Source organism: Paenibacillus sp. FSL L8-0708 (genome assembly GCF_038009325.1).
Lineage (GTDB): Bacteria > Bacillota > Bacilli > Paenibacillales > Paenibacillaceae > Paenibacillus_AQ > Paenibacillus_AQ odorifer.
Genome location: NZ_JBBPBC010000001.1, coordinates 805,410 through 1,036,095 on the forward strand (window position 1 = coordinate 805,410; position 230,686 = coordinate 1,036,095).

The 230,686-nt window shown below is 44.7% G+C and carries 177 protein-coding genes, 15 tRNA genes, 5 rRNA genes and 2 riboswitches (2 of these 199 only partly in view); of the genes, 156 read left to right on the forward strand and 41 right to left on the reverse strand.

Going from position 1 to position 230,686, the window contains the following annotated elements; translation table 11 throughout:
- The 5 genes from NYE58_RS03705 to NYE58_RS03725 form a co-directional block, all read left to right on the forward strand.
- Positions 1–1,355, forward strand: a 23S ribosomal RNA gene (locus tag NYE58_RS03705); it begins 1,572 nt to the left of the window's first position.
- Between the two features lie 128 nt (positions 1,356–1,483).
- Positions 1,484–1,600: ribosomal RNA gene (rrf, locus tag NYE58_RS03710) — 5S ribosomal RNA — on the forward strand.
- 238 nt (positions 1,601–1,838) lie between these two features.
- Positions 1,839–2,591, forward strand: a complete 753-nt coding sequence (locus NYE58_RS03715; RefSeq protein WP_076148044.1) for an acyl-[acyl-carrier-protein] thioesterase — start codon at positions 1,839–1,841, stop codon at positions 2,589–2,591.
- A 223-nt stretch (positions 2,592–2,814) separates the two neighbouring features.
- On the forward strand, positions 2,815–3,375 hold the full coding sequence (locus NYE58_RS03720; RefSeq protein WP_340397706.1) for an RNA polymerase sigma factor: 561 nt from the start codon (positions 2,815–2,817) through the stop codon (positions 3,373–3,375).
- Positions 3,350–4,537 carry a DUF4179 domain-containing protein gene (locus NYE58_RS03725; RefSeq protein ID WP_076278145.1) on the forward strand — a complete coding sequence of 396 codons (1,188 nt, stop codon included), beginning with the start codon at positions 3,350–3,352 and terminating at the stop codon, positions 4,535–4,537. The genes NYE58_RS03720 and NYE58_RS03725 overlap by 26 nt, the downstream gene beginning before the upstream one ends.
- A 106-nt stretch (positions 4,538–4,643) precedes the next feature.
- Here NYE58_RS03725 and NYE58_RS03730 read toward each other — a convergent pair whose 3' ends face one another.
- Together NYE58_RS03730 and tsaA are read right to left on the reverse strand one after the other, a co-directional pair.
- Positions 4,644–5,561, reverse strand: coding sequence for an AraC family transcriptional regulator (locus tag NYE58_RS03730; protein ID WP_076278146.1), 918 nt, complete (start codon positions 5,559–5,561; stop codon positions 4,644–4,646).
- A 50-nt stretch (positions 5,562–5,611) separates the two neighbouring features.
- Positions 5,612–6,058, reverse strand: a complete 447-nt coding sequence (gene tsaA, locus NYE58_RS03735) for a tRNA (N6-threonylcarbamoyladenosine(37)-N6)-methyltransferase TrmO (protein ID WP_076148050.1) — start codon at positions 6,056–6,058, stop codon at positions 5,612–5,614.
- 127 nt (positions 6,059–6,185) lie between these two features.
- Between tsaA and NYE58_RS03740 the strand changes: the two genes are divergently transcribed.
- From NYE58_RS03740 to ilvA, 18 genes are all read left to right on the forward strand, one after another.
- Positions 6,186–8,321 carry a DNA topoisomerase III gene (locus NYE58_RS03740; RefSeq protein ID WP_341001118.1) on the forward strand — a complete coding sequence of 712 codons (2,136 nt, stop codon included), beginning with the start codon at positions 6,186–6,188 and terminating at the stop codon, positions 8,319–8,321.
- Between the two features lie 161 nt (positions 8,322–8,482).
- Positions 8,483–9,706, forward strand: coding sequence for an MFS transporter (locus tag NYE58_RS03745; protein WP_339281646.1), 1,224 nt, complete (start codon positions 8,483–8,485; stop codon positions 9,704–9,706).
- Between the two features lie 91 nt (positions 9,707–9,797).
- Complete coding sequence (locus tag NYE58_RS03750) at positions 9,798–10,061, forward strand: DUF1294 domain-containing protein (protein WP_036680925.1); 264 nt, start codon at positions 9,798–9,800, stop codon at positions 10,059–10,061.
- 40 nt (positions 10,062–10,101) lie between these two features.
- The gene (locus NYE58_RS03755) at positions 10,102–10,536 is read left to right on the forward strand and encodes a universal stress protein (protein WP_036680923.1); all 435 of its coding nucleotides are present in this window, start codon (positions 10,102–10,104) and stop codon (positions 10,534–10,536) included.
- 233 nt (positions 10,537–10,769) lie between these two features.
- A riboswitch (purine riboswitch) is annotated at positions 10,770–10,871 on the forward strand.
- Positions 10,872–11,176: 305 nt separating this feature from the next.
- Positions 11,177–11,662 (forward strand): 5-(carboxyamino)imidazole ribonucleotide mutase, encoded by a 486-nt coding sequence (gene purE, locus NYE58_RS03760; protein WP_036680920.1) that lies wholly within the window; start codon positions 11,177–11,179, stop codon positions 11,660–11,662.
- Positions 11,659–12,891, forward strand: coding sequence for a 5-(carboxyamino)imidazole ribonucleotide synthase (purK, locus tag NYE58_RS03765; RefSeq protein WP_076309277.1), 1,233 nt, complete (start codon positions 11,659–11,661; stop codon positions 12,889–12,891). The genes purE and purK overlap by 4 nt, the downstream gene beginning before the upstream one ends.
- A 5-nt stretch (positions 12,892–12,896) precedes the next feature.
- Positions 12,897–14,192, forward strand: a complete 1,296-nt coding sequence (gene purB / locus NYE58_RS03770; protein ID WP_036680917.1) for an adenylosuccinate lyase — start codon at positions 12,897–12,899, stop codon at positions 14,190–14,192.
- Between the two features lie 485 nt (positions 14,193–14,677).
- Complete coding sequence (locus NYE58_RS03775; protein ID WP_341001121.1) at positions 14,678–15,568, forward strand: phosphoribosylaminoimidazolesuccinocarboxamide synthase; 891 nt, start codon at positions 14,678–14,680, stop codon at positions 15,566–15,568.
- Positions 15,569–15,692: 124 nt separating this feature from the next.
- Positions 15,693–15,938 (forward strand): phosphoribosylformylglycinamidine synthase subunit PurS, encoded by a 246-nt coding sequence (gene purS, locus NYE58_RS03780; protein WP_036680912.1) that lies wholly within the window; start codon positions 15,693–15,695, stop codon positions 15,936–15,938.
- A gap of 5 nt (positions 15,939–15,943) precedes the next feature.
- On the forward strand, positions 15,944–16,633 hold the full coding sequence (gene purQ, locus NYE58_RS03785; RefSeq protein WP_076278150.1) for a phosphoribosylformylglycinamidine synthase subunit PurQ: 690 nt from the start codon (positions 15,944–15,946) through the stop codon (positions 16,631–16,633).
- Positions 16,611–18,857, forward strand: coding sequence for a phosphoribosylformylglycinamidine synthase subunit PurL (purL, locus tag NYE58_RS03790; protein WP_038568661.1), 2,247 nt, complete (start codon positions 16,611–16,613; stop codon positions 18,855–18,857). The genes purQ and purL overlap by 23 nt, the downstream gene beginning before the upstream one ends.
- Positions 18,842–20,338, forward strand: a complete 1,497-nt coding sequence (gene purF / locus NYE58_RS03795; protein WP_036680905.1) for an amidophosphoribosyltransferase — start codon at positions 18,842–18,844, stop codon at positions 20,336–20,338. Before purL ends, purF begins: the two co-directional genes overlap by 16 nt.
- A 552-nt stretch (positions 20,339–20,890) precedes the next feature.
- A complete protein-coding gene (gene purM / locus NYE58_RS03800; RefSeq protein WP_341001124.1) occupies positions 20,891–21,931 on the forward strand; it encodes a phosphoribosylformylglycinamidine cyclo-ligase in 1,041 nt (346 codons plus the stop codon).
- Positions 21,931–22,548 (forward strand): phosphoribosylglycinamide formyltransferase, encoded by a 618-nt coding sequence (gene purN, locus NYE58_RS03805; protein WP_341001126.1) that lies wholly within the window; start codon positions 21,931–21,933, stop codon positions 22,546–22,548. Before purM ends, purN begins: the two co-directional genes overlap by 1 nt.
- Before the next feature lie 206 nt (positions 22,549–22,754).
- Positions 22,755–24,302, forward strand: a complete 1,548-nt coding sequence (purH, locus tag NYE58_RS03810) for a bifunctional phosphoribosylaminoimidazolecarboxamide formyltransferase/IMP cyclohydrolase (RefSeq protein WP_076279485.1) — start codon at positions 22,755–22,757, stop codon at positions 24,300–24,302.
- Between the two features lie 23 nt (positions 24,303–24,325).
- Entirely contained in the window at positions 24,326–25,591 is a 1,266-nt protein-coding gene (gene purD, locus NYE58_RS03815) for a phosphoribosylamine--glycine ligase (RefSeq protein ID WP_076142419.1), read from the forward strand.
- A gap of 287 nt (positions 25,592–25,878) precedes the next feature.
- Positions 25,879–27,174, forward strand: coding sequence for an SEC-C metal-binding domain-containing protein (locus tag NYE58_RS03820; RefSeq protein WP_076128473.1), 1,296 nt, complete (start codon positions 25,879–25,881; stop codon positions 27,172–27,174).
- 158 nt (positions 27,175–27,332) lie between these two features.
- Positions 27,333–28,595 carry a threonine ammonia-lyase IlvA gene (gene ilvA, locus NYE58_RS03825; RefSeq protein ID WP_076104158.1) on the forward strand — a complete coding sequence of 421 codons (1,263 nt, stop codon included), beginning with the start codon at positions 27,333–27,335 and terminating at the stop codon, positions 28,593–28,595.
- An 87-nt stretch (positions 28,596–28,682) separates the two neighbouring features.
- On the opposite strand, the gene NYE58_RS03830 is transcribed toward ilvA, so the two are convergent.
- The gene (locus NYE58_RS03830; RefSeq protein ID WP_341001128.1) at positions 28,683–29,621 is read right to left on the reverse strand and encodes a hypothetical protein; all 939 of its coding nucleotides are present in this window, start codon (positions 29,619–29,621) and stop codon (positions 28,683–28,685) included.
- Between the two features lie 50 nt (positions 29,622–29,671).
- Positions 29,672–30,334 carry a DUF1129 family protein gene (locus NYE58_RS03835; protein WP_341001130.1) on the reverse strand — a complete coding sequence of 221 codons (663 nt, stop codon included), beginning with the start codon at positions 30,332–30,334 and terminating at the stop codon, positions 29,672–29,674.
- Between the two features lie 183 nt (positions 30,335–30,517).
- On the opposite strand from NYE58_RS03835, the gene NYE58_RS03840 reads away from it, so the two are divergent.
- The 10 genes from NYE58_RS03840 (at position 30,518) to NYE58_RS03885 (ending at position 37,935) form a co-directional block, all read left to right on the forward strand.
- Positions 30,518–30,718: a hypothetical protein gene (locus NYE58_RS03840; protein ID WP_036680885.1), complete on the forward strand. Its 201-nt coding sequence runs from the start codon at positions 30,518–30,520 to the stop codon at positions 30,716–30,718.
- 618 nt (positions 30,719–31,336) lie between these two features.
- The gene (locus tag NYE58_RS03845; protein WP_341001131.1) at positions 31,337–31,576 is read left to right on the forward strand and encodes a hypothetical protein; all 240 of its coding nucleotides are present in this window, start codon (positions 31,337–31,339) and stop codon (positions 31,574–31,576) included.
- 348 nt (positions 31,577–31,924) lie between these two features.
- A complete protein-coding gene (locus tag NYE58_RS03850) occupies positions 31,925–32,329 on the forward strand; it encodes a hypothetical protein (RefSeq protein ID WP_341001132.1) in 405 nt (134 codons plus the stop codon).
- 116 nt (positions 32,330–32,445) lie between these two features.
- Positions 32,446–33,276, forward strand: coding sequence for an alpha/beta hydrolase family protein (locus NYE58_RS03855; protein WP_076195105.1), 831 nt, complete (start codon positions 32,446–32,448; stop codon positions 33,274–33,276).
- 85 nt (positions 33,277–33,361) lie between these two features.
- Positions 33,362–34,138, forward strand: coding sequence for a DODA-type extradiol aromatic ring-opening family dioxygenase (locus tag NYE58_RS03860; protein ID WP_076220324.1), 777 nt, complete (start codon positions 33,362–33,364; stop codon positions 34,136–34,138).
- A gap of 204 nt (positions 34,139–34,342) precedes the next feature.
- A complete protein-coding gene (locus tag NYE58_RS03865) occupies positions 34,343–35,440 on the forward strand; it encodes a DUF3048 domain-containing protein (protein WP_341001133.1) in 1,098 nt (365 codons plus the stop codon).
- A 202-nt stretch (positions 35,441–35,642) separates the two neighbouring features.
- Positions 35,643–36,260 carry a DUF47 domain-containing protein gene (locus NYE58_RS03870; protein WP_036686871.1) on the forward strand — a complete coding sequence of 206 codons (618 nt, stop codon included), beginning with the start codon at positions 35,643–35,645 and terminating at the stop codon, positions 36,258–36,260.
- Between the two features lie 13 nt (positions 36,261–36,273).
- Positions 36,274–37,266, forward strand: a complete 993-nt coding sequence (locus tag NYE58_RS03875) for an inorganic phosphate transporter (protein WP_076220322.1) — start codon at positions 36,274–36,276, stop codon at positions 37,264–37,266.
- A gap of 81 nt (positions 37,267–37,347) precedes the next feature.
- A complete protein-coding gene (locus NYE58_RS03880) occupies positions 37,348–37,755 on the forward strand; it encodes a hypothetical protein (RefSeq protein WP_341001134.1) in 408 nt (135 codons plus the stop codon).
- Entirely contained in the window at positions 37,756–37,935 is a 180-nt protein-coding gene (locus NYE58_RS03885; protein ID WP_341001135.1) for a hypothetical protein, read from the forward strand.
- 61 nt (positions 37,936–37,996) lie between these two features.
- Here NYE58_RS03885 and NYE58_RS03890 read toward each other — a convergent pair whose 3' ends face one another.
- Positions 37,997–38,320 (reverse strand): hypothetical protein, encoded by a 324-nt coding sequence (locus tag NYE58_RS03890; protein ID WP_341001136.1) that lies wholly within the window; start codon positions 38,318–38,320, stop codon positions 37,997–37,999.
- Between the two features lie 429 nt (positions 38,321–38,749).
- Between NYE58_RS03890 and corA the strand changes: the two genes are divergently transcribed.
- Complete coding sequence (gene corA / locus NYE58_RS03895; protein ID WP_076136897.1) at positions 38,750–39,709, forward strand: magnesium/cobalt transporter CorA; 960 nt, start codon at positions 38,750–38,752, stop codon at positions 39,707–39,709.
- A gap of 82 nt (positions 39,710–39,791) precedes the next feature.
- Here the strand turns inward: corA and NYE58_RS03900 are convergent, their stop codons facing one another.
- Positions 39,792–40,352 carry a hypothetical protein gene (locus NYE58_RS03900; protein WP_038568686.1) on the reverse strand — a complete coding sequence of 187 codons (561 nt, stop codon included), beginning with the start codon at positions 40,350–40,352 and terminating at the stop codon, positions 39,792–39,794.
- 429 nt (positions 40,353–40,781) lie between these two features.
- Between NYE58_RS03900 and NYE58_RS03905 the strand changes: the two genes are divergently transcribed.
- The 4 genes from NYE58_RS03905 to rlmD all read left to right on the forward strand — a co-directional run bounded on the left by NYE58_RS03905 (position 40,782) and on the right by rlmD (position 44,601).
- Positions 40,782–41,072, forward strand: coding sequence for a YerC/YecD family TrpR-related protein (locus NYE58_RS03905; RefSeq protein ID WP_019913624.1), 291 nt, complete (start codon positions 40,782–40,784; stop codon positions 41,070–41,072).
- 3 nt (positions 41,073–41,075) lie between these two features.
- Positions 41,076–41,846 carry a sirohydrochlorin chelatase gene (locus tag NYE58_RS03910; RefSeq protein WP_340011898.1) on the forward strand — a complete coding sequence of 257 codons (771 nt, stop codon included), beginning with the start codon at positions 41,076–41,078 and terminating at the stop codon, positions 41,844–41,846.
- 230 nt (positions 41,847–42,076) lie between these two features.
- Positions 42,077–42,973 (forward strand): diacylglycerol kinase, encoded by an 897-nt coding sequence (locus NYE58_RS03915; protein WP_341001137.1) that lies wholly within the window; start codon positions 42,077–42,079, stop codon positions 42,971–42,973.
- 59 nt (positions 42,974–43,032) lie between these two features.
- Complete coding sequence (rlmD, locus tag NYE58_RS03920; RefSeq protein WP_341001138.1) at positions 43,033–44,601, forward strand: 23S rRNA (uracil(1939)-C(5))-methyltransferase RlmD; 1,569 nt, start codon at positions 43,033–43,035, stop codon at positions 44,599–44,601.
- A gap of 264 nt (positions 44,602–44,865) precedes the next feature.
- Here rlmD and NYE58_RS03925 read toward each other — a convergent pair whose 3' ends face one another.
- A complete protein-coding gene (locus tag NYE58_RS03925; RefSeq protein WP_341001139.1) occupies positions 44,866–46,656 on the reverse strand; it encodes a flavocytochrome c in 1,791 nt (596 codons plus the stop codon).
- 224 nt (positions 46,657–46,880) lie between these two features.
- Between NYE58_RS03925 and NYE58_RS03930 the strand changes: the two genes are divergently transcribed.
- The 10 genes from NYE58_RS03930 to NYE58_RS03975 all read left to right on the forward strand — a co-directional run bounded on the left by NYE58_RS03930 (position 46,881) and on the right by NYE58_RS03975 (position 63,225).
- A complete protein-coding gene (locus NYE58_RS03930) occupies positions 46,881–48,515 on the forward strand; it encodes a histidine kinase (RefSeq protein ID WP_341001142.1) in 1,635 nt (544 codons plus the stop codon).
- Complete coding sequence (locus tag NYE58_RS03935) at positions 48,490–49,272, forward strand: response regulator transcription factor (RefSeq protein ID WP_341001143.1); 783 nt, start codon at positions 48,490–48,492, stop codon at positions 49,270–49,272. Before NYE58_RS03930 ends, NYE58_RS03935 begins: the two co-directional genes overlap by 26 nt.
- Positions 49,273–50,181: 909 nt before the next feature.
- A complete protein-coding gene (gene ltrA / locus NYE58_RS03940; protein ID WP_036681916.1) occupies positions 50,182–51,444 on the forward strand; it encodes a group II intron reverse transcriptase/maturase in 1,263 nt (420 codons plus the stop codon).
- 290 nt (positions 51,445–51,734) lie between these two features.
- Positions 51,735–51,884: a six-cysteine ranthipeptide SCIFF gene (scfA, locus tag NYE58_RS03945; protein WP_076098734.1), complete on the forward strand. Its 150-nt coding sequence runs from the start codon at positions 51,735–51,737 to the stop codon at positions 51,882–51,884.
- Positions 51,885–52,006: 122 nt separating this feature from the next.
- Entirely contained in the window at positions 52,007–53,401 is a 1,395-nt protein-coding gene (gene scfB / locus NYE58_RS03950; protein WP_341001144.1) for a thioether cross-link-forming SCIFF peptide maturase, read from the forward strand.
- 891 nt (positions 53,402–54,292) lie between these two features.
- Positions 54,293–55,993, forward strand: a complete 1,701-nt coding sequence (locus NYE58_RS03955) for a DNA cytosine methyltransferase (RefSeq protein ID WP_341001145.1) — start codon at positions 54,293–54,295, stop codon at positions 55,991–55,993.
- Positions 55,994–56,216: 223 nt separating this feature from the next.
- Complete coding sequence (locus NYE58_RS03960; RefSeq protein WP_341001146.1) at positions 56,217–57,692, forward strand: ATP-binding protein; 1,476 nt, start codon at positions 56,217–56,219, stop codon at positions 57,690–57,692.
- Entirely contained in the window at positions 57,685–60,333 is a 2,649-nt protein-coding gene (locus tag NYE58_RS03965; RefSeq protein ID WP_341001147.1) for a Z1 domain-containing protein, read from the forward strand. The genes NYE58_RS03960 and NYE58_RS03965 overlap by 8 nt, the downstream gene beginning before the upstream one ends.
- A 24-nt stretch (positions 60,334–60,357) precedes the next feature.
- A complete protein-coding gene (locus tag NYE58_RS03970; RefSeq protein WP_076296183.1) occupies positions 60,358–61,368 on the forward strand; it encodes a PD-(D/E)XK motif protein in 1,011 nt (336 codons plus the stop codon).
- A 15-nt stretch (positions 61,369–61,383) separates the two neighbouring features.
- Positions 61,384–63,225, forward strand: coding sequence for an AIPR family protein (locus NYE58_RS03975; RefSeq protein ID WP_341001148.1), 1,842 nt, complete (start codon positions 61,384–61,386; stop codon positions 63,223–63,225).
- A gap of 846 nt (positions 63,226–64,071) precedes the next feature.
- Here NYE58_RS03975 and NYE58_RS03980 read toward each other — a convergent pair.
- Positions 64,072–65,319 carry a restriction endonuclease gene (locus NYE58_RS03980; RefSeq protein WP_341001149.1) on the reverse strand — a complete coding sequence of 416 codons (1,248 nt, stop codon included), beginning with the start codon at positions 65,317–65,319 and terminating at the stop codon, positions 64,072–64,074.
- A 687-nt stretch (positions 65,320–66,006) separates the two neighbouring features.
- Here NYE58_RS03980 and NYE58_RS03985 point away from each other — a divergent pair.
- The 14 genes from NYE58_RS03985 (at position 66,007) to NYE58_RS04045 (ending at position 81,901) form a co-directional block, all read left to right on the forward strand.
- Complete coding sequence (locus tag NYE58_RS03985; protein ID WP_341001150.1) at positions 66,007–67,878, forward strand: hypothetical protein; 1,872 nt, start codon at positions 66,007–66,009, stop codon at positions 67,876–67,878.
- The gene (locus tag NYE58_RS03990) at positions 67,862–68,749 is read left to right on the forward strand and encodes a hypothetical protein (RefSeq protein WP_341001151.1); all 888 of its coding nucleotides are present in this window, start codon (positions 67,862–67,864) and stop codon (positions 68,747–68,749) included. Before NYE58_RS03985 ends, NYE58_RS03990 begins: the two co-directional genes overlap by 17 nt.
- Positions 68,746–69,474 (forward strand): DUF6339 family protein, encoded by a 729-nt coding sequence (locus NYE58_RS03995; RefSeq protein WP_341001152.1) that lies wholly within the window; start codon positions 68,746–68,748, stop codon positions 69,472–69,474. The genes NYE58_RS03990 and NYE58_RS03995 overlap by 4 nt, the downstream gene beginning before the upstream one ends.
- A 26-nt stretch (positions 69,475–69,500) precedes the next feature.
- Positions 69,501–72,476, forward strand: coding sequence for a hypothetical protein (locus NYE58_RS04000; RefSeq protein WP_341001153.1), 2,976 nt, complete (start codon positions 69,501–69,503; stop codon positions 72,474–72,476).
- 601 nt (positions 72,477–73,077) lie between these two features.
- Complete coding sequence (locus tag NYE58_RS04005; RefSeq protein WP_341001154.1) at positions 73,078–73,251, forward strand: transposase; 174 nt, start codon at positions 73,078–73,080, stop codon at positions 73,249–73,251.
- 125 nt (positions 73,252–73,376) lie between these two features.
- Positions 73,377–74,051, forward strand: coding sequence for an IS3 family transposase (locus NYE58_RS04010; protein ID WP_341001157.1), 675 nt, complete (start codon positions 73,377–73,379; stop codon positions 74,049–74,051).
- Positions 74,026–74,238, forward strand: coding sequence for an IS3 family transposase (locus NYE58_RS37420; RefSeq protein ID WP_445671751.1), 213 nt, complete (start codon positions 74,026–74,028; stop codon positions 74,236–74,238). The genes NYE58_RS04010 and NYE58_RS37420 overlap by 26 nt, the downstream gene beginning before the upstream one ends.
- A gap of 864 nt (positions 74,239–75,102) precedes the next feature.
- Positions 75,103–75,681, forward strand: coding sequence for a sigma-70 family RNA polymerase sigma factor (locus NYE58_RS04015; RefSeq protein ID WP_081383426.1), 579 nt, complete (start codon positions 75,103–75,105; stop codon positions 75,679–75,681).
- Positions 75,674–76,531 (forward strand): hypothetical protein, encoded by an 858-nt coding sequence (locus NYE58_RS04020; RefSeq protein WP_341001159.1) that lies wholly within the window; start codon positions 75,674–75,676, stop codon positions 76,529–76,531. Before NYE58_RS04015 ends, NYE58_RS04020 begins: the two co-directional genes overlap by 8 nt.
- A 213-nt stretch (positions 76,532–76,744) precedes the next feature.
- Positions 76,745–77,857, forward strand: coding sequence for a helix-turn-helix domain-containing protein (locus NYE58_RS04025; protein WP_341001160.1), 1,113 nt, complete (start codon positions 76,745–76,747; stop codon positions 77,855–77,857).
- 112 nt (positions 77,858–77,969) lie between these two features.
- On the forward strand, positions 77,970–78,986 hold the full coding sequence (locus tag NYE58_RS04030) for an ABC transporter substrate-binding protein (RefSeq protein ID WP_076219492.1): 1,017 nt from the start codon (positions 77,970–77,972) through the stop codon (positions 78,984–78,986).
- Entirely contained in the window at positions 78,983–79,804 is an 822-nt protein-coding gene (locus tag NYE58_RS04035; protein WP_341001162.1) for an alpha/beta hydrolase, read from the forward strand. Before NYE58_RS04030 ends, NYE58_RS04035 begins: the two co-directional genes overlap by 4 nt.
- Positions 79,805–79,874: 70 nt before the next feature.
- Positions 79,875–80,915, forward strand: a complete 1,041-nt coding sequence (locus tag NYE58_RS04040) for a FecCD family ABC transporter permease (protein WP_076190092.1) — start codon at positions 79,875–79,877, stop codon at positions 80,913–80,915.
- The gene (locus tag NYE58_RS04045; RefSeq protein ID WP_170914305.1) at positions 80,915–81,901 is read left to right on the forward strand and encodes a FecCD family ABC transporter permease; all 987 of its coding nucleotides are present in this window, start codon (positions 80,915–80,917) and stop codon (positions 81,899–81,901) included. Before NYE58_RS04040 ends, NYE58_RS04045 begins: the two co-directional genes overlap by 1 nt.
- A gap of 80 nt (positions 81,902–81,981) precedes the next feature.
- Here the strand turns inward: NYE58_RS04045 and NYE58_RS04050 are convergent, their stop codons facing one another.
- The gene (locus NYE58_RS04050) at positions 81,982–82,521 is read right to left on the reverse strand and encodes a PadR family transcriptional regulator (RefSeq protein ID WP_076128531.1); all 540 of its coding nucleotides are present in this window, start codon (positions 82,519–82,521) and stop codon (positions 81,982–81,984) included.
- Between the two features lie 46 nt (positions 82,522–82,567).
- Positions 82,568–83,755, reverse strand: a complete 1,188-nt coding sequence (locus NYE58_RS04055; protein WP_076276961.1) for a YhgE/Pip domain-containing protein — start codon at positions 83,753–83,755, stop codon at positions 82,568–82,570.
- A 168-nt stretch (positions 83,756–83,923) separates the two neighbouring features.
- Between NYE58_RS04055 and NYE58_RS04060 the strand changes: the two genes are divergently transcribed.
- Entirely contained in the window at positions 83,924–85,054 is a 1,131-nt protein-coding gene (locus NYE58_RS04060; RefSeq protein ID WP_341001163.1) for an NAD(P)/FAD-dependent oxidoreductase, read from the forward strand.
- 216 nt (positions 85,055–85,270) lie between these two features.
- On the forward strand, positions 85,271–86,437 hold the full coding sequence (locus tag NYE58_RS04065; RefSeq protein WP_076128541.1) for a DUF4317 domain-containing protein: 1,167 nt from the start codon (positions 85,271–85,273) through the stop codon (positions 86,435–86,437).
- Positions 86,438–86,510: 73 nt separating this feature from the next.
- On the opposite strand, the gene NYE58_RS04070 is transcribed toward NYE58_RS04065, so the two are convergent.
- Positions 86,511–87,044, reverse strand: a complete 534-nt coding sequence (locus NYE58_RS04070) for an NAD(P)H-dependent oxidoreductase (protein ID WP_076276963.1) — start codon at positions 87,042–87,044, stop codon at positions 86,511–86,513.
- 191 nt (positions 87,045–87,235) lie between these two features.
- Here NYE58_RS04070 and NYE58_RS04075 point away from each other — a divergent pair, with 191 nt between their 5' ends.
- The 4 genes from NYE58_RS04075 (at position 87,236) to NYE58_RS04090 (ending at position 90,000) form a co-directional block, all read left to right on the forward strand.
- A complete protein-coding gene (locus NYE58_RS04075; RefSeq protein ID WP_076282561.1) occupies positions 87,236–87,601 on the forward strand; it encodes a winged helix-turn-helix transcriptional regulator in 366 nt (121 codons plus the stop codon).
- A complete protein-coding gene (locus NYE58_RS04080) occupies positions 87,583–88,152 on the forward strand; it encodes an SF0329 family protein (RefSeq protein WP_341001164.1) in 570 nt (189 codons plus the stop codon). Before NYE58_RS04075 ends, NYE58_RS04080 begins: the two co-directional genes overlap by 19 nt.
- 113 nt (positions 88,153–88,265) lie before the next feature.
- Positions 88,266–88,988 (forward strand): MBL fold metallo-hydrolase, encoded by a 723-nt coding sequence (locus NYE58_RS04085; RefSeq protein ID WP_341001165.1) that lies wholly within the window; start codon positions 88,266–88,268, stop codon positions 88,986–88,988.
- Positions 88,989–89,241: 253 nt separating this feature from the next.
- Positions 89,242–90,000, forward strand: a complete 759-nt coding sequence (locus NYE58_RS04090) for a hypothetical protein (RefSeq protein WP_341001166.1) — start codon at positions 89,242–89,244, stop codon at positions 89,998–90,000.
- Positions 90,001–90,022: 22 nt separating this feature from the next.
- On the opposite strand, the gene NYE58_RS04095 is transcribed toward NYE58_RS04090, so the two are convergent.
- Positions 90,023–90,964, reverse strand: a complete 942-nt coding sequence (locus NYE58_RS04095; RefSeq protein WP_341001168.1) for an AraC family transcriptional regulator — start codon at positions 90,962–90,964, stop codon at positions 90,023–90,025.
- Between the two features lie 424 nt (positions 90,965–91,388).
- Here NYE58_RS04095 and NYE58_RS04100 point away from each other — a divergent pair, with 424 nt between their 5' ends.
- Positions 91,389–92,408 carry a glycoside hydrolase family 88/105 protein gene (locus tag NYE58_RS04100; RefSeq protein ID WP_341001169.1) on the forward strand — a complete coding sequence of 340 codons (1,020 nt, stop codon included), beginning with the start codon at positions 91,389–91,391 and terminating at the stop codon, positions 92,406–92,408.
- Between the two features lie 12 nt (positions 92,409–92,420).
- The gene (gnpA, locus tag NYE58_RS04105; RefSeq protein ID WP_076276968.1) at positions 92,421–94,583 is read left to right on the forward strand and encodes a 1,3-beta-galactosyl-N-acetylhexosamine phosphorylase; all 2,163 of its coding nucleotides are present in this window, start codon (positions 92,421–92,423) and stop codon (positions 94,581–94,583) included.
- Positions 94,584–94,666: 83 nt separating this feature from the next.
- On the opposite strand, the gene NYE58_RS04110 is transcribed toward gnpA, so the two are convergent.
- Positions 94,667–96,190 carry a flavocytochrome c gene (locus NYE58_RS04110; RefSeq protein ID WP_340916459.1) on the reverse strand — a complete coding sequence of 508 codons (1,524 nt, stop codon included), beginning with the start codon at positions 96,188–96,190 and terminating at the stop codon, positions 94,667–94,669.
- A gap of 483 nt (positions 96,191–96,673) precedes the next feature.
- Here NYE58_RS04110 and NYE58_RS04115 point away from each other — a divergent pair, with 483 nt between their 5' ends.
- Entirely contained in the window at positions 96,674–97,561 is an 888-nt protein-coding gene (locus tag NYE58_RS04115; RefSeq protein ID WP_254857080.1) for a spermine/spermidine synthase domain-containing protein, read from the forward strand.
- Positions 97,562–97,706: 145 nt separating this feature from the next.
- Positions 97,707–98,483: an aminoglycoside phosphotransferase family protein gene (locus NYE58_RS04120; RefSeq protein WP_341001170.1), complete on the forward strand. Its 777-nt coding sequence runs from the start codon at positions 97,707–97,709 to the stop codon at positions 98,481–98,483.
- 226 nt (positions 98,484–98,709) lie between these two features.
- Here the strand turns inward: NYE58_RS04120 and NYE58_RS37425 are convergent, their stop codons facing one another.
- Entirely contained in the window at positions 98,710–98,790 is an 81-nt protein-coding gene (locus tag NYE58_RS37425) for a putative holin-like toxin (protein ID WP_445671780.1), read from the reverse strand.
- A 365-nt stretch (positions 98,791–99,155) separates the two neighbouring features.
- Between NYE58_RS37425 and NYE58_RS04125 the strand changes: the two genes are divergently transcribed.
- The 4 genes from NYE58_RS04125 (at position 99,156) to NYE58_RS04140 (ending at position 105,382) form a co-directional block, all read left to right on the forward strand.
- Positions 99,156–100,712 carry a glycosyltransferase family 39 protein gene (locus NYE58_RS04125; RefSeq protein ID WP_341001171.1) on the forward strand — a complete coding sequence of 519 codons (1,557 nt, stop codon included), beginning with the start codon at positions 99,156–99,158 and terminating at the stop codon, positions 100,710–100,712.
- Between the two features lie 31 nt (positions 100,713–100,743).
- Positions 100,744–100,992 (forward strand): hypothetical protein, encoded by a 249-nt coding sequence (locus NYE58_RS04130; RefSeq protein ID WP_036684840.1) that lies wholly within the window; start codon positions 100,744–100,746, stop codon positions 100,990–100,992.
- Between the two features lie 96 nt (positions 100,993–101,088).
- Complete coding sequence (yaaA, locus tag NYE58_RS04135; RefSeq protein ID WP_076219433.1) at positions 101,089–101,841, forward strand: peroxide stress protein YaaA; 753 nt, start codon at positions 101,089–101,091, stop codon at positions 101,839–101,841.
- Positions 101,842–102,016: 175 nt separating this feature from the next.
- Complete coding sequence (locus NYE58_RS04140) at positions 102,017–105,382, forward strand: HEAT repeat domain-containing protein (RefSeq protein WP_341001172.1); 3,366 nt, start codon at positions 102,017–102,019, stop codon at positions 105,380–105,382.
- Positions 105,383–105,464: 82 nt separating this feature from the next.
- Here NYE58_RS04140 and NYE58_RS04145 read toward each other — a convergent pair whose 3' ends face one another.
- Together NYE58_RS04145 and NYE58_RS04150 are read right to left on the reverse strand one after the other, a co-directional pair.
- Positions 105,465–107,240 carry an ABC transporter ATP-binding protein gene (locus NYE58_RS04145; protein ID WP_341001173.1) on the reverse strand — a complete coding sequence of 592 codons (1,776 nt, stop codon included), beginning with the start codon at positions 107,238–107,240 and terminating at the stop codon, positions 105,465–105,467.
- Complete coding sequence (locus tag NYE58_RS04150; protein ID WP_256717556.1) at positions 107,227–109,038, reverse strand: ABC transporter ATP-binding protein; 1,812 nt, start codon at positions 109,036–109,038, stop codon at positions 107,227–107,229. Before NYE58_RS04150 ends, NYE58_RS04145 begins: the two co-directional genes overlap by 14 nt.
- A 238-nt stretch (positions 109,039–109,276) precedes the next feature.
- On the opposite strand from NYE58_RS04150, the gene NYE58_RS04155 reads away from it, so the two are divergent.
- The 3 genes from NYE58_RS04155 to NYE58_RS04165 all read left to right on the forward strand — a co-directional run bounded on the left by NYE58_RS04155 (position 109,277) and on the right by NYE58_RS04165 (position 114,314).
- The gene (locus tag NYE58_RS04155) at positions 109,277–109,978 is read left to right on the forward strand and encodes an ABC transporter ATP-binding protein (RefSeq protein WP_036684849.1); all 702 of its coding nucleotides are present in this window, start codon (positions 109,277–109,279) and stop codon (positions 109,976–109,978) included.
- Between the two features lie 13 nt (positions 109,979–109,991).
- Positions 109,992–112,637, forward strand: coding sequence for an FtsX-like permease family protein (locus NYE58_RS04160; protein WP_341001174.1), 2,646 nt, complete (start codon positions 109,992–109,994; stop codon positions 112,635–112,637).
- 1,362 nt (positions 112,638–113,999) lie between these two features.
- Positions 114,000–114,314, forward strand: coding sequence for a hypothetical protein (locus NYE58_RS04165; protein ID WP_341001175.1), 315 nt, complete (start codon positions 114,000–114,002; stop codon positions 114,312–114,314).
- 144 nt (positions 114,315–114,458) lie between these two features.
- Here the strand turns inward: NYE58_RS04165 and NYE58_RS04170 are convergent, their stop codons facing one another.
- Both NYE58_RS04170 and NYE58_RS04175 read right to left on the reverse strand, forming a co-directional pair.
- Positions 114,459–114,905: a GNAT family N-acetyltransferase gene (locus NYE58_RS04170; RefSeq protein WP_076190108.1), complete on the reverse strand. Its 447-nt coding sequence runs from the start codon at positions 114,903–114,905 to the stop codon at positions 114,459–114,461.
- 21 nt (positions 114,906–114,926) lie between these two features.
- Positions 114,927–115,916 (reverse strand): DUF4003 family protein, encoded by a 990-nt coding sequence (locus NYE58_RS04175; protein ID WP_076282572.1) that lies wholly within the window; start codon positions 115,914–115,916, stop codon positions 114,927–114,929.
- A gap of 223 nt (positions 115,917–116,139) precedes the next feature.
- Here NYE58_RS04175 and NYE58_RS04180 point away from each other — a divergent pair, with 223 nt between their 5' ends.
- Positions 116,140–116,982, forward strand: coding sequence for an aldo/keto reductase (locus NYE58_RS04180; RefSeq protein WP_076276975.1), 843 nt, complete (start codon positions 116,140–116,142; stop codon positions 116,980–116,982).
- A 44-nt stretch (positions 116,983–117,026) separates the two neighbouring features.
- Here NYE58_RS04180 and NYE58_RS04185 read toward each other — a convergent pair whose 3' ends face one another.
- Positions 117,027–117,593, reverse strand: a complete 567-nt coding sequence (locus tag NYE58_RS04185; protein WP_076128582.1) for a TetR/AcrR family transcriptional regulator — start codon at positions 117,591–117,593, stop codon at positions 117,027–117,029.
- Positions 117,594–117,787: 194 nt separating this feature from the next.
- On the opposite strand from NYE58_RS04185, the gene lpdA reads away from it, so the two are divergent.
- The 3 genes from lpdA to NYE58_RS04200 are packed head-to-tail and all read left to right on the forward strand — an operon-like array spanning position 117,788 to position 120,943.
- Positions 117,788–119,182 (forward strand): dihydrolipoyl dehydrogenase, encoded by a 1,395-nt coding sequence (lpdA, locus tag NYE58_RS04190; RefSeq protein WP_341001176.1) that lies wholly within the window; start codon positions 117,788–117,790, stop codon positions 119,180–119,182.
- Positions 119,179–119,808: an HlyD family efflux transporter periplasmic adaptor subunit gene (locus tag NYE58_RS04195; protein WP_076276977.1), complete on the forward strand. Its 630-nt coding sequence runs from the start codon at positions 119,179–119,181 to the stop codon at positions 119,806–119,808. The genes lpdA and NYE58_RS04195 overlap by 4 nt, the downstream gene beginning before the upstream one ends.
- Positions 119,792–120,943, forward strand: a complete 1,152-nt coding sequence (locus tag NYE58_RS04200; protein ID WP_076276978.1) for an ABC transporter permease — start codon at positions 119,792–119,794, stop codon at positions 120,941–120,943. The genes NYE58_RS04195 and NYE58_RS04200 overlap by 17 nt, the downstream gene beginning before the upstream one ends.
- A 20-nt stretch (positions 120,944–120,963) precedes the next feature.
- Here NYE58_RS04200 and NYE58_RS04205 read toward each other — a convergent pair whose 3' ends face one another.
- Positions 120,964–121,416 (reverse strand): NAD(P)H-dependent oxidoreductase, encoded by a 453-nt coding sequence (locus NYE58_RS04205; RefSeq protein ID WP_445671752.1) that lies wholly within the window; start codon positions 121,414–121,416, stop codon positions 120,964–120,966.
- A 134-nt stretch (positions 121,417–121,550) separates the two neighbouring features.
- On the opposite strand from NYE58_RS04205, the gene NYE58_RS04210 reads away from it, so the two are divergent.
- Complete coding sequence (locus tag NYE58_RS04210; RefSeq protein ID WP_143761914.1) at positions 121,551–121,820, forward strand: hypothetical protein; 270 nt, start codon at positions 121,551–121,553, stop codon at positions 121,818–121,820.
- Between the two features lie 2 nt (positions 121,821–121,822).
- Here NYE58_RS04210 and NYE58_RS04215 read toward each other — a convergent pair whose 3' ends face one another.
- Positions 121,823–122,761: a helix-turn-helix transcriptional regulator gene (locus NYE58_RS04215; RefSeq protein ID WP_076220760.1), complete on the reverse strand. Its 939-nt coding sequence runs from the start codon at positions 122,759–122,761 to the stop codon at positions 121,823–121,825.
- 99 nt (positions 122,762–122,860) lie between these two features.
- On the opposite strand from NYE58_RS04215, the gene NYE58_RS04220 reads away from it, so the two are divergent.
- Positions 122,861–123,310, forward strand: a complete 450-nt coding sequence (locus NYE58_RS04220) for a VOC family protein (RefSeq protein ID WP_076128596.1) — start codon at positions 122,861–122,863, stop codon at positions 123,308–123,310.
- A 114-nt stretch (positions 123,311–123,424) separates the two neighbouring features.
- Here NYE58_RS04220 and NYE58_RS04225 read toward each other — a convergent pair whose 3' ends face one another.
- Together NYE58_RS04225 and NYE58_RS04230 are read right to left on the reverse strand one after the other, a co-directional pair.
- On the reverse strand, positions 123,425–124,126 hold the full coding sequence (locus NYE58_RS04225) for a hypothetical protein (protein WP_341001180.1): 702 nt from the start codon (positions 124,124–124,126) through the stop codon (positions 123,425–123,427).
- The gene (locus NYE58_RS04230; protein ID WP_341001181.1) at positions 124,126–124,836 is read right to left on the reverse strand and encodes a hypothetical protein; all 711 of its coding nucleotides are present in this window, start codon (positions 124,834–124,836) and stop codon (positions 124,126–124,128) included. The genes NYE58_RS04225 and NYE58_RS04230 overlap by 1 nt, the downstream gene beginning before the upstream one ends.
- Before the next feature lie 152 nt (positions 124,837–124,988).
- Here NYE58_RS04230 and NYE58_RS04235 point away from each other — a divergent pair, with 152 nt between their 5' ends.
- The 8 genes from NYE58_RS04235 (at position 124,989) to NYE58_RS04270 (ending at position 134,015) form a co-directional block, all read left to right on the forward strand.
- The gene (locus NYE58_RS04235) at positions 124,989–126,686 is read left to right on the forward strand and encodes a hypothetical protein (RefSeq protein ID WP_076276979.1); all 1,698 of its coding nucleotides are present in this window, start codon (positions 124,989–124,991) and stop codon (positions 126,684–126,686) included.
- A 112-nt stretch (positions 126,687–126,798) separates the two neighbouring features.
- On the forward strand, positions 126,799–128,679 hold the full coding sequence (locus NYE58_RS04240; protein WP_341001183.1) for a PAS domain S-box protein: 1,881 nt from the start codon (positions 126,799–126,801) through the stop codon (positions 128,677–128,679).
- A 233-nt stretch (positions 128,680–128,912) separates the two neighbouring features.
- Entirely contained in the window at positions 128,913–129,257 is a 345-nt protein-coding gene (locus NYE58_RS04245; RefSeq protein WP_076128602.1) for a YojF family protein, read from the forward strand.
- A gap of 23 nt (positions 129,258–129,280) precedes the next feature.
- Positions 129,281–129,934 (forward strand): bacillithiol biosynthesis deacetylase BshB2, encoded by a 654-nt coding sequence (gene bshB2 / locus NYE58_RS04250; protein WP_341001184.1) that lies wholly within the window; start codon positions 129,281–129,283, stop codon positions 129,932–129,934.
- Between the two features lie 265 nt (positions 129,935–130,199).
- Positions 130,200–131,003: a hypothetical protein gene (locus tag NYE58_RS04255; RefSeq protein ID WP_076128604.1), complete on the forward strand. Its 804-nt coding sequence runs from the start codon at positions 130,200–130,202 to the stop codon at positions 131,001–131,003.
- 99 nt (positions 131,004–131,102) lie between these two features.
- Positions 131,103–131,699, forward strand: coding sequence for a hypothetical protein (locus NYE58_RS04260; protein WP_076128606.1), 597 nt, complete (start codon positions 131,103–131,105; stop codon positions 131,697–131,699).
- Positions 131,700–131,904: 205 nt separating this feature from the next.
- On the forward strand, positions 131,905–133,278 hold the full coding sequence (locus NYE58_RS04265; protein WP_341001185.1) for a hypothetical protein: 1,374 nt from the start codon (positions 131,905–131,907) through the stop codon (positions 133,276–133,278).
- Between the two features lie 80 nt (positions 133,279–133,358).
- Positions 133,359–134,015, forward strand: coding sequence for a M48 family metallopeptidase (locus NYE58_RS04270; RefSeq protein ID WP_038574107.1), 657 nt, complete (start codon positions 133,359–133,361; stop codon positions 134,013–134,015).
- Between the two features lie 57 nt (positions 134,016–134,072).
- On the opposite strand, the gene NYE58_RS04275 is transcribed toward NYE58_RS04270, so the two are convergent.
- Entirely contained in the window at positions 134,073–135,770 is a 1,698-nt protein-coding gene (locus tag NYE58_RS04275) for a PucR family transcriptional regulator (protein WP_076276982.1), read from the reverse strand.
- 583 nt (positions 135,771–136,353) lie between these two features.
- Here NYE58_RS04275 and NYE58_RS04280 point away from each other — a divergent pair.
- The 8 genes from NYE58_RS04280 to NYE58_RS04315 all read left to right on the forward strand — a co-directional run bounded on the left by NYE58_RS04280 (position 136,354) and on the right by NYE58_RS04315 (position 145,009).
- Positions 136,354–137,022, forward strand: a complete 669-nt coding sequence (locus NYE58_RS04280; protein ID WP_341001186.1) for a DUF2877 domain-containing protein — start codon at positions 136,354–136,356, stop codon at positions 137,020–137,022.
- A 3-nt stretch (positions 137,023–137,025) separates the two neighbouring features.
- A complete protein-coding gene (gene fdrA, locus NYE58_RS04285) occupies positions 137,026–138,570 on the forward strand; it encodes an acyl-CoA synthetase FdrA (protein ID WP_341001187.1) in 1,545 nt (514 codons plus the stop codon).
- 1 nt (position 138,571) lies between these two features.
- Positions 138,572–140,002: a YlbE family protein gene (locus NYE58_RS04290; RefSeq protein ID WP_076220603.1), complete on the forward strand. Its 1,431-nt coding sequence runs from the start codon at positions 138,572–138,574 to the stop codon at positions 140,000–140,002.
- 89 nt (positions 140,003–140,091) lie between these two features.
- The gene (locus NYE58_RS04295) at positions 140,092–141,633 is read left to right on the forward strand and encodes a hypothetical protein (protein ID WP_036684876.1); all 1,542 of its coding nucleotides are present in this window, start codon (positions 140,092–140,094) and stop codon (positions 141,631–141,633) included.
- Positions 141,634–141,667: 34 nt separating this feature from the next.
- Positions 141,668–142,933, forward strand: coding sequence for a tetratricopeptide repeat protein (locus NYE58_RS04300; RefSeq protein ID WP_076276986.1), 1,266 nt, complete (start codon positions 141,668–141,670; stop codon positions 142,931–142,933).
- 36 nt (positions 142,934–142,969) lie between these two features.
- Positions 142,970–143,920 carry a carbamate kinase gene (gene arcC / locus NYE58_RS04305; protein WP_076105343.1) on the forward strand — a complete coding sequence of 317 codons (951 nt, stop codon included), beginning with the start codon at positions 142,970–142,972 and terminating at the stop codon, positions 143,918–143,920.
- A 192-nt stretch (positions 143,921–144,112) separates the two neighbouring features.
- Positions 144,113–144,694, forward strand: a complete 582-nt coding sequence (locus NYE58_RS04310; RefSeq protein WP_076221251.1) for a hypothetical protein — start codon at positions 144,113–144,115, stop codon at positions 144,692–144,694.
- 21 nt (positions 144,695–144,715) lie between these two features.
- Entirely contained in the window at positions 144,716–145,009 is a 294-nt protein-coding gene (locus tag NYE58_RS04315; RefSeq protein WP_076128620.1) for a transposase, read from the forward strand.
- Positions 145,010–145,078: 69 nt separating this feature from the next.
- Here NYE58_RS04315 and NYE58_RS04320 read toward each other — a convergent pair whose 3' ends face one another.
- Entirely contained in the window at positions 145,079–146,800 is a 1,722-nt protein-coding gene (locus NYE58_RS04320) for a cellulase family glycosylhydrolase (protein ID WP_339246463.1), read from the reverse strand.
- Positions 146,801–147,141: 341 nt separating this feature from the next.
- Positions 147,142–147,342: riboswitch (cobalamin riboswitch) on the forward strand.
- Between the two features lie 163 nt (positions 147,343–147,505).
- Here NYE58_RS04320 and NYE58_RS04325 point away from each other — a divergent pair.
- From NYE58_RS04325 to NYE58_RS04350, 6 genes are all read left to right on the forward strand, one after another.
- Entirely contained in the window at positions 147,506–152,173 is a 4,668-nt protein-coding gene (locus NYE58_RS04325) for an S-layer homology domain-containing protein (RefSeq protein ID WP_341001189.1), read from the forward strand.
- 71 nt (positions 152,174–152,244) lie between these two features.
- A complete protein-coding gene (locus NYE58_RS04330) occupies positions 152,245–153,234 on the forward strand; it encodes a DUF4430 domain-containing protein (protein ID WP_341001191.1) in 990 nt (329 codons plus the stop codon).
- Positions 153,234–154,124: an energy-coupling factor transporter transmembrane component T gene (locus NYE58_RS04335; protein WP_076130087.1), complete on the forward strand. Its 891-nt coding sequence runs from the start codon at positions 153,234–153,236 to the stop codon at positions 154,122–154,124. Before NYE58_RS04330 ends, NYE58_RS04335 begins: the two co-directional genes overlap by 1 nt.
- Positions 154,097–155,767: an ABC transporter ATP-binding protein gene (locus NYE58_RS04340; RefSeq protein WP_341001193.1), complete on the forward strand. Its 1,671-nt coding sequence runs from the start codon at positions 154,097–154,099 to the stop codon at positions 155,765–155,767. Before NYE58_RS04335 ends, NYE58_RS04340 begins: the two co-directional genes overlap by 28 nt.
- On the forward strand, positions 155,749–156,477 hold the full coding sequence (locus NYE58_RS04345; RefSeq protein WP_036684891.1) for an ECF transporter S component: 729 nt from the start codon (positions 155,749–155,751) through the stop codon (positions 156,475–156,477). The genes NYE58_RS04340 and NYE58_RS04345 overlap by 19 nt, the downstream gene beginning before the upstream one ends.
- A 503-nt stretch (positions 156,478–156,980) precedes the next feature.
- Positions 156,981–157,997 carry an Abi family protein gene (locus tag NYE58_RS04350; protein WP_076276992.1) on the forward strand — a complete coding sequence of 339 codons (1,017 nt, stop codon included), beginning with the start codon at positions 156,981–156,983 and terminating at the stop codon, positions 157,995–157,997.
- Between the two features lie 184 nt (positions 157,998–158,181).
- Here NYE58_RS04350 and NYE58_RS04355 read toward each other — a convergent pair whose 3' ends face one another.
- Positions 158,182–159,456 (reverse strand): MFS transporter, encoded by a 1,275-nt coding sequence (locus NYE58_RS04355; protein WP_341001196.1) that lies wholly within the window; start codon positions 159,454–159,456, stop codon positions 158,182–158,184.
- A 69-nt stretch (positions 159,457–159,525) separates the two neighbouring features.
- Positions 159,526–160,437: an ArsR/SmtB family transcription factor gene (locus NYE58_RS04360; RefSeq protein WP_076219451.1), complete on the reverse strand. Its 912-nt coding sequence runs from the start codon at positions 160,435–160,437 to the stop codon at positions 159,526–159,528.
- A gap of 318 nt (positions 160,438–160,755) precedes the next feature.
- Here NYE58_RS04360 and NYE58_RS04365 point away from each other — a divergent pair, with 318 nt between their 5' ends.
- Both NYE58_RS04365 and gshAB read left to right on the forward strand, forming a co-directional pair.
- Positions 160,756–162,108 carry an MATE family efflux transporter gene (locus tag NYE58_RS04365; protein ID WP_256719010.1) on the forward strand — a complete coding sequence of 451 codons (1,353 nt, stop codon included), beginning with the start codon at positions 160,756–160,758 and terminating at the stop codon, positions 162,106–162,108.
- Positions 162,109–162,127: 19 nt separating this feature from the next.
- On the forward strand, positions 162,128–164,458 hold the full coding sequence (gene gshAB / locus NYE58_RS04370; protein WP_076276994.1) for a bifunctional glutamate--cysteine ligase GshA/glutathione synthetase GshB: 2,331 nt from the start codon (positions 162,128–162,130) through the stop codon (positions 164,456–164,458).
- A gap of 80 nt (positions 164,459–164,538) precedes the next feature.
- Here the strand turns inward: gshAB and NYE58_RS04375 are convergent, their stop codons facing one another.
- Positions 164,539–164,982, reverse strand: a complete 444-nt coding sequence (locus NYE58_RS04375) for a hypothetical protein (RefSeq protein WP_036684901.1) — start codon at positions 164,980–164,982, stop codon at positions 164,539–164,541.
- Positions 164,983–165,184: 202 nt separating this feature from the next.
- Between NYE58_RS04375 and NYE58_RS04380 the strand changes: the two genes are divergently transcribed.
- The 7 genes from NYE58_RS04380 (at position 165,185) to NYE58_RS04410 (ending at position 172,362) form a co-directional block, all read left to right on the forward strand.
- Positions 165,185–165,721 (forward strand): hypothetical protein, encoded by a 537-nt coding sequence (locus tag NYE58_RS04380; RefSeq protein WP_139330126.1) that lies wholly within the window; start codon positions 165,185–165,187, stop codon positions 165,719–165,721.
- A gap of 240 nt (positions 165,722–165,961) precedes the next feature.
- Positions 165,962–167,326, forward strand: coding sequence for a Dyp-type peroxidase (locus NYE58_RS04385; protein WP_081387519.1), 1,365 nt, complete (start codon positions 165,962–165,964; stop codon positions 167,324–167,326).
- 2 nt (positions 167,327–167,328) lie between these two features.
- Positions 167,329–167,823: a hypothetical protein gene (locus NYE58_RS04390; RefSeq protein ID WP_111502622.1), complete on the forward strand. Its 495-nt coding sequence runs from the start codon at positions 167,329–167,331 to the stop codon at positions 167,821–167,823.
- A gap of 64 nt (positions 167,824–167,887) precedes the next feature.
- Positions 167,888–168,823: a catalase family peroxidase gene (locus NYE58_RS04395; protein ID WP_076219449.1), complete on the forward strand. Its 936-nt coding sequence runs from the start codon at positions 167,888–167,890 to the stop codon at positions 168,821–168,823.
- A 136-nt stretch (positions 168,824–168,959) separates the two neighbouring features.
- A complete protein-coding gene (locus tag NYE58_RS04400; protein ID WP_076219448.1) occupies positions 168,960–170,237 on the forward strand; it encodes a glycoside hydrolase family 5 protein in 1,278 nt (425 codons plus the stop codon).
- Positions 170,238–170,321: 84 nt separating this feature from the next.
- Positions 170,322–170,969 carry a response regulator transcription factor gene (locus NYE58_RS04405; protein WP_076276995.1) on the forward strand — a complete coding sequence of 216 codons (648 nt, stop codon included), beginning with the start codon at positions 170,322–170,324 and terminating at the stop codon, positions 170,967–170,969.
- Positions 170,953–172,362, forward strand: coding sequence for a sensor histidine kinase (locus NYE58_RS04410; RefSeq protein WP_081387520.1), 1,410 nt, complete (start codon positions 170,953–170,955; stop codon positions 172,360–172,362). The genes NYE58_RS04405 and NYE58_RS04410 overlap by 17 nt, the downstream gene beginning before the upstream one ends.
- 192 nt (positions 172,363–172,554) lie before the next feature.
- On the opposite strand, the gene NYE58_RS04415 is transcribed toward NYE58_RS04410, so the two are convergent.
- The 3 genes from NYE58_RS04415 to NYE58_RS04425 are packed head-to-tail and all read right to left on the reverse strand — an operon-like array spanning position 172,555 to position 175,607.
- On the reverse strand, positions 172,555–173,694 hold the full coding sequence (locus tag NYE58_RS04415; RefSeq protein WP_076276996.1) for a DHHW family protein: 1,140 nt from the start codon (positions 173,692–173,694) through the stop codon (positions 172,555–172,557).
- A gap of 20 nt (positions 173,695–173,714) precedes the next feature.
- On the reverse strand, positions 173,715–175,100 hold the full coding sequence (locus NYE58_RS04420) for an MBOAT family O-acyltransferase (protein WP_076276997.1): 1,386 nt from the start codon (positions 175,098–175,100) through the stop codon (positions 173,715–173,717).
- Between the two features lie 6 nt (positions 175,101–175,106).
- Positions 175,107–175,607 carry a DUF4358 domain-containing protein gene (locus NYE58_RS04425; protein ID WP_036684911.1) on the reverse strand — a complete coding sequence of 167 codons (501 nt, stop codon included), beginning with the start codon at positions 175,605–175,607 and terminating at the stop codon, positions 175,107–175,109.
- 227 nt (positions 175,608–175,834) lie between these two features.
- Here NYE58_RS04425 and NYE58_RS04430 point away from each other — a divergent pair, with 227 nt between their 5' ends.
- Positions 175,835–176,272, forward strand: coding sequence for a HEAT repeat domain-containing protein (locus NYE58_RS04430; RefSeq protein ID WP_036684913.1), 438 nt, complete (start codon positions 175,835–175,837; stop codon positions 176,270–176,272).
- Positions 176,273–176,283: 11 nt separating this feature from the next.
- The gene (locus NYE58_RS04435) at positions 176,284–176,862 is read left to right on the forward strand and encodes an SMI1/KNR4 family protein (protein ID WP_076185078.1); all 579 of its coding nucleotides are present in this window, start codon (positions 176,284–176,286) and stop codon (positions 176,860–176,862) included.
- A gap of 89 nt (positions 176,863–176,951) precedes the next feature.
- Here the strand turns inward: NYE58_RS04435 and mbcS are convergent, their stop codons facing one another.
- Complete coding sequence (gene mbcS / locus NYE58_RS04440; RefSeq protein WP_076276998.1) at positions 176,952–178,547, reverse strand: acyl-CoA synthetase MbcS; 1,596 nt, start codon at positions 178,545–178,547, stop codon at positions 176,952–176,954.
- 169 nt (positions 178,548–178,716) lie between these two features.
- Here mbcS and NYE58_RS04445 point away from each other — a divergent pair, with 169 nt between their 5' ends.
- Both NYE58_RS04445 and NYE58_RS04450 read left to right on the forward strand, forming a co-directional pair.
- A complete protein-coding gene (locus tag NYE58_RS04445) occupies positions 178,717–179,238 on the forward strand; it encodes a GNAT family N-acetyltransferase (RefSeq protein ID WP_036684918.1) in 522 nt (173 codons plus the stop codon).
- Between the two features lie 186 nt (positions 179,239–179,424).
- The gene (locus tag NYE58_RS04450; protein ID WP_076130101.1) at positions 179,425–180,129 is read left to right on the forward strand and encodes a hypothetical protein; all 705 of its coding nucleotides are present in this window, start codon (positions 179,425–179,427) and stop codon (positions 180,127–180,129) included.
- Between the two features lie 98 nt (positions 180,130–180,227).
- Here NYE58_RS04450 and NYE58_RS04455 read toward each other — a convergent pair whose 3' ends face one another.
- A complete protein-coding gene (locus NYE58_RS04455; RefSeq protein WP_051491363.1) occupies positions 180,228–180,353 on the reverse strand; it encodes a DUF4023 domain-containing protein in 126 nt (41 codons plus the stop codon).
- Positions 180,354–180,521: 168 nt separating this feature from the next.
- Between NYE58_RS04455 and NYE58_RS04460 the strand changes: the two genes are divergently transcribed.
- The 13 genes from NYE58_RS04460 (at position 180,522) to NYE58_RS04520 (ending at position 210,453) form a co-directional block, all read left to right on the forward strand.
- Entirely contained in the window at positions 180,522–184,856 is a 4,335-nt protein-coding gene (locus NYE58_RS04460; RefSeq protein WP_341001201.1) for an S-layer homology domain-containing protein, read from the forward strand.
- Between the two features lie 320 nt (positions 184,857–185,176).
- Positions 185,177–185,401 carry a hypothetical protein gene (locus tag NYE58_RS04465; protein ID WP_341001202.1) on the forward strand — a complete coding sequence of 75 codons (225 nt, stop codon included), beginning with the start codon at positions 185,177–185,179 and terminating at the stop codon, positions 185,399–185,401.
- An 89-nt stretch (positions 185,402–185,490) separates the two neighbouring features.
- A complete protein-coding gene (locus NYE58_RS04470) occupies positions 185,491–190,545 on the forward strand; it encodes an endo-beta-N-acetylglucosaminidase (RefSeq protein WP_341001203.1) in 5,055 nt (1,684 codons plus the stop codon).
- 178 nt (positions 190,546–190,723) lie between these two features.
- Entirely contained in the window at positions 190,724–192,547 is a 1,824-nt protein-coding gene (locus NYE58_RS04475) for a cache domain-containing sensor histidine kinase (protein WP_076208103.1), read from the forward strand.
- Positions 192,540–194,060, forward strand: a complete 1,521-nt coding sequence (locus tag NYE58_RS04480; RefSeq protein WP_076105357.1) for a response regulator transcription factor — start codon at positions 192,540–192,542, stop codon at positions 194,058–194,060. Before NYE58_RS04475 ends, NYE58_RS04480 begins: the two co-directional genes overlap by 8 nt.
- 175 nt (positions 194,061–194,235) lie before the next feature.
- Complete coding sequence (locus NYE58_RS04485) at positions 194,236–195,738, forward strand: ABC transporter substrate-binding protein (protein ID WP_076130103.1); 1,503 nt, start codon at positions 194,236–194,238, stop codon at positions 195,736–195,738.
- 124 nt (positions 195,739–195,862) lie between these two features.
- Positions 195,863–196,768: an ABC transporter permease gene (locus tag NYE58_RS04490; RefSeq protein WP_282579979.1), complete on the forward strand. Its 906-nt coding sequence runs from the start codon at positions 195,863–195,865 to the stop codon at positions 196,766–196,768.
- A 24-nt stretch (positions 196,769–196,792) separates the two neighbouring features.
- Positions 196,793–197,716 (forward strand): carbohydrate ABC transporter permease, encoded by a 924-nt coding sequence (locus NYE58_RS04495; RefSeq protein ID WP_076219931.1) that lies wholly within the window; start codon positions 196,793–196,795, stop codon positions 197,714–197,716.
- Positions 197,713–200,007, forward strand: coding sequence for a glycoside hydrolase family 3 N-terminal domain-containing protein (locus NYE58_RS04500; protein ID WP_341001204.1), 2,295 nt, complete (start codon positions 197,713–197,715; stop codon positions 200,005–200,007). The genes NYE58_RS04495 and NYE58_RS04500 overlap by 4 nt, the downstream gene beginning before the upstream one ends.
- Before the next feature lie 4 nt (positions 200,008–200,011).
- Positions 200,012–203,170 (forward strand): alpha-mannosidase, encoded by a 3,159-nt coding sequence (locus NYE58_RS04505; RefSeq protein WP_341001205.1) that lies wholly within the window; start codon positions 200,012–200,014, stop codon positions 203,168–203,170.
- Positions 203,171–203,206: 36 nt separating this feature from the next.
- A complete protein-coding gene (locus NYE58_RS04510) occupies positions 203,207–204,526 on the forward strand; it encodes a glycoside hydrolase family 125 protein (protein ID WP_076277011.1) in 1,320 nt (439 codons plus the stop codon).
- Positions 204,523–207,684 (forward strand): beta-galactosidase, encoded by a 3,162-nt coding sequence (locus NYE58_RS04515; protein WP_445671753.1) that lies wholly within the window; start codon positions 204,523–204,525, stop codon positions 207,682–207,684. The genes NYE58_RS04510 and NYE58_RS04515 overlap by 4 nt, the downstream gene beginning before the upstream one ends.
- Positions 207,685–207,705: 21 nt before the next feature.
- A complete protein-coding gene (locus tag NYE58_RS04520) occupies positions 207,706–210,453 on the forward strand; it encodes an alpha-mannosidase (protein WP_076277006.1) in 2,748 nt (915 codons plus the stop codon).
- Positions 210,454–210,497: 44 nt separating this feature from the next.
- Here the strand turns inward: NYE58_RS04520 and NYE58_RS04525 are convergent, their stop codons facing one another.
- A complete protein-coding gene (locus tag NYE58_RS04525; protein ID WP_076221172.1) occupies positions 210,498–210,785 on the reverse strand; it encodes a hypothetical protein in 288 nt (95 codons plus the stop codon).
- Positions 210,786–211,258: 473 nt separating this feature from the next.
- Between NYE58_RS04525 and NYE58_RS04530 the strand changes: the two genes are divergently transcribed.
- The 19 genes from NYE58_RS04530 (at position 211,259) to NYE58_RS04620 (ending at position 218,217) form a co-directional block, all read left to right on the forward strand.
- Positions 211,259–212,816, forward strand: a 16S ribosomal RNA gene (locus tag NYE58_RS04530).
- A gap of 262 nt (positions 212,817–213,078) precedes the next feature.
- A 23S ribosomal RNA gene (locus NYE58_RS04535) occupies positions 213,079–216,005 on the forward strand.
- Positions 216,006–216,078: 73 nt separating this feature from the next.
- Positions 216,079–216,195: ribosomal RNA gene (gene rrf, locus NYE58_RS04540) — 5S ribosomal RNA — on the forward strand.
- Together the 16S, 23S and 5S rRNA genes with 15 tRNA genes alongside form the textbook arrangement of a ribosomal RNA operon.
- Positions 216,196–216,252: 57 nt before the next feature.
- Positions 216,253–216,329, forward strand: a tRNA-Ile gene (locus NYE58_RS04545).
- Positions 216,330–216,332: 3 nt separating this feature from the next.
- Positions 216,333–216,408, forward strand: a tRNA-Asn gene (locus NYE58_RS04550).
- A gap of 5 nt (positions 216,409–216,413) precedes the next feature.
- Positions 216,414–216,506 (forward strand) — tRNA-Ser (locus NYE58_RS04555).
- 16 nt (positions 216,507–216,522) lie between these two features.
- Positions 216,523–216,594, forward strand: a tRNA-Glu gene (locus NYE58_RS04560).
- A 6-nt stretch (positions 216,595–216,600) separates the two neighbouring features.
- Positions 216,601–216,676: transfer RNA gene (locus tag NYE58_RS04565), tRNA-Val, on the forward strand.
- 15 nt (positions 216,677–216,691) lie between these two features.
- Positions 216,692–216,768: transfer RNA gene (locus NYE58_RS04570), tRNA-Met, on the forward strand.
- 71 nt (positions 216,769–216,839) lie between these two features.
- Positions 216,840–216,916, forward strand: a tRNA-Met gene (locus NYE58_RS04575).
- A gap of 25 nt (positions 216,917–216,941) precedes the next feature.
- Positions 216,942–217,019 (forward strand) — tRNA-Asp (locus NYE58_RS04580).
- Between the two features lie 16 nt (positions 217,020–217,035).
- A tRNA-Gln gene (locus NYE58_RS04585) sits at positions 217,036–217,110 on the forward strand.
- A 7-nt stretch (positions 217,111–217,117) separates the two neighbouring features.
- A tRNA-Lys gene (locus tag NYE58_RS04590) sits at positions 217,118–217,193 on the forward strand.
- 15 nt (positions 217,194–217,208) lie between these two features.
- Positions 217,209–217,293: transfer RNA gene (locus NYE58_RS04595), tRNA-Leu, on the forward strand.
- A 7-nt stretch (positions 217,294–217,300) separates the two neighbouring features.
- Positions 217,301–217,375, forward strand: a tRNA-Gly gene (locus NYE58_RS04600).
- Between the two features lie 10 nt (positions 217,376–217,385).
- A tRNA-Arg gene (locus tag NYE58_RS04605) sits at positions 217,386–217,462 on the forward strand.
- A gap of 32 nt (positions 217,463–217,494) precedes the next feature.
- Positions 217,495–217,568, forward strand: a tRNA-Pro gene (locus tag NYE58_RS04610).
- Positions 217,569–217,580: 12 nt separating this feature from the next.
- A tRNA-Gly gene (locus NYE58_RS04615) sits at positions 217,581–217,651 on the forward strand.
- A gap of 101 nt (positions 217,652–217,752) precedes the next feature.
- Entirely contained in the window at positions 217,753–218,217 is a 465-nt protein-coding gene (locus NYE58_RS04620) for a YdeI/OmpD-associated family protein (RefSeq protein ID WP_076219780.1), read from the forward strand.
- 69 nt (positions 218,218–218,286) lie between these two features.
- Here the strand turns inward: NYE58_RS04620 and NYE58_RS04625 are convergent, their stop codons facing one another.
- Complete coding sequence (locus NYE58_RS04625) at positions 218,287–218,742, reverse strand: GreA/GreB family elongation factor (protein WP_036686880.1); 456 nt, start codon at positions 218,740–218,742, stop codon at positions 218,287–218,289.
- A gap of 396 nt (positions 218,743–219,138) precedes the next feature.
- Between NYE58_RS04625 and NYE58_RS04630 the strand changes: the two genes are divergently transcribed.
- Positions 219,139–219,333 (forward strand): sporulation protein Cse60, encoded by a 195-nt coding sequence (locus NYE58_RS04630; protein WP_036686883.1) that lies wholly within the window; start codon positions 219,139–219,141, stop codon positions 219,331–219,333.
- Positions 219,334–219,484: 151 nt separating this feature from the next.
- Here the strand turns inward: NYE58_RS04630 and katA are convergent, their stop codons facing one another.
- Together katA and glgP are read right to left on the reverse strand one after the other, a co-directional pair.
- Entirely contained in the window at positions 219,485–220,942 is a 1,458-nt protein-coding gene (katA, locus tag NYE58_RS04635; protein WP_076187446.1) for a catalase KatA, read from the reverse strand.
- A gap of 262 nt (positions 220,943–221,204) precedes the next feature.
- Positions 221,205–222,821 (reverse strand): alpha-glucan family phosphorylase, encoded by a 1,617-nt coding sequence (glgP, locus tag NYE58_RS04640; RefSeq protein WP_076130674.1) that lies wholly within the window; start codon positions 222,819–222,821, stop codon positions 221,205–221,207.
- A 256-nt stretch (positions 222,822–223,077) separates the two neighbouring features.
- On the opposite strand from glgP, the gene rbsK reads away from it, so the two are divergent.
- Together rbsK and aroD are read left to right on the forward strand one after the other, a co-directional pair.
- Entirely contained in the window at positions 223,078–224,007 is a 930-nt protein-coding gene (gene rbsK / locus NYE58_RS04645; protein ID WP_218641460.1) for a ribokinase, read from the forward strand.
- Positions 224,008–224,068: 61 nt separating this feature from the next.
- Positions 224,069–224,833, forward strand: a complete 765-nt coding sequence (aroD, locus tag NYE58_RS04650) for a type I 3-dehydroquinate dehydratase (RefSeq protein ID WP_076276801.1) — start codon at positions 224,069–224,071, stop codon at positions 224,831–224,833.
- 84 nt (positions 224,834–224,917) lie between these two features.
- On the opposite strand, the gene NYE58_RS04655 is transcribed toward aroD, so the two are convergent.
- From NYE58_RS04655 to bglX, 4 genes are all read right to left on the reverse strand, one after another.
- Complete coding sequence (locus NYE58_RS04655; protein WP_076219776.1) at positions 224,918–225,670, reverse strand: MerR family transcriptional regulator; 753 nt, start codon at positions 225,668–225,670, stop codon at positions 224,918–224,920.
- Positions 225,671–225,843: 173 nt separating this feature from the next.
- Positions 225,844–226,596, reverse strand: coding sequence for a 3'-5' exonuclease (locus NYE58_RS04660; protein WP_036686897.1), 753 nt, complete (start codon positions 226,594–226,596; stop codon positions 225,844–225,846).
- Positions 226,597–226,782: 186 nt separating this feature from the next.
- The gene (locus tag NYE58_RS04665) at positions 226,783–227,751 is read right to left on the reverse strand and encodes a metallophosphoesterase family protein (RefSeq protein WP_076219775.1); all 969 of its coding nucleotides are present in this window, start codon (positions 227,749–227,751) and stop codon (positions 226,783–226,785) included.
- Positions 227,752–227,867: 116 nt separating this feature from the next.
- The gene (gene bglX / locus NYE58_RS04670) at positions 227,868–230,027 is read right to left on the reverse strand and encodes a beta-glucosidase BglX (RefSeq protein ID WP_341001207.1); all 2,160 of its coding nucleotides are present in this window, start codon (positions 230,025–230,027) and stop codon (positions 227,868–227,870) included.
- A 644-nt stretch (positions 230,028–230,671) separates the two neighbouring features.
- Between bglX and NYE58_RS04675 the strand changes: the two genes are divergently transcribed.
- Positions 230,672–230,686, forward strand: partial view of an ABC transporter permease gene (locus NYE58_RS04675; RefSeq protein ID WP_305953532.1) — the 5' end (the start) only. It continues 930 nt past the right edge of the window; 15 of the gene's 945 nt are visible here — the first part of the coding sequence; its start codon is at positions 230,672–230,674; its stop codon lies beyond the right edge, outside the window.

Consider the following 230,686-nt stretch of genomic DNA (forward strand, 5'->3'; position numbering starts at 1 on the left):
TGGGGAGCGAAAATTATAGTAGCGAAGGTCATGATCTCACACTGCCAAGAAAAGCCTCTAGCCAGGAGAAGGTGCCCGTACCGCAAACCGACACAGGTAGGCGAGAAGAGAATTCTAAGGCGCGCGGAAGAACTCTCGTTAAGGAACTCGGCAAAATGACCCCGTAACTTCGGGAGAAGGGGTGCCCCGGTAGTGTGAATAGCACGAGGGGGCCGCAGTGAAAAGGCCCAAGCGACTGTTTAGCAAAAACACAGGTCTGTGCGAAGCCGCAAGGCGAAGTATACGGGCTGACGCCTGCCCGGTGCTGGAAGGTTAAGGGGAGTGGTTAGGGGTAACCCGAAGCTATGAACCGAAGCCCCAGTAAACGGCGGCCGTAACTATAACGGTCCTAAGGTAGCGAAATTCCTTGTCAGGTAAATTCTGACCCGCACGAATGGCGTAACGACTTGGGCGCTGTCTCAACGAGAGATCCGGTGAAATTTTAATACCTGTGAAGATGCAGGTTACCCGCGACAAGACGGAAAGACCCCATGGAGCTTTACTGCAGCTTGATATTGAATTTGGGTACGATCTGTACAGGATAGGTGGGAGCCGTAGAAATCGGAGCGCAAGCTTCGGTGGAGGCGCCGTTGGGATACCACCCTGATCGTATCTAGGTTCTAACCTAGTGCCCTTACCGGGTACGGGGACCGTGTCAGGCGGGCAGTTTGACTGGGGCGGTCGCCTCCTAAAGAGTAACGGAGGCGTTCCAAGGTTCCCTCAGAATGGTTGGAAATCATTCGCAGAGTGCAAAGGCATAAGGGAGCTTGACTGCGAGACCTACAAGTCGAGCAGGGACGAAAGTCGGACTTAGTGATCCGGTGGTACCGCATGGAAGGGCCATCGCTCAACGGATAAAAGCTACCCTGGGGATAACAGGCTTATCTCCCCCAAGAGTCCACATCGACGGGGAGGTTTGGCACCTCGATGTCGGCTCATCGCATCCTGGGGCTGAAGTAGGTCCCAAGGGTTGGGCTGTTCGCCCATTAAAGCGGTACGCGAGCTGGGTTCAGAACGTCGTGAGACAGTTCGGTCCCTATCTGTCGTGGGCGCAGGAAATTTGAGAGGAGCTGTCCTTAGTACGAGAGGACCGGGATGGACGTACCGCTGGTGCACCAGTTGTTCCGCCAGGAGCATGGCTGGGTAGCTACGTACGGACGGGATAAGCGCTGAAAGCATCTAAGCGTGAAGCCCCCCTCAAGATGAGATTTCCCAATTAGTAAGACCCCTTGAAGACGACGAGGTAGATAGGTTGGAGGTGGAAGTGCAGCAATGCATGGAGCTGACCAATACTAATCGGTCGAGGGCTTATCCTATACTTAGGATGCAAATTCGTTTCGGATTCAGTTTTCAGGCATCAAGCCTGAAATACGCTTAGAAATTCATTCTCACTTCTGGTGAAGAACCGAATTTCACGCGGCAGCGTCTGTTTCACAGATGCATGTTTGGTGGCGATAGCGGAGGGGTTCCACGCGTACCCATCCCGAACACGACCGTTAAGCCCTCCAGCGCCGATGGTACTTGGACCGAAGGGTCCTGGGAGAGTAGGACGTTGCCAAGCACACGAAGCCATTGTTGATTTATCAACAATGGCTTTTTTGTTCCCTTTATCACTTAATTTAAATAATGTGGATAAGTTATGGGGAATTAACGGAATTATAAAAGTTACTAACATGTGGATGAAATAATAAAATATATTCAAAAATGAAAGTAGTCCCCAATTTATGTGGATAGAGCAGTGGTATATGTGGATACTTCAAGTAAATGCAAGGATATTTTGCATGGCAGGAGGATAAACAATGGACAACAGTAGCAATCTTGTGTGGATAGAAGATTTTTCTGTACATGCGAGCGACACGGATTATCGTTCGCAGGGTAAGTTATCCTTTATTCTGGATATCATGCAATGTGCGGCAGACTTCGCAGTGGGTAATTTGGGGATAAGTGTGGAAGAAATTCTGAATGCAGGAATGGGCTGGATGATGATCACGTTAGATCTTGATTTTAAACGTATTCCCCGCCCGAATGATGTGCTCAGCGTACATACCTGGAGTAAAGGAACTAAAGGGGCACTGTGGCAACGGGATTATCGTATTTTCGATGCAGATCATATAGAAATCGCCACAGCACGATCCATATGGGCTTTAGTAGATATTGAGAAGAGAAAGATACTTAGACCGAATGCCCTTCCGGTTCAGGTTAAGCACTATAATGGCGATTCAGTAGGCGATATGCCTGTTAAGGTAACGATCCCTTCTGATATTACTATGGAAGAAGCTTATCGGTATCAGGTAAGATATAGTGGGCTGGACAGCAACGGACATTTGAATAATGCCCGATACGGGGATTTATGTTGTGATGCGCTCACTTTAGCGGAATGGGATAATGCAGAGTTCACACGCTTCCGGATTACTTATCTACAAGAAGCTAAGTTTGGGGATGAACTGACTATTTTACGTTCAGCTGTAACGGATGATGGTATATATGTACGCGGTCAGAATAGTGATACTGTATATTTTGAAGCATGTATAGCGTTAAAAAGTGTCAAATAGTACGAATAAGTAAGTAATTTATAAATATGGAATATTATTATAAAAGCGATTTCTCCGAAAATCAATCGGGGCAATCGCTTTTTTTATTGAAAACGGATGATGTTTCTAACATATTTGGAAAATTTTTTTGAGCCTGTCACAATTAAAGGGATCACATTCGTTATATAGTTGTAGTCAATAACAAGGAGGTGATTCTTTGGAACGTCGCAGCCCCGGGGTCCAAGTGAATCAAACAATAATTGAAGAGGCTATCGATCAGGTTCTTGCGGGTAACCGCGAAGCCTATAGAACTATAATACAAGCCTATGAAAGAAAGATTTATACGTATTGCTATTATATTTTGAGAAGTCATGAAGAAGCAGAGGATGCTGTGCAAGATATATTTGTAAAAGTGTATCAGGAACTCAGACGTTATGAGAAACGAGTCTCTTTTAGTGCATGGCTGTATAAAGTGGCCTATCATCATTGTCTGGATCAGGTTCGCAAACGCAAGCGAAGAAACCGTCTGTTGTCGCTATATAAAGAGCAGCAGCCCAAAGCCTATTATAATCCTAACGATGAGGAGCCATTGCAGAAGTTATTTATGGATGACCTGACAGCCGAAGAGAGCAATCTCCTGATTCTTAAGGTGGTTGAGCAGTACAGCTTTGAAGAAATGGGTCAGATTATGGATTGTAATTCAGCTACTTTACGCAAGAAATTTGAACGTCTACGCAAAAAATTAGTCCGGCAAAGAATGAATGAAGGAGGCAGCCCTCATGGAGAAATGGCAAGATCCAACTGAAAGTCAGAAGATGGAGCACATTCGTCAAACATTCCAAAATCATGAAATGCCGGTAGACAGTTTCAGTGATTCAATTATGAAGCGAATAGGAGACGAGGGAATGGAAAAACGAGCGTCAAGAAAGAATGGAAATAAGTTTCTGAAAAAATCATTGGTGGCTGCCTCGGCAGCAGCAGTGTTGGGTGCAGGGATAATCGGTAGCGGATTTGTATCCCCGGTCATGGCAGAAACATTGAAGCAGATTCCTGTTGTAGGAAGTATTTTTAAGGGGATTGACGATAAAGGTCTAAATGCTGCTGAGGAAAAAGGATTATCTACTGCCCCTAACCAAAGCGTTACCCATGATGGAGTGACCTTAAAGGTTACCGATGCCTATTATGACGGCTCGCGGTTGGCTTTTGCGATTGAACGGGAAGGCATTGATAATGATAAGATGATGGCTGAGATGATTATTGAACCGATTGAGTTCGATCCATCGCTAACAGAACAACATGCGAAAGTGACAATGAACCAGTCCGAAAAAGGGTTGTTGGGTTCAGCAGAAGTGAAATTGCCGAATGGGAAAAAACTGGAGAGCCAAATGTCATCTTTTGGTGATGTTGAGGGAAAAAAGAATGCTATTTTATACGATTACAGAAATCTAAATAATATAGAGGCTTTGGGGGATGAATTTGAATTAAGCATCAGTGTGCCGGTTACACAAATTGCAGAGCCTTTTGTAATCAAGGTGCCGGTGAAAAAAGTAACGGAAGGAATTATCAAGCTTGATCTGAACCAAACAAAAGAGGCAGAAGAATTCAGTTATACGATTACCAAGCTGGAATTAACTCCAGCCACAAGCAGATTACAGCTCAGCGAAGAAGGTAAAGCGCCAACTGTGAAAGAAAAGGATGGATACACAACCTCTGAAATGTTCTATGAAATTGTTGATGAACTAGGTAATGCGTTCTCATCGGGTGGGTCATTTAACTTGCCAGCTATAGTCTATCCTTTGGTAGATAAAGATTTCATACCGTTCGCGCAAACACCAAAGACAATTACAGTTAAGCCGTTTACTTACTCCATTGATGAAAATCATAAAGCATTAAGGGATGAAGAAGGAAAACAAGTTAAACATTATTATCCGGAGCTTGAACAAACGATTCAGGTGGAGCAAAAGTAACTATTAATCCCATAAGCAAAAAAAGCCCGTATCTGCTATGCAGACACGGGCTTTTTGTTAAAAAATGAGAATTAATAAGCTAGAAAACTATAATATCTTTATATTTCTAAGAGTAACGGTTGTCATCTATAAAAGACGACAACGTAGTCTCTTCTTGTAAAAATTCTAATGGAATGTAGATTTCACTCACCGAGTTTTCGTTATCTGGTCCAAGGTACAATTCACCATAATATTCTAATTCAAATGGAATGGACATCCTGTATTCTGTTTTCGGCAGCCAGATTCCGTAGATATATTTATAGGTAGAAGGGATATCACAAGAGCGGCCTTTATGGATGAATTTCAGATAACGTATGGGTGGTAAGATCTGAAGGGGGAAAGTCTGATTGTGGTCTGCTTTTATAGGACTAAGTTCGCAGGCACACATGATCGAAAACCCATTACTCTCATAGTCATCTGGCCAGAAGCCAAGCTGATAATATTTTTCAGGCTGTATTCTATCCGATATAGTGGCTACCTTATTGAAAAGCAAAGGCCAAGTATCAGAAATGACGGAGAAATCATGGTCTACTTTAACTACGGGTCCTTGAAGTATAATTTCTCCTAAATCAACGAGTTGGGGGGAGAGATCACTATCAGAAAGGACTTGAAGTAGATCCTGTTCATATAGTCTAGGGAGCAAAGGGAGTTTCGTTTCAGTAAGTCTTTTTCGAACAAGAGAGGGAGTCGTGTGCAGCATTCTTTTGAAGGCACGGGTAAAGGTCTCATAGTTACTAAAGTTATAGTCTAATGAGATGTCCTGGAATGAACGTTCTGGCATTCGATGAATGTCTAAGGCTGCTTCAGTGATTTTGCGTCTGGCTATATAGTCGCCGGGTGCTACCCCAGTGACTGCTTGAAATAGACGGGTGAAATGATAAAGGGAGTATCCCATTTCTTTGGAGAGGACAGCTACAGGAAGAAACGTAGTTAAGCGATCCTCAATGAGATCTAAGGCTTGAATGATTAGTTGGCGATTGTTCAAGAGATGTCCTCCCATAACAGTTAATAGAAATGGTGTCTAGCACGATTACTTCAATGATTTGCTGTCCAGTCGCCCCAAACAGCAGCCCAATCGGGAACTGTCACTTCCATTACGCGATCTGCACTAGGAAAATAGGCTTTGATGTCGAGAACCGGTGTGCCCGGATAGGCATCAAGCCCGGCCACCTCCACTATTCCAGAGTCTACATCGACAGACAGGATTGCTGCTACACTTAGCCCAATCGGATTAGGGCGAATAGGGGAACGGGAAGCGAATACTCCAGTTAAGGTCGCATCATAAGGAGGCTGAATCTGTGTAGTCTGCCGGAAATGATCCTCTGCAAACTCATGCAGCCACCAAAGTACTTGGCAATGACTAAACTGAGATAAACCTTTAAGCGCTGGTCTGAATTCCGGGTTGATTTCAAGCCGCAAATTATGTGCTGTACCTCTAACCGATCCTATAGATAATATATTATAGCTTTCTTGTTCATTCATTGACTATGACTCCTTTCGGGTATCAGATATGATCTAGTGTATAACAGAGGCATACGGTAAAGCCTGACGATATTTGCTAACATTCATTTAATGCTATAATGAAATTTGATGTGGAAAGGGGAGCATTATGAAGACATTAGTATTGGCGGAGAAGCCGTCTGTTGCACGCGAGATTGCACGGGTCATGGGATGCAATAATAAACAGAAGAGTTATATTGAAGGTCCAAAATATGTGGTTACCTGGGCGCTGGGTCATTTGGTCGGCCTGGCAGAGCCAGAGGATTATAATAAAAAGTTTGCAACTTGGGCCTTGGAGGATCTGCCGATTTTGCCGGAGAAGACCAAGCTGAAGGTGCTGCGGGAGACCAACCAGCAATATAAAGCTGTCCAGCATCTAATGAAGCGTCAGGACATTGAGGAGCTTATTGTTGCTACAGATGCTGCCCGTGAAGGGGAGCTGCTGGCTCGTTGGATTATGAATATGGCAGGGTGGAAAAAGCCGTTCCGGCGGTTATGGATATCCTCGCAGACTGATAAGGCAATTAAAGAGGGATTTGCAAAACTCCGTCCGGGCCGGGAATTTGATCGGTTGTATGAATCTGCACGTTGCCGCGCAGAGGCGGATTGGATGATTGGACTGAATGTCACAAGAGCTTTGACCTGTAAGTTCGGTTCGCCGCTCTCAGCAGGACGGGTACAAACGCCGACATTAGGGATGATCATGGATCGTGAACAGGAGATTACGGGTTTCCGTTCCGTCGATTTTGAGACGCTGACTGCTGATTTTGGGGATTTCCAAGCGGCATGGCGGGCCAGTAACGGTGATGGTCGAATATTCGAAAAGGATAAGACAGCCAGCTTAAAGGATAAGCTTACAGGACGCAGCGGCCGTATTATTAAGGTACAGAAGAGTGAGAAAAGTGAACCTCATCCACTGGCTTATGATCTGACTGAACTGCAGCGTGATGCGAACCGGAAGTTCGGCTTCTCCGCGAAGCAGACCTCCAGTGTGCTGCAGCGGTTATATGAGCAGCATAAACTTGTCACATACCCGCGTACGGACAGCCGTTACTTAACTTCAGATATGACGGGCACACTCAAGGAAAGACTGGATAGTGTTGCGGTCGGTCCATATGCAGCGTTAGCACGTCCATTGCTGCGCAAGCAGCTGCCGATTACGAAGCGAATCGTGGATGATAGTAAAGTTAGTGATCACCACGCTATTATTCCTACAGAACAGACCGTATTGTTAAATGGTCTGAGTACTGAGGAACGTAAGTTGTATGATCTGATTGTGCGGCGTTTTATAAGCTTGTTCTATCCGCCAGCTCGTTATGATGCGGTAGCTGTAACCGTCAATGTGGAAGGCGAAAGCTTCCATGTCAAAGGGACGACAGTAAAAGATGCCGGCTGGCGCGAAGTATACGGCGGAGATATGAGTAGTGATGACGAGGAGGAATCTGCGGACGAGCCGGCAGCGGGCAGTGTAAAGCTGCCTGAGCTGCGCGAAGGGGCTGCTGTCACGATTGGCCGCTGTATGGTGCGTGCTGGCCGAACACAGGCACCGAAGCGTTATAATGAAGCTTCGCTGTTGACGCAAATGGAGAAGCACGGCCTCGGAACCCCGGCTACACGCGCGGATATTATTGAGAAGCTGGTAAGCTCCGATACGATTGAGCGGCAAGGTAATCTCCTGCATCCGACAGGAAAAGGTAAGCAGTTAATCGAGCTGGTATCCACTCAGCTACGAACCCCGGATCTAACCGCACGTTGGGAAGCTGAGCTGGAGAAAATAGCGCGTGGTCAAGGTAAACCGGAGCTCTTTTTACAAGGTATCCGCGGTATGGCACAGGAATTGGTAACAGGTGTGAAAACTAGCGGAGCAGAATATAAGCCGCATAATGTCTCTAACAGCCACTGTCCGGAATGCGGTACAAGACTGCTCGAGAAGAAGAGCAAACGAGGTAAGCTGCTGGTGTGTCCTGCAGATAACTGTGGTTACACCCGTGCAGGTGAGAAAAGACTATCGAATCGCCGCTGCCCACAGTGCCATAAGAAAATGGAGCTTAAAGAGGGTAAAGCAGGCATGTTCGTACAATGTCTAGGCTGTGGAATCACAGAGACCTTAGATAAGGATCACAAGCATGTTAATAAACGTGAACAGCAAAAGCTGGTGCAGCAATACAGTAAGCAGGAAAGCATTGGTTCTAACCTTGGGGAACTGCTGAAAGCAGCGCTTGAAGGACAAAAGAAGGATAAGTAGTAGGAATCATCGGATGGTTAGCTTCAATTAAAATGAATGATTAGAATAATGAAGGCTGCTGAGTGTGCTCAGTAGTCTTTTTTCTATCCTAGTAAGTTTATGTGGTCTACGGATAGGCTTTGAATTAGAATGGAAAGCAAATGAGTGGAGCAGGTGATTAGGTGGCAGCTGAGCAGCAGGCGAATCCGTTGAAAGCGGCAGATCGCCCACAGGGGCAAGGAAGCAGCAGGTTTTTCTTTTTGGTTATTGTATTTATGTTTTGGTTCTCTTCTTATATTTATGTGCCGGTGCTTTCACCATATGTTGAGCATTTGGGAGCATCGTATTTTATGGTGGGCATGGTGCTTGGGATATATGGGTTAATGCAGATCCTATTCCGTATACCCATTGGCATCGGTTCAGATTATTTAAATAGGCGGCGGCCGTTTATCTATCTGGGATTGATTGCGAGTGGAGTCAGCTGTTTTCTTTTTATGTGGGGAGCACAGCCGGGTTGGGCGTTGGCAGCACGTGCGGTATCCGGGATAGCAGCATCGGCATGGGTTGTGTACTCTGTGATGTTCGCAGGATATTTTCCAAAAGAGGAAGCTGGAAAAGCGATGGGCATGCTGCAATTCACTACAGTAATCGCCCAATTGACCAGCATGATGATCAGCGGCTATATGGTAGAGCATTGGGGCTGGAATGCCCCCTTCCTGATTGGGGGAATTGTAGCTATTGCGGCACTAATACTTGCGCTTCGGTTACCGGAACAAAAGCAGGAAAAACGGCAAAATGCCATACAGATCAAGGAGCTGGCTGGTGTTGTAAAGGAACCTCTGCTGGTAAAAGTATCACTGTTGTCTGTGCTGGCACACTGTGTGCTATTTATAACGATGTTCGGATATACTCCGAACCAGGCGCTGAATATCGGAGCAAGCAAAGAAAGCTTGGGCTGGCTAACACTTGCTTTTATGATTCCGCATGCCATCGCAACGCTCTACGGCTCACGTCTGTTTGGAGGGCTGCTGGGTGATAGAGGGAAGCTTATGCTAGGCTTCGCGGGAAGCGCGTTGTTTACGCTGCTCATTCCTTCTATGCCGACGTTAGCGGCGCTTTGTCTGACTCAGGTGGGGAATGGTTTTATGCAGGGACTTATTTTTCCGCTGCTGTTGAGTAAATCCGTATCAGAAATAGATCCTTTTAAACGGGCTACAGCTATGGGTTTCTATCAGGCCGTTTATGCGATAGGGATGTCAGCAGGGCCATTCGTAGCAGGTTGGATGAGCTCTGTATATGGCTTGACCGGAGGATTCTGGTTAGGTGGGATTGCGGCGGCGTTGGCTACAATTTTATCCTGGGTATGGATGAAGGATACGAAGCAGAAGCAGCTAAAAGAAACTTAACAGACTTGGCAGAGCGTGTAAGGATGATTGGTTTTTTGTGCGAAAGGGGAATATAATAGAGATAGGAAGCAAGGAGGAGGAGCCCGGGAGAATGGTCAAGGTTGTAATGTTGTGGTTTGTGGTAATTAATATTATCGGGTATGTAGTGATGTCCGAGGACAAGAACAAAGCCCGCAAAAGGCGGGAACGTGTACCTGAGAAAACACTTTTTCTGCTGGCAGCCATGGGCGGCGCACTAGGTGTGCTGATTGCCATGTACCGTAAGCGCCACAAGACGCGTCATACATCCTTCAGGATCGGAATTCCGCTTCTGCTGCTGCTGAATATCTTTTTGTACAGCTATTTTTTAAGATAATAGTCTTTAGGATTACAAACTAGAAAAAGAGGTGGCGTACATGTTATTCTCTAAAATTTTGCTAGCCTATGACGGTTCAAAGGCTTCTAATCAAGCATTGGAGCGCGCAATTGAACTCGCTAAAGTCACACCAGGTTCTATATTGCATGTCGTACACGCATTTGAATTCCCAAGATTTTTTATCGGAGAAGCTCTTGCACCACTACCAGCTTCAGTAAATAAAGAATATTATGATTTGGCAGTGCAGACAACCGAGGAAGTGAAGGGACGCCTTGAGGCTGAAGGCCTGAATGCTGAGGTTGAGCTTTTACAAGGATCTCCTGCGGAAGTGATTTTGAAATATGCTAAGGAAAATGCTATAGACATCATAGTTATCGGCAGCCGCGGGCTTGGCGGTATACGTGAATTTGTTCTGGGCAGTGTCAGCCATAATGTAGTACAAAGCGCTCGTATTCCAGTGCTGGTTGTAAAATAATATAGAGTTCAAAGGGACGCTGATAGCGTTCCTTTTTTTCAATTTAAGGCTGTACAGGTCTTAATCTGGAGCTTAAACACCATAGAGCGCTAGAGGTAGGAGCGTACGGAAAGAAGTACTTCTTCACAAAATATAAGGTTATTGAGAATTTAAATTCGCCCAAAAGCGAACATTTATTATGGTGATTTTACCAATGTTCGTGTTTGAGTTGACATCATGTGTAGGGGATTGTTAAACTGATGTCATGAAGAACTCGTATAAAACCGGGAATATGGCCCGGAAGTTTCTACCCGGGAACCGTAAATTACCGGACTACGAGGAAATAGGATGCTAGAATGCGATAATGCAGTCCAGATAATGGAGTGATGCATTGTGCAGCTTTCCGCGCTTAATGCCAGTTTGGTGAGAGGCAAGCGGGAGTGTTTTTTCCTAATTCCTTTACTAGTCCGATCCTCCCGCAGCAAAATGCGTCTGGACATCGGGCTTTTTTAATATAAGGAATAAGTTACACGTAATACATCAACCTTATATTATTAAGGAAAACGATAGTCATCCCTGAAGGACGAGAATGTAGTCTCTGCTTGTTCGGATTTACAAGATAAAGATATCTCATACTAGTGATTGGAAGGTAGGTCGAATCATGTCTGTGCAGGTAGCTGTCATCATGGGTAGTAAGTCGGATTGGGATACGATGGAGCACGCTTGTGGGGTGCTGGAAGAGCTGGGTTTGTCTTATGAGAAGAAGGTAGTATCCGCGCACCGTACACCGGACTTGATGTTCCGCTATGCGGAGGAAGCCGCTGGCCGCGGTATTCGCGTGATTATTGCAGGAGCAGGCGGCGCCGCACATTTACCGGGTATGGTGGCTGCAAAGACGATCCTGCCAGTGATTGGAGTGCCCGTGCAGTCGAAAGCACTTAATGGGCTGGATTCGCTGCTCTCCATCGTGCAGATGCCTGGAGGCATACCGGTAGCAACAGTAGCTATTGGTAAAGCAGGCGCTGTAAATGCAGGCCTGCTGGCCGCACAGATCATCGGAGCGTTCGACCCCGAAGTGCAGCAGCGTGTGCAGCTGCGTCGGGATGCGATCCGCGATGAAGTATTGGAAAGCAGCGACAGCTTATGAGGCCGGAGGAGCTGAAGCTGCAGGAGGCTGGCGGCGCAGCTTCGCCAGCCGCACAAGCGTCCGGTGCGGACACCGTCCGGACGCTGCTGCCCGGCTCGACCGTCGGCGTGCTCGGCGGCGGGCAGCTCGGGCGCATGATGGCGCTGGCCGGCAGCGCCATGGGGTACCGCTTCGTGGCGCTGGATCCTGCGCCGGATGCGCCTAGCGGTCAAGTTACGCCGCAGATTACGGCGGCGTATAACGACCGGGACGCGGCGCGGGAGCTGGCCCGCCGCTCGGACGTCATCACGTACGAGTTCGAGAACGTCGACGCGGGCGTAGCAGCGCTGCTGGCGGAAGAATCGTACGTGCCGCAGGGCAGCGCGCTGCTGTATACCACGCAGCATCGGCTGCGCGAAAAAGCCGCCATCGAGGCGGCGGGCGTTCCGGTCGCCCCGTACCGGAAGGTGGACAGCCTTGCGGAGCTAAAAGAGGCGGCGGCTGAACTTGGACTACCTTGTGTGCTCAAGACAGCCACAGGCGGTTATGACGGCAAGGGTCAAGCTGTGATTCGTCAGGAAGAAGAGCTGGAAGAAGCCTTCCGGCAGGTTGCACCCGGTGAGGTGATTCCGGAGCTGGTGCTTGAGAAGTTTGTAGCTTTTCAATGCGAAATATCCGTTGTTGCTGCACGTAGTGCATCTGGGGAGGTCAAAAGCTTTCCGCCTTCTGAGAACATTCATGTAAACAATATTTTGCATCTGTCCATTGTGCCTGCAAGAGTGTCAGCGGACATTCAGCGCAGAGCTTGCGAGCTGGCTGAGACTTTAATCGCAGGCCTGAATGCGGTTGGACTGCTTGCCGTGGAAATGTTCGTCACAGCGGACGGTGAATTGTTCGTCAATGAGCTGGCACCAAGACCGCATAATTCCGGCCATTACACCATGGATGCTTGCGTGACCTCACAGTTCGAGCAGCATGTCCGGGCGATTTGTAATCTGCCGCTGGGCGATACAACGCTTTTGACACCTGTAGTTATGGTAAATGTATTAGGTCAGCATTTGGATGGTGCGATTAAAGCGACCTGTACACATGAGGAAAAAGATAATAAGCTGGGTATTGTACCTAAGCTTCATATATATGGCAAGACTGAGAGTAAGACTGGTCGTAAGATGGGTCATATCAATCTGCTGTGCAAGGATACCGGAGACGGCCTATCCTGGGTGGAGCAATCTAAACTTTGGAGGAACTAAAGAATATGATCGAACGTTACAGCAGACCCGAGATGCGGGCCATTTGGACTGAGGAGAATAAATTCAAAGCGTGGCTGGAAGTGGAAATATGCGCTTGTGAAGCATGGGCGGAGCTGGGAGTCATCCCACATGAAGACGCTGCTAAGCTGCGTAAGGATGCTAAATTCGACATCGCACGTATTGATGAAATCGAACAGGAAACACGTCATGACGTAATCGCCTTTACTCGTGCGGTTTCCGAAAGCCTTGGCGCAGAACGCAAATGGGTACACTACGGCCTTACTTCCACAGATGTGGTGGATACAGCACTGGGTTACTTGTTGCGTCAAGCGAATGAGATACTAGAGAAGGATATTATTAACTTCATTGAGATCCTTAAAGATAAAGCTATTGCTTATAAAGATACACCGATGATGGGCCGTACACATGGGGTTCATGCTGAGCCAACTACTTTTGGTCTGAAAATGGCATTGTGGTACGAAGAAATGAAACGAAACCTGGAGCGTTTCCGCCATGCTGCGAACGGTGTGCAATTTGGCAAAATCTCCGGAGCCGTTGGTACGTATGCCAACATCGATCCATTCGTAGAAGAATTTGTCTGCCGTAAGCTGGGTACAAGCCCTGCACCGATCTCGACACAAACTCTACAGCGCGACCGTCACGCTGAATATATGGCAGCTCTTGCTCTGGTAGCAACCTCGCTAGACAAATTCGCTACCGAAATCCGCGCTCTGCAAAAGAGTGAGATTCGCGAAGTAGAAGAAGCTTTTGCCAAAGGTCAAAAGGGTTCATCTGCTATGCCGCATAAACGGAATCCTATTGGCTGCGAGAATATTTCCGGTCTGTCCCGCGTGATTCGCGGACATATGGTTACAGCTTACGAGAACGTGCCGCTCTGGCATGAACGCGATATCTCGCACTCTTCAGTGGAGCGTATCATCCTTCCGGATGCAACGATGCTGCTGAACTACATGCTGAACCGTTTCGGAAACATCGTGAAGAACCTGACTGTATTCCCAGAGAATATGAAGCGTAACATGAATCGTACCTTCGGCGTCCCTTTCTCCGGCCGGATCTTAACCAAGCTGATTGATAAAGGCTTCAGCCGTGAGCAAGCGTACGATACCGTTCAACCACGTGCGATGCAAGCTTGGGAAGAGCAAAAGCAGTTCCGTGATATCGTGGAAGCTACACCTGAAATCACTAATGTCCTCACCCCAGAAGAGATTGAAGATGCATTTAACCCTTCTTGGCACCTTAAGCATGTGGATACCATCTTCCGCAAGCTAGAACTTATCTAAGAAAAGATAAGTTAGTGGTGAACTAAGGAGCTAGGAATAGTACGAGCGGTTAAGGTTGTGCAGAATTGAAATGCAACTGGTCGATAAGGAACGGAGAGAAATTTTGGAACTGTAGAAGCGTTAGCGTTCGCCTTTATCCTCGGATTTCTACCGCGAGAAGCGGTTCAAATCAAGAAATCTGAGGATAACAGCGATCGGAAGTCCAAACATTCCTCGGAGTTACGCCTTTGAGACTCTAAAAAAGATAAGTTAGTGGTGAACTAAGGAACTAGGAATAAAAGAAATCGGTCGAAGGAGTAATGGAGAGGAAGTTTGGAACTGTAGAAGCGTTAGCGTGCGCCTTTATCCTCGGATTTCTACCGCAGCAGCGGTTCAATCAGGAAATCTGAGGATAACAGCGATCGGAAGTCCAAACATTCCTCGGAGTTACGCCTTTGAGACCAGATAGTTATTAGGGAGATCATTAGTTCAAGGGAGGAAAGGTCATGACATCATCGGCCGTATCCACAGCCGTGGAACTCATCAATGCGCCGCTGCTCTACAAAGGGAAGGTTCGTGAGCTATACGATTTAGGGGAAAATGTACTGATCGTAGTTACAGATCGGATATCTGCTTTTGACTATGTGCTGGACCCGGCAGTCCCTGAAAAGGGCAACGTGCTTAACCGTCTGAGCGCGTTCTGGTTCGGACAGACTAAAGAGCTGATGGAGAATCATGTCGTTCATATCGATGTGGATCTGCTCGGCGACGTAGTTAAGGACAAAGAGGCTCTCAGAAACCGTGTCATGGTGGTACGCAAAGCGGAGCGTATTGATATCGAATGCGTAGTGCGTGGATGCATCACTGGCGGCGGCTGGAGACAGTATCAAGAAACCGGCAAGGTAAATGGTATTGATCTTCCTGCTAACCTCCGCAAAAACGCGCTGCTGGCAGAACCGATTTTTACCCCTGCGGCTAAAAATGATGTAGGTCACGATGAGGATATTCCGTTTGAGAAAATGCAGGAATTAATCGGAGCTGATCTGGCGCTTGAGCTGCAGGAAAAGAGCTTAAAGCTGTTCGCTTTTGCTAGAGAGTATTGTGCTGAGCGTGGGATCATTCTTGCGGACTGCAAATTCGAATTCGGCTTGTTGGACGGTAAGGTGATTCTGATCGATGAGATTTTTACACCGGATGCTTCCCGCTTCTGGGCTAAGGATAAATACGCGCTTGATATTGAAATTGATAGTATGGATAAAGAGCCTGTTCGTACGTATCTATCTGCATCTGCCTGGGACAAGAATAGTAAACCTGATCCGCTCCCACTGGAAGTAGTAGAAGAAACTACACGGCGTTATCTGGGCATTTATCATCGTCTTACTGGCAAGTCTTTATAGTTCAACATAGTGTGTGCACTCATGGGAATAAATTCAGTATATATTTTTGAAGCTAAATGTACTCATTGTAGAATTTCAGTTTCAGAGGGTATGCTCATTAAAATTTAGGAGGAACTACAAGCATATGTTAAAAGCGACGGTATATGTCACCATAAAGAAAAGCGTTCTTGATCCACAAGGGGTAGCAGTACAAGGAGCACTTCATTCGGTAGGCTTCCAAGAAGTTGAAAGCTTGCGTATAGGGAAATATATGGAGCTGACTCTGGATACGGATAACCGTGCTGAAGCGGAAGTTCGTCTCAAGGAAATGTGCGAAAAGCTACTTGCCAACACGGTGATCGAGGATTACCGCTACGAATTGGAGGACTAAACGACATGAAATTTGCTGTACTTGTCTTCCCAGGCTCCAACTGTGATATTGATTGCTACAAGGCGGTAGAGGACAGTCTCGGCGAACCAGTCGACTATGTGTGGCATACAGCGACGGATTTGTCGGCGTATGATTGCATTTTGGTTCCAGGCGGATTCTCATATGGTGATTACCTGCGCTGTGGCGCGATTTCGAGATTTGCTCCTGTTATGGCGGAAGTTGCTAAAGCAGCAGAGCAAGGGAAATACGTGCTAGGCATTTGCAATGGGTTCCAAATTCTTACTGAGGCTGGTTTGCTGCCAGGTGCGCTTCGCCGCAACATGTCGATGAAGTTCCGCTGTCACGATACAGTGCTTAAGGTTGTTAATAATGAAACCCCATTTACTATTGACTATGCTAAAGATGAAGAAATCATCATCCCAATCGCACACGGTGAAGGCAACTACTACTGTGATGACGAGACTTTGGCAGAGCTGAAAGCTAACAATCAGATCGTGTTTACCTATAGCGATAATCCTAATGGCTCCGTAGCCGATATTGCGGGTGTTAGTAACATACAAGGGAATGTGGTTGGCATGATGCCTCACCCTGAGCGCGCGGCTAATAGTTTACTTGGTTCAGAAGATGGCAAAAGAATGTTTACATCCATACTGAAGACTTGGAGGGATCGTCATGACGCAGCAAGTATCCGTTAAGGAACCGACCGCAGAACAGATTGCGGAGCAGAAAATTTATAGCCAGTTCGGTGTGTCGGACAGCGAATATGAGCTGATCAAGTCTTTTATGGGACGTTTGCCGAACTATACTGAAATCGGCGTATTCAGCGTAATGTGGTCGGAGCACTGTGCCTATAAGAACTCCAAACCCCTCCTGAAACGTTTCCCAATTTCCGGACCACGTGTCCTGATGGGACCTGGCGAGGGTGCAGGGATTGTAGATATCGGTGACAACCAAGCGGTTGTTTTCAAAATCGAAAGTCATAACCACCCTTCAGCGGTAGAACCTTTCCAAGGTGCGGCAACGGGTGTCGGCGGAATTATCCGTGATATTTTCTCCATGGGCTCCAGACCTATCGCAATCCTCAATTCACTACGTTTCGGAAAGCTGGAAAGTGATCGAGTGAAGTATTTGTTCGAGCATGTTGTGTCTGGTATTGCCGGTTATGGTAACTGTATCGGGATTCCAACGGTTGGCGGCGAAATCATGTTCGATGATAGCTATGACGGTAACCCGCTTGTTAACGCAATGTGTGTCGGTCTAATTGATCATGACAAAATCCAACGTGGTGTAGCTAAGGGTGTAGGCAACCCTGTCTTCTATGTAGGCCCTCCTACAGGACGTGATGGAATTCATGGTGCTACTTTTGCATCGGTAGAGCTTAGTGAGGAATCAGAAGCTAAACGTACCGCTGTACAGGTCGGCGATCCATTTATGGAAAAGCTCGTTATGGAATCTTGTCTAGAACTGATCGACAGCGGCATCGTTATCGGGATTCAGGATATGGGCGCAGCGGGTCTTACCTGCTCTAGTGCGGAGATGGCAAGTAAAGCAGGCAATGGTCTGGAGCTGTATCTTGATCAGGTGCCACAACGTGAAGAGGGCATGACGCCTTACGAAATGATGCTTTCAGAATCACAAGAACGGATGTTGTTCGTCGTTGAGCCGAAGGATGAGGCCCAGGCACAAGAGATTTTTGACCGCTGGGGTGTTATCTGCTGTAAAGTCGGTAAAGTTACGGATGATGGCCGCTTGAAATTGTATCATCACGGCGAGGTTGTTGGTGACATGCCAGTAACGGCGCTCGTGGATGAGTGCCCAGTATATAACAAACCTTCTGAGGTTCCTGCTTATTATATTGCGAATGAAAAGGTAGATACCCTTCGTTATGAGGAAGTTACGGATCTGGGCGGTGCATTGCGTACAGTACTTGGATCACCAACCGTAGCAAGTAAAGCATGGGTATACAATCAATACGATTACATGGTGCGGACGAGCACAGCTGTACGTCCTGGATCTGACGCGGCTGTAGTTACCATTCATGGTACTCGTAAAGGACTTGCGATGACTACAGACTGTAATGGCCGTTATGTTCATCTTGATCCTGAAGTGGGCGGACGTATTGCAGTCAGCGAAGCGGCACGTAACATCGTTTGTTCCGGTGCTGAACCGCTGGCTATTACGGATAATCTGAACTTTGGAAATCCTGAGAAGCCTGATGTGTTCTGGCAAATGGAGCGTGCGGTTGATGGTATGGCTGAAGCATGTCGTGTGCTGGATACTCCGGTTATCGGTGGTAATGTCAGTCTTTATAACGAAAATACTACGGGTTCCATCTATCCAACGCCGGTTGTCGGCATGGTTGGTTTAGTAGCGGACACGGATCATATTACGACTCAAGGGTTCAAGCAAGAAGGCGATTCCATTCTTCTGCTGGGAGTGACCAAGGCTGAGCTGGGCGGCAGTGAATTCCAATATGCTGTTCATGGAGTGACCGAAGGTCGTCCTCCGGCTTTGGATTTGGCTACTGAGAAAAAACTGCTGAACGCAGTCCTTACCTCAATTCGTGGCGGTCTGGTGCGTTCCGCTCATGACTTGTCGGAAGGTGGACTAGCCGTAGCGCTTGCAGAGAGCTGTATCAGCGGCGGAATCGGAGCGAACGTTGAACTTTCAGCTAACGGTCTTAGATCTGATGTAGCATTGTTCAGCGAAAGCCAATCACGCATTGTGCTGACAGCCGCTCCTGAACGTGCGGAAGAGCTGAAAGCAGCGATTGCAGCCAGCGGTGTTCCCGTGGAAATCATCGGAACTGTAGGTGGAGACAGACTGCGCGTAAATCTGGACGGCGTGTCCGCACTAGATGAAGCTGTAGCAGAATTGAAATTCGTTTGGGAGGATGCTATTCCATGTCTTATGAAATAAAGACCGGGAAAGAGCAGGAGACTCCTATCCTGTGGACTGGTGACTTTTACAATGAAGGAACGGGCTCGGGAGATATTTTTGACACATTAAAAGAGGAATGCGGCGTTTTCGGGGTCTTCGGACACCCGGAAGCGGCGTCCATGTCTTATTACGGCTTACACGCCTTACAACATCGTGGAGAAGAAAGTGCGGGAATCTGCGTAGCAGACGGCCGCGATTTCAACTATCACCGCGGGATGGGGTTAGTAAAAGAAGTATTCGACAAGGACAAAATAGCCTCATTGGTTGGAGACATGTCCATTGGGCATGTACGTTATTCCACTAGTGGAGACAGTCGCTTAACCAATGCGCAGCCACTGGTATTTAAATATCGTGACGGCGATTTGGCGATTGCTACGAACGGCAACATAGTAAATGAACCGTTGATCCGCAAACAGCTGGAGCAAAGCGGATCGATCTTTCAAACTACGAGTGATACAGAAGTGCTGGCGCATTTAATTGCCCGTTCGCCAAAGGATTTTGTTGAAGCGGCAAAAGATGCGCTGCAGCAGCTCGTTGGCGGGTTTGCTTTTCTGCTTATGACAAATGACAAGTTGATTGTCGCTTCAGATTCCCATGGCTTGCGTCCGCTAGTGATGGGACGGATTGGTGAAGCTTATATTTTTGCTTCCGAGTCCTGCGCATTAGAGGTCATTGGGGCGCAGCTGGTTCGAGATATTGAGCCGGGCGAACTGCTTGTCCTCGACAAAAACGGCCTCTTAGAGGACCGTTTTACCGAACCCAAACGTAAAGCGCTGTGCGCGATGGAGTATATTTACTTCTCACGCCCAGACAGTGATATGAACGGCTCTAACCTGCACTCCGCCCGTAAGCGGATGGGTAGCCGCATGGCACTGGAAGCTTTTGTCGATGCTGATCTCGTAACCGGTGTGCCGGATTCCAGTATTTCAGCAGCCATCGGGTATGCCGAGCAAACGGGAATTCCTTATGAGCTTGGGCTCATTAAGAATAAGTACACTGGACGGACCTTCATCCAGCCGAGCCAAGAACTGCGTGAGCAAGGTGTGAAGATGAAGCTGAGCGCCGTGCGCAGCGTAGTTGATGGCAAACGTGTCGTTATGATCGATGATTCCATCGTTCGTGGCACGACCTCACGCCGAATCGTCAATCTGCTTCGGGAAGCGGGAGCTGTTGAAGTGCATGTGCGGATTACTTCGCCACCGTTCAAGAATCCTTGCTTCTACGGCATTGATACACCAGACCGCCGCGACCTCATCGCGTCCTACAAGACCATTGAGGAAATGTGCGAAGAGATCAACGCCGATTCCCTGGCATTTTTGTCGCCGGAAGGCTTAATCTCTTCCATTGGTGGACACAACAAAGACGACTACAAAGGCGGACTTTGCCTTTCTTGCTTTGATAATGATTACCCGACGCAGGTGGATTTTGGCGGGGCAGAGAAAGATGGCTGCTCGTGTTGACCTCCCCCTAAGTCCCCCTTTCAAAGGGGGATTCCGAAGGGCTCTGCCCTCCGGCCACCCGAAAGCTCGGCGGTAGGAGTTAGGTTATAACTTGCTAAGAAGACTTGGGTACGAGTGCTCGCTTTGTCCCTGTGTGCTTTGCACGGACGGGACACGGCTCCACCCCCCGCTGCATCCGCCGCCGGGACTGGCTTGCCAAGCTTCCCTCTGTTTGCTTCGCAAATACGAGGGCCGCTTGTCTCGCTTAAGGAGGTGCATGGCGCAGCTCATGCACCGAGGTCTTGAGGTCCGTGTGCAAGGCGCGCACTGCGGCTTGCAGTAGGGACAAACCGGTGGTTGGAGGGAGTTATGGAGAGGAAGTTTGGAACTGTAGAAGCGTAGCGTTCGCCTTTATGGTTGGATTTCTACCGCGAAGAGCGGTTCGAATCAGGAAATCCAACCATAACAGCGATCGGAAGTCCAAACATTCCTCGCAATAACTCCCCTACAACCACCCAAAAGCCGAATGCGCCCAAACGCGCTCTAAACTATTAAAAGATGAGGTGTCCAATAGTGTCGGAAGCTTATAAAAACGCCGGAGTGGATATTGCGGCTGGTAATGAAGCGGTAGAACGCATGAAAAAGCACGTAAAACGTACTTACCGTCCAGAAGTAATGACGGATCTTGGTGGGTTCGGAGCGCTGTTTGGCCTCAATAAAGATAAATATGAAGAGCCAGTGCTTGTATCGGGAACCGATGGTGTAGGCACAAAGCTCAAAATCGCGTTCGCGGCGGATCGCCATGATACGATTGGCATCGACGCTGTAGCTATGTGCGTGAACGACATTGTAGTGCAAGGTGCAGAGCCACTCTTTTTCCTCGACTATCTGGCTTGCGACAAAGTGGTGCCGGAGAAAATTGAGGCTATCGTAGCCGGAATCGCTGAAGGCTGTCACCAAGCGGGTTGTGCACTGATTGGCGGTGAAACGGCTGAGATGCCGGGTATGTATTCAGCAGGTGAATATGATATTGCTGGATTCACAGTGGGCGTAGCTGACAAAGCGAAGCTGGTAACAGGCGCTAACATCGCTGCTGGAGACACAGTGATTGGTCTGGCTTCCAGTGGTGTGCACAGCAATGGCTTCTCGCTGGTGCGCAAGCTTTTGCTTGAGCAAGAGGGTTATGGCCTGAATGATGTGCTTCCTGAGCTTGGCGCTCCGCTCGCGGATGTACTCCTTGCACCAACTAAGATTTATGTGAAGCCTTTGCTGGCACTGCTGGAGCAGCTTCCGGTAAAAGGTATGGCTCACATTACGGGTGGCGGATTCATCGAGAATATCCCACGCGTATTGCCTGATAATGTAGATGTGGAGATCAATTACGGATCGTGGCCGATTCTGCCAATCTTCAGGTTGATGCAGAACAAAGGTAACGTAAGCAACCGTGATATGTTCACTACTTTTAATATGGGAATTGGTCTTGTTCTGGTAGTTAGCGCTGCTGATGGAGAACGCGCTCTTGAACTGCTTAAAGCTAGCGGAGAAGAGGCGTATATCATTGGGAAAGTAACAGAAGGGGAACGCAAAGTAACCTTTACTGGAGCTGAAGTGTGATGCAATCAAGTCGAATCGCTGTTTTTGCTTCGGGGCAGGGCAGCAATTTTGCAGCACTGATCGAGGCACAGAAAGCAGGTTTGCTTGGAGACGGCAGGATTGAATTGCTTGTCTCGGACAAGCCGGAAGCGCCTGTAGCACAACGTGCGGAGGATGCGGGAATTCCCGCCCTCCTGCTGCGGCCAAAAGACTTCGCCAGCCGTGAACTCTACGAAACAGAGATTGTAGCAGAGCTTCAGCGGCGGGAAATCGGGCTGGTTGTGTTGGCAGGGTATATGCGCCTCATTACACCAGTGCTTTTAACGCCGTATGCGGGTCGGATTATTAACATTCACCCATCGCTGCTGCCTGCTTTTGCTGGAAAGGATGCGATCGGACAAGCGCTGGATTATGGCGTGAAGCTGACGGGAGTCACTGTGCATTTTGTCGATGGAGGTATGGATACCGGGCCGGTTATTGCTCAGCGTAGCGTAGTTGTGTTGGATAACGACACGGCAGATTCATTGGCGGAACGGATTCATAAGGTTGAGTATGAGTTGTATCCTGAAGTGGTTGGCGCTTTTGCCAGCGGGAAAGTGGAACTGAGTGGAAGAAAGACGATTATCCGCGAAAAGTAAGCCACACTGTAGCCATTCGAAGTTTTGGATCGACATTTGGTGACAGGCGGAGAGATTTTAGGGTATTTCTCGGGAAATATTGCATAAGCGGCATTATGTGTCGTGTAGTAGGTAATAGAGTCAGATTCTTTCTTATAGTAATTTCCCAAGCTTTTAGATGTCATCACATTAAATCGCACGTACAACCCGAAGGAGGACTATTCAAAGTGAGTATCAAAAGAGCGCTAGTTAGCGTATCGGATAAACAAGGTATCGTGGATTTTTGCCGCGAGTTGTCTGCATTAGGCGTAGAGATTATTTCCACAGGTGGAACAAGCACGCTTTTGGCTAAGGAAGGTGTTCCAGTCATCGGTATTTCCGATGTTACAGGATTCCCGGAAATCATGGATGGACGTGTCAAAACCTTGCACCCGGCTGTACACAGCGGATTGCTAGCGGTTCGTGACAATGAGGAACACACGCGTCAAATGAAAGAGCTTGGTCTGGACTACATTGATCTGGTAGTAGTAAATCTGTATCCGTTCGCGGAAACCATTGCTAAACCGGATGTATCGTATGAAGAAGCCATCGAGAATATCGATATCGGCGGACCGACGATGCTGCGTTCTGCGGCGAAGAATCATGCTTTTGTAAGTGTAGTGGTAGATGCTAACGACTATGCTACAGTGCTTGAAGAGGTTCGCGCAGGTGGAGATACAACGCTGGAAACACGCAAACGTCTTGCGGCAAAAGTGTTCCGTCATACGGCGGCTTACGATGCCTTAATTTCCGATTATTTGGCTAATGTTACTGGCGAACCGCTTCCTGAGCGCTACACCGTGACTTATGAGAAAATTCAGGATCTGCGCTATGGCGAGAATCCGCATCAAAAAGCGGCTTTCTATCGCAAGCCTTTGGCTGCGGGGGATACTCTTACAGCAGCTGAGCAATTGCATGGCAAAGAATTATCCTACAACAATATCAACGATGCTAACGCAGCGCTGCAAATCGTGAAAGAATTTGAAGAACCTGCTGTCGTAGCCATTAAACATATGAATCCTTGTGGTGTAGGTGTCGGTGAAAGTGTATACGAAGCTTATCAAAAAGCTTACAACGCAGACCCAACCTCTATCTTTGGCGGAATTGTAGCCGCTAACCGGATTATCGATGCAGACACTGCTAATCTGCTGAAAGAGATTTTCCTCGAAATCGTATTGGCGCCAGGGTTTACGGATGAAGCACTGGAAATCCTTACGAAGAAAAAGAACCTGCGTTTGCTCAAAATCGGCAATCTTAGCACGGCTAGCGCGCGTAAGAGCAGCTTCGTAGTCACCTCTATTGATGGAGGAATGGTTGTACAGGAGAGCGATGTGCATTCTGTGAACCCGGATGATCTGCAAGTTGTTACGGACCGTAAGCCAACCGAAGAAGAATTGAAACAGCTGTTGTTCGGCTGGAAGGTAGTTAAGCATGTGAAATCTAATGCGATTGTATTAGCGGCGGATGATATGACAGTTGGCGTAGGTGCAGGGCAAATGAACCGCGTTGGCGCGGCAAAAATTGCGATTGAACAAGCTGGCGAGAAGTCCAAAGGATCAGTCCTTGCCTCTGACGCCTTCTTCCCAATGGGAGATACACTTGAAATGGCAGCTAAAGCAGGTATTACCGCAGTTATTCAGCCAGGCGGCTCCATTAAAGACGAAGAATCGATCAAGGTCGCGAATGAGTATGGAATTGCTATGGTCTTCACAGGCGTCCGTCATTTCAAACACTAGAACGCTGGGAGGATTTTATTCTAATGGATATTTTAGTGGTTGGCGGCGGCGGCCGGGAGCATGCGATTATTTGGAGCCTGTCCCAAAGCCCCAAGGTTGGTAAAATCTATTGCGCACCCGGCAACGCCGGAATCGCGCAGCTAGCAGAATGTGTGCCTATCGGTGTGTTCGAGTTCGATCGTCTGACGGCTTTTGCCAAAGAGAAGGAAGTTGGCCTTGTCGTAATCGGACCGGATGATCCGTTAGCAGGGGGCATTGTGGATGCTTTTGAAGCACAGGCTATTCCAGTGTTTGGTCCACGTAAGAATGCAGCTGAGATCGAAGGCAGCAAAACCTTTATGAAGGATCTTTTGCACAAATATAATATTCCGACAGCAGCCTATGAAAAATTTGATGGCTATGAAGCTGCACTGGCTTACTTACGCGAGCAACCGCTGCCGATCGTAATCAAGGCAGATGGGCTTGCCGCAGGAAAAGGCGTGACCGTTGCCTATTCACGGGAAGAGGCAGAGCAGGCACTAGCTGATATTATGGTAACCAAAGTGTTTGGTGAGGCTGGCGCTCAGGTTGTCATTGAAGAGTTCCTAGCGGGTCAGGAAATGTCGATTTTGGCTTTTGTTGATGGAGAGACAGTTCGTCCGATGGCTGCCGCTCAGGATCATAAGCCCGCTTACGATGGAGATAAAGGTCCTAATACCGGTGGAATGGGCACCTATTCGCCTCTGCCGCATATCGACGAGGCGATTATCCAAGAAGCGATTGAGACCATCATTAAGCCAACAGCAAAGGCTATGGTAGCTGAAGGCCGTTCTTTCAGCGGCGTTTTGTTCGCAGGGCTGATGATTTCTCCAGAAGGTAAACCAAAGACCATCGAATTTAATGCCCGGTTTGGGGATCCGGAGACACAGGTCGTGCTGCCTAGATTGAAGAGCGACTTGTTAGAAATCTTTTTGGCAGTAACCGAGGGTAGACTTGCGGATATCGATATTGAATGGAGCGACGAAGCAGCGGTGTGCGTGGTTCTCGCTTCTGGAGGATATCCAGGCTCTTATCCTAAGGGAGTGCCGATCGAAGGGCTTGAGGACAGCCAAGGAGGGCTGATCTTCCATGCCGGTACAGCACGGGGGGCAGATGGCAGCTGGGTAACGAACGGCGGACGGGTCTTAGGCGTGGTAGGCCTGGGTGCTACGATTGCCGAAGCTCGTTCAGCAGCCTATGCTAGGGCTGAAGGAATCTCTTTTTCCGGGAAACAGAATCGCAGCGACATCGCTATGAAGGCTCTGGTATAAGGATAAAGCACTGTATCTAGCAATTTTTTGCGCTTTAAGTCCTAAAAAAGGACTGACAAGTGATAGAAGAAGTGCTATAATACTACACGTACGGGGGAAAATGTGCGGATATATACAGATAAGGGCCTTTCCGATCATGGGAAGGCCCTTTTAAATCGGAGTCCTTCAGACTTTGTGCAGTAACCTTATAAAGGATGCCTCGTGCCTGAAAATGTTGATACTTATAGTGCATACTAGCGATACGCTTATGGCGAATGGCTACTCACAGATTTAAGGGGGAATTCGTTTTGAGTAAGATTGGAAGAAATGATATGTGTCCTTGCGGAAGCGGGAAAAAATATAAGAAATGCTGCCTAGGGAAAGAAACTTCTGCAGTGGAATCCATCATGCGACTGGTAACAACGGAAGAATCCGCTGCTACTGTGGCTGTGGCCGAGAAACCAGAAGCGGCAGCAATTCCTGAAGCTAAGCTTACCCTAACTACGCTCAAAAAAAAGGTGTCACGTGATCTGAAATGGGAGCATCCGGCGCATGAGCAATTGGCTCTGCATCTTATTGAGACCATGAGAGACAGCTATGACCGGGAGCTAATCTGGGAAGGTCTGGTTCTATGGAATGGTTATTCCCGTCACATCAAGCCTGCAGTGAAGAAAATGGGCTCCTTCTGTGCAGCTATCGAGTTTATCTTGTCTGAGGAATATGGATTCCTTCAAACTCAAGCTGATCTAGCGATCAAACATGAGGTTACTGCACCTACCATCTCCAGAAAAGTTAAAGAGATGCTTAATTATATCGAACAGTACGGCATGGGCGGGGCAGAGGAAGAATTACTTTTGCTCAACGTTTCAGGCACTCCGAAGGATCAGGAACAGGCTTTGCTGCAAAAAGCAATGGAAACTAAAGCATCCAATCGCCGGATACAGCTAGCAGAAGCGGCATTGGAAGTTTATCCGGACAGTCCGGACGCCTATCTCATTTTGGCTGAGGAAGCCGAGAATGAAGCAGATGCCCGTGCTTATCTGAAAGCAGGGATGGAAGCGGGTGCGCGTGAGCTTGGAGAAGCCTTTTTCACTGAGAACAAAGGACATTTCTGGGGTCTTTACGAGACACGTTCGTACATTCGAATCTGCAAAAGCTACGCTGACTCCTGCTGGTTTAGCGGAAATGCAGAAGAAGCACAAAAGACGCTGGAGCACATTCTAGAATTGAACCCAGAAGATAACACAGGTGCACGTTACCTTCTAACGGCAACGTACCTTTACACTAATAAGCTTAAGAAGACCGAGAAGGTACTGGAGAAGTTCGGCAAGGATGCAGCAGCAACAGTAGCATATGACCGTATGGTTTTAGAATATAAGAAGAACGGGATTACTTCCCAGCTCAAAATGCTCTACCGCGTGGCAAAGAATGTGAACAAGCATGTGCCAGATTATCTGTTAGGTATCAAAAGATTACCGCATAACCTGCCTGATTTTGTAGGCGTGGGTGACGCTAACGAGGCTATCGAATATGTTATTGTACATTCACGTTTGTGGACAAGCTTACCAGACCTGGTGAAGTGGATGCTGAAGCAACAGGACTAGTAGGTTTCATGGCGTAGGGATAGCAAATACTAGTAAGAGACTATAGGGTTCCTTTAGTCTCTTTTTCTTTATCACTGATTAGGATGCTTGAAAAAATGTCCTCGGGAGAGTATGTTACAAGAAGTAGAATAACAGATAGATAGTGAGGCGAGAGGGTTATGAGAGAAGAGGAAGACCGAATCGTAGGAATGGAAGATATTGTGCGGGCTCATCACGTACTGCGTGAAGTCATAATCCGGACACCCCTACAACGTGATGCTGTATTGTCAGCCAAGTATGATTGTGATGTGTATTTGAAGCGCGAGGATTTGCAGATTGTACGTTCTTTCAAAATCCGCGGAGCTTATAATATGATTCGTAGTTTGTCAGCAGAAGATAGAGCGAAAGGCATTGTCTGTGCGAGTGCGGGCAACCATGCACAAGGCGTAGCCTATTCCTGTAAGGCGCTTGGAATTAAAGGCAAGGTCTACATGCCAAGCACTACGCCTAACCAGAAGGTTAAGCAGGTGCGGCGGTTTGGCGGTGAGTTTGTTGAGGTCATTCTGAAGGGAGATACCTTTGATGACGCTTATGATGAAGCACTGCAAGCTTGTATAGATCATGGGATGACGTTGATCCATCCCTTTGATGAGCCACGAATCATTGCGGGCAACGGCACCATTGCAATGGAAGTGATGGAGAGTCTGGACAACCCTGCAGACTTTATGTTCGTAACCATTGGTGGAGGCGGCCTGGCAGCGGGCATAGCCACCTATGTGAAGACAGTTAGTCCTTCTACCAAGTTGATTGGTGTGGAGCCACTCGGAGCAGCTTCTATGACGGAAGCGATTAAGCTTGGAGAAGTGGTGACTCTAAAGGAAATTAATAAGTTCGTGGACGGAGCGGCTGTAAAACGTGTTGGCGGATTGACGTACGATATTTGTTCCCGTCATCTGGATGACATCGTGATGGTGCCTGAAGGTAAAGCTTGTACCACGATTCTGGAACTATATAACGAGAATGCCATAGTGGTTGAGCCAGCAGGTTCGCTGCCTATCGCAGCGCTTGATCAATATCGTGATCAAATCCGCGGCAAAACAGTTGTCTGTATCATAAGCGGCGGCAACAACGATATTGACCGGATGCAGGAGATCAAAGAGCGTTCATTGATTTACGAAGGTTTAAAACACTATTTCATGGTGAACTTCCCGCAACGTGCAGGTGCGCTGCGTGAGTTCTTGGGCGAAATCCTTGGACCTCACGATGATATTACCCGTTTCGAGTATATCAAGAAGCATGATAAAGAAAATGGTCCCGCGCTTGTTGGCATTGAATTATTGTCAACGGATGCCTACGAACCTCTCATCGAACGGATGCAGCAGAAGGGCGTCGATTATGTAGAGATCAATAAGGATTCTAATCTCTTTAACATCCTTATTTAATTCTCGCATCCACTTCATAATCACGTTAATGAACATAAATAAGCCCGTCCCTATTCATTTCAGGGACGGGCTTTTGTGATTTCTTTATTAGAGCGGTAACGAAGTCTTACGATATTGCTCGACCTCATCGGTCAATTTATAGCTATTGTCTTTCATTAATTTCATGAAGCTATCCAGCTTTTGTAGAAATGGGCTGTTATCATTATTTTTGGTCAGAATACTGGAGTAAGCCTTTTGCGCCTCCAAATCCATTTCCAGATTGTCATAATGGAAGAGAGGAGTGTTATTCTGGCCGTAAAACGTATTATTCACGTACTTAGTATACAAGGCTTTTACAGCAGAAATTCGGTTTGATTTCGGATGATTTTGAATGAATTGCTCTTGAGATAAAGCTCTGGCTGCAACCTCAGTCCAGGCGATAACTAGCCCGTTGTCCTTGGAAGAGGGCAGGTCCGATTCGGTGGCCATAATGGTAATATAAGCGCTGATATCATTGGTGACGTATAGCTTGTACTTGCGGTAAGCCCCATAATCGATCACCGGGAAAAAAGTACCCTCTGCTGTCTCCAGCTTATATCCGCTTTCGCTGGCACTTTTCAGCAGTGTACGCAGCTGGAGATCATCGGTAATAGCGGCAAGAGAAGACATGCTGGCGCCTGCTTTATAAATGGCGGTGAGCTTCCGCTGGACAGTGCTGGTACTGAATTTACTCTCCCAGGCTTGCAGCGCAGCTTTATGCAGATTCTCAAGCTTCAGCGTCAGCATTGTTGCACGATACGACCCTACCGCATACATATTGGAGTTCAAATATTTTATGGCTTCGGGTAACTTGTCAGAGGTAGATAACAGCGGTAATGCAGCTTTATAGACAGCCTCTGCATGATTATTGCTAGCTGCTTGGGTTATTGCCTTAGCGCCTTCCCCAGGAGGGCTGGTAGCACCTTCGGCGTGAATAGCACTGGGCACTATGCCTAGCCCTAAGGCTATAGCTAGAACGGAGTAGAGAATATGATGCTTCTTAATCATGGAAGTTTCCCCCTATCTATCGGATGGAATAAAGTTTTCAGCCTAGGTATTTATTTTTTGAAAAATATAAATTTCAGTCCCAACCCCCCAATGATGCACAGAATTAAGCTTACCCACGGGGATATTGTAATGACCGGAAATAACCGATCGAGGAACATGCCGATAAATACAGCAGCTACTGCGATGCCAATATAGATGCCAAGGCTTTTTATATCAAAAGGTTTGGCACTGGGTGCATCGCTTTCCGACAAGGAAGACATCCATTTCATAATGAGTTCAATTAAGATAATGGAGCCTACTCCCACAGCGAGCAGGGTGAAAAGGCTGATCTGTCCGAACATTCCAGGTGAATCGTCAATCCATTGGAAGAAGAGTCCACCGATTGCCAATATCCCAAAAAGACAGGTCAGAGCTGCGCAGGGAATCATCAAGTAATAGTTCCATTTACTGCGCACCGGGCGCCCGGGAACACTGTCTATGATTTCTTTAAAATAATCGTGCGGATTCTCGCCGAATACTTGCTTGGCATTTTTCCCTTTACGTTGTTCCTTCAACAGCAGCTTGGTCGCATCCAGCAAAAGTTCTTCTCCGCGCAGGGGTTCAATTCGACTGGCCCGCACCGCAAGAATCATATCTTCTAAATAGGAGCGATTGAAGGGCGTCAACTGCTCACGCAGGGCGTTATTTTCCTTAATCATATCTTTCACTTTCATAATTTGGATGTAAACCTCCAGTGTTGTTAATCGGTATAGTCTTTAACCTAGAGTATACGTTTGCATGACAGGTCTACGCAAGGACAACCATTTCTATGGCGATATGCATAATCCTTTTAGAAGAGTGAACACTGATAATGTTGTTGCTTGATCAATATAGCATTGGGAAAGGTTGGGAGCTTTATGGAACATGAGAACAAGAAGGAACAGGGAAGATCCATGGGCAACGGTTTCGAGCCTACGCCCAATAATTCAATGGGGGATTGGGGCGGCTCCGATGGATTCAGCATGTGGGATTCCGCAGAAGATGCTCCCGAGGGCTTGCTTAAGGATTGGGAAGGCAGCCATGAAACCCATGAGATGTTTAACGACAGCTACGATTGATTAACAACCCTGGTCATTCATCTCGAAAAAACAATAGAGCAGCAGTCCTCCGATACTGGGGATCGCTGCTCTTTGTTTTTTGGTGGGGTTCTGAAACCCCGGAACCCCGGAACCCCGGAACCCCGGAACCCCGGAACCCCGGAACCCCGGAACCCCGGAACCCCGGAACCCCGGAACCCCGGAACCCCGGAACCCCGGAACCCCGGAACCCCGGAACCCCGGAACCCCGGAACCCCGGAACACCGGAACCCCGGAACCCCGGAACCCCGGAACCCCGGAACCCCGGAACTCCGGGAACCCCGGAACCCCGGGAACCCCGGAACCCCGGAACCCCGGGAACCCCGGAACCCCGGAACCGCAGAACCCCAGAACCCCGGAACCCCGGAACCCCGGAACCCCGGAACCCCGGGAACCCCGGAACTCCGGGAACCCCAGAGCTCCCAGACCCCCGGTTGTCGTAGTATCCACCATCTTTCGGACTCAGATGACGTTATTAGCCAAATTATCGCCTTTTCAACACAGTTTCGGACCCCAGTGAGGCTATTGCTCGAAAAGTAGCTCTTATTTGCTGTTTTACAGGGTGATAGCGGCTATGGGGTCCGATAGAATTCAAAAAGTGTGCTAAATCTGCGAATAGGGTCTTCTGAGTCCTATAGAGCTGCTGAATCCGATGGATTCAGCAGCGGGATTTCCGCGGAAGATCCCCCCGAGGGCCTGCTTAAGGATTGGCATGAAACCCATGGAACCCATGAAACCCATGGAACCCATGGAACCCATGGAACCCATGGAACCCATGAAACCCATGGAACCCATGAAACCCATGAAACCCATGAGATGTTTAACGACAGCTACGATTGATTAACAACCCTGGTCATTCATCTCGAAAAAACAATAGAGCAGCGATCCTCCGATACTGGGATCGCTGCTGTGTGTTTTTTGGTGGGGTTCTCAAACCCAAACCCAAACCCAAACCCAAACCCAAACCTCAAGCACCCCAAACCCCCGGTTGTCGTAGCATCCACCATCTTTCGGACTCAGATGACGTTATTAGCCAAATTATCGCCTTTTCAGCACAGTTTCGGACCCCAGTGACGCTATTGCTCGAAAAGTAGCTCTTATTTGCTGTTTTACAGGGTGATAGCGACTATGGGGTCCGATAGAATTCAAAAAGTGTGCTAAATCTGCGAATAGGGTCTTCTGAGTCCGATGAAGCCGCTGAGTCCGATGAAGCCGCTGAGTCCGATGAAGCCGCTGAGTCCGCTGGAGCTACTGAGTCCGCTGGAGCTACTGAGTCCGATGAAGCTACTGAGTCCGAAGGAACTGCTGAGTCCGAAGGAACTGCTGAGTCCGATGAAGCTGCTGAGTCCGATGAAGCCGCTGAGTCCGAAGGAGCAGCTGAGTCCGATGAAGCTACTGAATCCGCTGGAGCTACTGAGTCCGAAGGAGCTACTGAATCCGATAGAGCTGCTGAATCCCGGATTGGCGGTTTCAATCCACTCGACGTGGGAGCCCCAGAGTCATGTTCATATCTTACGGGATACCCTGTTTGTCGTGCAGACTCTAATGCCCAATACTCCCCGCAGATTATTAAGAATTGCCCCTTGCTGTTGACAATATGAACGAAATCTTTATAATTAGATTATAATTCATACTAAGTTAATCGGAATTCTAATAAATTAAAATAAATTAAATTATAAATATAAATATAATTATAGGAGGATGCGGCAATGGAACGGAATATTGTAATCCGGCATAACGGAGAAGAATTGACGGCGAGCATACATTACCCGAACAAAGAGAAGGGAACCTCTTCGCGTTGCAAGGATAGACTGCCATTAGCCGTGATCTGCCACGGATTTGTGGGGAATCGGATTGGCGTAGACCGGATTTTTGTGAAGGCTGCTCGTGAGCTGGCACAAGAGGGATATATGGTTATTCGTTTTGATTATGTGGGCTGCGGCGAGAGCAGCGGGAATTATGGCGGCGAAGACATGGAATCGATGATCGCTCAGACTAGAGCGGTGCTTGATTACGGAATTAGCTCTGCTGATGTGGACCCACAGCGCGTGACGCTGATTGGCCATAGCCTGGGTGGCGCGGTGGCGCTGCTGACAAGTATTCGCGATCGCCGCGTGAAGAATCTCGTGTTATGGGCCTCTGTTGGTTATCCTTTCAATGATATTGTGAAAATTGTAGGGCGGGAGGCGTATGATCGTGCTGTGAAGAATGGATCAGCCGATTATGTGGGCTACTCGTTTACTCCGGTATATTTTAATTCTTTGGCGGCTTTTCAGCCCTTCCAAGAAGCGAGCAAATTTAGCGGCGATGTACTGGTCATTCATGGCACCTCTGATGATGTCATTCCGGTGGATTACGCTTTTCTTTACCAGAAGCTGTTCTGGACACGTCCCGAAGGACGTTGCGATAAAGAGATCATTTTTCAAGGGGATCACACCTTTTCTTCTGGACCGGCGCAGCAGCAGCTGCTTAAGCGGACTATAGAATGGATGAACGAACAAGAGCATCTGCAGACAGAGTGGCAGAATTGGATGATTTAGGAGAAGGTTTTTATTCGCATTAACTTGCAATAAGCGGTAAAATAAAGATGCACACCATATACTGGGTTATGGAGGTTGGCATCCTATGAAATTACCGTCATTTTTTATTGCGCACGGTTCTCCGCTCCTCGCACTGGAGGATAACGATTATACCCGTTTTCTGGAGCGGCTTGGTCAAGAACTTGAAGCGCCACGCGGTATAGTAGTTTTCTCAGCGCATTGGGATAGCCCTGAACAGCTACTTACCGTTGATGAACTGCACGAGACACAGCATGACTTCTACGGATTCCCTGAAGAAGTTTACACGCTGACCTATCCGGCCCCGGGCGATCCGGCCCTAACAAGACGGATTTCTGAGCTCTTCAAGGATAACAATCTATCACATCAGCCCGTTCTGGGGCGAGGACTCGATCATGGAGTCTGGGTGATACTGAAAAAAATGTTCCCCAACGCCGACATTCCGGTAGTTGCTTTATCCGTCGATTCCCTGCGCTCTCCCAAGGAGCAGTACAATATCGGGCGGATGTTAGCACCGCTTCGTGACGAAGGCATACTGCTGATTGGAAGCGGTGGACTTGTTCACAATTTGCGGATGCTAAGTGAAAGTGAGCAGCCTGAGGATTGGGCACTTGAATTCGATGCCTGGATTGCCAAGGGACTAGAAGCCTGGGATTTGCCTTCACTTTTTGCGTATGAGAAAAAAGCTCCACATGTACGCGATGCGGTTCCTTCTTATGGAAGAGAGCATTTTGCACCTCTCTTTTACGCGATGGGAACAGCGGATGGCAGCAGGAAGGCAGAGCGGATTTTTCAGGCTTATCAGTATGGGACATTAAGTCTTAATTGCTGGAAGCTAGACTAACTGAATGAATAAGAGACCCGCAGGGTGCAGCCGCAATGGCTGTACCCTTTTTTTAATATAAGAATTTATCTATTCCATGCTATAAAATTTCCTTATGCTTGCTATGAAAAAAGGGAGAAGGTGATCAAGACAAATGGGACTGACTGTGATTAAATGGAAGGAATCAGTGAGTTTCATAAAACGTTTAGGAGGAACTACAAGCTTATGAAAGTAAATTGCTCTTCTTCCCGTCTGTTATCTGCCATTGTATTGACCACCCTATTGCTCTCCGCTTGCGGAACACAGAGTGCAAATAATGTGATCACCCCGACACAGCAGCCTACCGCAGAGCCCACGCCTATCGAAACGATTCAACCCTCACCTACTATTGATCCCGCTGCTGAGCTCGTATCCGGATTAACAGGTCTTCCAGTTTCTGAAGACAGTCTTCCACGTCCCTTGGCCGTAATGATAAATAATGCTCCTGCCGCCCGGCCGCAATCGGGGGTTAGTGAAGCAGATATTTTGTATGAGATTCTTGCCGAAGGTGGCATCACACGTTTGATTGGTATTTTTCAGAGCCATACAGGTGTGGTGAAAATCGGACCGATTCGCAGCATCCGCCCCTATCTGCTGGATATTGGCGAGAGCTACGGCGGTGTGACGGTGCATGCCGGAGGGAGTCCGGCGGCTTATGCCATTTTGCAAAAAGAGAAAAAAGAAGATATGGACGAGATCGGCCGTGCCGGAGCTTATTTTTGGCGGGATAAAGCGCGAAAAGCACCACATAACCTGTACAGCAATGCAGCCAAACTGCGGGAAGGTGCCGAGAAAATTGGATTTGCGCAAAGTGTGAAGGTGCCCGGGTATCTTTTTAACAATCCAGATTACATACCGGCGGACGGAGAGAAAGTCGCTGAATTTAGCATAAACTATCTGCTCAAAAGTTATAAAGTTGACTATAAATATGATCCTAAACGTCAGACCTATCAGCGTTATGTGAATGACAAACCTCATGTGGATCTAAATAACGATAATCCGGTGGAAGCGGCCAATGTGATGGTTATAGGAGCCGATCACAAAGTGCTTGATGATGTCGGAAGACTTCAGATTGATGTGGAGCTTGGCGGGGAAGCGTTGCTTTTTCAGCGGGGACAGGTCACCAAAGGCAGATGGTCGCGTGAACCAGGGGATGTGATCCGTTTTGTGAGGGATGGAAAAGAAGAGCTGATGTATCCAGGAATTACCCATATTTTGGTGGTCCCTAATGCACCTTCATTTAGCAGTCATGTGGTATATGGCGGGGCGGATGGTACAACATAAGAAAGTCGGAATATCCAGTGTTATACAGATTTGTGTTCGGAATAATGGGTATGTGTTAATAGAGTGTAAAAAAGTTCATTTCTATAGCTTCTATACCTTGTACGGATATGATAAGATAACAAGGGTTGTCATTCATTTTCATGCTTTTTACATATGAATGGCTCTGTATTCACGGTAATTTTATGTAAAGGGGTTTAAAACAATGAAGTTGAGAAAAAAGGACATATTCTTTGAGACGCTGGAAAATATGGCCGATACTATTGTCCAAGCTGCAGATTATTTTGCTCAGAATATCACTGATCTCCGGAATAATGTCGATAATTTCGCTGCAGAGATGAAAAAGTACGAATCCCAATGTGATACTTACACGCACACCGTCATCAAAGAATTGAACAAGACGTTTATTACGCCGCTTGAACGTGACGACATTATGGACTTGATCACAAGCATGGATGATGTCATCGATGGTCTGGAGGCATCCGCCTCACGTTTCTATATGTACAACCTTCTTGACCCGGATGAATACATTGTACAATTCGCCGAAATCCTTCGCCAGTGTGCTTATGAAATCCAAAAAGCGGTTCATTTGCTCTCCCAGAAGAAATTGTTGGCGATCCGTGAATATACAATCCGTCTGAATGACCTTGAGAATCAAGGGGACGAAGTGCTGCGTATTTGTACTAAGGTCCTGTTCGAAACTGTAAAAGACCCGATTGAGCTGATTAAACGCAAGGAACTGTATGAGCGGCTCGAGACCACTACAGACAAATGTGAAGATGTAGCCAACATGTTGGAATCGATCATCATGCGCAACTCATAAGGGGTACTAGAATATGGAAACATCTATATGGATTCTTGGAATTGTTATATTTCTCGCGCTTGCGTTTGACTTTATCAATGGATTCCATGATACGGCCAACGCAATTGCTACCTCTGTCTCAACACGTGCCTTAAAACCGCGAACAGCAATTATTATGGCAGCACTGATGAACTTTGTTGGGGCCTTGATGTTTACAGGTGTGGCCAAAAAAATCGGCGGAAGTATCACCGACCCGACCTTGCTTGAAAATGGGTTGGATATCATAATAGCGACGCTGATTGCTTCGATTATTTGGAATTTGATTACTTGGTGGCTCGGGATTCCATCCTCATCGTCTCATGCACTGATCGGCGCTTTAGCGGGTGCAGTATACGTGGGGGCAGGCTCAGCACACATCAATTGGGGCGGGTTTGTGGAAATTGTCGAAGGACTGATTTTCTCCCCAATCATTGCGTTTGTTATCGGTTATATTATCATGACCATCCTGAAATGGATCTTTGCTAAGCGTAGTCCACATACGGTCAACAAGGGCTTCCGCTCTATGCAGGTCCTTACGGCAGCGTTACAGTCGTTCACACATGGTACGAATGATGCGCAAAAAGCGATGGGGATCATTACTTTTGCACTCGTTACCTCAGGACGTCAAGAAACTATGGATGTTATCCCTTTGTGGGTTAAGATAGCTGCAGCTACGGCTATGGCGCTCGGTACCTCCATCGGTGGTTGGAAGATTATTAAGACTATGGGTACGAAGATTTTCAAAATCGAACCTATTAACGGTTTCGCGGCTGATATTTCCGCGGCATCTGTTATTTTCTCAGCAACGCTGCTGCATTTGCCAGTAAGCTCAACGCATGCGATCACATCAGCGATCCTTGGGGTAGGCTCTGCCAAACGTTTCTCTGCAGTGAAATGGGGAGTAGCCGGACGTATTGTGGTCACTTGGTTCATCACGATTCCAATCAGTGCGGTGTTATCAGGTCTGATTTTCAAAATCATTTTTTAAACACCCTTTAATGAAGATGTCAGTTAGCCAGTGGGCTGCGGACATCTTTTTTTGATGTTTGGACAGGAGGATGAGTGAAGAATGTACGGTATAAATCCCGTAGAAATGGCGGAAATCGGCGATGGAGGGGGAATGTACGGTATAAATCCCGTAGAAATGACGAAGTTTGGCGTTGGAGGGGGAATGTACGGTATAAATCCCGTAGAAATGACGAAGTTTGGCGTTGGAGGGGGAATGTACGGTATAAATCCCGCAGAAGTGACGAAGTTTGGCGCTGGAGGGGGAATGTACGGTATAAATCCCGTAGAAATGACGGAGTTTAGCGATGGATGGGGAATGTACGGTACAAATCCCGTAGAAGTGACAAAGTCTGGTGTTGGAGGGGGAATGTGCGGTATAAATCCCGTAGAAGTGACGAAGTTTGGCGTTGGAGGGAGAATGTACGGTATAAATCCCGTAGAAATGACGAAGTTTGGCGATAGAGGGTGAATGTACGGTATATATCCCGTAGAAGCGACGAAGTTTGGCGATAGAGGGAGAATGTACGGTATATATCCCGCTGAATTTACCAAATTCGGGGATGGTGACAAAAAGAAGAGCATTATTGCCCTAGAATTGGAGGCACTTCGTCGAAGAAGCAGAAATAAAGGCATAAATGTCTTAGAATGACGTAACCTGACTTGAATGAAGGTGGACCAGCCCAAATTAACTCAGCCCAGTCCAACTTACCTTATTTCAGCAGAATCCAGCGCACCGAAGTCCAGCCCTGCACAAAGTAACCTAGAACAAAATAACTCAGCCCAGTCCGACGTAACACATTCCAACGGAATCCACCGCACCACAGTCCGATCTTGCGCAAAGTAACTAGTACAACCCAACCCAACCCAACCCAACCCAACCCAACCCAACCCAACCCAACCCAACCCAACCCAACCCAACCCAACCCAACCCAACCCAACCCAACCCTTACCTTTCTCCATGTTTTTCTGCCGTCGAAGAATATCGCCTTATTTCCATTATCCTTTCTGCCCGGAACTTTACAGGTAAGATGCAAGAATTGCATCCCAATCCCACAAATCACTACCAGCCCAAAGTAAAACATATGTTACTTACGGTAAATGAACGCGAGGCGATGGACTAAACCTTTTACGAAATCAAGGTCAGTCTGCTTACGATCGAAGGGTTGTTTACCATTCCTAATGAGCACTTTTTCACCAACTAATTAGTAAAAATAGCGATAGTAATTCACAGCTATGAATTCATCTCACTCATAAACCCGATACCGACAGCAGAGAATAAGGACAGCTCGCCCCCAGCGCAACCAACCTTACACAAATGAATCGAGCATTAACGAACGACGAAGCACCAAATGTTTCTTAGTCTAGCTTGAGCGGTGCTGCTGGCTATGTTTTTTGCTTTTTGGAAGAGTTGTCTTCTTGCTGTACAATAGAGGCGTGGAAGAAGATGAAGCGGAGGAACATTTATGATACGTACACTTGTTGTCACACATAAAGGTGAGGTGCTGACAGAGATCCCTCTGCAAAATATCCGGCTGGAGGATTATGCTTGGATATGGGCAGATTTTGCTACGCCTACGCCAGAAGAAACGCTTTTGCTGGATCAATATTTTCATTTTCACCCCTTGGCGATAGAGGACTGTATGCATGTATTGCAGCGGCCGAAGCTGGATCATTACGAGAATGTGCAGTTTTTTGTGCTGCATGCGCTGAATGAGCGGACGTTGGATGCTGAGGAGGTTGACCTATTTTTAAGCGCGAACTTTCTTGTCTCCTATCACCATCAGGAAAAAGCAGAGATGAATGAAGCGTGGGAACAAGTGAAAAGCGAAATACATAGTCGAAAAGGCTGGTCGGGTGGGCCGATGGCAGCTGCATATACGGTGATGGACAAGCTGGTGGATAAATATTTTCCATGTCTCTACAGTTTAGAGGACGAGCTTGCGGATCTGGAGAGCAGCGGCAGCAGTGAGTCGGTGGAGGAATTGATGAGCCAGGTGTTTGGCGTGCGCGGAAGACTCCTCAAAATGCGGCGGACGATTGTGCCGATGCGCGACTTGATGTACCGGATCGTGAATTCACAGCATGTCCAGAGCAATGGCGAGGAACGGATTTATTTTGGCGATATTTATGACCATCTCCTAAAACTCTCCGATATGATTGAGGCTGATCGGGAAATGACAGCGGATTTGCGTGACAGCTACATTTCACTCAATTCCAACCGGATGAATTCGATTATGAAAACACTAACGGTAATCACCACCGTATTCATGCCGCTGACGCTTATCGCCGGGATCTACGGGATGAACTTTGTGAAGATGCCTGAACTAGAGTGGAAGTATGGTTATTTTGGTGTGCTGCTGTTTATGCTGGTAGTTGGTTTTGGGATGTTCCGATGGTTTCGACGGAGTGGCTGGTTTAAGTGAAAATAGAGCAGAAGCGCCAACAGCAAATCTCTTTTCTGCGAGAATTGCTGTTTTTCTGATACATAGCTAGAAAACGTCACCGCTATTTGCGGCGACGTTTTCCGGTGGAAGAAGTAGAGCGCCGGCGAGTAGTTGTAGTAGATTTGCGACGGGGTGAGGTGGAACGCTTTTTTTTGCGGCGATTAGGACTGTACAGGGCGGCATCCTCTTCGGCGGCTAGTGCGCCTGCTGCGCCTTTGTTTTTACCGAAGCTACCCATGAACAGCTTAACCATTGGAGCCATCTGCTGGAAGCCGGACATCACCTTTTGTACTTTACCCATAGAGTTTACGATCCCGTCAATGCCGCCCATACGATCGATGATACCTTTGATTTGCTCCATATTCCCACCAATTCCGCCACCGCCGCCTAAGCCGCTGAGCAGTCCGGCAAGCCCGCCGCTTGCCTTTGTTGCAGCTTCAGCTGCAGGGAGCGCTAGCGCAGTTTCGGTGGCAGCTTCTGCTCCTAAAGCAGGAAGGATTCCGGTCTCACCTGGGAGAGCTGAGGGCGCATATGAACTGAGGCCGGGGTAGGCAGAGGCATTATACGAATCGCTCAGTGAACGCTGATTCCGGCGGGAATGATTATAGTAATGATCAGGCATAATATCACATTCCTTTGTTAGTGGTCTGCTATACTGTATGTCATGGGCGAACATACGGTATAGACGAATGCCCGGGTAATAGGGATAGGAGCGGAAAAGGGCGTATGCCTATAAACAGGTTAAAGTAGTGAAGAAACCGTGTACGAGCTTGATTTTCGGCGCTTTTGTAGTACTATAGTGTAGGCGATAATTCTTATGTAGAGAAAAATACTTGTATTGGGGTACATAAATGGTGTGCGCGTGGGGTGGACGTTTGTCCATCATTTTCGTTCTTTACAGCGTGAAATCGTTAATGCTTGAAAAATGCGCTCCAGTGCAATATAGTAAAGGCAGGATAGTGACATTAGGTTGATGTTTCCGGAGCTAGTTTTGTACGGAGCTTAATCAGAGAAACTAATGCTGATAGAACTTTTAGGGGATGAAAAATTGATGCAACTTAAGAAGTTAAATGATAAAAGTATAGACCAATTATTTGAAGCCATTTTAACATTAAAGAATATGGAAGAATGTTATGTTTTCTTTGATGATTTGTGCACCGTGAACGAGATTCAATCGCTGTCGCAACGACTGGAAGTAGCACGTATGCTCGGCAAAGGCTCGACCTACAATCAGATCGAAGCAGAGACAGGAGCAAGTACAGCTACTATTTCCCGTGTAAAACGTTGCCTGAACTACGGAAATGATGGTTATAAATTAACGCTGGAACGTTTGGGACGCTAATTTATGGTACCGGGCGTACTTATTATCAGTCACGGCTCCCGCGACGAGGTTTGGGTGTCGATTGTGGAAGAGGCCGTAAGCGAATTATCGCTAGATGAAGAGATGCCAGTGGTGGTCTCTTTTTTAGAGCTGGTAGAGGGCCGTCTGATTCAAGATGGAATAAATGAACTGGAACATGCAGGGGTCACAGATATAATTGTGATCCCATTGTTCGTTTCCTCGGGTAGCACACATGTCGATGAAATAGAATATGCACTAGGGGCTAAACCTGCACCTGAACGTGAGACCGATTTAGAGCCGTTCCACGTGAAGGCTAAGGTTCACTATGGTTATCCTGTCGACGATGACCCGGACATCGCTGTGATGATCTGGGACAAGCTCCGTAAGCTGTCTACGGAACCGGAACGTGAGACAATTCTGCTAGTGGGTCACGGCAGCATCTATGAGGGCTTCCGCCAGCGTTGGCAGCAGGGCATCTCTTCACTGGCAGGACGTGTACGTGAGGTGAGCGGCGTAGCAGCTGCCGATTACGGTCTGCTGAATCCGGACAGTGTAAGAAGCAAAGTGGAGTATTGGCAGGAGCAGGGTCACGAGGTTTTGGTGGCGCCGCTTTTTTTGAGTGAAGGTTATTTCACTAAACATGTGGTTCCGAACAGACTTAAAGGGTTAACCTATAAGTATTCTGGCCAGACGCTTTTGCCGCACCCGCTTCTTCCGCATTGGATTGAGAGACAGGTAGAGACACTCCTCGAACAGATTCGAAAAAAGAGTTAAAAAGCTTCCTTTTTAGCCCACTTAATCATGAAAAATAGTGCCCATTTCCGTGGATAATACGGGATTTGCTGCATAGACATATATATAGTTATTTTTGCCTAATAAGGTGTCGTGAATTGTTGTATAATGGAATATTTACGATAAATGTCCTCTGACATTGATTGTAGTGGTCCGAATTAGGTATAATCAATTAGGTTATTCTATTATAAAAAACAGGTGGCGTTCCGGTAATGAAAACTGCGAGATTGATTTATAATCCCACTTCTGGACGGGAAGAAATGAAGAAGCGGCTCGCCGACATTTTGGACCGGCTGGATACGGGTGGCATTGAAGCCTCCTGCCATGCAACGACCGGAGAAGGCGATGCTATGTTAGCTGCTGCGGATGCAGTAGAGCGCGGTTATGATCTAATCATAGCAGCCGGTGGGGATGGCACTTTAAATGAGGTTATCAATGGTATGGCGGAGAAACCTAATCTCCCCCCGCTTGGCGTATTGCCACTTGGGACTACCAATGATTTTGCACGTGCGATGGGGATCCCGAAGAATTGGGAAGATTCCGTTGATTTGATCCTTCGTCAAGAGTCGCGTCCGATTGATATCGGTAAAGCCAATGATCGTTATTTCATTAATATAGCAGGCGGTGGCAGTCTAACCGAACTGACCTATGAAGTTCCAAGTAAGCTGAAGACCATGATAGGGCAGCTTGCGTACTATTTAAAAGGTATTGAAAAAATGGTCAGCCTATCTCCTCAGGAACTAATCATTCGTGCCAATGGGCAGGAGGTTATTCATGATGAGTTCATGCTGTTCCTGATTGCAAATACGAATTCTGTCGGCGGCTTTGAAAAACTTGCCCCAGGCGCTCGAATCGATGATGGTCTGTTAGATGTTATTGCGGTTAAAAAATGCAACCTGGCAGAGTTTGTCCGGTTGGTTAGATTGGCCCTTCGTGGCGAGCATTTGCAGGATAAAAAGGTTGTGTATTTCCGTACGGATGCAATGGATGTAATCTCTCCAGGGCATGTCCAATTGAACTTGGATGGAGAACTTGGCGGAGAGCTGCCGGGTCGTTTTCGGATTTTACCGCAGCATCTGCGGATTTTTGCTCAGAATAATTTGGGTTGATTGAAAGTAAGAGTGTGGGATTATACAGCGATGATAATGAAAGAAGTGAACAATAAATAATGAGTAAACACCGCAGTGGACGCAGCACCAGCCGCCCAGCCGGCAAGGCGCCTGTCGCCGGACTGCCTGTGAATAAAAATGATGAGGTTATGCTCGATATTATCGGCATGACCCATGAAGGCGAAGGGGTAGGCCGCGTAGAAGGCTTTACCCTTTTTGTGCAGGGAGCCCTTCCCGGAGAGAAAGTCCGGGCAAGGGTGCTCAAGACCAAAAAACAGTATGGCTACGCCAAGCTGCTGAATATAGTAGAAGCGAGCAGCGCCCGCATCGCGGCGCCTTGCGAGATCTATGACCAATGCGGCGGCTGCCAACTGCAGCATATGGACTACACTGCTCAGCTGGCGTGGAAACGGCAGCTGGTGGTGGACAACCTGGAGCGGATTGGGAAGCTCCGGGTGAGTGGTGGCGGGGATAGCGGAAAGAGCAAAGAGAATGAAGCTGTTGAGAGTCAGACGGATAGTGCCAACGATGGTGGCATCGTGGATGGTGCGACTGATAGCGCTGGAGTAGCTCAGACAGATGGCATTCTTGTCCGCCCTACACTCGGCATGGACGAGCCTTGGCGTTACCGCAACAAGGCTCAGGTACCAATTGGTGTAACCGAAGGTGGCCTTGTAGGCGGGTTTTACGCACGGGGAAGTCACCGCATCATCGATATGGAAACCTGCTTGATCCAGCACGAAGATAATGATGATGTTGTGCGCAAGGTGAAAGACATCGGCAGAGAACTTGGCATTTCTGCTTATAGTGAAGAAACCGGCCGCGGCCTACTGCGCCATGTCGTTGTGAAGAAAGCTTTCCGCACTGGTGAAATGATGGTCGTCCTCGTAACCAACGGCCGCGACATCCCACACCTGGACGCCTGGCTCGGCAGCATCCGCGAACAGCTGCCGGATGTAGTCAGCATCTGCCAGAACGTCAACACTCAGCGTACGAATGTCATCTTCGGTGGCGAAACCCGCGTCCTGTGGGGCAGAGATGTCATCTATGACTACATCGGCGATGTACAGTTCGCTATCTCAGCACGTTCGTTCTATCAAGTGAACCCGGCACAGACTGAGGTGTTGTACGGTAAAACCGTTGAATATGCCGGACTGACTGGCAATGAAACGGTTATCGATGCCTATTGCGGCATCGGTACGATCTCCCTTTTCCTGGCGCAGCATGCGGCTAAGGTATACGGTGTCGAAATTGTACCGGAAGCTATTGAGGATGCCCGGGCGAATGCGAAGTTAAATGAGATGAAGAATGTAGTGTTCGAGGTTGGTGCCTCTGAGGATGTAATCCCTAACTGGAAAGAGCAGGGGATTACGGCAGATGTTATCGTTGTCGATCCACCGCGTAAGGGTTGCGATCCGCGGTTGTTAGAGACGATTCTGGCGATGAAGCCGGAGCGTGTGGTGTATGTGTCGTGTAATCCATCGACACTGGCAAGAGACTTGCGGGTGCTCGAAGATGGCGGATACAAGACAGTGGAGGTCACTCCGGTGGATATGTTCCCGCATACGGTGCATGTGGAGTCGGTGGCTTTGTTGGTGAGGAACCCTTGTCAAGTAGACACTAAATAATTGCTATAGTTTTAGTGATAGTACCAGAAAAGAAATGGGCAATATTAATTCCACTAACGGAGAACGATAAAAGAGCAGCGAGTTAGACGAGAGTAACCTCTAGGCTCCACCATAATAAACCGCCCTGTTCGCAATGTTGCGAACAGGGCGGTTTGCTATGTCATAGAGGGTAGCTTGAAAGTTAGCAGTCAACCGGCACTCTACAAATTATCTTGCACGTTTTTAAGGCTAACTTATTAATAGAGCAGTTACACAAAAAAAAGTTTACTCTGCTACAACTTGTTTGCCTGCAATCCGGCCGAATGTGAAGATATCAGCGATGGCATTACCGCCAAGACGGTTTGTACCATGAATGACCCCTGTTACTTCACCTGCAGCGAACAACCCAGGGATGACTTCGCCTTTTTCATTCAAAACGCGAGTCTTCTCGTCGATCACCAAGCCGCCCATTGTATGGTGAACGGAGGGTACAGCTTTTTCGATGTAGTAAGGGCCTTTTTCAAGAGATTTCAATCCACCGCGATGTTTGAAATCAAGGTCTTTACCTGTTTTCGCATAATCATTTACTTTATTAATCGTTTCTTTCAAAGTGTTCACGTCAATTTTAAAGAAATCAGCCGCCTCTTCAATCGTATCGGCTTTAATGAGCAAGCCTTGTTTAACGAGTTGATCGTATTCGTCTTGATGAACTTCGATCGTTTTACCAATATCCTCAATGCCTTGATTCCATAATTGATACGTATATCCACCCGTTTGGGCAAGAATTGCTTTAGAAATAACGTCACGACGTTCTAATTCCTCAACGAAGCGCTTGCCTTCTTGGTTAATCAGGATCGCACCATCGAAGCGGGAGTCTGCAACCAGGGAAATAACACCTGTCTCAGGATTACAGATTGGATACGTTTGAATACTCTCCATGTTTGTCAGTTTGGCGCCAATCGTTTCTGCCATAACGATACCGTCACCTGTAGATGCTGGTGTATCGGTAGTCATATATTTTTCATCCATTGTAGGGTTATACTTCTTACGCATCTCTACATTGGATCCAAAACCACCGGTAGCGATGATGACGCCTTTGTTCGCATGGAATGTGATCTTGTCGCCAGTACCCGAAGTCGCAGTTACACCTGTTACTTTGCCGCTTTCGTCCTTCAGCAAGGTTTCGGCTTTCATATTCGTTTTGATCGTGATTTGATCAGCGTCTGTTTTGGCTTTTAACTTAGTAATCAATTCAACACCTGTATGACCTACAGGAATCAACGCACGTTTTCTGGAATGGCCTCCAAATTGGAACAGATGATCAGGTAAGAACTCTACCTTGATATCATCGCGCAGCCATTCGGCAGATGCTAGAGCATTGTCGGCAAGAATACGAACCATCTTTGGATCCCCGAGGTTGTCTCCGCCTTTCATCGTATCATTATAGAACAAGTCAGCCGTGTCATCTGTGATGCCAAGAGCACGTTCAACCCAGTTGTCAGGCGCATTCATCTCACCACCGGAAATCAATGTGTTGCCGCCAACAGCTGGCATTTTCTCGAGCAGAACTACATTAGCTCCAGCGCTCTTCGCTTCGATAGCCGCACTAAAGCCAGCACCCCCGGCACCGATGACGACAACATCATAGGTTTGCTCGACTTCTTCTTTGTCTTTGCTTCCACTGACTGCAGCGCCAGCGACAAGGGTAAGTCCAGACTTCGTAATTGCATCTTGAATGGCTTCGAGATATCCTTTGCTTGTAACTGTAGATCCGCTAATGGCATCAACTTTTGCGCTGTTAGTTGCCATGACCTCTTGCTTGAGCTGCGTATAAACAGGTTCTGCAAGTATTTCATTTTCCTTATGCTCTGTCACTTTAATGTCAGTGATCTTGTTATCTAATAAGGAGACTTTTACTTTAATATCGCCATGTTTACCTTGCCCAACTCCTTCAAAGACTTGAACTCCGTTTGCATCTGCAGCGGGCTCTGCATCTTTACTGCCGCAAGCAGCAAGCGTGAACATAAGACTGAGGACTAGTAGAATAGATAACAGCTTTTTCGTGTGAGTTCGCATAATATCTCCTTCATTCTGTTGTGGATTGGTTACATACACTAGGGAGAGGAAGATTTGCTAGGCAAATCCTTTATCTCTAGCCTAGACATGAATGTTATTTCATGTGAAAATATGCACAAGACCTATTATAGATTTAGTACAGCATTATGTATTTGCACAGATTAGTGTTTTTTTGTCTTTTTCGGGCATGTAAGAAACGGATATTGTGAAGGGCTATGATTACAATGAAATCAATTCACTTAAAAATTACGTTAATCGCAGGAGGCTGCTTCTCGCTGCTGTTCGTTGCATTGCTTGTAACAATATATTTGGAGATGAACCATACGGTTGTCCCTTTGAATAAGAACTTAACGCAGCAAGTGGTTACTGCACGCAGCGACCAGATTGATTATTGGTTTAATCAGCGCATTGGAGAGATAGACATGCTTGCTTCTCTAGCTTCGGACCATCAGTGGACACGAGATGAATTGCTGCAAGAGTTCGATAAGTTCGAGGCGAAGAAGAAAGTAGAGTACGAATCCATACGCGTGGTGGATATTCACGGAAATTCCTGGTCAGCAAGGGACAAGCCTTTTTCGATACTAAACCGACCCTACTATCGAAAACTGCTGAATTCAGATTCCAATTATGTGGTAAGCAATCCGATCGTATCCAAAGCGAATGCAGCCGAAATCGTCGTCATTCTTTATCGCGTGAATCCATCGGTGAATGATGAGGTAGCTTATATTGCCGCAGCCGTCTCCGTCAAGAAGATGAGGGAGATTGCTCAAGATGTAATGCTATATGACCAGTCAGGCCAGCTTATCGTCGATTGCAGAGAGCTGGGTGAAGAAGATGGAGCGGAGGATACAGCAGATAAGAAGAACATGAGTGTATTTGAGGCTCCAATTCAAAATGTGGAAGGCTGGAAGTTAGTACTCAAAGTACCGAATTCAAGTCTATCGTTAGCGGTGATCAAAACCCAGCGGACTGCATTGCTGGTAGGCGTTCTTATCGGTAGTGCGTTTATCGTCTTTCTGGTGCTGCTTGCTTCTTCCATTATTCGTCCAATTCAGTCGCTTCGCCAGGTAATGGAAAATGTGCAGAACGGCAACCAAACCATACGAGCAGATGTTACGCGCTCGGATGAGATCGGCGATCTTGGACGAAGCTTCAATGACATGCTTGTTCAATTATACGCTGTGGAGCAGGACCGAAAGGAGATGGAACTCAGACTGATTCATGAGCAGATCAAGCCGCACTTTTTATACAACACATTGGATACGATCCAGTGGATGGCAACGGAACATGGAGCAGACAATGTGGTGGAGATGGTGGAAGCGCTTAGCGCGTATTTCCGATTAGGGCTTGGCACAGGCAGTCCCTACATTCTGCTTGATCAGGAGTTGTACCATGTCGAGAGTTATCTTCATATTCAAGGTGTGCGATATGAGGAGATTCTGGACTACGAGCTTCGATATGATGAAAAGCTTGCTCAATGCCAAGTCGTTCGCTTCATACTGCAGCCTTTGGTGGAAAATGCGATTTATCACGGGATTAAGCCACTTGGGGATCAAAAGTGCAAAATTTCGATTACAGCATATAAACAGGCCGATGATTTGGTCATTAAGGTTGAAAATAATGGGGTTATGATTCCGGAAGAGAAGCTTGAGCAGATAAATCAAGCCCTTCTTGATGATACATATGATCGTTCTGCCACAGGCTTTGGGCTATACAGTGTAAACCATCGCATTCGACTAGCTTACGGAGTGCCATATGGCCTTGCAGTGAAGAGCGAAGATGGCATTACCGTTATGGTCATTCGAATACCTTTGGACGGGGAGTGGAATGAAGATGTGGAAGATTGTCATCGTCGATGATGAAACGATCATTCGCAAAGGCTTGCGACAATACATTGAGGAGAGTCCGTATCTTTTTGAGGTTGCAGGAGAAGCGAAAAGTGCAAACGAAGCATTGAATATGGTGGAGGAAGCCCCACCACATGTATGTCTTGTGGACATCAACATGCCGAATATGAATGGGCTCGATCTGATGAATATATTGCGCGAACGCTGCCCGTCGGTTCTGGTTGTCATCATCAGCGGGTACGATAACTTTGAATATGCTCGTCAAGCCGTGCAACTGCAAGCATTCGATTATGTATTGAAACCTGTGCCGAAGAGTGATCTGAACAAGCTGCTTCATCGGATCGATGAGCATCTTCAGGTAAAATATCCTTTGCATTCACATGAAGGCAGGGTGGATAAGGAGCGGGAGCTTCCCGGGTATACAGGGGATGGAACAGTGCTTATCCAAAAAGTGACCGAGTATATTGACAGTCATTATCAGGATCCGGAGCTGTCTATTACTCGAGTAGCAGCACTATTTTATATCAACCAAACCTATCTTAGTAAGCGTATGAAGCAAGAAATCGGTGCTTCATTCCTTGACTATGTCACCGAGCTTCGGATATCGAAGGCGAAGGAGATTCTGGATGACGTAATGCCGAATATCAAAATCGGGGATCTGGCCGTGAAGGTAGGGTATAAGAGCCAGTACTATTTTAGTCGTGTGTTCAAAAATAGAGTTGGCTCAAGCCCCTTAGAGTACAAAAAGCATCCGTTCGGTTATGGATAGGAGGGCCATTCTCGTCCCTCTGCAGCACGCCATAGATGCTATGCTCGGAGCCGCCTTCTATCAATACGGTTGGATTTTAAACATGAGCGAGAAGATGAAGTTAAAGCATCCAATTGTGCAATATTTTTATGAACTAAGCCGTCAAGAGCAGATAAACTGTCCGGAAGTGTCTTAGGACTCCTCATATAAGTTTGTTCACATTGTCCACCCACGCATGTATAGAGTGTCGCTCTACTGGTAAGGAAGGATACAGTGCTATGAGATCCTTATATTTATTGGACTTTACGGACAAGTATGAGAAAAAATGTTGTTAAAGAGATGGCATCATTGCCGTCTCTTTTTTGTGTGCGCCCAGCATGGGCGCTATCTATAGGGTTGAAGTCCCGAATGGCGAAGGCAGTAGTAGCCATTAGCTTAAGGCAAGGGTGTCCACCGCGAGGTGGAATCTGAAGGAAGCCAGCGGCAAATCTCCGGTCTGAGGAATACGAACTTCATACAAGGCTAACGTAGGCTGGATGAGGTTGCACAACAAACCAAAGTCCATACTGCCAAAGGCGTACGAGAGTAAATGAAGCAGATAGATGGAGAGGAAGATAGCGTTCTTACCTGGGGAGATCTGTGTGATAGGCGAGTATACTTCGTAACCCTACTTGTGAGAGTAGGCTGAGTGCACAGAAGTCAGCAGACGCCATAGTACGCAAGCTGTTGCAACAGCTGCGGAAGGGCTGAACATGGAATAGGATTTATACATCCAGGCGTTCAAGATGAGCGATGAATGCAGAAAAAAAAAATCCGAAAGGACCTGACTGAAGAAGGAAACGGTGAATCCCGTGGGGGTCTTCAGCAGGGCGGAGTTCATCTTTGGCACAAATGGAAGGTATAAATCACGTAAAGAGAGGTTAAAAAAAAATGTTGGAGCAACTGCTATCACGGGAAAATCTTCTGCAAGCCTTAAAGCGTGTTGAAGCGAATAAAGGAAGTCATGGCGTAGATGGGATGTCCGTAAAATCCTTACGAGAACACATCGTACAAAACTGGCAGACCTTGCGGCATGCCATAGAAGAAGGAACCTATGAACCGAGCCCCGTGCGCCGAGTCGAAATCCCGAAACCCGGTGGCGGAGGTGTTAGGTTACTAGGAATACCTACCGTGACAGATCGAATGATTCAACAAGCAATCGCGCAGGTGTTAACTCCATTGTTTGATCCAGAGTTTTCCGACCATAGCTATGGATTCCGTCCGAAAAGACGAGGGCATGATGCGGTGAGGAAAGCTCGAACCTTTATGAAAGAAGGATATCGATTCGTAGTCGACCTAGACTTGGAGAAATTCTTTGATCGCGTCAACCATGACCGACTGATGATGAAGATTTCGGAGAAAGTGGAGGACAAGAAAGTTCTCCTGCTTATCCGCAAATATCTTCAGTCAGGTGTGATGGAGAACGGGTTAGTAACCCCGACAACGGAAGGTGCCCCGCAAGGCGGTCCACTGAGTCCGTTATTATCTAACATTGTCCTAGATGAGCTCGACAAAGAACTCGAGAAACGTGGGCACCGCTTCGTTCGTTATGCGGATGATTGCAATATTTACGTGAAAACGCTAAGAGCAGGAGAGAGAGTCAAGACAACGGTCACCCGATTCATCGAGACGAGGCTAAAGCTGAAGGTGAACCAAGTAAAGAGCGCGGTAGACCGTCCCTGGAAACGAAAGTTTCTAGGATTTAGTTTTAGTGTGGACAAAGAACCAAAGGTGAGAATTGCGAAGCAGTCCTTACAGAGAGTCAAGGTTCGAATACAGGAGATATCCTCTCGAAAGAGATCGATGAAGATGGAAGAGCGAATCAAGGAACTAAACCACTACCTCATGGGATGGTGCGGTTATTTCTCGCTGGCGGATACCCCAAGTACCTTTCGAGATATGGATAAATGGATACGAAGAAGGCTACGAATGTGCCTCTGGAAGCAGTGGAAGACCCCTAGAACCAAAGTCAAAAGACTTATATCCTTAGGGGTACCTAAGGATAAAGCCTATGAGTGGGGAAATACCCGAAAAGGGTATTGGCGAATTGCAGGGAGTCCAATTCTACAACATGCATTGAATAACCAATATTGGGAAGCCAATGGATTAAAGAGTGTATTGGACAGATACAACTCCTTACGGAATATTTCATGAACCGCCGTATATCGAACGGTACGTACGGTGGTGTGAGAGGTCGGGGGCTAGCCGCCCCCTCCTACTCGATTTCACTTTTTTAGTATTGCCCTGACTCTGGTTCCGGCTACCGTATCCTACGATCACAAGCATGAACGATTGCACGAAAATTAACGTTGATACTTATGTTTAAGCCCTCTCTACTCTGTTAGGTGACGGGCATCATAGACGTACTTGCGTGATGTTGCTACGATGTTCCATGGAAATTAAGTGAAAGTGATCACAAGAAATTACAGAAGGAGTCATTTATCGTGAAAAGAATCGTAACACTGAGCACCCGCAAACTGATGGATACCGCAAAACACGGCGGATGCGGCGCATGCCAGACCTCTTGCCAGTCCGCTTGTAAAACTTCCTGCGGCGTTGCAAACCAAAAGTGTGAAAATGCAATGAACAGATAGGATTCGGAATTTTACCGCCCATTGCTCTGCTGATGGGCGGCTATTTTTAAGAAATGGATACTATCCCTAAAGGATGGCGAAGCCGTTTCTACTTGTGTGCAAAAGGAGCTTGATTAGTAAGTATGATTCATCAATATAAACTAAACGGATACAATATCGTGCTCGATACCTATAGTGGCTCGGTGCATGTTGTTGATGACCTAGCATATGAAATTATAGCGGATTATGAGAAAACTTCTGTCGATCAAATCGTGACAACAATGTTGGATAAATATAAAGATGATTCCAGCATTTCCGAGAGCGACATTCGAGAAACCATCGCGGATATCGAGGAGCTTATAAATGATGGACAGCTTTTTACAAAAGATGAGTATGAGAACCTCTCGCTCGATTTAAAAAAACGGAAAACTTATGTCAAGGCACTCTGCCTCAATGTTGCGCATACCTGTAATTTGTCATGCGATTATTGCTTCGCTAGCCAAGGGAAATACAACGGAGATAGGGCAATCATGAGCTATGAGGTTGGACAAAAAGCTATCGATTACCTGCTTGAAAATTCGGGTCATCATCGTAATCTTGACATCGACTTTTTCGGCGGGGAACCGCTCTTGGCTTGGAAAGTGGTTAAACAGATCGTAGCTTATGCAAGAAGCAAAGAACAAGAATACAAAAAGAAGTTCCGCTTCACCTTCACGACGAACGGGATGCTGCTGAACGATGAGGTCACCGAGTTTTTAAATCAGGAAATGTACAATGTCGTATTAAGCCTGGATGGAAGAAAAGAGGTTCATGACCGGCTTCGCCAAACGGTTAACGGAAAAGGCAGCTACGATCATATTCTTCCGAAGTTCCAGGAATTCGTTCGTAAGCGCGGAGACCAAGAGTACTATGTACGGGGAACTTACACTCGTAACAATGTCGATTTCACCAATGATATATTTCATATCGCAGATCTTGGTTTTGACAAAATCTCGATGGAACCGGTCATCTGTGATCCAAAGGAGCCCTATGCACTTACCGAGGAGGACCTGCCGGAGATATATAACCAGTACGAAATTCTCGCCAAGGAAATGATCGGGCGCGGTGAACAAGGCAAGGGGTTTACCTTTTATCACTACATGCTTGACCTCTCAGAAGGACCTTGCATCCAGAAGAGAATCACTGGCTGTGGTTCAGGGACGGAATATCTTGCCGTCACCCCTTGGGGAGAGCTTTTTCCTTGTCACCAGTTCGTCGGGGATGAAGAATACAGCATGGGAAACCTCTGGGATGGCATCACACAACCGGAGCTGCAATGTCAATTTAAAGAGAGCAACTGCTACTCGAAGCCGGAATGCAAGGACTGCTGGGCGAAACTCTACTGCAGCGGCGGTTGTCCTGCCAATGCGCTGCACGCGACGGGTTCCCTGGTCGGAACCTATGACTTCAGCTGTGACATCTTCCGCAAAAGAGTCGAATGTTCCATGATGGTGAAGGTTGATGAATCCATTAGAGCGATGGAAGAGCAACCTAACTAGTTAACGTAACTGCTTGATAAACTGTAACCGAGAAATAGACACTTTTAAATGAAGTGCTCTTTCTCGGTTTTTTTATTAACTGAAAGCAGATATTACTCTAAAAGAGTTCGCGGCAATTATCGTATGCGGTTTGGGACCGGATCTTGGAAAAGTAAAGATAATTTTATTGATTTGACTGAGAGTAGCGAGATTATAGGGGATTTAGGTAGGATAAGATTATCAGATAGAGAATACATAAAACTCTGTAATTAAGGAGGGGGAAAAGAGCTAGACTGCAATTATTCTAAGCCCTTCTTTACATTAGAAGGGGACATCTTATAAGATTTGTTCACACTGAGTATTCCGACACATGTGGAGTCGGGGGATATGTTGAAGATAGAAACAAATAGTGACATTCAAGAGAGCTAACTATTTTGGATAAGATTAATAGGTTTGTATAAGAATACTTGAGACTTAATATAGGTGCTTTTCTTTTGTATGCTACTGAGCCATTATCATAAAATACCTCTATATCAGAGCAAATCTGAAAGAGTAAAGAATTAACGTAGTAGACCTGTAAGGTAGCGGGCAATCTAAAATATATGAATGTATTCTTGTGATAAATAATGATATATTAATATAATTGATCCAAGTGTAAATTAATATATTGGTTAATAATATTAGAAACGTACTACTGAAATTAAGTAACGCAATCAATGATTATATAAAAAAATGATTCTGATAATAATTAAATTTATACCAAAAAAAGTTCTGGTAATTATTTTTCTATAGCATGTTCTATTGAGATGTTGTAATCTAATAATTTGTGTCTTAGTACTTGTAAATATTATCAAGAGGTGTTAAGCTGCTAATATAAGGAACGAATGTTCGTGAGCAAGGGGCGATTAAATAATGTGTAATAAAAAGCTTTTAGCGGTCGATTTATTTTCCGGTGCTGGGGGATTAAGTTTAGGATTTCTGCAAACTGGTCAGGTAGAAATTGCAGCTGCTGTAGAAAATAATAAATTTGCTCAAAAAACTTATAAAAGAAACCATGAGAAAAAAAATTCTTGTCATAATATTAAATATTATGATGATATTAGAAGATTGGACTTTAAGGAACAGATTATAAATGAGTATCAGAAAATAGATCTTGTCTTTGGGGGACCACCGTGTCAGGGGTTTTCTAATGCTAACAGGCAAAAGACTGAGCTTATCTCCACGAATAATCAGCTGGTCAAAGAATATGTAAGAGCAATTCAAGAATTAGAACCAAGTGCTTTTGTAATGGAAAATGTCAAAGCGATGAAATCTTCCAAACATAAATTCTTTTATTCGTCTAAAGATCACCAAGAAGTTGTAGAAGAGCTAGAGATGAAACTTTTGCCAGAAAAAATATTGTTGGGAAAAACAACTAAACTAACGGAGGACTTGATTCGTTTTCTTAAGAATTCATTCCATTATGAAAGACTTTCCTCATATACAATAAATGATAAAAACTTATTTTCCAAAATAAGTCATATTGGTAGAAAAGAGAAAGAGGCTCATTTATACCTTGCAAAAGCTGAGGGGAAATTAAAGAATTACTATCCTACTTGGATGGAACAACATGAGGTCTATTGGAGTGAGAGTTATCAAAAACAGTGGATGATACTTGGAGACCTTTTACAAATAAAAGATCATAGTGATACATCAAAAGATTTTCTTTTTAAAAACTTGAATGAAGTTATAGAGGTTCAAAAAATTTTAATGAGAATGAATGAAATCACAGCAAATAATATTGAAATAAGTGACATTGTACATGATCAAAAGAATGTATATATACAAGTGAAGACTTACGGAGTTTTAGATTACCTAACTTCAAAATTTAATAGCCTAGGATATGCCATTAATGAGGAGCATATATTAAACGCTGCACATTTTGGGGCCCCTCAGCTTCGAGAACGTCTCATTATTATTGGGGTAAAGAAAGAATTTATGGAGGACAAACCTGTAGAATTACCAAAACCTATTTTTAATGACCCTGGTCAGTTTTATACTGTAAAACATGCTATTGAGGATCTTGAAAACATTGCCCCCTTTAAAACAATGGTTGATGATCGGCCTATTGTAAAGTCATCGTCTAAATATAAAAATCTACTAGCTCAATATCTTTGTGGAAATATTGAAGAAATTGAGAATCATGTTATGACAGAAACAAGATCAACTGCATTAGAGAGATTTAAAGTTTTAGAGCCTGGTCAAAACTTTCATCATCTTGATGAGTCATATAAACAAACTTATTCAGATCCCAGGAGAACTCAAAATACTGTTTATTTGAGGCTTAATTATGATACTCCATCAGGAACTGTATTAAATGTTAGAAAGTCTATGTGGATTCATCCCCTTAAAAATAGAGCAATAAGTATTAGAGAGGCTGCGCGGCTTCAAACATTCCCTGATGACTTTGTATTTGAAGGTACTAAAGATTCACAGTATCAGCAGATTGGTAATGCTGTACCTCCAATTTTAGGTAGGGCAGTGGCTGAGCAAGTAGTGAATTATCTAGGGAAACCTGTGAGAGAAAAATTGGAAGATGTAATAATGTCACATGAATCAGTTACAATAATTTAAGTTATTAGTCTCTGCTCATTTTGAGTTGGAGACTTTTTTGTTGTTGGAAATGGATAATTATTCTTTTGAAGGTTATAGATCCCTTGTGTCGAATAATGCAGTATATAATAGATGGGAGTGTTATCTACAAGTTTCAACAATTTTCTCAATCTAACAAAGTAGTTCTTTTAGGCAATTGCTTATTGTAGTTGATAATAAATTTCCTGATAATGGGGGTAACCATATGAATATAATTCTAACTCAGCCATCTGCTACACCTGTTATCCAAGCGCTCCGTTCATTAGGATATAATGCTGGAACTGCAATAGCAGATTTGGTTGATAATAGCATTGACGCAAAGGCAAGTAAGATTGTATTAGAATTTAAGTATTTAAGAAACGATGGGGCAATAATTATTTCAGATAACGGTTCTGGCATGGATGAAGAAATGCTCCAAATGGCTATGAATATAGGCTCGAAAGATCCACGAGAAAATAGACAACCCAATGAACTTGGAAGATTTGGTATGGGACTCAAGACCGCCTCATTTTCTCTGGGTAAACGGTTAAGTGTACTTACCAAATACAACGGGGATTATGCACAACGGTGTTGGGATCTTGATCATGTGTCCCAATGTAATGAATGGCAGCTATTCACAAAGATCCCAGATGAAATTAAGGAGTTAATGATTGATATTGAAGGAGATAGTGGCACCGTTATTTGTATAGATAAGCTGGATCGGTTCATGGGAGCGGGGACTGAGAATGCAATACATACACAAAGTTTTTTTACCAAAGTTCGGCGGATACATAATCACTTAGAGTTTGTATTTCACTCAATCATTGAACATAACAATGTCCAGATTATCTTAAACGAAAATGTTCTTGATCCTTGGGATCCTTTTATGACTAAACATCCTTCTACTTTAGAAGGTGAAACTCAGGTTTTCAACATCAATGGAAACAGAATAATTGCTAAATACTATGTACTACCTCATGCCTCATTTTTAAATGAACAAGAATATAAAAGAGCTGGGGGCAATAGAGGATGGCGAGATCATCAAGGTTTTTATATTTATCGTGAAAACAGACTGCTGCATTACGGAGATTGGTTGGGAATGTTGCAAAAGGATACTTCATCCCAGCTGGCAAGAATTCGTATAGACTTACCAAATACGGCAGATGATGATTGGCAGGTAGATATAAAAAAGTCAGCTGTGATTCCACCGGACAACGCAAAAATAAGACTTGAATCAATAGCAAAATTTGTTCGTAAAATATCCCGTGATATCTTTTATTTTAGGACTCAAGGAGCCCATTCTAACCAAACCTTTAAAGGGAGTCTCAATACATGGGAGTTATCGGGTAGTGACGAAGGGCTTCGATTTATTTTAAACAGAAATCATCCTATGTTAACAGAAATTCAGAACAGAATAGATGACGAAACCTCAAAACTGCTTAATATGTATTTGAAATTCGTCCAGCTGGGATCACCTAGTAATATTATTGACTCGCCAAAAGTGGCGGAGGAAATCATTCAAATGGTCACCGACGCTATGAAAGATTTAGTTATCCAATTCTCTTCTACATTAATTAAGCTCCATGTTGTTCAAAATCAACAACAGCTATTAGATGCACTTATTACTCAACCAGCATTTGATGGTCTAAATCGCATAACGTTGAAATCAATTGTGGAAGAGGCGAGTATCAGTTATGAATGAGGCAAGAGGCCTATTTGAGCAAACATTTGCAACTAATTATATGAACTTAAGATCAGTCTTTCCTAGCCAAGAAAAAGCAGCTGAACAAGCAGTGGATCTAGCAAAGCTCGTAATACAGGGGCTAAAAGTAGAGGCGAGTCTGATCGAACAGTGGTCTTTAGAAATGTATATGAAATATAATGTTAACTTTGATATTATAAAGACTCCTGTATTACGTCTAGAAGGAGTGAGTGGCTGGTACAGTTCCAAATTACTTTTGGGAGCTTTTTTTTGGACACGTTACAGAGATTATCTATTAAGAATTAAGCATTGGGACCAAGAGGCTGTTGACTCTATCGATGATTCAACAAATGAAATCATGCGGTCTTTGGGTAACCCAAATGAAAACCATTCTTTTGACAAACGGGGTCTTGTATTAGGGTACGTTCAGTCCGGAAAGACTGCTAATTTTACAGGACTTATTAATAAAGCTTTCGATGTTGGATATAAATTAGTGATTGTACTTTCAGGTGTCCATAATGATCTAAGAGCACAGACTCAGCTTAGGTTGGATGAAGAAGTGATAGGTAGCAGGGTCGATAGAGAGGGCAAACCGGTTGGAGTAGCCCAAATCTATGCTAATACACCTAATCATATTATTTCAACATGGACTACAGTTGAACGTGACATTTCATCTGAACCGAGTGGTATTTTTAACTTAAACCAAAGAACTCTTATGGTTGTGAAAAAAAATAGTATTGTCCTAGAATCACTTAAAAATCAACTTGAGTATCAAAAGAGCTTATTTAAATTAGATATTCCTGTTTTAATAGTTGATGATGAAGCAGATCAGGCATCTGTTGACACCTCTAAACAGGATGAAGATCCAAAGACGATAAATAAGTTAATCCGTCAAATTTTAGAAATTTTTAATAGAAGGTGTTATGTAGGCTACACAGCAACCCCGTTTGCTAATCTATTAATAAGTGCTGAAGCTAAAACAGAAGAGGAAGGTAAGGATTTATATCCTAAAGATTTTCTTGTCGGTCTCCTCAAGCCTAAAGAGTATTGTGGTCCAGAAGAATTCTTTAATGTTGAAGAAGAGTCGGACGATCCACGTCCAAGTTTGATTCGTCCTTTGAGGGATCCAGATATAGAAGTCTTTACTGGAATTAAAACAAAAGGGGATGCCGGTAAATTTGAAGAGGTTCCTCCGCAAATGGAAGAGTCCATCTTGAGATTTCTTTTAACTATTGCTGTAAGAAATCTTCGAGGCCAGAGGAACAAGCATAACTCGATGCTTATTCATACCTCTCGTTTTAAAGATGTTCAGTCAAGTGTAAAAGACGGTGTGGATAAAGTATTCAAGGAAATCACCAAACAGATACAATATAACAAAAACGGTGAAATTGTAGAAGTAATTAAAGTGATTTATGAGGAAGATGTTATTCCGACAAGCAGGGAATGGCCTGGTTATATTCAGGAATTTAGCTGGGAAGAGGTTTATCAGGAGCTGAGAGAGAGCTCAAAAAAGGTTCGTGTTTTTGAAATTAATGGAAATAGCAAAGATGCGTTAGACTATCATCAATACAAAGAGGATGGTTTAAACGTAATTGCAGTAGGTGGAGATAAGCTGTCGCGAGGACTTACACTTGAGGGACTTAGTATAACTTACTATTTTAGAAATACGTTGATGTATGACACTTTAATGCAGATGGGGCGCTGGTTTGGATATCGGAAAGGTTATATGGACTTGTGCAGAATATATACAACCGCAGAAATTGCTTCGAATTTTGAACACCTAGCTATTGCAATGATTGAACTACGAAAAGAATTTGACAGGCTGGCACTAGCAAATAAGACTCCATTGGAATACGCAGTAAAAATGTTAAGTCATCCAACTATGACCTTAACGAGTCCATTAAAAATGAAAAATGCTGCGATAACAAATATAATTTATCGGCTAACCCTGCAGCAAACTCGTATCTATGAAAATAAGGAAACTTTTTTTTCTCACAACATGAAAGTGACTGAGAACTTTATTAGTGAACTCTCTTCAAGATTTACGAAAACGCATATTGGAACAGGTAAAACTGGTTATTATATGGTTCCGGAAGTGGAAGTAAATACTGTGTTGAATTTTCTATCAGAATACAAGACGAGTCAAGGCGCTGATAAGGTTGATAGCGGAAAAATTGTAAATTATATCCGTCGAGTTAATGAAAATGGAGAGCTTTTACATTGGACAGTAGCAGTGGTTGAAGGTGAACCAAGGGATAAAAGTGGTCTTGAGAAATTCCCAGTACAATTCGGGAAATTTAAAATTGATTCTGCAGTGGTACGTGGGGTTAAGGCAGAGAATAATAACAATCAAGGACAGACTAAAATTGATATACGTGCTATAGTTGCTTCGCGTCAGGAATTTATAGATCTCGATCAAGCTACAATAAAGAATATGAAGGACAAACAAGATATTCGAAATTTGAGGCCAAAAGAAAAAGGAATGCTTCTAATCTACCCGCTTCATCCTAAAGTAAAAGTTTTCGAATCCCTTAGTTTTAATTTTAGCGAGAAAATGGTTCCAATTGGTATTGCTATCTCATTTCCTAACTCAGAGTTAGATGATTCTAAAATCTATGAAGTGAACAAAACAATAAAATAAATATTCTAATAGGGTGAGGAATATATGTTGAATCTTAAATTAGAATTCGAGCAAATGATTAAAGAATTAAATAGCCAGTCTCAGCAAGAAGTTTATAAATTGAGGGTTCTTACGGCGGAAAGTCCCATTCTTTTTGCAGGAATAGATACTGTGAATATGAATAGACAACTTTATATCGATTTGGGATTTGATCCTTGGGAACCGGACCAGCTAAAGGCACTTCCAAAATGGCGAGGATTATCTATCAAAATTGAGTATTATGAAAAGCTGGCATTACTTAAAGGACATTATTATCTGGTTTTACGACAAGAGTCAGAACATGGTACAGATATTTTTGAAGTTGTACTGCAGAATGTTGTGGATCATTTGATTACCAGAGAGCAGAATGAATCGGTGTTTACAGTAGTATATAAAGTCCTTGACAGATGGCGAATGTTTTTTCAAAAAGGTGGTTACCGCAAACTAACTGAGGAACAGCAACGAGGGCTTTTTGGAGAATTGTGGTATATTCGAGACTGGTTAAGTCGCTTTCCAACTGCCCCCCCACAAATAATAGAACAGTGGGAAGGACCAACCAGTGGACGAATTGATTTTAAGCATTCAAATCGCGGCGTAGAGATTAAGACGGCAATAAATAAATTAACCAAAACAATTAAAATTTCGAATGAAAACCAGTTAAGGCTTACAAATGCAGTATCGAGTATTTATCTCTATGTATGCTTTATAGAACCAAGTAAGACTCATGGTATTTCATTACAAGCACTTGTAAATGAGGTTCGAAACCAAATTGCAAATCGTTCCGACCGAATGCTATTAAAGTTTAATGATTTGTTAGAGGATTTAAGATTTAAAGAAGAAAATTATACGGATGATTTCTTTTTTTTAGATAAAGTAGAGGTATACGAAGCCGAAACGAACTTCCCAAGAATTTTACAAGAGGATTTGCCAAAAGGTATTTCTCATGTTAGTTACAGCATAGATCTTACACATTGCATTGAATTCGAAAGAGAAGTTGATGAGGTATTTGATTTGTAATGGGGGATTATTGAGATGTTAGAGAATAGACAGCGAAGTGAATTCCTGAAAGGATTCCTTGAAGAAGTAGAAGAAAAAGCGACACAAACAGGGGTATATCGAGTTCCTTTTCTTGAAAAAATGCTTCAGTATATGGAAAGGAATGATGATCCTGATATATTAATTCCTCCATATATAGATACTCAAAAAAAAATTGCTGTGAATGCTTACTTTTATGACGAAAGTCAGAACGTTCTTGACTTATATATAGCTGATTATAATTTTGATCAAAACGAGCAACAGTTACTCACGATAAATATGACGATGATGACAGAACTAGCCAATCAGGCTAAGCGTTTTATTACGAATGCTAAAATCTTATCTCATACAATCGATCATTCTCTTCAAGCGCGAGAATTAGCTGTACTTATTTCAGAAAATATAAGTGTTATAGATGAAGTGAATATATTTATATTGACCAATATGATCTATAATTCTAATAAACCAATAGAGCTTTCGATTCCTGGAATAGAAACAGTTAATGTTCAAGTGTGGGATATAGATCGTATACTCCAGATCATTTTGGCCGAACAAGGAGTCCAAACGATTCATATTGACTTCGAGAAGGATTTGGGACATTCATTTGAGATGATGTATGTGCCTAATGTTCAGCATGAAGGAGTAAAGAATTATTTTACATGTTATGTAGGATTCATACCTGCACAATTACTTGCTAAAGCATATGACCAATGGGGTTCAAAGCTGGTTGAACGAAATGTACGATCTTACTTGCAGGCTAAGGGCGGTACCAACAAAGGGATCCTAAAAACTCTTAAAGATCCTAATGAAAGACGAATGTTTGTAAGTTATAACAATGGTATTTCTAGTGTAGCACGTTCAGGTGACATCGAAAAAATAAATGATAGTATTAATCTTTACCGTGTCAAAGGGCTGACTGGCTGGCAAATTGTAAATGGCGGACAGACGACTGCATCAATACATCAGGCTTATAAGAGTGAGCTGGATTTATCCGAAGTGTATGTTCAGGCGAAATTGACAATTCTTCATGTTGAAGCCAATCAGGAGAAAGATCATCAACTTCTTGAAGATGAGATGGTTTCAAGTATTTCAGAGTATGCTAACACACAGAATAAAATCAATAAATCTGATCTGTTAGCAAATTCTAGATTTATGTCGGAATTAGAAAAGTTATCTAGAAATATATGGATCCCGACCTACGATGGCAGAAAGTCAGAGAGAAAATGGTACTTCGAACGCGCGAGAGGTCAATATGCAGTTGATTTAAATAGACGTAAACGTGGTAAGGAGCAAAACGAATTTAAAAAGCAATATCCAAGTGAAAAGGCGCTTACCAAAGTTGATTTGGCTAAACATTATATGTCGTGTGAAGGGTTCCCACACATTTCAAGTAAAGGTGGAGAAGAGGCCTTTAAGCGGTTTATGGAGCAAAATAAACAGTTCTGGAAATACGATAAGGATGATAATGATGAGATTATTCCGCTGAATGAAGTTACCCTAGAAGTCTATCAAAAATTAATAGCAAGAACTATTATTAATCGTCATGTAACTAATATTGTGGAGTCTATGAGGTTGCAGGGATATAGAGCAAATGTAATTTACTATACTGTATCTATGCTCCATCATATATATGGAACCAAAATAGATCTAGTTGATGTATGGAATCGTCAAACATTATCTGATAAATGGGATGAAGTTATAAGAATTATTGCTGATAAGGCATTGTTTTTCCTGCGTGATTCTGCGGGAGATAGAAACGTAACTCAATGGGCCAAACAGGAAGCTTGCTGGGTACAGTTTAAGGATGAATTTACGAAGCAGCTAAGTAATATCATCTGATTATGATTAACAGCGTATATTTCTTTGATTGAAATTAATTAAACACTCAATACCGTTCTAATGGACGGTATTGAGTGTTTTCTCATTTTGAAAAAAATGAAAAATGATTAATTGTTGGAATATTATTTATGTCGCTTAGTGAAGAAATAATAATGGAAAAATTATTCATGTGATAGAATGAACAAAAAAATTTTTAAAAAGGGAACTGCTGACATAATATATCGAGAATCGGCGTCATCAATTTCCTTAGCGTAATACAAAAGATCCTCATCATGTGTTAGTTGCCGAGTTCCTACTCTAACAGACCCATGTAAGTAAAATAGAAGAGGTATACCTAATTTGAGCGAATGGCAGTGGCTGATTTATCTACGCTCGAAGCAATCATTGCTCCTATTGGGTTAAAATTTTCAAATATCGTGCAGCAAGATTAATTAGAGCAGCAAAATAATCTGTGAAGAGCATAATTGTGTTGTAAAGTTAATTAGACTGCCTGGAATTAGAGACTACATTTTAAACGCTATTCTCGTGTATGCCTTTGGTCAGCCTGTCGTGACTTTTCTCCACTTACTTTGGTTACATTTCAAAAAATACTAGACCCCGTACGGATATCGATTTGTAGTTAAAATAAGGGAATACTTTAAAAGTATGCAAAGAACAAGAGAGGATAATTGGTAGTATTTTACTTATGTGGTTTAGTGTGTGCTTCTAAAATCCAAAGTCTATAGAATGCCTATTATGTCAGAAGTGCACAGATTTCATGTTGCGAAAATAATTAACTTTATCGGATCACTTTGTCAAACAAGATAGAACACTACCCCATAAAGAGACGAGTAGTATCTCAACACTCTACATGTCCAGGTGTATTTCCTCTGGTCTTCTCGACAGAACATAGGAATCATATTCACTGTCCAATTCGTTCAACAACGAATTAACGTCCTTATATCCTTGTTCGTAGATCAATGTATTGACTTCTTCAGCCAGCCGTAATCCATGAATGAGCATAATTGGGTATTCATCTTCTATAACTTCTCTTTGAACAGGCTCAGAAAAATAACTAGTAGTGACAAATACACCAACCCATCCCCTTCTTAATCTAGCAACTGTCCTAGCGATATGTGTACCACTAGTAGGCATTGATGGGTCTTGGCATTTAGCTTGCCCAAGTACTACAAGTTTAGTTTTAGAAAAAGCACTACCGATATCCAACCTGGCTACAAAGTCAGTTCCCCCATCACCACTCGATGGAGTTATCCAGCCCTCTCTATAAAATCCACCATTAGATGCCATTATTCTGGAAGCTACTTTGGCAGCCAAGAGCTCAAACCGAGACTTACGATTATCATAAAAAGCATAAATTTGCTCGAGTACCTTCTGTTCCTTAGAGCCTGGTAAAGGTCTTTGATGTTCTGCTTTAGTAACATACAATTTTGAGACTCGCCTTCTGCATTTTTCGCGACTTTTTTGACCTTCTTTTATCCATGTTTTCCATGATGAAGGGGCGAGTTTTAGAGTCTCACTTAAAGAAAAAGCAGGATTCCTTCGCATACTAATCCATTCCCAATTAAATTCCTCTGCTTCTTTAAGAAGATGAAATATAGTGAAATCGAACGAGTAATTAACGAAGGACTCACCTGATGAAATTAGTTGAATTATACGTTCTACACGTTCAATCACACCGAAACCCTGGAACTGAACATTACCCTTAGCTCGGCCATTTAATCTAATTCTTTTAAAGAATATAACAGGAATAGATAGTTCTCTTAATAGCTGATCTGGAGAATTGTGTGCAATTTGTGCTCGTAGCAATACACTATTTCCCTCTGCAGATTCTGGCGATCTCCCTAAAGTTTTGTTGTCACCAAAATATTTAATATGCCCATTATCAGGATCAAAAAAATCTTGCCATGGTGTGGAGTGAGATCCTATTTTATGAGGACTGCTGGATATTAAAATCGCTGGAGTCCGATTCCCATCGATTGCTTTCACTGATGCAATTGGATTAATTCCCTTTTCTAATAAAGGAAGAGCACATCCAATGGTATGGGTTATATAAAAAAAAATTTTGAAGTCCATCTTTCTCTTTGTATTCAGCACTATAGGGTCTTCCGTAACGAAATACTTCACTTATTCTCATAGATCCCACCAATCTTTCTTTATATAAATACTCTGATTTTTAATAGCATACTATATTCAAACATGTAATTCTGTAAATTATTATTCATCTGAAACATAGGTGCCCCGTTACTACTCTTCTTATATGGCGATATGTTTATTTCTCTATAAAATTTAGTCGACAGAGAATTATTATGTTTTATGACTGTAAGGTGAAAGGATAATAGTCCTATTTGTCGAATGGTTAGGTATAAGGTCTTATTGCCTTGGGAACTTGTTTTGGAAATAACACAACAAGTAGTTGGCAAATACCTTTTAAACAGTCCTAATTACTTAGTATGTATTTTTTGGAATAATAAGATGTCAAGTCATTTGGCGAAGTAAATAACGGAGTTTGTACATAAAGGCTTAAAAGTAATGATCCTTTCGAAAAAAGTGGATAAAATTGTTGGTCTAACAGCATTTTTGAGGAAATTTGATGTCCTTTTACTTTTGAATTGTAATTTATTAATATCTTTTAAAAAAGTTACCAGGGTTTCTCCTCAAAGTTACCAGGGTTTCTCCTCAAAGTTTCCTGTTTAAAATGTTTGGATGATAATCATAACTTATCTAACTTTGAGAAGCTTTAGTAAAATCTGTTGAAAGTTTAATTTAGGGGGTTAAACAAACATGAAATGGTCTTTTCCTTCAAATAACCACGGCGACATTAATGGTATCAGCAATTCAGGTGTAGAAACCTTTCAAGGCACACCACTAAAATCACTTGCAAGGGAGATTTGCCAAAACTCTCTAGATGCAGCTATTGATAATACTGTAGTAGAGGTAGAATTTAAGTCATTCACGCTTGAAACCGAAGAATTACCTGATGCATCTTCATTGAAAAAAGCTTTCGTTGCTTCTTTAGATTTTTGGAGTCAGCAATCCTCGAAGAAAGCGCAGGACTTCTTTGAGCGAGCAATCAAGGCAATTGAAGTTGGAACGGTTCCGTTCCTAAGAGTAAGCGATTTTAATACAAGTGGACTTCTTGGCTCTAAAGGTGAGTACAACACACCTTGGTGTAACTTAACCAAATCCTCTGGTGCTTCTGATAAAGCTGGATCGTCTGGGGGCTCATTTGGTATAGGTAAATTTGCACCCTTTGTTTGTTCGGACTTCCGGACGGTTTTTTATAGCACTCTTGATACCGAGGGTGTAACAGCTTTTCAAGGCGTATCAAGAATAACAAGCTTCCGCCGCAAAGAAGATAATAAAATTACTGTGGGGGTTGGATATTGTGGTGCTGATAACAACTTACCTATCTATACTCAGCAGAACCTTGATCCATCTTTTCATCGTAGTGAGAATCAAACCGGTACAGATATTTTTATTGCTGGCTTTAAGTACTACTCCACCGATTGGAAAACGGATATTATCGCTTCCATCCTAGATGGATTCCTTTATGCTATATTTCGTGGCTCACTAGTTGTTCGAGTTGACGATGTAATAATAAGCAAGGATACTCTTTCGGAGTTGATTGAGCAATATCAGACATCCCTTGCTGAAAATGCAGAGAACTATTACAAGGTGCTTACATCAGAAGAGACAGTTTGGTATGAGACTGATTTTAAAAACTATGGGAAAATTTCTCTTGGCCTTATTATTCGTCCTGAAATGCATAGGAAAGTAGCTATGATTCGTAGAACGGGTATGAAGATCATGGACCGTGGTAGCATTTCGGGAATCATTCCATTTTCGGGTGTAATGCTTATTGAAGGCATAAAAATAAATGATTTTCTACGGAATTTAGAAAATCCACAACATACTAAGTGGGAGCCAGAGCGAGCTTTAAATCCAATTATAGCAAGGGATTTTATTCGTGATCTCGTAAATTTTATTAAAGATTGTCTGGAACAATTGAAGAATGATGACGCTTCTGAGGAAATCGATCCCATTGTAGGTGAATTTTTACCGGATGAAACAGAGAACGATATGATTTCGGAGGATCATGAAGCTGAGGCTTTGCCTGAAACAATTAAAACATTTGAGAAAACTGTAATCGTGAAAAAACCGTCGCAGGTAAATAACAAAGGAACCGACACAATAGCAGATGATGATAATGGAGATATAGAGGAAGAAAGACTCGATGCTGGTTCGGGACATGGTGATGGGGAAAGAACGGGTGATGATAATAGTCACGGCGAAAAAGAGGGTAAAGGTAACAAAACCAATCCTAATGAACATCACAAGTTACTATCGAGCATTGATGCTGTAACAGCTCGAGTGGTCTGTTTGAACAAAGATTCAGGTGAATATTCAATTACCTTTGTTCCTACCTTATCAGCTGAGAATGGTAAGTTGGAATTATATCTTTCTGCGGAGTCACAGAATTATGAGGCAACTATTGTAAGTGCAATGGGGATCGGTCAACCGATACTTACCGTTTCTACGAATCAGATTATGGGGATATCTTTTAAGGCAAACACACCGGTTCGTTTAAAAGTGGTTTTGGACTATCACGATTATTGCTCAATGGAGGTTAAAGCGTATGGAAATAAGGTATAAATTATACCCGTATCCTGTTATGTCCTATTATTCCGATGACTATGTAAACAGTAGTTTTGACACAACCATAGACCCAAAAAAAGACGGTCTTAATATCCGAATCGATTTTCTGACAAATTTAAATAACGTCGAATTAACGAAATATCTCACCCAAGGTAAAGTTAAATTTGTATATCACCTTGAATGTGCGCAAACGGGTTTTAGAACAGCACTACAAACGTCCAACTCTGAATTTACATATATCATTTCCAATAAAAAAATATGTGGTAGATTGCAGATATGCCCATTTATTGTTGCAATTCATGATATACCTGATTATGTGAATTCTTCTTTTCATGAAGACTACCGGGGCTTCAAATTTCTCATTGAAGCAGGCTGTGTAATGGCTGTGGGTAAGCAGGTTAATATCGATATTGAAAAAAATATTAATGACCTATCTAACACACCATCCGTGTTCAGTATTATTAAAAATGCCGATGAGACAGCATTGGGAATGATTGTTGATCTGGATCAGAAAAAGATTGTGATTAAGCTTCCGGAAAGGGACTATTATAACTACAAGAGCATCAAGGATGAAGCAGTAATTCAACCTGTTTTAAATTCACTAGTGGTAGTACCTGCACTTACGTACGTTTTGGAAGAATTAAATAGGCGTGATCCAAGTGAACGCTATGAGTATAGTTCATACTCATGGTATCGTGCCATAAAAAAAGCGTTGTCAAACCAGTTTCAATGTGACGTTGAAAGTGATCAGCTTTCCAAGTTCAATATGCTCGAAGTCGCCCAAAAAATGATTAATATACCGATATCAGATGCTCTGCAAGCACTCTCAAGTGGATATAAAAGTGAGGATGAGGAGGATACCGAATGAAAATTGTATTCTTGCAAGACGACAGTTTACTTGCCTTAAAAAGTAATTTATCTCAACTGATACCTAAATTTATCTTGCCAGATAACGGGTGGATCAAGGAATATTTTGGGGGTTCACCCTTCATTGAGTCAAAATATATGGTTGATGACTTTATAATGGATATGTCCCAAGAAAAACCTTTTCTAACTGAATTTGAGAACGTACAGAGAGTGTATAATCGGTTAAAATTTCTTTCTGATTCTCAAGCGTCAGATGAGCGGTTATGGGCCGGGCTCTGCCTTACTTCATTTTGGGGATATACCCAATACCGTTGGGATATAGTTAACAAATGCACCATTAGCAACATCCAGCAGCATTTTTTCTTTGGTTATGGCGCACGACGATCTTTGACTAGAAACGCTATTTCCCGTCTCTGGTGGATCGGTCGACTTACTTATGACGAAACTAGGGACGATAATTACGAGTTGACACGTTTTGTGTGCGAAAACTCAGACTATATTATGCATATTTTAGAGCGCAATACCTCCAACAATCCTATGATAATCAGGCCATTCATATCTGCATTGTTAACTGCTCGTAATGAAGGTTTAATAATTAATACAGATACTGTTGGTGCCCTATCTAAGTACTTAAATCTACTAGGTGGAACTTATATTTTAGATTGCTTATCAAGTCAAGTTATATATGATAAAACTCTTAAAAAAATAGGTGAAGTAACGAAGTAGTTTTGTCTCGTTAGGAAGGATTCCTTATGACCCTAAAAATCGAAGAAATGTACGCTGACAACAAGTATGACCTGGTTGTTTTCTTTTTCAAGGAGCGAAGTATTCTCAATGTAGAAGACCTTATTTTGTTTGATTTTAATGAATTAATGTTTGTACCAGGAATAAAGAATGAACTTGTTTATGAGGTACAAGCAGTATTTCAAAGTTGCTTAACTATTAATACGTCGGAAGAGATAGAGAAAGTGGTTATTGATAACAAGAAGGCATGCGATGTAGATGAATTGCCAAAAACAATCTATGAGCATACGAAATTGATAGCTGAAGGAACAGTTGCATGTATACCAGATGCATTAATCGCTACTGTATATTCTGATGTACCTCGTAGCACATCATTTTTACATAGTTGTATTTCACAAGGTAAAATACGGATGAGTCAACTCTCAGAAGATGATTTTGACCGAGCATTAAGTTTGAAGGGGCTTGGTGCATCATCTGTTGAGGCCCTTCGTGAAATTTATCAGCAATATATTAAAGGTGAGAGAATTAAAGATACTACCACTGCAAAGAGGCTGGAACATATATCAATTGACCAGCTGTTTAACAAGTTACCAAAAGGTGACCTTTTTATTCGTCACTGCCGAAGCAAAGGGGTTGAGAATGTTTCTCAACTTCAAGGCTTTTCTTTCAAGGACACTAAGATCAGAGGCATTGGTTCCTCCACGATGGAAGTTATATATCAAGCATATTTGGAAGTATTAAAGTTACCCTTAGAGGACACGCAAGAATCTGCTTTACTAGAAGATATTCCCATGGAGAATATGTCAATTCCTGTTTGTTTTTTAGATCGTTTAGGTATGTCCAAGGATAGCATAGAAGTCTTAATTGAAAATGGGTACACAACTATTAAAGATATGTGTCAAATTGGGGTTTCTCCTTATGAATACTCTTTAATTCAATATGTCATACCTTTCCTAAGGACCCCTATAACTACCCACTTTTCAAATCAGCTTTCAAATGAAAAAGATACCTCTCGGAAGTGCTTAATTCAGAAGAGCCAAGGGGACACCCTGCAAAAAATAGCTAATGAAATTGGTGTTACTCGAGAGCGAGTTCGTCAAATTATTTTAAAAACAATACGTAGTCTTATGGATAGCGCAGAAATGATTGCGGAAACTTTAATGCAAGCTGGAGAAGGATGCTTTACTTTTCCCGAGCTGCAGCAGCTGTTCAAAGATATGACAATGGCAGAATGTTGTAAGTATGTATTATTGGAATCTAATGAGGTGCAATATTTAAGCTTTTCCGATAAGTTCGTACGTAAAACGCTTTGTCCTAACGATTTGGATTTCACTTTACAGCAATTTGCCGCTGATATTGTTGGGCAAGGAATGAATTTTTACGACCACCTTGAAATGATAGAATCCGAATTGTTGAGACGCAATTTAAACTTTTTAGATTTTGAAGATATCATGAATTACTTAGTTAAGACAGGATATCACTTTTATGGTGAATATGTGATAAAGGGAAATCAGTCTTATGCGCTGATTTGTTACGATGCCATCCTCAAGTATTTCCCTTTTGATATAAAACTCGATTCGAACGAAAATAATGAAGACATGAGGATCCTTCGTAAAATAGTGGATAAGAATTATCATGGATTAAATTTACCAGGAAATAATCGTGCATTAACAGCCAGAGTTGCATCTATTTTGGTGCTTTCGGGTAGAGGAAGGTATTGTCCGATTGGAAAAGTAATATATAGTACCAAATTATTAGATGAAGTTTATTATTATATCCAAAAAAGTTCTCAGACATCTTTCTTTTATAATGAGATATTTGCGCAGTTTCAAGGGCGATTTCTACTTGAAACTAATATTTCAAATGCACATTTTCTCCATGGTATGTTGAAATATTTGTATCCTGATGATTTCAATTTCGAAAGAGATCTGATGGTTAAAAATGGGGCTGAGCGAAAGGGGACAGACGATAGACTTTGCGAGTTACTCATTTCAAAAAGGAGCGCGATGACCAAATCGGAAGTCATAAAAGCTATTCCTGGGTTAAATGATTTCGTTATAGCATTCGCTATTGCTCGTGTGCCAAGGCTTATACAGTGGGATTATAATGTTTATAATCACATTGACAATATTTCATGTGACCCTAATGATCTGAGCGTGCTGGAAAAACTAATCGCAGAGCTGATGAGCAAGCACAGCGGATATTTAAGTGATGCTTTGTTGTTCGATAGCATGTTACGAAATTACCCTGAAATAATCGAAAAAAACAGAATGGAAAATGCCTTAAATCTCTACTATGTCGTTGAGTATTACTTCGAACAAGAGTATCGTTTCCGGCGTCCACATATTTTAGCAAAGGATTTTCCTGTAACTGATCTTACTGTTGCGAATATTGCGAAGACACTTCTCGGATGTGATGCAACTCTAAATTATTCTACCTATGCCACGTTGGCGAAATCATTGGGATGGGCTGAAGGAACGTTATATAGTGTTTTTAATGAGATAGTAAGAGACTTTATTCGCATCTCTGAAGATGATTATGTTCACCGTGACACGTTCAGCGTAACTGATGATTTCTTAAATGAAACAATAAAGCGAATAGGAGGTTTGGTCGAAGATTCAGGCTATTTTGGTCTCAGTAGTATCTTCAATTTCGATACTTTTCCTGATGGACCATACAATTGGAATGGATTCCTATTAGAATCACTCGTTGATGAATACGAAACGGGGTTCAAGATTATCGCACCTCAGGTGCGTGACAGGCGATACCAGCGTGGTATAATCGTTCGTGAAAATGCTTCAGAGATGGCATTTGAAGACCTTGTGGTAAATCTATTGCAAAAAGATGGGATTACAAAACTTACAGAATTGGATCTTATAAAGTTTATAAAGAATAAAGGTCTAATTACAGGTATAGTTCCTCAAGAACTGTATGAGTGCTCAGCTCTACCATTTAAGAATGAATTTTTTACTGTGATAAGGTAACAGTCAGATAGGACTGCATCGAGAAAACTGGCCCAATTCAGTTAATATTGAGGTATATTGCGGTACTGTTTATACAATTAGGTAGATACTGCTTACATGAGCTGTAGTTTTTGCAGGGAGAGTAGTTTGATTATGTGTTTTGTGCACTCGTAGAGGGTGCAGTGCATAGGTCGAGTGAAGGTAGATCATACTTTCCGAAAGGACTGCTGGCGTTCATTGAAGATTGGCAGGAGCTGCTTGCTTCGCAAAGAACATTTAGTTTTCGTCAATATACTAGTCTATGGGGAGAACTTGACATAGTATCCAACCAACTCGCACATGTTCCCGCATGCAGTGCACATTTAATCATTTTACTCGAGTTGAAGTGATATAGGTAGAAATACCTTTTGCATTAAGGGTTGCACTGATATAGGTGCGTGGAAGTCATTGCATGTTGATGTGGATTGATGTGAAAAAGCGAATACGCCAGCAAATAAATATAGTTCAACATAAGAGAACGCAAAAATAAAGATGCTTTGTAATAACTGAAGTGCACCCCTTAGAATAGACATTGGAAAAACCCCTGGGTAAATTCCGCTGTAATTCTAGGGGGTGCATTTTTATGCCAGCAATGAAAGGTCGGAAGTTTAAACATTATCCTGAATCACTAAAGGCGGAGGCAGTTTGGCTTTTTATCGAAGATGGATGGTGCTGTCGCAAGATTACAGAACACTTAGAGATACATGATAAGAATAGGGTTAGAGTCTGGGTGAAGAAGTATCGGGTCAAAGGATAAGCCGCTTTTGAGGGTAGACGTGGTGATCCTCAAAGGATTGGGACTGCGCAAGAACGAGAACTGCATCGTTTGCAATTGGAGGTAGATGTCCTAAAAAAGTGGTTACAAATCTTGAATCAGGAGGGTTGAAAGAGAGGTATACTGTCATCAAAGAGCTTAAGAATAAGCAAACCATAAGGGAGCTCTGCAGATATCTGAGGATCAGCAGAAGTGGTTACTATGCTTATCTGAAGCGCAAGGATAAGGATGCTGACGAGGATTTGAAGTGTAAGATCAAAACCATTTATGAGCAACGTAGCAGAACCGTAGGATACCGCCGTATACAGGATGAGTTGTATCGACAATATCGTCTTATTGTGAATCACAAAAAGGTTTTGCGACTTATGCAGGAGCTTGATATCAAAGCGATTATACGCCGCAAATACGTTCATAGAACAAGCTATGAAGTGGCAGTCTCGGATGGAAGGATCGCTGAAAATCTGTTGAAACGAGACTTTAAAGCCGATAAACCTAATCAAAAGTGGGTAACGGACGTTACACAATATCGTGTATTTGATGAGAAGATTTACTTATCAGCGATTAAAGATCTGTGGAATAACGAGATCGTCGGGTTCCATATCAGCAGAGGTAATGACAATCCACTTGTATTTGAAACATTTAGAAAGGCCTTTGAAACGCATAAAGACGTGACTGGACTGATCGTTCACAGGGATACCAGTACACGTCCCATGCATACCACACATGCTGCCGCCACAGGTTGGAGCCCAAATCAGCATGTCTCGCCGAGGCAATTGTTATGACAACGCCTCAATTGAGAGCTTCTTCTCTCATCTGAAAGTCGAAACACTATATCCTTATGATATACGAAGTATCGGTGAGGCACAAAGAAGAGTTGAGAAATATATACAATTTTATAATGAAGATAGAGCGCAACGAAAACTAAATAAGCTGACTCCTGTTGAGTACAGGAGTCAGCTTATACCCTAGGTCTTTTTGAATGTCTACTAAATGGGGTCTTGACCAAACTACCCAGAGCATCTTTATTTTTGTGTCCGGGACATATTTTTACCCATCCCTTATACTCCAATATAGACGCTTTCCCAGACTGCACTTCAGTTTTCTGCTCCTTTGGATGACTCCCCCATAAGCTTGGAGAGGCATCAGTTGAAGCTAAAGAATGAAATCCAACTTGTTCGGAGATCGAGAGGGCTGTTCTCATAATTTCATGGGATTTTCTTTGGAAATGAGAGGTACTTAGGTGGCACAGATCAGCTAAAATCGATGCTAAGGGTGTCATATAGTTTTAGAGATTGTCTTTCAGGCTATGCTCTATTTCCAGATCTGCCAGAGTAATTCTAAGGAGTTCTATATATAGGGATAACAATAAGCCGTAGACACTTTCCTAATAGTAAGGATTCTGTTGCTTCATTTCCTCTATAACTGATGTCGCAAAGGTATAATGGTATTCCTCCGTTTTCAAAATAGAGCTCCTTCCCTTTACTACAAACAAATTCGGCTCGAAGTTGCTGTAATCACCTTTCAAATGAATGTTGAAAAAGGTCCTCATCCTCCATTTGGTGAACTATAAGTTATATGAGGTAACACCACTATCTTTAAAAAGCCCTTTTTGATCTTCATAAAGCCATTTCCCAAACCGCTATTTAATGTAGCTTCTCACTCCCAACACCACAAATCCCCCAATATTCCACGTTTTTTCCTACCCCCCCCAATTATCAAACATTTTGTTAATGCTCCGCTCGTTTCTCCGTATTAACATATGTAAGTTTCTTCACAACAAATTGCGCAATTTGTTTAGCTTTTCGATGAAGGTGAGGTGGAAGGAGGGTGGAGATGGAGGTTATCCAGGGTAAAGTGGAGCGTTACATGAATACCGAAAGATCACGTGAAGCTATCATGTCCAAAGAGGAATTTACCCGGATGTATGATACGTACTACCAACGTGTTTACAAATATATCTGTTATCGGATTAATAACCACCATGCGGCAGAGGACATATGCAGTCAGGTGTTTGAGACTGTGATGTGTAAGTATTATAGTTTTTCACAAGAAAAATCCAATTTTGAGGTGTGGCTGTTTGCCATTGTAAGAAACGCTGTAACGGATTATTTTCGGGCGCAGAAGAAAAGAAGCTATACCTCACTGGATTCGTTGCTGGAACTTATATTTCCCAAGCCGTCTCCTGAGGAGCTGGCGATCCGTGAGGATAATAATCAGGCACTGTTCAAGGCGCTCTCCAAGCTGCGTGAGAAGGAGCGGAATATCATTGCAATGAAATATGGGGCTGGGCTGAAAAATTCCGAAATTGCACAGATCATGGGAGTTAGTGAGTCCAATATCGGTGTCGTAGTATATAGAAGCTTGAAAAAACTGCATATTTCTTTAAAGGCAGGAGGGTTCAAAAATGAATAAGAAAGATGATCTCACCAAATTCAGCAAAACCATAGAACTGCTTGAGAATGCCGAACAGGGCAGCACTACCGCCAAAGAAAGAATCTATAACCGCTTGATATACAAATTGGACCATGGGGCTCTTAGCCCCCAATCAGAGATAAAGGACGGGATAACGATGAAAAAAAGCAGCTGGAGAAATGCAATAGTGATTGGCAGTGCAGTAATTTGTCTGGGTGGAGCATTCTCTGCAACCTCCTATGCACAGGATATGTTCCAATCGATCATGGCAAAGTTTGAAGTGGGAAATCTAGAAATCACGCAATACGATAAGGAAATCCCTTCGGCTGCACAGTCAATGACTCCATCTGAAGATGCCCAAGGTGGGGAGAATGCGGTCATTGAATTGCCGGTTGCAGCTAAGTTGAGCCTAGATGAAGCACGTGCAGCACTTGGCATGAACTTCCCGGCACCCGACTGGATGGGAGACTATGAGTTTGTGAATTGTGTTCTTCAGGGGACCAGCATGGTTGAAGTACAGTATAATTCTGGAGAGAACGCTGTGAATTTTCTAATCTCCAAGGGCGGGGACAATGGGATCAGCACTACGGAAGAAGTGAAGACAGAAGTAATTAACGGGACTAAGGTTTATTATGCAAATGGAATTGTGATTTGGGAAGAGGATGGCTATACAGTAGAGTTGTATTCCCAAGTAGACTTTGACCAAGCTACACTAGGGAAAATCATTGATAGCTTTAAGATTGGTGCGCCTGTTCAGCCTTTAGAGCAAGGTCAAGTGAAGGAGAACTTGCAAAAGAATGGAGCAGCGGTTGCAGCTCCGGCTCCGGCTCCGGCTGTAGATTCGGAATAAAAGACTTACTCCGGGCAGCAGCAGCCTATAGTTATACACAGAAGACGCGAGGGGATTAGTCCCCTGAGCGTCTTCTTTTTTGAGCACACTTTTATAGAACATTCCCCAACCATTGCCACCCCCCAAAAACAAAAGTATAATTGATAATGATTATCAATTAATGAATGAATAAAGAGTTAAGTGTATTTATATAAGCAGTAAAGAGGTGACAGAATGCAAAAACAATCGCAAAAGACGGATTTAAGCGAGGTTAGAAAATATATAGAAGAGAATTTCACGAAGCACTTGTCTTTAGCACATTTAGCTAATCTTTCTGGACTTAGTTCCAGTTATTTTTCCTCGGCGTTTAAACAGGAATATATACAAAGTCCAATGGAGTATGTTACCCAGCTACGGATTCAAAAGGCTAAACAATTATTGCAGAAACAAGACGTTCGCTTGAAGTTTATAGCAGAAGCGGTTGGATATAGTGATGAGTTTTATTTTAGCCGAGTGTTCAAAAAGGTTGAAGGGATCTCGCCAACGATGTATTCCAGCCAGCAAAAATCTCATATCGGTGTTGTAACTGGGAACATGATGGGGTATTTACATGCGGCAGGAGTCATTCCGTTTGCTGCACCCTTAAGTGCAAAATGGACACCGTACTACTATAATTTGTGGGCGCAAGAAATCGAGCATAAGGTAACCTTGACGCAAAACAAAAATTATTGCAGCCCCAATGAGCTATTGCATTTGCCAATTGATCTTCTTATTTCTCCCAAAGATTTGTCGTCAGAGCTGGTAAAACGGATAGAGGATCATTTTCCAATCTATTGGCTGGATGATAAGCAAGATTGTTTAGTAGCCTTAACTGAACTTGCTGCCCGACTAAATAAACAAGAAGAAGCGAAACAGTGGATCACGCAGTATAGGGCAAGATTGGAAGACGTTCGTCGCGGATTAGGCTGGAACTCTACACCACCTAAAGTTCTAGTTATACGTATCTATCAGCAGCAAATCTTTGCTTATTGTAATACAGGCATTCAGCATCTTTTATTTCAGGATTTGGGAGCGGAATCTAGTTATGAGCAGCCCGGTCTATATAATACTGAGATTACTTTTGATGAATTAGGTAAATTGAAGGTAGATAAGCTGTTTACGATTATTTGCCCCGATGATGAGTCACGAGCAACATGGCATCATTTGCAGAGAGAGGTTGGGTTCAGACAGTTAGAGGCTATTAAGCAGCAACAAATCTATGTTATTCACTCCGATCCTTGGTTTGAATATTCGCCTGTAGCTTTAAAGCGGATGCTAGAGGAAGTTGCAGTAATGATGATACCTTGAAAATGTACATGTCTAATCATAAGATGTTACATGGTCAATGCGTCCTATCTCTTATACACTCAATAATGAGAATGATTATTATTGAGAATATAGGAAAGAGGGAAGGTCTATCATGAAGGGGTTTAATACAAAAACAATAAGTTATGTTGTAATGGTTGGTTTATTATCCATTCTACTGACAGCTTGCGGCGGCAATAATACAGCTGATCAGCAAGCAACAGATACTCCAGTAACAACCAGTGAAGCGAGTGCAACTGCAACGGAGGAACCCGCTGTACAAGAACCGGAAGTAGCGGCTAGAGAAGCGTTTGTAGTAACTGACCAAGTAGGCAATACAGTAAACATTCCGGGGACTGTACAAAAGGTGTATGCCCCTGGTCTAGAGGATTACTTAGTTACCCTTGGTGTAACCCCAGTAGCCCAATGGTCCACGGGTGAAAGACCGCAGCAGTATCTACAAGATACGTTAAGTGGTGTAAAAGAAATCAGCTTCGCTAATGGTGTTCCCTCTCCAGAATCTGTAGTAGATTTGGAGCCGGAATTAATTATATTCCCCACTGCTTTTTATGCACAAAATGGTGTTTATGAAAACTACTCGCAAATTGCTCCAACTTACGTGTTTAAGAATGCACTCGGCAATGTAGTGGAGGCCACAGAAACGATTGCGAAATTGCTAGGTTTAGAGGATAAAGCAACAGAAGCTATTGCTGCTTACAATACAAAGCTAGAAGCAACTAAAGCACAGTTAGCCAGCGTTTCTGCTGGTAAAAAAGCAATTTATATTAATGCGAATGCCCGTGCAATCTTTTTAGTGGGTAACTTCCATTACGGGGGTTATGTGCTGAGTGAGCTAGGCTTTGCTCAAAGTGCTCTTGTAGAAGGTGAAATGTCCGCTGATATTTCGCTGGAAATGTTGTCTGATTTAGACGCGGATTATATCTTTATTAACGATAATGATGGTCTGGGAGATGCTTTCCTGGCAGACATTAAAGCTAGTCCTTTATGGAAGGCGCTGCCTGCAGTTCAAGCAGGTAAAGTGTTCGAGGTGGATGGCGATCACTGGAGATCCAGTGGATTAATTGCTTATCAAAAAACGATGGACGATATTGTAGCGTTCCTGCTGCCATGATTATCAAACCGTACGTAAAACCAAACTATGAAACGATGCTGATCACGAGTAAAGCTAACAATAAGGACTATGAAATTTTTATTGCCAAACCTTTGGATGAGCCTGCAAAAGATGGCTACGGCGCCATTTATGTTCTTGACGGCAATGGGCTTTTTGAAACCGCTGCTGAAATCACCCGATTGCTGACGCGTAAGCCTAAAGGCTATCCACCCGCGATTGTTGTTGGCATTGGTTATCCTGGAGGTGAGGCGTTTGATACCGTGCGTCGAACCTATGATTTAACCATGCCAGCTGAGCTCGCGAATTTACCGAAACGTCCCAACGGGGAGCCTTGGCCTGAATTTGGCGGGGCAGATGAGCTGCTAGCTTTTTTTGAAAAAGAGTTAATGCCAGCCATTGCCCAGCGGTTCGTTATCAATAAGCAGAAGCAAGCATTGTTTGGTCATTCCTTTGGCGGATTATTTGTTCTGCATGCTTTGTTTACACAACCCACGTTGTTCTCACATTATATTGCGAGTAGTGCTTCCATCTGGTGGAATGATTACGCACTTTTAAAGGAGTATGAGAATTTTAAAGCTGATTTACACAGCAATACGCTAAGTCAGTTACCTAAAACGCTTATGATTGCCGGTGGAGAAGAGCTGGATTATATGGTCAAGGATAGCTTGGATTTATGTAACAGCATGATGGCCTTACACCTTCCAAGCTTTGAAGTAAGCTGGGCATTGCTTGAGCAAGAGGAGCATGTGAGTGTAATCTCGGGTGCGATTAGTCGGGCCGTCAAATTTTTGCTCACCACATCCTCTGACTTAAGTTAGATAGAAATCATATTCGTTTGCATCTGAGCTGGCCCTTGGCTGGCTCTTTTTGTAAAGTGAAGGGAAAGGGTTGGAAACATTGGCCGCAAATGTTCAGAAATCATCACTAGCAGGAGAAAAAAAGTTCTCCTTTTTATTATTGCTAATCCTCATGCTCCTCCTATTAATAGGCGTATTAGTGCTTGCTATGGCCCTTGGCGCGAAAAAAATGCCCTTCGCAGATGTATTCATGTCTATTTTTGCTTTTGATGATAAGGCGTCTACCCATCAGGTGATCCAGTCGATTCGTTTACCCCGGGTACTTGCCGCTATGGCAACAGGCGCTGGATTTGCAGTAAGTGGAGCGATTATTCAAGGGATTAGTCGCAATCCTTTAGCGGATTCGGGGATTCTTGGATTAAATGCTGGGGCGGGTGTCACGCTAGTTATTGCTATGGTTTTCCTGCCGACGATTTCATTCACAGGTACACTTTGGCTCTGTATTCTAGGTGCGGGATTGGGAGCGGGTTTAGTCTTTAGTGTGGGTTTATTAAGTAAACGAGGCATGACGCCTATTCGGCTTGTATTGGCGGGTGCTGCCATCTCTGCTATGCTAACTGCCCTAAGTGAAGGAATAAGTATCTTTTTTTCAGTGGCTCAGCAGGTGGCTTTTTGGTATGGAGGAGGTTTAAGTGGCATTAGCATGGCCCATCTACAGCAAATGTTGCCGTGGATGCTTCTTGCGCTATTACTTGCCATCGTAATTTCAAAGTCGATTACTATACTTTCTGTAGGGGATGAGACAGCGGAAGGGTTAGGCGTTAATATAAAACTTATCAAAAATCTCTCGCTTTTAGCCGCATTCATGTTAGCTGGGATCTCATGTGCTTTAGCTGGATCTGTAAGCTTTGTGGGCTTAATTGCTCCGCATTTGGTACGTTACATAGTGGGTGTGGATTATCGTTATATTATTCCATTATCCGCAATTCTGGGAGCGATCCTTGTTGTGCTTGCTGATTTAGTGGCACGTATCGTAAATGCCCCTTATGAAATCCCTGTAGGTGCTGTAATTGCGGTTATTGGTGTTCCGTTCTTTCTATATTTGGCGCGTAAAGAAAGGCGGGAGCTATAGTGAAGCTAAGATGGAAATTTATAATTATAGCAATCATTTTACTGCTAGGCTTTATATATAGTGTATCTACTGGTCAAAGCAGCTTAAGCTTACAAGAGTTATGGCAAACCGTATTGGGAAAGGGAACACCGAGGCAGGAGCTTGTACTTTTTCAGTTCCGTATTCCACGTATGATCTTGGGTTTTCTAGTAGGTGGCGCGTTGGCAATAGCAGGAATGCTGCTGCAAGCTATAAGCCGAAATGCTTTGGCCGACCCGGGCATACTGGGGATAAATGCTGGTGCTGGATTATCCATGATGTTATTTTTACTCTTACAAAATAGCTCAACCGGCTTACATACTTATGTTCAGCCACTGTATGCTTTATTGGGCGGATTTATCGTTGTCGCTCTATTATTTATGCTTTCCTATGATCGCAATCAAGGCATTATTCCCATTCGATTAATTTATACTGGTATTGCTGTTGCGGCTGCGATTAGTGCATTTATGATTGTGTTAACCTTCGTACTAGATCCTTCGCAATATCAGATGATTAAGGTGTGGCTGGCAGGGAACATAGGGAATAGTAATTGGAGTCACGTGTATGCTATGCTGCCTTGGTTACTTCTTATTGTGCCTTTATTAATTCGGAATCATCTTATATTGGATGTACTAAGGCTTAACGATCCTGTAGTCATTAGTTTAGGGGTATCTCTAAATAAGTATCGTGTTTGGTTTTTAGTGTGTAGTGTCTTATTGGCGGCACCAGCGGTTGCTGTCAGTGGGAGCATTGGATTTGTAGGACTAGTAGTTCCACATTTAGTTAGACGACTCTTTCGTGGCCATAAAATAATGATTCCCGCGTGTTTATTAATCGGTGGCGGATTAGTTGTTATTGCAGATGCGCTTGGTAAAATGGTAGTAGCCAATACTGAAATACCAGCAGGAGTAATCGTGGCTTTAATCGGTGCTCCATACTTTTTATATTTATTAATTAAAAGTGAATAACTGAAAAAAGCTATTGTGTGATTGATGCTGGAAATAAAAAAAGAATGCCTTGATTATGCAATAATCCAAGGCATTCTTTTTTATATCGTTTTCGTTTTCAGCTTTTCTAAAAGAACTTTCCACCAGTGTATAGATTGCTCAAGTTGAGAAGCGTAGTAGCTTTCCATGAAATCTACACTTTCACGAGTGGAGCTATCTACATCTATTTGCTGGTAGATTTGATTTAATTGATCTTTTTTTATAAGTGACTGTTCAATTTTCTTCTCGATAATCGGGATCACTTTATCAGTCTCTACAAAACGAAGATTCACAAGAGCGACAATCATATCTGAAATAGATTCTGCATCTTCTATTACCTTATAAATTTTGAGCGGGAGCTGCTTGCGCCCTTTATCGGTAATGGAAAACACCTGTTTGTCTGGACGATGTTCTTCTTTGATAATCTCTACCTGTTCAACTAAGCCCTGTTTCGTAAGAGATTCAAAGTGATAATACAGTTTGCTTTCAGATAGATTGAGCAATTTATCAAAAGGAATAGGGGTGGATAGTTCTTTTTTTAATTTATAAGGATAATTATTTTCATCCATTAACTTACTTAAGATATAAATTTGAATTGACATCACAGAACCCACTCCTAATTGTTGGCTAAACTCTATCTTACCAAACCTAGGCGGTTATTTCAGCTGTATTTTTAACTTCAACGGGCAGTATAGTTTCTTTAGTCACAGGTACAGGTTTATGAACAAACCGGACGATTACAATGTTAATCATCATAGCCCCGGCAAATACGCCTGCTAATCCCCATAAGAAGGGTGCTGGACTAATAGAACCAAACATTTGTGCCAAATAAGCTTGCACAGAATAATACATCGGGGTGATGCGGCCGAACCAATCGTATGGTGTATACATCATATCACGAGGCATGGTAGCACCATTGGCGATGGTTTGCATGAGCAGGATTGGAATATTTAAGACCATACCGCCTTCGCCAACTAGGAAGACCATAATCGCACACACGTTAAATGCAGCCATATACATTAGAATTTGCTGAGCAGCAACTGGTAACAGTAAAGATAGGTCTACATCTGCAACAGAGAAGGCAATGGTTAAAGCAACGACTGTTGATAATACAGCGATTAATAAAGCTGTCAATTGAACGAACATAAACAGTTTTGTCTTGCTTGCTTTCCCGCGGTTCGCTTTAAAAGAAGCAACTAATTGCATGGAGGCAATCATTGCCCCGACATAACCAGCCATAGTTAAGAACATAGGTAACATGTTGTTGTGCATGCCGTCCGGAACATCATTGATGACAACATAATTCCCGACATAACTATTTTCAATTTGTGTAGCCATTGCGGTGGCTTGTTCTTCTGGTACGTTAAAGTTCATTAACACACCTTTTGCGGTTTGCTCTGAGAAGTTCGCGCTTAATTGTTTGTTAATTTCTCCTACAACGGAAGACATGGCTGAAGATACCATGGTGGCAGAAGCTTCGTTGACTGTGAAATCAATACTTGCGGATACCTTACCGCTTTGAACGTTGGCTGAAAATTCTTCTGGAATATGGACAACTAGAGCTAACTTATTATGTTCTAATTCATCCATCGCTTTTTTATTCGATACATCGGTTTTTATCGTTTTGAATGGTAAACTCTCCGAGAACTGACTCGAAATCTGAGCCCCATATTGACCTGCATCATCATTGACAATAGCAATTTTTAAATCATCCATGTTCCCTGGAAGTGCTGTATACCCTGGTAAGAAAATACCAAGCATCGCAATGGCATAGAACACACCCATAAAGATAGAACCGATGGCCCCTTTGGACTTCAAAAACTGTGAAAACTTCAACTGTATTCCTTCTTTCTTCTGAATAACACTTTTATTTTAGTACTTCAATTAAAGTACTTTTAACTGAGTGAAATTTATAGTACGATAATTCATTAGAAATGTCAAATTTAAGATACAATGGGTAAGTAGTGAATGATTAAAAAATGAATAACTGAAGGGACTTCGAACATGAACAAGGTTATTGTAATTGGTGCAGGCATATTAGGGGCTTCTGCAGCTTATCAGCTAAGTAAGTTAGGTGCTGAGGTCATCATTATAGATCGTAAGGATGTTGGACAAGCAACGGATGCAGCAGCAGGGATTATTTGTCCATGGTTGTCTCAACGCAGAAACAAAGCATGGTATCGTCTTGCTAAAGCGGGAGCAAGCTTTTATCCGGCACTTATTCAAGAGTTGGAAGAGGCTGGACAAACCGAGACTGGATACGCAAAAGTTGGAGCGATATGTATCCATGAGGATTTGAAAAAGTTACTCGCGATGAAAGAAAGAGCGGAGCTGCGCAGAGAGGACGCCCCTGAAATAGGGGAACTTACGATGCTGACGGATCTTGAAGCGCAAGAGAAGTTTCCATTATTGTCGGAAGGTTACCATGCGCTGCATGTATCCGGTGCAGCAAGAGTGAACGGACGTGAATTACGTGATGCTTTGCTAAGGGCTGCTCAGCGTAATGGTGCGCAAATGATTGAGGGCGATGCTATTTTAGAACATGATGAACATGAAATTAAAGGGGTTAGTGTAGGAGAACAGACATTCACAGCGGATGAAGTGATTGTGTGCGCAGGGGCTTGGTCTAACGCTTTGCTTCATCCGCTTGGGATCATGCTTCAGGTGCGTTATCAAAAAGCTCAAATTATGCATTTGAAGCTTGCTCAACAAGCGAGTACAGAGCAATGGCCGGTGGTAATGCCGCCTACAGATCAATATATACTCGCATTTGCGGATCAAAATATCGTGGTAGGTGCTACTCACGAAAATGATGTCGTAGGTTATGATACTGCTGTAACCGCAGGAGGAATGCAAGAAATTCTAAATAAAGGTCTGCAAACGGCTTCCGGTCTTGCGGATTGTAGCCTAAATGAGATAAGAGTAGGGTTCCGTCCATTTACAGCAGATTTTCTTCCCGTGTTGGGCAGGGTTCAAGGATGGAATAAACTAATTGTTGCTAATGGACTAGGATCATCCGGATTAACGATGGGGCCCTTTCTTGGTGAACAGCTAGCCAAGCTGGCCATGAATCAACAGGTAGATATTCAGCTTGAAGACTATGCATTAGAGCATGCGATAAGTTTGGAACTGTAGGAACGTAGTGTCCGCCTTTGTCACCGGATTTCAACCATGAAACATGGTAATATTCGAGAAATCTGGTGACAACAGCGGCCGGAAGTCCAAACATTCACGGGAGTCACGAACTTACCTTAATAGAAAAATCTTAAGTTCAACTAGTATAGCGAAGCTTTTTTTTATCCTTTATACTGAAAAGACCAATTAATCTTCCTAGGAGTTGTCTAACGAATCATGATAAAGAAAGAAGTCGCGCATATACGCAAGCAATTTAAGCTGGATCACGATTTAATGAGTATTTACGATATTCTCAACGTGTATATTATGAAGGAAAGCAACGAGATCTATCATTGGGAGCGCCAGCCATTTGGAATGGTGGACAGAGAGAAGCAGGAGCTGTATATGGGCAATTTCAAAAAACTCCTGACCGGTGAACTAGATCAGAAATTGTTCGAGTTGAAGTTTCAAGCGGAAGCGGAGGAGCCAGCGCAGGTGATGCTTCATCAAGCTTTGGTGACAGGGGATCCGGATGAATGGCAGGACCTGATGCTACTGTTGGTGGACAGAATGATGGCGGATACTCATTATGAACGGGATACGGTGATCACTTTCGTTCGCGGACAGTATTTCCGCCCGACTAAAGATAGAAACGATGAAGCCGAGGAAAGTGAGAAAAACGAACTATTCGCGCATCCTTTTATCCTATGCAGCGTGAATTCCACGGAGAAACAACGGAAAGCTCTCTTGTTTGATTACGTGGAGCGGGAGTTCAAGTACAATGTCATTGTAGATCCGATAGTCAAATTAAGTACGCCGGAGCAAGGTTTCTTTTACCCAAGCGTGACGGACAATTATTCCGATGTGAACCGCATTCTGTATTGTACGGGGAAATCGAACTTTCCAGATCCGCATTTTGTCGGAGAGGTCTTGAATGCCGAAAGATCCAATACGGCTCTGGAAGAGAGAGCTATATTCGAAGACATCGTGAAGGAAGTGGCGGGCGAACAGCTTGATGCAACCACTCTCGCACAGGTGTACGAGGAGATCCATCAGGTCATCGAAACCAACGACGATAAGGAAGAACCTCCAAAGCTCGATTATAGAGATCTGGAACGTGTACTGACGGTAAGTGGCGTAGAGAACGTGACAATGGAAAAAGTGGAACGGGCGTTTGAAACGATCGTTGACGATAAGCATTATGAGATGAAGGCGAGCAGCGTGATGCCGAAATTCACTACCAAATCGATTAAGATCGATACAAAGGTAGCTACGATTTCGGTCAGCCCGCAGGATTTAAAATATGTGAAGCAAGTGAATTATCATGGGAGACGCTGCATTTTGATTGAGGTTGACGAAGATGCCGTGATCGAAGGCTTCACCCTTACTACAGAGAATCTTTAGACTGCTTCAACAATGCTATGGGCTATCCTTAAAGTCTTTGAACAAGACTAAGGATAGCCCAATTTGTTTTGTATCAAATACGGTGATTAAAGATATATTCGATATATTCTTTTGCGCTAGTATTAATTTCTTCATCGCTGGCTTGAAATGAAGCTCCAAAAACAGCAAAGTACGGTAGGGCTTCTGCGCCTACATGTTTGGCACTGGCTTTAAAGGGTGCGATCACTTCGTCTACGGTAAAAGAAACAGAGCCCGCTGGCTGATAATTTTCTTTTTTATCACCGATGGACAGGGCCAGCCCTAACTTTTTCCCGTTAAGCTTGTTCCCGTTTGATCCATAAGCCCATCCGTAAGCCAACACATCGTCAAACCATTTTTTTAATAGCGGCGGATAACTGTACCAATACAACGGGAATTGAAAGATCACATGGTCATATGTTTCCATTAGATTCTGCTCTCTAGGAACATTAATATTCCAGTCAGGGTACTCCTTATAAATCTCATGAAGGGTAATATCGTTGGGATATAACAGCAGTTCTTCTTTCCAGCGCTGGTTGACCCTCGAATTCTCAAGGTTTGGATGCGCCAAAATCACTAGTGTTTTCATGATGAATCTCCATTCTCAGGCCTATATTATTTATGAATATTATTATTATCTTGCAGGTTGTAAAAAAAGAAAATACACACAATAAAGTAAGATGGTTACTTCGAGGTGTGTACTGGACTCCGAAAAAAATATATGCAACAATGAAGTTTTGAGTAAGCTTAATTTGATCAGCATGAACGAGGTGTTATTCTATGAAACAATATCATTTAGGGATAGAGGCAACACTAGAAATCATCGGCGGAAAGTGGAAAGCTTTGATCATTTGCTTTTTGATGTCCGGTGCCAAAAGAACAAGTGAATTACAGCGTAATATTCAAGGCATCTCACAAAAGGTTCTGATCCAGCAGCTTCGTGAACTTGAGAGGGATGGGCTTGTCAAAAGATTCGTGTACCAGCAGATGCCGCCAAAAGTTGAATACAGCCTCACGGAATATGGCGTTACAGCCAATAAGATCGTGGATGTTATGTGTGCTTGGGGGAAAGAAAATATAAAAATAAGACAAAGACGAGGAGAAGAGATCGTCTTGTTGGAGGATACATGTCCTGGAGCAAATTAAAGCAACAACTGGAGAGTTTTCTCTGTCCTGCGTTATCTGGCAAGGTTGAATATCGCGCAAGCAGCTACCGTTATTTACCTGATAAATCAGGGAGCTGTTATATTTCGGTAGATAAAAAGAACGTACTCAATATGAATGATAGAACTAACTCAATCAGATGGTATCTGACAGAGCAGGAGATTAAGAATGATTCAGAACTCCAAATTCCAATCCACCCTGAAGACATTGAAGCGGTTAGAAAAGATAGTAAAGGGAACATCCCTGAGGATCGTCTAATAGTCATTGCAAGAAGCAGAAAGATATCAAAAGTTGCAAAGGAGCTTTTGTCAGCACAGATGTCATTAAGTAAATCGAATTTTATCGTTATAGCTAATAAGTTTTTATCTACTTCTATAGAGGAAAGCATAGAGAGCGATGATATCTTATTGAATATTCTGGCTTTAGTGGACAGACGGGTTGGGAAAAAGCGGATTTTAAACATGAGCGAGAAGATGCAGTTAAAGCATCCGATTGTGCAATATTTTTATGAACTACGTCGTAGTACATTGTGAATAAAACTAAACTCTCCCTTGCCCAATGGGACCTGCTTCATCCATTATAAATAGGTAATCATCTCCTCCATAGAGCGTATTTTTACCTGTATCCATAAAGGAGAGAAAATAGGATGGAACTCAAAAAAATAAATGACTCTATTTATTATTTAGAAAACGTCAGAGAAACAGACAGACCTGTTTTGGGATATGTTGTAGGTGACAGCTTTTCAATTATGATTGATTGTGGTAATTCAAAATCGCATTTAGATACCTTTATAAAGTGTTTAGATGATAACAATCTGCCACGTCCCAAATATGCTTTGATCACGCACTGGCATTGGGATCATACCTTTGGTATGCATGCTTTTGACGGGGAAACTATAGTCTCTTCAGCAACGAATGAGGCACTAAAGCGCCTGAAAGAATGGGAATGGGATGAAGAAGCTGTTGTAAAACGCTTAGAGACCAAAGAAGAAATAGAATTCGCCTATAACTGTATGAAAAAAGAATATGATACGTTTGATAAGATTAAGGTTAGCACAGGAAATATTATGTTCGAGAATGCTTTAACGCTGGATTTAGGGGGCACCACTTGCCAGATTATAAAGGTAGGAGGGCCACATGAAGACGATTCTTGTGTTGTATATATAAAAGAAGCGGGAGTATTATTCGCAGGCGATGCACATAGCGGGGATTATTATCATGGAGAAGGTAAAATTGATCCGATAAAAATGAAAGAATATATTGAGCTTTTATCGACTCTTTCATTTACTACGTATATCCCGGGGCACGACGCCCCTATGAGCAAGGAACAAATCATTCCCTTGTTAAATAGATTTTGTGAGGTAAAGTAAAGGCTAGCCTTACCACATAACAGCTTATTTTATTAGGCGACTTGTTAGGTATGAATTCGGTAGTGTACCGGACGCATGCCTTTTTGTTGTGCTTGATGGGGCAGTTCAGAGGGGGGGGCTTATTTGCGTTTATTGGGAAGCAGCGTTACGATTAACCATAAGCAGCCTTGCTTCAGACCCCTTCCGAGCTATTAGAAATCTTAGACGAATTATACATCGATGGCTGGGGACTTGTACAGAAAGGGAAACAGAAATGGATAAGAAAATAAGCGTAGAGAATCTAAAACTGACACCACAAAATGATACTTATTATATTGCTTGGAGTATCGGAGTCGATAAGAAGTATAAAAAGCATATGAAAAAAGAAATAAAGAGCCAACTCACAGACGTTCTAGGATCCATGACTCAAAATAATGCTGTGGAGGATATTTCAGTTTACAGTCATAACAAAACAGCCGAAAAACATGGAGAATTCATTATATGGGATTATCTTATCCTAATGCAGATCAAGGAAAAAGAAGATGCCGAATTCATTTTACCTAACTTGAAAAATGTGAATATACCTTTCGTGCTCGAAACAATCCGTATGGAGTTACTTGTAACCACACCAAACAGTACGTACCCTATACCAGGGGAAGGCGCGCGAAAACGGCATGTAAAGCCATTTTATGCAATTGAATATGTCGATGTTCAGCCTAATCATTTAGATGAATTCCGAGACATAATGATTAACAATAATGGACCGGCAATGAAGTACATAATGGAGGAAGCGAGATGGTGTCATAATTTTTATGCATTAGAAACGCTGACTGTCTTCTATCATCATTCAAGTTATCCTACTTGGAACCAGATTCATGTCATAGGTTTGTATTTGGAATCAATTTTTCTATATAAAAAAGATTTCTCAAAAGGGCTGGCACTGACCCACAGCATTTCATTTGAAGAAAACTTTGCGCAGTTAAAGAAGATAAGAACCATGTTATATAAAACAATCGGGAGAAAGATGATCTAGAATAGACCATTGGATCAATGGATCATACCCACCCCGTAAACTCCAAAATAGACGCTTTAGCGGATTGTGCTTCGGATTGTGCGCCTTTACGCCATTGTTTAGGTGACTCGCCCATAAGCTTGGAGAAACATCGGTTGAAGCTGGATATGGACTGAAAACCGACTTGCTCAGAGATGGAGAGAATGGAATCATCCGTACTTTTTAACTGCTTGCAGGCCTCTTCAATACGGGTACTGTTTAGGAAGTCGAGAGGTGCGGACCCCATAATCTCATGGAATTTCCTGCGGAAATGAGTGGTACTTAGGTGGCACAGATCAGCTAAAAAATCGATGGTAATCGGCATCATATAGTTTTTAGTGATGTATTCCAGAACAGGTGAAATGACAAAATCGCCCTTCAGGCTATGCTCTGTGTCTTGATCAACCAAGGGTTCATTCCGGGAATGAATTCTAAGGAGCTCTATATAAAGCGATAACAATAAGCCGTAGGCACTTTCTTGATAGTAAGGATTTTTTTGTTTCAATTCCTCCACGACCGATGTCGCAAGGGTATAAACCTTGGGGTGTTCCTCTTTGTTCAAAATACAGTTTGTTCCCTTTATTGCCCACAGATTCGGCTCAAAGTTGCTGTAAGCGCTCTTGAAGGATTGCTGAAAAAGATCCTCAGGCGAAAAAAAGATATAAGACCACAGACTGGCTTCATTCGGCGAACTATAAGTTGTATGAGGGAGATACCTAGGGATGAAGGTCACATCTCCGGCTTTAAAAGGCACAGATTCTCCTTTGATCTCCATGATGCCGCTATCCGAATGGCAAATGCCAATCTCCAAATGATTATGGAAATGCAGATGTTCACTTTTAATATCAGAAATCTTCCAACGTTCACCGCTTAACAGCAAGATAGGAAAGTTTATCGGTAAGCTGTAGTGGCGGTATTCAATGATGGGTTTCTTTTTTCTGGGCATATTCTCAATACTCCCATTCTTATTACGTAGGTTGAGTAGATTATAGGTTAACGTTATATCAAATTCAACTATATAAAGAGAACTTGATATTATACAATTTGAGGAAAAGTGGCGGAGGAGAATCTTGGAACTGTAGGAGCGTTAGCGTCCGCCTTTGTCAGCAGATTTCCACCGCGAAGAGCGGTATAAAATCAAGAAATTCTTACGACAACAGCGGCCGGAAGTCCAAACATTCTCTGTAGTCACGGCCAATCCCGAAATATAAGAACTACTAGTTAATGGTTGAAATTGCACAGTTTAGTTATGAATATGCTTAGAATCAGACCATTTTACTACTTACAATAGAGTTAGTAAAGCGTTTACAATATGGACGGACAGCTCTCAAGCGCCTTTGGGGGCGTGTGCGAAAGAGAGGAGAAACAAGATGCTTCAATTAACTTATGACAGAGAAGAGATTTTAAGGGTCATTGACAAAGTGGTCAGAAAAACAATGGCGATGGATTTAACATGGGACTGGCCTTGTGGTGTGGCTTATTATGGGGTAACCAGAGCTTATGAAACTACAGGAAATAAAGAGTATTTGGATAGGCTTGTCCAGTGGGCAGATGAATATATCGAGCTGGGTCTGCCGGATTGGACGGTAAATACCTGTGCCATGGGCCATATGCTGATCACTTTGTATGAGGAAACAGGCAATCAGAAATATTGGGATATTGTGATGAGCAAAGTAGATTATCTGCAGAACAATGCGCTTAGATTCGGAGATCATGTGTTGCAGCATACCGTCTCTATTTCTAATGATTTTCCAGAACAGGCATGGGCGGATACCCTGTTTATGGCGGCATTTTTCCTGCTCCGTGTAGGAAGCAAATTAAAGGATCAGGAAATGATCCAAGATGCCTTGAATCAATATTATTGGCATATCAAATACCTGCAAGATCCTAGCAGCGGGTTTTGGTACCATGGCTACAATAATGTGAAGCAGGATCACATGTCTGGACTATTCTGGGGCAGAGCGAATGCTTGGGGCGCATACACCATGTCGCAAGTTAAAAAGCTTTTGAAAGAATGGTATCTGTATCCGCAGTGTATGGACGTGGAGTGTTCGCTGCGCGATCAGCTGGCCGCACTCAAGCTGGTGCAAACGGAGAACGGCCTGTGGCGGACAGTACTCGATGACGAGGAGTCTTATGAAGAAGTATCCGCGTCTTGCGGTATTGCGGCTGCTATGATCAATAACGGCAATCCGCTGCATACCAAATATGTGCAAAAAGCCCTGAAAGGTATTTTGAACAATATCAGCGAAGATGGACGGGTACTGGGTGTCTCTGGCGGAACAGCGGTTATGAAGGATCGGGAAGGATACCGCAATATTCCAAAAGACTGGATTCAAGGCTGGGGGCAAGGCTTAGCATTAGCTTTTCTATCCGATATGCTTAAATAGGAGGGATCCAAGTTGTCCAAACAAACAACGGGGGCCTTTACACTGCCGGGAGAATCCGGTTATGAGGCATTGACCCTGGAATTAGCTGAACGTTGGGGTGCCGATGTCATCCGTGACAGTGACGGCACACAGTTGTCCGATGAGATTATCAACGCAGGATACGGCATTTATTCTACAATCTGCATCATCAGAGATCATAACGAATGGGCGTCCCAGAATTCAGACAAGCTGCAGCAGAGCTTTTTAATAACAAATCCGAAGGTAGCGGTACAAGATTATTTATCCATCTATCTGATGGAGGATTTTTTTGCTGAACAATTCCGAGTGAATGATTCCAAAGAGGCGTTTAAGTACTGGCAGGTTTTTGACCGAACGACGGGCGAAGAGGTTCCAAGAGAACTGTGGAATTATGAGCGGGAATCGGGAAATGTAGTCATTACTGGAATAACGCCTTGGCATAAATACACAGTCAGCTTCATGGTCTACCGGATTTGGGAAGAGATCTCCATGTACAATCACACCACGAATCACTGGGAAAAAGAGCATCTGATGCAGATTGATCCCATCTATGTAGAAACGCAAAAATATTTACTCCATTGGATTGAAGATTGGTGTCGTAAGCATAAGGAAACAACAGTGGTTCGGTTCACCTCCCTCTTTTATAATTTCGCCTGGATCTGGGGCAGTGATGAGCGCAATCGCCATTTGTTCTCGGACTGGGGTTCATATGATTTTACGGTAAGCTCAAGGGCGCTTGATCTGTTTGCCAAGAAATATGGGTATTCGCTCACGGCCGAGGATTTTGTGAATGGTGGGAAATATCGGGTCAGTCATATCCCGGCGCAGCAGCGGAAGCTGGACTATATGGCATTTATCAATGATTTTGTCATCGAATTTGGTAAGCAATTAATTGATATTGTGCATAAGCACGATAAGCTGGCGTATGTCTTCTATGATGATAGTTGGGTTGGCATGGAGCCTTACAATGACCGTTTTGAGGAGTTTGGTTTTGACGGGATGATTAAATGTGTGTTCTCAGGGTATGAGGCAAGGCTTTGTTCTGGTGTAAAAGTAGATACCCATGAGATTCGGCTGCATCCCTATTTATTTCCGGTTGGATTGGGAGGGCTTCCTACGTTTATGGAGGGAGGTAACCCTACGCTCGATGCCAAAAAGTATTGGATTAATATCCGGCGCGCCTTGCTCAGAGAGCCTATAGATCGGATTGGACTGGGCGGATATTTGCATCTTGTAGAGCCTTATCCGGATTTTTGTGATTATATCGAAAAGATCGCGGATGAATTCAGAGAAATTAAAGAGCTGCATCATAAAGGCAAACCGTATCACATTAAGACGAAGGTAGCCATTTTGCACGCTTGGGGCAAATTGAGATCGTGGACCTTGTCCGGGCATTTCCATGAAACGTATATGCATGATCTGATTCATATCAACGAGGCTTTGTCCGGGTTGCCGGTTGAGGTGCAGTTCATTGATTTTGAAGATATCCGTAAGGGAGTATTACAAGAGTGTGATGTAGTGATCAATGCCGGCTCGGCAGGTTCAGCATGGAGTGGTGGAGAATATTGGAGTGACCATAAGTGCGTGGACTTACTGACAGAATGGGTTTATGAGGGCGGTACTTTTATAGGTATCAATCAGCCTTCGGCGCTTGATGGTTATGACAGCTTTTTCAGAATGGCACATGTGCTTGGTCTGGATGAGGATACAGGCTCCAAGGTAGCTCATGGAAGATGGACATTTGAGGCTAGAGATGAGCAAGGTTTAGTGCCTGAAGGAGCCAGCATAACACCTAAAAATAACATTTATCTTACGGATGGCTCAGCAGCGGTATTGTGTGAAAAGAGTGGGATGATAACATTGTCCACCCATGCCTTTGGTAAAGGAACGGGGATCTACCTGCCTTCTTTCACCTTAAGCTTTGAAAATACAAGATTGCTGTTAAATGTGATCCGTTTTGCCGGCAATGAGTTAAAGGAAACAAAGTATATTACGGATAATTTATATACAGAGTGTGCTTATTATCCAGAAAGTAAAATACTCGTCGTGATTAACAATAGCGACCAGCTTCAAAAAACTACGATCGATACGGAATATGGACAACAAACCCTGGAATTAGATCCGTTTGATACTATTATCCGAACTATTGGCGATTAATCCCATTAAAAAAGCTCAAGCCAGCGGCTAACTTGCCGATGCTTGAGCTTTTTGCTGTGAGGCCTATAGTATCTGTTATCTACTTATTTTGCTTTTATGAATTCAGCAGATTTGATCCCAGCTTGACGACCAAAAATAATGATTTCTGCAACAGAGTTGCCGCCAATCCGGTTTTGTCCGTGTAAGCCGCCTGTAACTTCGCCTGCCGCAAACAGACCAGGGATAGCTTCACCATCTTTATTTAGAACCTCTGTGTTCGTATTGATCTTCACGCCACCCATGGTGTAGTGAATCCCAGGAGCAATTTTAATAGCGTAGAAAGGACCAGTGGACAGGTCATTGTCCATTCCTGTAGTTCTGCCAAATTCGGCATCCTTTTTATTCTTAACGGCGCTGTTCCAAGTATCAAGCGTTGTTGCCAGCTTATCCTCTGGAACACCGATTTCTTTGGCCAAAGCTTCGATGGAATCCGCCTGAATCACGAAGCCCATTTTGTCATATTGTTCAATAGCCTTCACACGGGATTTAACACCGGAATCAAAGACCAGCGTAGCTGCTTTATTAGGCAGTGTATTGATGGAAGCTGTTACTTTATCACGGGTATCCAATTCATTGGTGAACCGTGTACCTTCACTGGAAACAAGGATAGCGCCTTCCCCACGAACAGCTTCGCCGATGAGGTAGGATTTTTCTTGCTGCACAGTCGGGTGAACTTGGATTTGATCCATATCGACGGTTGTGCCGCCGAGTTTCTCAATCATCTTGATGCCGTCCCCGGTACTGCCGATTTGGTTAGTAGTAACGTAGCCTTCCAAGTCAGGTCTTACTTCGGAGATCAAATCCATATTGGCACCGAATCCGCCAGTGGTTACAACGACAGCATCTGCCGTAATTGTTTTTTCCTCTGTTTGGTTAAAGAGGACTTTGACGCCATTTACTTTGCCATCTTTTTCAGTGATTTCTTTGACATCAGCATTCACGAAAAGAGGGATTTCTTTCTCTTGTACGTTTTTCACTAAACCTTTGACAAGGTATTGTCCCACAGCAGAGCCATCTTCAGGACGGTGTGTACGTTTTTCGTTCATGCCGCCTGTAATGGTGATATTGTTCAAGCGGATTCCGATGGAATCCAGCCAATCGATCGCACTCGCGGAATTATCAACGAAGAAACGAAGCATTTCTTTGTCGTTAGTGTCATGGCCACCTTTTAATGACTCTTCATAAAATAAATCATTGCTGTCTTCAATGTTTTGTTCTTTTTGGAATTTCGTTTCAGAAGCGTTCATCCCCGAAGAGGATTTGGTTGTGTTCCCGCCGGCAACCGGCATTTTTTCCAAAATAACAGGGTTCATGCCTTTCTCTTTGGCCTCAAGCGCCGCGGACATTCCCGCACCACCCGCACCGACAATGATGATATCATATTTATCTTTTAATTGATCGAATGGTGTGTAGCTTGCTTCAGATGCCCCGGAGACGGCTTCAACTTCTTTTTTCTCGTTGTTATTACTCTTGCTCTCGTTCACCTTGTCGTTTCCATTACCGCAACCTGCGATAACGAGCATGACAGAGAGGACGAGACTCAGAGCACCAGCTGCTTTCTTTTTCATTGTTAACCCTCCACTTTTATATTTCTCTATTAAGATGTACCAAAAGAACCCGACAAAAAAGAAAGGAAGTATCAGAGGGAGTTGGAAGTGGAGAAGCGCGCGCGTCGCTGTTGTTCTCCAAACTTCAAATCTTCTACGGTTACGTCCACAGTTTCCATCGTTATTCTCTTTAGTTCATCTTCTTATTAAGTATACCATCAATCATGACTATTAGTGAAAGTTTTCACAAATTATACAAGTCGTCTATTCTAACATAGGGTAACGAAATATTGAGCGGATTAGGCGGAAAATGGACCATAAACCATATAACTAGAAGATTTGGCGTGAGATTTTCTCACTGTAGAAGTGGTAACTGTCACGGATTAGTAAAGCGGTTTTTGTTTTTCTGGATTTTTAAATGGTAAAATGAGAGTATTGCCTACTAGTCAATCCGGAAAGACTAACATGAGACATAGGAACAAATTCTAATTAATAGGTGAGAATATGGAATTTAATAACGTAATAAAAGAAAAAGTAAAAGAAGATAACTATAAAGTGTTTGCTTTACTTAGCCGCTATTTGAATAATACCCCCGACTTTATTAACAAAGAAGAAATTGAAGAAATCGTAAACTGTGGTGTATCCTATGAATACGCTTTTGGTTTAATGCTGGCTGCTGCTTTTGGGATGGATACGGTTGATAATGTTGATGATAAGGAATTGTTCAACCAATATTTTAGCAATATGCTTCATAAGCTTGATGCAAATGAATATTATGACAATCCATATTATAAAAATATCAAGATACCAACTATAAAGATTAATAATAGTGAATTAAAATATGAAAAATATAAACCTTTTGAAGGTTTTGTTTGCAATGATATCATCCGGACAGAAGAGGGAAGACAAATTCCTCAGGTTGGTTTTTTTCAAACTGAATTCATGTTCCCGGCTGTCTTGGAGAATGAAAGAATCTGGATGACGATCACACCAAATGAAATAGAAACAATGAAAGAAGCTGTTGATAAAGCGTTTGGGAATGTTCTTACATTTGGGCTTGGACTTGGCTATTATGCTTATATGGTTTCTGAAAAAGTTAATGTTGAAAGCATAACGGTTGTTGAAAAAAATCAAGATGTCATTGATTTATTTAATAAATATGTACTGCCACAATTCAGTAATGCTCACAAGATCAGGCTTATCCAAGCAGATGCTTTCGAATATGCAGAACAACATATGTCTAAGGAAAAATATGATTTTGTATTTACGGATTTATGGCATGATGTTTCTGATGGAATGGACATGTATTTAAAAATGAAAAAGTTTGAAAAGAAAAGCCCGGATACTGTATTTATGTACTGGATAGAACAATCTATTTTATGTTATTTGTAATTTTGAGTTGCGTTAATCTGTTGTAGCTGACTCCGAAAGGAAGAATCCATTTTTGAAAACTCCTATATCTATCATAAATTGGCTAGAGCACAACGAAATCATAAACGACTTATTAAATCAGGAAGACAGCTTAACTGCGCATACAATGGATCAAGGATTTGAAGCTGAGGTCATGAGGATTAATTCTGATCAAGAGAGCTATGTACTGAAAACATGGAATAAGGAATCCAGACCGGATGTCCAGTTTCAATATCGTTTATTGGATGTTCTATCCGAACGAGGAGTAGCCGTCTCTAAACCAGTGGGCTGGGGAATCAATCCGGAGGGACATAAGGTGTTGTTAACAAGTTTTGACGGAACCCCTATTCATAAAATGAATACCAGGAAAATGAAGGAACTCGCAAGCCTATTAGCAAAAATACATAAAATTCGCGTTGAAGAGATTGGAAATATACAACTGCCAAAATACGATTTCATCGGCTACTTTTTCCCTGAAGCTAAAGAACAATCTGATATTTATAATGTATTGACTTCTCTGGTTGAGCAAACTCCAATGAAGCAAGACTGTATCATTCATGGGGATTTTCATATCGGAAATATAGTGGAGGATAAAGAGCGATATACCATAATCGATTGGACGAACGGCCAGTTGGGAGACTCTAGATATGATTTTGCCTGGTCACTTATTCTGCTGAAAATATATATCTCTGAGCGTTATGCTGATGTGTTCAGAACTGCTTATCTATTGGAAAATGATATGGATCAGGAAGAACTTGAGATCTTTGAAGCTTGGGCATGTCTACGGTGGATTTTGCTGAATAGAAGAGGTAGCACACCGAAAGGGCCTAATACAACGAAGAGAGTGAAAGGCTTAATCGCTAATAATCGGTTTTTAAAAAAGATGGATAGTAAATTCTTCTGATGTACGCAAGGATGGATGGATTTTCTGGGAGATTGGAAATGTAATGTAACACCGTACATTATTACGTTATTAAATTATTTGTGGTATATTAAAGGTAGAAAAGACGTAAAATGCAAAGAGAGCCGTGCTGTAACACGACTCCCAAGGCAATAGCCGCTTTTAAGGGCGGTAGGCTTCAGCAAATAGGACACGACAGATAGACCGCATGCCTTTGTGAGTGGGCGGTCTATTTGCGTTTATTGGACAGCAGCGCTACGATAAGCGAACCAAAGGTTAGCATAAGCGTCATTGCTTCAAACACTGTCACAAGGCATCCCTCCCTTCGGTGAGAGGTAGCCGACCGACCCTTTAAGCCTATTCTATTTGCTCCACCAGTATAGCATAATCGTTTGAAAGAGAATTAAGACTCTTGTCATAATACTCCCTAGGATTGGAGTAGTTTTCCATTTCCTCTCTTTGTCTCCGCAACTCTCTCCATTTTGAAACTTCCGTATCACATTTGCGACTTTTTGATTCCCAATTGTAGGACGTACCTCTCTTTCTAAATCTCTTCTTTGCGAATTCCCAAACATCCGATTTTCATTGGATTTTCAGTTTGGGTGTTTATAATGTTTTTTATGAATCGGGGCAGCGGATTGTAAAGGGCTTTCGATTGCGCAAAGGAGGTTTTCCATGATAAGAGGAATTCAAAAAACATTGTATCTCATACTTGCATTCTTTATCGGTCTTTTTATCGCATCCTCCTTTTTTATTAGGGCGAAATATAATTATTTCGTATATGGGGACACGCCAATTTTGGAGAGACAACAGCTGGGTCTTTTTATTCTAGTGATCGCAGTGGTGCTGGCATTAAGCGTTATTTTGTATAAAATGTGCCTGAAGCTTAATAAGTACAGTTGGAAAATAGTCATTCCAGCCATACTGCTGTTTTCTTTTGCAATCCAGATGGTGATTATCTTTCTGTTTCCACGCATGCCGACGGATGATTCGCAGACAGTCCTTTCATTGGCACTCGACATGCTGTACAGGAATGATTATTCGTCGTTTGACACGAACGGCTATCTGCATATGTTCCCTTTTAATTTTTCGATCGTTTTATATTTAAAGACGTTGTTGTTGATCTTTCCGGATAATTATCTGGTAATCAAAATATTTAATATTCTGTTTACACTCTTAACCTCATTAATGATTTACATGCTGTATAAAGAGCTCAATTATAAGTCCAAGGATAAGGATTATGGCATCCTCGTGTTTGCTGCAACCTATATCCCTTCATTGTTTATGAGTAATTTTATCTATAACGATGTGATCGCTACCGCCTTTCTGACAAGTGCTTTATATTTTGCCATAAGATTTATTAAAAGAAGGTCCATTAAGGATATTCTCTTCGCAGCTCTCTTACTGGCAATAGGCAACTATTTCCGCAGTATCGGTGTTATTTTTCTGATTACCGTGGTGGCGGGTCTTTTATTTAACATACGTTCTATCGGGGTGAAAAAGGTTTTTAGCGCTTTGTTTATCACGGCCATATTGTTTAATGTTCCCGGCTGGACGCAAAATGCTGTGCTGCAGGCGACGAATGTTGCAGATGAACCGATGAACGAAAATTCCGCACCTGTCTACATGTGGCTGAATATGGGGATCAATCTGGAGACGTTTGGGTTCTGGGACAACCGGGAGAGCTACGCTATCTATCAGCAGGATGCAAATTATAATAAGGCAGAAAGTTCGGAGTTATTTAAAGAAAAAATCAGTAATAAACTCTCCGAGGCGGGCCTAAGTGACTTAGTGAAGATGTATTATAAAAAAATCGTTTGGACCTGGACGGAAGGAACCTACCAGATGGAACGATATGGGCTCGGAAATGACGGATCATCCAGTAACGGGGGAAGAATGGGCTTTGTCATGGACCGTTATAGCTACACTAATGCTGCTACGGATTTCTTTAAGGCAGACTCCAATTATAGAAGTGGAATGTTGTGGCTGCTGTATGTTCTGAATTTTCTGATGTATGTATTTATACTCGTTCGCTTAATGGGTGGAATAAGAGACAAAAGATTTGAAGAGACCTCTTTGATTCTTGTGGTGCTGGGCTTTATCGGATTCTATCTTTTATGGGAGATCAAGTCCCGGTATATTTACCCGGTGTATCCGCTGCTGATCGTATTATCCTACATGGGTTTTAAGGACGTATACGATTATATGTTAAAAAGATATTTTCCACGTTAACTATGTTCGCTCGGAAAGAGGGGATTCAAAGATGCGGATCAAGCGATATTTCGCTTTGCTCATAGCAGTGCTAAGTTGTTCCATGGTGCTCGTCTCCTGCGATGCTATTACCGCACAGAAGATAACGAGTACTGACTCCGGGTCAAGAGCGAACGGGGGACAGGGCTTCACTGGCGGGCGGGGGAAAGATGGGGGCGGATCTCCCGGCATGAATGGTGGGACAAGGAGAAACGGCAACCCAGGTACAGATGGCGGTGGCGCACAAGGTGGGCGGCAGTGAACAAATTTCATGAACTTGCCCCAAGCCTACGAAGATTAAGTGTGATAGGATAAGGTTACATTTAAATTCCCCGCGGGGGTAAGAAAAGGGAGCACCATGAGAATCATTATATCGCCTGCCAAGAAGATGAAGATGGATACGGATTTCTTGGATTGCCGCCAGATGCCGCAATTCATAAGCGAGTCGCAGACTCTTCTGGCCTTATTACAAAAGTTGAATTATGAAGAAGCCAAATCGTTATGGAAATGCAATGATGCTATCGCCACGCTGAATGTGGAGCGGATTCGGGATATGGATGTAACACGGAATCTTACACCGGCTATCTTTTCTTATGAGGGTATCCAGTACCAGTACATGGCACCCGGGATACTTCAAATGGAGGAGCTGGAATATCTTCAGCAGCATTTACGGATATTGTCCGGATTCTATGGAATCGTCCGGCCATTTGACGGCGTTGTGCCGTACAGGCTGGAGATGCAGGCAAAGCTTAGCGGACCTGGTTTCAAGTCTATCTACGAGTTCTGGAACAGGAAGCTGGCAGATCAGCTGTTTTCGGAGACTGACATCATTCTGAATCTGGCCTCTAAGGAGTACAGCAAGTGCATCTCCCCTTACATTGGCGGGAATGTTCGAATGGTTAGTTGTGTATTCGGGCAGGAGATCGGCGGTAAGGTAGTAGAGAGAGCGACCCTGGTCAAGATGGCCAGAGGTGAAATGGTACGCTTCATGGCTGAGCGGCAAATCAGCTGTGTGGAGGATATCAAAGGCTTCGACGGATTTGATTTCAGCTTTGCTGATGAGCTGTCGGATGAGCGTACGTATGTGTTTATTCAGAAAAAGAATGACTAGAGCAAGCAGTACATGATGGGTAATTCTGAAGGGGGTTGAATAACCTGCTTCAGGGTTACCTTTATTTTTTGGTCAACGAAACCAGATGCTGAATTCTAGTTTTTTTAAAGGGGATAGATTAGGGTATAGAGAATAAAGTTCGGGTGGAATAAGAACAGGTTAACGAGGAGGACTTATGATTTTCAAAAGAGATCCATTGGATAAACAGAGCTTACTTAAAGAATTGGATTCGCTAGGTTATTCCGACAGAATCAAGAAAGTAGCAATCCTAGGCCGTGATCATCTCGGATCTGTCCAGTACTCCCAATTACTAGCCTCTTTGCTGGAGGATGGCGTTTATGAAGCACGACTTGCCTTAATCGGCGCCATTGCAACACAAGATGCTGCTATTATTCTATCAGCACTGCGGCATCCCAAGGCAAGTATCAGAAATACGGCTGCGGGTCTTTTGGCAAAGGTGGCTTCGGATGCTGATATTGAACGTGAGCTCCCCCATTTATCCCATGATTGCCGCCGCAAGCTGCTGCACAGTATTTCACAGATTAACCGTCAGGAATTAGCGGAACGCATATTGCCTGTAGTGTATGCCCGATGGGGAGCGGAGGAAGCCGCGATTATATTGCTGGCCTGTTATTCGGCAACGGTAAGTAAATGGCTTGCTGATATCGGGTATGCCATAAAAGACTGGAAGAAATTATCCAGCCGGCATCTTGAAGTAGTAGCGGAATACTTTGCAACAACACTGGAAAGCACACCACTTAGGGAAAAAGGCTATGTCTGGTGGAGATTCTCATCAGCTCTGGAGATCCTATGCAATCTGAAGGCAGATTTGGTGCTGGAGTGTGCGCTGAATCATGGACCTATGGGCATCATACATCCTGCGTTAAAAGAACAGCTTGGCACGCTTGTACGCCAAAATCCTAATAAGGTATATCAGCTGTTAACACGAACGGAGTCGCGGAGCGATCTGATTTCTTATGGTGTTCCTGAAGCTGTTCTTAAAAGGAAAAAATATTTATCCATGGATCAATGGATGGAGATAGCGAAACTACTCGCAGATCACCCTATGCACATAGCAAAGCTGCTTCAGAATATTGCACCCTCTAGCCGCAAGGTCATTTTCGATGCTGTGTATGAAGAAGATAAACGTAATGAACGTATTTTTCCGGAAAGATTACTATATGTATTACCACATGTCTTGCGTGACAAGGAAGCCAACCGGATGCTTGGCCTTCGTGAAATCAATGATGACCGGGAGAGAACAATCAGATTTACAGCTTGCCGTTCTATTCTTCATTCAAGAGCGGGACTTGAACAAGCAACACAGGTATCCAGTGCAGACGAACGTGCCACGGCGCTTATGCAGCTGATCAGAAGTACCGTTCTGTCGAGACAGGGCATGAATGAAACTTTGGTGTATCTGGGCCGGATTAAAAATGATCAGGATCCCGTCCGGGGCGCTGTGTTTAAAGAGCTATCGGAAAGTCCTGCGTCTGTGTTCACGGATGCCCATGTACAAGAGCTTACTTTGCTTGTTGATAGTGTTATAGAGGCCAGAGATACTTCATATGGTACAAAATTTTCCGTTCAACAACTGGCGTTTGCTATTCTCCGGCATAACGCATTACTTCCTCACGGTGAGCTGTTTAAGTTTTCTTTAAATACGATTCAGAAATTGGCCAAGCAGAATGGGCAGCTTTCCCTTCCATCCTTGGAGAAGAATTTACCCCGGGGAGTAGAAGAGATTATCTTCGACGAAATTTATACATTAGCTGTACAGGCCAACAAAAGAGAAGACTACAATCTGGTATTAAGCCTAGCTAGCTCATTCGGTAAAAGAGGTTACGGCATCATAAAACTTCAGAATCTGTTAAAGGAAGCAACGAGGGCAAAGGCGGATTCTACAGCCATACAAGCGGCCAGATACTGGCTTGCGCCTCGTACAACGCGTGATGCCAGAGTTAAGGAATTATTAGCTTTAGATAAATCGTATATTACGATCCATGAAGTGTTCCAGCATCTGCATCTGAAGCGTCAGGAATGGCTCGATCCTTTTATTTCAGGAGCTATCATTAAGGGCAAGTTCCTATCAGGCAAAACTATCTATCTTGTGCCGGCCGCGGATGGATTCTACAGATGGCTGCCACGTCAGCAACAAGCTTTAAGTGCCTTATTAGAAAAAATTGCATACGATGCCAAACGTAATCTTTGGGAGCGTGCAAGCGTTATTAAGATCATGGCAAGCATGCCTGATCTCGGTTCGGATAGGTTACTTGGGTTTATGCAGGATAAGGAAGTAACTGTAGTAGAAGCTGCACTTCATGCCTTTTCGCTTATGGAAGAACCGGAGAAGGCACTTCCCGTTCTGCTGGAGAATCTGGATGGGGACCGGGCCCGTGTAGCCATGTACTCGATACCCAGATGCATCCGCAGGGTGAATCCGGTGTTACTGGTTACCATGCTGAAAGAGCTTCTGAATCGGGATAAGCTGAAGATCACTGTCAGAAAAGAAGCCATCCGCTTACTGGGCGCTTATAGAAGCGATGACAGCCTTCCGCTATTGATGAATGAGTTCGAGAAACCCAATGCACACAAGGATGTAATCATAGCCATAGGGCATGCTGCCAAACAGCTTTTAGATGATGAACGCGCTTGGGATATGTTAAGTACAATGGCTTCTTCATCAGAAAGTGACATCGCAGGAAGTTTATTATCTCAACAGCCTAATGCTCTTCCGCTAGACTTTAGACCACGTTATCTAGGATTAATCCTTGAAATTGCAAGGCACCAAGATGCGTATATTGGCAGATATGCTTTCATTTCTATGATGCGGTGGACAAATGGAAATGAAGGGATTGTTGCAGCTGCCACCGCTCGGTCTATTACGGATTTGGAAGACAGCACTAGATGGGAAACTGCTATGAACACGCTGGTAGAAACCTGTCGCGATGGTAAGATCAATGAGGTTGTAGTTGGTGTATGTCAGAGACTGGTTAGTGCAGCGATAAGTGATGAATGGAACGCCACTGCCAAAAGAGATTTGCCTCATCGGCAACGTCTACTGAAATTAGTCAACCAGCTGATAGCTTTGCCAAAAATCACCCGGATGCACCTTATCCCTTTGTATACGGATCTGATTGACTGTCTGGCATCTGATGAGACCTTACAGCAAACTGTGATGAAATTGTATATAGCAGCAATAGACTGGAATAACGTGGAGGAATCGGCCAATTATCTGAATCGGATGGTTACCACTATTTCAAATCAGCCCCAGCTATTAAGCGATGTTTATAAGCAGGTCGCGTATAACTTAGAAGAGAGCACGGGATACTGGAGTCCGGAAACTTTATTGGAAATTGTAGATGTTCTAGGGTCTGAGAGCCGTTACGAATCTCAGTATATTGGACTTTCGTTGCTTGAAGTTGCCGGAAGTGCTCTATTGTGGAGTCCAGAGCCTGCAGAGCGTCTGCGGTTGTACAGAAATCACACGAACCTTGCGGTTCGCTCACTTGCGCTAAATATTTGGACGGCGATAGATTAGTTTTTGATATTTTTTTGAAAATATAAAGCATCAAAAAAGCTCAGGCTGCAAATCGGCCTGAGCTCTTTTGGTGTTTATTCAATTAAGCTTCCATCTTCTGTGCTGTGTAGAGGCGGTAATAAAGGCCCCGTTGTGCGATAAGCTCATCATGTGAGCCGCTTTCCGCGATGCCTTTGTTAGATACGTACATAATACGATCGCAGTTTTTTACAGTGGAGAGGCGATGCGCGATAATGAACGAGGTGCGTCCCTTAAGCAGTTCATTTAGCCCTTTTTGCAATAAGCGCTCAGTCTTCGCATCAATGGAAGAAGTGGCTTCATCCAAGATGAGAATGCGCGGATCTGCCAAAAGTGTTCTTGCGAACGAAATGAGCTGCCGCTGTCCTTGAGACAGCTTGGAGCCACGTTCATTGACCTCTGTCATGTAGCCTTGATCGAATTCACGGATGAATTCGTCGGCGCAAACGGCCTTTGCAGCGGCGATTACTTCTTCTTCGGTTGCATCCAGTCGGCCGTACCGAATATTGTCCAGAATAGTACCGGAGAAGATGAAGCTATCCTGTAACATAATCCCCATCTGGCTGCGAAGAGATTTTAACGTCACCTGCGAGATATCCTGGCCGTCGATCAGAATCTGACCACTGGAAATGTTATAAAAGCGTGAGATCAGATTGACGACGGTTGTTTTGCCCGCACCTGTGGGTCCTACCAGCGCGATGCTATCTCCCGCTTTGACCTTGAAGGAGATATTCTCCAGAATATTAAGCCCCGGGTCATAGGCGAAAGTTACATTGTCGAAGGTGACATGGCCCTGTACAGATGGCAGTGTTTTTGCATCCGGGATATCACTGACGGTAACCGGTTCATCCAGCGTTTCGAAGATACGCTCAAGATAGGCAACGGCGTTGATAAAGTTATTGTACAGGTTCGAAAGATTCAGAATCGGCTGCCAGAAGCGGGCAGCGTAGCTGCTCATCGCCAGAATGACACCGAGGGTCATGTCTTGAGGACTCAGTGTTAATAGACCCACAAGGAAAATTAATGATGTAACGATAGTAGACAAGTTGTCTACAGAGAACGGAATAAGTAAGTTGTAACGTTGAGCCTTCATCCATTCTTTACGGAAATTACCCGCGAGACGTGTGAAGATTCCTTCGTTACGTTGTTCCCGGGAGAACATTTGCGTCACACCAATACCGCTGATGCTCTCTTGCAGATAGGCGTTCAGGTTAGAGCTTTTGTTGGACACTGCTTGCCATGCCCGGCGTTGCCGGGTTTTGATCAGCAGCATGATGCCAAGGAAGACTGGCAGTCCGGCAAGGATGACAAATGAGAGTCGTACATCGACAGCGAACATGAAGGCTGCGATAAAGAGCAAATTCACGATTTCTAGAATAAAGTTGATAATCCCGTTGGACAGCACATCTGAAACGGCGTTGACGTAGTTTACGACCCGGATAAGGATCTTGCCCTGTGGACGGTCGTCATAATATTTAAAAGGCAATTCTTGCAGATGCTTAAACAAATCCGTTCGGATGTCAAAAATAATATCCTGCCCAACACTCGTCATGATGCGCGAGCGTATCGTAGCCAGATAAACGCTGACCACGATAGTCACAAGCATCAGTGCAGCCCAACCCAGCAGTGCAAGCTTCTCTTTTGCCGGAATGGTCACGTCGATGACATGTTGCATGATCAGCGGAGCCGACAGTGAAATGGCTGCTGAAAGTGCACTGAGCACGAACGCAACAATCATTGGCGTTTTCTTTCGTTTAATATATACCATCGCACGCCGGAAGTGTTTTATATTAAACGGCGATTCAAGATTTTCATCGACGTCAAATTTATTCCTTGCCACTTGCGGTCACCTGCCTTCCAATACCCTCGTTCTGCAGTTTAAACACTTCGTAATAGTAACCACGTTTCGCTAGCAGTTCAGTGTGAGTCCCTTCCTCAACTAGCTTCCCGCCATCCAGAATAAGAATACGGTCGGCTTGCGAGGTAGTAGATACACGCTGCGCAATAATAATTTTCGTACAAGGATAGTCCAGTTCACGTAGACTTTTTTGGATATGCTCCTCCGTCTCAAGGTCGACCGCAGAGGTCGTATCATCGAGAATCAGGATAGGACGGTGTACCGCCAAAGCACGCGCTAAGGCAATACGCTGCTTTTGCCCCCCCGATAGTCCGACTCCGCGTTCCCCGACAACGGTATCATAACCTTCAGGCATTTTGGTAATGAAGTCGTGTGCGGCTGCGAGCTCTGCATAACCCATTGCATCTTCTTCCGGAAGATCAGGATCGCCATAGGCGATGTTTCCATCAATGGTATCAGAGAACAAGAGTACATCTTGGGTCGCCATGCCGATATTTCCACGAAGTTCATCAAGCTCCAGCTGCCGAACATCAACACCGTCTACGAGTACGCGCCCTTCAGCTACATCGTAGAAGCGAGGGATGAGGTTGATGATTGTTGTTTTGCCTGATCCTGTCGCGCCCATGATTGCTACAGTTTCACCGGGTTCAACGGTAAAGCTAATATCGTCCAGCACGATAGCGCTATCATATTTGAAGCGGACATGATCGAATTCAATACGGCCTTCATAACGGCGTTTGTCAGTGACAGTATGCTCATTAACAATATTTGGCCGGGCATAATAGATATCTACGATTTTGGACAAGCTCGCAAAAAAGCGCTGAATGTCGTTGATAATGATACCGATGTTGCGCATAGGGTTCGATATAGCCCAAATAAGCGAAGAGAAGGCCATAAACTCACCGAAGGTGATCCGGCCGTTCATAAGGAACAAACCACCAACCAACATAAGGATTACGTTGAAGCCCTGAGCGAAGGATTCCAGATAAGGAAAATAATCAAGCCATACAAGGGCGGCCTTTTTGTTCGCTGTAGAATAGTTGACATTCTTCTCTGTGAATTTTTCGACCTCGAATTCCTCACGGGCAAAAGCCTTGACCACACGGTTGCCTGAGATATTCTCCTGTGTAGTCGTGTTAAGCTGGGACAGCCGTTCACGCAAGTCAATATACATAGGACGGACGCGTTTAGCGAATATGTAAGCCACGATAAAAATGGGCGGTGACAGGATAAGCATCCACAGCGTCAGTTCCGCATCTATGGTGAAAAAATAGATTACGGCGGCAAGGAAGATCGTTAGCGATTCAATGATCGTCTTAAAAATCCAGGCCATAGAGTGACGGACCATGTCCAGATCGCCTGTCATCTTGGTCATGAGATCGCCGGTACGATTATGATCGTAGTATTTTCTGTCCTGTCCCTGAATTTTGTTGTACAAATAAATGCGGACATTGTACATCATATTTTGCGAGGATATCTCGTACTGCATGGTCGTGAAATATGCGAGACCTGTGCGCAGTAGAGAAAATCCGATCATGCCCAGACAGAGCATAATCAATAATTGCCGTTCTTGTGTAAGATTCTGCAGGGCGTTGTCACCGGCTATAAACGTATCGACAATGCGCTGACTGATGTACGGATTCACGATTGTAAGACTTGAGCCCACCACCGAAAGGCAGAGTGCCAGAATATATCGCGTCCGGTTTCCCTCTAGGTTCTGCCATAGCCATTTCAGTTCGAACATCTGATCACCTGTTTCTGATTGTTCTTGTTCTTTCACTCTTGCCTGAAAAGAGTAAATAAAACAAAGTGATTATAACATTATCAAATGACTAAGTATCGTTTACGGTAAAATTTCCTTGTTACATTATTGTTACAAAAAAATGAACTTATTAATGATGTGAATTTCACCTTGTGTAATGAGGGTTTGCCATTCGGGCTTGGGCGTTCTAATTATGATAAACTGAGACAATGTAGAGTAATTAGACTTAGTTCGGATAGGGACAGGAGGAAGAGGAATGAGTTTTGTTGCTGTAAAAGGGGAGTACAAGCGTTACAAGATGGGCGAGAATGTGATTGTCGCGAATGACGGGATTGATTTTGAGATAAAAAAAGGTGAATTTGCCGTGATCGTCGGCCCAAGTGGTGCGGGTAAATCTACGGTGCTTAATATTCTGGGTGGCATGGATTCTGCCGATGAAGGTCAGGTCATTGTGGATGGCATTGATATCGCCAAGTTTAGTGCCAAGGAGCTGACAGGCTACCGCCGAAATGACGTAGGTTTTGTATTTCAGTTCTATAATCTAGTACCTAATCTGACCACACTGGAAAATGTTGAGCTTGCTTCGCAGATTTCCCCGCGTGCACTAGATGCACGTAAGGTGCTGGAGGATGTGGGTCTGGGCGCGCGGTTAGATAATTTCCCGGCTCAGTTGTCCGGTGGTGAGCAACAACGTGTCGCTATCGCCAGAGCGTTGGCTAAACAGCCGAAGCTGCTGCTCTGCGACGAGCCGACAGGGGCGCTTGATTATAACACCGGCAAGCAGGTGCTGAAGCTGCTGCAGGATACTTGTCGTAACACCGGGACAACGGTCATCGTAATTACACATAATCTGGCGATCGCTCCGATGGCTGACAGGGTTATAGAGATTAACAACGCTAAGGTACGGAAGATGGTGATCAATCCTTCGCCGGTATCCGTTGACGATATTGAATGGTAAGGAGAAGGCATCTATGAAAAAGCGAGCATTGTGGAAAGATATTTTTCGTGAAATTGGGCATACCAAAGCCCGGTTTATTTCGATTTTTGCAATTATTATGTTAGGTGTCAGCTTTTTTGCCGGAATCAAGGCCACTGGGCCAGATATGCTGAATACAGCTGGAACCTTTTACAAAGAGCAGCGCTTGATGGATCTGAAGGTGCAGACTAACTACGGCCTGACCGAAGACAACATCGGGTTACTCAGAAATGTACAGGGGATCGATGAGATTCAGCCGAGCTATAGTGCAGATGTATTCATAGGTGATAATGCCTTAATACTTAAAGTCAATTCTTACAACACGGATAAACCACTTAATCAATACCGTATTATTGAAGGCCATCTACCGGAGCGTTCCGGTGAAATCGTGCTGGACGATAAGCTAGCGGAAGAATATGCGTTGGGTGACAAGATATCTTTTAGTGGAAACGGTACGGATGCGGAGCTGTCGAACAGCTTCGAGACACTGGAGTATACCGTAGTTGGTTTTGTTAGAAGTCCACAGTTTATTGAGCAAAGTACCCGGGGCACCAGTGGGATCGGCAAAGGTACGGCGGATGCGTTCGCCGCGATCCCGGAGTCAGATTTCAAGCTTCCGGTGTATACGGAAGCCTATCTGTCCTTTAAGGATACAGCCGGGGTGAAGGCTTATTCGCCGGAGTATGAAGATCTGATCGAACAGCATACCCATGCTGTAGAGCAGGCGATGTCTGGCGTGCCGGAAGCACGGCTTGCTGAGCTGCGGGCGGAAGGCGAGAAAGAGCTTTCTGGTGGCCGCGCAAAGGTGGCCGCCGCCGAGCAGCAGCTTGCGGATTTGCAGCGCCAGCCGGAGGAAGTGCAGCAGGAACAGGCTGCAAGTATGAAGGCAATTGCTGCCGGACTTGCTTCTGCCAAGGAGGAATTGGCGGCAGGGGAGCAAAAGCTTGCAGAGCTGGAGCAGCTTAAGGTCTACGTTACTGACCGAAGCGCTAATCCGGGATATGCCGAATATAAAGATAACGCTGATCGGTTATCGGCGATTGCCAGTGCGTTTCCTGTGTTCTTTTTCCTAATAGCTGCGCTGGTCAGCTTGACGACCATGACACGGATGGTTGAGGAGCATCGCCTGCAGATTGGGACACTGAAAGCACTTGGTTATGGCAACCGCGACATTATGGCCAAATTTCTGGTCTATGGTACGCTTGCCAGTCTGGCGGCTTCAATTGCGGGTCTTGCGGTTGGTTTTACCCTGTTTCCGGGTATTATCTACGATGCGTATAGTGCAATCTATAATTTACCGGATATCACGAAGAACTTCTATCTTTCGTATTCGATCATATCCGTTATCGTAGCGTTAATATGTACTACGTTGACGGCGTGGATTGCTTCACGGGTAGAATTACGCAGCAATGCTTCCGTATTGATGCGTCCGAAGGCACCGAAGAGTGGCCAGCGTATTTTACTGGAGCGGATCACTTTTATATGGAAGAGATTGAGCTTTGTCCAAAAGGTTACCGCACGGAATCTATTCCGCTATAAGCAGCGGATGTTCATGACTGTATTCGGCGTGGCTGGCTGTACAGCGCTGATCCTGACGGGATTTGGTCTCAAGGATTCAATTGGCAGCATCGCCGGGTCGCAGTTCGGCACGATTATGAAATATGATGCACTTGTGGCGCTGCATGAAGATGTGTCTGCCGATGTGCTAAAAGCCTACGACCAACTAATCACTGGTGAATCTGCAGTAACTGGGACGCTGAGTGTGGCGCAAGAACGGATGACCGCACATGCTAGTGGTGTAAATGACCAAGAGGTTCATCTGTTCGTTCCTACCTCCGTTAACTCTTTATCCGATTTCGTGGAGTTGCGTGATCGAAAAAGTGGAGAAGGACGGATGCTTACGGATGATGGGGCTATTATCTCAGAGAAGCTGGCTAAGCTGTATGGGCTGGAGTCTGGCGATAAATTGACCGTGGTGGACAAAGATAATGAAACATTCGAGATTGAGGTCGCGGCGATTACAGAGAATTATGTAATGCACTATGTTTATGTGACACCGGCGTATTATGCTTCTGTGTTCGGAGAAAAACCAGTATTCAACACAGAACTTCTGAACTACACCGCACATGATAAAACATGGGAAGACAAATTTGGTGAGAAGCTGACGGCTAATGAGGGCGTCGCTGCCATCAGCTTTTCCAGCAGTGTAGGCTCCGCCTTCGATGAGACTATGAAGAGTATGGACGTTGTAACCTTGGTGCTCATTGTTTCAGCGGCGGCGTTGGCTTTTGTCGTCCTCTACAATTTGACCAATATCAATGTGTCCGAGCGGATCCGGGAGCTGTCAACCATTAAGGTACTGGGCTTCTACGACAAGGAAGTAACCATGTATATTTACCGCGAAAATATGCTGCTTAGCCTACTCGGTATTGTGGCTGGATCGGGTCTCGGCATAGTGCTGCATAGCTTCGTCCTGAAGACGGCCGAGCTGGATGCGACGATGTTCGCTCCGATCATCAAGTGGCCAAGTTATATTTATGCGGCGCTCCTAACCCTATTGTTCTCCGGTATAGTCATGGCGTTCATGCATATTAAGCTCAAACGAATCCATATGATAGAGGCTTTGAAGTCGGTGGAATAGCATCTAAAAATGCCAGAGCTGCGGCTCTTTCTATGGAATAGCTTCACTGGAGTCCGAAACTATGCCTCAAAGGCGATAAATGAGCAAATAGCGTCCTCTGGGTCCGTAAGGAACAGGGGATGGTTAGGAACCGACGCTATCGGACGCAATCGTTCGCAATCGTTCGCTATCGATGCCATCCGATGATTTCTGACGATATTGTTTGCTATCTGAATCTATGCCTGACGCTATCGGACGCTATCGGACCCTATCGGACCCTATCGGACGCTATCGGACCCTAACGGACGCTATCGGACTCTATCGGACCCTATCGGACGCTATCGGACCCTAACGGACCCTAACGGACCCAGATGACCTTAAACGCCGGATTAAACGCCAATTTCAATGTTATCGGACTCCATGGCAGCTATTGGCATAAAAAACGCCAGAAATGATGCACTTTCTATAGAATAGCGACACTGGAGTCCGAAACTATGCCTCAAAGGTGATAAATGAGCAAATAGCGTCATCTGGGTCCGTAAGTAACTGGGGATGGTTAGGAACCGACGCTATCGTTCGCTATCGATGCCATCCGATGATTTCTGACGATATTGGATGCTATCTGAAACTATGCCTGACGCTATCGGACCCAGATGACCTTAAACGCCGGATTATCCGCCATTTGGAATGTTATCGGACTCCATAGCAGCTATTGGCATAAAAAACGCCAGAAATGAGGCTCCTTCTATAGAATAGCGACACTGGAGTCCGAAACTATGCCTCAAAGGCGATAAATGAGCAAATAGCGTCCTCTGGGTCCGTAAGGAACAGGGGATAGTTAGGACCCGACGCTATCGTTCGTTATCGCTGCCATCCGATGATTTCTAACGATATTGGATGCTATCTGAAACTATGCCTGACGCTATCGGACCCAGATGACCTTAAACGCCGGATTATCCGCCATTTGGAATGTTATCGGACTCCACAGCAGCTATTGGCATAAAAAATGCCAGATGTGAGGCTCTTTCTATAGAATAGCGACACTGGAGTCCGAAACTATGCCTCAAAGGCGATAAATGAGCAAATAGCGTCATCTGAGTCCGTAAGTAACTGGGGATGGTTAGGACCCGAAGCTATCGGACGCTATTGGACGATTTCTGACGATATTGTACGCTATCGGACCCATATGACCTTAAACGCCAGATTATCCGCCATTTGGAATGATATCGGACTCCATAGCAGCTATTGGCATAAAAAACGCCAGAAATGATGCTTTTTCTATAGAATAGCGACACTGGAGTCCGAAACTATGCCTCAAAGGTGATAAATGAGCAAATAGCGTCATCTGAGTCCGGAAGCAACAGAGAGCATTGATTTGGCGATGTGCACGAGGGTATATGCGTAGATTTAGAAGTAGTTGCAGAAGTAGAAGTAGATGTAAAGGTAGAAGCAGAAGTAGATGTAAAGGTAGAAGCAGAAGTAGATGTAAAGGTAGAAGTAGAAGTAGAAGTAGAAGCAGAAGCAGAAGCAGAAGCAGCAGTAGCAGCAGTAGCAGCAGCAGAAGCAGTAGAAGTAGAAGTAGCTGTAGCAGTAGAAGTAAATGCAGAAGTAGAAGCAGAAGCAGAAGTAGAAGTAGGGGTAGAGCTAGAATTAGATGAAGATACAGCTGAACCGAATACTCGGAGCCGTTTCGCCTAGCTCCTCCTATCCGCTCCTAGCTTCGCCAACCTAAACTGCAGACAACTAAACAACAGAGCAGCGTTCTCAAACGAGAGAATCGCTGCTCTGTTGTCTTTTTTACAATATTAAAATGCATTGAACTGTCTCCTGCATAGGAAAAAGCTACTTAAGCGACATGTGCAGGATAGGAAAAGGATTACCTTGTTCGTCGAGTGCTGAACGCTCAAAAACCTGAAATCCCATATGCTCATAGAAACCTAAAGCTTGGGGATTTTGCTCATTCACATCCACGAGGTGTACGGCGAGTTTCTGCATGACATAAGCTACTAGCGCTTTTCCAACCCCTTTTCCCATTGCAGCAGGTTCTACGAACAGCATTTCAATCTTTTTATTCTGAACCCCTATGAAGCCAAGCAACTGTTCCTCATCATCTGTAAAAGCAAACAAATCGCTTATGCCCTCAAGCGCCTGCGTGACCAGCGGCCGCAAAGCATCAATATCCTGCTCGGATAGAAAAAGATGAGTATGCCGCACGGATGATTCCCAAATGTTCAGTAGACGGTTTAACAATTCTTCATTTCTAGTTGTGAAGATTTTTATTGAGTCCATATCTTTCCCTCACGATTCAATCTAATTCGAAGAAGAAGCTGCAGCCGCAGCTGATGCAGCCGCTGCCCCGGCAAGAGCAGCCTGTTGCGCAATTATAATATTGGTAATGTTGGTAGAAAGCATCGTAGTTAATACGCCGTTTTGCACATCCTCCACAGATCTGAAGGCTACCAGTGCAGAAGACAAGAGCAGTAATTCCTGCTTGCCAATAGACCAGTTCCCGAAGCCCTTTTTTGTACGCAAAAATTCGTAAGTCTCCGAGACATCAGTAACGATGTCCTCCTTGTTGCAAGGGAGCAGGGATAACACGCCCAGTGAGGAGAGGGTATATTCCTTGTCTAGCCGGATACCCTGTGCACGAAATGCATCTCTTAATGCCAATACACGGTCCGCTGCTTGAGGGGCTTCTTCCCCAAGAACCAATACCTGGGTCAGGGCTTGCACACTGTTGCCTGACATAAACTCGGGCTTAAGCGTTACATAGAGCTGCTCCATGCGGTCCACGCCACTCTCAACATCGATATCGGAAAGACCAAGCATCGCGGAGAAGATATAATCGTCCTGTCCGGTAAGGAAACGATGTTTTGCCTTCATACTATCGTAAAATAGCTTTGCCCGTTCTACCGTACGCTGATATTGATCCGATGTTTCATTAGCAGCGATTTGATAGGCAGCAACGACGAGATAATCAGAGGCTCTGAATTTGGCTTCCTTCATTAAATCATACACGGCAAGTGTGTTTGCAAGCAGAGTTTCCTTCTCGTCAGAAAGAGAGAGCAGGGCAGCAATGCTGATCACCGAAGTCCCTCTAAATTGAGAGAAAATCCCGGTACTCTCCTTAATTAGCTCATAGCTGGCACGGATGGCTTCGTCATCTGCAACTTTGTCTTCTACAGCATACAATAGTGCCGCTAACCGATTAACCATTGCATTTTGCCATGGGAAAGCTTTTTTGATCCTCTGAGCGTTGTCTGCGAACAATTCAAGCCTAGCAGGATATTGCTCCTTCATTGGATACACCTCTTATCTCTACTTTTAATTCATAACATTACGAAAATCCTGTGTTGTAGATTCATTTTACTATAAAAAATAAATCGGATGCCCACGAAAGCGGCTTACTAATAGGCTAGAGGTTGTTCAGGTGACCCGATGATTGAGTTTACTATGAGGATGTTATAATAATTATAAGATGGATCGACAGGGGTTTAAATGACAACAAAGGAGAAGAGCGACGATGACTGAGAGAATACCTGAAATCGTATTGAACGATGGAGTGAAGGTGCCTGCGATTGGTTTTGGTACCTACGCGTTAAACGGAACTGAGGGAGCACAAAACATCACTAAGGCGATTGATGTTGGCTATCGTCTGATCGACACTGCGTTTAATTATGAGAACGAAGGTGCTGTAGGCCAGGCTGTTCGGCAAAGTTCTGTGCCTAGGGAAGAGCTACTCATTACTTCCAAACTGCCAGGACGCCATCACTCTTATAAAGAAGCGTTGTCTACTATACAGGAGTCTTTATTCAGAGCCGGATTGGATTATTATGATTTCTATCTCATCCACTGGCCTAACCCTAGAGTGAATTTATATGTTGAGGCCTGGCAGGCGATGATCGAGGCACGTAAGCAAGGTTTGATTCGCTCCATCGGTGTATGTAACTTTTTGCCGGAGCATATTGAACGTTTGATACAAGAAACTGGTGTAGCGCCGAGTATGAATCAGATTGAGCTGCATCCTCATTTTAATCAGGAAGAGCAACGTGCATGGAACAAAGAGCATGGGATAGTGATTGAATCGTGGAGTCCATTGGGACGGGCTAGCAGTGTACTGGAAAATGAGGAAATAGCGGAAATAGGCAAGGTTCATAATAAATCGATATCGCAAGTTATCTTACGTTGGCATATACAGCTTGGGGCTATTCCCATTCCAAAGGCTTCTTCTCTAGAGCATCAGCGTGATAATCTGAATATTTTTGATTTTGAATTATCGGAAGCGGAGATGACCGTTATTTCCGCATTAACCTCGCCAACAGGTCGCATAGCTGATCAAGATCCCGCATCGTATGAAGAATTTTAATAAATTTAACTACAACACGCCATTTATTGACGTGTTTTTTTATATTAGGCTCTTACTAGCGCTTTGGCATACTGTTTGCCAGACGAGAGTAGGTTGTCGCTTAGTTCAGGATCTTTAACCGTCCGTGCAAGAACAAGGGAGCCAACCATAGTACTGAACAGTGCACTACCTTTGGACGCGTCAATTCCCGCCAGATTAGAGATAAAAGCAATCATCCGCTCCAGTTCCTGCGTGAATACCTGCCGAACTTCTTCTGAGGAACGGGATATTTCGCTAGAAAGGGCAGGAATAATGCAGCCCATCTCCATTTTGTCGCGGTGATACGGACTTAAATAATAATCAATGACAGCATTGATTTTGGGGTTCTGCTCTTCCTGGTCAGCGACCTTCTGCAGAAGTGCGATGGTATCGCTGATGGCATACCGGCAGGCTTCCGCGACAAGCTGTTCTTTGTTGTCAAAATGGGAATAAAACCCGCCATGAGTTAATCCGGCCCCCTTCATAATGAACGGAACGCTTACATCGTGAATACCGTTGGTGCGAAAAGCCTGAGCAGCACTTTCAACGATTTTATTTCGAACTTTTATTTTATGACCTTTGGGATACGGCATTGTAATCACTCCACAGCTTCATAGTTCTACTTTTAAAATATTATAGGCGTCATAATAAAGCCTGTCAATTTAGCGATTCTGAGAAAGTTAGCTTGTGAAAGGCGAGGCAAGGTTATTGACTGTTTTAAAATATGATGGTAATAATATATTACGATCATCATATTTTAAAAAAGTTCAACAGGAGGTATCAGGAGATGAGTAAGCTTGAAGCCGTAGAAACATTGGTCATTGGATCAGGTCCGGGAGGTTATGTGGCGGCGCTGCGATCTGCACAGCTTGGGATGAAAACAGCAATTGTTGAACGCAACCAGCTTGGCGGAGTCTGCACGCATGTTGGATGTATCCCATCCAAAGCATTAATTGCTGAATCACATCGCTATGATTTGCTCAGTCCTTTCAATTTTGTAGATGCGTCAGCATCTTTTAAAAATGCTCAGGATTTTAAACAAGGAGTTGTGAATAAGCAGGCAGGTGGAGTCAGTTATTTATTAAAGACTGCTGGGGTGAGCATTTTCGAAGGAGAGGCTAGCTTGGTTGATGAACATACAGTTATCATCAGTCAGTCTGGACAGGAGCAAACCTTATCCTTTAAAAACGCTATCCTGGCTACAGGATCTCGTCCGATTGAGCTGCCAGCCTTTCCTGTTGGCGGACGTATTTTGTCTTCCACAGAAGCGCTGTCGCTCCCTGAGATTCCAACTAGCCTAGTAGTTATAGGTGGGGGCTATATTGGTGTCGAGCTGGGGCAGATGTATGCCAAATTCGGAACAAAGGTAACGATTCTGGAAGGGGGAGAACAAGTGCTGCCTGGATTTGAGGCGGAGCTTGTGAGCCCTGTTGGAAAGCAGCTGAAAGCCGATGGCATGAAAATTATTACCGGAGCGACAGCTGTGAACGTAGTGGAGAGTGCAGATACCATTACCCTGCATTATTTAAAAAATCAGGAACAGCAGCATGTTACAGCGGAATATGTGTTAGTTACTGTGGGCAGAAAACCAAATACAGACGGCAATTTAGGACTAGATCGCATAGGCTTGCCAGTGACGAGTAGGGGATTGATTGCGACGGACGAACAGTGCAGAACGGCTATCCCGCATATTTTTGCAATTGGAGATATTACGGCAGGCCCGACTCTCGCTCATAAGGCATCCTACGAAGCCAAGATTGCGGCAGAGGTCATTGCAGGTCTCTCCTCCGAAGTTGATTATCGAGCCATCCCGCTCGTTGTTTTTTCGCAACCAGAGCTGGCCAGTGTAGGCTTAAGTGAAACAGAAGCAAAGGCAAGAGGCATTTCGCTGGTTATTGGCAAATCCTCCTTTGGGATTAACGGGAGAGCCTTGGCCTTGAGGGAGACGGAAGGTTTCGTCAAGCTTGTAGCGGACCTAAATTCAGGAGTCGTGATGGGGGCACAAATCGTTGGAGTAGAGGCATCCACACTCGTGTCGGAGCTTGCTCTTGCTATTGAGATGGGAGCCACTGTGGAGGACTTGGCGATGACCATTCACCCTCATCCCACATTGGGAGAAGTAATTATGGAGGCTGCTGAAAATGCAGTTAAAAAAATGGTGATGAAAGAGAGTGGAAAATGAAGATAAAAGCAGGGCTATATATAGGAATTGCGATTGTGCTGATTGTTGGTGGGGCGCTTCTTGCTGTAAAAGGAAAGGATGCAGTCAGTCAGGCTGAGAGCAGGAAACAAGGGATTCTGGATGCGGAGCAGAAGACAATATTTTATCAGAATAGTCCAGGGTCAATTGTCGAGGTCGGTGTGGCTGTAGGTGATTCTATAAAACAGGGAGAGGTGCTGTTTAAGGTTAAATCTGCTGAAGGAGAAACAGATGTAGTTGCGCCGGAGGACGGATCAGTCAACAAGATTATTGTAAAGCCGGGGGATCTAGTCCAGCTAGGAATGCCAATGGCGGTTTTGCAAAAAAACAGCTTTTATACAGATCTCTACATACAAGAAAGTGAAATCCAAAAGCTAGAGGTGAATCAAAGTATTGGCGTTCATTTTCCATATTTGGAGCACCCAACGGAGGTGACAGGTGTAATTACTTCTATCGCAGCCGCCCCTCAATTTGCGAGCTTACGTATGTCACGTGAAAAAGGGCAAGCCGATTTAAGCATGTTTCTTGTCCGTGTAACTATGGATGGGAATGCTGATTTGCTTCCGGGGATGACAGCGGAGGTGAAGCTCGATGAAGTCACTGATTGACGAATGGAAGTACGTGGCGGGTAGTAAGTATTTACGCCTGATTTTTATAGGTCCGCTTATTGCGGCCCTGTTTTTTGGCTTAATGTTCTCGAAGAACCAAATCAGCGAATCGCATGTTATTGTCATTGATGAGGATCACAGTTCGTATTCACGACAGCTGATCTCTAAGATAAATGCCTCTCCATATATGAACGTAACAAATGTGTACTCCAGCCGCCTGAACCCAGAGACGTTACTGGCAAATGAGCAGGCTGTAGCGGTCATCATGCTTCCCAAAGAGTTGGGGCAACATCAGCAGCAGGGGATATCAACGAATATTGGCATCTTAATGGATAATACAATGCCATCAGGGTTAACCGGCATCCGGACTGCGATTCAGGAAGTCATCCAGACGGAAAATGTGACTCTTTCTATGACCCGGCTCCTCCAAAAGGGGATGGATGCCGAAACCTCTAAAGGGCTTGCTTCTCCGTTATCTCTCCAGCAGCGGATGTTATTTAACCCGACCACAAGTTATGTGGGCTTTATGGTCATTGGATTTGTGAATATTGTGGTGCTGATGATTACAACAAGCGCAGCGGGTTCAATTGTCCCTCGGTTGCGACAGGAGGGGAAACTCTTTGCAAACGGGAAGTCTCCTTGGCAGATTTGGGTTCGCAGTGTACCTTACGCTGTTTTGACCACTATTTCGCTGCTCCTATGTTACGGCTTATTAAAGCAGGTGGGGGGAATGCGCTTTGAAGCGGAGCCTTATCTGTTTATTATTCCGCTGTTTGTATATGCCTTTGCCTTGTCGCTTATGGGCCTGTTGATTGGTTATACTGCCAAAGACGTATCCAAAGTTAATTTACGAACCAATTTCGTGTTGTATCCGTCGTTTCTTGCTACTGGAATCCAGCTGAGTCCACTTGCCTTTCCAGAGTTCTTTCAAATTTCCGCATGGGTATTACCTATGAACTGGCTTAATCGCCTCATACGTGGAATGGCTTTTCGGGATGGGGCGCTAACAGCCTACAGTCAGGAGCTGGGGGCGCTGCTGATTATTATCGGCGTTGTATCCTTATTCATTGGATTGCTGGTGCTTAGGGAGATGAAGAAACCAGAGATTCAGTTCTCAGAATCAGTCAGCGCTTGAGTAATTTGATCTAGTCTAGTTTAGTCCAGTCGTGCAAACCGTTGTTCTGTTTTATCAAGATGCTTCACCCGCTCTTCTAAGCTGCGATCTGACATCCCGGCATAATTATACCAACGGAGGTTCTTTCGTATTCCCATTTTGCGGAAGGTGCCTCTAAATAGAATTTTGGTGATGGGGTTGCCAAAAATCCAGCGATAAAAGAAGTTGGGCGTGTTCATTACGGTCAGCAGGGACACTCCTTTAATATTCGGGAGCAAGCATTTGAAGGGCCGCCCAGGTTTAGTTTCTTCGTAGACAATGCCTTTTGCGAAAACCTTATCAAGAAAACCTTTGGTAAGAGCGGGCATGGCTTCCCACCATATAGGGAAAATGAAGACAATATGATCCGCTGCTATAAGACGCTGCTGATAATTGGCGACTAGCGGGTCGGGGGTTCTCTTTTGCCGCCAAGCAGTGAGTTCTTCGTGCGACATGACGGGATCAAATCCATCGGCATGCAGATCGTATTCGCACGGAGTTTCTCCCCGATAATAAAAAAGAAGTGCTTTTTCTTACAACACCTCTAGGGAAAGAAATATTCGATTTGCATTTAGCCCTACATAAGCAGATGAATAAAGGGATAAACCGGTTTCTACAGAGATATAACCCAGATGAATTGTTATTTATAATCCAAGCCTTCGAGGATACTTTGGAAGCGTCATGGGTTCATTCGGAATCGGTTGCTGAAAAAGAACCATTAACTGCCGGAGCATCTCTTGAGCCAGTGGAAAACGATGAAATGAGTCAAATCGTAGACATGCTGAACCAACTGGATACGCGCAACCTCAAAAAGGCTAAGGCAGTTCTCCAAGCTATGTTTTTCACCCCTTTTGCTTAGCTTTATATTTTTTGATAGTGATTTACGAGTTGCTCTAATTTATCTTTGATTATTTGTTTTAAGGCTTCAGGTTTCACGGATGTAACAGCATGACCATATCGCATAAAATAATTAGCCAAGAAATCCTCTTCACCTGGATTATAGAATCCCTTAATGACTGTTTTCGGACCAACTTCTATTTTCATAGAAGGATAATGCTCTTTATAAAAAATATCCTTTGCTTGTTCCGCAATCTCAACTTCAAAGTCAATACTCTTCGCAGACTGATAGATTTCTAATGAACGACTAAGAAGTTCTTCTATAGAATAACGAGCTTTGCTTTCCTCTTCTTCAATGAAGGTTATTCGATCACATCTAAAAACTCTATATGTATTCGTCGTAAGCTCTATTCCAGTGGCATACCATTGACCAAACTTAGCGGAAATCCTAAAGAATTGAACAGGGTAGCTTTTTGTTTGGTTTTCTTTTGTATATGCAATGTTACAGGCACTCTCATTTAGAATACTTGCTAGGATTTTATCTAAAAAACGGCTGACATGCTTATGCTGATACATTTCGAATTGCAGGACCTTTTTCATTTTGTGAATTTGGTTGATTTGTGTACTCGAAAGACAGTGCTCGAACTTTTCGTTTAGCTTGTTAACACTCAGATGAAAGGGTGTAGATTGATAAGATTCTAACGTCAGCATGGCAAAATACAGCGCATAGACTTCATCTATCGTGAAAATAATAGGGGATAACAATCTGTTTTTTAGAATACCATAACGTCCGTGTCTTCCATGTTCTGCGAAAATAGGCATACCTAATTGTTCTAATGAACTAATATCGCGTAGAGCTGTGCTTTTTGAAATAGCGTATTTATCCATGAGATCACTTAAATTAAAGAATTCTCGACTGTTTAAGTACCTCATCATGTCATTTAATCGTTCTGATTTTTTCATATATAAAACTCCTTATAAAGGTGTCATGTTTTGATACCTTTATATAGGATAATAAGTTTAAGGCCAGATATCAAATATATAAAAGGAGAGAGTTATACTATGAGTACAACACTAGAAGTAGCTATTTTTTTATCGATGAATGGAAGAGCTAAGGAAGCTATAGAATTTTACAAAGAACATTTTAACGCAGAGGAATTGCTACGTGTCACCTATCAACAACTAGCAGAGCGTGACAGCTCCATACAGCTTACGGATGAAAATAAGGATTATATTACTCACTCTGTCCTGTTAATCGGAAAAACAAAAATAATGATAGCAGAAGATACAATGAATACGAATGAGAAATATACAGTGGGCAATAACACCTCATTATGTATTCAAAGTGCTGACTTAGAGGGGATTGAAGGTTTTTATAAAAGCTTAATCACAGACGAGCGCGTGAAAATTATTGCTCCTTTATCCAGCAATGTGTTTAGCAAAGCCTACGGTATCATTGAAGATCCCTTTGGTATTCAAATCCAACTCATGTTTGATGAAAGATTACATTAAAAAAGCTTCCTGCTTCTAAAACAAACTTAGTTTAATATTCAGCCGACTAAATTTCAGGTGTATTGTCCTGAGTTTGGCCGGCTTTTTTTGAGAGTGCTATCTGAGGAATATAAATTATTTCAATTCCCCGGTGTCCTTCATATATTGATAATGCTGAGTGAGCTGCTGAAGGGTCGTTTCTTCATTAAAACTGAAATCATTCGATAAAAAGTAAGCGCGTGAGAGATCCTTTTGATTCTCAAACTGGTAAGGCAGTTCATCAATGCGCCTTCCTCCCACGCGGCTGATCTCTGGAAATTCAGCAATCGCTTGAGACATTGCATAAATCTTTTGGGAGAACTCTGGGATTGAATTTGGTGGAATTGAAATCACATAATCGGTGGTTCTCAGGAACTCGAGAAAGCTAGTTTGGGTGAAATCTGTTTTCTGATAAGCTTCCCAAATAGCATCGGTATTCACGGGTTTACCCAGAATCCTTTGATAGACATCTGCATATTTTTTAATCCAGAGTACTTCCTCGTAATTCTTAGAAACGTTATATTTATCAGTTTTGTGAAAAGGATACTGGATAATGTACTGTTGGTAGTTAAATTTGATGTCTGGATTGAGCTTAGGGTAGAGCTCCAAAATGTCGGAGCCATCGTCATTTTTTCCTATGACTCTTGAATATTCAAAATCAATAAAATAGTATGCCTTCATATATACTAGAGCATTTTTCACATATTTTTTTCCTGACTTGTGACTCCCCGAGAAGCACCCTGTCAACAGAATACAGCAAATGATCATCAGAATGGAGATTTTATAAGAGCCTCTCATCACTCATTCCCTTCTTTCATCTGTTCATAACTGCTAACAAATTGCCTATAGATTTCATAAGAGTCGTATGGTTCAGCAGAAGCGAAATTGTGGCGGATCAATTGCAGCTTTGTACTGCCTTCAAATCTGTATGGAAGTTCTATGGTGGAACCGAGCTGATTGCCTAAATTCGGAGAAGGTGGTCTGTGCGGATAGAATCCCTTTATAATCTCATAAAAGTCCTTGGATAACGGAATGAAATCTTTTTCGGTAACTCCATCGATGATATATGGTGCGGTTCCATCCCTCTCGTATGTAGATTTGTAAATCTCCCCATACTTCAGCGTTTCACTGAAATAGTCAGAAGGGAACTTGAAATTTAAATATCTGGCGTACAATGAAGGGGCATAAGCAAAGAAAAGACCGTCTAGATAACTTTCCTGATGTTGTTCCGAACGAAAAATTGAATAGTATGATTTCGCATAAATGGAACTGGCAAAAAATTCAATGTTGGGATCATTAATGGGAGATAAGATTAGTTTCTCATAACCGTCTTTGTTGGTTACGCCCGTCCGTTCTACTACTTTGAATTGTAGGTTGTATCTTGGGGAGAGTGTGTTCAGAATATCTTTTTCGTATCGTTTTCCAGACTTTGGACCTGGTCCACAAGCTGTCAACAGTAGGATTAAGGCTAGAATGATCAGTAAGTAACCATAATTTGTTCTACTCATATACGCCTCCAGTATTTTGAATTTATGTCCATTATATACCATGCCCCGTTTTCATAATTAAGTTAAGCGCGATTACCGATAAGATTAATAGATGGATACTGTGATTACCAAAAGCATGCCATTGTAATTATGTTTAAATGGAGGAAAGACGGATGAAGAGGATTTTTAGTATATTGCTGATGTTATTACTGGTTACACCAGCACTCGGCACTACAACCTTTGCGAGCAATACGGTGAAGGCTAAGGTAACCGAGAGCAGTACATATTTTGATGGAGAACAGCGGAACCTGAATGGGTTCAACATATCGAATAACAATTATTTCAGACTACGCGATTTGGCAGAGTATTTCTCGGGAACGAGCAGCCAGTTTGATATCACTTGGAATAAAGCGAACAATGCGATTGAGATCATAACTGGACAAGCTTATACGCCCGAAAAGAAAACAACAAGTAACTATTATAGCCGCAATAAAAATTATGCTGCTACGCTTTCAAGCTCTAAGGTGCTAGTCAACGGACAGTTACAGTCTATTACGGCGTACAATATTGATGATAACAATTATTTTCAGTTGAGAGATTTGGCGGGTAAAATCCCGTTCGATATTGAATTTGACGTTCAGTCTGACCGCATATCGTTATTTTCCAAAATCCCAGATCATGCTTACCGGGTAAAGACGGCGGCTGTAGCTGAGAGTAACGGGGAATCTTCTTATTTTCCTAGATGGAAAAGTACGGCCTCTTCTTATCTTGTGAATAATAAGGATGGGACTGTAAGTGTCATTGAGGCGAACAAAGAGTTTACGATTGAAACGTACAATGAGAAGTACGAACTAACAGGCAATAAGAGCATTCCTTTTGAGCTTCCGGTGTTTGGTGGATTCTTTAGTGGGGAGAAGTATAACTATATTGCTTTTGGCCAAGAGAACCGCGAAGAGAATGATAGCAAGGAAGTCATTCGTATTGTCCGTTATGATAAAAGCTTCAATAGAGTAGACAGTGTCTCCATAAAGGGTGGGGAGAGCTATACCGTTAGCCCTTTTGATTCAGGCTCCGGCAGGATGGCTGAAGCTGGAGATACGCTTGTATTTCACACTTCACGTACACGATACACGACAGAAGATAAATTAAATCATCAATCCCAGCTTACCATTATTGTAAATACTAAAACCATGACCGTGACCAATGATCTGGGAAGATTCCAGAAGAATCATGTCAGTCACTCTTTTGACCAATATGTATTGTTTGATGGTACTGCGCATGTTCTAGTCGATCATGGCGACGCTTATCCCCGTTCGATTGTTCTGAATAAAGGAGACGGAGCCAGTTATAACGAAGTGGATTTATTTAATATTCCCGGCAAAATCGGAGCGAACGCGACGGGGGTTTCTATAGGCGGATTTGAGATGTCTCCGGCGAACTATATAGTCGCTATGAATTCGGTAGATCATTCCCTAGTCAAAGAGTATACATCTTATGAGATGGAGGGTTTGGAAACAGACCAAAGGGATGTCATACTTAGTGTGTTGCCCAAGTCCAACCTGAGCAGTACTTCGGTGAATCACATTACCTTGGCTAAATATGTAGGCACGAACCTGATCGCGTCCATCCCTAAGCTAGTAAAAATCACAGACGATAAAATGATGGTGCTGTGGCAGGAGTTTGATAAAGAGAATCATCCGGGTGATCTGAAATATGTTCTTATAGATGGAGCGGGAAAAGCTACTAGCGACATCCAAACGATCAAGCATTTTGCCTTATCAGAGTGCAGTCCTATTATTAATGGAGACAAAATCATTTGGTATACGAACAATAAAGGATCCAGAGTGTTCTATTCGATCCCGTTAAATTAACGGATTCAATTAATAACAAAGTGGGTAAATTAGACTATAAGCTATAAATAGGACCTTCTAAATAGAAGGTCTATTTTTTCACGCAAAAATTACATCATCCATGGAGGTCGCTATGCATCGCGTAAATCTAAATCAGGAACAATTCAACCAACAGGTGATTAATCACGCCTCCTTTGGGATCGCCCTTTTATCGCCAAATGGTTTGATTCTGACCGTAAACCCGGCCTTTGAGCAGACTTTTGGTTATTCCACTGAAGAGTTTGAGGGTATGCGGTTAGAAGACCTTTCTCACCCCGAGGATTTCGGCAACCTTCATGATTTAAAAGCAGTTTTGGGTGAGGAAACAGAAGTGCAGATGGAAAAGCAGTTTATCACAAAAAATGGAGATTATATTTGGGGACAGCTCACGCTCCACCTTTTCAGCGACGAGTCGAACCAGCCAGCATATTTCATTTGCCAAATCGTTAACATTACAAAGCAAAAGGAATCCGAGCAACGCCTTCAGGAGTCTGTTGAACGGTATACGTCGCTTAAAAAATATAACCATGACGCCGTCATTTCTTTTGACCTTGACGGTCGAATCATTAACACCAATAGTATGGCGGAAAAGATAACGGGCTATGCCATCGAGTCCGAGTTGATCGGGATGAAGCTTGCGAGTCTGATTGGAGAAGAGAATGTCCAGCGCATTCTGGAAAGAGCCCTTTACGATAATACGGTTGAGCAGTATATCAATAAGCTTGTTACTAAGGACAGCGAAGTCGTTGAAGTGCTCACCAGTATTGCACCTATTTATGTGAACAATCATAATATCGGATTTTATCTTATATGCAAGGACATTTCCGAGCAAAGGCAATTGTCGCTAGCTAAGGAAGCCGCAGAGTCCACGAATAGAGCTAAAAGTGAGTTCCTGGCTATGATGAGTCATGAAATTCGCACTCCCATGAATGGGGTGATCGGCATGACTGATATTTTGCTTGAAACAGAGCTTAATGAAGAACAACGTGAATATGTAGAAATCATTCGCAAAAGCGGAGGAATCCTGCTCAATATAATTAATGATATCCTTGATCTTTCAAAAATTGAGGCAGGCCGAAGCGAGCTACAAGAGGATACATTCGATCTGCGAACTTGCCTCAAGGACAGCTTTTCTGTTATCGCAATAAAAGCTGAACAAAAACATCTGGAGCTCACCAGCATCATAAATCATGATGTTCCTGACTTTATATACGGTGACGAGGAACGCTTGAAGCAGGTGTTCTTGAACCTGCTAGGGAATGCTGTGAAATTCACACCCGCGGGCAGCATATCGGTAAAAGTGAGGCTTGTAAAGGAAGAACCCTTCCTGCTGGCCTTTACGGTAACCGATACTGGCATTGGAATTGATCCTGATCGACTTACTGATATTTTTGAACCGTTTGAGCAGGTGGATAGCTTTATGATGCGGAGACACGAAGGCACGGGTCTTGGCCTTGCCATCAGCCGCAGAATTGTCGAAATGATGGGTGGCGAGATCTATGCGGAGAGTGACGGCAAGAGCGGTACTTCGGTTACCTTCACAATCAGGCCCAAGAAATCAGTGGTAATTCCTAGCCAAGAGGCTAACATTAACAAGCTTCATACCGCACGTGAGGCAAGAATTTTACTTGCTGAAGACAACTCTATCAATGCGCTAGTGCTGACCAAAATACTCGAAAAAATGGGTCACAGCGTTATCGCCGTCACAAACGGCATAGATGCGGTTGAAGCAGCACGGAAAGAACCCTTTGATCTTATTTTATTGGATCTTCACATGCCCATTATGAACGGTATAGGGGCTATGAAGATGTTAAGAGATGAGCATCAAGAGAAATGTCCGCCCATCATCGCGGTCACGGCTAATGCTTTGAAGGGTGACCGTGAAAATTGTCTAGCTGCCGGAATGGACGAGTATATCAGCAAGCCTGTAAAGCGTGAAGTCATCATAAAGATGTTAGATCAGTTTGTGATCTAATATAAACAGCATAACCTCTCAGTGATATTATCCCCTTCAGGTGAACAGTAAAAAGCCAGTCCATTACTGTTACACTTGGAGGGGATCGCTCTATCCATTGAATTACATAGCATTGCACGTTATACTTTGATGAGAAATACGGACCCGCTTATCATATAACAGATCCGTCCTTCTATAAGGTATGGATCTTATTTTTTGTATGTATATATTCAGTCAGAGACGGAGGCGCAACATTGCAGCTAATCAATCAATCGGAAGTACAAGATAGGATCGACCTGCTTAAAGATCAGGATCTATATATCCATCTTGAGATGACAACGGGAGCCTACGCTGCCCATTTAGATAGTTCGAAGCATCCAGCCGCTACTTTTATTACTAATGCTGTTATTCGATATTCCCATGGTTCGATTTCCGGCAACGGTCCTTATCGGGTCGGCTTAAAAATGTCGCAGGGCTGGGTTTACTCGGAAGGGCTAACTCACTATGAAGAGAGTGAGACAGGCAGATTGATTATGGCTGGACATGATGCTCAAGGCAAACTGATCGTATCGTTACAATTAAGCCGAGAGCCGTTCTAATGGAAGAGGAGATGAAGAGTTCTGTGGAAAAACATATTCTTGTTATTTTGCCACATCCGGATGATGAGGCCTTCGGTATATCAGGTACCCTTGCCAAACATATACAAAATGGGACCCAAGTTACCTACGCATGCCTAACGCTAGGAGAAATGGGCCGCAATATGGGCATCCCGCCCTTCGCAAATCGGGTAACCCTCCCAGAAATACGTAAGAAGGAGCTGGAGGAATCCTGCGAAGCTATTGGCATACAGGATTTAAGAATGCTTGGTTTTCACGACAAGACGATAGAATTCGAAGATCAAGTCTTGCTCGATGGGCAGATTGATGCGCTCTTGAAAGAGCTTAAACCTTCGTTGATCATCACTTTCTATCCAGGGTACAGCGTTCATCCTGATCACGATGCTACTGGAGCCGCAGTGATCCGAACCGTTGCAAGACTTCCAAAGGAAGAAAGACCTCCTGTTCACTGTATAGCTTTTGCTAATAATATTGTAGAGATTGGGGAGCCAAAGGTTATCAAGGATGTGAGAGATTTCCTCGAGCACAAGATGGCGTCCATTCAGGCGCATCGTTCCCAATTCCAAGCTGCTGAGCTGTTGGGCAGCAAACCTTTAAATGATAAAGAGATCCAAGCTCGTTTTGGAACAGAACATTTCTGGATTTATCCGTTTGAATGATAATGATCTGCTAACTCATATTTACTATACAAAAGCTAAGTCCGGGCATATACGCTCGGACTTTTTTTGCTCATTTTCTACAAAAAATTCATTATTATGACGTTTTTTCTCGCTTACAATCGAATTATGATAGAGACCTTAGGTCTTTACTCCCTTTTTCAATATACATAACAAAGATCGGTGTTTTTTATTCACATGTATGGTAAGGTTTGGTAGGTTGGTCGACCAAACTAAATGCTTTTAAAAAGAGTAGAGGAGAGTTACATTGAAAAAGAGAATAATTTCAATTATGGTTGTTGCTATGCTTATTTTCATTCCAATAAATGCTGATGCAATGAACGTCAATCAAAATGAGACAGACTTTAAGGCTATTGTTGCTGGTATATCAGTTAATGAAACAGCGATCATGAGCATTGATGAGGTTCCTGAAATAACAATTAACTGGTTGCGTGAGCAAGGTGCAGCTGTCAATGAGGATAGTGCTATACAGTTTGTACCTGCTACTCAAAACATTGCAACAATGCGGAGTGGTGAAATAAATGGCGAAGCCATTCGTATTTGGAATGAATTGGATGACGGCGATATAAGTGTCAATACGATATTACCAATCTCACAAGCTAACATAATAAATAAGATAATTGAGGCCGGCAAGCCAACAGGAACACCGGGAACAGTCGGTTACGGATTGAGTTCTGTTAGTATATTTACTGCACATGCAGATGCGTATAACAACGTTACTTATATTCGCCCCTTGCGGCAAGAGGTTACGGCTTATGCAAACAACGGGTTCAATATTAATAATTTTACAGCTACCTGGGTTACTTTGGGTACTCTGCTGACCTATCCAGGATATACCGCTGCATCTGAAGCGAATGATTTTCCATTCAGGCATGAAATAGTTACAAGTGTCAGTTCACCAGTTATGGGTACAAAATATACAGGGTATAATGCATTAGGTAGTAATAGGGTATTTCTTGTAGGAGGGGGGCTCGCTTGGGCTTGCGGAGTGGTTTATGATATAAATGTAAACGGTAACATTCAACATTTTGAAGTTACCGGTATCTTGTAAAACATTTTGAAGATATTGTTTCTAAAAAGGTATAGTTAATAAGTGTTTTTCCTGAGATTTGTCATCTATTGATTTCGTCAGGTAAGGAGGTGTATCCGTTTGAGAAAATCATACTTCATTCTCATTTGTGGAATAGTCGTTCTTTCGCTGTTATCTACTGCATGCAGCAAGGATAAACCTAAGTATGCTGAGCTTTTCACACATGTGGAGAAGCATAGGGCTGTGTTCATGCAGCCGCGCGAAGAAGGGCTTGCTGCTTTAAAAATTACGGATGCCGTGGGTGAATACGATACAACTTTGGGTACAATCCTGCAAGATGATATCCTAACCGTCAATCAAATGGAGTTTATACAACAGGTTGTGGTAGATGTTAATACTAATAAAATCATAGGTTACCGGATAGGAACCGTTTTCCCTAGATCGGAAAGTGGCTTTCAAAATGCAAGAGAACTGGTGCGTGCTTTTCTGGATCATTACGAACCTGTGGAAGATGAAGAGACTGACAAAGTCGAGAAATCAGTCCAAACGATTGACAGGATGACTCTTCCGTTAAAGCCACTGGTAGGAAGTATTGAAGAATCATGGTCATACGGCAAGGGTGAGAATAAAATGCTCATCACCTATAAGATGACGAACAGTCTGGAAAGTGATGATGAATTGCCGCTGAATTTTTATTTCAGCCATGAAGAGAAGTAGGGATGACAACAGAACAGCTTGGAACCCATTTTTTACAGGGTTCAGGCTGTTTTTTTATTTGTGTGAATTGATGGCCCTTGTGGCTTTGTTATTTCAAAGACAATATATGATTTACAAAAAAATTTCCAGAGACTATTATATTTCTATGCGTAATATTTTCCTTTTTTAACTAGATTATTGTAAGAATTTATCTTTGGAGGTTCAAATGAAAAAGCACGACAAAATCATTTCCTTCATCTTCATGTTCATTATGATGGTGACGGCTATTTTCTGGGTAAACTCGACCACTAGTTGGTCTATGATGGGTACCCTTGCTTCCGTGGCCTGTTTCGTACTTTTTGTATTATTGGGACTCCGCATTATACCTGTTTTGACAGATTTTGTTCTGACAAATCCAGCACCTGAAGTAACTCTGGAAAATAAAACACGGGACAGAAAGCAGGCTTGGCTATATATTATCGGCTGGGTAGTGGCTAGTCGGGTCTTGCTTATGATTATCGGGTATATATTTTTGATCATACAGAATGGCTATTCCGGTGGTTTGTTTAGCAAAATAGCTGAGACCTGGCATATATCAGGAATCGACGCTTCACATTATTTGGGCATCGCGGAGAATTGGTATGTGACGGAGGGAGATCCGAAATACCATATTGTATTTTTCCCTTTTTTTCCAAATCTAATTAAAGTAGTTCAGGTATTCGTAGGGAATTATCTCGTCGCTGGATTCATCGTTTCTAATATTTGCTCGCTTGTCGCTGCCTTGGTCGCCTATGAGCTTGCCGCACTAGACATGCATCGAAAGAGTGCTATGCGAGTAGTAAAGTATATTTTTATATTTCCGGCTGCGTTCTTTTTCTTCATCCCAATGACCGAATCTTTATTTCTGGCCTTATCGCTGTTGTGTTTATATTTTGTGAGAAAAAAAGAATGGCTCATCGGATGTTTATGCGGTGCACTTGCAGCGTATACGCGTTCTCCAGGGGTACTGTTGATTGTACCGGTTGCGATTGAATTTGCACGAGAACTTATCGGGAATTATAAATTACTAGAGAAAAAAGCGTTTATACATAAACTGACCACCGCCATTGGCTGTCTTGCTATCATATCGATGGGTTTGCTGGCTTATCTTTACATCAACTACTATGTTACGGGAAATGCTTTTCAGTTCAGTATTTACCAGAGGGAGCATTGGTCACAGAAGTTCTATCTCTTTTTCGATACCGTAAGATATCAGATGGAATATGCGGTGGGCACCTTTAAAAGTGGAGATAGCCGTTCTTTTCTCGGCATGTGGCTGCCTAATTTAATCGCTATATTCTCAGCACTAATTATCATGTTTATGGGAGCAAGAAAACTACGGCCATCCTACACTGCTTATTTTATCGTGTATTTTGCTTTCGTAGTGGGAGCTACCTGGCTGCTGTCAGCCCCGCGTTATTTGCTTGTTGCATTTCCGCTAGCTTTTGCTGCCGTTGCGCTCACTAATGAAAAGCCGAAGGATGTTGCACTCACTGTTATATCTGTTGTGGGTAGTATACTGTACTTGGCAATGTTTGTAGCGGGGTATCCGGTGTATTGAGGAATCGTGTTAAAATAGGAGAACGCCTAGGTGCGTTCTTCTTTTTTATTGCGAATAATCTTATAGAAACGATGGTGGGTATGAAGATTGATTACGACAATCAGGTGATCGAGTTTAATGTTCAATATGGAAACGGGAAAAAAATCTCCATTCATATAGATTCGTCAGGGCGCATAACACTCAAGGTACCTAAGAAAACATCTGAAGAGACGATTAAAAGTGTGGTTGAGCGTAATGGAAAAATGATTGTGGAGAAGCTGCAAAGTCTCGAAGCGGCTCGTGAAACGCCAAAGATGATCAGAGCGTACGAAGATGAAGGAAAGTTCCTGTATCTAGGCAAATATTATTCTCTGCATGAGCTTATAGAGACAGCGGAGCTAAGTGAAGAACAACTTCAGTTAAAGCTGAAAAAGTTCTATTTCTCTAGCTGCAAGAAGCTTATAGGAGAGCGGATCACTAGGTACCAGACGCAGCTTAGAGTAAAACCTAAGAGTATCGAGATTGTAGAGTCCAGGACCAAATGGGGAAGCTGCAGCTCCGATAAAAAGCTAACCTTTAACTATCGTCTGGCCATGGCTCCCGTGGAGGTTATCGATTATGTGATCATCCATGAGTTATGTCATTTGCTGCATATGAACCATGATCGTTCCTTTTGGCGACGGGTTGGAAGCCTAATGCCGGATTATAAGGAGAAGGAAGAATATTTAGCAAGATATGGACGGGCTATGACGTTATGAAAAAAGGGTATTCCAGTGCAACTAGAGTAATGGTTGCCGGGAATACCCTTCGTTATTTTAACCCCTTTGCAGCAATCGATAGAGGTTAAGTGCCAGTTGAATCTCGAATAGCTCATCTGAGTTTTTCAGATCTATATTTAGCAAATCTTTGATTTTATCAATCCGGTAAATAAAGGTGTTGCGGTGAATAAACATCGCTTTGGCGGCTTCGGTTACATTCTGATTGTACATAAAATAATACTCCAAGGTAGACATGAATCTCGTGTTCATCGTCTGGTCATGTTCATGGATGCCTCCCAGAACTTTGTTAAAGAATGTCTCCATTTCCGTAGGCTTAATATTGGAATCCAAAAAATGATAGACAGAATAATCCTCGAAGTGAGCAATGCTCCGGCTGTCTTTATTAAACCGCTGCATGAGCCGCATAGCTTCCTGGGCCTCGAAGAAGCTTCGATGGAGATAAGCAAGTGTCTTATACTGACTGCCAATGCCGATGAGAAAATGATTTTTAGTCATTTCCTGAGCCAGCAACTGCAGCACCTCTTGAGCAAAGGCTTTCGTATCGCTTACGGAAATTGGCGGTTTATTTTCATTTTTTCCGATCAAGATGATGATTTGCTGATTGCGATAGTAACAGATTAGCTCTCCACCTGCATTACTGGACAAGCCATAGATCAAATTGACACATTTTTTGACCATATGCTCCATTTCGTATTTTCTATAAACCATGTCCGTGTAGTTTTCCAGCTGTGTAGCTTCAATATGGATAACTGTACAGTAATACGCATAGTTAACTTTAAGCCCATGCATAGCAGATAGGGAATGCAGTGTTTCTGTTGAAGTAATATTGCCAGCTAATAAGTCGTCGAAGAAGTCCTGCCTAATTTTATGCTTTACCTCTTCGATTTCCTTGGCTTTGATCCGGTCCAGTGCAAGCATCGTGGATACATGCTCTAACGCGGTGTAGTCAAATTCAACCAGCTTGCGTACCGTTTGCAGAACGACGATATACGCGTAAGCGTTACTGGATACAGAAACCGGCATAATGCAGCACTTGTACGGCTGTCCTTGAGAATAGTAGGTGCGTTTGATGGATTTTTTGATTTCAGTAATATACTTTGGGAAAGCTACCGTGAACTCTGGTGGAAAAACAGGCCTGTTCTTCACCAGTGGCAGGAATTCCTGAAGTGGAGATGGGTTATCCTTATGATCCGTATAGCAGAGTAGGTTCCAGTCTCTATCTAATATAAGAACAGGGTTATGGATCGTGTCGGACAATTCCGCCGATATTTGCTCAATACCGCCTCCTTCGAGTGCGATTTTGAACAGCGCATTATGAAGGTCGAGCGAACGTCGGTTCACTGCATCGTAATCCGCGTTGGTCTTTTCGTTAATGATCGCAATGACTCTGGACAAGGTGTATTCAAAAGGGAGCTCCAGTAGCGGGAGTCCATGCTTATCAGCAAGCTCGATCATATTCTGCGGGATAGCATCGAAATATCGCTTCATTTTGATGCAGAGTCCTGCACAGTTATTCTCCACCAGCTCATGAATGAATTTGTTCTGCAGCTCCGTGCTGTCTTTGAAGATATATCCGGTGGATAAAAGCAGCTCGTTCGAGGTCAGCCAGTCAAATACGTCCGGATTCTCGATGATATTAACTACGGAGATTTGATTGTTTAGGCCAGAATGCCCCGCAACGATCTTTATGCCTTCGATGGATTTGATTTGTAAGATATCTTTTATCGTTAGCATCAATTCACACCCCTTATCTTCACCCATTGTGCAATGTGCATAGTGATTACTTGTTGTTTTTAGTGTTCTTGTATGATGACCCCCAGTGTGCGGAGGACTACAATAAGGGTGTCAGGTAACGTTTATCCGTTAAACTGTGATATATTTCACAAAAATATCCTTTTTCACACAGAAAGCAGCTCAATCTTCATCATTCTTGGAATTTTATGAACTGAGTGTAACATCTTCTATCATTCATCATCAACCGTTAAGGTTTTTTTATGAGAACGCTTTCTATATAGGATAACCTGACAGTAAGTGACCAAACCATTATCTACTTCCTTCTCAAGGGGGCGATCAAACGGAGCATTCTCAGAGCAAGTGTACCTCTTATTTAAAAGCTGGGATATCCAGTGATAGCGCGTTCTTTCATCGGATTCGAGAATCAAGATTTTTCGGAAATGTACACAGCATATTTGAGCGGACGATAAATGTAAGGTGCAAGACAACTGATGAATTATATACCATTGCGAGCAGTAGGATAGATAATGCGCCTAATACTTTGATCACAGAGGTTAGTAGTTTTTCGGATCTTGGACTGGTTGTGGGAGAAGAAGTTTTTGCGGAGAATGATCAATTATATATTGGCACTAAGCTTTCAATATCGATCAAGGAACTGACAGTTTGGCAGAGCTCTTTATCTATTTTTCCAATAGAACTAAAGACGCTAAGAGATAATTTGGCTGCGGCAAGGGCTTATATCAATAGCTATGGAAAACCAGGCGGTATGAAGCAGTTTGCGGGTTCTAGCAGCTTTGAGAGAGAAACGATGCGGCTGCTGGAAGAACGATCTTCAGGTCTTCTCAATGCCTTGGCGAATGACAGCATGGAAGATGCTGCTCATTATGCAATTCGACTAATGGGATTAGGCCCAGGGCTGACTCCGTCGGGAGATGATTTTTTAGTTGGATTGTTTGCTGTGATCCATCTGCCTCGGAGTCCTATTAGTAAATATCAGCCGTGGTGCAGGGAAGTCGTGATCGAAGCAGCTGAATTAACGAATGAAATAAGCTATATGGCTTTGAAAAAATCGGCTTGGGGTCAGGTGAGAGAGTCAATGGGTCAGTTGCTGCATTCGCTCATGTATGAGAGTAAGGAAACTATGCTTCTTGGCTTATCGGCAGTGCTGGATATAGGTTCTTCTTCCGGAACAGATATTGCCTTGGGGATCATTAGCGGTTTGAATCTTAATCTAGAACAACGTTGGAGGTAAGATATGTCGACTAAAATAGTAATTAAAAGAAACACATACTTTGATTCCGTCTCGCTCATGTCGTTGTCGACCAAAGCGAATCAAATAGAGGGTGTCGAACAAGCTTTTATCGCAATGGCTACTCAAATGAATAAAGAGGTATTAGCGAATGTAGGGCTGATAACCCCTGAGCTAGAGGAAGCTAAGAATAGTGACCTGATGATCGTAATCAAAGCAGCATCCCCTGAGCTGGCTGAAGTTGCCTTTGAAGCAATCGAAGAGCTGTTTATTAAAAAAGACAGTGCAGTTGGCGGTACAGAGCTTAAATATCCAACAATTGAGTCGGCAGTGAAGAATATGACAGCAGCTAATCTTGCAGTGATTTCAGTCAACGGAGCGTTTGCAGCCAGAGAAGCAAGAAAAGCGCTGGAGAATAATCTCCATGTCATGATGTTCAGTGACAACGTAAGCGTAGAAGACGAAATTGAATTAAAAAAAATAGCACATGAGCGTGGATTGCTGATGATGGGGCCGGATTGCGGAACCGCGATCATTGGAAATATGGCCTTATGTTTTGCTAATAAGGTTCGTAAAGGCAATATCGGCATCGTGGGTGCATCTGGCACAGGAAGTCAGGAAATCACCGTGCGGATTCACGATTTTGGCGGAGGCATCTCACAGTTGATTGGCACAGGCGGCAGAGACCTAAGTGAACGTGTCGGCGGAGTAATGATGCTTGATGCGATGAAAGCGCTTAACGAAGACGAAGCCACTAAGGTCATTGTGTTGATTTCCAAGCCACCCGCCAAAAGTGTGGAACAAAAAGTGCTGAATGAAATCAAAAATATGCATAAGCCTGTCGTGGTCTGCTTTATCGGAGGAACGGAGGAAGCTGTTCTGGAAGCAGGTGGACATTTTGCCAAAACAACCAAAGAGGCCGCGCTGAAGGCGGTAATTCTATCCGGCATTGATGAGAGTCAAATTGACAAGCATCCGCTAAACCTTCCACTGATTGAAGAGATTAAGGTCAAGCTGAAGCCAGAACAGAAGTATATTCGCGGGTTATTCTGCGGCGGTACTTTATGTGATGAAGCAATGTATCTAGCGATGGAGAAATACGACGATGTCTATAGCAACATTCCAAAAGATCCGGAATATCAGCTGGGTGATATCCATATCAGCCAAGGACATACGTTTATTGATTTTGGGGATGATGGGTTCACTAACGGCAAACCACATCCGATGATTGATCCTTCTTCACGGATTGCCAGATTCAAGCAGGAAGCAAAGGACCCGGCGGTGGGCGTGATCATTATGGATTTTGTATTAGGCTATGGATCGCATGAGGATCCAGTAGGTGTTATGGTACCTGCAATTATTGAGGCTAAGCAAGCAGCGGAACAAGAAGGCAGACATTTGGAGATTGTCGGCTATGTACTTGGAACCGATCTGGATACACCTTCCGTCCAAGAACAGCTTGATAAGCTGGTATCCGCGGGCGTTACCTATGCAAGCAGTAATACGAATGCAGGACTTCTTGCCAGAGGTTTTGTAGAGAAGGGAGTATAACATGAACAGAATCAATGAGTTATTTAAGAGTGAACTTCACGTTATCAATGTCGGCCTAGAAATGTTCAAGGATGATATCCTGAAGCAAAAAGGCAACGTAACCCATCTGGAATGGAAGCCACCTGGTGGAGGTAAGCCCGAATTAATTGCCGCACTGGATGCGTTAGAGCAAGAGGGAATTGTTGCAAAGATTGAGGCTGCCAACAAGCTGGCTGTAGAGCGAATCGTGAATTCACAACCGGTATTGGTTGGTTTTGATCAAGCGATCAATGTCGTACCAGGGATGACTAAGACTACGATATTACATGCAGGGCCTCCGATTACCTGGGATAAGATGAGTGGTCCCATGAAAGGTGCAGTTACCGGCGCTTTGGTCTTTGAGGGCCTGGCGAAGGATCTGGATGAAGCTGCCGAACTAGCGGCATCAGGTGAGATTACGTTCTCCCCTTGTCACGAGCATAATTGTGTGGGGTCCATGGCAGGGGTAACCTCAGCCTCTATGTTCATGCACATTGTAGAGAATAAAACGTATGGCAACATCGCTTATACGAACCTTAGTGAGCAACTGTCGAAAATCTTGCGGATGGGTGCAAACGATGAAACGGTCGTTGCACGTTTGATCTGGATGAGAGATGTGCTTGGACCGATGCTGCGTGAGGCGATGAAGTTCTCTGAGAACGGCATTGATCTGCGGCTCATGTTATCACAGGCGCTCCATATGGGAGATGAATGCCATAACCGCAACAACGCTGGAACGACTCTTTTGATTCAGGCATTAACGCCGCTTATCCTGAGAACGGATTTTACTAATGAGCAGAAAATCGAAGTGTTCGATTTTGTGGCAATGAGTGATTATTTCTCCGGACCAACCTGGATGGCTCTTTGTAAATGTGCGCTTGATGCTGCCCATGGCATCGAGTATAGCACCATCGTAACAACGATGGCCCGCAATGGCGTGGAATTCGGTATTCGTGTCAGTGGAATGCCAGGCAATACCTGGTTTACCGGCCCTGCGCAAAAGGTTGTCGGACCGATGTTTGCAGGGTATAAGCCGGAAGATTCGGGACTCGATATCGGTGACAGTGCGATTACCGAAACGTATGGTATAGGTGGCTTCGCCATGGCAACCGCGCCGGCGATTGTAGCATTAGTTGGGGGAACCGTAGATGATGCCATGAACTATTCTGTGAAAATGAAGGAAATCACTACAACGGAGAATCCAAATGTGACGATTCCTTTGTTGAACTTCCGCGGAATTCCTACTGGAATCGATATTCGTAAAGTGGGTCAAACCAGCATTATGCCAGTGATCAACACGGCTATTGCCCATAAGGATCCAGGTATCGGAATGATTGGAGCCGGAATCACTCATCCTCCAATCGAGTGTTTCGAGCAAGCCATTCTCGCTTTTAGCCAGAGCATGCATTCATAGAACCACCCGCCCTTCAGGCCTATTCAAGGGCCTGAGGGCTTCATAAGCCATTGGTATGTAAGCGCTAACGATCTAGGGGGAGATTTATTATGGATCAAGTATTTATGAAGATGTTCTGGAAAAAGGGAGATTGGGCTGCATTTTTCGGGTTGCTTGCTAACAATTTAACCAATCTGCTTACGATGATTTCACTGTTAATTTTTGTAGTAGGATTTCCGGAAGGTATGGTTTACGGCAGAGTCGTTCCTGCGTTTGGACTCGCGATTTTTATCGCAAGTATTGCTTATGGCTGGTTTGGATATCAGCTAGCCAAAAAAACAGGCCGAACGGATATAACCGCATTACCTTCAGGACCTAGTGCTCCATCGATTTTTACGGTAACTTTTCTAGTGTTAATTCCCGTATTTAGAGAAACCAATGATGCATCATTTGCGCTGCAAATTGGTCTCGTATGGTGCCTGTTCGAAGCTTTGATCCTTATTGTCGGCTCATTTCTGGGAGATGTGCTGCGTAAGGTTATTCCAAGAACCGTACTTTTATCTTGTTTGTCTGGACTTGGATTGTTATTGCTGGCCATGAACCCGATGCTGCAATCCTTTGAAACACCAGTGGTTGCCTTTGTTGTACTTGTGATCATCTTTATTAACTGGTTTGGCAAATCGCCGATATTCAAAAAAATTCCTACAGGATTTCTGCTGCTGATTGCTGGAACCGCGCTGGCTTGGATATTCGGTTTGCAGAATCCAGAAGCGATCACAACGGCTCTTTCAACACTGGGGTTTAATCCACCTGAGGTGCATATTACCAGCTTAATTCAAGGGATTCCGCATGCCTTGCCATACCTGGCTTCTGCAATTCCATTGGGACTGGCGAATTATATTTTTGACCTTGAAAATATTGAGAGCGCACATGCTGCGGGAGATCCTTATAACACTCGTAACGTTATGCTAACGAACGGGGTTGCTTCAAGTATTGGTGCTTTTACAGGTAATCCGTTCCCGGTAACTGTGTATATTGGTCATGCAGGCTGGAAATCTATTGGGGCTGGACTTGGTTATACCATAGCTTCTGGTTTCTCCATGTTAATTATTTGTCTCTTTGGCATAGGGGCACTGCTGTTGTCTATCATACCTGTTGTGGCGATTGTTCCGATTCTGGTCTATGTCGGGGTCGTTACGGCGAATCAGGTGGTTCGAGAGACACCTAAAAATGAAGTGCCCGTTATCTTTATCACCTTGTTCCCATGGATTGCTAACTGGGCTTTAACGCTTGCGAACAACATTTTTAATGCGGCTGAAACTTCGGCTTCTAAGGTGGGGATTGATCTCTTATTAAGTAAAGGGGTTTATTACAATGGGCTGATGCATTTAGGAAATGGTGCACCGCTTAGCAGCTTGATTTGGGGCTCCATCACTATTTTCTCTATCCTGAATAAACCACTGCGGGCTGCTGTCTTTGCTGTAATCGCGTCTGGCCTATCTTTATTTGGGATCATTCACGCGCCGACTGTTGGATTTGCTCAAGCTTCACTTATGCCGTTCGTATACGCCTATTTGATGGTTGCAGGATTATTTGTTTATAAGCATTTTTCAGACCTTCGTGACCCAGCGAACAAGCTGCAATCCGAATAAATAATTGATAAAAAGAAATAGGAGAGCTAAAGCCATGACTAATCAAACTCTGTCAGAAGATTTAATTCAAGCAGCGGATCGCGGGGATTTAGCTGCCGTAGAACAGCTTTTAGCTCGTGGTGCCGATGTTCATCATAAGGATGCCGGTGGTCGTACTGCGCTGATGGCGGCAACGCAAAAAAATCATATTCCTCTCGCTCAAAAGCTGATTGAAGCAGGCAGCGATGTGAATGCAAGAGATATCACTATGTTATCACCCTACCTGTGTGCCGGTGCCAATGGATTCCATGAGATTCTGTCTTTAACTCTTGCCGCAGGTGCGGATACAACCAGTGTAAATCGTTTTGGGGGAACTACACTGCTTCCTTCCAGCGAGAAGGGGTATCTAAGAACTGTTCAGAAATGCCTGGAAGCAGGTGTTGCAGTTAACCATATGAATAATCTGGGATGGTCTGCCTTGTTGGAGGCAGTAATTCTCGGGAATGGTGGCCGTTTATACTCCGATATTATTCAGTTGTTGGTGGATGCTGGAGCGGATGTTCAATTGCCGGATCGTGACGGCAAATCATCGTTGCAGCATGCAGAAGAACTGGGACAGGAGAGGGTCATCCGTATTCTCAATAAAGAAAAGCTACCGATTCATTCAAGTATTCAAAGCGCTCAAGAGCTAGCTCGGGCAGAGGATTTCCGGAAAGCAAGTTTGGTTATGGAACATGCAATGCAAGAGGACAGTAATAATTCAGACTTCTATTACTATAAAGGATACTTCTTAGGGGAACTCGGGAGATATGGGGAAGCTTTGGCAGCCTATCAACAGGCACTTACTATCGAACCGGATGACCTTGATTTCTATTTCTATACCGCAAATGCCTACCGAATGATGAAGCGATCCGAGCAAGCGTTAGCAGAGTATGATAAAGCGATAGAACGCGATCCTGGCGAAAGCTTCTTCCGCTATCATAAATCCAATTATTTAAGAGAGTTGGGCAGGCATGAGGAAGCGGTTAAAGTTATGGATCAGCTTCTGGAACAGCAGCCTGAACGGTATGATTTCTCGTTTCATAAGGCGAACAGCTTGAGATCACTTGGCCGGCATCAAGAGGCAGTTGAGGCGATTGAGAACGCAATTGCTAACGATCCGAGCAATCCTTTATATCATCATCATAAGGCACAGTCACTTGGTTTACTTGGTGATCATGAAATGGCCATTCAAGAAATAGATATTGCTATCAGCTATAATCCTGCCAATCCGGATTTTCACTCCGCGAAGGAACAATTTCAGCTGGCCCTTAAACGCTAATAAATGAGGATCAACTGATCCGTCAGGAGGAATGGAATGAGTAAATTTATAGTTGTAGCCATTGGCGGTAATTCATTGGTGAAAGACAATGGCCGCGATTCTATAGAGGATCAATCTGAGGCAGTACGTGAAATTGCTGTCAATATCGCTGATCTGGTGCAAGCAGGCAACGATGTGGTGGTTACTCACGGCAACGGTCCACAGGTTGGATTCGAGCTGAGACGAAGCGAGGTGGCTTCGGAAGTCACTGGAATGGATGTTACTCCGCTGGTCAATTGCGTGGCGGGCACGCAAGGGGGCATAGGCTATTTAATTCAGCAGGCCTTAACAAATGAATTCATTCATCGCAGATTAGACAAAAAGGTTGCCACAGTCATTACTCAGGTCGAGGTTAGCAAAAATGATCCGAATTTTCAGTCTCCCTCGAAACCAGTGGGCTCCTTCTTCACGCTTGAGCAAGCAGAGGAGATGAAGCGTGCCAAGCCAGATTGGGTCATCATTGAGGATTCAGGTCGTGGTTACCGCCGTGTTGTTCCATCACCTAAGCCGATTGATATCGTTGAAAAAGACGTCATTAAATCACTCATTGAGACGGGTTATGTGGTAATCGCTGTTGGCGGAGGCGGGATTCCTGTGATCAAAACCGAAAATAATACCTACGAAGGTATCGATGCGGTCATTGACAAAGACTTTGCTACAAGTCTGCTGGCCGAACAGATCGATGCAGAATCGCTGATCATTACAACAGGAGTTCCTCAGGTATGTGTGAATTTCGGTACGCCTGAGCAGAAGGCTCTTGAAGAAGTTACAGCGGCAGAAATGTTGGTATATGCGGAGCAGGGTCATTTTCCTGCTGGCAGTATGCAGCCTAAAATTGAAGCAAGTCTTAGCTTTTTGAAAAAAGAGGGACGTAGAGTTATCATTACCAATCCGGAAAATATGAAAGCTGCGATGAGCCAACAGGCTGGCACACATATTGTAAATTAATAGGATCTAATTTATCTCATTATTTCATGGAAACCGCCACTGATCTAAATCAGGGCGGTTTTTTGACATATTCATGAATTGTTATCTAACTGTTGCTTTCAGATGGCCATATTCTGGTGAATAAAAGGAAGATAAGAGGTAAAACTATGTCCACTATAGAGAAAAAAATACATTAAAATGCGGGGGTAAAAGATGATATCGAATAAAGGAACAACACAACGTTTTACCAGGGCTACAATTCTTTGTTGTATTTGTGCATGTATGGTATTGCTAAGTGGTTGCACTAAAGCAGCGGATGAGACTCAAGTGCCTACTCCAACAGCTCAAGTAGAAACTGCAGCACCTTCTGCAGAAGCAACTACACCTGTACCTACAAATAACGTAACAGAACAACCCCTAACATCTGCGTCACCCGGCTCAAATACTGGGAAACTTCCAGAGGGGGTTAGCGTTCAGAGAGTTATCAAGGAGGTTTCGTTAAAAGATAACTATCATAAAAAGGTTGAGCTGCTAACTGACGGAGGCAAGCAGGTCACCATTACAGATTCGAATCAAAAGATTGTTTTGCAGCAGATTGAATATGACGGAAGGATCACTGCTGTTAAGGGTAAACAGGTTACTGTTCAAGTAGAGGGCGGTAAAGAGCAAACCTTAACGATTCCTGATCATATAGTCATTGAAGATGAAGACAAGCTCGGATTGAATAATGGCGTTGAAATCGAGTGGACGGTAAATGCAGATGGACAAATCGAAAGTGTGGAATTGGACGATTAAAAATTTACCGAGGTGAGCTGGATGAAATTTCTAATCGTACTTGGTAGTATTCTTGTTCCCATTGTTATGCTGATGTTACAGGGGAAATCGATAAAGTGGCGTATGGTTTTTAATGTTGTTTCGGTCTTAAGTGCGATTATCTTTGGAAATATTTCCGCCTTGGCGATTTACGAGATATTAAGAGATCGTGCTGTGTTTATGACCTCGATCCATGCGATATTTTTGAATCCAATGTTTCTTATTACCGGAGCCTATCTTGGCGTATATTTAATTTATCGGTTGATGATAATTTCGTATGATGAGGTTTATATGTGATAGGTAGAATACAAATAGGGATGTTCCCTGAAGGGACACCCCTATTTGTGTTGTTAACAGGACCGATGCTTAAGAGGACTTTCCTACAACGTTTGTTCCGCTCTTCGTGATCTTGTAGGTGATAATATCCCCATTCCAGAAGTGGAACTTCAGGATAACCTCGCCGTCTTTAACATCTTTAAAGAACGCGGGAAGCAGCTTGATTTCTTTAGTGTTATAAGAAGGTGAGAAGGTATTGCCGAATTCCTTAAATGGAGTCCAGTCCTGCGGACCTGCATTGCCACCAGCGGTATATACAGCTTCCATTGTGGCAAGCTGGTTACCATTAAAGGTGGTCGGAATGGCAAAGGATTCAGTCGTGCCTTTTGCATCGCTTAATTTAGCTGTATCATACACAATGACCTTAAGTCTCCACGCAACACCCTTGTTGAATTTCAGAGTCAGCACGGCATTTTCACCGTATTTTTGGGAAGCTGTGAGCTTTTTGAGTTGGCTGGCTTTGAGGGTGAGCTCCTCACCATTTAAGGTGTAATCTTTACCTTTGGTCAGATACTTTCCGTTGGCACTAATGGTGGTTAGCTTATTGCCGTTCAGGTTTAGCTTAACCTTGGTATCTTTGATTTGTGCACCTTTTTTTAGGTAGACCAAATCGCTTTCGGTGCTGGAGGAACGCTCCTTCAGACCAGACATTAATACATTGTGGAGTTCAGGATCAGACCACTTATAAGTTTTACGGTTGAAATGCTGCCCGTTATCCCAGAGCATGGAAGTCATTTTCTTTTCTTTCAAATAATAAGTCAGATACTCAAAGAATTTAAGCTTCTCGCCCTGTTCAATCACACCCGTGTCTTTATCGAACCCGAGTAAACCAAATTCACCGACGATGACAGGGATGCCTTTAGCTACAAATGTATTGTAAACGTTATCAAAAGTTTGAGTGATATCGTTTTTTGTATCTTTTTCAAACGTGGTGTAGCCGGCAATGTTCACACTAAAAGGCCAGAAGCCATAGAAGTGAACGGTCGCAATAATATTTGGATCGTTCAGAGCCGTAATCGTCTTATAGAGATGATCCATTCTTGTTTGCGTAGGTGAAGACTCTAATGAAGGTAATACAAGTGGGCGGAGGTCGTTTTTCCCACCGGATTTGCGCACGATTTGATAGAAAGAGTTATTAAGTTCAGTAAGCATTTGCTCCATTTTTGCTTCGTCTGTGCTTCCACCATCGGTGAATCGAGGTTCATTTATGCTCTCGAACATCAGCTTATCGGATTTGTCCTTGAAGCGATCGGCAATTTGAGTCCAGGCTGCATTATAACGTGCCAGCGTTTCATCGTGTTTTTCTTCCATATGGCTTACCCATAGCCAGGAATCATGATGGACATTAATCATGACATAAAGCTTGGCGTCCAGTGCCCAGCCGACAACTTCTTCCACGCGGTCGAGGTAGGCCTTTTCTAGGGTATAGTCTGGTGCCGCACCCATGTGAGTATCCCAGGTCACAGGAATCCGAATGCTTTTATAGCCTTGAGCGGCGATCTTTTTAATAAGATCTTGGGTCACACGTGGATTGCCCCAGGAGGTTTCATCCTCACCTGTAGCATCTAAAGTATTGCCAAGGTTCCATCCGGGCTGCATTTCGTCTACATAGGATTGGATCTTACTCTTTGGCGCTGCCTTAGCTTGTTGCTCGTCCTTAGTTGCAGCTGCGGCCATGGATGAGAACAGAGAGAGCAGAAGAGCGGTGACAAGTGTCAATGATAAGAAGGATTTCTGGATTCGCGTAGTCATTGAATTCTCCTTTGTGAGATAAATTTAGGATGCTTGGACCTGGCTTTGACGCTGTACTTGGTGGTTAGATGAACACAAACACCTCCAGTTTTATTTTGTAAACGCTTTCTGAATATACCCTAACATAGAATACACTTAGCGAGTACCTTACTAATTTGTGGTAAATTCATATAAGAATTAGTGATTTAAATTAATTTACCCCACAGTTGGATAAAGAAATTATTTGAATAACCCTACTCGTAGAAATTGGTTATTAAATAGGATTATCTCTAGCTGCCCGTTATACAAAAAAGAAATATAACATGACAAAAACATATATATTAGATATGATGAAGCATGAAAATTTAAAATTAGGAATAGGTGCCAACTATGAATGTTGCGGAAGTACAATCATAGATTGGTTAAATGGAAAGCGGGTGTGAATCCCGCGCGGTCCCGCCGCTGTGAAAGAGGAGTCCTTGCAAAATGCCACTGGGAAACTGGGAAGGCAGCAAGGGTGATGATACTTGAGCCAGAATATCTGCCTTTTTCTGTTACACCATCAAACTCTACGATCGATAGAGAGGTGCTTGAATAGTGTTTGCCAGCTATTATTGTGGTTCACTATCTTAACCTCTTGACGTTTATGTTGAGTGGTTTTTTTGTGGTTATGAGAAAGTTTATTCTGTTTTTTATCATAGGTATGAAGGGAAGGGTTATGGAAAAATGAAGAAAAATAAGTTTTTAGCGTGGTTACTTATTGTAGCTGTATTTATTACGACATTCTCTACAAGTGTAATCCCGGCTCAAGCAGATGGAGCAAGCTCTACCCTTAAAGGGTATGTATCTGTATCCGTAGAGAAATTCACCTTAGGCCAAGGGTATATTAACGAACCTATTAAAGTTCCGATTTATGAAGGCGATAATGGCGCATCTTTAATAACACGTGCGCTAGGTGATGGGAATTATAGATATTTAGGAAATATAGATAGTGGTTTTTATTTATCAGAAGTTAAAGATAGTGGCAGAAGTGAAGTCAATATTCCACAATATATTTTAGATATGATTTCAGCCGATGGGAATACAGTCGGCACTAAAGCAGACCCAGATTGGTTAAGTCAGTTTGACTACACCTCCATGTCGGGTTGGATGTATGCAGTAAATAATGTGTTTCCTCCGTTTGGGATGACCGATTATAAGCCTCAAGACGGTGACATCATTCGAACTCAGTTCACCACTTATGGCTATGGTTCTGATCTTGGCGGCTGGGGGGAAATCCCAGTTCAACTTGCCAATAAGGATGCTTTAACTGCGGAAATCGCCGAGATTAATAGTGCCCCTAATAAAGAAACTATTTTGGACAGACCAGTAGTGCAATCGGCAGTTTATGAAGCCTATTCCGTGCTCGAAAACATGGCAAGCTCTCAAATAAGTGTAGATCATGCGCTTGTCGGTCTTAATAATGCATTAGACATTGAACCCCCTGTTATTACAGTAAGTGGCATACAAGATAAACAGGAAGTATCCAATAAAGAAATAAGCTTCAAAGTAGCTGTCACAGACAATGTATATAGTGACATTACTCCAGAAGTGAAGCTGAATGGAGTTACTTTATCACCTGCAAATGGGGAGTACAAAGCTACTCTGAATTCAGGCAGTAATGCAATTACTGTAACGGCTCTTGACGGAGCTGGAAACAAAACAAATGTAACTTATCAGGTTACTTACAAACTGGAAACTACAGTTGCCGTCAAACAACAGTTAGATAAAAACCTTGCTTATATTTTAAATACTGTAAAGAATCCAACGTTTGGAACAGGCAGCGGAGAATGGTCGATCCTTTCTCTGGCACGGGCGAACTATACAGTACCTAACGGTTATTATGATCTCTATTACAATAATGTAGCTACGAAAATAGCATCAATCATTAAAGAGGATGGAAAACTCGACGCCAATAAAAGCACAGAGAATTCCAGAGCGATTCTAGGACTTACCTCTATCGGAAAAGATATCACAAATGTTGCGGGATATGATCTGAGAAAAGCACTCGCTGATTATCAATATATCCAAAAGCAAGGCAATAATGGTCCGATTTTTGCTCTGATCGCGTTAGATAGCCATAACTATGAGATCCCTGTAGTTGATGGAGTTACAGAACAGACCACAAGAGAAAAACTAGTTCAGTACATTTTAGATAAAGAGGTTAAAAAAGGTACAGCAGAAGCTGGTGGCTGGGCATTAGGCGTAACCAAAGCCGATGTCGATATGACTGCGATGGCGATGCAAGCTCTTGCACCTTATTATGCAACCCGTGATGATGTAAAAGCTGCCGTGGATCGGGCCATCCAATGGCTGTCCGATAACCAAAACAATCAAGGCGGATTTACAAGCTGGGGAAGCACTAGCAGCGAGAGTATCTCGCAGGTAATTGTAGCCTTAACTGGTGTAGGTGTAGATCCGCACACTGACGCTAGATTTGTTAAAAGTGGAAATTCGCTTATTGATGCATTACTTAGCTTTGCTGCACCTGAGGGTGGATTTAAGCATATCCTCACAGGCAAAGTAGACAATATGGCAACGGACCAAGGTACGTATGCACTTGTGTCCTATGATCGTCTGCTCAATCATAGCAACCGTCTCTTTGATATGAATGATGTGAAACTGGAACAACCAGAAGAACCGGGGCCTGGGCAACCAGAGGGTCCGAAAGAACTTCCGTTACCTTCTGGGGAGAACCCGAAAGTTGAAATCCCAAATGACGCTAATGATTATATCGTTCCGATCAGCGCTGGAGATAGCAACAAAGAAATCACAGTAGCTATTTCAGAAGAAAATCAATCAAAGGTTAGTGTCAATTTACCAAGTAATAGCGTCCTTCCTCAGATAGAGGCCATAAAAGGTAACGTATCTGTAGTCATTCCTAAGGGTGCAAAAGTTACAAGTGGGGATGCCTCTGCGATTGAACTGATTTCAGCTTTAACCGGTGCAGAATCTGCACTAAAAGATAGTGTGAATCAGATTATTCCTGGGGACAAGAAGCTTGATAACATTCTTCAAGCATTTTCCATGGGTGGTAGTGCAAGAGTAGAATTTAGTCAATTTATTACGTTAACCTTTAAGGACCTTAAAGGAAAAGAAGCTGCTTATATTCAAAATGGCACCCCTCATGCCATTCAAAAATTTGCAAGTGATGACTTAGGTTTTGCAAGCGGTAAGTCTGAGTATGCCTATGATAGTGGAAATGACTTAATTGTAAAAACCAATCACTTCACTGACTACATTGCGTATGCTTCCAGTGCAGTACAAACACCTGGTGGCGACGGTGGTAACGGTAATGGTAGCGGAAATGGTGAAGGAAATGGCGGCAACAATGGTGGCGGAACCACTCCATCGAAACCATATGTAATCCTGTCCGTGGATAAGCTTACGATTAATAAGGGATATGTTGTTCCATCTGTACAGGTAGAGCTACAATCTGGTGACACAGTGTGGTCTGTACTAAAAAGAGTGCTGGATAGCCGCGGTATCGACTATAGAGATTCCTGGAACAGTGACTTTGGAAGTGTATATGTTGAATCCATAGCTGGTGATGGGGAATTTGACCATGGCAGCGGCAGTGGATGGATGTATAATGTGAATGGGAAATATCCTAATTATGGAGCATCTTCATATGACCTAAGTTCCGGGGACAGAATTCAGTGGCGTTATACTACGAATTTGGGTGTGGATCTAAATGCACCGATACCAACTACAAGCCCTACTCCAACCCCAACGCCTAAGCCTGGTGCTACTCCTGCTCCTGGTGGGGGAGCTAATCCGGAAGCCGGCGTTGATCCAAATGTGAGTCCTTCTCCAACAGTGACTCCTAAGGATCCTACCCAGAACACGAATGATATTAAACAACTGTATACAGATGCTGATAAGATCTCTTCCTGGGCCTATTCAGCGATTGAAACAGCTACAGTAAAAGGATATATCCAAGGTAATAATGGTCAGGTGAATCCGAAAGCTTATATCACAAGAGCGGAGTTCACTAAGATTCTCGTTTCTGCATTTGAATTTGATATTAAGAGTGATAAAGGTATTACCTATAAGGATGTCGCTCTAGGCGATTGGTTCTATCCATATGTGAATGCTGCGCATAAGGCAGGTCTAATCACAGGCTTTAATAATGAATTTAAGCCAAATGACAAGATTACTCGTGAGCAGATGGCAGCAATTATCGTCAGAGCATTGGCCATCCCGGCGACGAAGCCAGGAACAGCGATTAAAGATATCAACACCGTATCGGCATGGGCCAAAGCAGATGTAGAGACCGTTGTTGCGACTGGTTTGATGTTAGGTGATGATAATCAATTTAAACCTAAAGAGCTTGTAACTAGAGAAATGGCGGCTGTTGTAGCTACTAGAACCCATGATTATAAGAGTGGGAACAAAGTGGTTAGTCCGACTATTCAGAATAAAGCAGTTAGTTCTTATATTCAGAACACAGCTGCCTTTTTGCAAAAAACAGTAACAAACCCGGTTATCTCCTCGGTTGGCGGGGACTGGACAGTGTTCGGGCTGGCACGTTCAGGCGTGAAGGTTCCAGATAGTTATTACACTAAGTACTACGCGAATGTAGAAACAACTCTTAAAGAAAAAGCTGGGAAGCTGCATAGCGTAAAATATACGGAATATGATAGAGTTATTTTGGCATTAACTTCAATCAACAAAAATATTGATAAAGTGGCGGGTTATAACCTACTGGAACCGCTCGCGGATTTTGATACTGTAATTAAGCAAGGTATTAATGGACCTGTGTTTGCTCTCATTGCACTGGACAGTAATCATTACGACATTCCAGTGGTTAAGGGTGTAAAGACGCAGACGACTAGAGAGCTGCTCATTGATTATATTTTGGGCAGAGAGATCAGCGGCGGTGGATGGGCACTAGGCAGTAATGCTACAGCGGCTGATCCAGATATCACGGGGATGGTCATTCAAGGCTTAACGCCTTATTACAAAACCAACGCCAAAGTAACAGCTGCTGTGGACCGGGGGATTGCCTGGTTATCCAAAACACAGACTGCAGACGGTGGTTTTGCAAGCTGGGAATCTACAAATTCCGAAAGCATCGCTCAGGTGATTGTAGCTTTAACTGGCCTTGGTATTGACCCGCATAAGGATTCCAGATTTATTAAAAATGGACATTCCGCAGTAGACGCATTGCTTAGTTTTGCTGCACCTGAAGGTGGCTTTTATCACGTGAAGCAGGGTGGAGTAGGCAATGGAGGCGCGCAACCAGGAGAAGTAGATCTTATGGCTACGGATCAGGCGATGTATGCACTGGTTTCCTATGATCGGCTCGTTAATGGCCAGACACGTCTTTATGATATGACTGACGTCAAATAGAATTTTATTTAGAGAGATAAGCAAGGGTAGCGTGTATACCCTTGCTTATTATTTAAGGTGGGACTAGAGAAATGAACAAGAAGAAATGGTTAACCGCGATACTAATCATAGGTGTATTGGCTATTGCCTTCTTTTGGGGCGGGGATTACCAGAAGAGCCCAAACAAGGTCGCAAGTAGTAGCGTTGAGACACAGGTTATAGAGCCAGAGAACACTGCTTCCGCAACAAATGATGATGTTGAACACACTGAGGCCATCGCTACCGAGACAACAGAGATAACACCGTCAGCTACGCCAAGTGAAACAGCTAAGCCCATTGAAACCCTAAAACCAAATGAATCGGCAACACCAACGGAAGCTGTAACACCAACAGGAACTGCAGCACCAACAGAAGTTGTAACACCGGTCGCAACAACAAAACCTGCTGCAACGAAGCAACCGACCGCAACGCCGAAAGCGGCTAAAACGTCCGTGCCGGAAACGAAAGCGACGGCAAAACCAGTAATCAAACCGGATTCAAAAGTAGCGACAACAGAAACCAAGCAGGAACCGAAAAAGGATAAATTCCTTACCGATCCAGTACCGAGCGGGAAACCTAAGCCCGTGGAATGGCAAGATGCAACGGTAGATAAGAAGAAGCAATTAACGGCTACCTTGTCCGTCTCAGCGGCAACAATTTTAGATAACATGGATATTTTTAATCAGGATAAGCTTGAAGTATTGCCGGCAGATGGTATCATTTATAAAGCGCAGAAGGTAACCTTTTATGAAGGTGAGTCTGTGTTTGATGTTTTACTAAGAGAAATGAAAAAGAATAAAATCCATATGGAATTCAGTATGACGCCGATCTATAACAGTAATTATATTGAAGGTATAAATAATCTGTATGAATTCGATGCTGGAGAGCTTAGTGGATGGATGTACAAAGTAAATGGCTGGTTCCCTAACTACGGCAGTAGCCGTTATGTTCTCAAAGATGGAGATGTCATTAATTGGGTATACACTTGTGATCTAGGTCGAGATGTGGGTGGTTATGTAGCCACAGGAGGAGCTCAGAAATAATGAAGGATAGCTTTTCTACCTTTCATCCGTTTGTGAATTTTCTATATTTTGTTGTTGTATTGCTGTTTAGCATGGTGTTCATGCATCCTATATTTCAAGTGATTGCCCTTATTAGTGCTGTAGCCTACTCAATTATGTTAAAAGGAAAAAAGGGCATCCGATTTAATCTGCTTTACATGATTCCTTTTCTGCTGTTTATGGCAGTGATGAATCCTGTTTTTAATCACCAAGGGGTAACGATCTTGTTCTATTTAAACAACGGGAACCCTATTACGAAAGAATCGATTCTTTATGGCGTGGCAGCGGCGTGTATGTTTGTGACGGTAATTATTTGGTTCTCCTGTTATAACGTCGTGATGACCTCGGATAAGTTTATTTATATATTCGGAAAAATACTGCCGGCACTGTCGTTGATTTTTTCGATGGTGCTTCGTTTTGTTCCTAGATATTTAGCGCAAATCAAGGTGATTTCGAATGCTCAAAAATGTATAGGCCGGGATGTCTCACAGGGAAATCTCCTCGCGCGTGCGCGGAATGGCATTACGATCCTCTCCATTATGACTACCTGGGCTTTGGAAAATGCGATTGAGACAGCGGATTCCATGAGATCGAGAGGGTATGGATTGCCGGGCCGTACAAGCTTTTCTATCTTTCGGTTAGATGCCCGAGACAAAGTAGCCCTCTTGATCATGACAGGCTTAATTGCGCTGGTAGCCGTAGGGGCAGTGATGGGTGAGAACACCATGAGATTCTATCCGTCGATTAAAGCGAGCGCAATTACGCCTTTTAGTATTCTTATATATATCGCTTATTTTGCGTTATGTATGATCCCAGTGCTCATCAATATGGTGGAGGCAATGAAATGGAAATCTATCGAATCGAAGAACTAAGCTTTACTTTTCCTGAACAAGAGCAAGCGGCTCTTTCGAATATTAATCTTACGATTGAAAGTGGAGACTTCATTACTATTTGTGGAAAGTCAGGCTGTGGCAAAAGCACTCTGCTTAGGCAACTGAAAACAATTCTAACACCACATGGCAATCGCCAAGGGACGATTTATTATAAGGGTCAACCTGTAGAGGAGATCGATCAACGCACACAGGCCGCGGAAATTGGTTATGTACTCCAAAGTCCGGATAATCAAATTGTGACAGATAAAGTATGGCATGAGCTTGCCTTTGGGCTAGAGAGCTTGGGGTATGATCATTCTACGATTCGTCTGCGTGTGGCGGAAATGGCCAGTTTTTTTGGGATCCAGACCTGGTTTCATAAAAGTGTGACTGAGTTATCAGGCGGCCAGAAGCAGCTGCTTAACTTAGCCTCCATAATGGCTATGCATCCCTCGGTTCTAATCCTCGATGAGCCTACCTCCCAGCTAGATCCTATTGCGGCTTCCGATTTTCTGGAGACGGTCAAAAAAATAAATCGTGAGCTGGGAACAACCGTGATCGTGACCGAGCATCGTCTAGAGGATGTTCTTCCGCTTACAGATCGGTTGATTGTGCTGAATGAGGGAGCTGTGATCGCCGATGATACCCCGCAAAAGGTGGGCGAGGCTTTAAGTAAGCTGAACCATCCGATGTTTCTGTCCATGCCCTCACCGATGCAGATTGTTGCAGGAGTAGATCATGACTTAGCGTGGCCTGTGACTGTGAAGGAAGGGCGCCAATGGTTGGATGCTTTTCTAAAGGGTAAGACTCCTGCAACGGTGGCAGAAACTCAGCCTAGCACGAAAGAGGCCGGCCCTGTAGTCATAAAGTTTAAGGACGTATGGTTTAAATATGATAAAAATGGACCGGATATCATTAAAGATTTGTCGTTTGAAGTGAAGCAAGGGCAATTTTATTGTATTGTTGGCGGGAATGGAACAGGGAAGACATCGACGCTGTCGCTGATGAGCGGGATCCTTCAGCCATACAGAGGGAAGGTTCTTATCGGCGGGAGCAACCCTGCGAAGATGAATGCCAAAGCGTTGTTTACTAACAATCTGGGCATCCTCCCGCAAAATCCGCAAACCTTATTTGTGAAAAAAACAGTCGAGCTAGATTTATATGAAATGTTATCCCAGCTCTCTTTGACGAAGGAAGAAAAAACCGCCAGAGTTGAAGCTGTGGTAAAGTTCGCAGAACTGGAACATCTCCTCTCCATGCATCCGTATGATCTCAGCGGGGGAGAACAACAGCGTGCAGCGTTGGCGAAGGTGCTTTTGTTAGAACCAAAGATTCTGCTGTTGGATGAACCGACCAAAGGACTGGATGGACCCTTCAAAGAGAAGCTAGCCGTATTCCTGCAAAAGCTCAATGCCGAAGGCGTTACTATTGTAATGGTCTCGCATGATGTTGAATTTTGTGCCAAGTATGCTGAGGTCTGCGCCATGTTTTTTGATGGAAGTATCATCACTACGAATGAAGCACAGAAGTTTTTTGCGGGAAACAGCTTCTATACAACGGCCGCCAACCGTATGGCGCGTCATGTATGGAATGAGGGAGTAACGATAGAGGGTGTGATTGATTTATGTCAAAGAAGCAGATAACGGATCGTCGTTTGAGTCGTCGAACTTTATTAGCGGCACTACTAATCCTCATAGTCATTCCAGCTACGATTTTATTAGGCATCTTTGTGCTAAATGATCGGAAGTATTATTTTATCAGTCTATTAATTGTTATCTATACGATGATTCCTTTTGCGATGGTATTCGAGAACCGGAAGCCGCAGGCGAGGGAGCTGATCGTTATAGCGGTGTTAGCAGCCATTGCCGTGGCGGGACGCGCAGCCTTTTTTATGTTGCCGCAGTTTAAGCCAGTGGTTGCTATTGTCATCATCGCAGGGGTAAGCTTGGGTGCGGAGGCAGGGTTTCTGGTTGGCGCTGTTGCAGGCTTTGTCTCGAATTTCTTCTTTGGGCAGGGGCCTTGGACGCCTTGGCAAATGTTTTGTTTTGGCATCATTGGCTTCCTGGCGGGCATTTTCTTCAAGAAGGGTCTGCTTAAAAAGAATAAGCTGTCGCTGTGTATATTCGGAGGCTTAGCGACGTTTTTCGTATACGGAGGCATTATCAATATAGGCTCGTTGATGATGTTCACTTCAGAGTTCTCATGGCCGGCTTTAATGACCACTTATATTTCAGGTTTTTGGTTTGATATGGTGCATGCGATCTCGACGGTGGTGTTTTTGTTTTTTATTGCTAATCCTATGATTGAGAAGTTGGATCGGATAAAAACGAAATATGGGTTGATTGAGCCTTAGGTTCTTGGTATTAGCTTTTGGACGTTGTGCGCTTTTTACGCTGGCGGACGCTCCGCTTTTCCACAATCAGTCCGTTCTCTCCGCTGCTATCAGCGCGAATTCCAAAACACCAACACACAAACACAAATACAAACTAAAGGCTCAACGCCTCCCGCTTCGGTTTTTACCGGAAGGGGGAGGGGAACTAGTGGCTACGAATCAAGCCACTGTGACAAGCCACTGAAAAGAGAATATACCTAGTAGTGATGCTCCTAGGTGAAGACTTATAAAAACAGGCGATGTTCCGGTATCCGGTATCGCCTGTTTTTGTCGATTCTGTGGAGTATCTCATTCATTATGCCAAACGTCCTAGAAGTTCATATCCCTATTTTTTTATTTAATGTATAATTCAGAGTGGTTTTTAACATTTTCTTACGAAAAATGGAAGTAAACTAGGTAGCTCGCTCATTTAGAAAATTATAGAACCTTTAAATAAATAGATTAAAAATAATGGGGAGATTTATTTGAGCACACATGTTACCAAAACATTCAAGTCTTTAGACCAACAAATTGATTTATTAAAAGAAAGAAAACTAATTATTAGAGATGAAGAAAAAGCTAAACGACATTTATTAGAAAAGAATTATTTTGACTTGGTAAATGGATTTGAAACATTGTTATTAACTGATTCAAAAGCTACTAATAAAGAATACAATGGTCTTTTTTTTGAAGACTTTTTATTGTTGTATGATTTTGATAAAAAATTGAATTTAGAGATTTTGAAAATTATAGATAAATTTGAAATCCGTTTGAAGTCTTCTATGGCATATCGGTTTTGTGAAAAACATTATTTAAATGCTTCTGATTCTGCATGTTACATTGATATTAATAAGTATACGAATCCACGTTCAAATCATTTGAGTTTACCTAAAGATTTAGCTAAGAATATTTCAGGACATAAAATATTTCAGACAAATATTTATTTCAATGGGGCTACGTATAGTAATTTCATTGAGCATTGCAGAGCTAAATATCCTTATATATCCACTTATGATCACCCGCCGTTCTGGGTGACTATTAAAGTCCTTGAGTTTGGTTCTCTCTTTAGTTTATTATTAGGATTTGAAAGAGATGTTTTTGAAAAGGTCATTGAAGATATGGGGATGAAGTACATTGATAAACAAAAGTTTATCAACTCAGTACGAATTTTTATTGAATTAAGAAATACTTGTGCACATTTTCAATTAGTTAATAGATTTCGGACATCGAATCGTTTAAGGATTGATTCGGGTTTGATAAATGATTTAGGTTTAAGAACCAAAATTAATACTGCAGGAATTTCAACTTATTATGAAATAAGACTATATGACACTTTATTAGTACTTTCCCAGTTTGAAAGTCTAAAAGATATAGAAAAGCTATTTAAAGATTTTTATTTTAGACGTTGTAATTCAAAACGTGAAAAAAGCTTAATGGTAAAGATGTTCGAAAGAATGGGGCGGGGAAAGCATTCAGATTGGTTTAAACTAGGTATTAAATGATTTTTTCTTTATTAATTTTAGAATATATGTTATTATTTATACATAAAATAATCGTGCGTGACGGCGAGTTATCCGAGACAAAGGTTAACTGTTTAGTCAAAAAAAGAGATGCTTATAAGCATCTCTTTTTTTTATTCATTTCATCATAAATAATTAAAATGAATTTTTTAAAACCTATTACCATCTATCGCTCCGTTACAACACTTTGCGATGAACTTTGCACCACGGGCTGCCTATGAGTGGCTTCAAGTGTGGAGAGGTCACCGTCCAGTGTTTTGAGTCCGGGGAGCAGCAAGGCTGCGCTGGCGCAGAGCATTGGAAGCAAGCCGGCGATGACAAAAAGTGCAGGCACACCATAGAGTTCAGCAATCGCGGCGCCGGCAAAAGCACCAAAAGGCTGTAAACCGCCACCGATTAAAAAACGGATGGAGTTGACTCTTCCTTGCAGATTGCTCGGAACCAGACGTCCATGGAGTGAAGAGCTTAAGGAGCCGAAGAAGGGGCCTATCGTTCCGGTGGCGAATACGGCGGCGAGAGCAAAAGAAAAACTAGGAAACAACCCCCATAATGTTGTAACTAAACCGATGGTCCCCAGACTTCCGAGCATGACAAACCGCCTCTTTTTAATTTCCCCTATCATGGAAATGACGCTTAGCCCGACTAAGGTTCCAAGTGCGAAAACTGTACTAAGTGTGCCCATCGTCGCCGCATCACGGTGGAGCACTTCGCGTACAAAAGGAACCATCATGGTCCAGACGGCAATGGAGCTTAGATTACTAATAGAGGCCATCATCATTATCGTAAGCATGGCGGGGAATTGTTTATAGAAGGTAAAGCCCTCAGCTATTTCGCGAACGTAGATGGCAATGGAGAAACGGCCTGGAGCTGGAGAGGGCTTGGGTAGCTTCTGCAGGCACAGCAAGGTAGTGATGGCCACAACGTAACATAACATGTTGATGCTAAGGGCTGGCAGCGCGCCACTGGCAGCGGTCAACGCCCCAGCCAGGGCGGGGCCCAGCAAGACTGCTGCACTTTTGCTGCCATCGATGATAGCAAAAGCCCGCACCAGCTTCCGGCTATCGGCAACGCCGGGAATAACAGCCATGGCTGTTGGCATGAACAGGGCGGCGCAGGCCCCGCTGAGACCAGCGGCGACAAACAGATGCCACAGCTGCAGTTGGCCAGCCAGACCCATGCCAAGTGGCAATGCTATAGCCAGCAGGCGAATGGCTGCCAAGCAGGCCATAAAGCGTACCCGGTGGAGTCGGTCGGACAGCGGCGAGCCCAGCAAGCGCAGCAGCAGCTCAGGTATGCCGGAGCTGAGTGCGAGTGCTCCCATCGCTAGTTTGGAACCCGTCAGCTCATAGACGAGCCATTCCATAGCCAACAAGCCAAAAGCATCCCCAAAAGCACTTAAAGTTATGGTTGAGAGTAAACCATAATAGCTGCGTTTTATCATAGCCTGTTCGCTCCTTTCTTATATTTCTCGCATATACGCTTACCGTCCTTATAAGGACGCTTAAGGCGTTTATGCTTGACTCTCTAGATATGACCCAATCTGTTGCGGTAGCCCATTTAAGGCTTCCAATCGCAGGCTATACGATGTACTTTTAACGTTGGTATGGACAATGACCAGCCCTGCTGCGCGCAGCGCGATCAGATGGTAGTGGATTGTACTTTTAGAAAGTCCGACTTCCCGCACGATTTCCGTGAAATTCAACTGCTTGCCTGTAAGCAGACGAAGGATATACAGCCGCGTCTCATCCGAGAGTGCCCTGGTAAGGCGAAGTAGTGCTGGAGCAGGCCGGCCAGCTTCCGGAGGGAGAACATCACAAGAGTAGCTAGTGAACACGAATTCATCAAACATAGAGGTGGTGACCAGTGGGCGGGCATGATATTGCGGAATGATAATGACCTGCTTCAGACGTTCGTTTGGATAGAGGCGCATTCCGTCGGTTGCTGCTTCAAAGACTTCCATATCATTGTTCCCATTCAGTGTCGTTCGTCTTGACTCGGCTTCCTGTTCAAGCCCTTTGAGGATATTAGGGTCGATTCCATTGAAGTAACCCGCGTTCCATTCGCGCAGGATGTCAGAGGCAGTGTCCCTTAGCTCGGAAAGATTAGAGGGGACCGATTGGCCGAAACGTCCAGATATTTCATACAGTTCACCCGAAGTTAACCCATCAAACCAATCCAGAAAGCTGCTAACCGAACGTTCTACCGGACAGCACCAAATGTAGGGAGCCAAACTGAAATCATCAAGTTTCTTAACGACCTCTTGCATTTTACGAAGCAACATCGGGGCAAATCTTGCTTGGACTTCACGTACCCAGAGCTTACCGGAATCCATAGCAGTATGGTTCTGCTTGCTTAGAAAAGCAGTCATACTGTTCACACATTCATACATGGGGGCAAAATCGACTTCTAATTTATATTCCATGAGTTTCTCCATCCTTTGATTAAGTTACTGAAACATTTATTAGTTCTATAATTATAGAACTTTTTATTGGTTTTATTGTAAACGAACTATATTCCATTTTCAATAGCTTTTCGACTGAAAACAAAAGAAATTTTAATTACGAAAAAAAGACAGTTCCGTTGGGCACATTTTGTGCATTAGGAACTGTCTTTTGATGTCTACACAATTTATATAATTTTTAGGAGTTCTGAGTAGATTGCTCAAATATAATCAATTGATTATATAAGTGTTTGGTTATATAATAAATCTGAAAATCAGATGAAGAAGGTGTTTTTAGATTTGAAGGAATTTCAGGGCATGAATGATTTGACTCAGGGTCCTATTATGCCTACCTTAATGAAATTAACGCTTCCCATTATTGCGACGAATTTCATCTCCACAACCTATGGCCTCGTCGATATGATTTGGGTTGGAAGATTGGGAAGTGGTCCTGTTGCCGCGATTGGCACGGCGAGTTTTTTCATTAATCTAGCGATTGCATTGTCGACTATGATTACGATCGGTACAGGGATTAAGGTTGCGTTTTGTATGGGATCTGGCCAGATAGAGAAGGCTAAATCTTATATGAAAAACGGGTTTGCGATGTCTATTTTATTAGGACTTCTCTATATGAGTTTAGTTCTGTTGACCAACAATCAGTTGATTGGTTTTTTTGATCTTGGAAGTGATGAAGTTGAACGGATGGCACGACAATTTTTAATGATTTCGATCTTCGGGACGGTATTTTCCATCGTAAATACTTTGTTTGCCACACTCTTAAACTCGATGGGAAATAGTAAACAACCGTTTCAGATCTTCTCTGTTGGTCTTATGGTTAATATCGTCCTTGATCCATTTTTAATTTTTGGCTGGGGCAGTTTTGAAGGTTGGGGAGTAGCGGGGGCAGCCACGGCAACATTGACAGCGAACATCTTAGTTACGGCTCTTTTTATCATAAAGACAAGAAAGTCAGAAATCATTTCGAACACATCAGCATGGGACATTCGTCAAATGAAAGAAGTAATTCGTATGGGACTTCCGATCACAATCCAACGGGTCACCTTTACGCTCATATCGATCGTCATTGCTAAGATCATAGTACGTTTTGGGGCGGATGCGATTGCGGTGCAAAAAGTAGGGATTCAAATTGAATCTATTTCTTATATGACTATTGGAGGACTACAGGGAGCTATTGCTGCCTTTTTTGGACAAAATTATGGAGCACGCCGATTGGACCGTATAGGGCAGGGATATCGTAAGGCTTTGATCTTAACCTCCATCTTTGGCGTGATCATATCGCTTATATTTATTGCGTTCCCGCAGCAGCTATTTTCCTTGTTTTTATCAGATCAGACAAGCCTGGAATTAGGCACTGATTATATGCGCATCATTGGCTACTCTCAATTATTTATGTGTATGGAATTAATGACAGTAGGTGCGTTTAACGGCATTGGCCAAACTCATATCCCGCCGATCTTCAGTATTACATTTACTGCACTGCGAATTCCACTAGCCTTGATTTTATCCGAACCTTTTGGCCTGAATGGGGTGTGGATGTCAATTGCTCTAAGCAGTGTGTTTAAAGGGGTTATTCTTGTGTTCTGGTTTAGAAGATCTTTATTCAAAATGAACAAACAGCAGATAAACTACTAAGTAAAGGATGATCGTTGAAATGGCTTTATTAAATCGTAAACTCATACAGCTTCTGAGGGATAACCATTTGAATAAGGAGCTTTTTCACGGCGAATTTGGACTGGAAAAAGAAAATGTCAGAGTGGATCCAGAGGGAAGGCTTGCGCTGACACCACATCCTAAAGCTTTTGGCAACAAAATGGAGAACCCGTATATTCAAACCGATTTCTCAGAGAGTCAAATTGAAATGGTCACCCCTTCTTTTGATTCTATTGATGAGACTTATAACTTTCTGGAGGCGCTGCAGGATATTGTGTCGCTTGAGCTCAAGGAAGAATATCTGTGGCCGAGTAGTAATCCTCCAAGGCTACCGAATGATCAGGACATCCCCATTGCCAAGATGGGTAATCCGATTGAGGATGAATACAGACATCAGCTAGCAGACAAATACGGTCGCAAAAGACAATTGCTGAGCGGAATCCATTACAATTTCTCTTTTGATGAACAATTTCTGAGACAGCTTCATGACATAACAGATCCACAGGTGAGCTTTAAAGAATTCAAAGACGCTACCTACTTAAAAATAGCCCGTAACCTATTGCGGTACCGTTGGCTTCTTATCTATTTAACAGGCGCCAGCCCTGTTTTTGATAAGACTTATATGGAACAATGTGTCGCTCGCGGGGAAACAGATGACGACAAAAGCTTTTATTATCAGAATATGAATTCACTGCGGAATAGCGAATGTGGGTATCGAAATGAAAAACCTCTTTATGTATCTTTTGCTTCGTTAAGGGATTATGTTCATGATTTACAAGCTTTGATCGAATCGGAAGAATTATTAAGTGTAAAAGAGTTTTATAGTCCGGTTAGAGTGAAGACAGCAAGAGGCAAACATCCTTTAGAGGAACTGATGCAAGATGGGATAGCTTATTTGGAGCTTCGGTTTATTGATCTGAATCCACTCTACAAAATAGGAATCGGCAAAGAAACGATGATTTTCATTCATCTTTTTATCCTGTATATGCTGCTGAAGGAGGACGAACCGTTCGGAGTAGAGGATCAGAAGATGGCGAATCTTAATCATGATCAACTAATCATGGAAGGAATAAAGGGATGTTTGCATGATTGCGGGGATTCATGTACAACGATGGAGCAGCAGGCATTAACTTGTATTCATGAGATGCAGAATATGATCCAACTGTTGAACCCGGAGAATGAAGTGTTTTTGAACGTATTGCATGGAGCTAAGAATAAAATTGTAGAGCCAGACCGGAGTTTTGCAGCTATTGTGAAGTCGGAAGTTCAACAATCCTCTTTTGTACAATACCATCTGAATAAAGCTAAACAATATGCTAAGGAAAGTCTTGCGAATGGATACCGTTTTGTGGGATATGAGGATCTGGAGCTATCTACACAGCTTCTTTTGAAGGCAGCGGTTAAACGTGGCATTAAGTTTCAATTGATCGATCGGGAAGAGAACTTTGTAGTTCTTACGCAAGGTGATCATAAAGAATATATTAAGCAAGCTACGAAGACCTCCCTTGATTCTTATAGTACGGTATTAATCATGGAGAATAAGATCGTTACGAAAGAAGTTCTTAAGCAGCAAGGCATTCGTGTTCCCGCAGGAGAAGCTTTTCGAAATCTGGAAGAGGCAATGAATGCGCATGGCACTTACCGTAACAAGGCTATTGTGATTAAGCCCAAATCAACCAATTTTGGACTCGGTATTACTATTTTTACAGACGACTTCTCTAAAGAAGATTATCAAAAAGCCTTCGAAATCGCCTTCGAGTTTGATCGAACAGTGCTACTAGAGGAATTCATGACGGGTAAAGAATATCGTTTTCTTGTCATGGGTGATGAAGTAGTCGGAGTATTGCACCGGGTTCCTGCAAATGTGATTGGAGATGGTGTACATACGATTGAACAACTAGTGCACGAGAAGAATAAGGATCCGTTAAGAGGCCGTGGGTACAAGACACCACTTGAGAAAATTCAGATCGGTGAAGCAGAAGCGATGTTCTTGAACAACCACGCTCAGGCTTGGAGTGATATTCCTCCATTAAACGAAGTCATCTATCTTCGGGAGAACTCTAATATTAGCACGGGTGGTGACAGCCTGGATTTTACGGATGAGATCCCAGATAGTTATAAGGCTCTGGCGATTCAAGCGGCTAAAGCTGCGGGCGCCACTTTTTGTGGAGTGGATATGATGATTGATGACATCAAGGAAGAAGCCAATGATACCAACTATAGCGTTATTGAGATTAACTTTAATCCAGCGATTCATATTCATTGTTATCCTTATAAAGGGAAGAACCGAAAGGCGGATGAACGGATTCTGAATCTATTATTTGGGGAATAAACAGAAGCTCAACCAGTACCTTTGGTTGAGCTTCTGTTTTTAAAGGGGCAATTCGCTCCCTCACCCACTACATGTTCATGTTAGGAGTTACCCGCAGCTGCAACGCCACTAAAGTTTCTGGCTTGGACATTATTAAAGGGATCTGTTGCAGCTGCATTTGTGAAGATCTCTGCTGTGTACTGAATTTGACCTGTTGCGACAGCCGCTGGTGGTGGAATATCTACTGCTGTAAAACCGAAAGCTTCATTTTCTCTGCTGATCGCAACCCCAAATGTCGTGGTGAAAATGATCGTTCCGTTTCTGCGAACATTAACGGTATTGGTATTGAAAAGAGGATTGTTTTCTACTTTTAGAAATCCGGTCAAAAGTACGCGGACATTGCCTTGATTCTCAGCCGACACGCCTGCGGTCTGAATACCAATATCCCCAAAAACAAGGGGAGTCGCCGCTAGTGGAATAACTGCTGGTGTAGCATCCGAAGCAGCTTGGTTGGATAGTCTTAAATCTACAAACTGAATGGTCATCTTATATTCACCTCCTAGAAATAGAATATGATAGAAGGAGAGTTAACTCTTGGATTTGCTATATAATTCATCAGCTACCTACTTGCATGGCTTGATGATCAAGTGTTAAATGAAAGAAGGGTTAGAAGTTTAAGGAAAGGCGGGAGCTATTATCAAATATAGGAATAAGTCTAAAAGGATATTATTGATTTCATTGATGCTGTTGGCAGTAGTTATCATTGGTGCGGTGGTGCTTGGGGAACGCGGAGGAATAATGAGTAAATCCGAGAGCTCTTTCAAAAGTCCTGCTGAACCGTCGCCCCTTATCATTACACATGAGAATAGTACAGATGCTATAGAGAATTATGTCATTCTAAAGACGAGCTGGAATGGAGCGGACTATGATCGGGCTTCCTTTTACTATACGGCTTGGCATAGTGAACCTACGCTTCTAACGGGGCTGCATCGTTTGAAACCAGGGGAGAAACTGCAGGTCGACTTTGGAGATTACGCACCGAGTGAAGTCACAGTAAAGATGGCCTATCTAACTGAGAGCTTTGATGAATCGCAGCTTCCAATTGTAGAAGTTCCTGTAACACTCGTCGAAGGGAAATATGAATTTGTGAACCCTCCAGCATCCACCAGTGATATTCCCACTTCGGGCCGCGTCTTTAGTGTTATAGCTAGATGGGGTGAGAACATCTGCGAATATGTCTTCGCATCAGATGGCAAGTTTGATAACTATGAATATGATTTGTGAGGTTAGTCGAAGATAAGAGATGTTCTAAAGCCGGTCCGGTTTTGGAATATCTCTTTTTTTGTCTCGATTTTAGACAAATCTAACGATGTGTCTATTTTTTAGACAATGTACCGTTATTGTCTAGTTGGGGAGGACTGTTAACCTGATTAACCATTTAGGGCTAAGTTTAATTAGATCGAGAGACGGATGAGAGAATACCCGTTTTTAATATTATGAAAACAACTTTAAGACGAGGGAGGAGTGAGCGTCATAGGTACAGAAACGGAAGAACTGAATTATGATGACATTCAAGGAATCGTCTTACAAGAACGGCCTACCCCCTACGTAGGAACCTATGTATTGCTGTCTATCGATCATCAACAGGACGGGAAAGTGATGCTGAAGCGGCTTCTCGACGAAGTGACGTCGGCCGGACAGTGGAATAATCCTCACGAAGGTGCTTGGGTCAACGTTGGTTTTACCTATCAAGGACTCCAGAAGCTGGGGATTCCCAAGGAGTCACTCAACAGCTTCGACCTGGAGTTCCGGGAGGGCATGGCTGCCCGGGCAGCTAAGCTAGGGGATGTAAACGAAAGCAGCCCGGAGCACTGGGAAGACCCGCTGGGTACTGACAAAGTCGATGTGGCGCTTGCTCTGTTCGCGCCTACCAAAGAAGCGCTGCTTCAAGCAGAAGAAGCAGCCCGTCGAATCCACTGCGAACTGAATGGTGTATCCGTCGTTTACCAGCTGGATGTCGGAATGAATCCTGACGGACGTACTCATCTGGGCTTCATGGATGGAATCAGCAATCCGAGAATCGAAGGAAACCATATACCCAATGCGGTGGGGCAGGAAGCGGAGATTAAAGCCGGTGAATTCCTGTTCGGGCATTTAAATGAATCCGGCACTATAACACAGGGACCACAGCCGGCAGAACTTGGCCACAATGGAAGTTACCTCAGTTTCCGCAAATTGCATATGAGGGTCGCGACTTTCCGTCGTTATTTGCGGGAGCATGCGGATAACCGGGAAGAGGAAGAACTTTTGGCCGCTAAAATGGTAGGAAGATGGCCGAGCGGAGCCCCTTTAAGTCTGGCTCCTGAAGCAGATGATCCGGCACTGGGCGAAGATGTCAGCCGACGGAACGCATTTACGTATGGGGATGATCATAAAGGGTTGAAATGTCCGGTAAGCTCGCATATCCGTCGTGCATTTCCCCGAGACAGCTTGCAGGATTCGGTTGTTAATGTGAACATTCACCGGTTGCTCCGGCGGTCAACGATGTATGGCCCTATACTGCCAAAAGGTGTAATGGAGGATGATGGTCAGGATAGAGGCCTTATTTTTGCAGGTATATGCAGCTCATTGTCCCGCCAATTCGAGTTTATCAAGACCGATTGGTTAAATGGAGGCAATTTCGCGGGCATGTCAACCGAGAAAGACCCTATTACCGGTAAGAATGAGGGGGAAGGGATGTTTACCATTCCGGACAAACCTATTCGCCACCGGATGAAAGAAATTCCAAGTTTTTCAATTACCAAAGGCGGGGAGTATTTCTTTGTTCCCAGCATGACTGCATTGCGGTGGATGGCAGAGTTGGATCAACATACATCTAAGGAGGAATAAACATGTTAGAAGGACAAGATCAGACTAATCCGATTACAAGCGCTGGACGTGCCGGCCTGCGGGAAGGTGAAATATCTGAGCTTACCATCATTGCGCCGCTTAAAGAAGGTGGGGCGGATCGTCTCCGTGAGAAGCTGAAAAAAAGTGCATCGAGACAAGCCGAAACGATGGCGAAGATCGCGACCGTTCACGACATGCGCTTCGTAATCTTTGATAACGACACGCGGCTGTTGTTTGCGACGGCTTATGATGGAGATTGGGATAGTTATATCGATGATTTTGGAACTGAAATTCCAGAGTTGTTGAATAACATGTTTAATGAAGTGAAGGATTTTCCGGGAATTGAATCTTCGGAAGCGAAAGACTTCATCGCTAACCATCAGATCACTGCATCCGGCTGGTACAGTGCTTATCCCGATGCCACGGTCAGAGATATTTGGCGCGGACAGCGAATTACGAAGGCCTGGAACGACTTGCTTGACGCATCACAAAGCTAAATAACTAGAAAAGGGGGCTTTGTCCCCTTTTCCTTCCTGATAAATTACAAAGAGGTGAACGAAAATGAACAATAATAAATTAGTGTCGTCTGAACTCGCAGAAGAAGCGGTAAACTCCATTGAGGAGGTAGCAGGCAAATATCCGGGTTATCGACGCGCGCACGCCAAAGGTGTTGTCTACCAGGCGGTGTTCACCCCTAACGGCCAAGCGGGTCCTTTAACAACAGCTGCACATTTGCAAAATCAAGAGGTGCAAGCTCTCGTACGCTTCTCCAATAGCTCGACTAATCCGTCCATCCCTGATGTTTTTTCGCCTGCAAAAGGAATGGCGGTTCAGTTTGTATTGCCTGATGGGGGCGTGACAAGTTTGGTGACAATTACATTGCCGATCTTTTTTGCCAAAACACCGCAATCCTTTATTAATATCTTACGTACAATTAAAGAAAATTCGTTTGAGGGAGCGACCATTGCAGACAAATTCAAAGCCGTCATGGAGAAGTATTCGGAAAGCCGGGCTGGGCTTCAAGCCGTGAAAATGCTGCAACCGCCACTCAGTTTTGCAACCAACCTTTATCATTCCATTCATGCCTATTACTTCACCAATGCTGCTGGCGAGCGGCGGGCTATTAAATATGAGTGTGAACCGGAAGCGGGTCTGCACTTTCTGGCCCAGGAAGAGGTGGAGAATCGATCTCCCGATTATTTGGAGGATGAACTAATCGAGAGACTGTCCAAAGGTCCTGTGGCGTTTCAATTGACAGTAATCCTCGGACAGGAGGGAGATCCTACGGATGACCCGACGTCTGCTTGGCCTGAAGACCGGGAACGGATTGTTGTAGGCCATTTGTCGATCACCGGCGTGGCAGACGAGAAGGCTCAAGAGTACGTCTTTGATCCGACAGTTGTACCTGCCGGCATTGAATGCTCTGAAGATCCTATTCTGAACTTTCGTCATGATGCCTATGCGGAGTCACATTCCCGTCGAAGTACTAATCAGTAAGCATTTATTTTATATTCTATGAATATGATCGGGCTGTCCTAGAATGTCTGCCGACATCCTTAGGGCAGTCCTTTTAGGTATGTCTTGTGACACTCTTGTAACAGAGATTGGCTACGATAGGTTACGAGGTGAGAGAATGAAGAAGTTTAAAGGATTTATCGTATTGATTTTGTTGGCAGTCGTAGGATGCAGTGCAGCAACACCACAAGCAAATCTTGAACCGGAGAAGGAGGTAAAGAAAGAGGTCAATGAGAAGATCGCTTTCTGGGATCAACAGCGTAAAGGAACAAATTTCATGAATTCCAAATCTATACCCGAAAATTATGATGCAGCGAAAGAAAATAATATAGAGTTCATTCGACTTGCGCCAGATAAATGGGCAAAAGATAGTGATTTCCTGTTTAACGATCAACCGGATGCCAATCCAGATAAAGACTTTTTAATAGGGAATGCAGATAAATACGAGGGGCTTGTTGAGGATGATTTTACAGCGTTAAAAGCAGACTTGGATGCAGCCGAGGCGCGGGGTTCAAAAGTAGTGCTTACAGTCCTTAGTCTGCCCGGAGATCGGTGGCGACAGTTTAATGATTATACAAATGATGATCGAATCTGGAAGGATTTCAGTTATCATGAACAAGCGGCAACGTTTTGGAAGGATCTTGCGGAAAGATTAAAAGATCATCCTGCGGTGGTCGGCTATAATCTGATTAATGAGCCACATCCTGAACAAGCTACTGGATTTAATGATTTCTGGACAGAGGATTACAACGAATGGTATAGCTCAGTGGAGAATACTCCGGCGGATTTGAATCTTTTATATGAGACTATTGTGACAGCGATTCGAACCGTAGATACGGAAACCCCTATTATCGTCAATTCTGGTCTGTATGCTACACCATGGGCCTTTAAATATTTGAAACCCATCGATGATGCGAATGTATTATATGCTTTTCATATGTACGAACCCTACGAACTCACCAGCCAAAATAAGAAAAAAGGCTTAACCTATGAATATCCTGGAACAGTTAAAGTAGGTGAGGAGAAGACGGAAAAAGCATTCAATAAGAAAGCCTTAAAGGATTTTCTAGAACCTATCGCACAGTGGGCAGAAAAAAATAACATCCCTGCTAATCGTATTGTCGCTGAAGAATTTGGCACGAACCGGCTTGTAAAAGGTGCAGATCAATACTTGGCTGATTTAATCTCGATTTTTGCTGATTACGGCTGGCACTGGGCGTTTTATGCGTTCCGGGAGGATACTTGGGATGGCATGGATTATGAACTTGGCACTGAGCCACCAACCTGGGAGTATTGGGAAGCGATAGAGAAGGGTGAACAGCCTGATCGAAAGACGGTCGATAACCCGATATGGAACGTACTGACGAAGGGATTAGGTGTAGAGAAGTTGCAATAACGTAGCATGAAAATATATGAAAAGGTGAAACCTGTAAAGGATTTCGCCTTTTTCTTCTGATAATTATAGGAAGGAGAATCTACTTTGAATATTTTAATTGCGGATGATGAGAAACATATGACCACTATATTGAAGACTTATTTTGAAAAAGAAGGCTATAACGTTTGGACAGCAGCGGACGGTGAAGAGGCGCTTGAGCTCTTTTTTTCGAATAGGATCGATCTTGTAGTGCTGGATTGGATGATGCCTAAGCGAAGCGGGCTTGAGGTTTGTAATGAAATCAAGAAGGTTAGTTTGGCTAAAGTTGTAATGCTGACCGCAAGGTCTTCCCATGATGATGAATTCAGTGCCTTGGATATAGGGGCAGATGAATATATAAGAAAACCATTCGACCCAAGGGTTTTGATGCTTAGAATTAAAAAAATGCTAGGCACTGAAAAAGTGGCTGCGATTAGGGATTTAGAAATCGATTTTGAGCGGAAGAAAGTGTACAAGAATGGGGCCGAACTGGCGTTATATAAAAAAGAATTTGAATTGCTAACCTTCCTGTATGAGCATAAAGGACGTATTTTATCCAGAGATGCCTTATTGTCTGCGGTTTGGGGAATGGATTATCTGGGCGAAGAAAGAACGGTAGATACGCATATTAAGAGGCTGCGCGATAAAATTGGGGCTGACCACGTGATCACGCATAGGGGAATGGGGTACAGCTTCCATGATAAAAATTCATAAAATAAGTACGAAGTTATTGATCATGGTGAGCATTATTTTGCTGATTGTTTTTGGTACGTCTTATTTCCTGCACAACTATTTCTCAGCAGATTATTACCTATACAAAATGAAAACCAAGATCAACACCATTTATGACGAAGTAAAGGATCTCCGTTTGGATCAACTCATGGAAGATGAAAGCAGGATCGAGAACAATAATAACGTAACGATTGTTAGGGTTGAAAACAGTGGAAGTACAGCAGAAATTAACGAAAATATTCAATTTGCGTTGTTTAAAGATAAGGTGGCACTTAATAAATTTTGGATCACAGATGAGGTATTACAAAAAGTAAAACAAGGCGGCACGGTTAATCTTTTATTTAATCAGGGCAAATTGAAATCGAGTCTGTTAACGAGAATATACGAGCAGGATAGCAGTCTAATCCTCATAGGAACTGTGGTTGTGCACAATACAGATGCCTTGACCCTCGTAAATCAATTCAGCTTTTACTCCATTCTACTGGGGATTATTATCAGTTTGCTGTTAGTGGCTTATTTTTCAAAAAAGATCATTACACCGTTAGAGCAATTACAGGATGTCGCGAAGGATATATCCAATCTCGATTTTAAACAAGTGACGATTCAAACGGGGGATGAAATCGAAGAGCTCTCGAAAAGCATCAATCAGATGAGTCAGCGTCTAAAGAGCACCCATGCCAAATTAGAGGAGAAAAATCAAAGTTTAAATACCCTTATCTCAAGCATTTCGCATGAAGTGAAAACACCATTATCCTTAATCCAAGCCTATACGATTGGCATTCAGGACGGTCTGGATGATGGCACGTATCCGGATATCATTTTGGAGCAAGTGAAGTATACGTCGGATATGGTGGATTATTTAATTAAATTGTCCAAGATCCAGAAGTCAGAAGTGCATAAAGAGCCTTTTGATCTTAAAGAGCTTCTGCTAAAAGTGATCTCACATTATAATATTACGTTAAAAAATAAAAACATAACCTTAATGAGCGACTTTCATTCGCTTGAATCCTCAATCGTTGAAGAAGATATCAGCCAAATCGAGATAGTATTCAACAACTTAATTAGTAATGCCATTAAATATGGTGAAGAGGATTTTTTTGAAATAAAACTAGGGAGTGACACTACTCGTACATTAAAATTTACGATCTCCAATAAAACCACTCGCCTGAAAACGGAGCATTTAGCGTATATCTGGGACCCATTCTATGTAATTGAAGAGTCTCGAAATAAAGAAATCTCCGGTACTGGACTTGGTCTGTCCATCGTCGCGGAGATTCTTGGCAAAAATGATCTGAAATACGAGTCCAAATTAGAGGACTCATATATTAGTTTTAGTATTTGGTTTGAAGTTAAGGAGGGAATTTTGGAACTGTAGGAGCGTTAGCGTTCGCCTGAAAGCTTTCCGAAGGAAAGCTCGCATCGGAAGCATAAGCTGTCTCCGGATGTTATCCGCTGATAGCGGTAAAATCAAAAACATCTGGAGACAACAGCGACCGAAAGTCCAACATTCCCGCAGTTACGCACAACACCTATTAAAGATCTTTTCACCGCATCCATCGCAATATCATTAATTTAACTTCAATAGCGCCGCATTATCAATAAAAGTAGCCGTATTAAAAAGCAGCAAGACATCCTTGATATCATTTTGAGCCATATAATCACTGATGTTTCCATTATAATAACGGATATCGATCACATGGATTTCAGGCACATGCTGAGTCAGGAAAGGAATAACGCTATGTGCATAAGAGTCCTTGATGACGAGCAGTTTTTTCTGTTTGACCGTTGTTGGATCAAGCTGGCTGGTGATTTTCATGAGCGCATGTACGCCCCCTAAGAAATAAGAGTACTTATCCTTTTTCTCCAGATAACTTAGGTCATACATACTTGTTAAAGTCTCACCGGTATCTTGAATGTACATTTGGGTGGATACCTCATGATTAGGTTTGTACATTTGAATGGAATCAGGTGTGACCCCGATAAATTGCCCCCGGGTATGATAGCTTCCGAGAAATGAATTACTCACAGTCTGAATCTGGTATTCGCTCTGGGACAGAGGCTGCCAGCCCATGCTTTGAGCATAGGCTACATAAGCTAAGTAGGCACCGTAGGTTGTCCAGTGATGGTCGGTCCGATAGTAAATGGGTTCTGCGGCATGTGGGCTAAGAACATCAAATCCATTTATAAAAGTAAGGCTATCTCCTACATCCTTAGCTATTGTTTGATTCACCTCAGCTTGCGAGTAGACAGGAGCTAACCAGGGGAGACGTTCCTTGTACAAGCCAACCGATGTCGGTGCGAGTAAGAAAGTGGTGTTTGCATCAGGATTGTTATCGGCAAAGCGTTTCACAGCTGCTGCATATTGCTGAACTTTAGTGTAATCAGGTGCTGCGAATTTTTCGAAAAGATAGCCGTCTTTTCCTTTATAGATTCCGTTATTCTCTTGCTGCAGCCTCATCTGTTCCACCGCCGATTTCACCCATACCCATTTGTCCCGAAATGGAAAATGATCAGTTACAAAGCTTTCGGCCTCTTCCGCATAGGTGTGGGATAATAAATTGTCCCATGTCAGATGGGGGGCTTTTTGCAAATACCGGTTCTCAAGCTCAGAGAAACGCTGAACAGGCAGTAAGAAAAAGAGGATAGCGACCAGAAATAACGTTGCAACAAATCCTCCAACCAGGATTCGATCCGTCTTCTGCTTCATAAACAATCACCCCCTAATGGTTAGAACCGGAAATATAAAAATGGATTAAAGGTTGCATCTACTAAGTAGGCAACAGATAGGAAAAATAATACGCCATACCAAACAAGAGCAGGAACCGATCTAGGATCCATCCGCTTGGAGAGCTTCACAGGTGTAGAGGCAAAGGTTAACACCACGAGTAGAATCGCGTTCGTGTAAGTGAAGTATAAAGTGGTGTTATTCCATAACGGCTGTCCATTAAAGCCAAGCATCGCTTGTAAGTAGCCAATGACCAGAGGAAGTTCTTCAAAAGCGAATAAGACCCATCCGATGAGTATAAGTACTACAGCATATAAATGTCTTGTCCAACGGGGGAGGCGGCTTAATAGCTTTAATCCCCACCATTTTTCAAAGATAAGAATGACCCCGAAGTATAATCCCCAGAGCAGAAAATTCCAGCTGGCCCCGTGCCAGATACCCGTGAGCAGCCATACGATGAGGATGTTGCGCACTTGAACGCCTAACCCCTGGCGGTTGCCTCCAAGCGGGATGTAGACATAGTCACGAAACCAACTGCTAAGGGAAATATGCCATCTCCGCCAAAAGTCAGTAATACTCTGAGAGATATAAGGTTTGTTGAAGTTCTCGTTAAAGCGGAAGCCGAACATGAGACCGAGACCAATAGCCATATCCGAATACCCGCTGAAGTCAAAATAGATCTGAAAAGCAAACGCAATAATCCCAAGCCAAGCGGTAAAAGCAGGCAGGGAATCTAGATTGGAGCTGGATATGGTGTGCCAGAGCAGACCGATGTTGTTGGCGAGCAGTACTTTTTTGGCTAATCCGATTATGAATCTCCGTACACCTTCTGCGAACATGGGGATATCGACCGTACGTTCACGTAGTTGCCCGGCAATGGTGTTATATTGAACAATCGGACCTGCTACTAACTGTGGAAACAGGGCTACAAATGTACCGAAATCAATCCAATTGCGTTGTGCTTTCGTAGTTCCTCTATAGACGTCAATAATGTAGGACATGGATTGAAAAGTATAAAATGAAATCCCAATAGGTAAAGGTAAATCCGTTAAAGGAATATGTGTACCGAGGAGTCCATTTATATTTTGGATGAGAAAATCTGCGTATTTAAAATACGACAATAAGCCTAGATTAATAATGACGGAACTAACCACAATCCACTTGCGCTGCACCGCAGTCAGCTTTGGTCTGCTGAGCAGTAGACCAAAGCTGTAATCTGTAATGGTGGACAGCAACATGATTACAATGTAGACAGGTTCGCCCCAAGCATAAAAAACCAGGCTGCTTAAAAACAATATGAGGTTTTTGATTCGCCAGGGCGAAACATAATAGAGCGCTAGGACAGCCGGCAGGAATAGGAATAGGAAAAGTAGGCTGCTGAATACCATGGTTATTTATTTTTCTGTGAAGTAAGTATCGAAGTCTGCTACGAGTTTATCTTGATCCGCAGGATCAGCAATAACGAACAGGAAATAGTTACCCTTTTTAATAAGTTTATAGTTCTTGGCATTTTCGTATTGATCAGGCAGATAGGTTTCGAATTGTTTTTGAACATCTGTTGCACGCGCTTTGATGGCATCCTCAACAGTAGTCATATCTTTTACATCTTTAACTTTCAGAACCGCAATTTCGTTAGTCTTCACATTCATCATAGGCATTCTAATGCTATAATCTTCAAGCAATTCTGGGTTCAGATGATATAGCTGTTCAACTGTAGCCGCATCAAGCTCCATTAAAGATGGCTGCTCTACTTTGCTCAGCATTTGATCGACCATTTCTTTTGCAGTTAGATTCGTTTCAATGGCAGCCCCATTGTTACTGTTGTTGCTGGAACAGGCGCCAAGCACCACACTTAGTACAATGGTTAACGCTAGCATGAAGGTATGCTTTTTCAACTTAGGTCACTCTCCTTGATGTATTGTCTGAATTTCTCTAGTTACTAACGTATATAGTCGATAGAATGTTGCGCTGGGGACTTACTCCGGATACTTTACCCATATTTTTGCGGAAATATGATATTCACATGAATTCATGCAAAGATCTTCCTCTCTTAGCTTGCGCAATGGTTGGTTATACTGTTACTGTAAGATAGATAGTTTTTAATAGAAGGGGATTGAACGGAATGATCGAAGAACTGAACAATGAACTACCGGAGAATTATGAGGAATTAAAGAAAGCTGCCAACCGCTCTGCGGATTGGAGAGCGCGTCTAGAAGCAGTTGAAGAGCTGGGACAGACCAACCACAAACAAATTATCGATATCCTGACGCGTTTAATGGAGAGCGATCCTGTATATACAGTTCAAGAAGCTGCTTACCTTAAGCTGAAGGCTTTTGGTGAAGACGTTAAGGTGCCATCGAAGAACAAGCCTGAACTAGTTAAAGGCGTATCCAAGATCCTGCTGAGAATTAAAAAGAGCCTGCCAAGAGATCATTCTTACGAGGACTTCAAAGAGAAGCTGAAGAAGATGAGAGTTGACGTGTACGACGCTTATGAAGGTGAAAAAGGCGCTGACTTCGATACGTGGCTGATGAAGATGTGGACTTCCGCAAATAAGTAAAGGATGACAATATGCACACCAATAAATTGACAGAACAATTTCAAGAATACCTTAAGCTGTCCGCAGAATTACGCCCTGATTATATTGCCAGCTTGGGCAAGGGTGGTAACGAAGCAAAGATTACGGCTGTTTTGCCGGAGACTCCTGAACTGCTGAAAGCTATTTATAGCACTGTCTCAGGGACAAGCAGTGAGGAAGAGGAACCAAGCCTTATCGAATTTATTCCAGGGTACCGCCTGATTCATATGGATGAATATGAAGAGGAGATGAAGGTATTAGCTGGGATATTGGAGGAAAAAGGTCAACATCCTGATGGAATTATCTTGCCTATCTTAACGAACTATGGCAGTGATTTCATTTGTTATTATAAGTCTGCTGAGGGTGTGGAACAGGTATGTGACCTGCTCCATGATTTCGGCGATTTAATTGTGATGTATGATTCGCCTGATAAATTCCTGGAGACCTTATGCGAGTTCTACAAGCAGGAGGTTTATTTCCTGGATGAAGAGGGCTACCTCGATTGCGATTTAGTATTAGAAGGCGAAGTTGGTGCGGCGCTGAACCCGGATGCGAAATATTGGTCCGAGTAACGGCCTGATGCCAAATAAACAAAGAGCAGCAGTCCATTTATGGACTAGCTGCTCTTTATTTTTTAATAAGGTGAATTTTATGGCTATGTTTATTCCTGCGCAGCTTGGTTCTCTTGCTCACGAAGCTCTACTCGCCGTATTTTACCGGAGGTCGTCTTCGGAAGATCCTGAATAAACTCGATTTTGCGCGGATATTTATAAGGGGCTGTCCACTCTTTAACATGGGATTGCAGCTCTTTTACAAGCTCTGGTGAACCAACAATCTCATCCTTGAGCACGATAAATGCTTTAACAATGTGCCCACGGATCTCGTCAGGACTGGCTACGACCGCACATTCCTTGACGGAGGCATGCTTCATCAATGCTTCTTCTACCTCGAAAGGACCGATAGTATAACCTGAGCTAATGATGATGTCATCCCCACGACCCTCGAACCAGAAATAACCATCTTCATCTTTCTTTGCCCGGTCGCCGGTTATGAAGAATTCGCCGTGTGTGGAGCTTTCTTTTCTGCCGGGATCTTTGTAGTAGGTGTGGAACAGGGCTGGCATACTCAAATGTACGGCAATATCACCAACCACTCCAGCAGGCAGTGGCTTGCCGTCTTCGTCCACAACCTCGACTAAGCCGGGTGCGATTGATTTACCCATAGAACCAATGCGTATTGGAGTATCTTTGAGTGTTCCGATAATTAGGGTGCTTTCCGTCTGGCCGTACCCATCACGGATCGTGATATCGAATTCACGCTGAAAGGTGTTAATAACCTCTTGATTTAATGGCTCTCCGGCAGATACTGCACATCGCAGGGTAGACAAGTCGTAACGACCTAAGTCTTCTGTTTTAGCCATTAGACGATATTCCGTTGGGGTGCAGCATAATACTTGAATTTTGTGATCCTGCAATAGCTGCAAATATTTTTTGGGATGAAAGGATCCACTATATACAAAACCTGTAGCTCCGTTGCCAAGAACGGTTAAGAAGGGACTCCAGATCCATTTTTGCCAGCCGGGAGCTGCTGTTGCCCAGACGGTGTCAGATCCTTGAATATCCAGCCATTGAGGTGAGGTGATCCGCAAGTGAGCATAACCCCAGCCATGACTATGAACGACCGCTTTAGGGTTGCCGGTAGTACCTGAGGTGTAAGCGAGAATAGCCATATCATCCCGGCGGCTTGCGACTGCTGTAAAGGTATCTGGTTGTCCAACCATCAGACTTTCTAGATCCAGCCAGCCTTCACCGAGTTCGTCTGAGCTGCCAGATACGGAAAGACGGTAATCGAGAGCAGGAAGATCCTCTGAGATTTTATTCACTTCCCCGGTTACTTCGGACCAAGCAATAACGGCTCTGGCTTCAGAATGGCGCAGGCGGTAGGATAAATCTTTGGCACGCAGCATTTCTGAGGATGGAATGATGGCAAGTCCTTGTTTCAGACAAGCTAAATAGATGACATAAGCGATGATGCGGCGTGGAACCATAACAAGAATACGATCCCCTTGTTGCAGCCCAAGCTTCGCAAGTCCTCCGGCCAGCCGGTTAGCTTGTTTGCGTAATTCACCGTAAGTAATTTCCTCATAATCTCCTTGTTCATTTAACCACTTAAGCGCAATCTTCTCAGGAGCATGGCTTTCCATTTCCGAAGTGAGATTGTAGAACTCAGGTGCGATCCATTGCTGATTATCCAATATGAACCTCTCCTATATCAAACAAGATGTGTATAACTGTTCTATTTAGTATATCACGTTATCCTAGTACCAGGTACTAGTACCTTGAGTTCTTAATGAATTTCGGGTTAAGATAATATGTGTAAGGTAAACTTATAATAGACCACAAATCCAGAAAGTGAGAACTTATGTTATGAATCACACAACTTTTGATGAAATATTCGCTATTATGGAAGCCTCATTTCCTACTTCTGAGATCAGAACCTTTGAGGGACAACAGGAGTTATTGGACGTTCCAGATTATCGTCTCATTACCGAGATGAATTCTGAGGGTAAAATTGTTGCTTTTATGGCCTGCTGGGAGTTTCCCGGTTTTCGTTTTGTAGAACATATAGCAGTCGACCCGAGCATCAGAGGTGGAGGAATTGGCAAAAAGCTGATGACTGAATACATCAGTCTATCTAACAAGCCTGTCCTTTTGGAAGTTGAGCGGCCACTGGGTGAAATGGAGCAGCGGAGAATCGGCTTTTATGAGCGGCTGGGCTTTCATTTGAACCCTTACGATTATGTGCAGCCTCCTTTGCGTGAAGGAAATGAAGATTTACCACTCTTAATTATGACTTACCCTAACCCTGTTGATGAAGAAGAATTCCAACTTTATAGAGAAATTTTATATTCAGAAGTGTATAAGGTTACAACTCCGTATCAAGGTTAAAGCCCTCAGCAATCCGTTAAATCCTTATGGGATAAGCGGGTTGCTGTTTTTCTTATACAAACCAGAGCTCCAGATGAATAGTTTCTTTACAAATTGGGTACAAGTTAAATACAACTTAGAGACATATTCCTTTAAAACTTGAGCTAAAGTAAAAACCAAGATTGATCTTCTAAGGAGGCATAACATATGAAAAGTAAAAAGTTCATTATAGCAACGATGGTATTTGGGATGGCAATTACAGGTTCGGCTGGTGTGTACGCAGGAACTAAGCTGCAAAAAATCACAGCATACCTCAATCACAGCATTGGATTTAAAGTGAATGGTGCAGCTTATACGCCTGTTGATAATAAAGGTAACACATTAGCTCCGATTACTTATAACAATACAACCTATCTTCCTGTACGTGCCTTGGCTGATGTGTTGAAGGTGCCAGTGACTTTTGATGCGGCAGCGAATCAGGTCATTCTGGGTACTGGAACTGTGGTGCCGGATAAAGATACATTAACACCAGTACAGTACAGCAACGCTCAAAAAGAACAAATTTCTAAAGCTTTTGCAAATTTCGATGGGTTTAAAACGGTTTATGCACCAGCACAAATGGTGAGTGGAGACGCTTTTCAAAAAGCAGCTAGCTCTGAAGATGGAGTGTACTTTTTGTTCGACCATATGAGGGTGAACGTTTCTCCACGTGACTACTCCTATGATTACAAAGGCGATACCGTAAAGCTTTCCAATGGTACAGAAGCTAAGTGGTACAGCCCTACCAGCGATTCATTGTTTTTGACCTATAAACTGGATGATCGTTTTGTGACGATTAGTTCTCCAGACAAGGCTTTGAGCAAGGCGCAATTAGAGAAGGTAGCAGTGAATGTGGTGAAATGGAGTAAATAACTCCTTTAAAAGCAAAGCTCAATTTACAAAAAGTAAAGCAGCAAGTCACTCCGATCCGGGAGGGCTTGCTGCTTTTTTTGTTTTCGTGTCTGCGTGTTCTATTTACTGTGCTGTTTATTAGGCAGCTTTTGGCTTGGTGTTCCTTTACCGTGATTCTGTTTGTTCTTTTCTGCTTTCTTCTGGGTGTCGTGTACTTTGTCTACAAAAGCCTGAGTATCGTCCATGTTTGTCCTCCTTGATCATAACCTTGCCGTTACTGTAACCACTTTTGCCTGATTAAATACACAAGCCGTTTTTACAAACTAGTGGATCAATCCGTACATTGTGAAAATATTTAGTAGTTACTATGAATGGATGCAAGCATTTCATAATAACAGTAAGGGAGACTGATTATGAACAGGTTATTAAAACAAGCAGTATCCATGACACTAGCCTTTGTTATGGTACTGGGACTTACATTTACAGGAATGCCAGCTTTTGCAGAAGACAGCAATGAGGATGCTGGATTACTGCAATTACAAACGCTAGAGCCAATTACACTACTGGCGGGCAATTCTACATGGAAATATCTAGATAACGGAACGGATCAAGGTTCGGTATGGCGGTCTGTTTACGATGATTCTACATGGGCATCAGGCCAAGCGCCGCTTGGTTATAAAGATTCTGGGGCCGGAGTCAGCAGCAAGCAATTTGGTGCTCTGAATACAAACATAAGCTACGGCACGGATAAAAAGAAGAAATATCGTACTTCCTATTTCCGGACAAATGTAACTGTGAATAAGGAAGAAATTACGAAATCGGATAAAGTATTAGGTAATTTTGCATTTGATGACGGAGTAGTGCTGTATCTGAATGGTGAAGAAATCTACCGCGAGGCTATGCCAGCTGGTGAAATCGACTATCAGACACTTAGTACAACTAATGGCAGTGATCCAAATGAGTATACAAAGGTTGATCTAACGGAAATCGTAAAAGCCAATCTGAAGGATGGAAGTAATGAGCTTTCAGCTGAAGTTCACCAGACGGGCGACACTAGCTCTGACCTTTATTGGGATATGAGCCTGATTGCTTATCCTGTAGTGGAGACAGTAGAACCTGGAGTTGGGAAGCCTGATTCTATCGCAATTACTTTTAATGGCAACCCGCAGACTAGTATGGGATTCAACTGGTATGCACCTGAAAGTGTGACTGGCACCAAACTGGAAGTAGTAGAAGCTTCTAAATTGGAGAATGGCCAGTTTCCTGCGGCAGGCGCTCAATCTTATGAAGGGACATCCGTTACAACTAGTGTGTATATGACAAAAGCGGATAAATCAGCTAAAAAACCAGTTGTGCTAACCAGCCATAAGGTAATAGCGGATCATCTGCAGCCGGGAACGGAATATGCTTACCGTGCTGGGGATGGACAAGCTGATAACTGGAGCGACGTAGGAACTTTTAAGACAGAAGGCTCCAGTAATCAGGCTTATAAATTCTTATATACAACGGATTCCCAAGGAACAACTGAAGAAGATTTTGATATCTGGAATCATACCCTTCAAGAAGGATTAGCTAAATTCCCGGAAAGTGAGTTTATCCTGAATTCTGGTGATTTGGTGGATAACGGTGATATTGAGGAGCAATGGGGATGGTTTTTCAATAAGCCTAAGGATATTTTAGCGAATATTCCGTTGGTTCCTTTGGTAGGCAACCATGAAAGTAAAAACTATAGCAATTATAGCTCTCATTTTAATTTGCCGAACGTATCGAATACAGGTGCGAAACCTGATGGTTCTGTATATTCTTTTGACTACGGTTCAGCACACTTTATGGTAATTAATACAGAATATTATGGTGCAAGCTCAAATCTTGAGAATAACGAAATTTACAATAAACAAGTGGAGTGGCTTCGTAGCGAAGCGGCAAAAAGCAATCAGAAATGGAAGGTTGTGCTTCTGCATAAATCTCCTTATTCCGTTGCCAATCACACCAATGATACAGATGTACTCTTTTACAGAGCGCAATTAACGAAGGTGTTTGATGAGCTTGGCATTGACATGGTAATTGGCGGGCATGACCACACCTTTGCTAGAAGCTATCAAATGTACAACAACAAGCCATTGACGGATATTGTTCCGGACTCAAACGGAGTAGTAACTGATCCTAAAGGTACTTTATATCTGATTACAAATGCAGCGGGCAATAAGAAATACAACGTAGCTTCAGGAACATTCCCTTTTGCAGCTAAATACGGACAGCCTGGTAAGGAAATGTTCACGGGGATGACGGTAACGAATGATGAGCTTTCTTACGAAGCCTACACCACAACAACTGGTGGTTCTACAGATTTGTATGATAACTACAGCATTCATAAATCGGAAGTAGCAGTTAAACCTGTGCAAAATGCAAAGGCTACTGCAGCAGATGGTGGTAAAATAACGTTGACTTGGGATGCGCCAGCTTCCGGTGCACCAGTGTCTGGATATCGTATTTATGAGCAAAATGATCTGGTATCGGCAAATTGGACGGTCAGTGTTCCTAATGAAGAAGGTAAAGCCTCTTATACTTACACTGTAGAAAATACTAATCCAAACCAAACCTATCAATTTGTTATCAAAGCTGTAAGTGAAAGAACAAATTCAGAAGCTGCTATCGCTTCAACGGATTCGATTAAAAAAGTTACAGTTACCTTTAATGGTGACCCAGTGAGTGCAAAAGGCTTCACTTGGTACACAGCGTTGAAGTCTACTGGAAATGATCTGCAGGTTGTAGAAAATACGGGCGTTACTCCAGACTTTGCTAAGGCTGCTGAGTTTACAGGACGTTCGGCGGTTTCCAGAAATTCAAAGGATGAATTAGTTCATAAAGCGGAAGCTTCGGGCCTGAAAGCTGATACAAAATACTACTTCCGTGTAGGGGATAAAGCACTAGGCCTGTGGAGTGCAGTGGGAACTTTTGAAACTGCCGCTAAGACAGGAGCATTTACTTTTATCGATTTGGCTGATACACAGGCTAAGACCGAAGATGAAGCGATTCTTTCCGGTGAAACGATGGCAAAAGCACTTACGACGTTCCCGAATGCTGAGTTTGTGGCGATTAACGGAGATATCGTGGATACCGGAACTAATGAATCCCAATGGAATTGGCTGCTTGGTCATTCGCAAGACACCCTACTTAACACGACAATCGTGCCAGTAGCAGGGAATCATGAGGATAAGGCAAATGCCTTCTATGAGCACTACAATATTAAGGAAGCACCGGGCTCCGCAACAGAAACAGGAGCTTATTATTCCTATGACTACAGCAATGCTCACTTTGTAGTCCTGAATACAAATGAGAATTCCGATGAATTTGCTAACTTCAGTCAAGCACAGTTGGATTGGATGAAGGCTGACGTAAAAGCAGCGAAAGCTGCTGGTGCGAAATGGATTATCGTAGCTATGCATAAAGGTCCATACACAACCTCTAACCATGCTACTGACAAAGACATTATGGGTACAAATGGAGAAAGAGCGAAGGTTGCTCCAATGATGGCTGAACTGGGCATTGACTTGGTTCTTCAAGGCCACGACCATATTTATGCCCGGACCAAGCCAATTAAAGCTGATGGAACTGCGGCAGACACAGTGAAGATCAAGGAAAGCTTCAATGGTCAAACTGTAGAGTACACAGTAAATCCAGATGGAACGATCTATCTGATCCCGGCTACAGCGGGAGCGAAGGTTTACTACAAGAACATGAAACCAGAATTGGGAGATGCGTATTATAATCTCTTCGAAGTAGCAAATGAGAATACAGCAGCTAAATACGGACCGGACCCAAGTGATGCTACGCGTCCCAAACGCGGTCAAGTTCAGACCTTTGTAGGTATTACTGTAGATGCTGGTAAATTAACAGCTGTATCTTATGAGATCGATCAGAATATTAATGATGCTAAACCATACGTTCTGGAAGAGTTCGGTATTATTAAGGAAGCAGATCCTGAAGTAAACCCAACACCAGAACCGACAACAACGCCGACAACGGAACCAACAACAGCGCCGACAACGGAACCGACAACGGCGCCAACGACAGCACCAACAACAGGATCATCAACAGGACCAGTGGCAACAACAAAACCGACAGCAACGCCAACGCCAACAGTAGCACCAACAGCTACACCAGCACCAACAACGGTGCCTACACCAACCGCAACACCAGTAGTCAAACCATCATTGACGGATACTGGCAGCCATTGGGCAGCAGCGGCTATTGAGAAAGCAGCAGCAGGGGGCTTCGTTAGCGGTTATCCGGATAATACTTTCCGTCCTAATCAGAAAGTAAATCGGGTTGAATTTATCACTATGCTGGCTCGTGCCCTGCAATTGCCAGACAGTGGTAGTACTTCAAGCTTTAAAGATTCAGCGAAGATTCCGGCATGGGCTAAGTCTTTTGTAGCTCAGGCAGTAGCTTTGCAAATTATCAGCGGCTATGATGATGGTACCTTCCGTCCTACGCAGGAGCTTACTCGCACTGAATTAGCAGTTATGGTTGTTAGGGCTCTGGGTATTACAGTAGATCCAAAAGCGACCTTAACCTTCAATGATGCTAAGGATGTACCCGCATGGGCAGTGCCATATATTGCAGCAGCAGCAGAAGCGGGCATTGTGAATGGGATAGGACAAAATCGTTTCGCACCTAACCAGGTAGCGTCCCGGGCCGAAGCAGTAACAATCATTCTGAACTTGCTGGAGAAGCAAGGAAAGTAACTAAATCGGATGGTTTGAAAAAAGATTGCCTCAAGGTCATCGTTGATGACGGAGAGGCAATCTTTTTTTCGTAGCTGGGTAGTGTGAGGGAGGAGGCGATACGGTGGTGTGGCGGAAAAGAGAAGCAAAAGAGATTACACTCCTTCATCCTCTTTATATTTTCAACCAACATATGTTTAACGACCCACTCATTGCCAGGATATCGAGCCCTGATAGCACGATAATCTTTAATTTATCCAGCATATCTTTAATTTTGCGGCTATTTGTAAGGAAAGATCTGGGTTAGATTAGGGTGGACTAATCAAAGTAAGGCAGGAGGGTTGCCAACAAAATTGAATGCGCTTGCACGACCGGGGTTGAATACAGAATGTGCCTGCACGAACGGGGTTGAATACAGAATCTGTAGGCAGAAGAGAGTAGAAGTAGAAGTAGAAGTAGAAGTAGAAGTAGAAGTAGAAGTAGAAGTAGAAGTAGAAGTAGAAGTAGAAGTAGAAGTAGAAGTAGAAGAGGGGAGGAGCAGCAGAGGGACGGGACAACAGAAGTAATCTACTTGCTGTTCGGCGACATACACAGCACACATTACGCTTCATGGATGAGAGTAACCGAAACAACTACAGGACGAGGAGAGTGGAAAATGAACCTTCACACCGGTAAAAAGGCGCGTCGTAAGCTGACATCAGCTGTTCTGGCGGCAGCTTTGCTAGTTTCAGGACTTCCCCTAACGGCTTACGCCGGCGATACGTGGCCTTTTACAGGAGACAGTGCGCCGGGTGCCAATCAGCCTAATGTACATGGATATACGAGCAGCCATATTGCGAACTGGAGTCCGGCAACCGATCCGGATGCAGAGCTGTTGAGATCGCGGGTGCCGCTGCAGAAGCGGAATGCCCCATTTGCTGCAACCCAAGCTAACCCAGCGCTTAGCGCAGATACACAGATGATCAACGTTGCTGGCGACTACGGGAATGCTTTTATTGAGAACGCGCCGTATACGAACAAGTTTGCGCAGTATCATTTTAACTTTTGGCAATATATCGATTACTACTCCTACTGGCATGGTACAGCGACTGCGTATACCCCGCCGGAATATTATGATGAATTGGCCCAGAAGGACTGGCAGCAAAAATGGTTCGAATTCGGCATGCTGAACATCCCGAACCCTACCTACACCGATGCAGCGCATAAGAACGGCGTGTTGTCATTGGCGGGGATCTTTTTTTCCAATAATGACCGTGGACAGCAGACGTACAAACAAATGATAGTTAAAGATGAGAATGGTAATTTTCCGGTGGCGGATAAACTGATCGAGATGGCCGGGTATTTCGGGTTTGACGGTTATTTTGTAAATCAGGAAGAGATGAATCCGAATGTAGCGACCCAGGATATCCCCGATTACATCGCGTTTATGAAGGTGCTGCAAGAGGGCGGCCTGTATGTACAGTGGTACGACTCGCTGAACACCAATACCGGTGCTAATACGTTCGCCCGGACGATTAATGATACCAATATCTCCTTTTTAGTGGATAAAAGCACCAAGGAACCCGTCTCCAATTCGTTTTTCTTCGACTACGGGGCTGGCAATACACAGATTACCAACGCGGCTAGTTACTTAAGCAATCTGAATGCCAGTCTGGGAACAAGCTACAACTTGTTTGAAGTTGGTTTTGCAGGGCTGGAAGCAGGCCGTGACCGGTTCAAGTCCGTTAACGGAACAGCGTTGATGAACAAGCTGGATAGCAATGGCTTGCCGCGGCTCAGCTTGGCTACACTCGGTGCGGACTTTGTTCATGCCGGTCTGGATGAGGACATGAACCTGTCTTACCCGGTCTCGCACAGATCCGAAAATGACTACCAATGGATGACAAAACTGCGTGAGCAGCTATGGTGGTCAGGCCCGAACGTGGACCCTAAGAATACGGTCAAATCGGCAACCAATACCGTTGCCGATGTTTATGCCGACAACCGTTACTGGCCGGGAATCTCGTCCGTCATTGCGGAGCGTTCGGTGATTAAGGACAAGAACTTTTACACCAATTTTAACACTGGACAGGGCTTGTCCTATTCCGTGAACGGTGAAGTATCGAACCCGGATGAGTGGTCTAATATGAGCCTGCAGGATATCCCAGTGACTTGGCAGTGGTGGCAGGATACTGCTGGCAATAAGCTTACTGTAGATTTTGATTATGGACCGGAGTACAACCTTGCGAGTACAAACCGTTACAACTATGAGCAGATCGGTGCGTATAACGGTGGCAGTTCACTGGTGGTGAACGGCAATCTGAATGCGAAGAACTTCTTGCGTCTGTACAAAACAGAGCTGGAGGTCAATGGCAACTCCAAGCTTTCGATCAGCTTCAACAAGCCATCTGCCACAGATGCTTCGGCGATGGCAGTAGGACTCATCCTGGCTGATGATCCGAATACCGTCGTAGAGGTCGCTGTTCCAAACAGTGGTCAGCACTCGGACGGTTGGTTGACAAAGGAGCTGGACCTCAGTGCATACGCAGGTCATAATATTGCAGCCCTTGGACTGGTCTTCGATCCCGGGCAAGGAACAGCGTCCACCTACCAGATGAACGTCGGACAACTGCGCGTTTATGACGGGTCTGCCGTAAAGCCCGCAGCTCCTGCGGAATTAGCAGTTGCGGAAGCTTTTACAGATACAGGTGAGATGGTTGTGAAGTGGAAGCTAGATCCCGATTACACTAAGATCAAGCAATATAATGTGTACGTGAATGATGTATTTATGGGCGGCAAATACGATGAGGTGTTCTACCTGAAGCATCTCCCGGTGAAATCCGGAACCCTTAAAGTGGTTGCAGTGGGTGCGGATGGAGTGGAGGGTGAAGCGGCAACGCTGGCTTTTGATCTGGATGCGGCGGTTTCCGGAGTGAAGGTGGATTCAAGTCCGGACGGGGAGTTGACAGTGAACTGGACGAACTCCGCCCAAGCCTCCGGTGACATTACCGTTCGAGTGCAGTCTTTGAATTGGATTACGACATCCGAACCGGTGTCACAGCAAGTGGTTGTCCCGGCAGGTGCAAGCACTGCGCTGTTCACGGGGATGCCGGTAAACGGCGATGATTACATTGTCACCGTTACCGCAGGCAACACCGATCCAGTCTCGGTCAGCGGCCAGTTCATCGACACGGTTGCGGAACCTTACGCGGAAGAATGGTCCTGGACGGACGGTAAGCTGAATCTGCCGATGCCGAATACCAGAGACTGGCGGTATATGTATGTGTATGAGGATGGGAATGCAAAATCTTTTGCCACAACGTATAGCTCTGGCAATAAGCCGATGATTATCCGTGGACGGACAACTAAGGCGAGCTTAAGCTTCACCTCGTCGGCAAAAGTTGTGCATGTGGTGATGGAGGATTATGCAGGCAACCGCTCCAAACCTGTCTATCTGAAAGGAAGCTATCCCGTTCTCTTTGATGCTAATGGGGGTGAACCAGCAAATACTGTGGCCGAGGCTGTGTATGGCACTTTGCTGATGGAGCCTACAGGCATTGCCAGAGAGGGTTATGACCTGGAAGGCTGGTACATTGGAGAAGGAGAAGATGCGCGAAGATGGAATTTTGCCGAAGATCTAATAACCGGTGAGCTGAACTTGCAAGCGAAGTGGGCCTTGCAAGTTCCAAAGGTGCAGATCGTAGGGGAAGGCTCCTTCCGTGAAAATACGTCCGCGACACTAACGGCAGTTGCCACTGGCGCTGGGCAGCTGACTTATGCCTGGTATGCGGACACAGGCAGCGGTTATGGAGATGCGTTGGGAGTGTCCGCCTCCTATACTATCCCTGCTTTGACTACCGGGATGGATGGCAATAAGTACAAGGTCATCGTCACCAATGAATCTGGTGACAGCAGTGAAGCAGAGTACACAATTAACTTAACTCCGGCTGAAGCACCATGGGAAGCACCTGATTTCATAACCGATCTTCCTTCTGCACTTGATGTCATTACTGGTGAAGAAGTGAAGCTGTTCATACAGATACGCGGGGATGTGGAATCGGTTCGCTGGGAGACGAAGGCAGCAACCGCAGAGGAATGGACTGTGGCGGAGAGCGTGACTTCGGCGGTATACGCATTTACTGCTTCTGAAACAGACAGCGGTACGCAGTTCCGTGTGGTTCTGACTGGAAAAGAGGGAACGGAGCCTTCAACAAGAACCGGTAATGAACTTACGGTGACAGTACATCCGGCACCCGATGCGCCAATTATCACCTCTAATAGTGTAGATAAGAATCCGGCAGTTGTAGGTGATAAGGTGTCTTTTGCCGTAGTAGCTTCTGCAGTTTATGGCGAGTTAAGCTACCAATGGTTGAAAGACGGGCAGGCCATTGAAGGTGCTGTGGAGCGTAATTATACGATTCCTTCTGCAAAAGAAACAGACAGCGGCGAGTACACGGCCGTAGTCACCAACACCAAAATACTGAATGGCCACCCTTACACGGCTGTTCAAAAGAGCGGAATTATTAATTTCAAGGTCCACAATACTCCTGTATCTACACCGCAGCCGACATCGGCTCCAGGGACAGGTACGGGAACTGGTGGAACGACTCCGGCAGCGACAGCAACGCCGCTTCCAATTCCGACTAGTGCAACATTGACGGTTTCAGCAAGTACACTCAGTGCACCTACTGAGAACGGCAAAGTGACGGTAAAGGTGCCGGCAGGCGTTACAGCTATCGAGCTGCCTGTAAATGCAGGTGAGTTGCTAGGGATCCGTCAACTTGAATTGTCCGCTTCGGGAACCACACTTGGTATTGCGCCGGAATTGCTGGTGCAATTGAAGGCTCTACTTAATGAAGCCCAAGCTTCAGGCAGCAAGATTCAGGTGAAGCTCAGCCCGGAGACTTTGAACATGAGCACACTGAAAGCAGAGCGTGGGGTGGTCTTGCGGGGTACGGGTATGACGTTTGATCTGAGCATCATCGCGGGGAATGGCACATCTAGCCGTCTTCCAAGCTTCAGCAAACCAGTAACCTTACAATGGAGTGCAACAAATACGGATTATAATACTAATTTGCTTGGTTTATATGCTATTGCTGAAGGGGGTTCGCTTACCTATCTCGGCGGAGTGTACGCGAATGGCTTCCTGCAAGGGGAGTTTAGCGGAACAGGCAGGCTGGCTGTGCTGGAGTACAATAAATCCTTCGCTGATGTACCGTCTACTCACTGGGCTGCGGACACTATCCGCCAGCTGGCGGCTAAACATCTGGTACAAGGCACTTCCGAAAATGGATTTGAACCCGCCCGCAGGATTACAAGAGCGGAATTTGTGAAGCTGCTGGCTGGCGTGCTGGGACTGCAAGATCAGGCGGAATTGAAATTTAGTGATGTGCCTTCTGGTGTCTGGTATGAGCAGGACCTGGCGCGTCTGGTCCGGGCAGGTATTGTAGGCGGACGCACTGCTGAGCACTTCGATCCGAGTGCGAACATCAGCCGCCAGGAGATTGTCACTATGCTAATGCGTGCCTATGTACTGGAGCATGGAGCGCTTCAGTCATCAGCCCCGGCAACATTCACCGATTCCGGTGAGGTAGCAGCCTGGGCGGCAGACAGCGTGAATGCTGCTTCATCACTGGGTCTGGTGAATGGCCGCACGGACGGGAAGTTTGTTCCCGGTGGCTTGGCGACCCGTGCCGAGGCTGCGCAGTTCATCTTGAATTACATCCGGTAGATTATATAGCCTCACCACGGTCTGCCCAAGGAGCCCTTTGCTCCATGGGCAGACTGTCTTTGCTTGGCGGAGGATTGCAAGCTTTTACCAGCCACAGGCAGGAAGCACCTCATGCTATACTTTATTCATAATGACAAGCAGCGAAGCTTAGTCTTCCCCCTGCTGTAGGAGGTTGCTGATGTTTCCGGGGAAATTGTACAGAAAGTATCTGAAGAATAATCTGTTTATGAAAATCATCCTGCTCTTCTCAGTCATTGCCGTGGTCACCATTATCACCTTCTCCTACCTGATGTTCTTGCTCATGTCTCAGGCTGTAGTGCAGCGGCAGATGGAGATTCAGAAACGTACCGTGGAGAGCATCAACAGCTATATTGAGCAGAAATATGACTCTGTACAGTCTATGATGCGGGACGTGTACCGGGACACGGAGCTGACTGCTAATACGTCGTATTTGCTGGAGCATCCGTATGAAGATTACGTGAGGTACCGGCTGGACCGCTATTTCAACGAAAGTAATGCTACGACGGATACCGTGCAGTTTTTTCGCAATCAAGTTGAAGATGATCCTGATATCCGCAGTTTAATGCTCTACAGTGCAGCTGAACAGCAGCTGTATGTCTATAATGACCAAGGCAAATTTCAGATTATTTCCACTAATGCAGCCCACTCTTTCGTACCGGATGCGCTGTATCTGGAGGAGGAAGGCAGTGTCACCGCTCCAAACACTTGGGTCAGTCAGGCGATCTCATCTCCGGAGGGGCCGATGTTTACGGTTCGTACCCCGGTCAATAACAAGATATCACTTCGCAACATTGGTCAGCTTCTAGTCTATTTTGATGCCAGCGAGGTCTGGGGGAGTATGGGCAATTATAAGGATGACTTCAAGGGAAAGATTCTGGTGCTGGCAGCGGATGGGGATGTGTTATTTGATACCTCGGGCACCTATTATGGAAAGCGCTATCCTTATCCCGAGCAGATGAATTCTGCCTATACAGATGGTGAAGAAGTCGGCGGGATGATCATTACTAAGCAGACTCACACCCAAGGCGGATTTACTGTGTTGAGTGCTGTACCTAAGCAGGAATTAGCCGCCACTTATAGGGGATTGCGGAACATGATCTTCATTATCTGCTTGATCTGCCTGTTGTTTGCGATTATTACGCCCACTTTATTTATCAATAATTTTGCCAGACGGACTCATAAAATTATCAAGTTCACCCGCAAAGTGAAAAACGGTGACCTGGATGCCCGGATTACCGATGTCAGAGAAGACGAGCTGGGGCAGATCTCCAAGAGTTTCAACGACATGCTGGATGAGCTGAATCTTCATATAGACCGTGTGTTCAAGGCTGAAATCAAGCAAAAGCATACCGAAATCGCCGCGCTTGAAGCCAGGGTAAATCCACATTTTCTCTACAATACCTTGGAGGTGATCCGAATGAGGGCAATCTCTCAAGGAGCTTCAGATGTCGGGGAGATGATCTACAGCTTGTCGGTGTTGTTCAAAAGCTATGTTCACCAGAAACCCAAGCATACGATGAAGGATGAACTAGAGGCCTGCCGTTTATATCTGGAGCTGTTCCGCATCCGTTATAAGGATAAATTCTCTTATACAATGGAATGCGGGAAAGAGCTTACCGGAAGAGTTGTACTCAAAATGTCGCTGCAGCCTATCATTGAAAACTACATTCTACATGGGATGCGCGTGGACAAGAATGATAATCACATCAGTGTGGCTGTGGCCAAGGATGGCCAATATTTGCGTGCGGTAGTTACAGACAATGGGCGGGGGATTGCGCCGGACAGATTGGTCCAGCTCAAAGAAGGTCTTTTGCAGCCAGATGAACAATCGGAATCATTCGGCCTGCGCAGTATTCATGAACGTTTGAAGCTGCTTTATGGCAGTGAGTATGGCATTGAATTACAAAGCGAAGCGGGTACCGGCACAACCGTGACTGTGTATTTTCCCGATCTGGGAGAGGATGATCCAAACCATGTATAAAATTTTCATTGTGGACGACGAGCCTTTTATTATCGAAGGATTATATGACATTGTGGATTGGGCAGCACTGGGGATGGAGATTGTCGGCCACGCCGAGAACGGACAGGAAGCGCTGGAGTCGTTGCGGTTTGTTCCAGCGGATATTCTGATTACGGATATTTCCATGCCGCTGATGAACGGGCTGGATCTGATCCGGGCTGTGCGGGAGATTCAGCCGGAGATCAAAGTTGTTATCCTCAGCGGCTATGATGAGTTCGGTTATCTTAAGGAAGGAATGGCGCTCGGCATTGAAAATTATCTGCTCAAGCCTATTAATTTGCAAGAGTTCCGGGCAACATTAGTGACTGCCGCCGAGAAGCTGGGTGTCTCCCGTCAAGAGAGTCAATTCAATGCGCATAGTATTTCCATTCTGCGCGATAATGTGATGTACCGCTGGCTGCGGTGCCAGATTGGGCCTAAGGAATTCAGTGAACGGACTGATTTTCTGGGACTTAGACTAGATAAGCCGCTGGTGCAGGTAGCCCTGCTTCGCCCTGAACAGGACGCTGCCGAGTTATTTCAGGCGGTGGAAGAGGTTGTAGGCGGTAACCCGTCTTTGATTGCATTCCGGGATATGGATGGAGATACCGTGCTGCTGCATCTGCTTAGTGAGTATCAGCAGGGTAAAGAAGCGGTGGAAAGGCTTCATGCGCAGCTGCTGTTATCCCTAACTGGCGGTCCGCCAATGCGTCTGTCCGTAGGAACGGTGGAGGAGATGGAGGAGGCGGCGGCTCAGAGTTATGCCCATGCAAAGATGACTCAGGAATATTTCATGCTGTTTCCAGAGCGGAATTTGCTGCATTATGAGGAAGTTCAGGACAGGCATGAGGTTGCCGTCCAAGGTATGCCGCTGAATTGGGAAGATGATCTCAAGCTGATTATGGCGAAGGATAAGGAAGCGCTGCTGGTGCGGATCCAGGATCATTTCGAGCAGCTGCGGCGGATGGAGGGGATTACACCTGTGCTGCTGCAAGGCATTGCCATGGAATGGTTGATCCGCTTCAAGATGCAGCTGCAGGAGATTCGTCATGTGGAAGAACCGGAGCTTTTCGCAGACGGTTTTGGCCTCATTCGCTCTACAGTTTCCATAAATGAACTGACTCAGATTATTCAGGAAGCCGCTACCATTACGGTAGACGCCTTAGTTCGGGACGTAAAGAGTCCAGTCGTGCAGCAGGTGCTGAATTATATCCATGAGTCCTACAATGAAGATGTGTCACTGAAGACCCTCGGTGCCCAATACCATATTCACCCGGTGTATTTGGGACAGCTGTTCCATAAAGAGGTGAATGAGTCATTCACCGAATATATCAATAAATACCGGATTGAGAAGGCGAAGGAGCTGCTGCGGAATACCTCACTTAAAGTTCATGAAATCGCTCTCAAAGTAGGCTATTGGGAGACCGGCTATTTTTACAAACAATTTAAGAAGCATGTCGGGATATCTCCTACGGAGTACAAAGGGCTTGTCTAGCGGACCCCCGCTGCAAGCTTTTTCTTTATTTTCTACATGATTTATTTAGTTTAGCTTCTGTTTGAAAATGCTTTCATAAATTACAGTAAAGATAGTCCTTGAAGGAGAAAGCTGCTGGTTTAATTCCGGATTAGGCCAGCGATCTTGAGGTAAACAAAGGGGAGGTTATACAGGAATGGGCAACAACAAAAGAAAAAGGTTTTCCCTGTTACTGACATCACTTATGGCATTCTCGCTTGCGCTCAGCGCATGTGGCGGCGATTCAAACAACGCGGCAACTAACAGTTCAGGAGCGGGCGGCGACGGTGCATCATCCGAGAAACCGGTCGAACTGATCTGGTACACGATCGGCGGACCGCAGAAGGATCTGGACCGTGTCGTGGAAGAAGTCAATAAGTACACTAAAGAGAAGATAAATGTCACCCTGAAGATGAATATGATTGATTTTGGCGATTATACACAAAAAATGCAGGTTAAAGTAGCCGCTGGGGAACCCATGGACATTCTCTTTACATGCTCCTGGGCGTTCGATTATGTGCAAAATGCCCGCAAAGGCGCTTTTATGGAATTGGACAGCCTGCTTAATGAATATGGAAAAGGCATCGTGGACACGATTGATCCGGCGTTCCTGGAAGGCTCCAAGGTAGATGGACATAATTATGCCGTACCTGCCAACAAAGAGCTTCCGGCGCAAGAAGTTTGGCGCTTCAATAAAGAGCTGCTCGACAAATATAACCTCGACATTTCCGGGGTGAACACAATGGAAAGCATTGAACCACTGCTGAAGACGATCAAAGAGAATGAACCGGGCATCACGCCTTACGCTATGGTGAAGGATTTCATGCCAGTGCTGCCGTTCGACTACATCATTGAAAAGATGCCAATGGCTGTTTATATGGACACGAAGGATTACAAGATCGTGAACATTCTGGAAACACCTGAACTCAAAAGCACTCTTGAAACCGTTCGCAAATATTACAAGGCAGGTTATATCTCGCCGGAAGTAGCAACTACAACTTCGGTGGATGATCTCTATAAATCTTCGAACTGGTTCATGGATCGTGCGGCTACCCAGCCGATGGCGGACAATCTGTGGTCGGCAAGCTACGGCTATCCTGTAGTTTCCACGCCAGCTGGCAAACCTTACATTTACAACTGGTCCGTTATGGGTTCGATGCAAGCCATCTCGGCTAACTCCGCATATCCGGAGAAAGCGATGGAGTTCCTGAACCTGCTCAACACCGATCCGGTGCTGCGCAACATGATTGACTCCGGAATCGAAGGCGTGCACTACGAGAAGACCGGTGAGAATTCTATGAAGAACCTGGATGAATCCAAGAACTATGACATGCCAACCTTCTCGCTGGGCAATATCATGATCAACTATTTGAACGAGGGTGACCCTGAGAACAAATGGGAAGAGTTCAAAAAGTTTAATGAATCCGGTGTGAATGCACCGCTGCTTGGTTTTAACTTCGACACTTCCAAGGTGACCACTGAAATCGCTGCGGTTCAGAACGTAAAAGAAGAATACTGGTCACCACTGATGACTGGAACCGTTGATCCTGACGAGTATCTACCGAAAGCTATTGAGAAATTCAAGGCAGCTGGTTTGGACAAAATTATCGCTGAAGCGCAATCGCAAATTGATGCCTGGAAAGCGTCCAACAACAAGTAAAACATCAACGTAAGAGAAGATCGGGGCAGGGGCGTGGCCTCTGGACCCGGTCTTTTTTTGAAATATAAGGACATACAGGAGGGATCTAAGTGTGAAGACAATCAGCGGATTTATAAAAAATATTATGAATAACAAGATTATGCTGCTCATGGTTTTACCAGGTGCGCTTTGGTTTCTCTTTTTCTCTTACCTGCCGATGATAGGGACGATTATTGCATTCAAAGAATACCGCTTTAGCCGCGACGGCTTCTGGGCGAGTATTATCAACAGCAAATGGGTGGGGTTAGACAACTTCAAGTTTTTGTTTACCACCAATGACGCGTACATTATTACCCGCAACACCTTGCTCTACAATGGAGCATTTATCCTGCTTGGCTTGATCTTGTCGGTTCTGATGGCGATTGTGCTGTCCGAGATTGTGAACAAGAAGCTGGCCAAAGTGTATCAGACCGGCATGTTCCTGCCCTACTTCCTGTCATGGGTCGTTGTCGGCTATTTTGCATTTAGTTTCCTGAGCTCCGAACGCGGGATGCTGAACCAGATCATGGGCTTTTTTGGCGCAGAGTCAATTCAGTGGTATTCGGAAAAAGCCTACTGGCCGTTCATCCTGATCCTAGTCTATCTGTGGAAAGCAGTTGGTTACAACAGCGTAGTTTATCTCGCAGCTATTATGGGGATCGACAAGTCGCTGTATGAAGCGGCGATGATCGACGGAGCTAGTAAGTTCCAACAGATTCGCAATATTACACTGCCGTTGCTGAGTCCAATTATCACGATCATGACCCTGCTGGCCATCGGTAAAATCTTCTACGCCGACTTCGGTCTCTTTTACCAGGTGCCTCGTAATTCCGGTACGCTCTACAGTGTCACGAATGTTATTGATACCTATGTCTATCAAGGCCTCAAAACAACGGGTGAGATTGGTATGAGCACTGCCGCAGGTCTGTATCAATCGGTTGTCGGCTTTACGCTAGTCATGACCTCTAACTATATTGTCCGCAAATACAACAAGGATAGCGCTTTGTTCTAGAACCTCATGAAAGGAGTGGGCCATATGTCTTCCATTACTAAGACTAAAAAAGAACGTGATTTCCACCATCTCTCAAAGCCCTGGAATGTCACTTTTAATCTGATAGCCGGCATCTTTGCATTTCTGTGCGTGTTTCCGTTTCTGTTCGTCGTGATCATCTCCTTCACCGATGAGGTGGCGCTGGCGCGGGATGGCTATAAGCTGATTCCGGCAAAATGGAGTCTCGGCGCATACCGTTATGTGTTTGAATCAGGAGATATGCTGCTGCGTTCTTATGGTGTGACGATTTTTGTAACGGTGATAGGGACGATTATCAGCCTTTTGTTTATCGCTTTTTATGCGTATGCCATTTCCCGGAAAAGCTTCCGTTACCGCAATTTTTTCTCGTTCTTCGCGTTTTTTACCATGCTGTTCAACGGTGGACTTGTGCCGACTTATATTATCGTTACGCAGTTTCTAAGCCTGAAGGATACGATCTGGGCGCTGATTTTGCCGCTGGCGGTGAATGCTTTTTACATTATGATTCTGCGCACCTTCTACAGCACGAGTGTGCCTGATGCCATTATCGAATCCGGTAAAATCGACGGGGCGGGCGAGTTCCGTATCTTCCTGAAATTGGTGTTGCCTTTATCACTGCCCGGTCTGGCTACGATTGCTTTGTTCAGCACCCTCGGCTATTGGAATGACTGGTTCAATGCGCTGCTGTACATCGACAACCCGAATTTAGTCCCGCTGCAATCGATGCTGATGCGGATCGAGACCAGTATGCAGTTTATTTTGCAGAACTCCCAGAACAGTTCGCTAAGTCTGGAAGCTCTTCGCTCCATGCCGCAGGATACATCGCGGATGGCGATGGTCGTGCTGGCGACAGGGCCGATTATTTTTGCCTATCCGTTCTTCCAGCGTTATTTCATTCAAGGTCTTACCGTAGGGGCTGTTAAGGAATGAGTTATACAAACCCGAATTTACCTGCTGAAGAACGGGCGGAGCATCTGCTCGGACTGATGACTTTGGAAGAGAAGGCCGGTCAGCTGATTCAGCCTTTTGGCTGGCAGGCCTATGAACATAGAGACGGTAAGATGACCTTGACAGAAAGCTTCAAGGAGAAGGTTGCCGGGGGCGGCGTTGGTTCGCTTTACGGGATGTTGCGCGCTGACCCGTGGACCGGTGTGACGCTGGCTACTGGCCTGTCTCCGCGTGAAGGTGCGGAAGCGGTGAATACGCTCCAGCGGTATGTGCTGGAGCATTCGCGGCTGGGCATTCCGGTATTGATCGGCGAGGAATGCTCGCATGGCCACATGGCGATCGGGGCCACCGTATTCCCGGTGCCCCTGTCGCTCGGCAGCTCCTGGAATGTAGAGCTGTATCGTGAGGTCTGCCGCGCCGTAGCGCTGGAGACACGCAGTCAGGGCGGCGCGGTTACGTATTCGCCGGTGCTGGATGTGGTGCGCGATCCCCGCTGGGGCCGCACCGAGGAGTGCTTCGGCGAGGACGCTTACCTGATCAGCGAGATGGCGGTTGCGGCTGTTGAAGGTCTGCAGGGGGAATCCTTGCAGAGCGGCGGCAGCGTGGGGGCTACGCTGAAGCATTTTGTGGGATACGGCAGCTCAGAAGGCGGCCGGAATGCCGGGCCTGTGCACATGGGCTGGCGTGAACTGCTGGAAGTGGATCTGCTGCCCTTCAAAAAAGCGGTCGAAGCGGGTGCAGTCTCCATTATGCCTGCTTATAACGAAATAGACGGCGTGCCTTGCACGACAAATACAGAGCTACTAGAGGATATACTCCGCGAAGCATGGGGGTTTGAGGGTCTAATCATTACCGACTGCGGAGCTATAGAGATGCTGGCCTCTGGCCATGATGTGGCTGAAGATGGCATGGATGCAGCAGTGCAGTCACTGGAAGCCGGCATCGACATGGAGATGTCCGGGGAAATGTACGGCAAATACCTGGTGGATGCCGTTCGTGAAGGCAAGCTGGACCCGGCACTGCTGGATCGGGCGGTCCGCCGTGTGTTGACGCTCAAGTTCAGGCTGGGCCTGTTCGAGCAGCCATTCGCTGATCCCGATGCGGCTGAACGCGTCATCGGCAGCAAAGCGCATCAAGAGCTGGCCCGGCAAGTGGCGGGCGAGAGCGTGATCCTGCTGAAAAATGAAGCAGGTGTGCTGCCATTGTCCAAGACCGCCGGCACGATCGCCGTCATTGGCCCTAACGCCGATGCCGGGTATAACCAGCTTGGCGATTATACCTCACCGCAGCCTCCGGCTAAGGTAGCGACCGTGCTCAGCGGCATCCGCAGCAAGCTGGCTGCAGAGCCGGAGCGGGTGCTCTATGCACCGGGCTGCCGGATCAAAGGCGATTCGCGCGAAGGTTTTGAAGCCGCGCTTGCTTGTGCAGAACAGGTCGATACCGTTGTTATGGTCGTCGGCGGCTCCAGTGCACGCGATTTCGGGGAAGGCAGTATTGATCTTAAGACAGGCGCGTCCAAGGTGACGGAGAATGCCTGGAATGATATGGACTGCGGCGAAGGCATTGACCGGGTGTCATTGACCCTGTCGGGAGTGCAGCTGGAACTGATCCAGCAGGTTCATCAGCTCGGCAAACCTGTGATTGTTGTTTATATTAACGGCCGTCCGGTGAGTGAGCCTTGGATTGACGAGCATGTACATGCCATTCTGGAAGCCTGGTATCCAGGCCAAGAAGGCGGGCACGCTGTTGCGGATATCCTGTTCGGCGATGTGAACCCGTCCGGGAAGCTGACTGTATCCGTGCCGAAGCATGTGGGCCAGCTCCCGGTCTATTACAACGGTAAACGTTCCCGTGGCAAAAGATATCTGGAGGCCGATTCCCAGCCTCAATATCCGTTCGGCTTCGGGCTTAGCTACACTGAATTTACGTACTCCGGGTTGAAGGTGGAGCCGGAAGTAATTGCGGCCGGGGAGACGGCTATAGTTTCCGTGGACGTTCAGAATACAGGAGACCGTGAGGGCGCAGAGGTGGTGCAACTGTACATTTCCGATGTCGCCAGTAAGGTCACCCGTCCTGCCAGGGAATTGAAGGCTTTTGACAAAATCAAGTTGGCTCCGGGTGAGAAGCAAACCGTGTTGTTCACGGTAGGGCCGGAGCAATTGCAATATATCGGACCGGATTTAAGACCAGTTATAGAGCCAGGAGCGTTTAAAGTGCTGGTGGGTAAGCATGTAAATGATACACTGAGCACTGATTTGACGGTGAGGGGGTAAAGACATGGAACGCATTAAACGCTTCATCCGCGAGCTCTCCGAGCAGCAATGGCTAGAGGTGCAGGAATTGCGCGATTGGGAGATTCTGTCCTCGGTGTATCAATTGCCGGGACAGTATGACAAGCTGCAGCCTTACAAGGACGGCAGCAATTATGATCTGTTCCCGAGTGTGCAAGGAACGACCTATTTCTTCCGCCGTACTTTGGAGATTCCGGCTAACTGGCTGCCGGGCCACATCGGGCTGATTTTTGCTTCAGGTGGGGAAGGGCTGCTGCGGGTGAACGGTGAATCGCGGCAAGGACTCGACCGCAATCATACCTTTGTGACCCTGACAGGTGATCCATCTGGCCGTCCGTTGGACCTGGAAATCGAACTCTTCGATCCGGTCCCCGAGCCGGTGGACCCATTAAATCAACAGGCGGTGATCCAGCCGCCGATTCGGATGATCCACAGCCAGCTGGTGCTGGTGAATAGACCTGTGCAGAGTCTAATGTACACGGCAGTAGTGATTCGCGATTCGGCAATTCTGCTGCCTGAGCAGGACCAGCGCCGTAAGCGGATGCTGGAAGCTTTGTATGTGGCAATGGATCAATTCGTTGGCCTTACCACGCAGGAGATCCGCGAGGGTGGTGAGATTTCGCGAATCGAGCAGAAGCTGCGGGGCAGAGTCGGGGAGATCGGCGGTCATGCCGAAGGAACAATCCACATGGTGGGCCAGTCCCATATCGATATTGCCTGGCTGTGGCCTGCGCGCGAGACCGTGCGCAAGACGAGCCGGACGTTCTCGACGGTGAATGCCCTGATGGACGAATATCCTGACTATCAATATGCGCAGAGCCAGCCGCTGCTGTTCGAATATTTGAAAGACAATGACCCGGTACTCTATGAGAAGGTCAAGGCACGCATCCGTGAAGGACGCTGGGAACTGGTCGGCGGGATGTGGATCGAACCGGATCTGAACATTCCGAGCGGAGAATCGTTGATGCGGCAAATGCTATATGGTCAACGCTTTTATCTCGAAGAGTTCGGGCGCACCTCGCAGATTGAGTGGCTGCCGGATACCTTCGGCTACTGCGCTTCTCTGCCGCAGATTCTGCAGCATGGTGGCATCAAATATTTTATGACCACCAAGCTGGGCTGGAATGACACAAATGTCTTCCCTTACGATCTGTTCCATTGGGTCGGCATTGACGGCACGCCGATGTTGTCTTACCTGAATCATGGGGTCAATGAGAATACGCTGCCCAAAGATATTCATGAACACTATCAGTCCTTCCGTGAAAAAGATAAACATAATGAGCAGATGCTGCTCTATGGGCATGGTGACGGCGGCGGCGGGGTCACCCGCGAGATGCTGGAATATATCCAGCGTGCCGAGCTAATGGTCGGCCAGCCGGAGAGTAAATACAGTAATGCCGCGGATTTCTTCGCGGGCATTACGCGCAGTCAGCCGCAGCTGCCGCAGTGGCGGGGCGATCTGTATCTGGAGCTGCACCGCGGCACCTACACCACGCACGGCCGCAACAAGCGGAACAACCGCAAGGCGGAAGTGTTGTACCGTGAAGCGGAGCTGTGGCAGACATTAGCTTCGCCGCAGCTGGACACGAAGCAACATACCGTAGTTGCCGGGCAGCTGCATCAGGGCTGGAAGCTGATTTTAATGAACCAGTTCCATGATATTATTCCGGGCTCGGCGATTACCGAAGCATACGAGACCTCGGAGAAGGAGTACGCAGAGGTGTTTGAGCTTGGCCGTGTTGCGCTTCAGCCGGGGCTTGCGGCATTGGCCGGGAACATTAACACGTCAGGCGAGGGTACACCTTACATTGTTTTTAATGGTTTGGGTTGGACGCGGGATGCCGTGGTCGAACTTGCTCTCAGCGAAGAAGTAGCCGCCAGCGGAAACTTTGCGGTGTATGGCGAGGATAACGTACTGCTGGAAGCAGGTGTCCTGACGGAGGAGGCAGCAGTTTCTGGTGTCTCGGTTCTCGTTCCTGAGATTCCGGCCTTTGGCTACAAAACAATCTGGATTCGTGATCTGTCTCAGAACACATCCGATGAAAGTAATGTAGAATCTGCCGCTGCTGAACATAATCAAACTGCTGTAGGAGCTGTTCCCTTCGGCGACCGTTGGGAGACGGACTATTATCGTATTACCTTTAACGAGCGGGGAGAAGTCACCAGTCTTTTTGATAAAAAAGGAAACCGGGAGATCGTAAAATCCGGTGAGCCGGCGAACCGCTTCCACTTTTTCCATGACCGTCCGACGCTTTGGGATGCCTGGGACATTGACAACCGTTATGAAGCCCAACCCGCCGGGGAGGCTGAACTTATAGAAAAGGCAGTGATCCGCACTGGTGCGGTGCAGGATATTTTGCGCTTCCGCTGGAAGCTGGACCAATCCGAGATTACTCAGGATATGATTCTACATCACCATAATCCCCGGATTGATTTCCAGACGCATGTGAGCTGGAACGAAGCCCATAAGCTGCTTAAGGTAGGGTTTCCGATTGATGTTGTGACGGATAAGGCGACTTACGAGATTCCATTTGGTGCGCTGGAACGTCCGACCCACCGCAACACCAGCTGGGAGCAGGCGCAGTATGAGGTTTGCGGGCATCGTTTTGCCGATGTATCGGAACGTGGGTATGGCGTCAGTCTGCTGAATGATTGCAAATACGGCTATGACATCCAAGGCAGTACCATTCGTTTGTCGCTCCTGCGCGCGCCGAAATGGCCGGATGCTACTGCGGATCTCGGCGAGCACGACTTCACCTATTCGCTATATCCGCACCGTGGGGATTGGCGGGAGGCTCATACTGTTCGCCGTGCAGCAGAGCTAAATCATGAGCTGTATACTTTTGCCGCTTCATCAACACAGGGGCAGCTGCCGCCAACAGGCTCATTTATTGGATTCTCCGGTGAACATGTGGTGCTGGATACGATTAAGCCATCCGAGGACGGGCAGGGGACTGTTCTCCGTTTCTACGAATCCTCGGGAGGCCGTGAGCAGGTTCAGCTCAAATGGCAGCATCCAGTTCAGAGCGTCTACCTGTCCAATGCTCTGGAAGAGCAGCTGGAACTGATCGAACATACGGCTGGCGGTGAATTGGAACTTCACTTTGCCCCTTACGAGATCAAAACAATTTACATCAGAAATTAAATAATCACATCACAGATGCAAAGGAGCATATCTCACTTGGAACAATTCCGATTACCCAAAATAGCAATGCCCCAGCTGCCGCTGCCGCAGGCTGTGCAAGAAGTACTTGCCGAAGCAGAGGAGAAGCTGGCACATCGCCCGAAGCTGTTGCAGCTGTTCAAGAACTGTTTTCCGAATACGCTGGAGACGACGACTAAACTGCTGGATGACGGAACCACCTTTGTGATTACCGGCGATATTCCGGCCTCCTGGCTGCGTGATTCAGTGGAGCAGGTAATTCAATACGTGCCTCTGGCCAAAAACGATCCCGATCTCCAGCGCATTATCGGCGGTCTTATCAAACGCCATATTCAGTATATTCATATCGATCCTTACGCCAATGCATTTAATGAGTCGGCCAATGACTGGCACTGGAACACTACGGATGTGACCGAGATGTCGCCATGGGTGTGGGAGCGTAAATTTGAGATTGATTCGTTATGTTTTGTTGTGCGCCTCGCTTATACCTACTGGAAAGAGACGGGCCTGACTGATTTCTTCGACGCTGGGTTCAAGTCGGCCATGCGCCAGATTTTCGATTTGTTCAAAAGAGAGCAGCGGCATTTCGAGCAGTCTCCGTACCGGTTCAGCCGCAATAACGGCATTCCGGAAGATTCTCTGCGCAATAGCGGTCTCGGTATGCCGGTGAACTATACCGGAATGATCTGGTCGGGCTTCCGGTCCAGCGATGATGCCTGTGATTTCCACTACAACATTCCTGGCAATATGTTCGCTGTTGTCGCGCTGCGCCAGATGCAGGAATTCGCGGAGTGGGTCTTCCGCGACCTAGACTTCCTGGCTGAACTTAAAGAGCTGGAATTTGAAGTGGATCATGGCATCAAGCTCTACGGCATTTATCGCCATCCGGAGTTTGGTCCGATTTATGCTTATGAGACCGACGGCTTCGGCAATTACTGCCTAATGGACGATGCGGGAACGCCCGGACTGATCTCCATTCCGTATCTGGGTTACGCTTCGGCGGATGATCCCATCTACCAGAACACCAGACGTTTCGCATTGAGCAAAGAAAATCCGTTCTATTATGAAGGCACAGCTGCCAAAGGGATCGGCAGCCCGCACACTCCGGAGAACTATATCTGGCATATGGCGTTGTCTATGCAGGGCATTACGGCTCAGACTGCCGAAGAGAAGCTGGGACTGATTGCCATGCTGGAAAGTACGGATGCCGGAACCGGATATATGCATGAAGGCTTCCATGTGGATGATCCTAGTGTATTTACCCGCAGCTGGTTTGCATGGTCGAACAGTTTGTTCTCGCAGCTTGTCTATCGGGCGATGAAGGAAGGTATTCTGTGAGCGGGGGCCGTATCATCCTGTTCGCGGACCCGTCTTTTCCCGGGTATACCGCAGCGGGCGGACTGACAGCGGAACAGGCACAGTCTATAGGAATACATCATACTGACCCTCCTGTTCATGCAGCACAGCTAGCCGAAACGCTGGACAGTGCCAAGGCCGGGGACTGCTTCGTTAGCTTCCATGCTCCTTACTTCCCAAAGGAAGCTTGGCCTTCCATCGTCGCTTATTTGAGCAGAGGCGGCAGTTTGACCAGCATTGGCGGTGCCCCGTTTAAGCATCCAGTCCGCCTAGTCGCTGAAGAGTGGCGGGTCGAAGCTGAGCAGACTGCCTATCACCGCCAGCTGCATATCCATGAAGCGCTGCGTGTGAGCAGCGCAGATCGCATACAGCAGCATGTCGCGCTTAGAGACATTCCGCTCTTCGTAGGCGATGAGCAGCTGCTGGCCCTGTCGGATACCTGGAACCTGGTGCCGCATGTCACTAAAAGCAGTGACCTGCCGGAGCAGATGGGTTCCAGTGGACCCATGGACACGCGGATCTACCCGCTGCTTAAGGGCATTACCGCCGCCGGGCGGGAAGTTTCAGCTCCAGCTGTGCTGTGGGAGCATATCGGCGGGCCTTTTGCCGGTGGCCGCTGGATCTTCATCGGCCAACCGCTTACGCCTGATTTCTGGAATCAAGGCGGAACGGAAGCATTAACCCGCTGGGCAACTTTTGCCGCTCGGGGAGTAACAGAGCTGTGGCTGAAGCCTAACTATGCTTCTTATGAAGAAGGCGAGCGGCCGCTGCTGTTTTTGCAGGGTCAGCGGCTAAGCCGTAGCCAATCGTCACCGACATCAGCGCAGTGGACCCTGAACATCACTCTGAGCAAAGACGGGGAGTCTATCCCATGTTTCACTCACGAGTGCAAGCTTGAGGTCAGTCGCGAGCTGAACTTCCTACGTGTACCGCTTGCTATAGAAATTCAACCTGGCCTGTATCATCTTTCTTGCCATGCTGTATCGGAAGAAGGCGAAGTGCGGATGTTGCGTCAAGGCTTTTGGGGATATGACGTGGGCCTGTTATCGCAGGGGGAACCGATTAAGGCTGGAAGAGATTATTTTATCAAAGACGGTCAGCCTTTACCTGTTGTCGGCATGACTTATATGACCTCTGACGTAGCGCGGAAGTTTCTATTCCTGCCAAATGCTGATGTCTGGGATCGGGATATGGCACAGATGCGGAAGGCAGGCATCAACTGGATTCGTACCGGCATCTGGACAGCCTACCGCAATATTATGCAGGTAGACGGTCATGCCTCGGAAGAAGTGCTGCGGGCGATTGATGCTTTTCTACTGACTGCGAAGCGGCATGAGCTGCAGGTTACCTTTACGTTCTTCTCCTTTACGCCCGAGACTTGGGAAGGGACGAATCCTTATCTCGATCCGCGCAGTGTAGAAGCGCAAAAACGGTTCATCCGCTCCATCGTCGCACGGCATCGCACGACAACCCATGTCGATTGGGATTTGATCAATGAACCGTCAATGTTCGATCCGCCGCGGATTTTCTCGGACGGACCGAGCTCGGCGCGAGATAAATATGAACGCGCTGCTTTCTCTGCTTGGCTGGAAGAACGCCATGGTGATATAACTTCGCTGCAAGAGCGCTGGAATATGACGCCGCTGGAATTGCCGGATTTTGCGGCTGTACAACCTCCTGAGCGAGAAGAGATTAACTTTAGTGTGCAGGATATTCATTCCGGGAAGCGCGGCACACGTTGGCTCGACTACTGCCTGTTCTCCATGGACATGCACAACGTATGGGCAAGGGAGCTTAGCGGGACTATCAAGGAACTCTGCCCAGATCATTTAGTGACCGTAGGGCAGGATGAGGCTTTAGGTGCCCAACGGCCATCGCCGTTCTTTTATGAGCGCGATGTCGATTACACCACTGTTCACAGCTGGTGGTTGAATGACAATCTGCTCTGGGATGGAATTTTTGCCAAAACCCATCATAAACCGAACCTCATTCAGGAGACCGGCATCATGTACGTAGAGACGCCAGACGGACGGGCTAAACGCAGTGAGGAAGAATTGCGGGCCATGCTGGAGCGCAAATATGCCTATGCGTTTGCTTCTGGAGGTGCCGGGGCTGTGCAATGGATCTGGAACACGAACTTTTATATGGATAATGCCAATGAATCACAGATCGGTGCGCTGCGGGCCGATGGGACTGAGAAGCCGGAAGCGGATGTGTCTTATGATTTTGGGCGGTTCATCGGCGAAGCCGGGGGATTATTTGACGGGCGGAAGCTGGAAGAGATTGCCGTAGTTTTCCCTTACTCGAATGACTTCTCTAACCGGAAGCTCGCCTATGATGCGACTACCCGCCTGACACGGATCTTATCTTATCAGCTTCATTTGCCTTTCCGCGCCGTATCGGAATACGATCTGGCTCCGCTGGAGGCAGAGCCGGCTAAGTTGATTCTCCTGCCGAGTGTGCACAATCTGGATACTGACGCCCTTCAGCTATTGCTGGACATAGTGGAGCGTACAGGTGCCGTTCTGCTCATTACTGGAGCATTGGGTGTTGATGCGTATTGGCAGCCTTCGGATCGTATGGACGCAATAGTAGGAGCCCGTAAACTTGGCAACATGCGCCGTGAGGAGCAGCTTCTATTGAACGGACGCAAGTTTGCAGTGTCCTACGGACAGAAGCGAATCGCAGAGCTAGTCAAAGAAACGCCAGCAAATGCAGATGTTGATTCGTCTAGCTCAGGAGGTGTAGGTGATCATCTCATCGAACGCCAGCTTGGCGCAGGTCGCCTGATCTGGTGCCCGCTACCTTTAGAACTGAATGACCGCGACGAGCCGATCGCCGCGCTCTACCAATATGCTGCACAAGCCGCAGGTATCGAAACCGGGCTGGAATGGATCAGCGGTGGAGACCTGCCAGGTGTGTACGGGCGAAAGCTTGCTTTTGCAGAAGGTTCATTGTATATCTTCGTATCTGAATACGCCTGGGATGCCGGACTTGAAATAAAAGATCCTGCAACTGGAGCTCATTACTCATTTTTACTGGAGAAAGAACGTTCGGTGTTGTTTGCAGCTGATTCAGCGGGCAAGCTGGTAGCTGTCTACAGACCTGAAGAGGTTAACATTACGCTTAATAAATGCTGAAGAACTGAGGTGTACACACAGATGACCCACACAACAACCAAAACAGCCCATATCGTGTCCCATACTCACTGGGACCGTGAATGGTATTTGCCCTATGAGAAACACCACGTCCGTCTGGTTCAACTGGTGGATGCACTGCTTGCGAAGCTGGACGGAGATTCCGCCTTCCGCAGTTTTTACCTCGATGGGCAAACCATTATTCTGGAGGATTATCTTCAGGTTCGGCCAGAGAACAAAGAGAAGCTGGAGAAGTATATCCGGGATGGGCGAATCTTGATTGGACCTTGGTACATTTTGCAGGATGCGTTCCTGACGAGCGGCGAGGCAAATGTGCGGAATATGCAGATCGGCCATCAGGATGCCGAGAAATACGGTGAGCCTTCCAAAATCGGTTATTTTCCTGATACCTTTGGATTGGTCGGACAGACTCCGCAGCTGATGTTGCAGTCAGGGATTACGAATGCTTTTTTTGGACGCGGGGTGAAGCCTACGGGATTTAACAACACTGTATCGGATGCAGGTTATGAGTCCTCTTTCTCCGAGCTGATCTGGGAAGGGCCGGATGGATCCAAAATTCTCGGTATCCTATTTGCCAACTGGTATTCTAACGGCAATGAAGTTCCTGTTGAGGAAGGTGCGGCTCGGGAATTCTGGGACCGTAAGCTTGCGGATGCAGAGAAGTATGCTTCAACGGGGGAGTTATTGTTCATGAACGGGTGCGACCATCAGCCTCTGCAATTGGATTTGCCGGAAGCTATCCGCACCGCCGAAAAGCTATACCCTGAAGTGAAGTTCGTGCATTCAAATTTCCCGGACTATCTGCAAGCCTTGGATCAGCAATTATCCTCGGGTCAGCGGGAGCTCTCCACCGTTACAGGGGAACTGCGCAGCCAGCGTACAGACGGATGGGGCACCTTAGTGAACACAGCCTCAGCCCGGGTTTATTTGAAGCAGATGAACCAGCTGGGCCAGACTCTTTTGGAAAAAGTAGCCGAGCCGCTGGCCTCCATCGCCTGCCTGTCCGGACAGGACTACCCGCACCATCTATTCACCTATGCCTGGAAGACGCTGATGCAGAACCATCCGCATGACAGTATCTGTGGTTGTAGTGTGGATGAAGTGCATCGTGAGATGGTAACTCGTTTTGATAAAAGCCGGCATGTTGCTGAGAGCATCATAGATGACAGTGCTAAGTTTATCGCAGATCAAGTGGAGACTTCTGGCTTTTCCGCATACGGGGAAGATGCAGTTCCTTTTATAGTGATGAATACCACGGGGTGGAAGCGAACGGGAACGGTAACTATAGAGCTGGATGCTGAACGGTTATATCTGCGCGAGGGTTATCCTTTGGATGAGACCGCCCGCAGAATGCTGGCTGTTGATTTGTCCGGCAAGATTCTCGTCGATCACACAGGGGAGGAATTAGCGTCTACAGTGGAAGATCTGGGTTTAAGCTTTGGTTATGATCTGCCTGATGACCAATTCCGTCAGCCGTATATGTGCCGCAAAGTGAGACTTACTTTTGAAGCACGCAATGTGCCTGCACTTGGGCTTTGTACTTACGCTTGGGTACAATCAACTACGGAATCCGCTCAGGGAAGCTCTTTAATAGAAGGAGAGCGCAGCTTGGAGAATGCATCTCTCAAGGTAGTTGTTGCTGAGGATGGTTCATTTACGTTATTGGATAAGCATAGCGGTACCACTTATCGTGAGTTGGGGATTTACGAGAATACCGGAGACGTAGGCAATGAATACATGTACAAGCAGCCAGAAGGTGAACAAGCGCTGACGACCAAAGGCCAGCCTGCAGTTATTAAGGTGATTGAAGACTCTCCCTTCCGTGCGGCCATTGAGATCCGAATAGATTGGGAGATTCCGGCTTCGGCGGATGACACCTTGGAGGCGGAACAGCGTGCACTTGTGTATTATCCTGAGCGTAAAGCGCAGCGGAGTGTAAATACGGTGGTTTTGAAGCTTCGTACCGTCGTATCGCTGGAGCGGGAAGGCAAAGGTGTGCATATTGAATCCACAATTAATAACCAAGCCAAGGATCACCGGATACGAATGCTTTTCCCGACCGATCTGTCTACCGATGTGCATCGTGTGGATTCTATGTTTGAAGTGGCTACCCGAGATAATAATCCAGCACCAGAATGGGCAAATCCGAGCAACACTCAACATCAGCAATCCTTTGTGGATGTCAGCAATGGCGATGTAGGACTTACGGTAGCCAATCAGGGATTGAACGAATATGAGGTTCTGCGGGATGGACGCAATACTATTGCCATCACCTTATTACGCAGTGTAAGGGAATTGGGGGATTGGGGCTGGTTCCCAACACCGGAAGCACAGTGCCTGGGCGAATACACAGCACAACTGGAGCTGATTCCTCATTCTGGTGAGGGAAGTGAACAGCGGGCATATACAGAGGCCTATCAATTCCAGATCCCTTGGACGGTATGTCAGACCGGCCTGCATAGCGGGAAGTGGAACTCTGGATATACCCCATTGGTTTGGGAGGGAGACAACATGGCCTTCTCATCCATGAAAATGAACGGAACTTCCGGCGACTTGTTTTTGCGTTGGTACAATATGTCCGCTCAGCAGACACAGTTGCAACTGGAAGTGAACAGTCCTCAAGAGTATTTATTTAAAAGCAATATCTTAGAGCAGCCTAACCCTGCTTTACAAGGAGTAACGTCTTCGGTTCACCACTTAGAGGTCGGACCATCTGAGATTGTAACTGTAGGTGCGAAATTAAGCTTCTAGGTAAAAAGATGCCCCGGCGCTTCCCTGCCGGGGCATCTTTTGATTTACTTTCTTCTATAAGACTTGTGCCAATCTTGAATGGCCTCTTGGCGGGAGGGGAATCTCAACTGGATCCAATGGTTTGTTTCCCATTCATGAATCGCCTGCTGTTTAGTTTGGTAAAAGCTGTAGTCGCAAATGTTCCAGCTGTTATACAGTTTCTGATACCATTTCCCTTTAGGGATGTCGCCAGGATAGCGGCGGACGGCTTTATTGGCTTGTTTTTTAGCCCATGAGGAACCGTGTTTCTGTTGGTCGCTGCAAACGGGTTGCTTTTTCACACTTCTGCTCATTGATACTCCAACCTCCTTTTAGAGGGAAGCTAGAGATCATGTAAGGTCTTTATATGAATCACCTCTTTGCCAAAAAAATAATGGAATTGATACCTATGTATGAAGGGGGCTCTGATGTTAATAGATAGACGCGGAAAAGGGGAAGGCGGTTGCGATACAATTGCGGAAAAGTATGTGTTTAGTTTTATTAAAATAAAGCTTGCAATGCATCTCCATACATGATATATTCTAAGTCCGGCCAAGAAGTACACATGCCGAGCTCGAAAAAGAAGTTGAAAAAAGAGCTTGACATTAAATAGCCGAACATGATATAGTATAAGAGTTGCTGCTGAGACATTAAACGGCGCCAACGAGAACTTGATCTTTGAAAACTGAACAACGAGTGAGTAGGAAATCACGCAAGTGAAATCCAAATTAGAGAATTAATTTTCTCGTCAGATGTTTCAAAATGAGCATATCGCTCTTTTCAATACTAATTGGAGAGTTTGATCCTGGCTCAGGACGAACGCTGGCGGCGTGCCTAATACATGCAAGTCGAGCGGAGTTATTTTGAAAGCTTGCTTTCAAAATAACTTAGCGGCGGACGGGTGAGTAACACGTAGGCAACCTGCCCTTCAGACTGGGATAACTACCGGAAACGGTAGCTAATACCGGATAATTTCTTTTTTCTCCTGAGAGAAGAATGAAAGACGGAGCAATCTGTCACTGAGGGATGGGCCTGCGGCGCATTAGCTAGTTGGTGGGGTAACGGCCCACCAAGGCGACGATGCGTAGCCGACCTGAGAGGGTGAACGGCCACACTGGGACTGAGACACGGCCCAGACTCCTACGGGAGGCAGCAGTAGGGAATCTTCCGCAATGGGCGAAAGCCTGACGGAGCAACGCCGCGTGAGTGATGAAGGTTTTCGGATCGTAAAGCTCTGTTGCCAGGGAAGAACGTCCGGTAGAGTAACTGCTACCGGAGTGACGGTACCTGAGAAGAAAGCCCCGGCTAACTACGTGCCAGCAGCCGCGGTAATACGTAGGGGGCAAGCGTTGTCCGGAATTATTGGGCGTAAAGCGCGCGCAGGCGGCTATTTAAGTCTGGTGTTTAAACCTTGGGCTCAACCTGAGGTCGCACTGGAAACTGGGTGGCTTGAGTACAGAAGAGGAAAGTGGAATTCCACGTGTAGCGGTGAAATGCGTAGATATGTGGAGGAACACCAGTGGCGAAGGCGACTTTCTGGGCTGTAACTGACGCTGAGGCGCGAAAGCGTGGGGAGCAAACAGGATTAGATACCCTGGTAGTCCACGCCGTAAACGATGAGTGCTAGGTGTTAGGGGTTTCGATACCCTTGGTGCCGAAGTTAACACAGTAAGCACTCCGCCTGGGGAGTACGGTCGCAAGACTGAAACTCAAAGGAATTGACGGGGACCCGCACAAGCAGTGGAGTATGTGGTTTAATTCGAAGCAACGCGAAGAACCTTACCAGGTCTTGACATCCCTCTGAATCTGCTAGAGATAGCGGCGGCCTTCGGGACAGAGGAGACAGGTGGTGCATGGTTGTCGTCAGCTCGTGTCGTGAGATGTTGGGTTAAGTCCCGCAACGAGCGCAACCCTTAACTTTAGTTGCCAGCAGGTTAAGCTGGGCACTCTAGAGTGACTGCCGGTGACAAACCGGAGGAAGGTGGGGATGACGTCAAATCATCATGCCCCTTATGACCTGGGCTACACACGTACTACAATGGCCGGTACAACGGGAAGCGAAGCCGCGAGGTGGAGCCAATCCCATCAAAGCCGGTCTCAGTTCGGATTGCAGGCTGCAACTCGCCTGCATGAAGTCGGAATTGCTAGTAATCGCGGATCAGCATGCCGCGGTGAATACGTTCCCGGGTCTTGTACACACCGCCCGTCACACCACGAGAGTTTACAACACCCGAAGTCGGTGGGGTAACCCGCAAGGGAGCCAGCCGCCGAAGGTGGGGTAGATGATTGGGGTGAAGTCGTAACAAGGTAGCCGTATCGGAAGGTGCGGCTGGATCACCTCCTTTCTATGGAGAATCGTTCTCTGCAATGAGAACATTCAAATCGGAAGCTCAGCTTCCAAAACTCAGGTTTAGGCCTGTTACTCACTCGTTGCTCAGTTTTGAGAGTTTAAGCTCTCAAGTAAGACTTGATCCTTGAAAACTGGATACCGAAACGAATTTGCGTTTTAGAACATCTTTTAGCAACTTGTGTAAACAAGTAAATGTTATTAGTGAGATGATTCCAAAGAGAATGTCATCGTATGATATTTTCCTGCGGAAAAATCAAGGTTAAGCTAATAAGAGCACACGGAGGATGCCTAGGCGCCAGGAGCCGACGAAGGACGTGGCGAACAACGAAACTGCCTCGGGGAGCTGTAAGCAAGCTTTGATCCGGGGGTGTCCGAATGGGGAAACCCAGCTGTGGTAATTCGCAGTTACTCATTTCTGAATACATAGGAAATGTAGAGGCAGACCAGGGGAACTGAAACATCTAAGTACCCTGAGGAAGAGAAAACAATAGTGATTCCGTCAGTAGCGGCGAGCGAACGCGGAACAGCCTAAACCTAAGAGCTTGCTCTTAGGGGTTGTGGGACGTCTCACATGGAGTTACAAAGGAATATGGTAGGCGAAGAGGTCTGGAAAGGCCCGCGATAGAGGTAAAAGCCCTGTAACCTAAACTGTGTTCTCTCCGAGACGGATCCCGAGTAGTGCGGGGCACGTGAAACCCCGTATGAATCCAGCAGGACCATCTGCTAAGGCTAAATACTACCTGGCGACCGATAGTGAAACAGTACCGTGAGGGAAAGGTGAAAAGCACCCCGGAAGGGGAGTGAAATAGAACCTGAAACCGTGTGCTTACAAAAAGTCAGAGCCCTATTAATGGGTGATGGCGTGCCTTTTGTAGAATGAACCGGCGAGTTACGTTTAACATGCAAGGTTAAGCCGAGAAGGTGGAGCCGCAGCGAAAGCGAGTCTGAATAGGGCGAATTAGTATGTGGACGTAGACCCGAAACCGTGTGATCTACCCCTGTCCAGGGTGAAGGTGCGGTAACACGCACTGGAGGCCCGAACCCACGTACGTTGAAAAGTGCGGGGATGAGGTGGGGGTAGCGGAGAAATTCCAATCGAACTCGGAGATAGCTGGTTCTCCCCGAAATAGCTTTAGGGCTAGCCTCGGTATAAGAGTAGTGGAGGTAGAGCACTGATTGGGTGCGGGGTCCGCAAGGATTACCAAGCTCAGTCAAACTCCGAATGCCATATACTTATTGCCGGGAGTCAGACAGTGAGTGCTAAGATCCATTGTCAAAAGGGAAACAGCCCAGACCATCAGCTAAGGTCCCCAAGTGTGTGTTAAGTGGGAAAGGATGTGGAGTTGCACAGACAACCAGGATGTTGGCTTAGAAGCAGCCACCATTGAAAGAGTGCGTAATAGCTCACTGGTCGAGTGACTCTGCGCCGAAAATGTAACGGGGCTAAACACACCACCGAAGCTATGGCTAGATACGTATGTATCTGGGGTAGGGGAGCGTTGTGTAGGGGTTGAAGGTGTACTGAAAAGAGCGCTGGACACTACACAAGTGAGAATGCCGGTATGAGTAACGAAAAGATCAGTGAGAATCTGATCCGCCGAAAGCCCAAGGTTTCCTGAGGAAGGCTCGTCCGCTCAGGGTAAGTCGGGACCTAAGGCGAGGCCGAAAGGCGTAGTCGAAGGACAACAGTTTGAAATTACTGTACCACCGTAATCCGCTATGAGCGATGGGGTGACGCAGGAGGGTAGTGACGCGGACTGATGGATGTCCGTCTAAGCAGTGAGGCTGATGTGTAGGCAAATCCGCACATCGATAAGGCTGGGCTGTGATGGGGAGCGAAAATTATAGTAGCGAAGGTCATGATCTCACACTGCCAAGAAAAGCCTCTAGCCAGGAGAAGGTGCCCGTACCGCAAACCGACACAGGTAGGCGAGAAGAGAATTCTAAGGCGCGCGGAAGAACTCTCGTTAAGGAACTCGGCAAAATGACCCCGTAACTTCGGGAGAAGGGGTGCCCCGGTAGTGTGAATAGCACGAGGGGGCCGCAGTGAAAAGGCCCAAGCGACTGTTTAGCAAAAACACAGGTCTGTGCGAAGCCGCAAGGCGAAGTATACGGGCTGACGCCTGCCCGGTGCTGGAAGGTTAAGGGGAGTGGTTAGGGGTAACCCGAAGCTATGAACCGAAGCCCCAGTAAACGGCGGCCGTAACTATAACGGTCCTAAGGTAGCGAAATTCCTTGTCAGGTAAATTCTGACCCGCACGAATGGCGTAACGACTTGGGCGCTGTCTCAACGAGAGATCCGGTGAAATTTTAATACCTGTGAAGATGCAGGTTACCCGCGACAAGACGGAAAGACCCCATGGAGCTTTACTGCAGCTTGATATTGAATTTGGGTACGATCTGTACAGGATAGGTGGGAGCCGTAGAAATCGGAGCGCAAGCTTCGGTGGAGGCGCCGTTGGGATACCACCCTGATCGTATCTAGGTTCTAACCTAGTGCCCTAATCGGGTACGGGGACCGTGTCAGGCGGGCAGTTTGACTGGGGCGGTCGCCTCCTAAAGAGTAACGGAGGCGTTCCAAGGTTCCCTCAGAATGGTTGGAAATCATTCGCAGAGTGCAAAGGCATAAGGGAGCTTGACTGCGAGACCTACAAGTCGAGCAGGGACGAAAGTCGGACTTAGTGATCCGGTGGTACCGCATGGAAGGGCCATCGCTCAACGGATAAAAGCTACCCTGGGGATAACAGGCTTATCTCCCCCAAGAGTCCACATCGACGGGGAGGTTTGGCACCTCGATGTCGGCTCATCGCATCCTGGGGCTGAAGTAGGTCCCAAGGGTTGGGCTGTTCGCCCATTAAAGCGGTACGCGAGCTGGGTTCAGAACGTCGTGAGACAGTTCGGTCCCTATCTGTCGTGGGCGCAGGAAATTTGAGAGGAGCTGTCCTTAGTACGAGAGGACCGGGATGGACGTACCGCTGGTGCACCAGTTGTTCCGCCAGGAGCATGGCTGGGTAGCTACGTACGGACGGGATAAGCGCTGAAAGCATCTAAGCGTGAAGCCCCCCTCAAGATGAGATTTCCCAATTAGTAAGACCCCTTGAAGACGACGAGGTAGATAGGTTGGAGGTGGAAGTGCAGCAATGCATGGAGCTGACCAATACTAATCGGTCGAGGGCTTATCCTATATGTAGAATGCAGATTCGTTTCGGATTCAGTTTTCAGGCATCAAGCCTGAGCATTTACGCTGTAAATGCCCGTTTGGTGGCGATAGCGGAGGGGTTCCACACGTACCCATCCCGAACACGACCGTTAAGCCCTCCAGCGCCGATGGTACTTGGACCGAAGGGTCCTGGGAGAGTAGGACGCCGCCAAGCGGACAACCACATTACCCGTGGTATTTTTTTTGCCCTTAATATTAATATGTCTTAGAAGGGCCTTTAGCTCAGCTGGTTAGAGCGCACCCCTGATAAGGGTGAGGTCGGTGGTTCGAGTCCACTAAGGCCCACCATATTCCCTGATAGCTCAGTTGGTAGAGCACTCGACTGTTAATCGAGTTGTCACAGGTTCGAGTCCTGTTCGGGGAGCCATTTATGGAGAGGTGTCCGAGTTTGGCCGAAGGAGCACGATTGGAAATCGTGTAGGCGCCACAAGCGTCTCGAGGGTTCGAATCCCTCTCTCTCCGCCATAAAAATTATTAGCATGGCCCGTTGGTCAAGGGGTTAAGACACCTCCCTTTCACGGAGGTAACATGGGTTCGAATCCCATACGGGTCATATCATGGAGGCTTAGCTCAGCTGGGAGAGCATCTGCCTTACAAGCAGAGGGTCGGGGGTTCGATCCCCTCAGCCTCCACCATATTATTTTCACTGACGCGGGGTGGAGCAGCCCGGTAGCTCGTCGGGCTCATAACCCGAAGGTCGCAGGTTCAAGTCCTGCCCCCGCAACCAATTTACTCTTATACATTATGTTTAGGGATAAGCTGGTATGGTGAAAATGAATAGTATATACTAATTAATGACGCGGGGTGGAGCAGCCCGGTAGCTCGTCGGGCTCATAACCCGAAGGCCGCAGGTTCAAATCCTGCCCCCGCAACCAATTTACACTTATGCATTATGTCTATGGAACCGTGGTGTAGTTGGCCTAACATGCCTGCCTGTCACGCAGGAGATCGCGGGTTCGAATCCCGTCGGTTCCGCCATTTAGTTAATTATTATTGGGGATTAGCCAAGCGGTAAGGCAACGGACTTTGACTCCGTCATGCATAGGTTCAAATCCTATATCCCCAGCCATTTATGAGAGCCATTAGCTCAGTTGGTAGAGCACCTGACTTTTAATCAGGGTGTCGAAGGTTCGAGTCCTTCATGGCTCACCATTTTGTTTAAAGTGTGCGCGTGTGGCGGAATTGGCAGACGCACCAGACTTAGGATCTGGCGTTTCACGACGTGGGGGTTCGAGTCCCTTCACGCGCACCATGTTTTTGCGGACGTGGCTCAGCGGTAGAGCATCGCCTTGCCAAGGCGAGGGTCGCGGGTTCGATTCCCGTCGTCCGCTCCATATAGATTTTGCGCCCTTAGCTCAGCTGGATAGAGCGTTTGACTACGAATCAAAAGGCCGGGAGTTCGAATCTCTCAGGGCGCGCCATTTTTATTACTAAGCAGTTATAGTATTGTTAACGGGATGTAGCTCAGCTTGGTAGAGCACCTGGTTTGGGACCAGGGGGTCGCATGTTCAAATCGTGTCATCCCGATTTTATACCTTTGCGGGTGTAGTTCAATGGTAGAACTTCAGCCTTCCAAGCTGATAGCGTGGGTTCGATTCCCATCACCCGCTTATAAAGAGAAACACCTGCCGGTATTAGGCGGGTGTTTTTTTGTATAGTTAAGCACGTATGGATACAATAGGAACTAGAGATTTTATTTGAGGAGGGGCCAATGTTTGAATTTGAAGCAAGGTTAGTCAGACCAGATATGAATGGGAGTTGGACATATCTTACGGTTCCTTTTGACGCTGAACAAATATATGAAACTAAATCAAGGATACAAGTTAAAGGAAGCCTGAATGACATTCCCTATAGAGGAACACTCATGCCGCATGGTAATGGGAAACATTTTATGGTCGTGAAAAAAGAACTGCGAGACTTAGCCCATGCTCAACCTGGAGATATAGTTCGGGTGACAATGGAACAAGATCATCAATTGCGGGAGATAGAAGCTCCAGAAGATTTTCTGGACGCACTAAGCAGCAATGAGCAGGCAGAGGTATATTATAACAGCTTGGCTTATTCCTATCGGAAGGAATATGTGAGCTGGATCGAAGGGGCGAAAAGACCGGAAACCAGAGCAGCAAGGATCCAGAAGTCAGTTAATAAGCTGGAAGAAGGTTTGAGGCTTAAATAATAGAACAGCGTCCTCCTCCTTAATATCTGGAAAGGGACGCTGCTGTAGCGGGTATATAAGGGATCGTCCTTATATAAGAACGCCTACTTCACCATTATTCACGAACTTAATGCTTTCGATCTTCACCTCTAGTTGACCTGAAGGAATCGCTAGCTGACAAGTACTGCCGAGCTCAGCCAGCAGCAGCTGCATGCCTATAGGTGACAACATAGAAATCTTGTTATCGTTAGGTTCTGCTTGGTTAGGAAATACGATGGTATAGATATCTGTAGTATTATCGTCCAAGTAACGAAGCTGCAGCTGACTTCCGATAAAGACCTGTGAATTTAAATCTTCACCATTGAACTCAGTTAGTAATTGTTCCAGCTCGGAGCAATAACGGGATAACAGCGTTTCAGCGTTGCTTCTATCCTTGCTCCGTACCGGAAAGTACTGATTTAGAAATGCGATTTTTTCCTCATCAAAATAGATAAGCTGCTGAAGCAGCTGTGTCCGTGAGCCTTCATAGATAAGACTATGGTTCATAGTAGATTTCACCCCCTCTAAGTAGCACATTCCTTGTAAACCTGTTATGGTGTGTTGCCATCTTAAAATCCCTCCTATACAAATAGAGGTCCCCCAATGGAGACCTTCTGATCAGTATACCAGCTTCTATTTGTAAATCCAATCCATTTTAAAAGGGGAATTAAAACCTTCTAAATATTGTAATGAAAACCTTTGACTATTACATACTTGGGTGCTATGATAGGCTGATGCATAGGCATTTCGTAGAAAACTGCGAAATGCCTATACTGTATTTTGAAGATATTTTTACATTAATTGTTACCTGGGGAGTGATACGCCATGTACATTTCGTTGAGTTCACATATAGATTCCAGAACTATAAAATAACTACTTAATTTATTAAAGGAGGAGATCAGGATGATTCAAGTTAAAGAGTTTGTAGATGCTGATAATTCTTATGCAGAGAATAAAGCTAATGAGTTCCTGGCAGGACTACGGGAGGAACAGATTGTGAATATCTGTTACGGTTCGGTAGTTAAATCATCACGTGATGGGGCAGAGCACCAAAGAACCACTATACTGGTCGTGTATAAGACAAATGAAAGGCAATAACTGGAACACGTTTTTTTCATGTCTATCCATTGTCTCCACGCTGGGCGTTGTGATTGTCATCATTTATTATGTTTTCAGCTAATTAGCAAAAAGAGGACCTTTCCCATCTACGGGCAAAGGTCCTCTTTAGTTTATAAGTGCATTTACAATCTTACATTCCGTCTGGTACAGATAAACCCAAACCGGATGCGATACGCTGTCCCAAGTCTGGATCAGCTTTAAAGAAATGCTCAATCTGGAGACGTTTGATATCGTTACTTTCAACAGGAGTCATAGCGCCAACGATATTTTGAACTAGACGGGTACGTTCTTCTTCAGACATTAGACGGTACAAGTCACCTGGTTGTGTATAGTGATCGTCACTATTGTAGGAGACACTATCCGCATAACCAGAGACTTCGAACGGCGATGTTTTATGCTGCGGTGATTCTTTAGGTCCTCCTAAGCTGTTAGGCTCGTAATAGGCACCGGAACCGCCATTGTTGCCCAAGGCCATACCACCATCACGTTGATAGTTCTTCACTTCTACTTTTGGACGGTTGATAGGTAAACTGTTATGGTTGGGACCAACCCGGTGACGGTGTGCATCACCATAAGCGAACAGACGGCCTTGTAGCAATTTATCAGGCGAAGCTTCAATACCAGGAACGAAAGAGCCGGGGGAGAATGTAACTTGTTCTACTTCAGCAAAGTAGTTCTCCGGATTGCGATCCAATACCATACGTCCAACCTCGATTAACGGATAATCTTTTTGCGACCAGACCTTTGTTACATCAAATGGATCAAAACGGTAAGTCTTCGCATCCTCGATTGGCATAATTTGCACGTAGAGCTTCCAAGCAGGGAAATCTCCTTTATCAATAGCATTAAACAAGTCCTCTGTATGATAATCCGGGTTTTCCCCAGCGATTTTGGCAGCAAGGTCTGCATCTAGATTTTTAATGCCTTGTTCTGTTTTGAAATGGTATTTCACCCAGACTGCATTGCCCTCGGCATTTACCCACTTGAAGGTATGGCTACCGAACCCATGCATATGTCTCAGCGTAGCTGGAATTCCGCGATCCGACATCAAAATCGTTACCTGATGCAGAGATTCAGGCGATAAAGACCAGAAGTCCCATACAGCGTTCGGGTTCTTCAGATGTGTCTGTGGATCACGTTTTTGTGTATGAATAAAGTCCGGGAATTTAATCGCATCACGAACGAAGAATACAGGCGTATTGTTACCTACGAGATCATAGTTTCCTTCTTCAGTATAGAACTTCACGGCAAATCCACGAGGGTCGCGTACGGTATCAGCAGAACCTAATTCACCAGCTACAGTAGAAAAACGAATGAACAACGGTGTACGTTTGCCTACTTCAGACAAAAAGTTAGCTTTTGTGTATTGGGTTAGATCCTTTGTAACTTCAAAATACCCGTGAGCGCCAGCACCTTTAGCATGAACGACACGTTCAGGAACACGTTCTCTGTTAAAGTGGGCTAATTTCTCAAGCAAATGGACATCTTGCAGTAAAGTGGGACCGCGGTCACCGGCTGTCATTGAATTCTGATTGTCGCCTACTGGAGCACCCCAGCTGGTTGTAAGATTATTATTATTGGAGCTCATTAATAGAATCACCTCGTGAGATTTGATTTTAGATTTAGTATAAGTTCTATATTAATGTTTTTTAGAGAAATTGCAACACTTTTTAAATAATTGACTCATTACAATATGTGGTAATCGTCATTCCAGCGTTGGCACATTCAGATATATATGATAGACAAAGTGATTAATTACTTAGCAGAATTAAAAAAGAAACAGCGCATCCCTACCATCACTGAAGGGGTGCGCTGCATTTTTTGATATAGAAGATATTCGGTTCTTGTACTTAGGCTTTAATGTACATTCTGTTGTAATATTCATCTAACATTCTTTTGGTGGCAAACTCCGTACGGGTGGTTTCGATACTCTTTTTCATCATTTGTACCCACTGTTCACGATTCTCGTAAAAGGTTGGGAGTACACGTTTCAATAAGGTGTCGTACAGTGCATCACTATCATGCTTATCCAGCACCTCAAAGTCTGTAGTTTCGAAGCCGTCTCCAATCTGCCAGCCATTCTCACCATCGATGCAGGCTTCCGGCCACCAGCCATCCAGAATAGAACAGTTCAATACACCGTTCATAGCTGCTTTCATCCCGGAGGTGCCGCTGGCTTCCAATGGTCTGCGTGGATTGTTGAGCCAAATATCAGCACCGCGCGTCAGCTGGGCGCCAATCGTCATATCGTAATTCTCGAGGAACACAACACTCTTTGGATACTTTTTCATCATCGCTACTAGGTTACTGACGATTTTTTTACCGTTATCATCGAGTGGGTGCGCTTTGCCGGAGAATACAATTTGTATCTTTCCAGACTCCAGATAAGGTTCGATAATTTCTGGCTGCGAGAAGATCAGGTCGCTTCGTTTATATGGAGCAGCTCTGCGTGAGAAGCCGATGAGTAGATTGTCAGCATTTAAGCTAATGCCGGAACGTTCTTTGATGAACTGGATCAGTTCGCCCTTGATCTCTTTATGCACTGCCCATAAGTCACCATCCTGTTCGTAGGCTTGCGTCATTCTATCATCTACCCAGGTAGGAGTATGGATGGCATTAGTAATGCCTATAATTTCTGATCTTCCGGCTACTTCCTTCCACATTTTATTAGCCGTATCGGCGTGTAGCTGGGCTACTGCGTTGGAAATACGTGATAGTCTTAGACCTGCAACCGTCATATTAAATGGCTCGCCGCCGATCCGCTCCATCTGGTCACGGGTTAAGCCGTTGAACGCACTCATATACTCAAGTCGGTCGAGAGGATGGGTTTCGTTGCCTTCTTTGATTGGTGTGTGGGTAGTGAATACGACTTCTTCGCGAGTGGCTTTCCACGCTTCTTCGAAGGTATGGCCTCCGGACATTTTTTCACGGATTAGCTCGATAGCCGCTAGAGCCGCATGACCCTCATTGAAGTGATAGACATCAATAGGGATTTGCAGCGCACGCATAGCTTTGACTCCACCAATCCCAAGCACGATCTCTTGTGCGATCCGTTCTTCGCCGAACCAGCCGTACAATTGGCCTGTGATCCAGGCATCATTATTCTCGGGAATATCCGTATCCAGTAAATACAATGTGCTGTTGCCAAAATAATCAGTTTTCCATACTTTGCATACTACATCGGTTTTTCGGACTTTAACAGTTACCTTAACCCCTGTATCTTCAAGAAACTCATAAACATAATTGTGATAGGAGTCGTACGGATTGCCATTGGCATCAATCTTTTGGTCCGTGTAACCTTGTTTCCACTTCAGCCCAATAGGGATGATAGGGGCGTTGATATCTTTTGCACCCTTGATGTAGTCTCCGGCAAGAATGCCCAGACCTCCGGCATACATTTTGAAATCGGAATGCAGCCCGTACTCCATACTAAAATAAGCGACTGACGGTAATTTTTGTTCGTTCACTTGATAAGCCTCCTAATCACGGATTAGATTAAATTGCAGTGAAGCTGCGGGCATTATCTTAGGTGCAAACGTTTGCTCAAAATAGTGCAGGCAATCATTGTGGAAGCGATTGCACCACTATTCTAGCACACTCGATGAATAAAAGCATAACGTCAATTTGGTGAAAACAACCATTTTGAATCCAATTGAGCGGAATTGATTGATAAAGTGGACAGAAGCCCCTAAGATAAAGAGATTGAAGAAATAATTAATGGTGGTGTCTAAGTTGGATATAGTTGTGATTGGAAGCTTGAATATGGATATGGTGGTACGTACAAACCGGTCACCAAATGCAGGAGAAACCCTGATTGGACAAGCCTTTGCTCTATCTCCTGGCGGAAAAGGGGCAAATCAGGCCGTTGCCGCAGCACGTCTGGGTGCAGAGGTTAGTATGATCGGAAGAGTTGGAAAAGATACCTTTGGTAGCGAAATGCTGGAGATTATCAGGAATGAAGGCATTCATATAGAGCATATTTCTGTAAGTGAACATGAGGCAACAGGAGTCGCCTCAATCGTTATTGAAGAAGATGGAGAAAATCGGATTATCGTGGTACCTGGAGCGAATATTGAGCTTACGGTAGAGGATATTCAGGCATTGGAGGCTGTGATTAGCCAGGCTAAGATCATTGTGCTGCAGCTTGAAATGGATCTGGCGATGAGTGAGCAGGCGATCGCGATTGCCCATCGTAAGGGGATTCCGGTCATCCTTAATCCTGCACCAGCTAGAGTGCTAAAGGATGAGATGCTGGCTCAGGTATCTTACCTGACACCTAATGAGACGGAAGCCGGGATTTTGTCCGGAATGACTGTGGATAGCGCAGAGACTGCTGAGCAGGCAGCCCGTATTTTGCTGCAAAAAGGAGTACAGAACGTAATTGTAACCTTGGGTTCAAAAGGTGCCCTGATTGTGAATGCTGAAGGTGCCAAGGCTGTTCCAGGCTTCCCGGTAAAGGCGGTAGATACAGTTGCTGCCGGTGACTCATTTAATGGCGCATTAGCCCAGCAGCTGGTCTTAGGGAAGACCTTGGAGGAAGCCGTGAGCTTCGCTAATGCTGTAGGTGCATTGGCTGTAGGGAAAGAAGGGGCGATCCCTTCATTGCCGCAGTTGTCCGAGGTCGAGCAATTTCTAAAACGTAAATCGCTGTAGAATAGACAGTACAGGATATTCAAGATCTATACTAGATGAGATAGGATAAGGAGCTTAAATAATGAGCAGAACAGTAACCGTTAAAAATGTGATCATCGGCGAAGGAATCCCTAAGATATGTGTTCCGCTAATTGGAGCGACCTTGTCTGAGCTGAAGCAGGAAGCGGAAGCGCTGAAAGTACTGCAACCTGATTTGGTGGAGTGGCGGACGGATTTTTTTGCTGAAGTGGAAGACGTTGCAGCTGTAAAGAACGCACTAAGCGAAATCTGTTCTGTGATTCCAGATCTGCCGCTGATTTTTACTTTTCGGAGTGCAAAAGAAGGCGGAGAGAAGCAAGTCAGCACGGAATATTACACAGCACTGAATAAAGCTGCTGCCGAGAGCGGTCTAGTAGATATAATAGATGTTGAACTATTTAATGATGAGCAGGATGTAAAGCTACTGATCGAAGCTGCTCATGTTCATAACGTGTCTGTCATTATTTCAAATCATGATTTTCAGGGTACACCTCCTAAAGAGGAGATCATCTCACGGTTATGCAAGGCGCAGGAGCTTGGCGGGGATTTGCCCAAAATTGCCGTTATGCCCCAAGATGCAGGCGATGTGTTAACTTTGCTGGAAGCTACACATATCATGAAGGAAAAATATGCAGACCGTCCGATTATAACGATGTCTATGGCGGGAGCCGGGGTGATCAGCCGTTTGGCAGGTGAAGTTTTTGGTTCAGCGCTTACCTTCGGAGCTGCACATAAACCTTCTGCACCTGGCCAGGTAGCTGTCGCTGAGCTTCGGAATACATTGTCGCTGCTGCACCGCAGTCTGTGATTTCTGCTGATTGCTATTGCCTCAAAAAAAAGGCATCCGGAGTATCCGGATGCCTTTTTCTATTTTAAAATATTGTTCGTGCGCTTACGCATTTTTTCCCGTATATACATGTACGGCATCTCTTAGAAACGCAGCGAGTCCAGGGCGGCGTTTGTCATAGTATTCGGTAAAACGTTCATCATCAACATACAATTGTGCAACACCAGCATGAGCTTCTTTGGAATAGGAATTCCAGTAGAAGGAGAGCCACTCACGGTGTAGGTCTGCACTTTTTTGCGCTAATACACTGGCAGGGTCTCCATGCTCCATTGCTTGCAAGAGTGTTTCGAACATCTCTTCCTCAAGCTGTTGTATAGCGGCATATTGTTCTTCTGTCATTCCTTTAAGCTTTTGGTTGGATTGATTAATGGTGTCATCTCCGTATTTCTCCCTTATTTCTTGGCCATATTTCTTTTCGTTGTCATCTACCAGCTTTTGTTTAAAGCCTTCGAATTTTTCAGTATCACTCATGCTAATTCTCCCTTCTTTTTGAGCCAGCGTCTTTTCGACGTTAGCGATTAATAGATCTAATTGCTGTCTTTTTTCCAGTAGCTTGTCATGATGCTCCCGCAGCGCTTTGGCTCCGTCGAATGAGGGCTCTGTCATAATAGCCTTGATACGTTCCAGACTTAAGCCAAGCTCCCGATAAAATAAAATTTGCTGTAGTAGATCTACTTCGGTACGGCCATAGATACGATACCCCGAAGAGTTGATTCTCGCCGGCTTAAGAATGCCAAACTCATCGTAGTAGCGCAGGGTCCGTGTGCTGATTCCAGCTAACTCTGCGAGCTTCTGCACTGTGTATTCCGTAGTATCACCTCCTACAAATCAAATGTACACCTTTACGTAACGTGAAGGTCAAATGGTTTTTTTAGCATATCCAAAACAGCGGCAGCTACCCTCTGAATGATCATGGGGAAGTCTGCCGCTGCTATGAATAAGTCTATAATGTTGAGCTTTGCTGCTTGAATTTATTTATGGCCCATCTGTGCTGTGAAATAATTGTGCAATTCCTCCAGCTTACGAGGGTCCGCAAGGGTTGCTTTGTCTGAGAAGTAGTGTTCAACGACAAGGTCCCAGGTAGGTACAATTTTTTGTGAGGTCATAGCCTTTATGGCTACCTTAACTGTTTTGCGTTCTTTGGCATTGGAGAAGGTATCTACGTAATGCTGTGAACGCTCAAAATCCAGATCCTTAAACACGGCGCGGAAGATCTCTGACGTCATCCGTGCATCATCCAGCGCCCGGTGTGCAGATCCAGTAGGCTCAAGCTCAAACAATGCCATCGCGCTTTCCACGCTGACATCATTGCTAAGACCACGCGCACGAAGAACTCCTTTGAGCAAATCGAAATACGTAGCGGACATCCAGTAGGATTCGTCCATCTTGTGCATGCGCACATCCTGAATGATTCGCTTCATGTCTTCGCCCCCCCAGGTAAGCAGCAGAACTCCGTCTGTACTTAGATCAAGCCACTCTCTAAAAGCAGTGATGACTTTGGGGAAGCGGGCGGCAATGTCGATTTCCTCTTGAGGGATACCCGTTTTTTTCTTAATAAAGGAATTTAGGGTGGAGAAATATATAGGTTTGATCAAGGAAGAAAATTCATCCTTATACTGCAGTGAAGAGTCTAACCGGACGGCTCCAATCTCAATGACCTCCATAGGGTGCTCGCTGGCAAACTTACGGCCGTTGAATTCGATGTCCAGAATAATATAATCCACAGGTACTTGCCTCCGTTTCCATGACTGACGCTGTAGTGCTTAATACGTCGACTTCTCTATTTTAACAAAAAAAGTGATGTAATGGGGAATATGGAGACAAGCTAATATTTGCACAAAAAAATGAACCAGCACAACATCTGCGTACTGGTTCATTTAATCACTATTAAAATTTAATCCTATAAAAGATTAATGTCCTGAATCGGCAGCAGGTTCAGGCATATGAATCGGCTGTTCATTTATAACGGATCCGTCATCAAGACGAAGCCAGGTATTGAAGTCTTGAGTGCCTTTGACCAGCTCGATGACGCGTGCTCCCCGCATAAAGCCTTCTTTTCCATAAGTATTGTAGCCGGTAGCACGGCCATAAGAAAGACGTATGCCATACAGGTTGCCGCTAAAATCGTTGATATGGTCATGTCCGCAGAAGGTGCCAAGCACATCACCCATTTCCAGCAAAGCTGAGAATAAGCCCGAGTTCACCTCAGGTGAGCATACACGCTCAAACTTATGCCCATGACAGACTTGTGTAGACCAGACATCCCGATATTCGGGAATTGGAATATGGAAGAAAGCCAAGGCAGGCAGCCTGTTCTCAGCAGTCTTCGGATTCAGCCGCGCAGATTCAGCCGTCAGCCAGTTGATCTGATTCCGCCCAATCCAATTGTAGCCCGGGATATCCTCATACTCGGAGTAGCCGCCAGAGTCCAGAAAATACAAAATAGCAGCCGAGTCGTCCTCCTGATCTTTAATTTCAAGAGTGTAATTGCCCGAGCCTTCCAGCTCTTCTGGACCGGATTCGGTCAGGCAGTGGGGATGTTCCAGGGCAATTTGCATCAGTTCACTCTTTGAAATCAGAGTTTCTGTGTCATGGTTGCCGAATACAAAGGTCCAAGGAATGCCGGATCTCTCCACGGCAGCGACAGCTTCACGAAAAGCTTGTGCGGGGTGCTCGCATGCCTTGTTTCCCGGTGATACAGGACCCGTGTAAATAAGATCTCCCGTGAAAACCACAAGATCAGGTTGTTCCGCATCCAGAATGCGTTCCATCAGTGCCTCGGTAAGCTGATCCTCAGCTCTTCCATCCATCCAGTGCAGATCTGTAAATTGTACGATTTTAAAAGTGCCATCTTGCTGAAATGATAAACTGTGTCTCATTAGAATAATCTCCCTTACTATCGAATATTGAATAGCAAGCTGTGGAGGCGCCAACCACTCATTGCGCCAAGAGGGCGTTGAGGGATGACGTCGTTAGAAGCATAGCTATACGCAGGTCAGCCGATCCAGATCCGCTGAGTGCAATGATCTCCAGAGTTTCTACCGATCATAATATCATATTCCCCAGGCTCGAAGACCAACTGATCGTCTTTTCCGTAGAACATTAACATTTCTCTGGTGATTTCGAAGGAAACCACCTGTTTCTCATGCGGTGCGAGTGTAATCTGCTGGAAGCCTTTCAGTTCCTTGACCGGGCGCACGACACTTGCGCTGACGTCGTGGATGTAGAGCTGAACGGTTTCCTTGCCGGCGATGTCCGAAGTATTCTCAACTTCAATGGAGGCAACAACCCGATCCGCAGCTTCAACATTGAAGCTGTTGTAAGCAAACTTGGAATAGCTCAGGCCATAACCAAAACAGAACAGCGGGTCATTTGGGCAGTCCAGATAACGGGTCACATAACGCACATTAGGATACATAGGATCATAAGGACGTCCCGTTTGATAAGCATTGTAGTAGACAGGAATTTGCCCAACCGAGTAGGGGAAGCTCATCGATAAACGTCCGGAAGGATTATAATCTCCGAACAGCACATCGGCCAGCGAATTTCCTGACTCTGTACCCAGAAACCAAGCCTGCAGCAGAGCGTCGCTGGCATCAAGAACGGGTTTCAGCTCCAGTGGTCTGCCGCTGAATACAATGGTGACGACCTTTTTTCCGGTATCCTTCAGACGCCAGATCAGCTTCTCCTGATTAGCCGATAGGCGGAGATTGGATTTGCTTCCTCCTTCCCCGGTATCCTGCTGATTCTCACCGACAGCGGCGAGAATTACATCACAATCCTTCAGCGCCTGGTAGGCGTCTTCAATTTCATCCTCCACATCAAAAATACCCTCAAGCATGCTTCCGAGCTCACCAGTCATGGCCGTAAAAATATTTTCGGCAGATGTTTTTTGCGAAAGGCCGGTGTAGAGTGATACAGCCGGATCTTTTTCTGTCCCGGCCCAACCGCCCAGCACATGAATGGAGGTGGCGAAAGGACCAGCCAGACCAATCTTCATGCCACGTTTAAGGGGCAAAGCATCATTGTCGTTTTTGAGCAGTACAACTGAGCTAGCTCCAAGCTCCCGTGCGGCCTGCAGATGCTCCGCGCTAGGTTTCGGAGCCTCATCCACCAGCGGATCTGCATCCTTAAATGGATTATCGAACAAGCCAAGCGCGTCCTTGAGCTCAAGCACCCGGATAACAGCTTCATCGATCAAGGCGATATCAAGCTTTCCTTCCTCGACCAGAGCAGCGCCGTGGTTTAGATAGTGAGTGGACATCATCTCAATATCCAGCCCAGCAGCCAGACTTTTCTCGGCTGCCTCACGGCCATCTATCGCGGCGCCATGGGGAATCAGCTCATTAACGGAATTGAAATCGGCGATGGTAACGCCGTTGAAGCCCCATTCTTCCCGTAAAATCCCGTGAAGAAGCTCGGAATTACCACTTGCCGGGATACGGTCAATGGTATTAAATGCGGCCATCACCATGGCCACACCAGCATCTACGGCAGCCTTATAGGCTGGCAGGTAGAACTCACGCAATACGCCGGAAGACATATCCACCGTGTTGTATTCCCGTCCGCCTTCGGGAGCACCGTAACCAGCGAAATGCTTCACACAGGCAGCGATGCGTCCTTTTTCTTTTAGGTCCTTGCCCTGATAACCCCGCACCATACTTTCGGTGACACGGGCATTCAGATAGGGATCCTCACCAGATGTCTCCATGACGCGTCCCCAGCGCGGGTCGCGTACGAGATCAGTCATGGGCGAGAAGGTGACGTGAATGCCGGCAGCCGCACTCTCCTTGGCGGCGATTTCAGCAAACCTTTCACAGGCTTCAAGGTCAAAGCTGCTGCCCATAGCCAGCGGAATCGGGAGGATGGTCCGGTAGCCGTGAATGACATCCGCCATGAAGAGCAGAGGAATCTTTTGTCGGCTGGTTTGCAAATGTCGGGTCTGTTGCTCGATTACATTCCGGGCTCCAATACCATTCAGAACACTTCCGATGCTCTCCATTACCTGCGGCTTAATATTCAGTTCCTTAAATGGTCCGGTTAAATCCACGGTATCGTCCAAACCCCAATAGTGAGGACCTAGCTGGGTTAATTGGGCCAGCTTTTCGTCCAGGGTCATATCGTTCACAAGATCTTGGATAAACGTTTTAGTCATGGTTAACTCCTTCCTCGTGAGCGCATTGAAAGTTAGTTTGTTAAATAGATGTGTAGTTCCCCGCCGGGCAGCGTAAGCATGATTTTATTAGCAAAACTTACGTTAGATAGGCGACTAAGGATGGGAGTGAACCGTTTACTCTCCTGGCACACAGCTCCGAGATGCGGAATGGGCCTGAGCTATAATCAGGTTCATTTGTTGTGAAAATCATAGCATTTCTCTCTTCGGATACAGGGCTGAGGCATAAATTAAATCAGAAGAGGATTGCATCATTAAGATGTTACATATGGAGACTGACATGTCTATGAATGAAAAGTATAAAAACGTTTCCACAAACGATACACCTCGATATTAGTCTGAACACCAAAAAAAGTCAATCGCCTTTGGAAAAACAGCTAATTTATATTTTTTTACGTGAAATATGTAACTTTAGTACTTGTAATTCAAAAATAAAATGAATTGACAGCGCATACATTTTGGGAGTATGCTTCTCACACAGAGAGTTTTACAGAAACACTGGAAACGTTTCTACAACACTCGATACACTTTTTTATGAAGGTTGGGCAAACTGTTTTTATTCTGGCTGCTGGACAAGAAAGGAAGGTAATTTATGCATGTGACTGAATGCATCTTTCAAATTGGAGGTGGGCACTTTGGCG

What these genes read in the sequence shown, in the direction of transcription:
- lpdA (WP_341001176.1), top strand. Translation starts at nt 117,788, where the DNA reads ATGAGTAAGCTTGAAGCCGTAGAAACATTGGTCATTGGATCAGGTCCG.
- NYE58_RS04495 (WP_076219931.1), top strand. Translation starts at nt 196,793, where the DNA reads ATGTCTTCCATTACTAAGACTAAAAAAGAACGTGATTTCCACCATCTC.
- fdrA (WP_341001187.1), top strand. Translation starts at nt 137,026, where the DNA reads ATGTCGACTAAAATAGTAATTAAAAGAAACACATACTTTGATTCCGTC.
- NYE58_RS04120 (WP_341001170.1), top strand. Translation starts at nt 97,707, where the DNA reads ATGGATCAAGGATTTGAAGCTGAGGTCATGAGGATTAATTCTGATCAA.
- NYE58_RS04115 (WP_254857080.1), top strand. Translation starts at nt 96,674, where the DNA reads ATGGAATTTAATAACGTAATAAAAGAAAAAGTAAAAGAAGATAACTAT.
- NYE58_RS04085 (WP_341001165.1), top strand. Translation starts at nt 88,266, where the DNA reads ATGGAACTCAAAAAAATAAATGACTCTATTTATTATTTAGAAAACGTC.
- katA (WP_076187446.1), bottom strand. Translation starts at nt 220,942, where the DNA reads ATGAGCTCCAATAATAATAATCTTACAACCAGCTGGGGTGCTCCAGTA.
- NYE58_RS04180 (WP_076276975.1), top strand. Translation starts at nt 116,140, where the DNA reads ATGACTGAGAGAATACCTGAAATCGTATTGAACGATGGAGTGAAGGTG.
- NYE58_RS03960 (WP_341001146.1), top strand. Translation starts at nt 56,217, where the DNA reads ATGAATATAATTCTAACTCAGCCATCTGCTACACCTGTTATCCAAGCG.
- NYE58_RS37420 (WP_445671751.1), top strand. Translation starts at nt 74,026, where the DNA reads ATGTCTCGCCGAGGCAATTGTTATGACAACGCCTCAATTGAGAGCTTC.
- NYE58_RS04225 (WP_341001180.1), bottom strand. Translation starts at nt 124,126, where the DNA reads ATGAGAGGCTCTTATAAAATCTCCATTCTGATGATCATTTGCTGTATT.
- purL (WP_038568661.1), top strand. Translation starts at nt 16,611, where the DNA reads ATGACGCAGCAAGTATCCGTTAAGGAACCGACCGCAGAACAGATTGCG.
- arcC (WP_076105343.1), top strand. Translation starts at nt 142,970, where the DNA reads ATGAGTAAATTTATAGTTGTAGCCATTGGCGGTAATTCATTGGTGAAA.
- NYE58_RS04665 (WP_076219775.1), bottom strand. Translation starts at nt 227,751, where the DNA reads ATGAGACACAGTTTATCATTTCAGCAAGATGGCACTTTTAAAATCGTA.
- NYE58_RS03905 (WP_019913624.1), top strand. Translation starts at nt 40,782, where the DNA reads ATGCAACTTAAGAAGTTAAATGATAAAAGTATAGACCAATTATTTGAA.
- NYE58_RS04400 (WP_076219448.1), top strand. Translation starts at nt 168,960, where the DNA reads ATGAAGAAGTTTAAAGGATTTATCGTATTGATTTTGTTGGCAGTCGTA.
- NYE58_RS04505 (WP_341001205.1), top strand. Translation starts at nt 200,012, where the DNA reads ATGGAACGCATTAAACGCTTCATCCGCGAGCTCTCCGAGCAGCAATGG.
- NYE58_RS04235 (WP_076276979.1), top strand. Translation starts at nt 124,989, where the DNA reads ATGAAGAGGATTTTTAGTATATTGCTGATGTTATTACTGGTTACACCA.
- NYE58_RS04625 (WP_036686880.1), bottom strand. Translation starts at nt 218,742, where the DNA reads ATGAACCATAGTCTTATCTATGAAGGCTCACGGACACAGCTGCTTCAG.
- NYE58_RS04060 (WP_341001163.1), top strand. Translation starts at nt 83,924, where the DNA reads ATGAACAAGGTTATTGTAATTGGTGCAGGCATATTAGGGGCTTCTGCA.
- rlmD (WP_341001138.1), top strand. Translation starts at nt 43,033, where the DNA reads ATGAGTAAACACCGCAGTGGACGCAGCACCAGCCGCCCAGCCGGCAAG.
- NYE58_RS04000 (WP_341001153.1), top strand. Translation starts at nt 69,501, where the DNA reads ATGACCCTAAAAATCGAAGAAATGTACGCTGACAACAAGTATGACCTG.
- NYE58_RS04475 (WP_076208103.1), top strand. Translation starts at nt 190,724, where the DNA reads ATGTTTCCGGGGAAATTGTACAGAAAGTATCTGAAGAATAATCTGTTT.
- NYE58_RS04140 (WP_341001172.1), top strand. Translation starts at nt 102,017, where the DNA reads ATGATTTTCAAAAGAGATCCATTGGATAAACAGAGCTTACTTAAAGAA.
- purQ (WP_076278150.1), top strand. Translation starts at nt 15,944, where the DNA reads ATGAAATTTGCTGTACTTGTCTTCCCAGGCTCCAACTGTGATATTGAT.
- bglX (WP_341001207.1), bottom strand. Translation starts at nt 230,027, where the DNA reads ATGACTAAAACGTTTATCCAAGATCTTGTGAACGATATGACCCTGGAC.
- NYE58_RS03900 (WP_038568686.1), bottom strand. Translation starts at nt 40,352, where the DNA reads ATGCCTGATCATTACTATAATCATTCCCGCCGGAATCAGCGTTCACTG.
- NYE58_RS04030 (WP_076219492.1), top strand. Translation starts at nt 77,970, where the DNA reads ATGAAGGGGTTTAATACAAAAACAATAAGTTATGTTGTAATGGTTGGT.
- NYE58_RS04185 (WP_076128582.1), bottom strand. Translation starts at nt 117,593, where the DNA reads ATGCCGTATCCCAAAGGTCATAAAATAAAAGTTCGAAATAAAATCGTT.
- NYE58_RS04020 (WP_341001159.1), top strand. Translation starts at nt 75,674, where the DNA reads ATGAATAAGAAAGATGATCTCACCAAATTCAGCAAAACCATAGAACTG.
- NYE58_RS04355 (WP_341001196.1), bottom strand. Translation starts at nt 159,456, where the DNA reads ATGATAAAACGCAGCTATTATGGTTTACTCTCAACCATAACTTTAAGT.
- NYE58_RS03930 (WP_341001142.1), top strand. Translation starts at nt 46,881, where the DNA reads ATGAAATCAATTCACTTAAAAATTACGTTAATCGCAGGAGGCTGCTTC.
- ilvA (WP_076104158.1), top strand. Translation starts at nt 27,333, where the DNA reads ATGAGAGAAGAGGAAGACCGAATCGTAGGAATGGAAGATATTGTGCGG.
- NYE58_RS04415 (WP_076276996.1), bottom strand. Translation starts at nt 173,694, where the DNA reads ATGAAGCAGAAGACGGATCGAATCCTGGTTGGAGGATTTGTTGCAACG.
- NYE58_RS04210 (WP_143761914.1), top strand. Translation starts at nt 121,551, where the DNA reads ATGAATAAAGGGATAAACCGGTTTCTACAGAGATATAACCCAGATGAA.
- NYE58_RS04395 (WP_076219449.1), top strand. Translation starts at nt 167,888, where the DNA reads ATGAACAATAATAAATTAGTGTCGTCTGAACTCGCAGAAGAAGCGGTA.
- NYE58_RS03935 (WP_341001143.1), top strand. Translation starts at nt 48,490, where the DNA reads ATGTGGAAGATTGTCATCGTCGATGATGAAACGATCATTCGCAAAGGC.
- NYE58_RS04205 (WP_445671752.1), bottom strand. Translation starts at nt 121,416, where the DNA reads ATGTCGCACGAAGAACTCACTGCTTGGCGGCAAAAGAGAACCCCCGAC.
- NYE58_RS03835 (WP_341001130.1), bottom strand. Translation starts at nt 30,334, where the DNA reads ATGAAAGTGAAAGATATGATTAAGGAAAATAACGCCCTGCGTGAGCAG.
- NYE58_RS03910 (WP_340011898.1), top strand. Translation starts at nt 41,076, where the DNA reads ATGGTACCGGGCGTACTTATTATCAGTCACGGCTCCCGCGACGAGGTT.
- NYE58_RS04335 (WP_076130087.1), top strand. Translation starts at nt 153,234, where the DNA reads ATGAAGGATAGCTTTTCTACCTTTCATCCGTTTGTGAATTTTCTATAT.
- NYE58_RS04200 (WP_076276978.1), top strand. Translation starts at nt 119,792, where the DNA reads ATGAAGTCACTGATTGACGAATGGAAGTACGTGGCGGGTAGTAAGTAT.
- NYE58_RS04270 (WP_038574107.1), top strand. Translation starts at nt 133,359, where the DNA reads ATGAAGATTGATTACGACAATCAGGTGATCGAGTTTAATGTTCAATAT.
- NYE58_RS04525 (WP_076221172.1), bottom strand. Translation starts at nt 210,785, where the DNA reads ATGAGCAGAAGTGTGAAAAAGCAACCCGTTTGCAGCGACCAACAGAAA.
- NYE58_RS04100 (WP_341001169.1), top strand. Translation starts at nt 91,389, where the DNA reads ATGCTTCAATTAACTTATGACAGAGAAGAGATTTTAAGGGTCATTGAC.
- NYE58_RS03880 (WP_341001134.1), top strand. Translation starts at nt 37,348, where the DNA reads ATGTACGGTATAAATCCCGTAGAAATGGCGGAAATCGGCGATGGAGGG.
- NYE58_RS04240 (WP_341001183.1), top strand. Translation starts at nt 126,799, where the DNA reads ATGCATCGCGTAAATCTAAATCAGGAACAATTCAACCAACAGGTGATT.
- NYE58_RS04375 (WP_036684901.1), bottom strand. Translation starts at nt 164,982, where the DNA reads ATGACCATTCAGTTTGTAGATTTAAGACTATCCAACCAAGCTGCTTCG.
- NYE58_RS04170 (WP_076190108.1), bottom strand. Translation starts at nt 114,905, where the DNA reads ATGGACTCAATAAAAATCTTCACAACTAGAAATGAAGAATTGTTAAAC.
- NYE58_RS04315 (WP_076128620.1), top strand. Translation starts at nt 144,716, where the DNA reads ATGAAATTTCTAATCGTACTTGGTAGTATTCTTGTTCCCATTGTTATG.
- NYE58_RS04310 (WP_076221251.1), top strand. Translation starts at nt 144,113, where the DNA reads ATGATATCGAATAAAGGAACAACACAACGTTTTACCAGGGCTACAATT.
- NYE58_RS04340 (WP_341001193.1), top strand. Translation starts at nt 154,097, where the DNA reads ATGGAAATCTATCGAATCGAAGAACTAAGCTTTACTTTTCCTGAACAA.
- NYE58_RS03840 (WP_036680885.1), top strand. Translation starts at nt 30,518, where the DNA reads ATGGAACATGAGAACAAGAAGGAACAGGGAAGATCCATGGGCAACGGT.
- aroD (WP_076276801.1), top strand. Translation starts at nt 224,069, where the DNA reads ATGAGCAGAACAGTAACCGTTAAAAATGTGATCATCGGCGAAGGAATC.
- NYE58_RS03965 (WP_341001147.1), top strand. Translation starts at nt 57,685, where the DNA reads ATGAATGAGGCAAGAGGCCTATTTGAGCAAACATTTGCAACTAATTAT.
- NYE58_RS04155 (WP_036684849.1), top strand. Translation starts at nt 109,277, where the DNA reads ATGAGTTTTGTTGCTGTAAAAGGGGAGTACAAGCGTTACAAGATGGGC.
- NYE58_RS04110 (WP_340916459.1), bottom strand. Translation starts at nt 96,190, where the DNA reads ATGAAAAAGAAAGCAGCTGGTGCTCTGAGTCTCGTCCTCTCTGTCATG.
- NYE58_RS03870 (WP_036686871.1), top strand. Translation starts at nt 35,643, where the DNA reads ATGAAGTTGAGAAAAAAGGACATATTCTTTGAGACGCTGGAAAATATG.
- NYE58_RS03775 (WP_341001121.1), top strand. Translation starts at nt 14,678, where the DNA reads ATGACATCATCGGCCGTATCCACAGCCGTGGAACTCATCAATGCGCCG.
- NYE58_RS04345 (WP_036684891.1), top strand. Translation starts at nt 155,749, where the DNA reads ATGTCAAAGAAGCAGATAACGGATCGTCGTTTGAGTCGTCGAACTTTA.
- NYE58_RS04090 (WP_341001166.1), top strand. Translation starts at nt 89,242, where the DNA reads ATGGATAAGAAAATAAGCGTAGAGAATCTAAAACTGACACCACAAAAT.
- gshAB (WP_076276994.1), top strand. Translation starts at nt 162,128, where the DNA reads ATGGCTTTATTAAATCGTAAACTCATACAGCTTCTGAGGGATAACCAT.
- NYE58_RS04320 (WP_339246463.1), bottom strand. Translation starts at nt 146,800, where the DNA reads ATGACTACGCGAATCCAGAAATCCTTCTTATCATTGACACTTGTCACC.
- tsaA (WP_076148050.1), bottom strand. Translation starts at nt 6,058, where the DNA reads ATGAATGAACAAGAAAGCTATAATATATTATCTATAGGATCGGTTAGA.
- purB (WP_036680917.1), top strand. Translation starts at nt 12,897, where the DNA reads ATGATCGAACGTTACAGCAGACCCGAGATGCGGGCCATTTGGACTGAG.
- NYE58_RS04025 (WP_341001160.1), top strand. Translation starts at nt 76,745, where the DNA reads ATGCAAAAACAATCGCAAAAGACGGATTTAAGCGAGGTTAGAAAATAT.
- NYE58_RS04410 (WP_081387520.1), top strand. Translation starts at nt 170,953, where the DNA reads ATGATAAAAATTCATAAAATAAGTACGAAGTTATTGATCATGGTGAGC.
- NYE58_RS04430 (WP_036684913.1), top strand. Translation starts at nt 175,835, where the DNA reads ATGATCGAAGAACTGAACAATGAACTACCGGAGAATTATGAGGAATTA.
- NYE58_RS04390 (WP_111502622.1), top strand. Translation starts at nt 167,329, where the DNA reads ATGTTAGAAGGACAAGATCAGACTAATCCGATTACAAGCGCTGGACGT.
- NYE58_RS04220 (WP_076128596.1), top strand. Translation starts at nt 122,861, where the DNA reads ATGAGTACAACACTAGAAGTAGCTATTTTTTTATCGATGAATGGAAGA.
- NYE58_RS04490 (WP_282579979.1), top strand. Translation starts at nt 195,863, where the DNA reads ATGAATAACAAGATTATGCTGCTCATGGTTTTACCAGGTGCGCTTTGG.
- NYE58_RS04160 (WP_341001174.1), top strand. Translation starts at nt 109,992, where the DNA reads ATGAAAAAGCGAGCATTGTGGAAAGATATTTTTCGTGAAATTGGGCAT.
- NYE58_RS03885 (WP_341001135.1), top strand. Translation starts at nt 37,756, where the DNA reads ATGTACGGTATATATCCCGTAGAAGCGACGAAGTTTGGCGATAGAGGG.
- NYE58_RS04175 (WP_076282572.1), bottom strand. Translation starts at nt 115,916, where the DNA reads ATGAAGGAGCAATATCCTGCTAGGCTTGAATTGTTCGCAGACAACGCT.
- NYE58_RS03755 (WP_036680923.1), top strand. Translation starts at nt 10,102, where the DNA reads ATGTTATTCTCTAAAATTTTGCTAGCCTATGACGGTTCAAAGGCTTCT.
- NYE58_RS04435 (WP_076185078.1), top strand. Translation starts at nt 176,284, where the DNA reads ATGCACACCAATAAATTGACAGAACAATTTCAAGAATACCTTAAGCTG.
- NYE58_RS03975 (WP_341001148.1), top strand. Translation starts at nt 61,384, where the DNA reads ATGTTAGAGAATAGACAGCGAAGTGAATTCCTGAAAGGATTCCTTGAA.
- NYE58_RS04500 (WP_341001204.1), top strand. Translation starts at nt 197,713, where the DNA reads ATGAGTTATACAAACCCGAATTTACCTGCTGAAGAACGGGCGGAGCAT.
- NYE58_RS04325 (WP_341001189.1), top strand. Translation starts at nt 147,506, where the DNA reads ATGAAGAAAAATAAGTTTTTAGCGTGGTTACTTATTGTAGCTGTATTT.
- NYE58_RS03830 (WP_341001128.1), bottom strand. Translation starts at nt 29,621, where the DNA reads ATGATTAAGAAGCATCATATTCTCTACTCCGTTCTAGCTATAGCCTTA.
- NYE58_RS04360 (WP_076219451.1), bottom strand. Translation starts at nt 160,437, where the DNA reads ATGGAATATAAATTAGAAGTCGATTTTGCCCCCATGTATGAATGTGTG.
- purS (WP_036680912.1), top strand. Translation starts at nt 15,693, where the DNA reads ATGTTAAAAGCGACGGTATATGTCACCATAAAGAAAAGCGTTCTTGAT.
- NYE58_RS04095 (WP_341001168.1), bottom strand. Translation starts at nt 90,964, where the DNA reads ATGCCCAGAAAAAAGAAACCCATCATTGAATACCGCCACTACAGCTTA.
- NYE58_RS03715 (WP_076148044.1), top strand. Translation starts at nt 1,839, where the DNA reads ATGGACAACAGTAGCAATCTTGTGTGGATAGAAGATTTTTCTGTACAT.
- NYE58_RS04455 (WP_051491363.1), bottom strand. Translation starts at nt 180,353, where the DNA reads ATGGACGATACTCAGGCTTTTGTAGACAAAGTACACGACACCCAGAAG.
- NYE58_RS04080 (WP_341001164.1), top strand. Translation starts at nt 87,583, where the DNA reads ATGTCCTGGAGCAAATTAAAGCAACAACTGGAGAGTTTTCTCTGTCCT.
- NYE58_RS03860 (WP_076220324.1), top strand. Translation starts at nt 33,362, where the DNA reads ATGAAATTACCGTCATTTTTTATTGCGCACGGTTCTCCGCTCCTCGCA.
- NYE58_RS04295 (WP_036684876.1), top strand. Translation starts at nt 140,092, where the DNA reads ATGGATCAAGTATTTATGAAGATGTTCTGGAAAAAGGGAGATTGGGCT.
- NYE58_RS04215 (WP_076220760.1), bottom strand. Translation starts at nt 122,761, where the DNA reads ATGAAAAAATCAGAACGATTAAATGACATGATGAGGTACTTAAACAGT.
- NYE58_RS03875 (WP_076220322.1), top strand. Translation starts at nt 36,274, where the DNA reads ATGGAAACATCTATATGGATTCTTGGAATTGTTATATTTCTCGCGCTT.
- NYE58_RS03850 (WP_341001132.1), top strand. Translation starts at nt 31,925, where the DNA reads ATGAAGCCGCTGAGTCCGATGAAGCCGCTGAGTCCGATGAAGCCGCTG.
- NYE58_RS03725 (WP_076278145.1), top strand. Translation starts at nt 3,350, where the DNA reads ATGGAGAAATGGCAAGATCCAACTGAAAGTCAGAAGATGGAGCACATT.
- purE (WP_036680920.1), top strand. Translation starts at nt 11,177, where the DNA reads ATGTCTGTGCAGGTAGCTGTCATCATGGGTAGTAAGTCGGATTGGGAT.
- NYE58_RS04195 (WP_076276977.1), top strand. Translation starts at nt 119,179, where the DNA reads ATGAAGATAAAAGCAGGGCTATATATAGGAATTGCGATTGTGCTGATT.
- NYE58_RS04005 (WP_341001154.1), top strand. Translation starts at nt 73,078, where the DNA reads ATGCCAGCAATGAAAGGTCGGAAGTTTAAACATTATCCTGAATCACTA.
- NYE58_RS03855 (WP_076195105.1), top strand. Translation starts at nt 32,446, where the DNA reads ATGGAACGGAATATTGTAATCCGGCATAACGGAGAAGAATTGACGGCG.
- NYE58_RS04520 (WP_076277006.1), top strand. Translation starts at nt 207,706, where the DNA reads ATGACCCACACAACAACCAAAACAGCCCATATCGTGTCCCATACTCAC.
- NYE58_RS03995 (WP_341001152.1), top strand. Translation starts at nt 68,746, where the DNA reads ATGAAAATTGTATTCTTGCAAGACGACAGTTTACTTGCCTTAAAAAGT.
- NYE58_RS04290 (WP_076220603.1), top strand. Translation starts at nt 138,572, where the DNA reads ATGAACAGAATCAATGAGTTATTTAAGAGTGAACTTCACGTTATCAAT.
- yaaA (WP_076219433.1), top strand. Translation starts at nt 101,089, where the DNA reads ATGAGAATCATTATATCGCCTGCCAAGAAGATGAAGATGGATACGGAT.
- NYE58_RS03990 (WP_341001151.1), top strand. Translation starts at nt 67,862, where the DNA reads ATGGAAATAAGGTATAAATTATACCCGTATCCTGTTATGTCCTATTAT.
- NYE58_RS04450 (WP_076130101.1), top strand. Translation starts at nt 179,425, where the DNA reads ATGAAAAGTAAAAAGTTCATTATAGCAACGATGGTATTTGGGATGGCA.
- NYE58_RS04065 (WP_076128541.1), top strand. Translation starts at nt 85,271, where the DNA reads ATGATAAAGAAAGAAGTCGCGCATATACGCAAGCAATTTAAGCTGGAT.
- NYE58_RS04420 (WP_076276997.1), bottom strand. Translation starts at nt 175,100, where the DNA reads ATGGTATTCAGCAGCCTACTTTTCCTATTCCTATTCCTGCCGGCTGTC.
- NYE58_RS04075 (WP_076282561.1), top strand. Translation starts at nt 87,236, where the DNA reads ATGAAACAATATCATTTAGGGATAGAGGCAACACTAGAAATCATCGGC.
- purD (WP_076142419.1), top strand. Translation starts at nt 24,326, where the DNA reads ATGGATATTTTAGTGGTTGGCGGCGGCGGCCGGGAGCATGCGATTATT.
- scfB (WP_341001144.1), top strand. Translation starts at nt 52,007, where the DNA reads ATGATTCATCAATATAAACTAAACGGATACAATATCGTGCTCGATACC.
- NYE58_RS04485 (WP_076130103.1), top strand. Translation starts at nt 194,236, where the DNA reads ATGGGCAACAACAAAAGAAAAAGGTTTTCCCTGTTACTGACATCACTT.
- NYE58_RS04300 (WP_076276986.1), top strand. Translation starts at nt 141,668, where the DNA reads ATGACTAATCAAACTCTGTCAGAAGATTTAATTCAAGCAGCGGATCGC.
- ltrA (WP_036681916.1), top strand. Translation starts at nt 50,182, where the DNA reads ATGTTGGAGCAACTGCTATCACGGGAAAATCTTCTGCAAGCCTTAAAG.
- NYE58_RS04330 (WP_341001191.1), top strand. Translation starts at nt 152,245, where the DNA reads ATGAACAAGAAGAAATGGTTAACCGCGATACTAATCATAGGTGTATTG.
- NYE58_RS04130 (WP_036684840.1), top strand. Translation starts at nt 100,744, where the DNA reads ATGCGGATCAAGCGATATTTCGCTTTGCTCATAGCAGTGCTAAGTTGT.
- NYE58_RS04050 (WP_076128531.1), bottom strand. Translation starts at nt 82,521, where the DNA reads ATGTCAATTCAAATTTATATCTTAAGTAAGTTAATGGATGAAAATAAT.
- NYE58_RS04125 (WP_341001171.1), top strand. Translation starts at nt 99,156, where the DNA reads ATGATAAGAGGAATTCAAAAAACATTGTATCTCATACTTGCATTCTTT.
- NYE58_RS03985 (WP_341001150.1), top strand. Translation starts at nt 66,007, where the DNA reads ATGAAATGGTCTTTTCCTTCAAATAACCACGGCGACATTAATGGTATC.
- purF (WP_036680905.1), top strand. Translation starts at nt 18,842, where the DNA reads ATGTCTTATGAAATAAAGACCGGGAAAGAGCAGGAGACTCCTATCCTG.
- NYE58_RS04275 (WP_076276982.1), bottom strand. Translation starts at nt 135,770, where the DNA reads ATGCTAACGATAAAAGATATCTTACAAATCAAATCCATCGAAGGCATA.
- NYE58_RS03750 (WP_036680925.1), top strand. Translation starts at nt 9,798, where the DNA reads ATGGTCAAGGTTGTAATGTTGTGGTTTGTGGTAATTAATATTATCGGG.
- NYE58_RS04230 (WP_341001181.1), bottom strand. Translation starts at nt 124,836, where the DNA reads ATGAGTAGAACAAATTATGGTTACTTACTGATCATTCTAGCCTTAATC.
- NYE58_RS04445 (WP_036684918.1), top strand. Translation starts at nt 178,717, where the DNA reads ATGAATCACACAACTTTTGATGAAATATTCGCTATTATGGAAGCCTCA.
- NYE58_RS04470 (WP_341001203.1), top strand. Translation starts at nt 185,491, where the DNA reads ATGAACCTTCACACCGGTAAAAAGGCGCGTCGTAAGCTGACATCAGCT.
- NYE58_RS04070 (WP_076276963.1), bottom strand. Translation starts at nt 87,044, where the DNA reads ATGAAAACACTAGTGATTTTGGCGCATCCAAACCTTGAGAATTCGAGG.
- NYE58_RS04265 (WP_341001185.1), top strand. Translation starts at nt 131,905, where the DNA reads ATGAAAAAGCACGACAAAATCATTTCCTTCATCTTCATGTTCATTATG.
- purK (WP_076309277.1), top strand. Translation starts at nt 11,659, where the DNA reads ATGAGGCCGGAGGAGCTGAAGCTGCAGGAGGCTGGCGGCGCAGCTTCG.
- NYE58_RS03955 (WP_341001145.1), top strand. Translation starts at nt 54,293, where the DNA reads ATGTGTAATAAAAAGCTTTTAGCGGTCGATTTATTTTCCGGTGCTGGG.
- NYE58_RS03915 (WP_341001137.1), top strand. Translation starts at nt 42,077, where the DNA reads ATGAAAACTGCGAGATTGATTTATAATCCCACTTCTGGACGGGAAGAA.
- NYE58_RS04035 (WP_341001162.1), top strand. Translation starts at nt 78,983, where the DNA reads ATGATTATCAAACCGTACGTAAAACCAAACTATGAAACGATGCTGATC.
- NYE58_RS04620 (WP_076219780.1), top strand. Translation starts at nt 217,753, where the DNA reads ATGTTTGAATTTGAAGCAAGGTTAGTCAGACCAGATATGAATGGGAGT.
- NYE58_RS04630 (WP_036686883.1), top strand. Translation starts at nt 219,139, where the DNA reads ATGATTCAAGTTAAAGAGTTTGTAGATGCTGATAATTCTTATGCAGAG.
- NYE58_RS04460 (WP_341001201.1), top strand. Translation starts at nt 180,522, where the DNA reads ATGAACAGGTTATTAAAACAAGCAGTATCCATGACACTAGCCTTTGTT.
- NYE58_RS03925 (WP_341001139.1), bottom strand. Translation starts at nt 46,656, where the DNA reads ATGCGAACTCACACGAAAAAGCTGTTATCTATTCTACTAGTCCTCAGT.
- purN (WP_341001126.1), top strand. Translation starts at nt 21,931, where the DNA reads ATGCAATCAAGTCGAATCGCTGTTTTTGCTTCGGGGCAGGGCAGCAAT.
- corA (WP_076136897.1), top strand. Translation starts at nt 38,750, where the DNA reads ATGATACGTACACTTGTTGTCACACATAAAGGTGAGGTGCTGACAGAG.
- NYE58_RS04480 (WP_076105357.1), top strand. Translation starts at nt 192,540, where the DNA reads ATGTATAAAATTTTCATTGTGGACGACGAGCCTTTTATTATCGAAGGA.
- NYE58_RS03970 (WP_076296183.1), top strand. Translation starts at nt 60,358, where the DNA reads ATGTTGAATCTTAAATTAGAATTCGAGCAAATGATTAAAGAATTAAAT.
- NYE58_RS03740 (WP_341001118.1), top strand. Translation starts at nt 6,186, where the DNA reads ATGAAGACATTAGTATTGGCGGAGAAGCCGTCTGTTGCACGCGAGATT.
- NYE58_RS03865 (WP_341001133.1), top strand. Translation starts at nt 34,343, where the DNA reads ATGAAAGTAAATTGCTCTTCTTCCCGTCTGTTATCTGCCATTGTATTG.
- NYE58_RS04015 (WP_081383426.1), top strand. Translation starts at nt 75,103, where the DNA reads ATGGAGGTTATCCAGGGTAAAGTGGAGCGTTACATGAATACCGAAAGA.